General features: G+C 46.5%; 138 protein-coding genes, 4 tRNA genes, 1 rRNA gene and 1 other annotated feature (1 of these 144 cut by a window edge). Of the genes, 107 read left to right on the top strand and 36 right to left on the bottom strand.

The window, feature by feature from the left end:
• The 4 genes from AC58QT_RS12875 to AC58QT_RS12860 form a co-directional block, all read left to right on the top strand.
• Positions 1–157, top strand: a 23S ribosomal RNA gene (locus AC58QT_RS12875); the annotation flags it as partial.
• Between the two features lie 138 nt (positions 158–295).
• Positions 296–368, top strand: a tRNA-His gene (locus AC58QT_RS12870).
• A 16-nt stretch (positions 369–384) separates the two neighbouring features.
• Positions 385–456 (top strand) — tRNA-Gln (locus AC58QT_RS12865).
• Positions 457–469: 13 nt separating this feature from the next.
• A tRNA-Leu gene (locus tag AC58QT_RS12860) sits at positions 470–551 on the top strand.
• A 56-nt stretch (positions 552–607) separates the two neighbouring features.
• Here AC58QT_RS12860 and AC58QT_RS12855 read toward each other — a convergent pair.
• Entirely contained in the window at positions 608–1120 is a 513-nt protein-coding gene (locus AC58QT_RS12855) for a GNAT family N-acetyltransferase (RefSeq protein WP_497409311.1), read from the bottom strand.
• A gap of 290 nt (positions 1121–1410) precedes the next feature.
• Between AC58QT_RS12855 and AC58QT_RS12850 the strand changes: the two genes are divergently transcribed.
• The 9 genes from AC58QT_RS12850 to AC58QT_RS12810 all read left to right on the top strand — a co-directional run bounded on the left by AC58QT_RS12850 (position 1411) and on the right by AC58QT_RS12810 (position 15135).
• Positions 1411–2436, top strand: a complete 1026-nt coding sequence (locus tag AC58QT_RS12850) for a response regulator (RefSeq protein ID WP_497409310.1) — start codon at positions 1411–1413, stop codon at positions 2434–2436.
• Positions 2433–4310 (top strand): cache domain-containing sensor histidine kinase, encoded by a 1878-nt coding sequence (locus tag AC58QT_RS12845; RefSeq protein ID WP_497409309.1) that lies wholly within the window; start codon positions 2433–2435, stop codon positions 4308–4310. The genes AC58QT_RS12850 and AC58QT_RS12845 overlap by 4 nt, the downstream gene beginning before the upstream one ends.
• A gap of 83 nt (positions 4311–4393) precedes the next feature.
• On the top strand, positions 4394–5971 hold the full coding sequence (locus tag AC58QT_RS12840) for an extracellular solute-binding protein (RefSeq protein WP_497409308.1): 1578 nt from the start codon (positions 4394–4396) through the stop codon (positions 5969–5971).
• Between the two features lie 22 nt (positions 5972–5993).
• Complete coding sequence (locus AC58QT_RS12835; protein ID WP_497409307.1) at positions 5994–6908, top strand: ABC transporter permease; 915 nt, start codon at positions 5994–5996, stop codon at positions 6906–6908.
• Between the two features lie 3 nt (positions 6909–6911).
• The gene (locus AC58QT_RS12830) at positions 6912–7781 is read left to right on the top strand and encodes a carbohydrate ABC transporter permease (protein ID WP_310501347.1); all 870 of its coding nucleotides are present in this window, start codon (positions 6912–6914) and stop codon (positions 7779–7781) included.
• 23 nt (positions 7782–7804) lie between these two features.
• Positions 7805–9265: a sulfatase family protein gene (locus AC58QT_RS12825; RefSeq protein ID WP_497409306.1), complete on the top strand. Its 1461-nt coding sequence runs from the start codon at positions 7805–7807 to the stop codon at positions 9263–9265.
• Positions 9266–9304: 39 nt separating this feature from the next.
• A complete protein-coding gene (locus tag AC58QT_RS12820; RefSeq protein ID WP_497409305.1) occupies positions 9305–10660 on the top strand; it encodes a sulfatase family protein in 1356 nt (451 codons plus the stop codon).
• A gap of 36 nt (positions 10661–10696) precedes the next feature.
• Positions 10697–13762, top strand: a complete 3066-nt coding sequence (locus tag AC58QT_RS12815; protein ID WP_497409304.1) for a fibronectin type III domain-containing protein — start codon at positions 10697–10699, stop codon at positions 13760–13762.
• A gap of 32 nt (positions 13763–13794) precedes the next feature.
• The gene (locus AC58QT_RS12810) at positions 13795–15135 is read left to right on the top strand and encodes an alpha-amylase family protein (protein ID WP_497409303.1); all 1341 of its coding nucleotides are present in this window, start codon (positions 13795–13797) and stop codon (positions 15133–15135) included.
• A gap of 72 nt (positions 15136–15207) precedes the next feature.
• Here the strand turns inward: AC58QT_RS12810 and AC58QT_RS12805 are convergent, their stop codons facing one another.
• The 6 genes from AC58QT_RS12805 to AC58QT_RS12780 form a co-directional block, all read right to left on the bottom strand.
• A complete protein-coding gene (locus AC58QT_RS12805) occupies positions 15208–18360 on the bottom strand; it encodes a glycoside hydrolase family 2 TIM barrel-domain containing protein (protein WP_497409302.1) in 3153 nt (1050 codons plus the stop codon).
• 70 nt (positions 18361–18430) lie between these two features.
• Positions 18431–20143: a type 2 periplasmic-binding domain-containing protein gene (locus AC58QT_RS12800; protein WP_497409301.1), complete on the bottom strand. Its 1713-nt coding sequence runs from the start codon at positions 20141–20143 to the stop codon at positions 18431–18433.
• Between the two features lie 73 nt (positions 20144–20216).
• On the bottom strand, positions 20217–21086 hold the full coding sequence (locus tag AC58QT_RS12795) for a carbohydrate ABC transporter permease (RefSeq protein WP_497409300.1): 870 nt from the start codon (positions 21084–21086) through the stop codon (positions 20217–20219).
• Between the two features lie 11 nt (positions 21087–21097).
• Entirely contained in the window at positions 21098–22027 is a 930-nt protein-coding gene (locus AC58QT_RS12790; RefSeq protein WP_497409299.1) for an ABC transporter permease, read from the bottom strand.
• A gap of 12 nt (positions 22028–22039) precedes the next feature.
• Positions 22040–23983, bottom strand: coding sequence for an alpha-glucuronidase (locus AC58QT_RS12785; protein ID WP_497409298.1), 1944 nt, complete (start codon positions 23981–23983; stop codon positions 22040–22042).
• 139 nt (positions 23984–24122) lie between these two features.
• The gene (locus AC58QT_RS12780; RefSeq protein WP_310501357.1) at positions 24123–24920 is read right to left on the bottom strand and encodes an AraC family transcriptional regulator; all 798 of its coding nucleotides are present in this window, start codon (positions 24918–24920) and stop codon (positions 24123–24125) included.
• Between the two features lie 218 nt (positions 24921–25138).
• Between AC58QT_RS12780 and AC58QT_RS12775 the strand changes: the two genes are divergently transcribed.
• Genes AC58QT_RS12775 through AC58QT_RS12765 form a run of 3 tightly spaced genes read left to right on the top strand, consistent with a single transcriptional unit; the run spans position 25139 to position 31830 of the window.
• Positions 25139–25993, top strand: coding sequence for a hypothetical protein (locus tag AC58QT_RS12775; RefSeq protein WP_497409297.1), 855 nt, complete (start codon positions 25139–25141; stop codon positions 25991–25993).
• Between the two features lie 28 nt (positions 25994–26021).
• Positions 26022–28922, top strand: coding sequence for a sugar-binding protein (locus tag AC58QT_RS12770; protein ID WP_497409296.1), 2901 nt, complete (start codon positions 26022–26024; stop codon positions 28920–28922).
• Positions 28923–28947: 25 nt separating this feature from the next.
• A complete protein-coding gene (locus tag AC58QT_RS12765; RefSeq protein WP_497409295.1) occupies positions 28948–31830 on the top strand; it encodes a golvesin C-terminal-like domain-containing protein in 2883 nt (960 codons plus the stop codon).
• Positions 31831–32530: 700 nt separating this feature from the next.
• On the opposite strand, the gene AC58QT_RS12760 is transcribed toward AC58QT_RS12765, so the two are convergent.
• From AC58QT_RS12760 to AC58QT_RS12750, 3 genes are read right to left on the bottom strand one after another with little or no spacing between them, the layout of a single operon-like run.
• Positions 32531–33631 (bottom strand): GerAB/ArcD/ProY family transporter, encoded by a 1101-nt coding sequence (locus AC58QT_RS12760; protein ID WP_497409294.1) that lies wholly within the window; start codon positions 33629–33631, stop codon positions 32531–32533.
• Positions 33628–34824: a Ger(x)C family spore germination protein gene (locus tag AC58QT_RS12755; protein WP_497409293.1), complete on the bottom strand. Its 1197-nt coding sequence runs from the start codon at positions 34822–34824 to the stop codon at positions 33628–33630. The genes AC58QT_RS12760 and AC58QT_RS12755 overlap by 4 nt, the downstream gene beginning before the upstream one ends.
• On the bottom strand, positions 34821–36332 hold the full coding sequence (locus AC58QT_RS12750) for a spore germination protein (RefSeq protein ID WP_497409292.1): 1512 nt from the start codon (positions 36330–36332) through the stop codon (positions 34821–34823). The genes AC58QT_RS12755 and AC58QT_RS12750 overlap by 4 nt, the downstream gene beginning before the upstream one ends.
• A gap of 85 nt (positions 36333–36417) precedes the next feature.
• Here AC58QT_RS12750 and AC58QT_RS12745 point away from each other — a divergent pair, with 85 nt between their 5' ends.
• From AC58QT_RS12745 to AC58QT_RS12725, 5 genes are all read left to right on the top strand, one after another.
• Positions 36418–36597 (top strand): hypothetical protein, encoded by a 180-nt coding sequence (locus AC58QT_RS12745; protein WP_497409291.1) that lies wholly within the window; start codon positions 36418–36420, stop codon positions 36595–36597.
• A gap of 181 nt (positions 36598–36778) precedes the next feature.
• Positions 36779–38149 carry an aldehyde dehydrogenase gene (locus AC58QT_RS12740; protein ID WP_497409290.1) on the top strand — a complete coding sequence of 457 codons (1371 nt, stop codon included), beginning with the start codon at positions 36779–36781 and terminating at the stop codon, positions 38147–38149.
• A gap of 28 nt (positions 38150–38177) precedes the next feature.
• The gene (locus AC58QT_RS12735) at positions 38178–39368 is read left to right on the top strand and encodes an amino acid deaminase/aldolase (protein ID WP_497409289.1); all 1191 of its coding nucleotides are present in this window, start codon (positions 38178–38180) and stop codon (positions 39366–39368) included.
• Complete coding sequence (locus tag AC58QT_RS12730; protein ID WP_497409288.1) at positions 39365–40675, top strand: D-arabinono-1,4-lactone oxidase; 1311 nt, start codon at positions 39365–39367, stop codon at positions 40673–40675. The genes AC58QT_RS12735 and AC58QT_RS12730 overlap by 4 nt, the downstream gene beginning before the upstream one ends.
• 27 nt (positions 40676–40702) lie before the next feature.
• Positions 40703–41917 carry an MFS transporter gene (locus AC58QT_RS12725; RefSeq protein WP_497409287.1) on the top strand — a complete coding sequence of 405 codons (1215 nt, stop codon included), beginning with the start codon at positions 40703–40705 and terminating at the stop codon, positions 41915–41917.
• Between the two features lie 231 nt (positions 41918–42148).
• Here AC58QT_RS12725 and AC58QT_RS12720 read toward each other — a convergent pair whose 3' ends face one another.
• The 3 genes from AC58QT_RS12720 to AC58QT_RS12710 are packed head-to-tail and all read right to left on the bottom strand — an operon-like array spanning position 42149 to position 45947.
• Positions 42149–43327, bottom strand: coding sequence for a Ger(x)C family spore germination protein (locus AC58QT_RS12720; protein WP_497409286.1), 1179 nt, complete (start codon positions 43325–43327; stop codon positions 42149–42151).
• A gap of 3 nt (positions 43328–43330) precedes the next feature.
• Positions 43331–44842, bottom strand: coding sequence for a spore germination protein (locus tag AC58QT_RS12715; RefSeq protein ID WP_497409285.1), 1512 nt, complete (start codon positions 44840–44842; stop codon positions 43331–43333).
• Entirely contained in the window at positions 44796–45947 is a 1152-nt protein-coding gene (locus AC58QT_RS12710) for a GerAB/ArcD/ProY family transporter (RefSeq protein WP_497409284.1), read from the bottom strand. Before AC58QT_RS12710 ends, AC58QT_RS12715 begins: the two co-directional genes overlap by 47 nt.
• Positions 45948–46104: 157 nt before the next feature.
• On the opposite strand from AC58QT_RS12710, the gene AC58QT_RS12705 reads away from it, so the two are divergent.
• Complete coding sequence (locus tag AC58QT_RS12705) at positions 46105–46311, top strand: hypothetical protein (RefSeq protein WP_497409283.1); 207 nt, start codon at positions 46105–46107, stop codon at positions 46309–46311.
• A gap of 142 nt (positions 46312–46453) precedes the next feature.
• Here AC58QT_RS12705 and AC58QT_RS12700 read toward each other — a convergent pair whose 3' ends face one another.
• Both AC58QT_RS12700 and AC58QT_RS12695 read right to left on the bottom strand, forming a co-directional pair.
• Positions 46454–47764: an aminotransferase class I/II-fold pyridoxal phosphate-dependent enzyme gene (locus tag AC58QT_RS12700; RefSeq protein WP_497409282.1), complete on the bottom strand. Its 1311-nt coding sequence runs from the start codon at positions 47762–47764 to the stop codon at positions 46454–46456.
• A 159-nt stretch (positions 47765–47923) separates the two neighbouring features.
• Positions 47924–48508: a GNAT family N-acetyltransferase gene (locus AC58QT_RS12695; RefSeq protein WP_497409281.1), complete on the bottom strand. Its 585-nt coding sequence runs from the start codon at positions 48506–48508 to the stop codon at positions 47924–47926.
• 131 nt (positions 48509–48639) lie between these two features.
• Between AC58QT_RS12695 and pdxR the strand changes: the two genes are divergently transcribed.
• Both pdxR and AC58QT_RS12685 read left to right on the top strand, forming a co-directional pair.
• Positions 48640–50106 carry a MocR-like pyridoxine biosynthesis transcription factor PdxR gene (pdxR, locus tag AC58QT_RS12690; protein ID WP_497409280.1) on the top strand — a complete coding sequence of 489 codons (1467 nt, stop codon included), beginning with the start codon at positions 48640–48642 and terminating at the stop codon, positions 50104–50106.
• 118 nt (positions 50107–50224) lie between these two features.
• Entirely contained in the window at positions 50225–51667 is a 1443-nt protein-coding gene (locus AC58QT_RS12685; protein ID WP_497409279.1) for an NAD-dependent malic enzyme, read from the top strand.
• Positions 51668–51754: 87 nt separating this feature from the next.
• Here AC58QT_RS12685 and AC58QT_RS12680 read toward each other — a convergent pair whose 3' ends face one another.
• Complete coding sequence (locus AC58QT_RS12680; protein WP_497409278.1) at positions 51755–53014, bottom strand: MFS transporter; 1260 nt, start codon at positions 53012–53014, stop codon at positions 51755–51757.
• A gap of 30 nt (positions 53015–53044) precedes the next feature.
• Positions 53045–53833 carry an archaetidylserine decarboxylase gene (gene asd / locus AC58QT_RS12675; protein ID WP_310501371.1) on the bottom strand — a complete coding sequence of 263 codons (789 nt, stop codon included), beginning with the start codon at positions 53831–53833 and terminating at the stop codon, positions 53045–53047.
• Between the two features lie 203 nt (positions 53834–54036).
• Here asd and AC58QT_RS12670 point away from each other — a divergent pair, with 203 nt between their 5' ends.
• The 3 genes from AC58QT_RS12670 to AC58QT_RS12660 all read left to right on the top strand — a co-directional run bounded on the left by AC58QT_RS12670 (position 54037) and on the right by AC58QT_RS12660 (position 56338).
• On the top strand, positions 54037–54333 hold the full coding sequence (locus tag AC58QT_RS12670; RefSeq protein WP_497409277.1) for a transposase: 297 nt from the start codon (positions 54037–54039) through the stop codon (positions 54331–54333).
• 77 nt (positions 54334–54410) lie between these two features.
• Positions 54411–55712 carry a beta-N-acetylhexosaminidase gene (nagZ, locus tag AC58QT_RS12665; RefSeq protein ID WP_497409276.1) on the top strand — a complete coding sequence of 434 codons (1302 nt, stop codon included), beginning with the start codon at positions 54411–54413 and terminating at the stop codon, positions 55710–55712.
• Between the two features lie 119 nt (positions 55713–55831).
• Positions 55832–56338, top strand: coding sequence for a hypothetical protein (locus AC58QT_RS12660; RefSeq protein WP_497409275.1), 507 nt, complete (start codon positions 55832–55834; stop codon positions 56336–56338).
• Positions 56339–56550: 212 nt separating this feature from the next.
• On the opposite strand, the gene AC58QT_RS12655 is transcribed toward AC58QT_RS12660, so the two are convergent.
• Complete coding sequence (locus AC58QT_RS12655; protein WP_497409274.1) at positions 56551–57651, bottom strand: YheC/YheD family endospore coat-associated protein; 1101 nt, start codon at positions 57649–57651, stop codon at positions 56551–56553.
• 215 nt (positions 57652–57866) lie between these two features.
• Between AC58QT_RS12655 and AC58QT_RS12650 the strand changes: the two genes are divergently transcribed.
• The 13 genes from AC58QT_RS12650 to AC58QT_RS12590 all read left to right on the top strand — a co-directional run bounded on the left by AC58QT_RS12650 (position 57867) and on the right by AC58QT_RS12590 (position 70219).
• On the top strand, positions 57867–59057 hold the full coding sequence (locus AC58QT_RS12650) for a glycosyltransferase family 4 protein (protein ID WP_497409273.1): 1191 nt from the start codon (positions 57867–57869) through the stop codon (positions 59055–59057).
• Positions 59058–59148: 91 nt separating this feature from the next.
• Positions 59149–62511: a WIAG-tail domain gene (locus AC58QT_RS12645; RefSeq protein WP_497409272.1), complete on the top strand. Its 3363-nt coding sequence runs from the start codon at positions 59149–59151 to the stop codon at positions 62509–62511.
• A 212-nt stretch (positions 62512–62723) separates the two neighbouring features.
• Positions 62724–63443, top strand: coding sequence for a sugar phosphate nucleotidyltransferase (locus tag AC58QT_RS12640; protein ID WP_497409271.1), 720 nt, complete (start codon positions 62724–62726; stop codon positions 63441–63443).
• Positions 63443–64444 carry a dTDP-glucose 4,6-dehydratase gene (gene rfbB / locus AC58QT_RS12635; RefSeq protein ID WP_497409270.1) on the top strand — a complete coding sequence of 334 codons (1002 nt, stop codon included), beginning with the start codon at positions 63443–63445 and terminating at the stop codon, positions 64442–64444. The genes AC58QT_RS12640 and rfbB overlap by 1 nt, the downstream gene beginning before the upstream one ends.
• On the top strand, positions 64441–65328 hold the full coding sequence (gene rfbD, locus AC58QT_RS12630) for a dTDP-4-dehydrorhamnose reductase (protein WP_497409269.1): 888 nt from the start codon (positions 64441–64443) through the stop codon (positions 65326–65328). Before rfbB ends, rfbD begins: the two co-directional genes overlap by 4 nt.
• Complete coding sequence (locus tag AC58QT_RS12625; RefSeq protein WP_497409268.1) at positions 65322–66410, top strand: CgeB family protein; 1089 nt, start codon at positions 65322–65324, stop codon at positions 66408–66410. Before rfbD ends, AC58QT_RS12625 begins: the two co-directional genes overlap by 7 nt.
• A 15-nt stretch (positions 66411–66425) precedes the next feature.
• Positions 66426–67571, top strand: coding sequence for a CgeB family protein (locus AC58QT_RS12620; RefSeq protein WP_497409267.1), 1146 nt, complete (start codon positions 66426–66428; stop codon positions 67569–67571).
• Between the two features lie 43 nt (positions 67572–67614).
• Entirely contained in the window at positions 67615–67995 is a 381-nt protein-coding gene (locus AC58QT_RS12615; RefSeq protein ID WP_497409266.1) for a hypothetical protein, read from the top strand.
• A gap of 158 nt (positions 67996–68153) precedes the next feature.
• A complete protein-coding gene (locus AC58QT_RS12610) occupies positions 68154–68546 on the top strand; it encodes a glycosyltransferase (protein ID WP_497409265.1) in 393 nt (130 codons plus the stop codon).
• Positions 68512–69240 (top strand): glycosyltransferase family 2 protein, encoded by a 729-nt coding sequence (locus tag AC58QT_RS12605; protein ID WP_497409264.1) that lies wholly within the window; start codon positions 68512–68514, stop codon positions 69238–69240. The genes AC58QT_RS12610 and AC58QT_RS12605 overlap by 35 nt, the downstream gene beginning before the upstream one ends.
• Before the next feature lie 60 nt (positions 69241–69300).
• Entirely contained in the window at positions 69301–69588 is a 288-nt protein-coding gene (locus AC58QT_RS12600; protein WP_497409263.1) for a nucleoside-diphosphate sugar epimerase, read from the top strand.
• A gap of 5 nt (positions 69589–69593) precedes the next feature.
• Positions 69594–69962, top strand: a complete 369-nt coding sequence (locus tag AC58QT_RS12595; RefSeq protein ID WP_497409262.1) for an alpha-helical endospore appendage domain-containing protein — start codon at positions 69594–69596, stop codon at positions 69960–69962.
• Positions 69959–70219, top strand: a complete 261-nt coding sequence (locus AC58QT_RS12590; protein WP_310501387.1) for a hypothetical protein — start codon at positions 69959–69961, stop codon at positions 70217–70219. The genes AC58QT_RS12595 and AC58QT_RS12590 overlap by 4 nt, the downstream gene beginning before the upstream one ends.
• Positions 70220–70221: 2 nt before the next feature.
• Here AC58QT_RS12590 and AC58QT_RS12585 read toward each other — a convergent pair whose 3' ends face one another.
• Positions 70222–71211, bottom strand: coding sequence for a ketoacyl-ACP synthase III (locus AC58QT_RS12585; protein ID WP_497409261.1), 990 nt, complete (start codon positions 71209–71211; stop codon positions 70222–70224).
• 243 nt (positions 71212–71454) lie between these two features.
• On the opposite strand from AC58QT_RS12585, the gene AC58QT_RS12580 reads away from it, so the two are divergent.
• The 6 genes from AC58QT_RS12580 to AC58QT_RS12555 all read left to right on the top strand — a co-directional run bounded on the left by AC58QT_RS12580 (position 71455) and on the right by AC58QT_RS12555 (position 77750).
• Positions 71455–72042 (top strand): glycerol-3-phosphate responsive antiterminator, encoded by a 588-nt coding sequence (locus AC58QT_RS12580; RefSeq protein WP_497409260.1) that lies wholly within the window; start codon positions 71455–71457, stop codon positions 72040–72042.
• Between the two features lie 207 nt (positions 72043–72249).
• Positions 72250–73572, top strand: a complete 1323-nt coding sequence (locus AC58QT_RS12575) for a sugar ABC transporter substrate-binding protein (RefSeq protein ID WP_497409259.1) — start codon at positions 72250–72252, stop codon at positions 73570–73572.
• A 28-nt stretch (positions 73573–73600) separates the two neighbouring features.
• The gene (locus AC58QT_RS12570; RefSeq protein WP_497409258.1) at positions 73601–74530 is read left to right on the top strand and encodes a carbohydrate ABC transporter permease; all 930 of its coding nucleotides are present in this window, start codon (positions 73601–73603) and stop codon (positions 74528–74530) included.
• A complete protein-coding gene (locus tag AC58QT_RS12565) occupies positions 74527–75498 on the top strand; it encodes a carbohydrate ABC transporter permease (protein WP_497409257.1) in 972 nt (323 codons plus the stop codon). Before AC58QT_RS12570 ends, AC58QT_RS12565 begins: the two co-directional genes overlap by 4 nt.
• A gap of 19 nt (positions 75499–75517) precedes the next feature.
• A complete protein-coding gene (locus AC58QT_RS12560) occupies positions 75518–76891 on the top strand; it encodes an alkaline phosphatase family protein (protein ID WP_497409256.1) in 1374 nt (457 codons plus the stop codon).
• A complete protein-coding gene (locus AC58QT_RS12555; RefSeq protein ID WP_497409255.1) occupies positions 76869–77750 on the top strand; it encodes an HAD-IIA family hydrolase in 882 nt (293 codons plus the stop codon). Before AC58QT_RS12560 ends, AC58QT_RS12555 begins: the two co-directional genes overlap by 23 nt.
• A gap of 61 nt (positions 77751–77811) precedes the next feature.
• Here AC58QT_RS12555 and AC58QT_RS12550 read toward each other — a convergent pair whose 3' ends face one another.
• Complete coding sequence (locus tag AC58QT_RS12550; RefSeq protein ID WP_497409254.1) at positions 77812–78708, bottom strand: LysR substrate-binding domain-containing protein; 897 nt, start codon at positions 78706–78708, stop codon at positions 77812–77814.
• Between the two features lie 128 nt (positions 78709–78836).
• Here AC58QT_RS12550 and AC58QT_RS12545 point away from each other — a divergent pair, with 128 nt between their 5' ends.
• Positions 78837–79508 (top strand): O-methyltransferase, encoded by a 672-nt coding sequence (locus AC58QT_RS12545; RefSeq protein ID WP_497409253.1) that lies wholly within the window; start codon positions 78837–78839, stop codon positions 79506–79508.
• A gap of 60 nt (positions 79509–79568) precedes the next feature.
• On the opposite strand, the gene AC58QT_RS12540 is transcribed toward AC58QT_RS12545, so the two are convergent.
• Positions 79569–81206 (bottom strand): hypothetical protein, encoded by a 1638-nt coding sequence (locus tag AC58QT_RS12540; RefSeq protein ID WP_497409252.1) that lies wholly within the window; start codon positions 81204–81206, stop codon positions 79569–79571.
• Positions 81207–81402: 196 nt separating this feature from the next.
• Between AC58QT_RS12540 and AC58QT_RS12535 the strand changes: the two genes are divergently transcribed.
• Complete coding sequence (locus AC58QT_RS12535; protein ID WP_497409251.1) at positions 81403–83172, top strand: sensor histidine kinase; 1770 nt, start codon at positions 81403–81405, stop codon at positions 83170–83172.
• Positions 83150–84754: a response regulator transcription factor gene (locus tag AC58QT_RS12530; protein WP_497409250.1), complete on the top strand. Its 1605-nt coding sequence runs from the start codon at positions 83150–83152 to the stop codon at positions 84752–84754. The genes AC58QT_RS12535 and AC58QT_RS12530 overlap by 23 nt, the downstream gene beginning before the upstream one ends.
• A gap of 70 nt (positions 84755–84824) precedes the next feature.
• Here the strand turns inward: AC58QT_RS12530 and AC58QT_RS12525 are convergent, their stop codons facing one another.
• Positions 84825–87821: an efflux RND transporter permease subunit gene (locus tag AC58QT_RS12525; RefSeq protein WP_497409249.1), complete on the bottom strand. Its 2997-nt coding sequence runs from the start codon at positions 87819–87821 to the stop codon at positions 84825–84827.
• A 198-nt stretch (positions 87822–88019) separates the two neighbouring features.
• On the opposite strand from AC58QT_RS12525, the gene AC58QT_RS12520 reads away from it, so the two are divergent.
• The 7 genes from AC58QT_RS12520 (at position 88020) to AC58QT_RS12490 (ending at position 99227) form a co-directional block, all read left to right on the top strand.
• Positions 88020–88796, top strand: coding sequence for a peptidoglycan-binding protein (locus AC58QT_RS12520; RefSeq protein WP_497409248.1), 777 nt, complete (start codon positions 88020–88022; stop codon positions 88794–88796).
• 273 nt (positions 88797–89069) lie between these two features.
• Entirely contained in the window at positions 89070–91385 is a 2316-nt protein-coding gene (locus AC58QT_RS12515; protein ID WP_497409247.1) for a helix-turn-helix domain-containing protein, read from the top strand.
• 200 nt (positions 91386–91585) lie between these two features.
• Complete coding sequence (locus AC58QT_RS12510) at positions 91586–92551, top strand: ABC transporter permease (RefSeq protein ID WP_497409325.1); 966 nt, start codon at positions 91586–91588, stop codon at positions 92549–92551.
• A 15-nt stretch (positions 92552–92566) separates the two neighbouring features.
• The gene (locus AC58QT_RS12505; protein ID WP_497409246.1) at positions 92567–93445 is read left to right on the top strand and encodes a carbohydrate ABC transporter permease; all 879 of its coding nucleotides are present in this window, start codon (positions 92567–92569) and stop codon (positions 93443–93445) included.
• A gap of 62 nt (positions 93446–93507) precedes the next feature.
• Positions 93508–95538, top strand: a complete 2031-nt coding sequence (locus tag AC58QT_RS12500; protein WP_497409245.1) for an alpha-amylase family protein — start codon at positions 93508–93510, stop codon at positions 95536–95538.
• 78 nt (positions 95539–95616) lie between these two features.
• On the top strand, positions 95617–97146 hold the full coding sequence (locus AC58QT_RS12495; RefSeq protein ID WP_497409244.1) for a type 2 periplasmic-binding domain-containing protein: 1530 nt from the start codon (positions 95617–95619) through the stop codon (positions 97144–97146).
• Between the two features lie 71 nt (positions 97147–97217).
• Entirely contained in the window at positions 97218–99227 is a 2010-nt protein-coding gene (locus AC58QT_RS12490; RefSeq protein ID WP_497409243.1) for an alpha-amylase family protein, read from the top strand.
• A gap of 122 nt (positions 99228–99349) precedes the next feature.
• Here the strand turns inward: AC58QT_RS12490 and AC58QT_RS12485 are convergent, their stop codons facing one another.
• From AC58QT_RS12485 to AC58QT_RS12475, 3 genes are read right to left on the bottom strand one after another with little or no spacing between them, the layout of a single operon-like run.
• A complete protein-coding gene (locus AC58QT_RS12485; protein ID WP_497285461.1) occupies positions 99350–99619 on the bottom strand; it encodes a YciI family protein in 270 nt (89 codons plus the stop codon).
• The gene (locus tag AC58QT_RS12480) at positions 99616–100506 is read right to left on the bottom strand and encodes an NAD(P)-dependent oxidoreductase (RefSeq protein WP_497409242.1); all 891 of its coding nucleotides are present in this window, start codon (positions 100504–100506) and stop codon (positions 99616–99618) included. Before AC58QT_RS12480 ends, AC58QT_RS12485 begins: the two co-directional genes overlap by 4 nt.
• An 18-nt stretch (positions 100507–100524) precedes the next feature.
• On the bottom strand, positions 100525–101643 hold the full coding sequence (locus AC58QT_RS12475; RefSeq protein ID WP_497409241.1) for a glycerate kinase family protein: 1119 nt from the start codon (positions 101641–101643) through the stop codon (positions 100525–100527).
• 143 nt (positions 101644–101786) lie between these two features.
• On the opposite strand from AC58QT_RS12475, the gene AC58QT_RS12470 reads away from it, so the two are divergent.
• On the top strand, positions 101787–102872 hold the full coding sequence (locus tag AC58QT_RS12470) for a CdaR family transcriptional regulator (protein WP_497409240.1): 1086 nt from the start codon (positions 101787–101789) through the stop codon (positions 102870–102872).
• A 79-nt stretch (positions 102873–102951) separates the two neighbouring features.
• Here AC58QT_RS12470 and AC58QT_RS12465 read toward each other — a convergent pair whose 3' ends face one another.
• A complete protein-coding gene (locus tag AC58QT_RS12465) occupies positions 102952–103983 on the bottom strand; it encodes an anthranilate phosphoribosyltransferase (protein ID WP_497409239.1) in 1032 nt (343 codons plus the stop codon).
• On the bottom strand, positions 103980–104630 hold the full coding sequence (locus tag AC58QT_RS12460) for an ANTAR domain-containing response regulator (RefSeq protein WP_497409238.1): 651 nt from the start codon (positions 104628–104630) through the stop codon (positions 103980–103982). Before AC58QT_RS12460 ends, AC58QT_RS12465 begins: the two co-directional genes overlap by 4 nt.
• 470 nt (positions 104631–105100) lie before the next feature.
• Here AC58QT_RS12460 and AC58QT_RS12455 point away from each other — a divergent pair, with 470 nt between their 5' ends.
• From AC58QT_RS12455 to AC58QT_RS12440, 4 genes are all read left to right on the top strand, one after another.
• Positions 105101–106342 carry a nitrate/nitrite transporter gene (locus AC58QT_RS12455; RefSeq protein ID WP_497409237.1) on the top strand — a complete coding sequence of 414 codons (1242 nt, stop codon included), beginning with the start codon at positions 105101–105103 and terminating at the stop codon, positions 106340–106342.
• A 245-nt stretch (positions 106343–106587) separates the two neighbouring features.
• Entirely contained in the window at positions 106588–109014 is a 2427-nt protein-coding gene (gene nirB / locus AC58QT_RS12450; RefSeq protein WP_497409236.1) for a nitrite reductase large subunit NirB, read from the top strand.
• A 33-nt stretch (positions 109015–109047) separates the two neighbouring features.
• On the top strand, positions 109048–109398 hold the full coding sequence (gene nirD / locus AC58QT_RS12445) for a nitrite reductase small subunit NirD (RefSeq protein ID WP_497409235.1): 351 nt from the start codon (positions 109048–109050) through the stop codon (positions 109396–109398).
• 53 nt (positions 109399–109451) lie between these two features.
• Entirely contained in the window at positions 109452–111560 is a 2109-nt protein-coding gene (locus tag AC58QT_RS12440) for a molybdopterin oxidoreductase family protein (RefSeq protein WP_497409234.1), read from the top strand.
• 146 nt (positions 111561–111706) lie between these two features.
• Here AC58QT_RS12440 and AC58QT_RS12435 read toward each other — a convergent pair whose 3' ends face one another.
• A complete protein-coding gene (locus AC58QT_RS12435; protein WP_028556998.1) occupies positions 111707–111928 on the bottom strand; it encodes a helix-turn-helix domain-containing protein in 222 nt (73 codons plus the stop codon).
• Positions 111929–112123: 195 nt separating this feature from the next.
• Here AC58QT_RS12435 and AC58QT_RS12430 point away from each other — a divergent pair, with 195 nt between their 5' ends.
• Genes AC58QT_RS12430 through AC58QT_RS12420 form a run of 3 tightly spaced genes read left to right on the top strand, consistent with a single transcriptional unit; the run spans position 112124 to position 114550 of the window.
• Complete coding sequence (locus AC58QT_RS12430) at positions 112124–112798, top strand: DUF6483 family protein (RefSeq protein WP_497409233.1); 675 nt, start codon at positions 112124–112126, stop codon at positions 112796–112798.
• Positions 112799–112833: 35 nt separating this feature from the next.
• A complete protein-coding gene (locus tag AC58QT_RS12425; protein ID WP_497409232.1) occupies positions 112834–113565 on the top strand; it encodes a class I SAM-dependent methyltransferase in 732 nt (243 codons plus the stop codon).
• A gap of 10 nt (positions 113566–113575) precedes the next feature.
• Positions 113576–114550, top strand: coding sequence for an MBL fold metallo-hydrolase (locus tag AC58QT_RS12420; protein WP_497409231.1), 975 nt, complete (start codon positions 113576–113578; stop codon positions 114548–114550).
• A gap of 56 nt (positions 114551–114606) precedes the next feature.
• Here AC58QT_RS12420 and AC58QT_RS12415 read toward each other — a convergent pair whose 3' ends face one another.
• On the bottom strand, positions 114607–115569 hold the full coding sequence (locus AC58QT_RS12415; RefSeq protein WP_497409230.1) for a phosphatidylglycerophosphatase A family protein: 963 nt from the start codon (positions 115567–115569) through the stop codon (positions 114607–114609).
• 318 nt (positions 115570–115887) lie between these two features.
• Between AC58QT_RS12415 and AC58QT_RS12410 the strand changes: the two genes are divergently transcribed.
• The 3 genes from AC58QT_RS12410 to AC58QT_RS12400 all read left to right on the top strand — a co-directional run bounded on the left by AC58QT_RS12410 (position 115888) and on the right by AC58QT_RS12400 (position 118508).
• Positions 115888–116934, top strand: a complete 1047-nt coding sequence (locus AC58QT_RS12410; protein ID WP_310501447.1) for a GerMN domain-containing protein — start codon at positions 115888–115890, stop codon at positions 116932–116934.
• Between the two features lie 184 nt (positions 116935–117118).
• Complete coding sequence (gene rph / locus AC58QT_RS12405) at positions 117119–117877, top strand: ribonuclease PH (RefSeq protein WP_497409229.1); 759 nt, start codon at positions 117119–117121, stop codon at positions 117875–117877.
• A complete protein-coding gene (locus AC58QT_RS12400) occupies positions 117861–118508 on the top strand; it encodes an XTP/dITP diphosphatase (RefSeq protein ID WP_310501449.1) in 648 nt (215 codons plus the stop codon). The genes rph and AC58QT_RS12400 overlap by 17 nt, the downstream gene beginning before the upstream one ends.
• Before the next feature lie 54 nt (positions 118509–118562).
• Here AC58QT_RS12400 and asnB read toward each other — a convergent pair whose 3' ends face one another.
• On the bottom strand, positions 118563–120407 hold the full coding sequence (gene asnB, locus AC58QT_RS12395; RefSeq protein ID WP_497409228.1) for an asparagine synthase (glutamine-hydrolyzing): 1845 nt from the start codon (positions 120405–120407) through the stop codon (positions 118563–118565).
• A 191-nt stretch (positions 120408–120598) separates the two neighbouring features.
• Between asnB and AC58QT_RS12390 the strand changes: the two genes are divergently transcribed.
• The gene (locus AC58QT_RS12390) at positions 120599–120712 is read left to right on the top strand and encodes a DUF4023 family protein (protein ID WP_497409227.1); all 114 of its coding nucleotides are present in this window, start codon (positions 120599–120601) and stop codon (positions 120710–120712) included.
• A gap of 165 nt (positions 120713–120877) precedes the next feature.
• Complete coding sequence (locus tag AC58QT_RS12385) at positions 120878–121009, top strand: hypothetical protein (RefSeq protein WP_310501452.1); 132 nt, start codon at positions 120878–120880, stop codon at positions 121007–121009.
• 100 nt (positions 121010–121109) lie between these two features.
• Here the strand turns inward: AC58QT_RS12385 and AC58QT_RS12380 are convergent, their stop codons facing one another.
• Positions 121110–121964: a methyl-accepting chemotaxis protein gene (locus AC58QT_RS12380; protein ID WP_497409226.1), complete on the bottom strand. Its 855-nt coding sequence runs from the start codon at positions 121962–121964 to the stop codon at positions 121110–121112.
• Between the two features lie 190 nt (positions 121965–122154).
• Positions 122155–122228: transfer RNA gene (locus AC58QT_RS12375), tRNA-Arg, on the bottom strand.
• Between the two features lie 162 nt (positions 122229–122390).
• Between AC58QT_RS12375 and AC58QT_RS12370 the strand changes: the two genes are divergently transcribed.
• The 6 genes from AC58QT_RS12370 to AC58QT_RS12345 all read left to right on the top strand — a co-directional run bounded on the left by AC58QT_RS12370 (position 122391) and on the right by AC58QT_RS12345 (position 128973).
• Positions 122391–123302, top strand: a complete 912-nt coding sequence (locus tag AC58QT_RS12370) for a hypothetical protein (protein ID WP_497409225.1) — start codon at positions 122391–122393, stop codon at positions 123300–123302.
• 109 nt (positions 123303–123411) lie between these two features.
• Positions 123412–124713: a trigger factor gene (gene tig, locus AC58QT_RS12365; RefSeq protein ID WP_497409224.1), complete on the top strand. Its 1302-nt coding sequence runs from the start codon at positions 123412–123414 to the stop codon at positions 124711–124713.
• A 204-nt stretch (positions 124714–124917) separates the two neighbouring features.
• Positions 124918–125508 (top strand): ATP-dependent Clp endopeptidase proteolytic subunit ClpP, encoded by a 591-nt coding sequence (clpP, locus tag AC58QT_RS12360; RefSeq protein WP_065851718.1) that lies wholly within the window; start codon positions 124918–124920, stop codon positions 125506–125508.
• Positions 125509–125520: 12 nt separating this feature from the next.
• Positions 125521–126789 carry an ATP-dependent protease ATP-binding subunit ClpX gene (gene clpX / locus AC58QT_RS12355; RefSeq protein WP_310501456.1) on the top strand — a complete coding sequence of 423 codons (1269 nt, stop codon included), beginning with the start codon at positions 125521–125523 and terminating at the stop codon, positions 126787–126789.
• Between the two features lie 97 nt (positions 126790–126886).
• Positions 126887–127987, top strand: a complete 1101-nt coding sequence (ispG, locus tag AC58QT_RS12350) for a flavodoxin-dependent (E)-4-hydroxy-3-methylbut-2-enyl-diphosphate synthase (RefSeq protein ID WP_310501457.1) — start codon at positions 126887–126889, stop codon at positions 127985–127987.
• Between the two features lie 188 nt (positions 127988–128175).
• The gene (locus AC58QT_RS12345; RefSeq protein WP_497409324.1) at positions 128176–128973 is read left to right on the top strand and encodes a divergent polysaccharide deacetylase family protein; all 798 of its coding nucleotides are present in this window, start codon (positions 128176–128178) and stop codon (positions 128971–128973) included.
• Position 128974: 1 nt separating this feature from the next.
• Here the strand turns inward: AC58QT_RS12345 and AC58QT_RS12340 are convergent, their stop codons facing one another.
• A complete protein-coding gene (locus AC58QT_RS12340; protein WP_497285502.1) occupies positions 128975–129655 on the bottom strand; it encodes an N-acetylmuramoyl-L-alanine amidase family protein in 681 nt (226 codons plus the stop codon).
• Positions 129656–129849: 194 nt separating this feature from the next.
• Here AC58QT_RS12340 and lonB point away from each other — a divergent pair, with 194 nt between their 5' ends.
• The 15 genes from lonB (at position 129850) to hemG (ending at position 147327) form a co-directional block, all read left to right on the top strand.
• Positions 129850–131568 carry an ATP-dependent protease LonB gene (gene lonB / locus AC58QT_RS12335; protein ID WP_497409223.1) on the top strand — a complete coding sequence of 573 codons (1719 nt, stop codon included), beginning with the start codon at positions 129850–129852 and terminating at the stop codon, positions 131566–131568.
• Positions 131569–131731: 163 nt separating this feature from the next.
• Entirely contained in the window at positions 131732–134083 is a 2352-nt protein-coding gene (gene lon, locus AC58QT_RS12330; protein WP_497409222.1) for an endopeptidase La, read from the top strand.
• Between the two features lie 17 nt (positions 134084–134100).
• Positions 134101–134748, top strand: coding sequence for a ribosome biogenesis GTP-binding protein YihA/YsxC (gene yihA / locus AC58QT_RS12325; RefSeq protein ID WP_310501462.1), 648 nt, complete (start codon positions 134101–134103; stop codon positions 134746–134748).
• Between the two features lie 243 nt (positions 134749–134991).
• Positions 134992–135579, top strand: a complete 588-nt coding sequence (locus tag AC58QT_RS12320) for a non-ribosomal peptide synthetase module (protein WP_310501463.1) — start codon at positions 134992–134994, stop codon at positions 135577–135579.
• A gap of 306 nt (positions 135580–135885) precedes the next feature.
• Complete coding sequence (speD, locus tag AC58QT_RS12315) at positions 135886–136293, top strand: adenosylmethionine decarboxylase (protein WP_056610310.1); 408 nt, start codon at positions 135886–135888, stop codon at positions 136291–136293.
• 118 nt (positions 136294–136411) lie between these two features.
• Positions 136412–136954, top strand: a complete 543-nt coding sequence (locus AC58QT_RS12310) for a hypothetical protein (protein ID WP_497409221.1) — start codon at positions 136412–136414, stop codon at positions 136952–136954.
• A gap of 164 nt (positions 136955–137118) precedes the next feature.
• Positions 137119–138522, top strand: coding sequence for a glutamyl-tRNA reductase (gene hemA, locus AC58QT_RS12305; RefSeq protein ID WP_497409220.1), 1404 nt, complete (start codon positions 137119–137121; stop codon positions 138520–138522).
• Between the two features lie 90 nt (positions 138523–138612).
• Complete coding sequence (locus tag AC58QT_RS12300) at positions 138613–139443, top strand: cytochrome C assembly family protein (protein WP_497409219.1); 831 nt, start codon at positions 138613–138615, stop codon at positions 139441–139443.
• A complete protein-coding gene (locus tag AC58QT_RS12295; RefSeq protein WP_497409218.1) occupies positions 139434–140195 on the top strand; it encodes a precorrin-2 dehydrogenase/sirohydrochlorin ferrochelatase family protein in 762 nt (253 codons plus the stop codon). Before AC58QT_RS12300 ends, AC58QT_RS12295 begins: the two co-directional genes overlap by 10 nt.
• Positions 140192–141136, top strand: coding sequence for a hydroxymethylbilane synthase (gene hemC / locus AC58QT_RS12290; RefSeq protein WP_497409217.1), 945 nt, complete (start codon positions 140192–140194; stop codon positions 141134–141136). Before AC58QT_RS12295 ends, hemC begins: the two co-directional genes overlap by 4 nt.
• Positions 141137–141141: 5 nt before the next feature.
• Positions 141142–142686 carry a uroporphyrinogen-III C-methyltransferase gene (gene cobA, locus AC58QT_RS12285; protein WP_497409216.1) on the top strand — a complete coding sequence of 515 codons (1545 nt, stop codon included), beginning with the start codon at positions 141142–141144 and terminating at the stop codon, positions 142684–142686.
• Positions 142683–143675, top strand: a complete 993-nt coding sequence (gene hemB / locus AC58QT_RS12280; RefSeq protein ID WP_497409215.1) for a porphobilinogen synthase — start codon at positions 142683–142685, stop codon at positions 143673–143675. The genes cobA and hemB overlap by 4 nt, the downstream gene beginning before the upstream one ends.
• Positions 143676–143832: 157 nt before the next feature.
• Positions 143833–144897 (top strand): uroporphyrinogen decarboxylase, encoded by a 1065-nt coding sequence (hemE, locus tag AC58QT_RS12275; protein WP_497409214.1) that lies wholly within the window; start codon positions 143833–143835, stop codon positions 144895–144897.
• Position 144898: 1 nt separating this feature from the next.
• Positions 144899–145846, top strand: coding sequence for a ferrochelatase (gene hemH / locus AC58QT_RS12270; protein WP_497285527.1), 948 nt, complete (start codon positions 144899–144901; stop codon positions 145844–145846).
• Complete coding sequence (hemG, locus tag AC58QT_RS12265; RefSeq protein WP_497409213.1) at positions 145843–147327, top strand: protoporphyrinogen oxidase; 1485 nt, start codon at positions 145843–145845, stop codon at positions 147325–147327. Before hemH ends, hemG begins: the two co-directional genes overlap by 4 nt.
• A gap of 5 nt (positions 147328–147332) precedes the next feature.
• Here the strand turns inward: hemG and AC58QT_RS12260 are convergent, their stop codons facing one another.
• Positions 147333–147992, bottom strand: coding sequence for a Crp/Fnr family transcriptional regulator (locus tag AC58QT_RS12260; RefSeq protein ID WP_497409212.1), 660 nt, complete (start codon positions 147990–147992; stop codon positions 147333–147335).
• Between the two features lie 81 nt (positions 147993–148073).
• Between AC58QT_RS12260 and hemL the strand changes: the two genes are divergently transcribed.
• Positions 148074–149372 (top strand): glutamate-1-semialdehyde 2,1-aminomutase, encoded by a 1299-nt coding sequence (hemL, locus tag AC58QT_RS12255; protein WP_497409211.1) that lies wholly within the window; start codon positions 148074–148076, stop codon positions 149370–149372.
• 151 nt (positions 149373–149523) lie between these two features.
• On the opposite strand, the gene AC58QT_RS12250 is transcribed toward hemL, so the two are convergent.
• Complete coding sequence (locus tag AC58QT_RS12250; RefSeq protein ID WP_497409210.1) at positions 149524–151020, bottom strand: phosphodiester glycosidase family protein; 1497 nt, start codon at positions 151018–151020, stop codon at positions 149524–149526.
• A 265-nt stretch (positions 151021–151285) separates the two neighbouring features.
• On the opposite strand from AC58QT_RS12250, the gene AC58QT_RS12245 reads away from it, so the two are divergent.
• The 6 genes from AC58QT_RS12245 (at position 151286) to AC58QT_RS12220 (ending at position 160873) form a co-directional block, all read left to right on the top strand.
• A complete protein-coding gene (locus AC58QT_RS12245) occupies positions 151286–152173 on the top strand; it encodes an RluA family pseudouridine synthase (protein WP_497409209.1) in 888 nt (295 codons plus the stop codon).
• A gap of 117 nt (positions 152174–152290) precedes the next feature.
• Positions 152291–153367 (top strand): LysM peptidoglycan-binding domain-containing protein, encoded by a 1077-nt coding sequence (locus tag AC58QT_RS12240; protein ID WP_497409208.1) that lies wholly within the window; start codon positions 152291–152293, stop codon positions 153365–153367.
• 188 nt (positions 153368–153555) lie between these two features.
• Positions 153556–153817: a binding site (T-box leader), on the top strand.
• A gap of 55 nt (positions 153818–153872) precedes the next feature.
• The gene (locus AC58QT_RS12235; RefSeq protein WP_497409207.1) at positions 153873–156533 is read left to right on the top strand and encodes a valine--tRNA ligase; all 2661 of its coding nucleotides are present in this window, start codon (positions 153873–153875) and stop codon (positions 156531–156533) included.
• Positions 156534–156603: 70 nt separating this feature from the next.
• Positions 156604–157977: a bifunctional folylpolyglutamate synthase/dihydrofolate synthase gene (locus AC58QT_RS12230; RefSeq protein ID WP_497409206.1), complete on the top strand. Its 1374-nt coding sequence runs from the start codon at positions 156604–156606 to the stop codon at positions 157975–157977.
• Between the two features lie 55 nt (positions 157978–158032).
• On the top strand, positions 158033–159373 hold the full coding sequence (gene murC, locus AC58QT_RS12225) for a UDP-N-acetylmuramate--L-alanine ligase (RefSeq protein ID WP_497409323.1): 1341 nt from the start codon (positions 158033–158035) through the stop codon (positions 159371–159373).
• Positions 159374–159535: 162 nt separating this feature from the next.
• On the top strand, positions 159536–160873 hold the full coding sequence (locus tag AC58QT_RS12220; RefSeq protein ID WP_497409205.1) for an SPOR domain-containing protein: 1338 nt from the start codon (positions 159536–159538) through the stop codon (positions 160871–160873).
• 53 nt (positions 160874–160926) lie between these two features.
• Here AC58QT_RS12220 and AC58QT_RS12215 read toward each other — a convergent pair whose 3' ends face one another.
• Entirely contained in the window at positions 160927–162162 is a 1236-nt protein-coding gene (locus AC58QT_RS12215) for an N-acetylmuramoyl-L-alanine amidase (RefSeq protein WP_497409204.1), read from the bottom strand.
• A 152-nt stretch (positions 162163–162314) separates the two neighbouring features.
• Between AC58QT_RS12215 and AC58QT_RS12210 the strand changes: the two genes are divergently transcribed.
• The 10 genes from AC58QT_RS12210 to AC58QT_RS12165 form a co-directional block, all read left to right on the top strand.
• A complete protein-coding gene (locus AC58QT_RS12210; protein WP_310501484.1) occupies positions 162315–162557 on the top strand; it encodes a DUF4321 domain-containing protein in 243 nt (80 codons plus the stop codon).
• A gap of 49 nt (positions 162558–162606) precedes the next feature.
• A complete protein-coding gene (locus tag AC58QT_RS12205) occupies positions 162607–163209 on the top strand; it encodes a Maf family protein (protein ID WP_497409322.1) in 603 nt (200 codons plus the stop codon).
• Between the two features lie 121 nt (positions 163210–163330).
• Positions 163331–163780, top strand: a complete 450-nt coding sequence (locus tag AC58QT_RS12200; RefSeq protein ID WP_310501486.1) for an RrF2 family transcriptional regulator — start codon at positions 163331–163333, stop codon at positions 163778–163780.
• A 111-nt stretch (positions 163781–163891) separates the two neighbouring features.
• Positions 163892–164581: a RadC family protein gene (gene radC / locus AC58QT_RS12195; RefSeq protein ID WP_497409203.1), complete on the top strand. Its 690-nt coding sequence runs from the start codon at positions 163892–163894 to the stop codon at positions 164579–164581.
• A 36-nt stretch (positions 164582–164617) separates the two neighbouring features.
• Positions 164618–165652 carry a rod shape-determining protein gene (locus tag AC58QT_RS12190; protein ID WP_497409202.1) on the top strand — a complete coding sequence of 345 codons (1035 nt, stop codon included), beginning with the start codon at positions 164618–164620 and terminating at the stop codon, positions 165650–165652.
• Between the two features lie 21 nt (positions 165653–165673).
• Positions 165674–166537, top strand: coding sequence for a rod shape-determining protein MreC (gene mreC, locus AC58QT_RS12185; RefSeq protein WP_497409201.1), 864 nt, complete (start codon positions 165674–165676; stop codon positions 166535–166537).
• Positions 166538–166551: 14 nt separating this feature from the next.
• The gene (gene mreD, locus AC58QT_RS12180) at positions 166552–167079 is read left to right on the top strand and encodes a rod shape-determining protein MreD (protein ID WP_497285553.1); all 528 of its coding nucleotides are present in this window, start codon (positions 166552–166554) and stop codon (positions 167077–167079) included.
• A 72-nt stretch (positions 167080–167151) separates the two neighbouring features.
• Positions 167152–167811, top strand: coding sequence for a septum site-determining protein MinC (gene minC / locus AC58QT_RS12175; RefSeq protein ID WP_497409200.1), 660 nt, complete (start codon positions 167152–167154; stop codon positions 167809–167811).
• Positions 167812–167853: 42 nt separating this feature from the next.
• A complete protein-coding gene (gene minD / locus AC58QT_RS12170) occupies positions 167854–168648 on the top strand; it encodes a septum site-determining protein MinD (RefSeq protein ID WP_497409199.1) in 795 nt (264 codons plus the stop codon).
• A 7-nt stretch (positions 168649–168655) separates the two neighbouring features.
• Positions 168656–169330, top strand: partial view of an FtsW/RodA/SpoVE family cell cycle protein gene (locus AC58QT_RS12165; RefSeq protein WP_497409198.1) — the 5' portion only. It continues 474 nt past the right edge of the window; only the first 675 of its 1149 coding nucleotides appear in the window; its start codon is at positions 168656–168658; the stop codon falls past the right edge of the window.

Below are 169330 nucleotides of genomic sequence, written 5' to 3'. Positions count from 1 at the left end.
GGGATAAGCGCTGAAAGCATCTAAGCGCGAAGCCCCCCTCAAGATGAGATTTCCCAGTATGTAAGACCCCTTGTAGACGACGAGGTTGATAGGTTCGAGGTGGAAGTGCGGCAACGTATGCAGCTGACGAATACTAATCGGTCGAGGGCTTAACCTAATCCCAACCAAGTGAAGAAAAGCTTTGTAGCGAATTCCGAATGAATTCCGAATACTTGATTGGGGCCCAGAAAATCCTAAGATATTTACTTTACGCAGGTTTCGTATCTAGTTTTCAAGGAATAATATTCCTACTGTGGCGATCGTGGCGAAGGGGTTAACGCACCGGTTTGTGGATCCGGCATTCGTGGGTTCAAGTCCCATCGGTCGCCCTTTTCCCTTAACTAATGGGGATTAGCCAAGCGGTAAGGCAACGGACTTTGACTCCGTCATGCCTAGGTTCAAATCCTAGATCCCCAGTATACTTTCTTAAGCGGTCGTGGTGGAACGGCAGACACACCATCTTGAGGGGGTGGCGCTCACAAGGCGTGAGGGTTCAAATCCCTCCGACCGCATCCCAAGAAAAACCCTTGTTTATCAAGGGTTTTTCTTTTTGACTTGACTGAAGATATCACGTAGCGACTTCATGTTGCATGACTTTACTGGTTTCTAAAAAGCATAACCGTTCCACTTTGTACAAATCATAGATGGATTGATTATGATTAATTGATTGATAGATGTGAGGATTTGTATCATTTGCTAATAGGGCATATGGTAGTTTTTCTACGGCTTTCTTCGATCGAATATTTTGTTTTCGAATTTTCAAAAATAGGGTATCTATCTTATTCTCAAGAAATAATTCAGTGAAAAAGGTTTCTTTCGCTTGTTGGTTATACCCCTTACCAAAGTAAGGGGCTCCAATCCATGTTGCCAAGAAGCCTGTTCTATTAACTATATGATAAAGTTCAATAGTACCTATAGGATGTCCCATTTCATCTAAAATTGTTCTAGAAATACATGTTTCCTTTTCTTCTTCTACGATCAATTGTTTGGTGATGAACAAATACTCTTCATAACACTGGCATTTATTACGAACGTAAGGAAAAACTGCAGGATCCGTCATTAAGTTAACAGGGAATGGCATTCGTGCAAATCACGCTTTTTTAACATGTTATCTACCACCTAGCTTCTATGATTCGTTAGATCAGTCAATCTAAGTATATAAAAGGACTTTTCGGATTAGATGAACGCTGCGTTATGTTTCTGTAAATGTATTTCGCAAGCTCGAGCCCTGATCATGATTATTTGATCAAGGGCTTATTCCTATTGGAATCGCATCGGTATTAGCAATAGCAGGGGCTAGTTTTTTTGGTATCATAATGCGATGATAGATTACGAACAATAAAGCGCATGAAACTGAAGGGGAGACTATCGATGTATCGTGTACTGGTTGCCGAGAATGAGCCGTGGATTCGGGATTGTATTGTGGAAATGGTGGAGAGGGCCGGGGAGGAATTCGAGGTCGTTGGGGAAGCCAGCAATGGAGAGGAAGCGCTTGCATTGATATATGAACTGTGGCCGACAATTCTTCTTACGGATATTTGTATGCCGGAAATGGACGGTCTCGAGCTAATTCGCCGATTAACGGAGAGCAGAATCCCGATGATTCCGGTGGTTATTAGCGGATATGACAATTTTGAATACGCCAGGCAGGCTATGAGCTATGGCGTAACCGAATATTTACTCAAGCCTGTTCAATTCGAGCATATATCAACGGCCTTACATAAGTCGGTGGATAAGCTGGCAACGATCAAGGAATTGAACGCGTATTTGATGCGTATGCAAGAACTCATCGAGCAGGGCTATTCCATGGAATCGAAGACACTTCTCCGAAAGCATAGGGATCTCCTTGAAACCATCCTCAGTATGAAATATTTGAACCCGAGTGCACATCAGTCGTTATTGGCCGTATATGAAGGGAAGCTAAAGTCCCTTTTAGAAGAAACGCATCAGGTACAACTGAAAGTCAAAAGGAACAACAGTGCTGGTTGGGGTGACGATTCCGAAATCCGTCAATATTTTCAATCTATTCTTGATCAATGGATTATCCATCGTCCGGCTCAGGTGAGCCAAAATCTGAAATTTGTCGTTCAAAAGGCGTGCGAGCATATTCGTACGCATTATCGAGACGATTTCACGTTGTCGGAGTTGGCTGACATGGCTAATTTGAGCATTTCGCACTTCGGCTTTTTGTTCAAGCAGCAGACAGGTTGCACGATGATTCAATATATCAATGAAATTCGGATTGCGGAGTCTAAAAAGCTGCTTTTGGAAACCGATGATAAGGCGTATCGGATTGCCGAGTTGGTCGGATTTGGGTCACTGCCTTACTTTACTAGAGTATTCAAGGCGATTGTCGGATTAACGCCATCTGAATATAGAAAGAGTATGGGCCTATGAACTGGTGGCAATGGCAGTACCGATTTTCAATTAGAACCAAAATGGTAGCAGCTTTCCTCGGGGTCAGCTTCTTTTCCTTGTTCATCATGGTGGGCTTCGCCAATTACTATTACGCCAAATCGGCGAAACACGATTTCTTCGAAATTGCTCAGCAAGCCGTCTCCCGCATTAATCATCAGACAGATTTATATTTCACCCAGCTGATTCAATCCACGCATGCAACGATCGCGGGTCCGCTGCCATCGCGGAATCCGCTCGTCACCCGGAATGACACCAGCTTAATACAGGACTGGCTGCAGGGCGAACTGTCTGTAACTCGGGAAAATTTATTTTGGATCGAGAATTCGTTAAATCAAACGATAGCGCTTAACTATTCGGAGATCGTAGACATGTTTCTCGTTTCTTCGGACAAACGCATTATTTCCACAGAAGACAATTTGGCCCCTGACGAAAGCAGGCTCATGATTGAGCCCTGGTATCAGAGTCCGTTAGCGGACATAGCAAAAATATTTCCAACCTATCTATCCGAGTACAGGAATTCGGTTGGCTATCCAGTAGTGGCCGTAAGCGTCCCAATTTTTAGTACAAATACGGTGAAATTGATTGGAAATCTGGTGATTGATGTCGCACTGAACGAAGTTGGGAAAATCCTGGGCCGTTCTACACTTGGCGAAACGGGGTATTTTTTTATCGTCTCCTCGGATGGAACCATCGTATATGATCCGAATTCAGGATTGGCAGGTTTGCCTATGGCAGAGACGGAACTAAGTTGGCTGCGCCTAGACAAACCGAATGATGTTCAAACATGGGAAGGAAAGGACTACCTCGTATCCTATAACCATTCTGAATTTACGAACTGGAATGTGGTGGCGCTAGTCCCACTGAACGAAATGGCCAGCGGTTTAACCATCGTTCGCAAATCCATGATTATTGTCATGATATTGGTCTCTATTTTTATATTGATTACCGTGCCATGGTTGTCTGGCTGGTTAACCCGTCCGATCTCAAAGCTGAAAGATTTGATGCTGCGCGTTGAAAATGATGACTTATCCGTGCAGGCAGACGTTTATCCCGGAAACGATGAAATTCAGCAATTGAATCGTAGATTCAATCGAATGACATATCGGCTGAAGGAATCGCGGGAAACGATATATGGCTTGAAATTGAAGGAAGTCAAGCTCCAGTTGAAACAGAAGGAAGCAACCATTCAAGCCCTGCAAAATCAAATTAATCCTCATTTGCTCTACAATACACTGGATATTATTAAGAGCATTGCCTTTTTGGAGGATAATCCAAGGATCGCTACCATGGCTGGCAATTTAGGCAGTGTCTATCGCTATACGGCGAGAATGGCGGAATTGGAAGTTCCATTGTCCGATGAAATCGAACATTTAAGAAATTATTTGGACATTATTCATGTGCGGTTTTCTAAGCATTTTCAAAGCGAGATCTATATCCATCAAAAATATATGGATTGTATGATCGTCAAGTTGTGTCTGCAGCCGATGGTGGAGAATGCCGTGAAATTCGCCGTAGAGCCGAAATACGGGAAAGCAGCCGTTCTGGTGAACGCGTTTCAGGAGCATGACGACCTCATTATTGAAATCGCCGATAACGGACCTGGTATTCCCGCAATCAAGCTTAAGGAACTGCAAGAAAGGCTGGATGCAATTAGTGAGGGGGCGGAAGATCGGTTTGCTGAACAGCAGTCTCTTGGCATTGCGAATGTACATACCCGTCTTGTTTTACAGTATGGAAATAAATATGGGTTATCCGTTGTATCTTTTCCGGGGCGGGGTACGGTTGTATCGATAAGGATTCCATTCCAGATTAAGGATGTTCCGGGTACTAACTTCACCAAATCGGATAAATAATCGTGGAATCGTGAAATTTTTAAGGGCATTCCTAGCGATATAATGAAAGCAATCAGTGATAAGAAGCTCCGAGGAGGATACACATGAAAAAATGGATCGCTATTGCTATGATCGCCAGCTTGTCAACAGCTATTACCGCAGGATGCTCGAATGAAAAGAAGACGACTCAGGGGGATACGCCGACTACAACAAACACGCCGAAAGCTACGGATAGCGGCAAGGAGAAAATAACAATCAATTCAATGGCTGGTTCCTTTAAGGGAGGCGGTTGGCCGGATAACAATCATCCGATTATCCAGCACATCAACGAGAAGTTCAATGTTGATTTCAACATGCAATGGGTGCCGGGAGCTAACTATGACGAGAAGTTAAACGTGATGGCAGCATCTGGTCAATTGCCTGATCTCTTCGTTGTCAATGAACTTGAATATCTCAGATGGCAGTCACAAGGTGTATTCGTTGAACTGACGCCATACTTGAAGCAGTATCCGAATCTAGCCAAAGCGATCCCTCAGGAGATGATGGAGGTGCTTAACCCGCCGGGCAAGCTGTACGGTCTGGGCAAATTCCAGCCGGCTAATCAGTTATCGGTCGTCGTTCGGAAGGATTGGCTGACTAAACTAAACATCCCTGTACCTAACCCAGATACGTTTACTTTGGACCAATTTTATGAAATCGCCAAAGCGTTCGCTAAGAACGATCCGGATGGTAATGGTAAGGCCGACACGGTAGGATTTACGGCATCGGGAAGCGATCCGGGAATTAGCTTGCTAAACGGAGCTCAGCCATTGGAAATTGCTTTCGGACTGGCCGATCTATGGAAAGAAGAGAACGGAAAATTAATTCCACGTCACGTACAGACCAACGAACTGAAGCAGTACCTTGCTTTTATGCGTAAAGCTTACGAAGAAGGTGTGCTCGATCGCGATTTCATGACCAATTCCGGCACGATTGTTAACGATAAAATAGGCGGCAATCAGCTGGGCCTTGCTGTGGCGCAACATCAACTTGTTGAGCGAAGCGTCGCACAATTGAAGAAGATCGCGCCAAACGCGGAGATCATCCAGCTTCCACCGCCAAAAGCTCCAAGCGGTCTTCGCGGAAATCCAACTCGTGTTGGCGGAACGACGAAAATCGTGCTGAACGCGAAACTGGATGAGAAGAAGCGTCAGCGCATCTTGAGCCTTCTCGATTGGTGGGCGACTGAGGAAGGTACGAAAATCATCAAGAGCGGTCCGGAAGGAATCTTCTACACGAAAAGCGCCGACGGTAAAGTTGAGTTGACGGAGCGAGGCAAGAAGGAACAAGATAGCGTCAACATTTTGAACAACTGGTTCTTCCGCAATTCATCTATGAAATATGAAACCCGCGAATGGGACGATCAGAAGAAGCCAGAAGCGCTGGTTAAATTCCAGACTGAGAATGCGAAGTATGCAGCGAAAGCCGATCCATCTGTTGGATTTACCAATTTGTCTTCGACCTATATGAAGAAATCGACGGATCTGGATGCCAAGTTTAAGGAAGCCATGTTGAAAATTATCATGGGACGCGAGCCGGTAGAGAGTATTGAGAAGGCAGTAGAAGATTGGAAAAAGAATGGTGGCGACCAAATCGTCAAAGAAGTGAACGAGGCATATACAGCTAACAAGAGCGGGAAATAGGAAGCAGAAAGGTGTAGCCGATATGTACAGAACAGAATATTCCTTACGCTACTTTCGAAGAGCATTACCGATCTATTTCATGCTGCTGCCAGGCGTTCTATTCTTTGTGATTTTCAAGTATGTGCCGATGTTCGGCATTTCGATCGCTTTTCAGGAATACAATCCATTTCAAGGCTTTTGGAAGAGTAATTGGGTGGGAATCGAGCATTTTCAAAGGCTGTTTGAAGAGCAGCAGTTTCTCTTACTGCTTAAAAATACGCTGCTTCTTAATTTGCTCGACATTTTCGTCTTTTTTCCCGCCCCGATCCTATTTGCTGTCTTGCTGAACGAAGTTCAACTTAAGTGGTTCAAAAAATCGGTGCAGACCATCGTGTATGCTCCACACTTTCTGTCATGGGTTGTGATTGTAGGCATGACGGTGCTCTTGTTTGCCACACAGAAGGGCAGCATCAATCAACAGCTTGCTGCTTGGGGTTTCGAGCGGATTGAATTGATGACGGATCCGGTCTACTTTCGCTTGGTATGGGTTCTTCAAAATATTTGGCACGGTGTTGGCTGGAGTGCGATTATATTTTTGGCGGCGCTTGCGGCTGTTAATCCTTCGCTATATGAGGCTGCAGTGGTTGATGGGGCTGGTCGTTTACGGCAAATCTGGCATATTACGCTACCCGCACTTCGCAATGTCATTGTCATCGTATTCATCATTCGTTTAGGCAACTTTATGGATATCGGATTCGAGCATATTTATTTGCTGCAAAATCCGCTCAATCTTAGCGTGTCGGACGTGTTTGATACCTATGTGTATCGTAACGGGATCGCGAAGGGAGAATTTAGTTATTCGGCGGCCGTTGGGCTCTTCAAGTCGATTGTTGGCCTTGTGATGGTCATAGGAGCGAATACAATTGCCAAAAAAATGGGACAGGAAGGGGTGTATTGACAGATGAATCGAACGATCTCCAAGTCGGAGCGATATGTGGATGTGATCATATATGCTTTGTTGATCCTCGTAACGGCTGCGATACTTCTTCCACTTCTCTATGTGGTCACCGCTTCGTTTGCGCCGGAAGAAGAGTATCTTACTCGCGGTTTCTTTCTTTTCCCCCACAAGTGGACATGGGAAGGATATCAGTACTTGCTAACTAATCCGGGTTTTATCAATGCCTTTAAAAGCGCTTTGATCATTAGCATCTTCGGTACGCTTATCAATATTGTACTGACAACACTGATGGCCTATGGATTGTCCAAGGTGTGGCTAAAAGAACGCTCGCTCATTAGCTTTATGGTATTATTCACCATGCTCTTCACTGGCGGAATGATCCCAACCTATATGGTGGTCAAAGGGCTTGGGCTGCTTGACAGTTACTGGTCGCTATGGCTGACAAGTGCGATCGCACCGTTCCATTTAATCGTTATGCGCAGCTTTTTTCGCTCCGTTCCGGACGAAGTGTTGGAGTCTTCCAATATGGATGGCTGTGGGGAATGGCGAACACTATGGAGTATCGTGCTGCCTCTGTCGCTTCCGGCAATTGCGACCTTTACACTGTTTTATCTCGTTCACAACTGGAATACGTATTTCAATGCGATTCTTTATCTGAACGATGCAACGAAATGGCCGCTGCAGGTATACTTGCGCCAAATGCTGATCGATGATGCATCGGCCACTGCAGCTTCAATTGAACAAAGCGTCAATTACACGCCTGCGGCGAAAATGTCAGCTATTCTGCTAACAGCATTTCCTTTACTCATTATCTATCCGTTCCTGCAAAAATATTTCAACAAAGGCATGCTGCTCGGTTCGGTGAAAGGGTAGCTAGATTCCGGGAGGTAGGCATCGTGAAAAAAGCAAGACCCAACATCCTGATCTTTATGACAGATCAGGAGCAGGCGCAGGTAGCTATGCCTGGGCATTCATGCCGAACGCCACACCTGGATCGACTCGCTGCGGAGGGCGTTCAGTTTACGCAAGCGTATCCCCCTATGGCACATTGTTGTCCAGCGCGGGCGTCATTCATGACGGGGTTATACCCTTCACAGCATGGGATATACAACAATAATATGAACGACCAAGCGATTCGTCGCTCACTCAACCCAGGGGTGGAGACGTTCTCCGAGAAATTGAAGGAGTCGGGATACGACTTATTTTACAGCGGAAAATGGCATGTATCTGCCACGGAGAACCCGAAGGACCGAGGTTGGAAGGAGCTTCAGGTTAGCGCTGGGGTAGGCACTTATATGGGGATAAGTCGTGACCGATTTCAAGCAGATCATGAGAAGTATTTAGCTGAAAGTAAGGTGGAACGTGGTAGGGGCGAGCTCCTTCGTCCTGGTTGGGGAAACAAGCAGCTGTACGGCACGACGGAAAAGGCCTATCAGGACCTGAAGGATTATCAGGTCGTCCGCAGTGGCATCGAGCAGCTAGATCAGTTAAAGGACAGCCAAGAGCCTTGGTGTGTCTACATTGGGGTGAATGGGCCGCATGATCCGTTCATCATACCAGAGCCTTATGCTAGCATGTACGACCCTAAGGACATTCCACTCCCGCCTAATTATCATGATGATCTGAAGGATAAACCAGGCGTGTATCGAAAGATGCGCAACGTTTTCGATCAGCTTAGCGAAGACGAGGTCAAGGAATCGATCGCGCATTATTGGGGCTATTGCACAATGATGGACGATATGTTCGGCGAAGTGCTGCAAGCTTTGGAACGAAATGGTCAAAAGGAGGATACCCTGGTTGTATTTCTCTCCGATCATGGAGAGCATGCCGGTGCGCATGGCTTATACTGCAAGGGAATCAGTATGTTTGATGAGGGCTATCGGGTACCGCTTGTCGTCAGCTGGCCGGGCAACAATTCAAATCCAGGCTGCCAAGTGGACGAATTTGTGACGCTAATGGACATCGCTCCAACCCTACTGGAAGCTGCCGGAGCACCGGCGTTGAATAAATGCGCTGGTCGCAGCTTGATGCCTTTTTTCTCCAATACGCAGCCGAACAATTGGCGTGATAGCCAATATGCGCAGTGCAATGGTGTTGAAGTGTACTATACGAGCCGGATGGTGAGGACGAAGGATTATAAATTCGTGTATCATGCAACGGATATCAACGAATTGTACGATCTCAACGTAGATCCGCATGAGCTTCATAATGTGATCGATCAGCCGAATATGCAGGACGTTGTCAAGCAAATGTACGGCAAGATGTGGAAGCATGCCTATGAGAGTGAAGATACGATCTTCAATCAATATGTCACCGTAGCTACGGCTAAGTATGGTCCAGGACTTTTTGGAAATTGACTTGAAATGAATTGATGTTAAGAAGAGGGAGGTGGGCCATTGGAACGGCAACCTAATAATCAACCGAATGTCATCGTGTTTTTTACAGATCAACAGCGCTGGGATACGACAGGCATTCACGGAAATCCGCTTGGGCTAACGCCGAATTTAGACCGATTCGCTCAAAGCGGCACCCACTTGGAAAATGCCTTCACTTGCCAGCCATTATGTGGGCCAGCCCGCTCTGCCTTGCAGACTGGATTGTATCCTACAGAGACTGGATGTTATCGAAACAAAAATCCGCTGCCCCCTGATGTGAGAACGATGGCTCATTATTTTAACGATGCAGGCTATAAGACCGGTTACATCGGCAAATGGCATTTGGCTGATGAGAATCCGGTCCCTGCATCGAAACGTGGCGGATATCAGTACTGGCTAGGCGCGAATGCGCTGGAATTGAGCTCGGAGCCTTATAACGCGATACTTTGGGATAATGAGAACCAACGCGTTAAGCTGCCAGGCTACCGCGTGGACGCCTTGACCGATGCGGCCATTCGATTCGTCAATGAGCATCAGGATGATCCCTTCTTCCTATTCCTTTCGTTCCTTGAGCCGCATCATCAAAACCGAGTCGACGATTATGTGGCGCCAGATGGTTATCGCGAACGTTTTCAATCGCGGTATGTGCCCCCGGATTTGGCAGCGCTCGGAGGGACCGCCCATCAGCATCTCGGAGGCTATTACGGCATGGTGAAACGGCTGGATGAGAACTTCGGAAGGCTCCTGGATGTGTTGAAGAGTCTGAATATTCACAAAAACACAATCGTTCTGTTCACTTCTGACCATGCTTGCCACTTCAAAACGAGAAATGCGCTCTATAAGCAGTCAGGCCACGAAAGCTCTATTCGTGTGCCCATGGCGCTTGGCGGTCCAGGCTTTGAACGAGGTGGCCGACTGCCGGAGCTGATAAGCCTGATTGATCTGCCGCCAACGTTGCTGGATGCGGCGGGGATTCAAGTTCCCGAGAACATGCAAGGGCGGTCGCTGATGCCACTGCTGCGCAGGGAGCAGATCAAGTGGCCAGATGACCTGTATGTTCAAATTAGCGGCGTTCAGCTGGGGAGAGCAATTCGTACCCAGCGTTGGAAGTATGCAGTCAGCGCGCCGGGTCAAGATGGCACGGAAGCCTCGGGATCAGACAGTTACATCGAGGAGTTTCTGTATGATTTGGAATCAGACCCGTATGAGCTGACCAACTTGATCGGATTTGAGTCGCATCGTGCGGTAGCGGAGCGGATGCGCAAGCGATTGCTTACAAGGATGGTTGAGGCTGGGGAAGACGAAGCTGAGATTGTACCTGCGGTTACGAAAGGAAGCGGTCAGCGTCGGGTGTTGTCCGAAGAAGTAGAAATTTGAATGGGTAACTCAAATTGAATATTGGGGGAGTAACTGATGGATGATCGGGTATTTTCAGTGCAGATGATGTCTTTCACATGGAGAAAGCAGTTTCGCTGGGTGATCGGGGTGTTATGCGCGATGGTGGTTTTTATCGCTGGAGTCGCAACCGCTCATGCTGCCAATTCATTTGGTCCCAGTGGTTATGATGGAGGGGGATTCCATAATGTGATTGCTGTCGATCCTTTCGGCAGCGGCTTGGTGCTGGCTGGGGCAGATGCCGGAGGCATTCAGCGCTCTACCGATTCAGGTTCGACATGGAGTCCCTCCAACGCTGGCTTGACGAATAAATCACACCTGGTTATTGCATCAATCGTATTTTCAAAAGTTACTCCCAATAAGGTGTATATCGGTGTAGGCAAGAGCGGAAGCTTACCGGAAGGAGCCTTGTATGTCTCGACAGACGGCGGGCAGAACTGGAGTTTGCGCGGGGGATCCAGCTCGCCCATGTTTGCTGGCGGAAACAACAAAGATATAGGCAGTCTCCCCGTACCGCATCCTCGATCCACCGGAACTTTAATTGCGCTGGATGAAACGACCGGAGCCCAGTATGTGTATGCCGGGACTTTCGACCAAGGCGTTAAGAGGTCCAATGACGATGGACTGACATGGACAACAATTGGACTTTCAGGCAAATATATACGAAGCGTCACGCTCGATCCTGCCAATGTAAATACCCTCTATGTGGCAGTTTATGGAGAAGGCGTGTATAAGTCTACGAATGCCAAGAGCACGACTCCGACCTGGAGCCTGGTAGCCAGCGGAGATAGCAATCCGACTCCGCAAAGGATCGAGGAATTGAAATTTATTGGCAGCACGCTGTACGCCGTTGGGACGAACAACGCTGGGACCGCAGCGACGTTCTATAAGTTGATTTCAGGGGCATGGGTACAGCGCTGGTCCGCTGCCGGAGAAGCCGTCTATCATGCGATCGACGGGTACAGAGCCTCCACGGAAGATGTTATCTATATCGGGGCTGTCTGGGAACCCTCGCAGGACACTGTCGACACCACCATGTACCAAAGTGTACTGAAATCAACGGACAGCGGTCTTACGTTTACGCCTGTCACCACGACATCAGGTAATATCGATTATCATGTTGGCGGTGCAGGAGGATCGACTTGGTGGTTAAGCCAGCATAGCAGCGAAGTGATGACCATGCTGGGGACGAAGCGGAGCAAAGTATCCGGACTTGCCGTCGACCCGAGCCATACCAATGTGATTTACACAGCAGGGGTGCAAGGGGTATGGAAGTCGGACAATGGCGGAGTTAATTGGTATCCATACAGTCGTAATCTGAACGTTACCTTTAATCGGGCCATTGCTGCAGATCCGAATGGATCAGGAAGAGTTTACTCGACCGATGCGGATTGGACATTCGTCTATTCCGCCGATCGAATGAGTCATGTGAATATGAATAAGGCGGCTGTCGACAATGGGCTGGCGATTGCCTTGGATACAGCGACCTCTCCTTCCGTTGTCTACACGTCCATTGGTGACCAGCAAACCAACGCAGACGGTGAGATCTACTCGAATCCCGATCCTACCAATCCCTCGAATGTCTGGACAGCCCAAGGATTGCTTGCGCAGACTGGGGGCAAGCGACCGCTGGCCATTGCCGTGAACCGTGTTAGCGGAGCGCCGGTCATTATAGCAGCTGTGCAAGAGGGCGGCATCTGGCGGAAAGCATCAGGTACATGGACGCAGGTGGCTTCACCTTCCTCCGTGATGGGTGTACAAACGACCAAGACAGCTACACTTTCATGGGTGAATGGATCAAGCCTGGTCTATTTGTATGACCGTCATACGGGCGTATGGCGCTCTAACGATTCAGGTGTCACTTGGACGAAGATCTGGGCCAAAACAGCCACAACGGTTGAGGATATGAGAGGCTTTGTCGCAGCAGACCCATCGTTACCGTCTCGTATTTATGTTTCAGCGTATGATGGATTGTACCGTCTCGATAACGCCAATACCGGAACCGTTGAAGGCGGACAGATTAGCAAGACTACTTTGTCTGTAACGGACCCGGCAGCGATTACTCTCGATGCGAGTGGAGGTCTGTACGTCACGAGCATTACTGGTGCGAGTGGGGCTGGTCGCTTATATAAGTCGACGAATCAAGGCACGACGTTTACCGAAATTTCAGATACGTATTACCGAGCAAACGGGGGCTTCCCGCTTGATATTTCCGTAGCGCCAGACGGCTATATTTATGTGGCTACCTTCGGGCAAGGGATTGTCGTTGGAAAAGTGATTGATACAACAGCTCCAAGCACACCGGCGAGTCTATCGGCAACAGCTGTATCGACTAGCCAAATTAATTTAACTTGGACGGCATCCACCGATAATGTTGGCGTAGCCGGTTATAAGGTTTATAGGAACGGTACGGAAGTCGGTACGACAATAAATACGTCTTATAGCGATATGGGGTTGGCGGCAGGAACCACCTATACTTACACCGTCAAAGCATTCGATCCGACAGGCAATTTGTCTTCAGCAAGTAATACAGCAAGTGCAACCACCTCATCGTTGACAATTTTACTGAGTGATGATTTCGAGGATGGCAATGCAAATGGCTGGTCAGTGAACGGAGGCACCTGGAGTGTTGTAACGGACGGCAGTACAAAGGCTTACTATAATTCCGACAGCAGTGCTACCAGCCGGTCCTATGCGGGTACAAGTACGTGGGTGAATTATTCCGTCTCAGCCAAGGTTAAGGTTAGTGCTTGGGATTCAACGAATTCCAAGGTGGGATTGATGGCGAGATATATCGATAATAGCAACAGCTATATCTTGTTTTACAACAAGGCGAACAATAATGTCATCATTAGAAAACGAGTAAGCGGTGTGAATACGACCCTTGATTCAGCTTTGGTATCAGCACTTTCGACCGGGGTATATCATACGTTCACACTTGAAGTCAACGGCAGTACAATTAACGCTTATCTGAACGGCGCTTTGGTTGCCAGCGGGACAGACAGCAGTTTGACTAGCGGTTATCCTGGTCTGTACGTAGAGTTCCAGAAGACTTATTTTAACGATGTTGTCGTATCACAGTAATGTAGAGATCGACAATAGAAGGAGAATATAGGATGATTCTTTCCGATAAGAAATTGGCACAGCGCACGGCTGCCCCGCCTATGGGCTGGAACAGTTATGACAGCTACGGCTGCTCCGCATCTGAGCGGACCTTGCTGCCAAATCTTGAAATGATGGCCCAGCGGTTAAAGCCGTTCGGTTACGAGTATTTCGTTGTAGATAATGGATGGTTTGCGGAATACGAGTTGGAACCAGGGCAGATGTATCCACGCGTCAAGCACGCTATGGACACTCGATTGGACGAATACGGAAGATATATTCCGTCCGCTTGCTATTTTCCAAACGGACTTCAGTCGATTATTAACCGTACGCATGAGCTGGGGCTTAAATTCGGCATTCATTTCATGAGGGGCATTTCCCGCAAGGCGGTAGAACTGAATACGCCAATTAAGGGTACTTCTTACCGAGCGCGTGATATTGCCAATACATCCGATACGTGCAAGTGGTGCCACTATAACTATGGCGTCGATACAAAGAAGCCGGGAGCGCAGGAGTTCTATCAGTCCGTCGTCGATCAGTTTGCCGAATGGTGTGTCGATTTTATCAAAGCTGACGATATCACAGGTTATCCTCATGAAATCGAAGCGTTGCTGCTTGCAATTGAACGTTGCGGTAGACCGATGCTGCTCAGCCTGTCCCCGGGAGGACAGACGGTTATGGAGAATATGGATGTGTACCAAGGAGCTAATCTGGTTCGTACGACGCGTGACGTCTGGGATAATCGGCATGATCTGGAGCAAGCATTCGTAGCTTGGGAGAAATATGACAGCGTGCGTGTGTCGGGATTTTGGTTGGATTTAGATATGATTCCGTTCGGACATCTTCAATTATGGAATCCGCGCAACAACCGGGGTGCAGAAGCTGACGATGAAAATGAAGAGCTTAGCGGAAAAGGATTCGAGCGGATGTCAGGTTTGACTCGGGATCAGAAATACACCTTTATCACAATACGGGCGCTGGCCACATCCCCATTATTTATGGGGGGAGATCTGCCAACCTCTGATGAGTTTTCGTTCGAGTTGATTACGAATCGGGACATGATTGACTGCAATCAGAATGGGATCATGGGCAGTTTGATTTATCGGGAGAACGGGATCGATATTTGGATGACACCGCACAAAGATCTAAACGGCGCAGGGTGGTTGGGGATTTTCAACCGTATGGAAAAATTCAAGGAGTTACGACTTCCAATCACTCGGTTAGGATTGACCGAGCGGCATAGGGATGGAACCGGCTTAACCAATATCTGGAATGACGTCCCGTTTGCCATAAAAGACGGTATTTTGGAAGTCACTTTGCCGGCTGATGGCGTGCTATTCTTGCGGTATGAATAATTAAGAAAGAGGAGGATGCCCCCTAAGCCATAACTGTGGCTGCGGGGCATCCTCTTCGTTGTGTTCCCAGGCTTATTTGAGAAACTGAAGCCAGCCGATGTCGATGTTACAGCCAGGAAGAAAAATGAGCGATACCTTATTTGTGCCGGTAATCGATTCGTCTAGATTGAACACGGCACTGGTGTAATCCTCACGGCTTGCCACCTCAATCATTTGTCTAATTTCACGTTGGTCATCAGTAAACACGAGCTGTATCGAATTTTGTGCGATGTGTGAACGCCAGCAAATCTCAATCTGACTTGCGCCTAATTCACCGAAATCCATATTTTCATACACGAGAGACACGTTATTCCCTATTTGTTCAATCGTATCCTCACGAACGGTAAAGCAATCGCCATACACCGTTGTAGCTTCAGTGGCCTTCAATTGTTGGAACGCTTTTTGATACTGGGAAAAGATAAAGCCTTTGATGTGTACCTTTTGTCTAAACACCAGGCATAAGGTGGTCACACCGATCAGCCTACGCGGGAGTTTACAGACCACATCTTGGTAAGTATTCCAAATGGAACCCTTGTCGTAGTGGATGGTGCTGAGAAGCTCGCCACCTTTTAAAGGCATCCCTTCCCAAATTTCAAAAGTAAAAGGATCTTTACTTAAAGGAAATAGAGGCAACGTAATCTCATCCGACCCGTAATCTCCAAAGTCCAAGTTTTGAAAACCGACATGACTCTCGCCATCTCTTAACGTAGCTACGCCACGCTCGTTGCCATTGGTTAGCTCTACGTTACTCTCATTGTACAGTCCACCAGATACAAACTCATAAGGATTCATAAAAGGCTTCCCTAAGCCTTCAATTTGCAGTGTAATCATCGAGATAAAAGCAAAATGATTGCCGCCGTTCTTAGGGGAACAACGGACATACACTTCGCCGTCTCCTCTAGGCTTAATGGTTGCGCTTTGCCCATCTGCAGCTACCACAATCGTAGCTAATTGGCTATCAATACCCGCAGCATCCGTAACCCGCCAGTATAAGTCGCTATACGTTGCATGTGCTGGAAAAGTGTTTGCCTTTACCTGATAACCATCCACGGTCAATTCGATTTTGCGAATAGGCACTTCATTCTGCACGAATTGTGCATGAACGACAGGCACGCTATGATCAATCCGTTGTACAATGGCCAATAGTTTCCCACTGAAGAGTCGCCTCGAGTTCGTCTGGTACTGGTCATAGTCCGTAGCATCACCGTTATCCAGTGCAAGCAGTGTTCCGTTCTGGACGGAGACCTGGACACGACAGTTGGCATTATCAACGGGATTGCCTTGCGAATCCAAAGCTGTAATCGTTGTAAAAACAAGCTCGCCGACGATTTCGTTCTCTAGCTGCAACTCTACAGCATCACCAAAAGATGATCTACTCTGCGTAGCAATCGAATTGCCACTTTCATCATAAGCCACGGCGCGAAGTGTTCCAGTGCGATAGGTAATTTGCCAATCCGCAACAATTTTGCCGTCATTCAGCGCCGCAATACCTTGACTCTCCTCATTGACAAACAATTCGACTTGAGGAGCATTAGAGCAGACTCTGACGTCGATGAGCTGACCTTCTGAGAAATCCCAGTACGGATACACATGGACAAAGGGTTCTTCGCGATAGTCGGTCCATGCCGCTTTAAACAAGTAATACGAATCTTTGGGAAAGCCAGCTGTATCTACATGTCCAAGATACGTATTCTTGGTGTGGTAAGGTGTTGGCTCGCCAAGGTAGTCCTGGCCTGCCCAAATGAACTGTCCTAGTGAGAAAGGTGTGTCTGCGTCTGCTTGGATACACCATTCCACGCTTTTGGCTCCCCAGCTTGTGGCGCTGTTGCCAAGAGCCGAACATTGCAGGTCATCATCAGCCAAAATTGATTTTGACAGTGGGAAATGGTAAATGCCCCGGCTTTGCACCGTGGAACAAGTCTCACTGCCATAGATGATCCAATCTGGATGCGCAGCATGATGCTTGTCGTATAAGGATTCAGCGTAGTTATAGCCTATTAATTTAATAACGTCTGCGCATTTTTGCGTATTTTCCCAAGGCATGTAGTTGGAACATAGGGTAACAGGCGCATGAACATGAGGATCATGTTTTTTCACCAAGTCCATGAGGTAAGTCATTGTTGCTATTCCAGACTCTGCATCGGCATGGGTATCATATACTTCGTTGCCAACGCTCCACATGATAATTGAAGGATGGTTGCGATCACGGCGAATCCAAGAGGCCACATCCTTTTCTGCCCATTCGTCAAAGAAACGCGCATAGTCATGCTTCGTTTTTGGTCGCTTCCATACGTCGAAGATTTCGCTCATGACAAGAAAGCCCATTTCATCGGCAATATCGTTAAAAATGCTAGCGGGAGGGTTGTGGGATATACGGATTGCATTGACGCCCATTTTACGGAATATTGCAAGTTGCCTGCGAATGGCGTCTGGGTAAACAGCCGCACCCAATCCGCCGAGATCGTGATGGAGGCAGACGCCATTTAATTTGACATGCCTGCCGTTTAGGAAAAATCCCTGATCTGGCGTAAACGCGATCGTCCGAAAGCCAAAGCGGGTATCCACGGTATCTGCCAGCTCACCGTCAATCAAGAGTTCGCTTCGCAAGGTGTAGAGCTTTGGATGCTCAACGTCCCACTCGACGATTTCGTCATCCTTTTCAATTAGCGTATGGCGAATGAGATACGGCATTCCCGCGGTTTCTACTTCCGCATCTACTTCGTAACTCCACTTGCCGTCCACTTTACGGGTCGTTATATAGATGCCGTCAGATATGAAATGACAGGCGTTTTTTACAATCAGAAATACATCCCGGTAGATACCCGCCCCCGTATACCATCGGGAGTTTGGCGCTTGATGAACGACCTTGAGCAAAATGGTATTTATGCTGTTTTTGCTAATATAATCTGTCAGATCAAATTCAAAAGCGGTGTACCCATACTTCCACTGACCCACCTCTTTGTCGTTTACATACAAGGTACTGTCCATATACACGCCATCAAAACGGATAAACAGACGCTGTCCGTCTTTTACGTTACTTGCGTCTAGCTCACGCTTGTACCAGCCGATGTCATCTTTGTACAAATTGTTGGTATCAGCAATTAACCAATCGTGAGGAACGCTGACGGGTACAAACTCCTTGAGTTCCCCTTTTGCAAACTGCCAACCATCATTTAGTAGCTTCATACGAATTCGATGCCTCCATAACAGCCTAGAGGCTTGCATACGCAAGCCTCTGGCTTCAATCTTTAGAATGCTATTTCAGTTTTGTTTCTTTTCCGAAAGCTTTCTCCCATGCAGCTGTCCGCTCGTCGATAATCGCTTGACCGCCTGAATTTAGGTAATCCTTCATGCCTGCGTCATAGACAGCGTCAAATTTATCCACAGGTGCTACAACAGCTTTGTTCAAGAGTGTATCACGTTTCTCTTTCAGTGCTTGACCTTGCCCGTCTTCTGCCTTGATCGCACCCACATTGGCATTTTTGCCTACTCGTCCGTCATGCGTTGTAATTTGATTCGCTGTCTCAATATATTTGGCGTCAATACCCGCATATCCGTTAGCAATTGACTTGACTGTCTTAGCAGGATCGCCAAGGTCAAGACCATTGCTTGTAATTGTGTAGTCGATGTTGGCTGGAGAGTTCATAATTTTCTCGCCAGTTACTGCAAGGGTCTTCACGGAACCGTCAGGCAACGTTTGGCGAGTCACGCCTTCTTCTCCAAATTGCAGGAATACGCGATTATCAAGTTTAGAAATCCAATTCAAGTAGAGTAAAGAAGCAATGGGTTCTTTGTTTGTTGCTGGGAAGAAGATTTTACGGTCAACAGGACCTGATAAAAATTTCTTATAAACACCAGCATCATTGGCAAAAGGTTCAACAGCAACATAGGCTGCATCCGGGCCAACAAGCTTCTGAAGGCCTGACTGAATGCTGTCGGCGCCGTTACGATAAGGGTAATCCCAGTTGTGCATAAATGCACCCACATAGCCGGCTTTCATGAGATTATCTTCGGTTTTATCTCCGGCAGGATACAGTGCGAAATCTTTCCAAACCAGACCTTGGTTGTACCACTTGTTCACCGTTTTTATGCCTTCTTTGTAATTCGGATAGAGGAAACGTCGATCGTCAAAGTCGTGTGTGTACACGTCCTTGTCCGTTATACTATTGGGCACGTAGGCCGCAGTCAAATGATCTGTACGCCAGCCGACGTCAAAGCTCGTTGAAAAAGGAATCATTTTAGCAGCATCTTTTCCTAAAAGCGTGGAAGCATTGTCTTTAAATGCTTTTAGCATGCTTTCAAATTCTGTTAACGTTTTTGGCGCTTGAAGATTGAGCTTTTTTAACCAATCCTCGCGCACAAAGGTATTCGTGCGGTTCAGGGTGTTCAAACGAGATTCGATGGCCCACAAGGTTCCTTTGCTAGGATCTTTGTCCCAATATATATTGGCTTCGGTTAAATACTTCCACATGTCTGGCAGAAGGTCTTTGTTATCTTTGAGAAGGGGGCCAAGGTCAAGGACACCACCCATATTCGCGTATGTTTGGATCGTTGGATAAGAGTAGGTGAGACTGATGTCCGGCGCTTGATTCCCAGCCAAAAGATTGTTAATGGCTTCACCCTCTGTCCAACGTGGAACAGGGACAAAAGTAACGTCCACGTTGTGGTCACGAAGCATGCCGTCTTTGATATATTTGGTATAGACGTTGTTCTCTGGCTTGGTTCCCCCGGGATTGCCACGGTCATAAATCTCTACTTTAATTTTACGCGTATCCTTGAATTTGAGATTAGCATCGAGACCTAACTTTTCTAGTGCAGCGTTGCTGTTAGGAGCAGTAGATGCAGACGTTGAAGCTGATGGAGCCGCTGAAGTTGATGGAGTTGGTTCGTCGCTGGTGGTACATCCTGAAAGTACGCCAGCAAAAATGGTACTAACCGCTAGAACGGACAATGCTTTGGGAAATTTCATTTTTGTTCCTCCTCATTTGTATTTGGATTCCTTTATAAAAATTGACGTAGCCAATTCCTATCCTGCGTTAAAATTAACCTTTTACCGCTCCGATCGTGACGCCGGAGATAAAGTATCTCTGCAGCCACGGATAAATAAGCAGTATCGGTACGGTTGCAAACATAACGGTTGCTGATTTAATCGTTTCAGACAGGCCTGGGCTTGAAAAGCCTTCCTGCGTAGCCACCTCAATACTGCTGACACTATTTAGAATGTTGTAAAGCAGCAATTGTATGGGGAAGTAGGTCCGATTAGACATAAACATCAGGGCATCCGAGAACCCGTTCCAGCGGCCTACGGCATAGAATAGAGCCAGTGTTGCTAGCACAGGGGTAGATAGCGGTAAATAGATGCTGATGAGTACCCTAAGGGGTCCTGCGCCATCGATCTCGGCAGATTCCCTAAGGCTCTCTGGAATCCCAAAGAAGAAGCTGCGCATGATGATGACATTAAATACACTAATGCAGTTGGGCAGAATCAGTACCAACGGATTATTGAGCAAGTGCAGCTCTTTTAAAAGTAAGTAGAAAGGGATTGTACCTGCACTAAAGTACATGGTAAAGATCACGAGTGCGATGATAATCTTTTTCCCTTTCAGATTGTCATAGGTGAGCGGGTACGCACACAGTATCGTCATAAACATCGACCAGAGCGTGGACACCACGGTTAGAATGGCTGTAAACAACAACGCCCATGTGTATTTGGAATCGCCAAGTACCGTTACGTAAGCATCAAAATTCAGTCCTACAGGCAGAAGTAAAACTTCATTTTTCACCAAGGAATTCGCCGAACTTAAGGATCGTGCCAAGATATTTAACAACGGCAGGAGACAGACTAAAATACACAAGAAGCAAATAAAAGCAATTATCCAGTCCCCGACTCTAGTACCTTTTGATTTAATCATGTTACTGCCTCCTACCAGATGCCACGGTCGCCAAATTTTTTGGCCAGAGCGTTGGCTGCAAACAAAAAGATGACGCACACGACAGATTGGAATAGACCAACGGCAGTGGTGAGAGAAAATTGCAAGCCACGAATACCGTTGTTATAGACAAAGATGGATATAACGTTAGAAACTTCGGTGACAAGTTTATTGCTAAGTGCGTAAGGTCTGTCAAAATCACTGCCTAAAATGCGCCCAAGGCTTAGAATCAGCATAACAATGATCGTAGGGCGAAGTCCTGGCAGCGTAATGTGCCAAATATTGCGTAACCGGCTTGCGCCATCCACTGATGAGGCCTCGTACAGTTCGGGATTGATCCCAGTAATAGCTGCCAAATAGATGATGGTATTCCAACCGCAGCTTTGCCATATGCCCAACAAAATGTAGGTGACGACCCAATAACCGGGTTCATTCAGAAACGGAATGGATGCAATGCCAATCTTATTAAGCAGGATGTTGACAAGCCCTGTAGTCGGCGCAAGAAGCTGGAGTGACATACCGGAAATGATAATCCATGATAAAAAGTGCGGCATGTACACGATTGTTTGGGTGAACCGCTTAAAACGTTTAAAAGCGAGTTCATTTAAGAGAATGGCGAGAATAATTGGTGCAGGGAAGCCGAACAGTAAGTCTAGAAAGTTAAGACCGATAGTGTTTCGAAGTGAATAAAGAAAGTCGCGATTAGAAAAGGCTTTAATAAAATATTCAAACCCATTGTTGCCTGCCCACGCCATCTCTGACGGGCTTTTTACGATGCTATAATTTTTGAAGGCAATTTGAATGTAACCCATGGGGATGTAACGGAACACGATAAAGAAAGCCATCGGAAGTATCAACATCGCATAAAGTATCCAGTAACGTTTCATATACTTGAACGATTGACTTTTACTTGTAATTACCATATCTACACCGCCTTACCTATAAATTTGTCTTCCCTTTTCATCGTCAATGCCTGATTTGCGATAGAAATACGTATTCACTTGATCTCGCCACTCACGAGCATTGCGAAGTTGACGTTTAAGCAGCTCTTTCACCGAGTAAAAGGCTTCCTGTGGAACGCGGTTCTCCAGCGTCTCCCAGGCTTGTAATAAGACTTCCGCTTGCTGAGCACCCTCAAAGTGACTGTCATATATATATTGAAGTAATGTTCGTCCGTCCTTCATTTGGTAGTCGTACCGAACGCGATGGAAAAATAGTAATAGTTCCTCTGGACAAGTTGCTATATGGTCATACATGTTTTGCAGAGACTCTGGATACTGCGTTGTAAATCCCGTTCCTTTGGACGTACGATCGACGCCAATGGCCTCAAAGTCTGCTCTGTGATACGTTCCCCAATGTGAAAACTCATAGCCATCTACATTAGGCCCGTAGTGATTATTTGGATTTACCATAAACCCAATACCAAGAGGGGCTGTGTAGTTCTCGTAAATGTCTCGTGATTGCAGCAGCATCTCCTCGATCGTTTGGCTTCCGTGCTCATCGGTTTCAAACGTAATCCGAATCCATTCACGAATCAGCTCTTTCGCAGTAAGATCAGGATTCCACGCTATTCTCCCAAAAGCGTACAGATTGCACTGTGCAAGGGTGTTCCCTGTCCAGTTCATGTTATTGCCTGTGTTTGTAACCGCTGTCACAGCTGTGATTTCATGACCAAACAAGCTTTTCAGCTGCTTCCCTTTGTTAACTTCCGTTGTCAAAATTTCTTCCCACTGAACAGCTAGGCTGAACAGATCGATTTGCTGGCCTGTGTACTCCTGTGCAATTTGAAACTCAATAGCCTCGCGAGTGTTGGTAAGACTTGAAAAAAGAGGAGATACGGGCTCTCTTGTTTGAAAATCGACAGGGCCATTTTTAATTTGAAGAATGACGTTCTGATCAAAAGCGCCATCCAGTGGCTGAAAGTGCTTGTATGCCGCCATAGGGCGATCGGTTTGCGCATCTCGCCAGTCCTGCTGGCAGTTATACACAAAGCAGCGCCAAAAGACTAATCCACCAAATGGCGCAACCGCTGCGGCAATCGTATTGGCACCGTCTGCTTGCGTTCGTCCGAAAGCCTCCGGGCCACCCCTAAATTCGGAGTCCGCTTTTACCACATAACCTAAAAAGTCAGGGATTTTATCGTACACAACCGCAGATTGCGCCCTCCAAAATTCCTTTACTCCCGCATCCAGCGGATCAGAGGTTGTAAGCCCGCCAACGATCATCGGTGCGTCAAAATGTACAGACACCAATAACCGAATACCAAAAGGTCGGAACAGGGCAGCTAGATCAGCCAAGTCAGAAAGCAGCGGTTCAGCAATTAAACCAGCGCTTACTTTGTTCACGTTCACATTGTTAATGCAAATTCCGTTTATTCCGATAGAAGCCATGAGCCGGGCATAGTCCGTAATTCGTTCGGCATCGTAGTCAAATTGATTATGAGCGAAAAAGAAAGAATGACCGGCATATCCGCGTTCAATGTGGCCATCCATGTTGTCCCAATGATTAATAATGCGATAGTCCACTTGGGGGGCGGAGCGTTCATGAATCTGGTCAATGCTTTCTCCAGTGGCAAGACGGTTAAGGAAGCGATACACACCATATAAGAGACCCCTCTTACTGCCGCCTGCGATTTCAAATCCATTAGCCAGTGGGGTGAGAGAATACGCCTCATGCGCTCCATCGTCAATTTTTAATTGAAGCGTGTACGCAGCACTTTCTTGAATTTCCCCCCATAAGCGATTTAGCCCTAGACGACATTCTTGATGGATAAAATCTAAATCGAAGTCTGCTCGGATTTGCAAAGCTTTAGGTGTTAGACTGGATTTCGGCTGCAACCAAGCCTTGTATTCGGAATATTTTCGTTGTGTGTGATCCATGAAGCACCTCTATTAGTTAATTAAAGCGTTTTCTTAATTAAGAATTTAGCATTGAACGAATCCTTTCAACAATAGTCTGACTATAGTTAACTAGGCCTAATTAAAGATATTATTTGCAAAAAAAATAGACTAGCGAATGCTAGTCTGGTTGATGTCTGAGACATTGTGATGGCGAATAGCCTTTGATTAACTTAAATTGCTTCCGAAAGTGGGACAGATCACTATATCCGCAACGCTCGGCAGCTTCGGTTACGTTGCATTCGCCATTTTGCAGCATGTCCTCTGCATGATTAATTCTTGTTTGTGTCAAATATTGATTGACCAGCATGCCCGTTTCATTTTTAAATAGTGCCCCAAAGTATACCGTATTGAGTCCTGCCAGATTAGCTAGCTCTTTGACAGTCACATTGCTTGCGTAGTTTTCGGATATATAATTGATTGCCTTTTTCACCCGATAGTCGGATCTTGTGGGGTCTTTTTTAAAGAGAATCAACTCATACAATCGGTGCATAATGACGAGCAACTGGCCTCTGGTTTTGGTCCGATAGCCGGTTTCTTTACGTACCCAGGCATTGGATAGCTCGCGAAAGAGTCCGACGAGGTCACTCTTAATCCCAATGTGCGTCAGTAAAGGAAGAGGCAGGTCGGCCTGTTGTCCGTTCATGTCATAGATGTTGAAGTTAGCGGAGTACACGTTCATAAGGTCATCGACAATGCAGTGGGCCATACGAATACTTCCACGTGGAATGCAAAGAAGATCACCGCGTTTCACCTCGTATTGTATGCCATTAATCGTATAGATACCCCTTCCTTCTATGACATAAGTGATGTCACAAAATGAGATTTCATTTTTGGCAATTTCCCAGGTTGGTGTGCACTTTCTATATATTAAGTAACCGATATCAGGTACTAAGAAGTCGTTGATTTCTACGGACAATGTGATCGCCCTCCCAAAGCCATGTCTTTAATTTATACCCTATAACTATAGTTCAACCACTGTCAATTAAAAATGTAGGTGAAACGTAAGATACTAGCTTAAAAAGGTGACAATTTCGATAGTCATGTCATGTAACCCTATAGCAGGAGCAGATTGGAGACTGTTAGGATGAGATAGTATTGTAATCGTTTTCATCAAAAAGGGGGTGACATTTGTAGATGAAAAAAGTGAGGAACAGCATGTTGGCATTCGGCTTAGGGTGTTTCATTCTTATTCTGGCAAGCACATTGTCAGGGTTTATGATGCGCAGTGAGCGTCCATATTCGGATGCTGCTCAAGTTGCCTCCGTGAATGGTGAAGCCGTTGAAGCAAGAGAATTTTCCGCCTTGCTTGGTGCTGAGCGCTCCAAAACTTATGCGTATTTTCAAGATAAGTATGGAGCGGAAGACAGTAAGGAATTTTGGAATCATTCGTACAATGGCGAAATTCCCATGGAAAAAATAACGCAGACTGTGCTAAAGCAACTGGTAAAACGCAAGGTTCAGCAAGCGTTAGGTGTACAATACGGGCTGCTGAAAGATACGAGCTATTCCACTTTTCTGGAAGAGCTGCGGATCGAAAATGAGCGCAGAAAGAAGGAAGTAGAGGGCGGTAGACCCGTGTATGGCCCAATGCAAATTACAGAGAAAGTATTTCATGAGATGCGACAGACTCAATTACTTGAGGACTTAAAAAAGAAAAAAGCGAGTGAAACAGCGATTAGCGATCAAGACATTTCAGCCTTCTATGAGGAGCATAGGAATGATTTCAGGCGAGCAGATGTGAACAGGGTGAATATTTTTCCAAATACTCAACCGTCAACGGATACGAAATCATCCCCATCTAAGCCATCTAGCACGAACGATAGCGACGCGATAATTCCGCTCACTGAAGTGAAAGATCGCATAGCTGCCCATTTAAGTGATCTTATGTTTGAACAATTCGTAAAGGATCAAGCCAATCAGGCACAAGTAGTTGTGAATGATTCCATGCTGAAGTCCGTGGCAGAAAAGGTGCTGCGGGGAGAGTCTTGAAATTTATCTTAAAAAATGAGGTGCGTAAATGAGGAAAAGAATAACCATGCTTCTTATTGTTACGCTTCTATTCAGCATTTGTCCTTTCGTTATCCCTAAAGCAGATGCGGCGATAGTCAATGTGTTGTCAGAGGACTTCGAGAGTACAACAGTCGGGCAAGTACCGGCAGGGTGGACAGCGACGACAGGTGCTAATCTCGTTTCTGTTGCACAAGATACGGCTGGCAATGGCTATTTGTCGACGACAGAAACGAATAATTCCGTGGCCAATACGGCGACGTATACGTTTGCGTCGCCAATTACGACGGATTTCTCGATCGATATGCAGGTCATGACGAAGCAGACGGGCTCAAGCTTTGAAGGCTACTTCCTTTTACTCAAGGATGCCGCAGGCGATAAAGTGCTGGAGCTGCTGTTCAATGGAAGCACGATTGCGCGCAGGTATGGCAGTAATTTAAAATCGACCGTACTCTCAGGTATCGTAGCTAATGAATGGTACAACATTCATGTTGACGTGAATATGACAACGAAACAATACAGCGTGTCCATCGACGGCTTGCCGATGTCGTCCGCAACGAATGTTGCGCTGTATAAAGCAGCGACTGCAGTGACGGATTATACGTTCTCTTCCTATCGCTATCAATCGGGCACGATTCAGTTGGACAATATTTTGGTGAGCAAATTTGTCGCAGATCCGCCTAATCAAGCGCCAACAGCATCCGGCGTGACGGTGAACGGCACAACGCTAAGCGGCCAAGTATTAACGGGCAGTTATACGTATGGGGATGCTGAATCGAATCCGCAAGGCACATCTACGTTCAAATGGTATCGGGGGACGAACGCAGACGGCACGGGTAAATCTGTGATCAGTGGCGCTACCTCGCTTTCCTATACGGCTGGGGCAGCTGATGTGAACCGTTATCTGTTCTTTGAAGTAACGCCGGTTGCATCAGCAGGCACGCTCACGGGTACACCTGTACTGAGCCCAGCTGTCTATATTCGTTATCCAGGCAATGTCCTTACCTTTGATGCTACAGGACGTGTGACCGATACACTCAATCAGCTTAACCTCGTGTACAGCCAGAGCGGTGTTACCTTAAGCAGTGGAAGTGTATCAGGAATTGCCGGCAATTTCACTTATTATTCAGGTGCGCAAGATTTCAAATCGTTCGGCATTGATGTGACGTATAACAAATGGACAATGAATTTTACGCCACTAGATGATTTATCCGTCTATGAAGCGAGCTACGACAGCCAGACAGGAACAATCGTGGAAGGTAATAAAGTGACGCTGGTACGCAAGCTTCATCCTGAGCTCATGTCCGACGTTCAAAATGTGAAAGCCACGTATGTCGCTGCATCACCGATTACGGCTGGCACCAAGTTCCTTCGTGTAAAAATGCCGACAGCCGCATTTAACAGTGGAACGGCGACAGATTTCAAGGTCGATCAAGTGGCTTTTGAAGGTTCACTTTCAACGTTCGCTCGCATTGACGGCTATGTGGAAGATACGATGGTCGATTTCTCGAAGTATGTGAGCGGCGTTGATACGAGCAATTTACAAGTGGTACCGTTGACAACGTCTACGCTGATTCGCACGTTCAATACGACGTCTTATGTAAAACGAATTAGCCCAACAGTAGCTACAACAGCTATGACTTTTGCAGCGCCATCCGGTAAAGATTTCAAATCTGCCTATCTCGAGGGCTACTATTTCGCCAATCTACCGAGTACGCCTGCCTTTGAGCTCTGGACTTCGACGAACGGCACAGATTTCACGCTGTATAACTTGTCTGGCATTTATAAGCATCCTGCCTTCGGGTCCTCAGCCAATAATAGTATTCCCGACACCTTGCATGCCAATTATTTGCCCAATGGAGTGAAGTATGTCAGGGTCAGATTGGCCGGCAATATTGCGAACGGTTTCCCTTACATGACGAAGCTTGCCTTCGGTTATGGCGCAGAAATCCCTGTAGTCCCGGCGGATTACGACGTTACGATCAAAAAGACAGCTTCCGAAATCACGCTGGATGGTGTCGTGTCGGCCGATGCAAACGGCAATCCGAGCGGCGAATGGGCGGGCAGCGAGTTGATACGCATCCAAGGATTGACGGATAACAACGGCGATCAACATCGGGCAGATGTTTTTCTGAAATATGATGATAAAAAGCTTTACCTCGGAGCGAAAATCAAAGATCCGACCCCGATGAACAATACCCGAACTGGAACAGGCATTTGGAACGGTGATGCGCTAGAACTCTTCCTTGGTGATGAGGATATGGATTTCACGCAACATCCGGAAGCAGTTGGAACGATGCTGCCTAGCGATCGTCAACTTGTTCTAGGCAGCGGTATTGAGAATGGTTACCAGTGGTATATGAATACGCAAGGAGCTAATTCGAAACCGCTCGTTTTCATGGAAATCGTGAGAGATGCCGATGGCAGAGGATATACCATGGAAGCAGCCATACCGCTTTATGCGCTTGGCATCACGAATCCCTGGGAAGGGAAAGCGCTTCTTCTGAACGCGGCGCTCAGTGATGGCAGCTATGCGAGTCGTGGACAATGGGGTTGGACGACCAATGGCGAATCAGCCAAGCGGGCAAGAGGACAATTCGGAACAGTTACATTTGAACAGGCTGCTGCACCAACAGCAGAAATGAGTTTATCCGCCAGCTATAACAATAGCTCGAACCTCCTTACAGTTACGGGGCAAACGACCCAAGTGAATTCGCGCTTAATGACATTGACGGTCAAAAATGCGGCAGGCGGCACGGTGTACTTTGAACAAACGCTAAGCAATGCCTCCGGAAACTTCACGTTTAGTCACAACCTAAGCGTACTTGAAGCTTCCCCTGGCACCTACACGGTAAAGGTTGGCGGAGACGGCGTACGCATTCCGCGAGTGACGACGGTTGTTATTAACTAATCGGCAGTTCATAAGGAGGGAAACCATGAAGCTTAAAGGGATCGTAGGGCGGATATTTTCGATTATGCTTTCAGCTGCCGTGCTGATGACAGTATGGGTGGCAGTCGCACCAGGGGAACATGCTTATGCTGACAATACGGCGTATTACGTCGATGCTGTGAATGGAAACGACAGTAATAACGGCACAAGTACGACAACGGCTTGGAGAACGTTAACTAAAGTTAACGCGAAGACCAACTATTTGCCTGGTGATCAAATTTTGTTCAAATCGGGCACGTCGTACACAGGCTCGCTAAAGCTTAGAAACTCGGGTGCTTCGGGAAATCCCATTATTGTGGGTAAATACGGCGGGGAAGTCAAACCCATCATCAATGGCAACGCCGCTTATGCTGCGATTGAATTGGAGAATATTCAGTATTTTACGTTGCAGGATCTGGAGTTAACGAACTTTAAAGCGGCCGATCCTGACGATTACTTGACCGGCTTCTATCGCCGGAACGGGATATGGATTAAAGCTTTTCATAACGGTCCAATGCGGGGCATCACGATCCGCAACATGGATATCCATGATGTGACGGGCATGAATTTGACCGGCGAGACGACAACGACGACGACAGATGGCAAGGATAAAGGGGTGAACAAAAATTCCAACGCCGGTATTCAAATCGATGGTTGGGAGTGGGAACCTACTCAGCCGAAGGCTTATTACGATGGGCTAACGATTGAGAATAACTACATCCATGATCTGGTTACGATCGGGATTAACATGGCGGGGCACTCCAGTGATACGACGTATTTTAATAGGAATATCACGGTGCGAAACAATACGATTATGAATAACGGTGCGGATGGCATTATTATCGCGGTAACCAACAATCCACTCATCGAGCATAATGTCACCTTGGATGTGGGAGCCTATGCGCCTGGTATTAAATGGATTGCTGGCATCTGGGTATGGCGAACGAATCAAGCGCTCGTGCAGTTTAATGAAGTGGGAAGAGTGAATGCGGAGATTAAAAATGATTCCGATTCAACGGCTTTCGACACGGACATTCAAGCGCAGGGTGATCATATTTTCCAATATAATTATAGCCATGAGAATGAAGGCGGATTCTTCATGGATATGAACCAGTTGAAAAATGGGCGGAACATCCTTCGTTATAACATCAGCCAGAATGATAAGCGAAATGGCTGGCATAGCTTCACGATCAACAGTGCGGACCCTACCATTTTCTACAATAACGTCTTCTATAACAGCCTTGGAATTGGCTTTCAAATGAAAAACAGTGCTAATGCTACGTTCATTAACAATATTTTCTATGTCACAGGGTCCACGGAGACGTATGCGGCATTGCCAAGGTTTATCAATAATGCGTTCTATGGTCAGCCTGCGCCTGCTCAAGGTCTAAGCAATCTCGTTGGAAACCCTGGTTTCGTGAATCCAGGGACAGGTGCAGATGGCATGACGACGGTGGATGGGTATAAATTGAATGCCAGTTCCCCGCTCATCGGTGCGGGAAGAGTGGTCGCAGATCACGGAGTTCGCGATTTCTGGAACAATCCGATTTACACAGGATTACCAGATATTGGGGCTTTCGAACATCCAACAAGTACAATCACAGATGTGGTGGCGCCGAGCGCTCCAACAGTAGTAACCGTTACTGGCAAAAGCGATACGACGGTATCCTTGTCCTGGACATCCGTTGAAAGTGGTGTGCCATTGGATGCCGACATTTATAATGCAGCAAACAATCAGGTACTGACTTCGGTCATCGCTGCTAATACGGCTACAGTGACAGGTTTGACACCGGGAACGGCCTACAGTTTCTATATTAAGGCGAAAGATAGAAACTGGAATGCTTCTGTAGCTAGCGCTACCGTATCCGCAACAACGAAGGTGGCCGTAACGGTTGATAATGCGCAAGCTGTTCGAACAGGAAGCTGGACGGCGGCTACGGGTGGTAATGCTTATAATAACGATTACCATCGTATCGCAGCAGGTTCAGGATCGAGTACGGTCAAATGGACACCGACGATCCCGACTACTGGATATTATACGGTGTACTACTTCCTGCCGGACGGAACGACTTCGCGGGCTGGTAATGCAAGCTATACGGTCAGCGGAGCCGGCGGCTCCAAAGCGTACTCGGTCGATCAACGCGTAAAAGGCGGCGCTTGGGTTCCCCTCGGTATTCATCGCTTCAGCGCAGGCACAACAGGCTACGTGCAATTGAATGATACGGGCAACGGCGAAGTGGCAGCGGATGCCCTGAAATTCGTCTATGAGAGCACGTTTGGCTTAGATGATATCGTGAGTGTCCAGTTGACGACGAAAAAGCTGCAACTGCGTTTAGCGGAAACTACCACGTACACAGTCACAGGAATGGATAACCTGGGGCAATCGTTGGATCTCGTCGCAGATGGCGCTGCGCTTACGTACACTGTGGATAATCCGTCGATTGCCGGTTTAAGCAGTGGAATAATCACCGGTAATGCGAGCGGTGCAACGCAATTCCACGCGAACTTTACGTTTGGCGGCAATACGCTAGTGAGTAATGCAGCTGAAGTTATTGTTGGACCAAGATTGACGGTAGATGTGCCAACATTTACGAATACAGCGGGTCAGACGATAACATCGATCTCAGCGAACAGTGCCATTACGGCTTCGTCTAGAGTGATAAACTCCTCTGAGAAGCAGATTAGCGCGACATTAATTCTCGCCTTATATTCACCAACGGGACTCGTGTCTTACACGATTCAAGAAGCCGTTGTGAACAAATACGATAACAAAACATTTACTACAACGTTAACTACACCTGCTTCTGTAAGTGGTCACTACCTCAAAGCTTACATGTGGGATAACACGAACGATACGGCGGCTTTGGCGGAAGAAGCGACGCTTCCGTAAATGAAAAGAGGTCGGCTGTCTCAAAACGGTCGCAGGGCTCCTTCGCGTTAGTTCGGATTCGCTAAACTAAATCCAGGTTTCCACCCGGGTATAACGGTAAAATCGAACTACGGATTCTGATCTGATTGATCAAAAATAAAAGGAGCTAAGCGTAACTGCTTAAGCTCCTTTTGTCAGTACATTTTTGAAAGCTACACCAACAAAACCCTGCACCATACCATCTAACGAGAACGCGGCCACCCCGTACCTATCAAACTAAGCTACTTTCTGTGGTATCTACAATAGGTTTGTGGATTTTGCAGCGGTGAATAAATCCTTGTAGATATCACAGAAAATGATTATTTGTGACATGACAGCCGCCACCCCACACCCATTCAACTAAGCTAAATTCTGTGGTATCTACAATAGGTTTTTGGATTTTGCAGAGGTGAATAAATCCTTGTAGATATCACAGAAAATGGTTTTTTGTGACATGACAGCCGCCCCCCCACACCCATTCAACTAAGCTAAATTCTGTGGCATCTACAATAGGTTTGTGGATTTTGCAGCGGTGAATAATTCCTTGTAGATATCACAGAAAATGATTTTTTGTGACATGACTACCGCCACCCCGCACCTATCCAACTAAAAGTTGCCTATTCACACGATACGTTTGGGTCAGAAAGTTGCAGAAGCGTTAGTGGCGAGTTTAGTTGATTTATTAGAGCGTATCCAGCTTTTTGCGAAGCAGCAACCGCAGCGCCAACATGAGCAAAGGCAGGCCAAACGCGATGGGCAACGCAATCTTAGGCCAGTCGTGTTCTAGATATTCAATCGCCCGAAAGTGATCGCTGACGACCCACGTACCAAAAACGCCAAGCAGGACGCAGACGGGCAGGATCATGCTTTTGTTGCTTTTTAAACCGAAAATCTTGGATAAACTGACCGACGTCCCATAAATACAGAACATGACCTCAAACAGCACCGAGACGGAGTAAAGTGCGATCATAATCATTTCATATCGCTGCAAAAAGTTCCCAATATGCGCGTTCCTCGCCAACTTCATGCAGGAGATCGTGTATTGGCTTGTCACCTCCGCGGACAAAACGCCCCCTTCCAAAATCGCCCAAATAATCGTTAGCATGCCGCTTATCAGAATGCTGATCATCCCAAGCTGACCGCCGCGAGATGCTGTACCGCTCACCATTGGCAAGATGAGCGCTGCGAGCATCACCGCAAGTGCCCAATCTGCATCGAAGTGCATGCTGGCGACGGCCGTACGAGGGAAGCCATGCTCCAGGAGCGGGAGCAGATTACGAATATCGAACTCATTGGTAGAACCAATTACAATCAGTACATTCAGCATGAAAATCGAAAGCAGCCCAATCAAGGCGATGCGTGCCATGACTTCCAAGCCATAGTAGCAGCCGGTGGCGCCTACGATGAGCGAAGCCGTCGTAAACAGCCAAACCGGTGCTTCGGGTAGAAAGTAGTCTTTCAAGTGATAAACGAAAGTTATCATAATGGGCCCAAAGGCTGCCAGATATAAAGTGAAAATCACCAGAGCTACGAATTTGCCAAACCAATTCCCCAGCAGGACAGCGCCAAGTTCAATAAAGTTGAGATGTGGCGTTCTGCGCACGACCACATATGTGATGTACATCATCAGAGCGCCCTGAATGGTACCGAACAGCGTAGCCACCCACATATCTTGGCCTACCGTTCTAGCAAGTACCCCCTGCGTAACACCGATCGCTTTAGCGAAGATGAGATTAACCACCATCGCAATGAACATGCCATTGGTTATCTGGAATTTCTTCATTTTACCCCCTGCTGGGCTGCTTTTAGCACGGTAGACTGGATTGAGGCTTGGACTTCAATACTTGTCTCCGCATTGGAGAACGCTGTTTGCCAGTCCGCCCCCAATGTCTTCCATTCCATTGGAAATTTGTTGCGAAACACATCGCCAAGCTTCAAGAAATCAGAATGATATTGCTGCTGGGCCGTGGTCACGACTTTTTCAATTTGTGAAGAGAGCGTCCCCTCAAGCGCTTCCTCGATTTCTCCTCGAATATCGGTAATCGGTTCCCCACAGTCATACTCCACGACATCGGAATTGACCACCAGTTGGATTTGAAAACTAGGAAGTTGCTTTGCGTAAGAGGGGGTAACTTTGAAATCAATATCTTTAAATTCGACGGTCGCACTGTGATCTTTATCATGTGGACAGGCGACGACTTCAATCCCACTTTTTAACTTTTGTAAAAAATACATCAACCCCCGGGTCTCCTTTAACGAAAGCCAGCCGACCATTCTATCCTCGAGGAAAGCAGCTGCGCCTGCTAATTCGACTTGCTTGATCGAGCCGTGTTCTTCTGGCCGCTTATTGGAAATACCTCGGGGCACGAGCTGCAATTCAGCAAGCACTGGTTGCACAGAGCGGCTTAAGTACGCTTCCTCTAAATTCATCATGTTGGTAGCCGGCGCCATGCCGACAATCTGAACATTACGGAACAAGCGGTCAATGGCTTCCCCAGGTACAACTTCAAGGCCAGTAATGGTCGAGATGACTTCATCTGGTGCATTTTTCGTTACGGCCACCCAGGTATTCATACGAAGCTCATGATTGCGCGTGAAAAAATCAATCATATCCGCGATGCCTCTTCGCGCATAGCTCTCTTGCATGACGATCAAAAAGTTGTGCGCCCAATACACGCGTCTTGACGTGAATTGCCCTAGATTGCGTATAGCATCGAAAATGCTTTTGCCTTCTGCGCTGATGGAATAGATCGGCTCTCCCGTTCCTCCGGAAGGCGCGCCTGTCTGCCCACGGGCATCTGCGGGACGAATGATTTGTACGGATACTTTAACAGAGCCCGGCTCTTTCCCAATATCCAAGCCGACAGCGGTTACTAGTGCCAACTCGTTGATTTGCCGCAGGCCGTAACAAGAGGTGGTGAGCAGCAACTGCGTAAGGACGATGAGTAAGACGAGACTTCTCTTCATAACAGTCATTCCTTTGGCACCTTTGGTTTTTGCATATCATGCATGCGTTGCAAATCTTGGGCAAAGCCAGGCCGCTCATCCATCATCCATAGGGGCACCCGAAGCAGCATATCCCGCTGAGCCACTTGGCTAAAAGGGCTGGCAGGCGCTAAGTAAGGCTCACCAAAGGAACGGATCGAGAGCGCATGGAGCATTAGAATGAAGAAACTGCCAGAGAACCCGAGCAGCCCTAAAGTGCCAGAAGCGATCAGGAGCGGAAAGCGAAACATTCGCAGCGCTAGCGAAGATGAGTAGCTCGGAATCGCAAACGACGAAATCCCAGTAATCGCGATGACGATGACCATAAATGGTGAGACAAGCCCAGCCTGTACGGCTGCCTGACCGATAATGAGCGAGCCCACGATACTAACGGCTTGTCCGATCGGCTTCGGCATACGCAACCCTGCTTCGCGCATTAATTCAAAAGCGAGCTCCATAAGAATCGCTTCGAGCAAAACAGGGAAGGGCACCACCTCCCGACCGGAGGCAATGGTGAGCGCGAGTGCGGTTGGAATCATCTCGTGGTGGAAGGAAACGAGCATGACATAAATGGATGGCAGGATTAATGAGATCAAGAAAGCAAAGTAACGCACAATGCGAAAAAAAGTTCCAGCCCAATACCGATTATAATAATCATCCGGTGCCTGAATGAATTGCCAAAAAAATGTCGGCACAATCAAGACCACAGGCGTATTGTCTGTAAAAATAGCCACTCTGCCTTCCAGCAACGCAGAAGCTACTTTATCTGGGCGTTCTGTACTTTGGATCGTATTAAAAGGAGATAGCGGAGCATCTTCAATCATTTCCTCAATATATCCGCTTTCGAGGATCCCATCGATCTGGATGCCGGATAGCCGATGCTTGACTTCATCGACAAGTCCCACCTTAACTAAATCCTGAATGTACGCGATATTAATATCCGTTTTGGTTCTTGTTCCGATCACCATGCCTTCCATCCGCAGCATGGGGTCTTTAATTCGTCTGCGAACGAGGGCTGTGTTCGTGCGAATGCTTTCCGTAAAGCCGTCTCGCGGACCGCGGACATTGTTTTCGGAAGCGGGTTCTTCAACGCTGCGATCTTTCCACCCTTTGGAACTGACAAGTAAGGTTTGTTCCACGCCTTCGATCAAGACGAGTGTATCCCCGGAAAGAACCCCTTCAATACCTGCAGCCAGTGAATGGCATGCTTTGATCGCTGCATTGAACATCAAGCTGCTGATAATTTCGTCAGCCGTTGCTAGCAGTGCTGGCTCTTCCACGAGCTCGGAGCCCTTGACGACTAAAGCATTCAAAGCATTATCGATAATAGCCGTGTCTGCGAGTCCTTCTAAGTAGAAACAGCAGCCCGGAAATTCAGGATTGCCGCAAAACATGAAATCACGTCGCTGCACATCGACACTTTGGCCTAACACTTCCTCGATGGCGGCTGTTTTGTCCGACCAAGTTAACCTGAGGGCTTCTTGCCTCATTTCCTGCATGGACATTCACCTCTAATCTGTGCCAATAGGAATAGGTTGCCTGCCGCTGGCTACACTAACAACAAAGACGAGAGGAGTGGCGGCTATGGACTTTTATCATTCTGTGATTTACCAATCCATTCTTAATACGGAATGGTTCATGTGGATTGTTGTTAGCTGCGTGATGGTGATCAACTTTCTTGCGCCTGTCATCGTTTGGTACCGCCTGAATGGGAAGCAAGCGATTCAAAAATATAAAGCGTTAAAGAGACAGGGGAAGGACTGAGCAATTCTATATATTTTTCCAAAAATCCATGAGAATATTACCAAAATAGCTTTTTTGGGGCTGTTGTCACTTTTGGGATTGCGGTGGTAAGATAAAAGGATGAAGAGATTATGAATATGACGTATTGTAAACGTTTCCAAATAAAGTTCGGGATACACATATCCGAGAGGTGGAGAGCCGAATGGCGATAAGCCAATTGATGGAGCAGCAAAAAAAGTATTATCACACTGGAGCTACGCGAGGACTTGATTTCCGTCTTACACAGCTTCGAAAGCTGAAACAAGCGATTGTTGATCGGGAATCGGAGATTATCCAGGCGCTTCGCACCGACTTGAATAAAAGTGAGAAGGAAGCGTACGCGTTTGAAATAAGCATTGTCTATCAAGAGATTTCACATGTCATCAAGCATCTGAAACGTTGGATGAAGCCGAAGAAAGTGAAAACTCCGATGACGCATTCGGGGAGTCGCAGCTACATGATCCCAGAACCACTGGGCGCGGCACTTATCATTGCACCGTGGAATTATCCGTTTATGCTGGCATTTGATCCGTTAGTGGGAGCCATTGCTGCAGGAAATACGGTGGTACTGAAGCCATCCGAACTAGCACCAGCGGTGTCAACTGTGATGACCTCGATACTACGTGCAACATTTGAACCGCATTATATAGCTGTTGTGGAAGGCGGCGTGGAAGCCAGCAGTGAGCTGCTGGAGCAGCCGTTTGACAAGATCTTTTTTACGGGCAGCGTTGCGGTCGGAAAAATTGTGATGGAAGCGGCGTCAAAGCGGCTCACACGCGTGACATTGGAGCTCGGAGGCAAGAGCCCCTGCATCGTCCATCATGATGCGCAACTGAAGCTGGCCGCACAGCGCATCGCTTTCGGGAAGTTCTCAAATGCGGGACAGACCTGCGTCGCTCCAGACTATCTGTTCGTGCATCGGAGCGTGAAAGATAAACTGCTGGCCTATTTGCAAGAGGCTATCCAATCTTTCTATGGTGACAAGCCGCTGCTAAGCCCCGAGTATGGCAAAATCATATCACGCCGTCATTACGAGCGATTGCAGCATTTTATGAAAGACGGGAAGGTCGTTATCGGTGGAGACGCGAATGACCAGACGCTGCAAATTGAACCGACTGTGCTAGAAGCGGTCACATGGGATATGCCAGTTATGCAAGAGGAGATTTTTGGACCCATACTTCCAATCCTAACCTACGACAGTCTCGATGAAGTGGTGGGCTTGATCCAAGCTCGGCCGAAGCCGCTAGCCCTCTATGTTTTTTCGGAGGACAAAAAGGTGCAAGAAGCCTTGCTTGAGCGTATTTCATTCGGTGGTGGTTGTGTCAATGATACATTGATGCATTTTGGTTCAACGCATTTACCTGTCGGTGGCGTGGGCGAGAGCGGGATGGGCAGCTATCATGGCGAGATGAGTTTTCACATATTTTCGCATATGAAAAGTATATTGAAACAGACGACGATGTTTGATATTCCTTTTCGCTATCCCTCGAGTAAAATCGGGCTTAAAATCATTCGCAGGCTGACTAAGCCTTAATACGGCTCACGAGGAAGAGGTATGTCACATGTTAGGATCCTACGAGTACTATAAACAGATATTCAAGGATGTACCGAAGCCATTCGCATTCGTAGATTTGGATTTGTTGGATGCTAACATTAGGGCCATTGCGCAGGAAGCAGGGGGAAAAAAGATTCGGGTGGCAAGCAAATCGATTCGCTGTCCCGAGGTACTTCGCCGTATTTTAGCAGCTGATCATGTGTATCAGGGGATTATGTGCTATACGGCGGATGAGGCTGCTTTCTTAGCCCGCGATGGTTTTGATGACCTTCTACTTGGCTATCCGCAATGGCATGTTGAGGCGCTGACCGACGTGATTTCACTTATTGGTGAAGGCAAAACGATTACGTTCATGGTCGATTGTATTGAGCATGTTGAGCAATTAGAGCAGCTCGCAGCGAAGCAGCAAGTAACTGTACCCATTTGTCTCGACATCGATATGTCGACTGATTTTCCTGGATTGCATTTTGGCGTATGGCGCTCACCGTTGACGCGATGGGAGCACGTACAACCTGTTGCGGAAGCCATTGTTAAGGCCAACTGGCTGCGGTTGGACGGCATTATGGGGTACGAGGCACAGATTGCCGGTGTTGGTGATAATGTGCCTGGGCAAGCTGTGAAAAATGCACTAATCCGCAGGTTGAAAAAATCCTCTATCCATAAAGCCGCCAAGTGGAGAGAAGAAGTTACACAACGGCTGAGCCAGATGGGTGTCCAGCTTCGTTTCGTCAATGCGGGTGGGACAGGAAGTATGGATAGCTCGCGGGAAGAGGCCTGGGTGACGGAGATCACCGCAGGGTCAGGCTTTTACTCACCTGGCTTGTTCGACAACTACAAGTCGTTTCGCTATAAGCCTGCTGCCGGGTATGCGGTAGAGATTGTACGGCGTCCACAGCCGAACATCGTGACTTGTATGGGCGGCGGTTACACGGCTTCGGGACCGACAGGGGCAGATAAACGTCCCAAGCCGTATTTGCCTGAAGGTCTGGAGCTGTTGGCATTAGAGGGCGCAGGTGAAGTGCAAACACCGCTGCGCGTGCGCGGGGAAGTCAAGCTGGAGCTGGGCGACCCGGTGTTTTTCCGTCATGCGAAGGCAGGGGAGCTATGCGAGCGATTCCTCGTGCTATATGCCGTGTCGCAGGGCAGCATTGTAAGTACATATCCAACGTATCGCGGTATGGGGGCGTGTTTTCTATGAGAAGCCAATCAGGGACATGGACGAATTGGTCAGGTATGGTTCAGGCTTCGCCGCAGACGGTGCTCTATCCGGATTCCATCGAAGCGGTGGCCGAGGCTGTGCTGCTATGCAGACGAGAAGGACGCAGGCTGCGCGTTGTCGGTACAGGACATTCGTTTACGCCAATTGCAGCATCGGATGATGTGCTGATTACGCTAGACCGAATGCAAGGCCTAGTGGAGTTAGATACGGAGGCCAAGACTGCGACCGTTTGGGCAGGCACGAAGCTCAAGCTGCTTGGGGAGCTGCTGTTCAACCAAGGGCTGGCACAGGAGAATCTGGGTGACATCGATGTACAGTCGATTGCTGGGGCCATCAGTACGGGGACCCATGGAACTGGCCAACAGTTCGGTAACATTGCCACGCAAGTGGTGGGATTGACGATGGTGACGGGGGCTGGCGATGTTATCACATGCACACCTGTGACGCACCCTGATTTGTTTAAAGCGATGCAAGTTTCCATAGGCGCACTGGGAATTATTGTGCAAGTAACGCTCAGGCTTCAACCTACTTATAAAATGAAGTACGAAAGTAAGCGAATGCCGCTGAAACAATGCTTGCAGGAGCTGCCAGAAATAGCGGGCGGCCATCGACATTTTGAATTCTATTGGTTCCCATATGCGGACCCCTGTCAGCTCAAATTCATGAATCCGACGGATCAAGCGGTGACGAGCCGTAAGGTGCGTGATTACATCGGTGATGTCCTTCTCGAAAATACGCTCTTCGGTCTATTGTCCGAATTATGCCGCAAGGTTCCGAAGCTCAGTCAGACAGTGAGTCGACTATCCGCATCGCAAGTGCCTGTGGGCAGCAAAGTCGATTACAGTCATCGACTGTTTGCCACGCAAAGACTCGTTCGTTTTAACGAGATGGAATATAATCTACCAGCAGAGGCTATGCCAGCGGTCATTGAAGAAATGCGTGCGAAGATGACGAAAAACAAGTACAACGTTCATTTTCCAATCGAGTGCCGGTTTGCGAAAGGCGATGATATCTGGCTCAGCCCAGCGTTCGAGCGTGATTCTGCCTACATTGCCATTCATATGTACAAAGGAATGCCGCATGAGGACTATTTTGCAGCGATGGAGGACATATTCCTGCAACATGGCGGCAGGCCGCACTGGGGCAAAATGCATTCGCTGCGTTCATCCGAGTTGTCTGAAAGATATCCCAAATGGCAGCCATTTTGCCGTATTCGAGAAGAATTGGACCCGGATGGCATCCTGCTGAACGGGTATCTAGAAAAGATATTCGGCGTGACTGGATAGATTGATAAGCAAATGGGAGGTGTCCTCATGGTGAAGTCAAGTACGTCTCGTTCTCGCTGGTCGGTTGTCGCAGCGTACGCCTTGCTTGCGGCGGTAACTCAGCTGCTATGGGTAACCTTCACCCCCATAACGACGGCTGCTTCCCGTGAGTGGGAGGTTTCTATCGATGCCGTAGGCTGGTTGTCTCTCGTATTCCCGCTAGTCTACGTGCTGCTGTCTATCCCTTTTGGACTGGGCGCTGACCGATGGTTTCGCGGATCGTTGCTCATCGGGGGTGCGTTGACGGCAGTTGGAGCACTTATTCGCATCGTACCTGGCTACGAATTTGCACTCATTGGGCAGCTTGTGATTGCTATTGGACAGCCACTTGTACTCAATGCTGTGAACAAAGTAGCTGTGCTCTATGTGCGGCCCGAGCAACGAGCGAATGCCATTGCAGCAGGCACGGCGAGTCTATTCGTCGGTATCCTGGTCTCGACGGTTACTGTTCCTTTTGTGATGGCATGGCAGGGTATGCCGGCTGTTCTGTGGACGCAAGGAGGCATTAGCGTAATTGCCGCCGTGGCCATGCTGTTGGCGCTAAAACGTGCGCCGCTCTTTGAGGTTGAGGCAGCGGATGCGGATACGAGCAGCGCATTGGGGTTACGCGCGATTGCGATCCTTTGGTCGCAGCGTTGGGTGCGGCTATTCAGCCTGCTCCTGTTCGCAGGCTTCGGTATTTTCATTACGCTGGCGACATGGCTCGAAGTGCTAGCCAGCGCGATCGGCTACAATGCCCAGCAAGTCGGCATTGGCATCGGTGTCATGACGGCAGCAGGCATTGCTGGCGCTGCGGCCCTGCCACGGTGGGCGATGCATGGTCAGCGCGCGAGAACGGTTGTGCTCTGCTCACTTGTGGCGAGCGTGTTGCTTCTGGTTGGGCTCGCAGTTGGCATGCCACAATGGTTATTCATTAGCTTGTTGGCTGTGTGCGGTTTTCTGCTGCTTGCTGACTTACCTGTGATGCTGTCCCTAGCAGAGGCCAAATCCGATCCCCAGTTCGTCGGCGCCGTTACAGGCTTACTGCTGTTGTTTGGCAACTTGGGAGGCATTGTGCTTTCCTTGGTTGTTCAACTCTTGTTAGGAAATCGGATAGTAGCGATCGGCGTAGTAGCTGCTGTGGCCATTCTCATCTTGACTGCCGCTAGGTGGTTGCAGACAGTGCCATTGAAGATCCAGCGTGATAAAAACGAACAGATGTAAAATTTCATTTAAGCAGCGAAGTGAAAGGTTTAAACACGATCTCTATAAGTTGCGTTGTTCCTGGCATATTCGGAAAAAGACTCACGGTAATTAAAAGTGCCCAACCAATTATGGTCATGCTGACGAGTGCAACTCGTTCTCGCATAGGAGATTTTTTGTGAATAGGCCACTCAAAGAGAAGAATAAATAGAGCAAGGAGAGTCGTACAAAGGATAGTGACTATTATCAGAACTACTCCTCCTTGCTTCCTATTTTTTTACTAGCAGGATCCTCAATAAATCCAGTTCGTTCCAAGTTAACATCCGTTTCGACATGAACAATAACTTGCGGGAACAACGTGTCCCATTGCGGCGCTAATTTTTTCCACTGCTGAGGATATTTCCTATGAAATGCTGTCGCGAAACCGAGTGCATCTACGTGAAAGTCGTTTTGAGCTTGTGTGACTACGGATAAAATTCGCTCTTCCAACATACTGGAAATTTTGCTTTCTACGATGGTAGCGTTTTTTTCTTCCAGCATATTTAGCTTTGTCGTGTTTTCAACAACGTTGCACTCTATGCGTGTTTTCACTTTCACAGACAAGTTTTCGCCTTCAATGAAAGGTTCAATGCTTGATTGACTATGAAACACATCAACAGACACTTTTCCCTGATTTTGATTGAATTTGACAGTGACTAGAGCCGTTTTTATCGCATTGGTCAACCACATGAGGCCTCTCGTTGAAGCGTCATCCAGAAGTCCAACCATTTGAGTTTTCTTAAGCAGTGCTGAGCCGTAAACATAGATGGCTTTATTTTTTTGTTTCTGCGATGTGTACATTTTAGTGTAAGGAAGGGCGTAGGACTGGGAATCAGATTCAAGTAAATTATGCAGTTTCAACAACGTTACATACAATCCCGTGTGTAAATTGGACATTTCACGCAACTCCTCCGATGTATCCCTCTCGAGAACTGGAGACGCATTTAGCATATCGACAGCATTTCCTTGACAGATATAGATAAGTGATCTTCCTCTTGGACCAGGATGGCGGCGGAGAAAAGCAAGCGGATCTTCTAAGTTGTCTTTCGCTAAATCTTCTCCAAAAACAATCGTACTGGCATGCCCCCAAAATAATTTGCGAGAAAGTTTCTCTTGTAGTCTTTGATTGGCATCCGACATATTCACACCTGCTGCGGAAACGACAATGCTCTCAGGATTTTTGCCTTTACTCCCTTCCATGCCGCCTATGCTCGTGCTATTCGAGCTCGGTACGAAGACTTGAACAGATACAACAATACCCTCGTTCTCTTGATTTTTATCTATGCCAATAGCTGTAATGATCCCCAGATCATTGACTTCCATCCGATCCCAACAGCCAGTTAAACATATCAAAATGAAACAGATGAGACCTAATCTCAGATATGCTTTCATAGCTTATTCATCGTCCTTATGTGCTGATTGCCCGTGAACACCGGGCTTCATGGCTGGCGTTTGACGGTGTCTATTAAGGGGAGAAGCTACACGAGGCCTTCGGTTAAATAACCATCTTGGTGCGCGAATGAGTAAATCGAGCAAAGCGTAGGGCTGAACAGGGGATATCGGCGTCAAATAAGGAGCGCCGAATGAACGAAGTCCGAGCACATGAATGATAATCGCAAGGATACTTAGAATGACGCCTAATAATCCTAAGATTCCAGCGGTAATCATGATAGGAAAGCGTATGAGTCGGATAGCCGTACCTGCTCCATAGTGTGGAACCATAAATGAGGCAATACCGGTTATAGCCACAACCATGACCATCGGAGCGGATACAAGACCAGACGCTATGGCTGCTTGACCAATGACAAGCGCACCAACAATACTCACCGCTGCCCCTACCTGCTTCGGCAGACGGATGCCTGCTTCGCGAAGCGCCTCAAAGGTGACTTCCATTAAGAGCGCTTCAACAAGTGCTGGAAAAGGAATATCCTCTCTGGACTTTGCCATAGAAAGTAATAGTTTTGTGGGAATCATTTCCTGGTGATAGGAAACGACGGCAATATAAATGGACGGAGCCAACAGGGCAATGCCAATAAACATGTAACGAAGCATCCGTATCGCTGATGCTACATAAAACCGTTGATAATAATCTTCTGGCGATTGCAAGAACACTGCTAGCGTACCAGGAGCTATCAAAACAAATGGCGTTCCAGCAACAAGAACAGCAATCCGCCCCTCCAATAGTGAGGCGCAGACAACGTCTGGACGTTCAGTCGAAAGCAGTTGTGGAAAAGGAGAAAGAGGGTTATCCTCAATTAGTTCTTCAATATAAGAGCTTTCCAATATACCGTCAATTTGGATTCTTTTAAGACGAGTCATCATCTCATTGACGAGACTTGGTCGAATAATGCCTTCAATATAAGCGATCACGATTTCGGTCTGCGAATACTTGCCGATCGAAGTGGCTTCAAGTTTTAAATCCGGGTTTCTAAGCTTTCGTCTGAGCAGGGACGTATTTACCGAAATAGATTCGACAAAACCTTCCCTAGGTCCTCGAACTAGCGTCTCCGAACTGGGTTCTTCGATATTCCGTGTCTCCCATTTTTGACAGGAGATACCTAAAGCGCGATCTTCACCGTCTATAAGGAGAATGGCAGCTCCCATGGAAACAGCAGAAATGATATCTGCATAGGTAGAAACATATTGAATGTCGGAAAGTTTAAGTTCCTCTTGAATCGCTTCAGCGGTAGAAATCCAAATATTTGACACGGATAAGGGGACAAGAAGTTGTTGATCTACTAACTGTGAATCCGCAAGCCCTTGTAAATAGACAATACAGGCATCAAGTTCTTCACCAATACGGAATTCATGAAAAACAATATCATAGCAGCGGTCGTAGATGGTATGCAGGCAATGCAAACTATCCGTTAGGGTGGGCAGGATCCTTATGTTCGAATAATCGGTCATTCGTACCCAAGCCTCCTTTTTTAGTGGGAATCGACCGAATAGCAGCGAGGATTAGAAGAATGCCCGGACAAACTAGTCGAAAAAAAAGATCATTGAAGTCGCCGCCGCCGCTGCTTCTAGATACTAAGGATGGTAAATTTGGAATCCCCCATAACGCGAAGAGCGCAATTAACAAGCCTGTTGGAAGCACGACTGCCCGGTAATTCTGTAGTCGCAGCCAATTCGTAATGGCCATAACACTAACATAATAAAACAAAGAAATTTTGATAAACAAACCGATGACCCAAATGATAACAATAAGGGATTCAATATTTTCGAGAAAATCGGCTACACTCACATAGCGTGCCGCAGCTAAAATGGGGTAAAGAAACGTTTCTAAGCTTGGTCCGAGTAGCCATAGTACAAATAAATTCATGCCAGACATTGTAGCTACAACCCAGATGACAGAACGAGTTGACCATTTGCCGACCGAATCAGCATCATGTATATAAGGGATCAGGAAACTCATGAAGAAGAATTCAGAAATCCATGTCATGGAATGAATGGATCCCTTAAGAGCCGGCAACAAACCGTTTTCAAGGATTGGCAGCATGTCCTTGATGTTATAATCCTTCGAGAGCAAAGCTATGATGAAAATAAGAGAGATAATAACAACAGGCATGAATAGCTGAGCTGCTCTCCCTATTATTTCCAATCCACTTCGTACGGCATAAGCGCAGATGAAAAGCATAGAGTATATAATGACGCCCTTAGGTGTCATCCGAAGAAAGGCGTTGAGCATTAATTCGGTATAAGATCTCAGAACCGCGCCACTCATGTTTAATAACGAAATAATGTACAAGAATCCTAGGATCTTAGCAGGCCACGATCCAATGATTGCCGGTAAATATTCCATAAAAGTTTGATTAGGATATTTCTTGGCCAACTTACAGGTTACAAAAATCAAAAGAAATCCTGCTACGGAGCCAATGATTGGCGATAGCCATAAATCATTGCCTGCTGATTTGGCCGTAATATTAGGCAAGTACAGCAGCGCAGTTGAAATGATACTCAAGTAGAGGAGTGCAGCCGCTTGACCAGCTGTTATTTTTCCATGTTCAGTCAAAGTGTCTCCCGCCTGCTCGTAGGATGTGCGAAACAGTTAGATTGGTAACTATATAATATCCAAAAAAAGGATGCGTATTCAAAATTTAATATACTGGAAAAGGGATAGTGACTTCTAAATAGAAATACATGTAGGAAGTTATTTCTTGGGGGGGACTATGGACATTATTCATCGAGATGCTGATTTCACGAACGCGTTGTTGTTTGGAACATACATCATGGTTTTATTGGATGGCAAAATGATTGGCGGGGGACTTGTTGCTGGGTTTGACGAAAACGAAGTGGAGGTAGGGAGTTGTCGATATTGGCGAAGTAGCTCCACCTTCGTAATCGCACCACCTCCGCAATGCTCGATAAATCTATGAGCGAATCCATTCTAGAAAAGACGTTCTGATGCGTCCATCGAACGTCTTTATGTCGTATTAATCATACAACTACGAAATGTTCTGCATAAAAAAGAGCACCTTCTAACCCAATGGTTAGAAGGTGCTCTTCGTGGTGCTCGCCTTATTTGCTCGCGGCAACCGTCTCTATTTCTTTAACACTTTGATAAATGATGTTGAATAACTCTTCCAAGTTGCTTTCTTCAATGCAAGAGAAGGCAACGCGAAGATCTGTCTCGCCTAGCGCGATTGTACCTACACCATGTTGATTCAACAAATGTACGCGTAAAGCTTCAGCATCAACGGTTTTGAGCTTCAAGCACATGAAATATCCGGAGTTGAACGGGTAGTAACCCCATGCATCGTCGAACTTGCCGCTGTCCAAAATGGATTTTGTACAGTTCGCGCGACCTTTCATGATTTCGTATTTCTCTTGCTTCTGTGCATTGAACTCTGGTGAATTCAAAGCGTGAAGCACGAAAGTTTGGGAAGGGTGCGGTCCGCTGGAAATGGTTGCGCGGATGATTCCCTTTGTTTTTTCTTCGAGTGCATCAAGAAGTGCGTTACTTTGACCTGCATACGTAATGAAGCCTACACGGAAGCCCCAGACGTATTCTTCTTTGGTTGCTCCATCGATTTTGACTGCAAGCACACGAGGATGCAGGTCAGCTAATTGACCGAATAAGGATTCATGCAACGAATTTTCGAAGAAAAGACCGAAGTAAGCATCGTCAGTTAGAACGACAACGTTAATGCCAGCTTCTGCGGCTTCTTTAATTGCAGCAACAATGGCATTGCCATCTTGTGCGTCAGGCGTGTAGCCTGTTGGATTGTTCGGGAAGTTCAATACGACGATCGCTTTGCCTTTGGATTTTTGAGCGAGAAGTGCATCGCGCAAGCCTTGGGAATTAAAGCGCTCTTGTTCGTTATAGAGCGGGTAGTTCACGATTTGGGCGCCGCGGCGAATCTCGAAAGTAAGCTCGTAATTTTCCCAATTTTTATCAGGAATAATAACAGCATCACCAACGTCTGCAAAAAGATCAGCAGCGATACTTAAACCATGCGTCAGCGCATTCGTTACAATTGGGTTACCGATAAGCTTGTTGCCGATGCTTGGGTTTTCTTCGAGCATTTTTTTGCGCCAAGCAGTGCGAAGCTCAGGCTTACCAGCTGGTGGAGCGTATTCATATATATCTTTAGGATTGTAAGTGGAGAGTGTATCTTGAATGACCTTCAGATGCATAGGCTGACCATTTTCGATGGCAATACCAATGGTTGCATTGAATTTTTTAGCTTTGGTCTTCGCTTCAGCCGATTGGCTGAGAATGCCTTCTTTCGGGAAGTAAATCGATTTACCTAATGCGGAAAGCATGTCATGTACGTGAGAATTTTCACGTTGCAGGGTCTCGTTTAACTGACTTGCCAAAGGATTCATAAGATTGGGTCATTCCTTCCAATGAGCGATTCATTTTTTCCCAGTTATTATATCACTTTCGCACCTGCACGTCACTGCGCTCCATAAATTTTCTGCGAAATGATAAAAAAGAAGAAGCAAGTGCCAGGGAAGAACAGATGCCCATCACTTGCTCTCGGTTTATTTGTCCAAAAAGCCTTCTAATCGTTGCTTGACCTGAGGCCACTCTTTGTCGAGGATGCTGTACATGACGGTGTCTCGCACATAACCATCATACATGACACGATGTTGCCGGAGGACACCTTCTTTCTGGGCTCCTAAACGGGCAATAGCTGCTTGGGAGCGTTCGTTGCGAAGGTCTGTTTTGATCTGAACACGAAGCAAGTTCAGAGATTCAAAGCAATAGCGAAGCAACAAATATTTGCATTCGGTATTCACGCGTGAGCGCCAAACACTAGGATTGTACCAAGTATGCCCGATCTCCATATTCCGATGAGGAACGGAGATATCAAAGAGTCGCGTACAGCCGACAATCGTATCGGTAAGCCGGTCATACACACTGAAAGGGATGCCTTGTTGTGCCTCCTGTTCCTTCAGCGCTTGTTCAACAAAAGTGGTGACTTCAGTTGGGCTCAGCAGGGGCGTCATAATGTTCGTCCAAATAGCAGGGTCATTCGCAGCTTCCGTCAGGCCAGGAATATGGGAAGCATGCAGGGGAATCAGGGTAACGCGTGTACCCTCAAGAATAGGCGGTTGTAGATTCATTGTTCATTTTCTCCTTACCTGTGAATGAATGTAATGTGTTTTTAGTTAGCATACGGTATGATTGGATTAATAAAAAGAACCAATATGACTTAATTCATATGTACCAATTTTGATGGAAAAGAGGTGGTTGGATGGCTATTTATTTACCTTTTCAAGCGTATCTCACCAGATACCCAAGTAAATATGCAGCTTTGTACCACGCGCTTCGCGATGAGATCGTCGGAAATAAGCTAAAGTTGTCCACCAAATTGCCATCTAGTCGAGAATTGGCTGATGAACTTGGCATTTCTAGGGGTACAGTTAATCAAGTGTATGATATGCTCATTGCCGAGGGATATTTGCAGGCAGATATTGGAAGGGGAACCTTCGTCGTTTACGCTGACGGTCAAGTGATGCCTGTGGCGAAGACGGGGAAGACTATTGAATTGTCGGCATGGGGCACTAGGGTGAGCGAAGCCGAGATCGGTGGAGGCGGTGAGTCGAGGAAAGCGAAAGAGCGTGCGGGTCAGTTCGCAGAAGCGGAGATCGCTTTCGTGGTGGCGCGGCCGCAGATGGACCTGTTCCCGCGGGAGCAATGGAACCGCGGCCTGTACGAGCAGGTGCGGCGGATGACGGAGTCGCCACATGAGGACGTTCACATCGCCGAGGGGAACTATGCGCTTCGCGAAGCGATCGCGCTGCACCTGAGGCGGATGCGAGGGATTGATGCGCTTCCGGAGCGCATCGTCATCGTTAATGGGTCGATGCAGGCGATCGCCTTGCTGACCCAACTGCTCGTGAACCCGGGCGATCCCGTGGTGCTGGAGCGCCCCGGGTATCAAGGCGCCAGCCGCGCGGTGCTGGCGGCTGGCGGGGTACCCGTCCACGCGGCGGTGGACGAGCAAGGGCTGATCCCGCAGCCGTGGGACGCCCGGCTGCTGTTCGTGACCCCCAGCCGCCAATTCCCTACGGGGGCTGTGCTGGGGCTGGAGCGCCGCCAGCAGCTGCTGCGCTGGGCGGCGGAGCAAGGAGCTGTCATCGTCGAAGACGATTATGACAGCGAGTTCAGGCACCGCGGGCGGCCGATCGAGCCGCTCAAGGTGCTGGACCAAGAGGGCCGAGTGGTCTACATCGGCACCTTCTCTAAGACGATGCTGCTGGACCTGCGCATCGGCTATGTCGTGCTGCCGGAGGCGCTGCACGACGCATTTGCAGCCGCGAAGCGGCTATACGAGCCGCACCCCACGGGGCTGCTCGAACAGCGCTCGCTCGCCGCCTTCATGGCGAGCGGCGGCTACGAGCGACACCTGCGCCGCATGCGGCGGGTGTACGCGAGCAAGTTCTTGCTCCTGCAGGCGCTGCTGCAGGAGCAGCTGTCCACCCTCTTCGAGTGGGTGGACAGCGACAGCGGGCTGCATCTGTTCGGTTGGTGGCGCGGAGACCTGCGCTCCTACAACGAGTATGCAGCTGCGTGCCGCGCGGCCGGCGTGACCTGGACGGACGCAGGAAACTACGCGCTCCCTGCGGGGAGAGCAGGAGCCTGCTTCGGGTTTGCTCATTTGACGGAAGCCGAGATCAGGGAAGGTGTTAGCCGGCTCCGATTGATCTACAAACCATAAAAAGTCTCTATCGGTGTGCAAAAGAAGTCTTTTGGACGAGTGCTTTGATTGCAATAGGTTGTATGTTATCATTCAACATGTGGTCAATTAAACTATTTTTCGTAGGAGTGATCCTTATATGGCAGGTTTAAATGGTGGGGGCACAAGTGTCATCGTGCGTCTGGAAATACATAAAGAACTCGTAACCTTTGGAAAAATTGCAACAGCGATTGGCGATGCAGGCGGAGATATCGTGGCGATTGACGTCACGAGAGCTAGCAAAACGACGACAACACGTGATATTACAGTCAAAGTTAGTGATCCCGAGCATACGGAAACGATTACGAAAGTACTGAAGGGCATTCCAGGTGTTCGCATCATCAACGTGTCAGACCAGACCTTCCTGCTTCATTTGGGCGGTAAAATTGAAGTGACCCCTAAAGTACCGATTAAGAATCGGGACGACTTGTCCCGCGTATATACCCCAGGAGTTGCCCGGGTTTGTATGGCGATTCATGAAGATCCAAGTAAAGCACATTCCTTGACGATTAAAAGAAATACCGTTGCTGTTGTTTCGGACGGTACGGCCGTTCTTGGCCTTGGTAATATTGGTCCCGAAGCGGCGATGCCTGTCATGGAAGGGAAAGCGATGCTCTTTAAGCAAATGGCAGGCGTAGATGCTTTCCCGATTTGTTTGGACACGCAAGATACGGAAGAAATTATTCGTACTGTAAAAGCAATTGCACCAGGCTTTGGCGGAATTAACTTGGAGGATATTTCTTCGCCTCGTTGTTTTGAAATTGAAGAACGTTTGATTAATGAGCTTGATATTCCGGTTTTCCACGATGATCAGCATGGAACGGCCGTTGTCATTCTAGCTGGGTTGCTAAATGCGGTTAAGCTGGTAGGCAAGCAGTTGGAATCTTGTAAGGTTGTTGTCACAGGTATCGGGGCCGCTGGTATCGCATGTACCAAAATGCTGATTTCAGCTGGGGTTACGAATGTCATTGGCGTAGATCGTCAAGGAGCAATTGTGCGTGGAGAGACGTATACGAATTCTGCTTGGGATTGGTATGCGGCGAACACGAATCCGAAAGAAGAACGAGGAACGTTATCGGATGTTATCTCAGGTGCCGATATTTTCATCGGTCTATCAGGACCAGGCGTGCTTAAACAAGAAGATGTGAAACGTATGGCTGCAGATCCGATTGTGTTCGCAATGGCGAATCCAACGCCAGAAATTACCCCAGAGGAAGCGGAGCCTTATGTCCGCGTCATGGCGACAGGACGTTCAGATTACCCGAATCAAATCAACAACGTACTTTGTTTCCCAGGTATCTTCCGCGGCGTCTTGGACTGCCGTGCCTCCAAAATCACGCAAGAGATGAAGCTTGCAGCCGCGAAGGCGATTGCCTCCGTTGTGAATGAGGACGAGCTGAACGAGTACTACATCATTCCGAGCGTATTCAACCATGCGGTTGTTGAGAAAGTCAGAGAAGCTGTGATGGAAGCGGCTTATGAATCTGGTGTAGCTCGACGTCGGAGTCAACGTGAGGGCCACGAAGCTCATCACGATGCATAGAAAAAAGCAGTTCGGTACAACGCTGATCCAGCGCGGTGCCTGAACTGCTTTATTATTTTAATTTGCAAGTCGCATCAGTGGTAATCTTTATGCATGTTCTTCTGTCCATTCTTTCAGCTTACGGTCTGTCGGAAGCAGGAAAGTAAGGATCCCAAGCAGGGGCAAGAATGCACATAGCTCCATGACGCGTGTGGTTCCAATGGCATCACACGCGTTGCCTAATACGACGCTACCAATACCGCCAAGGCCGAAGGCTAATCCAGTGATGAGGCCGGATACGGTTCCGACTTTGCCAGGGAACAGCATTTGGGCATAGATGACGGTAACAGAGAAGCTAGATAACAGGATGACACCGATAAGAACCAGCAGCACGTACGCCCAAGCAACGGACACATGCGGCAGTAACAAAGCGAATGGCGCAGACCCTAACATGGAAAAGAAAATAACATTACGCTTACCGAAGCGATCTGCAATCGGTCCGCCAAAGAACGTGCCGACAGCTCCAGCCGCTAGGAATAAGAAAATGAAATTTTGTGCGCGGTCAATAGAGATGCCATACGTATCTTGTAGAAAGAAAGCAAAGTAGCCGCTCATTGCTGCGCCGTACCACGAACGAACAAACACAAGGAAAATCAATACACTAATCGCAAACATGACTTGCTTACGCCGCTGTGGATTAACCACACGTTTTACGACAGTTTTGGCCTTCACAGGCGCTTCCTGAAGGACAACCTTATACCAACGCGCTATGTACAACTGTACGGCAATGGCGATAGCCGCGACACCGGTAAACCAGATAGATCCGAACAATCCCAGCGGAATGAAAATCCATTTGGTCATAATCGGAGCCAAGGATTGCCCGGCGTTGCCGCCGACTTGGAAAATCGATTGGGCCAAGCCTTTACGGTTTCCAGCGGCCATGTGTGACACACGTGAACCTTCTGGATGGAAGGCAGCCGAGCCTAGTCCGACAAAACAGACAGACAAGAGCACAACCCAATACGAATGAGCGAAAGCAAGCAGCAGCATCCCGATTAAGGTCGATGTCATCCCAATGGGCAATATGTAAGGAGATGGCTTCCGATCCGTGTAGAGACCGACAACAGGCTGCATAATGGAGGCTGTAAAGTTAATGGCGAACTGTACCCAGCCGACTTGCGTGTAGCTAAGCCCCATTTCACTTTTTAAAATGGGAAAAATAGCTGGAATAACAGATTGAATGGAATCATTCAGCAAATGAACGAGCCCGATTGCAAGTAAAATCCGGTAAACCGTAGGTTTGATATCTCCTGTTCCTTGCAAGCTCTTCGCGCTAGAACTAGGAGACGTTGTTGAAATGGATGCCATGGTAATCTCCTCTCAGGTTCTGATTCCCGACTAGGTGTCTAAAAAACGTCCGATGTCTTCGCCCATTTTTACTTTGGAGCCTAACTTAAGATCCGTACGTGGTTCGAACATGCCATCTTCAAATAGCAAAACGACCGTAGAGCCGAACTCGAAATAGGCGAGCTCTTGACCACGTTCAAGTTTATTCGGAAGCGGTGTTACATATTGAATAGAGCTTACATTCAGTGCGCCTACTTTTACGACAGCTACTTCACCGGTTGCATGTTGAATGAAGGTAATTAATCGTTCGTTGCGGCTAAGCACGCGCTTCATATGACGTAAGCCAAACTCATTCACGGGATACACTTTCCCGAGGACATGCTCTTTCTCCAGAATTTCACCTGAAATTGGTGTATGGATCCGGTGATAGTCCGTTGGGCTCAAGTACAAAACGAAATAAAAACCGTTGTTATAATTGACTGTGCGCGGTGAACGATTAAGCAGCTCATCAATGGTATAGTCTTGGCCTTTGACATTGACGATTAGGCCCTCTTTGATGTCACCAATACCTGTAATCATAGCATCAACAGGACTTACAACGCGGGTCGTATCTTCGTGGATCGGGCGCAAACCTGGTTTCAATCGGCGAGTAAAGAAATCGTTCAAGGATTTATACTCTTTGATATGCTTCTCAGCGTCTTCAATAGGAATCCCATAGGTTTGGGCAAACCGCGGGATAAATAGCCGGCTTATTTTGGAACGGGCAAGGGCACCAGTTAATTGAGAAACCCATTTGCGTGAAGACAATTCGGTCAGTAATCGGAAAAAAGGTTTAGACATAGATCATAAACTCCTGTTCATTCGTTGGTTAGGAGGGACTTGGATTTTTGCCCAAAGTTTCCTATTAGCGGTTCTTCGCTAATCTTGCCACAGAAAGGTAAAAGAATCAATTGCCGATTGTACAAATCCATCGCTAAAGCGCGGAAGATTTTTGTATTTTCGACAGCAAAATCGTCAATGCTGTTGAAGAGGTGAAAGCGACAATGTCGATTATAATCGTTTTATTTGTTATTTTGATTCCACTAGTTATGTTGTGCAGTTCTTGGGTACTGCAATCTTTCAAACCTGTCTTCTCAGGTGCAGCTGTGTTGAGCGCTTATATCGTGGGTTCAATCATCGCTGTGAACGTGTACCAGATTCTTCGGGATGATACAGTTTTCATGACGAATATCCATGTTATTTTTACAAACAAGCTATTTCTATTCACTGGTGCTTATTTAGGAGCCTATGGTATTTATGTGATGTGGCATTGTTTCTTGCAAGAGCTTCGCAGTGAATAAAGCGTTGATTCAACGAATTCTAGGGATAGAGCGTCTACTCTATAGAATTGATTGTGAATGTAAAGGCAGGCGATGATATGAAACGAGCGTTATTCAATAGTATGCGTCGAATTGGAAGCGTAGGGGTACTTATGCTTTTAATTACGGGATGTACGTCACAACATGGAGCTCAGCCAAGTGGATCCCCTGTTTCCAGTACACCGCAGGCGAGTGTCTCACCGTCGGTCGATCCAACTGTTTCTCCTACACCAACAATAGCTGCTACCCTTTCTCCTACCCCTGCAGCTTCGATAAGTCTTCCAAAGATGTCTTTGGAGGAAAAGCTGGGTCAGATGATTATTGCAGGTATCGATGGTTACACGATGAATGAGGAAGCAAGAAACTTGCTTACAACCTATCATGTTGGCGGTATTATTTTGTATAAACCGAATGTGAAGGATACCAATCAACTGGTTGGACTCGTCAATGAGTTGAAAAAGACGAATACGGCCAACAAGCTCCCGCTCTGGCTTGGAGTGGATGAAGAAGGTGGCCGGGTAACGCGTCTGCCTGACGAAATTAAGAAAACACCGACTAGTCAGACGATCGGCAAATCCGGCAAAACGCAACTGGCCCGGAGTATCGGTCAATTGCTCGGGAAAGAGCTAAATGCCTATGGGCTTAATATGGATTTCGCACCTGATTTGGATATAAATAGTAATCCTAATAATCCAGTCATCGGTGATCGCTCTTTTGGTGCGAATGCAACACTTGTCAGCAGCTTCGGTATTCCGATGATGAATGGCATACAAGAGATGAAGGTCGTTCCGGTGGTAAAGCATTTCCCGGGACATGGTGATACATCTGTAGATTCACATATTGGCTTGCCTGTTGTTCAAAATGACCTTGCTCGTCTGCGAAAGCTTGAGCTGATCCCTTTCGCAGATGCGATTAAGCATCAGGCGGATGCCATAATGGTTGCGCATATTTTGCTGCCCAAAATAGATACGAAATACCCAGCATCGATGTCGAAGACTATCATGACGGATCTTTTGCGCAAGGAGCTTGGCTTCCAGGGACTTATTATGACCGATGATATGACAATGGGCGCTATTGCGGAAAATTATGAAATGGGGGAAGCCGCCGTGAAATCTGTGCTGGCGGGATCCAATGTCGTAATGGTCGGTCACGATCCGCAGAAAGCGATTGCGGTTATCGATGCTTTGCGTGCCGCTGTGCAAGCGGGGCGTATTCCATTGGACACGATCGACCAGAGTGTGGCCCAAGTCTACAAGCTGAAGCAAAAGTACAAGCTTCAGGATATACCGGTGACAGCGCCGGATCCGAAGCAGCTGAACGCTGAGGTGCAGCGTGTGCTGGCTCCGCTTAGCGCGAAATAAGGTGGAAGGAAAATATACAGTTAATTTCACGCGATTCTAGTATTTATATGAAATAACTGGAAAATTCGAAGTTAATTTCGCGGTTTTATGGTTATTAACTGTAGATTCGAGTTACAGAAGTGAAAGGCGAGCTACTGAGTGCTGTAAGTCGAAAAATTCGAGTTACAGCTGTGGAAGGCGATCTGCTGCGTGCTATAAGTCGAAAAATTCGAGTTACAGAAGTGAAAGGCGAGCTACTGCGAGATGTAAGTCGAAAAATTCGAGTTACAGAAGTGAAAAGCGAGCTGCTGCGAGCTGTAAGTCGAAAAATTCGAGTTACAGCAGTGAAAAGCGAGTTGCTGCGAGCTGTAAGTCGAAAAATTCGAGTTACAGCATTGAAAAGCGAGCTACTGCGAGATGTAAGTCGAAAAATTCGAGTTACAGCATTGATAAGCGAACTACTGCGAGATGTAAGTCGAAAAATTCGAGTTACAGCTGTGGAAAGCGAGCTACTGCGAGATGTAAGTCGAAAAATTCGAGTTACAGCATTGAAAAGCGAGCTACTGCGTGCTGTAAGTCGAAATTTTTTCACCTATTTATCAAAAAATGCGAGAGATGGAGAAAATAACAGTACTTTTTCCAGTTAATTGGCCTGAGTGGCAGGGTGGGAGCTAGCAAGTGTCGGATAAAAGGTAGTCAAAGTGGAAGTGCCAGCAAGTGTCGGATAGAAGTAGTCATAGTGGAAGAGGCCACGAAGTGCCGCTCAGAAGTAGCGGCATAAGCTTCCCCACCACTCAACACCACGCAAAAAACACCGAACCCCCGAGTTAATGCTCGGGGGTTCGGTGTTTTTTGGTGTCTAGCACGGGGGCGTGCCGCCGTCTAAGATGAATTTGGCATAGGCCATAGGGTTAAAATAGGTGGCCCTCCAACATTCTTGCATATTTGCTTCGCGAAAACTGTAACGTTGATCCTTCCCATTGCATTCGATAAACAAAGGGAAACCATCATCCCTCATCGCGATGTCCAGTCCTAGATCAGCCAAATTCGGTAATTCTGTGCTTAGATGCTGCGCGACCTGGAGCGCAAAGTTCGTCATCTGTCGGCAGACAGCGTCTGGATCAAGCTGCGGGTAGTGGCTGCTCAGAATTTCGGATAAGGATACCACGCGCCCGCCTTGTGCGACATTCGTTAGGAAATGCTTACGGGCGGCCACTTTGGCAATGATGCCTGTCACGCCCCAAGCGCCATCGGTCCCGCGCTGAACGGAAATACGAAGGTCAAAGGGAGCGCCATCCACGGTGGCAAGCGGCAGGCATTCTTGAACCATATATTTGCCCTTACGAATTCGCCTTTGAAGAATGCCTGGCAAGTGATGGCGGAACTTAAGTGTTCGCCAACTCCGATTAGTAAGTTTTAAATTAAGGGGATATAGCAGTTTCCAGACGTTACCTTGACGTGCTAATTTCATCACACCGCGCCCAATGCTGGAATGAGTCGGTTTGATAATGAGTGTGTCATACGAATCCATCATGGCCTTCACATTTTCAATTGTGGCGGGAAAGCTGCAGGGCAGATGGGGGCGAATGCTCTCATTTTTCCATAAAATTTCATGTATGCGCATCTTGCTATAGCGGTTCCAATGATTAAAGAGGGTAACACCCTGCTGTTTCCATGCTTCCAAAATTTTCGCTGATGAAGTATCCAAATAAATAGCGCGATTATGAATGACTTTCGGGAGATCTGACCATTTTCTTTTGAAATGTTGGCCATCCTTTACATAGGCATGTACCTTCATTGTTTTCATTTGAACATCATGAATTCGGAAATAACAAGGGGTAAGGCCATAGAGGTTGCAGGCATCCTCGTAAAATCGAATGGCTTCGTATTGTGTGTTCCCTAGAGGAATACCTGCGTACAAGGAATCGTTTACTAAAATACCCACATAGGGATTACTCATTGACTTCACTCCCTCTCTCATTGGGGCTTGCCTATTGCCGAAGACGGAATCACTCATAGTTTATGGAAAAAGAACGCTACTTGTTTGTACAAACGCTGATACTTTCTTGTCAAACAGGGACAGTAGCCTACGCTTTACCACTTTATCCGCATATGTATAGAAGAAGCAGCGAAAAGGGGCGGAGCCTAGCCCATTGAATCCAGGAGGTTTAGAATTTGAAGATTAAACGGCAGCCCAAATCAAACCGTCTCGTCATTGTCACACCAGGATCCTTTCCTATACCATCAGGAACGAGCAGCTCGGTTGAGCAAGTCGTTCAGAAAACAGGAGAGCAATTGGTGAAAAGCATGCCTGTCGTGGTACTTGGACGAAAAGTATCCTACCAGCCTTGGAAGGATATCAGGCAAGGTGTTTCGTATCAGCGAGTACCTTATCAGGGGCAAACCGCCTATATTAAACAGGTAGGTAAAAAAATCTCTTCTTTAAGTCCTGGCATTATTCAAGTGGATAATCGGCCGCGGTTCCTGCCCTTTCTTCGTAAACGAAATCCTCATGCCCTAATAAGTCTCGTCCTCCACTCTACGTCATTTATTACAAAACCATATATATCGAAATCATCATTAACGGTTTGTTTGCGTGATGCTGACGTCATTATTGTTAACAGCGATTTTCTTAAACGATTTTTGCAAAAAAAAGTGCCGAATGCTGCTCATAAAATTGTTACGCATTATTTAGGTGTTGATGTTGCGCAATTCACTTCCAAATGGTCGGATGAAGGGATTAAATCTCGTAATGAATTGCGCAAAGGACTAGATTGCGAGCATCGGAAAATTATTTTGTATGTGGGTAGGTTGATTCCTAAGAAAGGTGTGCATCATCTGCTGAAAGCGATGAAAACGATTATTAAGAGTGAACCAAGCGCCAAGCTTGTTATCGTAGGGAGTGCATTTTATGGATCAAAGAAAGTAACAGCCTATGTAAGGAAATTAGTTAAAACGGCGAAAATGATGCCTAAACATGTGCAATTTATTCCGTATGTGAAGCATCAAGATATGCCGAAATGGGTCCGTATTGCGGATGTTTTTGCTGTCCCCTCTGTTGGAAACGAAGCTTTCGGTCTTGTGAATGTAGAGGCTATGGCTACAGGTGTCCCTGTTGTTGCCACTCGAATAGGCGGTATCCAAGAGGTTGTGGAGGAAGGTCAAACCGGCTATCTAGTAGAGAAGGACGCCATTGAAACGGAACTCCCAGCGCGTATCCTACAGTTATTGAAAGATGAAAGCCTGCAGCGAAAGATGGGAGAAAACGGCATCAAAAGGGTCGATAACCTGTTTACATGGAAAAGAGCAGCTGAGGTAAGGTCAGATTTGTACAGTCAAATGTTAAAGGCAACGGCTCTTGTCTAGGTTAGCGCACATTTTTGGGGGCTAATGTACTTATTAAGGTCGGATTGAATATGTTACCAATGATAAATCTTGGCGAATGGAGAGGAGTCATATGAATAAGCGTAAGAGCAGCACTACCCCGAAAGCGAACGTGCACAAAGTGAACTCCAATATGAACGAATTAAAATGGCTCGATGAGGCACCAATAAAGCAAGACAAAGTGGTTGAGCAACCCAAACTGATAACGAAAATCAATCCATCATCGACGACAGAGAAGACAGACAAGACAGACAAGACAGATAAGACAGAGTCAGGCAAAGTTTTACATGTCTCGAAGGTCGCTGAGCAGATCACACCTGATTTGTTATTAACGGAGCGTAAAACAGGGAAATTCGTTGACCCGGTTGTTTATACAGATGACATTGTAGATGAAGCGGTAACATGGGATAAAATTGCAAGCCGCTCGATAGATGAAACGAAGATAAAACCGTTCAGCATTGGCGTCAGATCCATCAAGGATGGTGCTATCGAATATTCCAAGCTAGCTCAGGCTAGCGTAACCCGCCCGAAAATTGCCAACCAAGCTATCCATGATGAGCATGTTGCACCAAACAGCATCGCAGGGGATAAAATCCAAGATAACACTTTGTCTGGTGGGAAACTGTTCGATAGCAGCATTACAACCGCCAAAATTGCAGATAAATCGATAGACGCCACGAAATTGGCGGACGGTGCCATTTTGCCGCAACATTTATCGGAACTGATGATTACTAGTGAATTGATTGATCACCAAGCCATCACATCGGATAAAATTCTTAGCGGTGCTGTTCAGACGAAGCATTTGGCTAATTATATTATTGATACGGCTAAGCTCATGGACGCTGCGATCACCTCTGCGAAGATTAGAGAAGGTGCCGTGACAGAAGATAAACTGGGGACGGACAGTATCAGTTCAATCCATATCCAAGCTGAAAGTATTCAAACAGATCATGTAAAGACTCACTCCATTACCAGTGACAAGCTCACTGATCAGGCTGTGACAGGTGCTAAGCTTGCTCCGCAAGCTGTAGACTCGATTCATCTCACACAATCCGCGGTGAGAGGTATTCATATTGAGGGTGCGGAGGTAACTAGTTACCATATTGCTGATCAAGCCATTCGGACTAAACATATTGGAGAAGGTGCCATAGACACAAAGCTCATTCAAGATGGCGCGATTACGATTGCCAAATTAGGTGAGAAGATTGTAGCGAGCAAACATATCATCCCGCAAGCTATTGAGTCTGCCCACTTGACGGATCAGATCATTTCCAGCAGCAAATTGCAAGACGGTGCAGTTACTGCGGATAAACTTGTCCAAGGTGCCATCATCTCTAAACATATTGGTTCCCACATGATACGGACCGAGCATCTGGATGACAATGTGGTATCCAGCTCCAAAATTGCTGCAGGATCGATCATTACTGATAAATTGGCTGAGGGAAGTGTCGTTAATTCCAAGATAAAGGATGAGAGTATCACCTCGGGCAAAATTGCTTATCGGACTATTCTCGCCGCTCATTTGCAGGAAGAGATCATATCTGCGGGTCACATTGCGAAAGGAGCCATTGGTGAGAAACAAATCGACTTGCACGCGATTCATCGTAACCATATTGCAGACGAAGCCATCACAACGAGACATATACAGGAAGAAAGCATTACGACGAGTAAGCTTGCTGAGGAAGCTGTAACAACGGCGAAAATCGCGTCGATGTCCATTGAATCCCGCCATTTGCAAGATGAAATTATCGAAGGTACGCATATTAAACCAGGATCGATAACTTCCGAACACTTGGCACAAGGCTCCATCACCCTGGATGTCTTCGAAGATCGAAGTCTAGTGGGGAGTAAACTGCAGGAAAACGCAATCACCACAGAAATTTTAGCCGATGATGCAGTCACGGAAGAGAAGATTGCCAGAGGTGCGGTAGGCAACTCACAGCTACAGACGGAATCGGTGACTTCAAGGGTCATTGAAGATGGCGCGATAACGAACGTAAAGCTAGAAGATGAAGTGGTGACTTCAGATAAGCTGGCGAATGGCAGTGTAATTAGTAGCAAGATTTCGAACAAAGCGGTAAATTCCGAGCACATTATCGATGGGTCAATCACGGCTTCGAAATTAGCCAACGAAAGTGTGCATGGCAGCAAGCTGGCGGTTGGGACAGTAGTTGCACGGCATTTGGCTGATGGCTCAGTTATCAGTTCGAAGGTGGCATTTCGCGCGATCAATACCGATCACTTGGCAGAAGGAGCCGTTGTAGGTACCAAGCTGGCGAACGGAAGTGTAGACGGCTCGAAAATCTTGCCTGGTACAATAACCGACGAACATCTGTCGCCAGGCGTGGTGAACGGCACGAAGCTAGCGCATGGTTCCGTGAGTAACCAACATCTCCTGGCCGGCGTTATTGACAATGAAAAGTTAGCTGTAAACTCGGTAGACAGCAGCAAACTGATATCAGGTTCTGTACACAATTATCATATTGCAGATCACGCCGTATACGGGGCCAAATTGGCGCCGGGCAGCATTGATGGATCGAAGTTGGCAGAAGGTGCTGTCAACAGTGAACATTTAGCTGATCAAGCGATTGATACTTCTAAGCTGGCATCAGGCAGTGTCGATAGCTCTAAAATTATATATGGTGCGATTCAACGAGAGCATTTATCGGACTTTATCATTGATGGATTGAAGCTATCCTTAGGTTCTGTGACCAACAGCCATCTGGCTCCAGGTTCAATTGATGGAGGGAAGCTGCAAAATAGCAGCGTAGACAGTTCCAAGCTTACGGATAAAGCGATTGGAAGTGTGCACCTGCAAGACGAAGCTGTCACTGGTGATAAGCTAGCTTTGCAAAGTGTGGACGGCAGTAAACTCGTGTGGGGTACGGTGAGTACGCAGCACCTGACGGATGAGGCAGTGACAGGATCAAAGCTAGCCGCTAACAGTGTGGATAGCGACAAAATTAGTGATGGTGCAATCCTTACAGCTAAGCTAGCTGATGGCAGTGTAGACAGCTCTAAGTTGGCACAAGGAGCGGTAACCGATTGTCATCTCGCAACGGGCAGCGTTGATGGCACTAAGCTGCAAGTGGGATCCATCACGAATCAACATGTGGCAGATGCGTCGATCAGCGTGACAAAGTTGGCAGATAGTGTTGTGCGGACCTCTTCCAGTCAAAGAAATGTGTTGCAGCAATTTGGCCTAGAGCCATTCGTTATGAAGATTCAGGATGAAACCATCGAGCTGGTTCTCCAATTTGATGAGGAGTATGCGAATACGGATTATGTGTTAACGGCCATCACGAATCATCCAGCCTGTTATGTCATCGTTAGTCAAAAGTCTACAGGCAGCGCGGTACTGTCCATTATCCGAGCCAAGTTTTCACCTGATCAACAAGGTACTGTGAATTGGATTGCCATCGGTAAAACCAATTAACTAACGGTTAAGTATTAAAGAAAACGGAGTTTCGCAACCAATGCGAGACTACCGTTTTTTTTGTTGTCTTGGTATTTGATAGATAGATGACCAATTTTCGTTTTAGAGATGTTCGTCCAATTTCCGTCTATCACCATAGCATATGATAGTAGAAATGGATGTGACTACGCACCATATCTAACTTATGAACAGACCGTGAAGGGGGATGACTTGTGAAAGGCGTTGTACTTGCAGGAGGAACAGGAAGTCGATTACGCCCTTTGACGCAATATATTAATAAACATTTACTTCCAGTTGGAGATTTGCCCATGATTCAGTATGCAATTGATAAGCTATGTCAAGCAGGTGTTCGGGATATTCTCATTATCACGGGGAAGCAATCTGCGGGCTTATATGTAGATTATCTGGGCAGCGGAGACAGTATCGGCGCTAATTTGACTTACAAGATTCAAGATCAAGCAGGAGGTATTGCGCAAGCCTTGGCTTTGGCAGAGGATTTTGTGGAGAAGGATGAAAAGTTCGTGGTTATTCTAGGAGATAACTTATTCCAAGACCCGCTGCAGCCCATCATTCATGCCTATAACCAACAAGCTGAGGGAGCTATGGTGCTGTTGAAAGAAGTAGAGGATCCTCGTAGATACGGTGTAGCGATGATGGAGAACGAGCAAATAGCCTACATTGAGGAGAAGCCGAAGCATCCGAATTCTTCTTTCGCCGTGACGGGGATTTATTTATATGACTCTACTGTCTTTGACATTGTAAAGTCACAGTCACCTTCAGCCAGAGGCGAGATGGAAATCACAGATGTTAACAATGTGTATGCAGCTTCAGGCGCACTTTCTCATATGTTTCTGAAAGGATGGTGGATTGACGCGGGGACACATGAATCGCTCTTTCAAGCCACTCTTTTAGTTAGGAAGGAGTTCAACTAATGCAATCGTTGCTAGTAACTGGCGGCATGGGATTTATAGGAAGTAACTTTATTCATTATTGGAAGAAACATCATCCTGAGGATCATGTAATCAATGTCGATTTACTCACGTATGCAGGAAATAGGGACAATACTAGGATGTTAGAGGGGCAGGGCGGCTATCAGTTTGTTCATGGTGATATTGGCGATGCGACGCTCATGAAGAAACTGATGCGGGGAGTCGATGTGGTTGTTCATTTTGCAGCGGAATCACATGTAGATCGGAGTATTCATGACCCCGGTAGTTTTGTAAGGACAAATGTAGTTGGGACTCAAATCTTGCTTGAAGCCGCTCGTCAAGCTGGGGTTAAGAAGTTTATTCATATCTCCACAGACGAAGTGTATGGATCACTTGGAGCTGAGGGAGCCTTCAGTGAAGAAACACCAATTGCACCAAATTCTCCGTATTCTGCTAGTAAAGCGGGCTCTGATTTGCTAGTAAGAGCTTACTACGAAACGTATGGATTTCCAGCTGTTATCACACGCTGCTCCAACAATTATGGTCCCCGTCAATTTCCCGAAAAACTAATCCCACTTTTGATTACCCGTGCACTGCGCAATGAAACGATTCCCCTCTATGGGGATGGCTTAAATGTACGAGACTGGTTGTATGTAGACGATCATTGTTCTGCTATTGCATGTGTGATTGCATCTGGCGTGCCTGGTGAAGTGTACAACGTTGGCGGTCAGAATGAGCGGACGAATCTGGAAGTTGTTCAGCGTATTTTGAAGCTGTTGGGCAAGCCAGAATCGTTGATTCACTATGTTACGGATCGACTTGGACACGATCGGCGATACGCCATCAACAGCACGAAGATACGTCGCGAATTAGGGTGGACGCCAGCTTATTCGTTTGAAAGCGGCCTGCAAAAGACGTTGAACTGGTATTTGGAAGAAAGCGAGTGGTACGCCCGAATTGCAGATGGTTCGTACCGTGAAGATAAGGAAGCTGATCCCACTTGAAAATCGTAATTACGGGTGCCGGCGGGCAGCTTGGGTATGACCTTAAACGTGTGCTTAGCCCTATGCATGAGGTAATCGCATGGGATAAGGCGAAGTTGGATGTGAGTCAAGAACACGAAGTTATGCACCACATATTAATCGAACGGCCAGACGTTGTCGTGCATGCTGCTGCGTATACCAACGTAGATAAAGCTGAATTTGAGAAGGAAGCTGCCTATCAAGTGAATGCCTTAGGCGCCCTTCATTTAGCGAATGCTTGCTTAATCGTTGGAGCTAAGCTCGTCTATGTCAGCACGGATTATGTGTTCGATGGCACGAAGCAAAGTCCCTATGAAGAGACGGATATGCCTAATCCGCTCAATAGCTATGGGCAATCCAAGCTACTTGGGGAGAAATTCGTTGCTATGACATGCAGAAGGCACTTTATTGTACGAACCTCTTGGTTATATGGCCAGAAGGGAACGAACTTTGTAACTAAAGTGTTGGAAAAAGCACGCACAAATTCAACACTCTCCATTGTGGATGACCAGTTTGGTTCCCCTACCTATTGCTTGGACCTGGCCATTTTTATTCGATCACTTATTGAAACAGATCACTATGGACTTTATCATGCTTCGAATGAAGGCGTATGTTCCAGATACGAATTCGCCAAGCATATCCTCCAAGCGGCTGGCATGGCCCATATTTCGCTCAATGCTGTGCCTACCCACGCTTTTCCGCCAGCGCCGGCTGAAAGACCGATGTATACGGCATTTGCGCACAAAGCCATGCAGTCCAGTGGGTTTGCACGTATGCGAGATTGGAAGTCTGCCCTTGATTTCTTTCTACAGGTTGAGTACTACGAGACAGCTGTTAAGGCTAAGAAGGTGAAAGATATATGGTAACTCGTAACCGCATAGCGGAAGGGCGCAGTCAAGGTTTTCAGGCAGGCCGCGAAAGTGGCTATCGTATGGGCAGATGTCAGTTCGCCCTCGACACATGCTACCCGCCACCGATTCCACTTCGAGAAGCAAGTGTGTTATTTATTGTGCAAGGATTTGATGCCATTGACCAAGGTATTATTCAGGGCTTGCAGCAAACAGTTCGTGTTATGCATGCAGCCGTTGCAGCCGATATGCTCCGCTTGGCCAGAGAGCTTAGACCGAATTTAGTGCTCGTCATGAATGGTCTTCATGTATTTCCGGCTGATCATGCTCATCATATCGATCTGGTTAGACAGATGGGGATACGCACCGCTATATGGTTTGCGGACGATCCCTATTTTACTGATCAAACCGTCGCCTTAGCTCCTCACTATGATTATGTCTTCACGCATGAAATGTCATGTGTACCGTTTTATCAGGGAATCGGCTGCGGGCAAGTGCACTACCTGCCTTTGGCAGCTAGTCCGGCGGTGTTTAGACCTGAACCTGTGGGTCCCGCATACCGAAGCGATATTTGCTTCATAGGTATGGGCTTCCCTAACCGTATTGCCCTCTTTAATGAAATAACCCCCTTCTTACTTGGAAAAAAAGTGGTTATTGCCGGGGGGCTCTGGGATCGGCTAGCCCACTATCATCTCCTCCGTCATGGGATTAAAGCGTACTTTGTTCCGATTGAAGAGTCCGTTAAGTATTATAACGGCGCTAAAATTGTTTTGAACATCCATCGGCTCACGTACGATACCACGTTCAATAAGAATAGTAGAAACATACCGGGACTTTCGATTAATCCCAGAACGTATGAGATCGCAGGTTGCGGGACGCTGCAAATTACGGATTTCCGTCAGGATCTGGAGCAGTATTATCGACCAGGACATGAAATTGAAACTTTCCATCATACGGGAGAGCTTCTTCATAAAATGAGTCATTATTTGATACACGAGGAAGAGCGGATGCGTATTGCCATCAATGGCATGAGAAGAACACGTATGGAACATACGTTTGCCTCTCGTTTAGTTAAGTTGTTAGACATTGTATTTACCTAGAAGGGAGTGAAGTTTGTGGTTTTTAACAATCCAGCGCATGCACGAGCACGCGGACTTGCCGAGGGTTATCAATTAGGTCACGCTAATGGCGTCAGACTTGGACAATGTGAAGCTATTATTCAAAAGGCGGTTCGTGACCGTCAACCAAGTCCTGTATGGGACGTACGCGTATTGTTTATTACATCGGGAAAAGGTTACCCTTACGAGCCCATAGATATCGCTGTTATTAACAGTCTTCGCCCCTTAGTTCGCGAATTAATAATAGGTAACACAGTCCTTGATGTGACGCGAATCGGCAGCCCCAAAGCCAGCATCGAAACGATTGCCGCGAGGCACCGTCCTGATGTAATGATCGTCTTAGAGGGAATGAATCTCTCTATGAATATCGTGGATCGTGTACGTCAAATGGGCATTCGCACCGCGGTATGGCTAACGGATGATCCCTATTACACGGATATTACGGCTGCTTATGCGACGCACTATGATTTTATTTTTACCTTGGAAGTGAATTGTGTACAGTTCTATCGGGATATGGGGGCTAGTCAGGTCCATTATTTGCCACTCGCTTTTCAACCAGAGATGTTTCGTCCAAGGCCAGTGCCCAAAGGAGGGAACCGTGATATTTGTTTTATTGGTTCAGCCTACTGGAATCGTGTAGGTGTATTTAATCAAATTGCACCTTATTTAGCGACGAAAAGTGTCATCATCTCAGGCATTTGGTGGGAACGGCTGCAACATTATCGGCTATTGGCACCACAGATACAATTAAATACTTGGATGCCGCCAGATCAAACGGCCACCTTCTACAATGGTGCCAAAATCGTTATAAATCTGCATAGAGCCTTCGATGACCATGCATATAACAACAATTCACGCCGTATTAGCGCTGCTTCGCCTAATCCAAGGACATTTGAAATCTCTGGTTGCGGTGCTTTTCAATTGACGGACGTTCGGGATGATTTAGTCAATTTCTATACGCCAGACTATGACATTGTGACGTATGCGTCACCAGAAGAAATGCTGCACAAAATGAATCATTATTTAATTCATGAAGAGGAACGTAAGCTTATTGCCCTGCGCGGTCTCTATCGTACGATGCGCGATCACACCTATACGAATCGGCTGATTACGATGCTTTCCGTCATTTTCGGGCCTAGATAAGGACTGAATAGGTGGACCATTTTAGAAAGATGAGGTGTAGCACGTGATCACGAAAAAAAAGGTTAAGAAGCTGACCGTAAGTAGAAAAATTCGGAAGAAGCGAGCGGGAACGACCCCGAAAACAGGTCTGAAAAAAAGGACGCTTGTTCGGAGAAAAGGGCGTGCCATTCGTCGCTTAAGACCCTTAGCAAGGCGTAAGGGGAGACGCAGATTAGTCCGTCGTCTTATTCGATTTCCTAAACGCAAAGGGAGTCGGATGATAGCTCGTCGACGCAAAGCTCCGCGCCGTGTCATCCTAAGCCCAAGAGCGAGGAGAGCTCAATTAGCCTATGATCGAGCATTCAATGAAGCGTATAAAGCGGGTTATGGTGTCGGTTTCGCAGAGGGATACACAAGGGAGCTTACGAATCCAACGATTGCTTAAAGTGATGTCATGAGTTATGAGGTGAAGACCTGTTGGAAAAACGATTGGGAAAGAAACGAATAAGTGGGCAGGTCATCTCCAGGAAGAGACGCAAACGAAAGTTTTCTAAAAAAGTGACCTCCCGATTTACTAAACGTAGGCGCGTGCTAAGACGAAGAATGAGGACAAGTGTCCATCCTGTCGGTGCAGTCATCATCACTTCCAATACAGAAGCATCCATTGTGAATGTGTTGGAGCCATTGAAACGTTTACCGCTTAGGGAGATTATCGTCATTGTTCACGGCTCAGCAGACGGTACAGTAGAGATGGTTAAGAGGCATTCACGAGCTATTCTTATTCATATTCCCATACGAATGGAACGAGATGCCGCAAGAGCTCTGGCTGCGAGGATATCGCGGTCGGACTTCTTGCTTTTCATAGAAGAGGACAAGATTGTTAATGCGGAAGAGCTGCTTCCCTCCATTCAGAATATGGCTATGGGTATTGAAAATGGCACCTTGGTGAGGAGGCATGAACTTGCAATTAACGAGCATCATTATTCCTACGTTTAATGGTCTAGCCTTGTTGAAAGCTTGTGTCACTTCCATCCGTCAGCATACCTTGGCACCTTATGAAATTATAGTAGTTGATAATGGCTCCCAAGACGGCACAATCAGATATTGTCGAAATGAAAATATAAAACTCGTTGCGCTGCCTGCTAATCTCGGTTTTCCAGCTGCTTGTAATTACGGTTTACGCTTGGCGGAAGGCGACACGTTAATGCTCTTGAATAACGATACGATTGTCACGCCGAATTGGCTGCCGAAGATGCTTAACTGCTTAAACAGTCAAGAAGATATCGGCATGGTAGGTCCCGTCTCCAATTACGTCTTTAGTAGGCAAAAAATTCGTATCCCTTTCACGGGGATATCGAATATGGTTCACATATACAGTCAGGTGAATCCTGGAAAATGGCGTGAAACGAAGCGATTGGTAGGATTCTGTTTGTTATTTAAACGGAGCCTATATGATCAGATTGGTGAACTGGATGAAAGATTTGCTCCTGGATATTACGAGGATGACGATTTCTCGTACCGTGCCAGGCTAGCGGGCTATCGACTTCTCATCGCAGGGGATTGTTTCGTGTATCATCGCGGTAGTGTTAGTTTTCGGAAAAAAATGGGTCGATCCAAGCGCGAACTGCTGCGACGCAATCGCAAGAAGTTTATGCACAAGTGGGGGGTTGATCCCCTTCGGTTTATTTAGGCACCGATTCCTAACAAGCCGCATAACGTAGTGTGAAAAAGGTTGTAGGAGTGAGTTACCATGGAGGAGCGGGTCACGAAGATTATTTCTCAGATTGCAGCTTCACATAGCCAAATGGGGCGAATATTGGAAACACACCGGCATGTGTCTACGCAAATGGCGGCAATTACAGGAGATCTGCCCGATTCTCATCCTGGGTTTGCTGGATTAGGGATGCTTCAGAAGAGGGCTTTACAATTAACCAAAAATGTAACGGCCTATTTAAATAGCCTCGCTGAATTAGAAGAAGCTATGGCCATGCAAACGGAATTAGTTATGAAGGAATTACATGTACCTGATGAGGAATAGAGGGAATGGCCTTGGAAAGAACAGAACTCTATATGCAGATGCTTGAAGCGACAGCCAAGCTGCAATATGAAATAAGTTTGATACTGGAAGCGAGAGTTGTGGAAGCTTCGAAGTCGCAACACTGGATTTGTCAGCATATTAATGCGGCGAATTTGGAGGGGCATGACCATAAGATGAACGTCACCGGCGAAATTAATGAGAGCGTCATTGACCTAATTGACGGTATAACGAAGCTGGAGAATGCGTTAAATCGCCAGATGAAGGCGATGCTTGGGAAACATCCATCCGGTTCAGCTTTAGGCTTAGGCTTGGAGTCTGATGATGCCATGGGTTTTGGTGGTTTACTTCCGTTTGGTGAGGATGGAAAGCTGTGAATCGCGAGCATGTTGAGCTGCACATATTGATCTCGCTGGCGCGGAGCCAGCGAGCACTATGTCGAATCATAGAATCTGTCGCAGATCATGTAGAGAGTTCAGAGCAGTTAGCAGGACATATTGCCGATAATTTAAAGACGATTAGCGACTATCAACATGCGCTGATGTTAAAAGTTACGAATCGGTCCAAGCCTACACGTGTTATAGGTAACGTTGGTAAACCGGCTAAGCCATGGATAAATAAGAAGCATCTGTAGACTTAACCCCAGCGAACAAGGATTCCGGCGTGTGTTAATCCACCGCCAAATCCGTATAGTAACAAGGTATTGCCGGTTTGTACTTTTCCTTCTTTAATCCCCAAATCTAGAGCTAACGGAATAGACGCCGCGGAAGTGTTGCCGAAGTATTCAAGGCTATACAGCGCTTTGTCAATCGGGATACCGCTCTTCTCACAGATCGAGTCAATCATACGCAGGTTTGCGCTATGAGGGATGAACCAATCGATCGCCGCGAGAGGCATGCCGCTCTTTTGCAGCAGCTTTTCGATGCCCTCCGGTACGGTCGAAACAGCAAATCGGTACACTTCGCGTCCGTTCTGGACAAGCTTACCTTCCCCTAGCAACGGGTCGCCATTCAGCTCTGTAGCCAGTCCTGTTCGGTACACATGCTTAGCCCCTGTACCATCTGATCCCATATGATAAGCGAGGAATGCAGGATTAACTTCTTCACGCTCAACGACCACGGCACCAGCACCATCACCGAAAAGGATGCAAGTGGATCGGTCTGTGTAATCGGTGATCTTGGACAACGCATCGCCGCCGATCACGAGAATTTTGTGATGGACGCCTGCAGACACTAAGGCACTAGCGGTATGCAGCGCATAGGCGAAGCCTGCGCACGTCGCATTGAGATCATAGGCTCCTGCGTTTTGGATGCCGAAGTGGGCCTGAACCTGACAGGCAACAGGCGTTGACGATAAGTCTGGTGTATGTGTGGACACGATGACGAGGTCTACCTCATCAAGAGAATTCGGGTATCGATCAAGCAAATTTTGCACGGCTGCTATACATAAATGACTGGTGAACTCATGTGCTGCAGCTATTCTGCGCTCTCGAATGCCAGTGCGTTGGACAATCCATTCATCGTTCGTATCTACCTTTTGTGAGAGTTCCTCGTTGGTTAAAATATACTCAGGCACATAAGTGCCGATGGCTGAAATTCGCGCTTGTAAAGAAATAGAGGACGACATGAGTGACACTCCTTTTTAGCATCAAGTATTAGTATCTGGTACTAAAATTAGTGTAAGGCATGGAAGTGTTCGTTGTCAATAGGAGAAGTGTATCGGTAAAAATAGACATCTTAGAAAGAAAAGATGGCTTCACGAATGAGCAGACATTTTACAAAACATTATTACTGCGTTAACACAACTATGCGAAATGCCATGTACAATGAAGTTGTTACGATCGTTCCAAGATAAAAAGGGGACTTGGCGATGACTCTGCTACATGTGATCGGCAAAAAGCCAGTAATTGCAGCGGTGCGGAAGATGGCTGATTTGAACAAGGCGCTGGACTCGGAAGTCGACAATGTCTTCTTCATGGGGGGCAATGCTGCCGAGATTATCGATGCTGTTCGGGCTACGCATGCATCTGGGAAAAACGCGTTTGTGCATCTCGACCTGATTCGAGGACTGTCGAGCACGGACAAGGAAACGATAGACTTGGTGACGCAGTTTATCGGGGCTCGTGGTATCGTCACGCCAAAGAGTCACATGGTCAAAGCGGCTAAACAAGCTGGCCTGTTCGGAATACTTCACCTGTTCGTAATTGATACGCTTGCGGTGGAGAACGGCTTGAAATTGGTAGAATCAGTGGAACCTGACTGCATCGAATTAATGCCGGGAGTTATTCCGAAAGTGATTGAACGATTTGCGACGGCCAATGAACAGATTCCGGTAATCGCAAGTGGATTGATTCAAACGTTGGAAGAGGCAAAGCAAGCATTGAATGCAGGGGCTACATCGTTATCCGTCACCGAAGCTAGTTTATGGTCGAAAAGCTTCGAAGACATTCTTCAATAATTACATATCAAACCAAATGAGTTTGTGAGATGAGAGAAAGCTCAAAGGGTTGCAGACTTCCGAATTATACGTCGGAGGCTGAACTCTTTGCGTCTTCTCTCATTTTTTCGTTGAAAGGACTGATGCAGCCAAGAATGGCAATAGCACTGAGCAAGTACCGTATTGAGATTGTCCAACTACAACTATACTTTGGAGGTTATCCTTATTATGACTATTCGTCGATTATCTCGACTTTTATGCTTTTCACTTGTTGTTATCGTGATTTTATCTGCTTGCGGCCGCACCGTACCTACTACTGGCGGTAGCTCGACACAAACTCCAGCTTGGACAGGGGAGATTACCGTTTGGGATGGCCCTCGTTGGTCTGACGCTGCAAGCAACAACAAATATTTTTGGTTAGAACAAAAGAAAGCAGAGTTTGAATCCAAACACCCTGGCGTTACGATTAACATCGTACAAGTGCCATGGGCTGAGATGGAAGACAAGTTGAATGTAGCGATCGCGGGAAAAGCTTGGCCAGATCTCGGATACAACATCAGCAACCGTATAGCAAGTGTTAAAAATATTCAACAAGGTGTCATTGAACAGGTCGATACGCTCTATTCAAAAGAAGAATGGAACGATTTTTATCCAAACACATTAGAGCAATTCCAATATGAAGGTCATACGTATGGAATTCCAATCAGTTCGCGGGTACACACGCTTATGCTTAACTTGGATATTTTCAAGGAAAAAGGGGTAGAGCCTCCTAAAGATGGCAAGTGGACATACGAGCAGTTTGTAGAAAAAATGCAGAAATTAACGGGTGATAACAAATTCGGTGTGTCGACTTATATCATGCCTAGCTACTATGAAGCATGGCCGTTCATCATGATGGATGGCGGCAAACCACTTAGCAATGATATGAACCAATACACATTTGATTCTCCTGAAGCGATTAGTGGACTACAGAAATTCCTGGATCTAAAGTTCAAATACAAAGTGGCTCCGTCTGATATGGGAACTGTCAATGTAGGGGATGCCTGGAAGCAGTTCGCGGCTACGGACAAGCGATTAATGGCTGTTATGCCTTGGAACTCTTGGGCGATTGCCTCTGCACAAAAGGATCCTTATAAAATGAATTTCACCATCGCGGAATATCCTACTGGTTCGTCAGGCAAGTCCATGACGGTAGGGGACGTATTGGGATGGGTCATGTTCAAACAGAAAGATGATGCGAAACGTAAAGTAGTGGCTGAGTTCATGAGGACACTTTCAACAACGGAAGAGATCTATACGACGGCTAAGTATTACGGAGTGTTTGCCTCCCGTAAATCATCTGCTGAGAAACGTCCATTCCAGGATAATCCTCAAATGGAGATGGCTCAGAAAATCGCGGAAACTGCGGTAATCATGCCTCGTCATCCACAATGGGCGAAGATTGATGAAGCGATTCAGAAGGAAATGCAGCTTGCCGTGAACGGCACGAAATCCGCCGAGCAAGCGTTGAAGGACGCAAGGAAAGTTATCGATCCCTTGTTGAAAAAGTAAATATTCAGATACGGAAGGAGGGATCGGCTTGAATCCTATTATTCATGCTGCCAAGAGCAAGCCGACTCTCGGGCAGCGTCTGTTCCGCGGGTTCAGACATGCAGCACCGGCTTATGCGTTTCTTGTACCCAAGTTGTTCTTATTTGCTCTGTTTACCGTAATTCCAGTTCTATGGTCGCTTGTGCTTTCTTTTCAGGAGTTTGGCGTTTTCACGACGAAATGGGTTGGTTTCGCCAATTATATCGATGCATTTCGCAATGAAATGTTTCAGACTTCGATCTGGAATACGGCGCTCTACACGGTTGCTACAGTACCTCTTTCTGTAGCGACCGCATTAATAATTGCCTCCTTGATATATCCTCTTCGCCCCAAGGCAAGGACTTTCTTCCGTGCGGCATTTTACATCCCATCTGTGACTTCAATGGTTGTTATTGCGATGGTTTGGCGCTGGATGTTCAATTATAGGTTTGGTTTGTTTAATGACTTTTTGGCTGTATTTGGACTAGAGCCAATCGATTGGCTGGGGCAGACATCGATGGCACTTTGGTCACTTGTTATTATGAATCTGCTTATCCCGCCTGGTGCGGGGATTATCATTTACTTGGCTGCCATGGGAGCCCTTAATCCGAATTTGTATGAAGCGGCTCGCATCGATGGAGCATCGACTTTCCAGATTTGGCGGAGCATCACTGTACCGTTGTTGAAGCCGACAACGTTCTACTTGATGATACTGTCGATGATTGGCTCATTCCAAGTGTTTACTCAGATTGTGATGATGACAGATGGAGGACCGGGCAATGCAACGGAGACAGTCGTTCATGTTATTTATAAAACAGCTTTCCGTGACTTTGAATATGGGCTTGCCTCTGCGCAATCTGTGATTCTGTTCCTGATCATTCTCATGTTCTCCGTCATTCAGTACCGCCTAATGGGTGATGAAGGGGGAGGAAACTCATGAGTTATAGTGCTCGCAACCGACTGAGCGCAGCAGTCGTGTATGGCATGCTGACGATCGCCGCCTTAATCACGCTGTTGCCGCTGTATTGGATATTCACGACTTCGCTTCAGCTCCCCACTTATCAGAATGAAGTGATGAAAGTGCCTGTTTCCTTTGTTGAGGCTGATCCGCCTAAGATGTATCCATATGGAGTGGTGGAATATGTGTCTCAGTGGAACAAGAAGCGTACGGCAGAACAACAGGGTGATGTCACTCAGGCGCAGTATCATTCTGCAAAAATGAAGGAAGTGGTGAATTCCACCTTCACAACCTATGCGTACTTGTTCAAAAGCACACAGGTCGTTCGTTGGTTGTGGAACACATTATTCATTGCTGTGATTGGGGCGATTGGAAATATTGTTTTCGATACGATGGCAGGGTACGTTCTGGCTAAGAAGCAATTTCCAGGTCGTATGGCGGTATTCTGGATCATACTCGCAACGATGATGATTCCTGAGCAGGTTACGTTAGTACCTACGTTTATGCTTGTGCAGAAACTGCATCTGTTTGATACGCAGTGGGCGATCGTACTGCCCGGCTTGGCCGGTGCGTTCGGTGTGTTCCTCATGCGCCAATTTCTGCTCGGCACGCCAACTGAGTTGATAGAAGCAAGCAAGATGGACGGAGCATCGGAGTGGCGGGTGTTTGTCAACATTGTCGTGCCAATGGCACTTCCGGCTATGGCTTCGTTAGGAATCTTTACTTTCGTTGCTCAGTGGAACTCCTTTCTGTGGCCGATTATCGTGCTGAACGACGTAAAGTTGTTCACGCTGACTGCAGGTCTAAAGACGTTGCAAGACGCTAATTTAGCTAATTTTAAGCTACTTATGACAGGTGCTGCTGTTGGGGCGCTTCCGGTTATCGTTATGTTTCTTATGCTTCAAAAATATTTCATCCAAGGCCTGACATTGGGCGGAGTTAAAGAATAGGGAAGGAGTCTAATCATTCATGGAAGAAAAAATGCACATACAGGAATTGACGGGACTTCCTTCCGTATTAGTCGTAAGCATTGATGGTCTTGGCTATTCGAATTGGGAGCGGGCAGACGTGCCGATGCCTAATCTCAAGCGACTTGCTGGGCTTGGGGCGAGCGGGAAGTTACGAAGTATCACTCCAACTGCTACTTGGGCCATTCATACCAGCCTGGTCTGTGGGACGCATCCTCGCAAGCACGGCGTATTGGGGAATTGGGTAGTGGATCGCGAGACGAATCAGGTGGGAGAACATTTCGGAGAACGCATGTACCCGAAGGAAGAATCGGTAAAAGGGTTAACGATCTATGATGCGGTACATGAACTCGGTGGAAAGACGGCAGCTTTATGCTGGCCGAAAACGTATGGAGCCAAGGGGCTCGATGACGTAATTCCGGAGTGCTACGAGCAAGATCTAATGGAAGCGGGAAGTAGTGAATCGCTATGGCAGGAGTTGGTTCATCTTGGACTTCCGATGGAGCATTACGCCGCTTGGAGTAAAGACCACGCGCGTGGTTCCATGCAGGATTGGCTGACGACCGAAGCTGCTAAACATCTCATCCGGACGAGGATGCCGAACCTATTGCTCGTGCACTATTTATTGCCCGACAGCTACCAGCATGACTACGGAACTCATTCGGCAGAACTAGATTGGGCACTTCGTTATACGGATGAGCGAATCGGCCAACTACTGGAGGAGCTGGACAACGCGGGGTTAAGCGAAAAGACATATGTAATTGTTCTTTCCGATCACGGTTTTAGCGATGCAACTAAAACGTTTTACCCGAATGTACTGTTTAAGAAGTTAGGTTGGTTTGATGCTGAGGCGCCTGAGCGCAGTCAAGTCATGGCAGTATCGAACGGTGGATGTGGCTATGCCTATGTGCTGGAGCGGGAACCGGCTAAACGCAAAGTTTTGTTAGCTGAAGTGCGAGATCAGTTGGCAAATGCTGAAGGTGTATATCGACTGTTGGAGACGGATGTTGACTTTTCTGAATGGGGACTGCCAATTGGAGAAGAGCAAGCACGCTTCAAACCAGATTTCGTGTTCGAGATGGAGTTGGATTGGTTCGTTAACTTTGGCCACGCGGGTGATGAGGTGATGGCGGAGCGGGCAAAATTCGTCGGTATGCACGGATATTTGCCAGATCACGAAGCCATGAAGGCGATGTTCGTCATAGCTGGGCCAGGAATTGCAGGCGGTCAAGAGCTGCTAGAGATCCAGGCTGTCGATGTGGCTCCAACGATCGCGAGTTGGTTCGGAACGCAACTACCAGACGCGGACGGTCAAGAAGTGCAGCTAAGAGGGAAGGACAGAGGAGAGGTCTATGAGCGAGCTGAAACCAAGTGAAACAAAAAAGGCAAAAGCTGCAATGGCCATGCTGGAGCAGGCTGAAGCCGTGTTTTTCGATCTGGACGGATGCATATATTTTGGAGATCGGTTAGCTCCGGGAGCTAAAGCAGTATTGGAGCGGCTGCGATGGATCAAGGGCAAACATGTACGGTTTGTGACTAACAATTCGACCGATACGGGCTCTCAGGTAGCGTTACGACTGTCTGCAATGGGGCTAGAGGTTGACCCGGAGCACGTATTGACTGCAACCGAATTGGTTGGGCAATATATATTGGAAAAGCATGGCGCCTTATCGTTGAAAGCCATCGGAAGCGAATCTCTCCAGTCGTCCCTGAAAAAATATGGACATAAGCTCGTTTCACTGGATATCGAAGGCGGGGTAGATGCGGTGGTTATAGGCCGAGATCCAAAATTCGATTATGCAAAGCTGCAAGCGATCGTAGAAGAAATGGACCATGGGACGCCAGTTATTGCTACCAATCCTGATCTGTTCCACCCAGGCAGCCGTGGTCAGAAGATTCCTGAGACCGGGGCATTGTACAAACCTGCGGAGGCGATTACCGGAGGGATTGTCGAGTACTTTGGCAAGCCTGCGCCTCATATGTTCCATTTGGCATTAAGACACTGCGGGGTTGCACGTCCGGAATCCTGTGTCATGGTCGGAGACAATCCGTATACCGACATCGCCGGCGGACGCGCGGCGGGGCTCCGAACGTTGTGGTTGCATGGGGCCGCTATGGATTCATCTGTTACTGCGGAACCTGGCTTAGTCGGTGAGAGTGACGATGCTACCATGACTGTAGGCGATTTAGCAGACTTTGCAGTGGCGGATTTACTTGAACTTGTTAGTTACTAATACGTCAGTTCGAAAAAGCATAAAGGTTGCCGATAATTAACGGCCGCCTATTATGCTTTTTCTAATTTCTAACAGGATTTTGACGAATCATCTGAATAAAGTTCATTGCGGGAGCAGATAATGGTTCATTTTTGCGCGTGCATATGGCAATTGTGTTGGTTAAGTGAATCCCTTCGACAAAAACTCGGCATAACTCACCACGTCTAACATATTCGCGTACAACCAACGAAGAAACAAAATTGGCACCATAGCCTGCAACAACGGCTGTGATAGCTTCATGCAACCCATTGAATTGCAAAGAGATTGTAGGGGGCGAAGTATTGTAGGTGCGACATAAAGATAACAATCGCTCTCGAGTGGAACTCCCTTCCTCACGCATAACGAAGGGTTCTTTCATCATGTCAGTCAGTGAAATAGATTGATTCGCATACCGATGATTAGGTGCAACGACGAACCATAACTCGTCCTGAAATAGTTCCTCTGTCAGAATCATATCCGAATATTCCTCGGGTATTCCACCATAAATAGCTATATCTACATCGACATTCAATAGTTGTTTAAGAGCGTCATTGGAATTCGTAGTTGTAATGATCATTTCGACTTGTTCGAATTGTTGTTTGAATTGGGCTATCCAGGTAGGGATCAGGAAATGAGCAGGTAAATACGTCGCGGCTATACGCATACATCCATAGGAGCCGTTACGGTAATCTTCAGCATACCGTTCAATTTGTTGTTCCACTGCAAAAAGTCGTTTTGCAAGTAAAGCAATTTCTTCACCTGCATCAGTTAACGCAATACCTCTTCCTTGGGGCTTGAGCAGCGTTAGGAGCAGTTCTTTTTCAAATTTCTTAATCTGCGCAGTTATGGCTGGTTGGCTGATGTTAAGTAATTCTGAAGCACGAGTTACACTTCCGGTACTAGCAATGATATGAAACAAGCGTAAGGCATGTAGATTCATTTGGATTCTCCTACCCATAAATTCATATATTATTTATATGTATCCATTATAAACATATATTATATTTATGATTATAACTCGGTTACACTGTTAATAGAAGTTAACAATGAAGAGGAGAAGTGATCTATATGAGTCAAACAAATATCTGGGCTAAGGTTGATCAGTATATAACGGAGCGTCTCATTCAACATGATGCTATTCTCGAAGCAGTGTTGTCCACCAATCAAAAGGCTGGATTACCGGCTTATGATGTCTCACCCTCACAAGGGAAATTGTTAAACTTACTTGTGCAGATGCAGGGATCGAAACGTATCTTGGAGATCGGTACATTGGGAGGATACAGTACAATCTGGATGGCACGAGCGCTGACTGCTGATGGGAAAATAGTCACGCTAGAACTTGATCCTCATCATGCACAGTTTGCAGCGGCTAATCTTTCCCTGGCTGAAGTGCAAGATAAGGTAGAGCTTCGAGTAGGGGATGCTTTAGAGCAATTGTCACAGATGAGTAACGAGGGTGTCGAGCCTTTTGATTTTATATTTATTGATGCTGACAAGCCGAATAATCCCAATTATTTAAAATGGGCTCTTCACTTCTCCCATCCGGGAACTGTGATTATTGGAGATAATGTCATTCGCGAAGGCGAAGTTATTAATGAAAACAGTGAAGATCCTCGTGTACAGGGTGTTAGGGCATTTTATGATCTTATCGCAGATGAGGATAGAATAACTGCCACTGCGATTCAAACTGTTGGTAGTAAAGGATATGATGGGTTCGTTATTGGTATGGTTACTAGCTAAGTACGATAACAGCAATAAAAACAGCTTACACACAGTAAGCTGTTTTTATTGTATATGTATTCATGAACTGATGTTGTGTTGATTTAAATGCTCATAAATCGTCCCATTCACTTCTTCGTCTCTTAACAAGGGGACGGAGATACCTTCAAACGTATTTCCAATCATGAAAACGTTGTGCGCATCAATGGCATGCACACCGATTTCGGAGTTTTTCATCGTATTGTTCAAAATCATAATGTTGGTATTGAATTTACCGCTGAATCCAGCGGATTTCACACCAATACAACCGGCTGCTTCATATCTGGGGAAGAAACCGCAATTGTCGAACTCACAATCTTTAATTAGTATATCCGTTGCATGTCCACCTTCGGCGTGAACGGGCAATTCTGCACCGAGTAAGATCCCAGGATTCATCGTATTTTTGTAGGTACAATTCAGAATCACTACATGGTCGTATCGCACTAGATGACCGGCCCCAGCAATGTTCGTAAACTCCGAGTTTTTACAAATGTACCTGTCAGGCTCCCAACAAGAGGCGCTTCCTAGCATGCCTTCTTGTGTGATGGTAGGTAGCTTCTCGTTCAATCGAACCCGATAATAATTCCCGCGATCGCCTTTCCCCTCGTGATGCCAATCCGCAATGGTTAACCGATAGATGTCTTCTTCGTGATTTAATTCAATAACACTGCCTATCTCCAGCTTTGCAAAGGTATGATGGCAAAAGAACAAGGCCTCATCATCGCTTAGCACTTCTTTTACAATGAGCCAGTTGCTGTGCATGTTCTGACCATCCATTCGAACTCCTTCGATGATCAACTGGTTAATGTTAAGATCACCACTGCATTTGAAGATTTTCCAAGCATCCCTTGGGGCAGTAAATAAGCGATTGCCATCGGGTTTAAAAATAACGCGTTCCGCTGTTATATGCTTACACGCCTCCGTTAACATGCAGAAGCCATTTGAATTATATGTCCTTATATTAGTAAGGTTTAAATGGTTACATCGTGCGAAGTACGTTTGAAAGTCGGTCTGAGCCCCTTGATGCCAAGAGACATATTCTCCGAGAGCTACCTTAGCAGCTACATCGGCATTCGTTAAGGACAATTGATTCGGGGCGATTCGTTTCCAAAGCACGCCTGCTCCAGAACCATAAGTAACACTTTCACCTGTCAGTGCTCCTGTCTCCGGATTAAAACGATTCATACAATAACAGCCCATTCCGTCGTAGCACGGATTGCCTTCAAATACGTCGACGACGATATGAGAATCACTTTTTGCAATAACAACACCTGCCGAAGCATAGAACGGCTCACGGGAAAAAGCGATATTTTTGAGTGCAAGCCTCTCGTTGTCTTCGCACCACAGGATCGCAGGCAGGTAGCCGTGAATCTGAAGATCGTTGATTCCAACGAATATGGTTGCAGGATCGCCTTGTGCGTCCACTGCACCTAATAATGTTAGCTTTTGAGAGCCTTGAATGACGATATGGCATTCTTTGCTGTCATGCGCGGAACTGCCGGCATCATGTTCAAACCCTGCTGTATCGAAAGTTATTGCACTTTGCAGCATATAGCGTCGCGGTTCAAAAATCACGAACTCCGCTTTTGTTTCTATCGCATATTGAATCGCCGCGCGAATCATTGCTGCATCGTCGGAACCTTTAAAATTGTTGACATAGACCACAGGAATAGTATTCATTCTGATGACTCCTTTGGGTTATTATGCAAACAGAATAAAGCATTTAAGTCTATATAGATATAAATAATCATGTGAAAACTTTAGTTATTTGGCGATTTCGTAGAAAAATGATAATTTTAACGTAATAATGACTGTTTATTCAAATATCACCTTCTATAATTGTATGTAGACGTTTCCATGAAGGGGTTAGGCACGCATGAATCGCATATCCGCTATGTTCAGGAAATTACGAATAACGCCAAAAGTGTTCCTTCTGACATTCCTTTGTTTTGAGTTACTGACTTTAGTGACGGCGTACTCATTTAATCAACACTCGTCAGAGATACTGATCAAATCTCAAATGGATTATGCAAGACAAGCCGTTCAGAAATCCAATCGTTACCTAGATAGTAATTTGCAAAATATACGAACTGCGCTTAGCTCGATCGTGAATGATAGCCGGTTGAAAACAGGCGACTATAAACAGCTTGAAACATGGATGTCAGTGAACCTGCTCTATCTATCGCCGAATTTGAGTAATGTCCATCTGATTTCCAATCAAGACGTTCTAGCCAGTTCTTCTTCGCACAGTTGGGATTTGTTTAACGATCCTGTGCTTCAACAATTAGCAGCCAGCCCGCTTGTAGATTCGAAATGGCTCGGGCCTTATCATTCATTAGTTTCAGGCTACACATTGACTTATGTAACACCAGTAAATTTAATGAATGGTTCTAGCGGTATATTACTGGCTGATGTGAATCTGGAAAGGTTGTACTACACGCTGTTTCCTGATGAAGTGCAGGATGTATCGGAGAATCTTATTATTTTGGATAAAGAATTACATCCAGTTATTGGGAAAGAGCCCTATATACACTATGATTATGTTCAAAAAGTATATCATTTGACCGGGTTTGACCCGTTCATTCTGCGCTCTAGCTGGGGCCAAAAAGAGTTCATGAATCCACAAGCCGATGATAGTCTTATTATGACGAGGGGATATAATACCATTCTTAAATGGCAGTTAGTCGTTATCATGAACAAAAGTGAACTGCTGGCACCCCTTAAGCAATCGATAAGCGACTCGATCCAGCTTGCGCTGATCTCTTTTTTACTGGCGTTAGGGTTATCCTTATTCGTAACCGTAATCATTTCTTCGCCAATTAAAAGAATGACTAAATTTGTGCAAAAAGTAGGAGAAGGAGATTTGGATTCTCAACTTGCCATTAAAACGGAAGATGAGATCGGCTACCTAGCTATGCATTTCAATGTCATGACGAAAAAAATAGGGCAGTTGCTGAGCGATTTAAAATATAGCGAGGAGCAGAAAAAGCTTTCTGATTTTCGTGCTTTGCATGCCCAAATTAAGCCTCATTTTTTATATAATACGTTAAATACAATCTCCATGCTCGGACGGCGAGGCGATATGGAGAAGATGGATACGTTGATCTCTGCTTTATCGAATCAATTACACTATGCACTCGATAACTCGCCAGATCCAGTGAAAATGAGGGAAGAGTTGATCGCGATTGAGAATTATGTGGAACTTATGAAAATACGGTATCCCAATAAATGCGAGTTTGAATTCGATATTGATCCTCTTTCCTTGGAGTATAAGCTTCCTAAGTTTATTTTGCAGCCAATTGTTGAGAATGCTATTTTCCACGGGATCGTTCCTAAAGACGTAGGTGGAATCGTGTATATCGGTACGATGGTCAATCAGGGTGATTGGGAAATATTGATAGAAGATAATGGGGTTGGCATGGAGAAGGAAACGTTGCAAGAATTGGTAGATAAGCTGGAACAGCGTGAGAAAGTAGTCAATCGAGTGAAGCATATTGGCATTGTGAACGTGCACGAACGATTCCAGCTTATGTTTGGATCCGAGTATCAATTAACGATTGATAGTCATCCCCAAATTGGAACGAAAATATGGATAAAACTTCCTAAAGAAAGGGGTGGATCCGTTGAAACGTCTTCTTTTGATTGATGATGAAGAGATTGCCAGACAGCATATCAAAGAAGCTTTTCCGTGGGAGGAGTGGGGGTATACCATTGTCGGTGAAGCAACGAACGGTATAGAAGCGTTAACAGCGATAGAGGCTCTCAACCCAGATGTTGCTTTGATCGATATTACGATGCCGGTGATGGACGGCTTGACGCTTCTGAAACATATCAATAATCGTTTTTCACAGACGAAATGCGTTATTCTAACTGCTCACAGAGAGTTCAGTTATATTAATCAAGCGATGCAGCATGGTGCGCTCGGTTATATACTCAAATCACCTATCAACCTAATTGAAACCAAGGAAGCTTTAGACAAAGCGTCAAAAGAATCTGAGAAAGATATGACGATCATGTCTGCATCCATCAATCATAAGACGATCCAAAGTAACAGTTATCCGCTTAGAAAGCATTATTTTCAACAGATCCTAATGGGGCTATATGCTGAAGATCGTGAAATTAATCAAAAAGGGAAAGAAATCGGTGCGAATTTGGCGTTTGCCACAACCGTTTTAGTGGTTGTTGAAGTTGATCAGCTAGTGAGTTTAAAGGAACGTTACTCAACCAATGACAGGATGCTTATCGAATTCAGCATGTTAGAAATGATTCGAGAATCGCTTCAAGAATCTTTTCCTATCCATAGTGAGTTATTTCCATTGGAGTTCGGAAAAATGGTTGTACTTCTCGCCTCGGATGACAAGAATTTGGATAAAGAAGGAAGCATGGCCGCCTGTTTGCGTCTAGAGCAGACAATTCAGGGTCCTTTGGAGAAGTACTTAGATGTCTCCGTAAAGTTGGCCGCTAGCGAACCGTTCAGCAAGCTCAACCAACTTCGTTCTATATACAAACAAATCAATGGTTTGTTCATTTATCGCTTTTATCAGGAGAAGCCTAAGACGATTTTTACCTATGGGCTCCGTCCATTTGGGCTTCTGAGCATGCAACACGTATCCCAGTTAAATGCGTTAGCTGACAATCTGCAAGTAGATAGATCCCATTCTGCTTATGTAAAAATACTAGACAAGATAAAAGCGTATCTGCTGGAATGGTATCCATCCCCTGTAGAAGTTCGGAATTGGTTTCAATCTCTGGCGTCGCGCATGACTGACGCGGCTTATTTACCAGAATGGCCGCAATTTGAAGCTGCCATTAACTTGAGCGAGGCCATACAGTTCGTGTTGGCATGGCTGCAGAAGTGTGATCGAATTGTAGCAGAAGCAATAGTAGTCCGTCCTGAAATTGCACGGGCTATCTTGTACATTCGTCAGCATCTGGGAGGCGAGTTGACCGTAGATGCGATTGCAGGGGAGTCTGGGCTCAGCACCTCTCATTTTAGCCATATTTTCAAGAAAGAGACGGGAATGTCTGTCATTGATTATGTGCTGGAGCAAAGAATCGAACTCGCTAAGCAGTATTTAGCGGAAGGTAAATTTCGCAATTACGAATTGTCCGAGAAGGTTGGTTTTCAACACTATTCGTATTTCTCCAATATATTTAAGAAAATGACCGGCATGAGCCCCAACGAATATAAACGCACAGTGAAAAATGTTATTACCTCGCCAAATTAGTTCGAAATTGGATAGAAACAAAAAAGAGCTGACCCCAAGCAGATCATTCTGCCGGGATCAGCCTTTTTACTTAACGTGCATTTTCTAACCGTCTTCTCTGACGTTTTGCTTTTCTAGCATGGAGTAGTTCATATACCGTTGGCACCATGATAAGCGTGAAGAGCGTTGCTGAAGTCAGACCGCCGATAACGACGACCGCTAAGCCGCGGGAAACGATGCTGCCTTCTTCGGCTTTAGCTAGAACAAGCGGCACCATCGCGCAAATGGTAGCTACTGCTGTCATCAAGATGGGACGCATCCGTGTAGCCGCGGCTTCAAGTAAGGACTCGCGAATGGTCATGTGCTCTTCGTTTTGTTTCACGCGATCAATCAAGACGATGGCATTCGTGACGACGATACCGATCAGCATCAAGAATCCGAAGATTGACGTAACGTCGAAGGATGTTTTGGTGATCATCATGCCAACAATCGCTCCAACGGCCGCGAAAGGAAGGGATACCATACTCGCGATCGGTGCGCGGAACGATTTGAATGTGATAACCATGATCAACAGTACGATACCTATGGAAACACCCATGGTCATGAACAAGTCAGCAAAATCACTGGATTGCTCAGCCGATGCTCCGCCAACGGTCAAAGCAACGCCTGTTGGAAGCTTCAGATCTTTCGTGTTTTTCGTAATGTCTGTATTGATTTTGGACAGTTTCGTTGAGTCTACTAGTGCCGTCACACGCAAGAATTGTTGATTATTCTTATGAAGAATCGTGTTGGACTCATTTGTTTTTTCGATTTTCGCAACAGACGTCAAGGCCGCTGGACCCGTTGCTGTCATGATTTGAATATTAGATAGATCTGAAACCGTTGACGGGTTAATCAAAGCATCTAGCACAACAGGAATTTCTTTGTTTTCCAGCTTCATGGAACCAATCGGTGTTGGATTCATGAGGGAGCGGATCGTACCTGCAATTTCTTCAGGTTTAGCTCGTGTAGGATCAACAGTAATCGAGTAGCCTGGTTTCGTTACATTTTGATTACTTGTCACTTTCTCGACGCCTTCAATACCTTTGATTGCCCCAATGACATCTGCAGCAGCTTGATCTAAGCTCTTGGCGGAATCGCCTGTTAGATCAACAGTAATGGCGGAACCGCTGCTGCCATCGAATCCGCCACCGCCTGCTTGCAAATCAGCGTCCGGAAATTTAGATTTTTGGGTGAGAACCTGATCGATAAAATGCTGAGTATCCACATCTTTCTTCATGAAGACTTGGAAGGTTGCAATTGTTGGAGGTGCTACGCTACCCCATTTGGCATTATCTTCGGTATTCCCTTGTTGCAGAATGAGATGATCAAGTTCGCTTTGCTCGAGCATGAATTTCTCTAATTCCATGGCTTTGTCCCGCACAGTTGAAATCGGAGTTTCAGGTGTATAGGAAAGTGTGACACTCAACTGGCTTGCGGTGGAGCCGCCAACTGCACCTTTTGGCATGACGAAGTAAAGCGCAATTGAACCGCCAAACAGGATAAGCGAAACAAGAATGGAGATGAATTTATGATTCAAGCTCCAGGATAAGATGCTTCGTAGACCTTTCGACTCTTTATGCTCTTTTAATTTCGTCTTGCGCAGTAACCAAGCGCTCATCAGAGGAACGACGGTTAATGCAACGAGCAAGGAGGAAAGCAGGGAATACGTGACGGTTAGGGCAAAAGGGAGCAGAAACGCTTGCAAGGAGCCTTTCAATAGTCCAAGCGGTAGGAATACGGCAACGGTTGTTAAGGTAGAAGCGGTAATCGCTCTGGCAACCTCTCGCGTTGCATCAAGGATTAATTCCTTGGAAAACTCCGCCTTCTGGGTTCTTCGGAAAATATTTTCGATAACAACGATACTATCATCTACGAGCCGTCCTACGGCGACGGCGACCCCGCCTAGCGTTAAGATATTCAACGTCACACCGGATTGAGAAAGCAGGAACAAGGTTAATCCAAGTGAAAGAGGGATAGAAACAATTGTAATGAATGTGGAGCGTACATTTCTAAGGAAGATCAGAATGACAATTGTCGCAAATAACGCGCCAAGCAATACTTCTCTCATCATACTGTTCACGGAAGTGACGACAGATTCAGCTGTGGAATATATCACTTCAGCTGTCGCATTCGGGTATTTCGTTGCAATCTCTTCTGCGATTTTATCTACTTCTTTACTGATATCAACAGCATTGGAGCTCGTATCCTTCGTCACGACCAACGTTAGAGAATCCTTACCGTTAATGCGTGTTAAGGTGTCTTTATTTGCGGCTACTTCAACCGTAGCAACATCTTTCAATTTGACGCCAGGGGCAACGGATAAATTGCCCAGCGTATCTAGATCGCTTAGGCTTCCAATAACCTTGATGGCGCTCGTTTTGCCGTCGATGGGTCTTTCTCCAACGTTGACGGTCACATTTTGTCCTTGTAGGACACCCATAAGAACTTGTGCTGGCAATTGCGCTTGGGCTAATTTATCTTTGTCGGGATGAATGATCACTTGAGAGACCGAAGTTCCGCCAAGAACCACACTCGCAAGACCTCTGATTTGTTGAAACTCTGGTAAAATTTTCTCTTGCGCAAGTTCGATATTTTGTTTGGTTAAGCCATCTTTGAAATTGAGGGCCACCCAGGAGAGTGGAATCATCGAAGTGTTTAAACGGATGACGAAAGGCTTGGACATACCTGCTGGCAAAACAACTGAGTTCAGCGCTTCTTGAACGCTCGCTTGGGCATCCTTCATTTTAATATCCGAATCAAATGTCATGTCAATTTTCATAAAGCCATCGGAGGATGTAGAGAATACTTCTTTCTTACCTGGCACACTGGAGACAGCTTTCTCTATAGGTGTAGTAGCACTATCCAGCATGGATTTGGCATCATATCCTTGACCGACGACCGTAACACTAATTTGTGGGAAGTCTGCACTTGGCAGAAATTCCATAGGCAATCTAAAGTAGCTGCCAATGCCTGTTCCTAAAATTAATAGTACCAAAAAAATTACGGCTGCCTTGTTACTAAAAGCCCACTTCGTAAACCAAGTCACACGTCTCGCTCCCTTTCGTTCTAGCGTCTGAGATTGCCCTTAGATATAGAATTCCATGTTTAGGGGGTTCTATGTAAATAAGGGGGCCTATAGTTCTTCTTTCATCATTTGGATAAAAGGATGTTCCAAAGGAAATGCTACCCTTATCGTCCATAGTGTGGCGAAGATACTGAAGATGACAGGAAGTGAACGTAACGCATGTTACAAGGCAAAAAGAGGTTGATCTGGATAGCCCTCATCTGTGTGGTCTTGTTCAGTGCTTCTACAACGACTGTATTTGCATATGGCAAAGGAGCGAAAGGCCCTGATGTCTACGCGGTTCAAGGGATGCTGAAGTCTCTTGGTTACTATTCAGGACCCATTACAGGCTATTATGGCAATCAAACACAAGCTGGGGTTAAAGCTTTTCAAAGCAGATATGGTTTGCCGGTAACGGGAAATGTTGACGATCAGACCTTACAATCCATTCTCTGGGCATATGGGAATCTGAAGATTCCGAAGAAGGTGACGCCAGCACCAACACCGACGCCAGCACCGTCGCCGATTACACCGAGTCCAACGCCAGAGGCGAAGGTTCCTTCGACATCCGGCTTAACGGTGGAAGAGCAGCAAATGCTGGATCTTGTGAATAAAGAACGTGCGACAGCTGGACTCTCAGCGCTTACAGCGGACCTAGAGCTCACCAAAACAGCTCGTCTCAAAAGCCAAGATATGGTGGATAACAAATATTTCTCCCATGATTCGCCAACGTATGGTTCACCATTCGATATGATGGAGAAATTCGGAATTACGTATAATGCAGCAGGGGAGAACATTGCTTGCAACCAAGGGGTTCAAGCGGCGCATGAAGCACTAATGAACTCTCCAGGACATAAGGCTAATATTCTGAGTAAAGATTATACGCACATTGGCATCGGTATTGTGGACGGCGGACCGTGCGGCAAAATGTTTACCCAACAGTTTATTGGTAAATAGAAATGGCAAATTAAAAGTCTTGGCCTGTGAGCCTGCATGTTCCGTAAGTAATGGAACTTCAGGTCACCGGCCGAGACTTTTTTTGCACTGGACACTTTTTGTCATCTCCTGCATCTGACAAGACATTTCTTGCACTACTCCTGCAGCATGTCGCCTTCACGTATCCCTATGTCCGAAAACAAGAAATGTCGGTTTTGCAATCAAGCATTTTCTTTTACAATGAAGAAAGGCTGGCTGGCGTGTACAAGATGCAGAAGGCAGAGGAGGGGACCAATGGCGAACTGGTTGAACAGCTGGAGACGATGGTTTTATCCGGGGGGGAACGACCGCAGCGGCACGTATCTGAATAGGCTGATTTGGGTCGGGTGTTTATCGGTTTGTCTGCCGATTATGATTGCGGGTCTGGTGTATTACCAAATTTCAATGGAGCGGACAAAAGAGCAAATTATTGACGAGAGCAACTCCACACTCGTATTGACCAAAGACAGGGCGGAGCGGATGCTCCAAGGAATCGAGAAGGACTCTCTGCAGCTGGCGGCTGACCCGATTATGACAGATTTGTTCGCCGGGCGGATTACGGATATGCCATTAATTTGGCATCTGGATTTGGTCAATAAGATTGCGCTGGTTAAGAATACGAATGAATTCATAAAAGAGATCTTTTTTTACAGTTCGCTGGAAAGCATCGTTCTTACGAATAATTATGGCTCCATGGAGCTTGAGAATTATAAATACAAAGCGGATATCCAGCAGCTCTTGAACGATACAAGTCCGGCAAAGTGGATTTATTTACCAACGAGCTCGCAGGAGGGTTTGATCACCTTCGTCCGTAAGGTGCCTGTAGGCGGGAGCGGCAATGTGCAGGGCATTTTGGGATTGCAAGTGGACATTGGGGAGATCGTTCGGTTCCTTCCTGAAAAAGCTGAAGTGATTCCCATGGGGAAGGAACTGGTATTTCTTAGCACTTTGGGGCAGCCGAAACACAGTGAGAAGCCCATCCATATGGAAGCATGGTCTGGTTACGAAACCATTACCGCAGCGCAAGACAGCATCGGCAGCTTCTATGAGACCCGGCAGGATGGGAGTGAAGCGCATGTCTCCTACATGAAAAGCACGTTTGGGCGCACGTACGTATCCATAATTCCAGAGGACATCATTGCCGACAAATTGGCTTGGATCCGGGTGCTGACGATTGCGGTTCTGTTTTTTATCATCACACTAGCTGCGATGTTTACGTATGTAAGCACGAAGCGGGTGTATAGCCCGATCGATCAATTAATCAAGCATAGCAGGTTTCTTGGAGCTGGTCGGATTCAAGGAAGCGAGAATGAACTGGAATATATTCGGGCATGTCTCGATTATTTGAATAAGGAATCCCAGAGGCTCGGCAAGTATATGGAGAAGGTACAGCCGACCTTGCGGGAACGATGCCTTCAGCAGCTGGTAAATGGCGATTATATTCTCAGTGACTCGCTGCTTCACGATTGCGATATGTACGGACTGACGGTGAAAGCGACGTACGGGGTCATGGTGGTGGAAGTTGAGAATGCCATTAGAGAAACTCGATTCCTGCCGAGTGACAAACCGATTATTGCGTTTGCGCTAACGAATGTCATTCAGGAAATGATGGGGGCAAATCCGGATCTACAGGGTTATGTATTCCCATATGATGGAAGAGGCGTAGGACTGATTCGCTGGGACGATATGGAAGAGCAGGGCAATCTGCCGCAGCGGATGATTGCCTTCGCTCAAGCGGTGAGTGATTCGCTCCAGAGTTACTTGTCCTTTGAGGTATCTGTAGGAATCGGGCGCTGCTACTCACATATTGCTGATGTGCCAGTTTCGTACAAAGAAGCTGTCGTTGCGCTGCAATATCGGATCTATCAGGATACAGCTTCTATTCTCTACATCGAGGATTTGGAAAGCACGAAGCCCCGTTCTGTATTCCGTTACCCGAGGGAACTGGAAGGAACGATTATCGACGCACTGTCCAAAGGAGAAACGCAGCTGGCGGAGCAATCACTTGAGAAATTCACAAAGGCGCTGCAGCAGTCGAAGTCGTATCATTTTATACACCAGAGTTATTCTGTTCTGCTTTCCGCTATTATTACCTCTTTGGAAAAGCAGGGCGGCAGCATTCTAGATATTCTGGAGCACAATCTGTTCGGACAGCTGGAGAGCAAGCATACCTCAAGAGACATCAACGATTGGTTCACTGGCGTACTTTTCCCATTGAATAAGCGACTGACAGAGGAGACGCTGAACGATAATGGACAGTCGGCTATCCGCCAGATCTGCCAGTATATTCGCGAGCATTGCAGAGAAGATCTCACGCTGGTGCAGTGTGCTGAGCTTGTCGGGATGAGTCCGTCTTACATCAGTCGGTTGTTCAAAAAGGAAATGGGAATCAATTTCCTAGATTACGTCGTTGAATCCAAAGTGGAGGAGGTCAAGTTCCTGCTGCTAGAGACGGACCAGAGCATAAGTGAGATCTCAGCTCTCATCGGATATTCAGAGCGGAATCTGACCCGTATATTCCAGCGCAAGGTACAAATGACACCGAGTATGTTCCGTTCCGCCTATAGGTAATGCTGCCAAACTTTCGAGGCCTGACATTAGTCGGGTCTCTATTTTTTTGACTGCCAAGCACAAGACAGAATTTGACCTTGCAAGTTTGGGCTTGTCCAAAGCAAGTATTGTCTCTATACCGCCATTTTCGACTATCCTACAATAAGCTCACAGGGGGATAATGTTCATCCCGAACTAACCGAAAGAGGTGCATTGAAATGATGGAGACATCCAGAGCCCGTCCCCGCCTGACAACGGCGACAGTCCCCAAGCAAGTCTATTGGTCGCGCCTTCGGCACCGTGTGCTGCAGCATAAATATATTTACATGCTGGCACTGCCGGGCATTCTTTATTTTATCCTATTCAAGTTTGTGCCCATGTGGGGACTGTTGCTTGCCTTTAAGGATTACAATCCGTACAGCGGCTTCTGGGGCAGCGAGTGGGTAGGTTTAAAGCATTTCACCGAGCTCTTCAGCGATAGTAATTTCTATATGATGTTGAGAAACACATTCGCGATCAATATTTTTGGGCTAGTCTTTATGTTTCCGTTTCCAATTCTTTTGGCCCTGATGCTCAATGAGGTGCGTCACGAGACCTTTAAGCGGATTAACCAGTCTATCGTGTATCTGCCGCATTTTCTGTCTTGGGTCGTCGTGGCGAGTATGACGTTCTTTATCCTCTCAACGGATGTCGGAATCATAAATAAGCTGATTACGGAGTCCGGAAGCGAGAGCATTGCGTTCTTATCGAACCCTAACTACTTCTGGGGACTCATTACGGCGCAAAACATGTGGAAGGAAGCAGGTTGGGGGACAATCATTTTCCTGGCTGCCATGGCGGGAGTCGATCCGCAGGGGTATGAGGCGGCCGTCGTCGACGGAGCCAATCGGTGGAGACAGATTTGGCACATCACGCTGCCTGCTATTCGCCCGACCATCTTGATCCTGCTTATTCTGCGGCTCGGTCAGATGGCTGACGTAGGCTTCGAGCAGATCCTGTTGATGATCAATCCGCTCGTCATTTCCATGGCGGAGGTATTCGATACGTATGCCTACACCCAGGGGATACTCAAGGGGCAGATCAGCGCTGGGGTTACGGTAGGTATGTTTAAAGGCGTGGTCGGTTTCGTACTGGTCATGACTTCCAACTATATCGTGAAAAAACTTGGACACGATGGGATCTATTAACAAGGAGGTGCTGATATGAGCTTTGTTACGCGAAAGAAAAAGTTAGAAATGTTTGATTATGTGAACTACACGCTTCTTGCCGTGATCTCTCTGATATGCGTATTCCCGTTTCTCTACGTGTTCAGTGTTTCCTTCACGGACCCAGAATCTTATGTGCCGCTGGAATTTTATATTTTTCCGGAGAAATGGTCCTTGTCGGCCTATAAATATATTTTATCGACGGACAGTTTCTTGAATGCGCTGAAGAGCACGGCGTTTATAACCATCGTAGGTACGGTATTGAACCTTGTCGTCTCGTTCTCTCTTGCCTATGCGTTGACGAAAAAACAGATGCCGGGACGCGGACTGATGCTCATGGGGGTCATCTTCACACTCGTGTTCAGTGCAGGAATCGTGCCGAGCTACTTGTTGATCAAACAGTTGGGCATGCTCAATTCCTATTCGGCTCTGATCTGGCCAGCTCTTACGAATGCGTGGAGCTTGCTCGTCATTAAGAGTTTCATGGAATCGCTTCCAGCTGAGCTGGAGGATGCAGCTAAGATCGATGGTTGCTCCGATATCGGGGTATTCCTGCGTATTGTTATTCCGTTGTCCCTGCCAGCAATTGCGGCTTTCACTTTGTTCTTCGCCGTATCCCATTGGAATACGTACTTCAATGCACTTATTTATATTTCTGATTCCAAAAAGTGGACCTTGCAGGTGCTTATCAAAACGCTCGTCATTGATTCAGACACCATTGGCGTTGGTCAGTCTGGGGGGGACGACAGACTGGTGCCGCAAGAGACCATTCGCATGGCTTCAATTATGCTGGCGATGGGTCCAATTCTGATTGTGTATCCATTTCTGCAAAAGCATTTCGCTAAGGGAGTGATGCTAGGCTCGGTGAAGGGATAGTTTATGCTAATACATTCGTGACCCAATCAGGCACGCAGACGGGTCAAATTTAGGAGGAACCTATGAGTATAGAAAGCAAAGCATGGTGGCAAAGGCCACTGCGAGTCATCCAACCGAATTTGCAGGTAAGGGATACCGATTTAATTGATCCGGAGCAGCTCGCAGCACAGATGAAAAGCATGGGAGCGAATACGATTGTCTTTAATGTTGGAGGCATTTATGCCTGGTATCCGACAAAAGTGCCGTACCATACGGTGAATGAGCATCTGCCCGCCTCGTTTGACTTGCTCCAGGCGGTGATCGAGGAGTGCCACAAGCAGGATATCCGCTTTATAGCCCGGCTCGATTTCAGTAAGACCGAGGATTCGGCTTACCTGAGCCGTCCCGAATGGTTTGTTCGTCAAGCGAACGGCGAGCCGCAGATCATCGGGGCGAACAGACCGGGAAATTGGTCCCTGCTGATGTCGACTTGCATTAACAGCGCTTACCGCAATGAAGCGGTAGCCATCCCTGTGCTTGAAGAGATATTAAGAGGCTATGACGTGGACGGCATTTTCTTTAATGCGCCAGGGTATGTTGCCTGTCATTGCGAGGGCTGCCGGAGGAAGTATCGGTCCGTATACGGAAGAGAGTTGCCGCTTGACGTCAAGGAGTTTGCAGCGGATTGGGCATCGACGTGTATGAGAGACAACATGGATAATTTGTATACCTTCATTAAACAGACTCGTCCTGAGGTTCCAATGATCTTGTACTACAACCTGTACAAGGACAACTTATTTGATCGTGCACAAACGACGGATATGCTCTGCACGGAGCCGCAAGACATTTTGTCGCTCGGGCATCGACACATCCCTGAGTTCTGGAAGCCCGCACTGAGTATCAAGCTGGGCCGATCGCTGCCAGAGCGACCAGCACCTTTCGGTATCGTGCATTCCAGCCCAGGTATGGATTGGCGTCATACGGGACTGCCTCCAGCGGAGTACCGCTTCTGGCTGTCGCAAATTCCGGCTCATGGCGGGAGTATCTGGCATTCGCTCACGGGTATTCCGGAAACCATTACAGATAAGCGCATTCTGGATATTGTGTCCGAGTTCAATCGGAACGCAGCCAAAGTAGAGAACTACATGGAGGATGCACAAACCGTAGCGCAGGTGGCTCTGATGTGGACGGCAGATGCTACAGCAGAGGGCTGGGCTGATGGGCTTATTGCCCGGCAAATCTTGTTCGATGTGCTCCTGGTGGATCAGGCGAAGCTGGAGAGGTTGCAGCAGTATAAGGCTCTTGTGATTCCCGAGGGAATGAATTATACCGAAGAATTTCTCGCTGCAATTACATCCTACGTGCATGCAGGGGGCCAAATTCTGGTAGAAGGAGCAATTCCAGAACGGATGGAACTTCAGTCCCTGCTTGGTATATCAAAAGATCAATACAGCAGTGAATATTTGATGGCATCGTATTTGAGATTTGAGGGAGACCGTAATCCACTGCAAAAGGACTTGGAACAAACGGAGCTAATCGCGCACCGTGGCAGGGTCGTCTATACCCGGCCGGCCAATGCGGAGACTCAGATATTGGCAACACTGGTACCGCCGTTCTCACCGATGGAAAGCGTAGGAGCACCGCCTGAGCGTGCGTCATTGGCCGTCAGCCATACCGACATTCCGCTTGCGCTGCGTGCTGCCTCCGGCGAAGGCCATGCGCTGTACTTCCCGTTTTCACTGAGTCATCTCATTAATGAGTTTAAGTTAGATGAGCATTACCAACTGCTCGCTAATGCAATCGATCTGGCGCTAGGAGAAGAGAAGTTGCTAGAGACGACTCACTATCAAGGGCTGCAGGTGACAGCTTTCGAGAAGGGGGCCGACATGCTTGTCCATTTGGTTAATGGGGCTGGAAGACGACCGCTCTCGACCGAGCTGCCTCTTTATGGCATCCAAGTGAAGCTGCGTTTGAACGGAAGAAGCGTAAAGTCAGTCCGGCAGTTGATCGGCGGGGAGCCGTCGACGTATTCCGTCCGTCAGGGGATGCTTCATGTGGAAGTGCCAGAGCTGCAGATTTGGGAGTGCTTACTCATCGAAACAGGCGAATCGTGATATGATCAGGGATAACGAAAGTTTTTGCATTGTACTAGGCAGGATAGGCAGGACCAACCTTAAGGGGGATGTATCAATATGAAAGCACTAAAGAAATATACGGCAATCATGTCTTGTTTCGTGGCTATATCGCTATTGGCTGCTTGCTCGGGATCGAATGAACCCGTTAAATCAGCAGCAACGAGTGGGACTAAGACCGATAACGCACCACTTACGATTAAAATTTTCGCGGGCTTATATAATGAAGTGCCGGATATGAACAATGCGTACTGGACGGAGTGGCAGAAGCGAACAAACACCAAGCTCGACATCGAATGGGTGCCAGACGGAGATTTGAAGACCAAGGCGGATCTGTTGTTCGCCTCCGCAGACCTTCCCGAAGTGGTTGCCTCTCCGGACTCTACTTGGCCGACACTACGCAGTGCGATCAAGAATGGTGCCTTCTGGGATCTTACGCCTTTCCTAGGGGATCTAAGCCAATATCCGAACCTGAAGAAAAATATGGCTCCGGATTGGCAGAAGTACTTGTCAGTTGACGGCAAGATCTACGCGGTTCCACGCTCCCGTTCCCGAATCGATAACGGTATCAAGATTCGTAAGGATTGGCTCGATAAGCTGAATATCCCTGTACCAACCACGCTGGATGAGTATGGAGCCGCTTTGAAGAAGATCATCGATAGCGATCCGGACGGCAACGGCAAAAAAGATACGCTGGGTCTTATCGGACATGGCGTCATTATTAGCGACGGAGATGATGCGTTCGCTGCTGGTTTCGGGGCTCTGGAACCGACCTACAATAGTGAGGGCGGGATGATGGATAAGCGGCTGACCCCGCAATATACGGAGATGGTCAAATGGTTCCGTGGATTGTACACCGACGGTGTGCTGCCTAAGGAATTCGCGGTTATGAAAAAGACGCAGGCGGAAGAGTTGTATAAGACTGGCCGTGCGGCTTCCTATGCGCGAAGCGTGTGGTGGGATAAGGAGTGGGAGGATTCGATCAGCAAGACACAGCCGAACCCGAAGATTATCAACCTAACTCTAAAGGGACCGAAGGACAATGCTATCGTTCTTTCAACAGGGGTTTCTGGTGGGTATTACATTAGTAAGAAGGTGCCGGAGGCCAAGGTGAAGCAGCTGCTAAAATATTTTGATTACACGGCTTCTGATGAAATGACTGACTTTGGCTATTATGGTACAGAGGGCGTTCACCACAAAGTAGTTGGAGGACAGAAGGTATTGACGGATCAAGGTGTCAAGGAAGTCAACACGACAAGCAAAGGCGCAGGTGTGCTAGCTTATGCCAAATGGGGCAAGGTGGAGAGTGCTTCTGGTGACAAAACGTACAACGATGCGAAGAAGAAGGAAGTTGAGCAGTACGACACGATCGGCAAGGTTGATCCGTTCCGCTACGTGTATTCCGCAACCTTCAACAACACTTGGCCGAAGTATGAGAGCGAGTTCAAATCAATGGTGACCAAGGCAATCGTTAGCCAAATTTCCATGGACGAGTATAAGGCTTATGTCGAGAAACTGAACAATTTGCCTGAGATGAAGAAGGCTTTCGTGGAAAATGCTGAAGCATACAAGGAATTTCACAAAAAATAAATAAAGCTGTGCCACAACGGTTATCAGGGAACTTCCTTGGTAACCGTCTGTCAATGAGAGGAGAGAGTGTCATGGCTTGGTGGACGACGAATAAACTGCGTTTAATTCAAAATAATTTGCGTGAATCCGATGCGAATTTGGACGTGGACTCCTTAGTATCGAAGTTGAAGGAGTTATCAGCGAACGTGTTGATGATGAATGCCGGTGGGATCGTGGCCTTTTATCCGACAGAGCTTGCGTATCATTACCGTGCTGCTGGGCAAAGCAAGGATTTACTTCAAGAGGCCGTGGAAAAAACGCACGCGAACGGGATGAGGTTTATTGCGCGGTTCGATTTCAGCAAGGCACACGAATCGATTTTTCATAAGCGACCGGAATGGTTCTACCGGACCAAGGAGGGTAAGGAGGTTAATTATCACGGTATCGTACATACCTGTGTGAATAGCTTTTATCAACAGGAGTACTCTCTCCAGGTCATCGATGAGGTGCTTACCCGGTATGAGGTGGACGGCATCTTCTTCAATATGTTCGGGTATCAAACGAAGGACTACAGCGGCAAGCATTATGGCATCTGTTTCTGTGACAGCTGTCAGGCTGGGTTCCGGGAGTTCAGTGGCGGTCAAGCGCTTCCGAAGACGGAAAGTCTCGAAGATCCAGTGTACCGGCAGTATAAGACGTTTCAGAAAGTGACGACGAAACAAATTCTGGACCGTATTCATGAGCTTGTGAAAAGCAAGGGCAGAGAGATCGCCATCTCCACCTATAACGAGTACAAGGTTGATATTGTCCGTAAGGAGTCCAATACTGACATTCACCGGCCGCAGCCTGTCTGGCTGTACTCCGCTTCGGAGAACGTACAGTCGCTAGAGGATAGCTGGGAGGATAAGCTCGTCAGCAACTGCAGCATCAACGCGATTGATCTCGTTCACCGATTTACAGGCGTCTCGAACCATGAAATCAACATTCGGCTGAAGGAAGGGCTGGCCAGTGGATCGGGATTAGACTTCTGCATCATCGGTGTGTTCGAAGATTATCCAGATAGGGAAAATCTCCCAACCGTAGCTGAGATTTTCAACTATCACAAAGAGAATGAGCGTTATTACGGACAGTTTCACTCGATGGCGGATGTAGCACTGATAAAGCCGGGAAGACCTGTGCAGAAACATATGAAGGAATATTTCGGCTTGTACAAAATGCTAAAGGAGGAACACATTCTCTTTGATGTCATTCACCAAAGCACGCTTGCGGTCCATGCTGAGCGCCTTAAGGGCTACAAGGTAATCCTCATCCCAGATACGTCGGGTTTCACCGACGAGGAGCTGGAGGTGCTGGAGCGGGCTTATGAGATGGGCGTCAGCCTGCTTGCAACCGGAGGAGCTTTTACTGAGGGGGCGAAGGAGCAGGAGTTTCTGCGGCACGTATTCGATGCAAGCGTGGAGGGGGTTCATCTTTACAACCAGGAGGCGGCCTACTTATGGACGGAAGATAAGGAACTATTCTCGCGTTTCCCTCAGCGGGATTGGGTATTCCTAGATGGACCGTTCTATCGTCTGCAGCCGGGCACAAGAGCGCTACGTGAGCTTCCGCTAGTGGAACCCTCAACTTACGGTCCGCCGGAGCGGGCGTTCGGACATCGCATCATCGCACAGACAGCAGGGGCGCTAGTTGCTGCGAATTCAAAGGGAAGGGCCATCGTCATGCCATGGCAAGCCGGCACACTGTACTATAAACATGGCTATGCCGATCATAAGAACGTGGTGCTTGACCTTCTGGAGCATGCAGCGGATCAGTGTTGGAAACTGGCTACGAATGTTCCTTCTTGCGTGGAGGTGTTTTTTCATCGTCTGGATCACGGCACGTACTTGCTTCATTTGCTTAATCTATCAGGCTTCAATGGTATAACTTATCACGAGCCGATTCCGGTGTACGGGATTGAGCTTTCACTTCGCGAATTAGGGGAATGTCAGAGTGCTGAAGATTTGGTGACCAAATCCAAGGTTGACTATAGGAATACGGATCAGTCGGTTACCCTTCGGATAGCGGAGTTGAAGGATTTTGCATCGATTGTAATTCGCGTGTAAGCTGGATCAAAGGGAGGCCCTGCATAACCTACGGCTGGGCCTCCAATTGCTTGTTATCGACGTATCACTCATGTGGAAATAAGCCCTTGGCAGATCGCCAAAGGCTTGCTTTCACAACGGGCTTACTTCCCAGTAATCACAATATCCCACTCGTGGATTTCATAGCCTCTGGCTCCTTCGATGACAAACGGATCATTCTCGGCAAAAGATTTGGCTGCTTCTTCGGATTCGGCCATATAAATGACTAGACCTCCACTGCCGTCAACGAAGCGGCCGTTAGCAAAGATGTTGCCTTCACTACGTTTTTTCTCTAGGTAGTCGAGGTGCTGAGGGCGGAATGTCTGACTCTTTTGTGCATCCAGCATGGGTAGAAAGCATGCAAAGTATTTCATTGATGGTTTCCTCCGTTCGTTTTGTTTTGTTGGAATAAATACATCGCGGACATGTCCTTTTCTGCGAGCTCGGTCTGTTTAACTTCGCTAAGCAACTGTAGCGCTTTGGCTCCCATCGGCAGTTCCAAATTGAGCTCGTCTGCCACTTGCTGAACCAAAGCGACATCCTTATGCAGCAACTTCAGGGCAAAGCCAGCCTCGAACTGATCCTTGGCGATGAAGCTGTTGTAGTGCCGGTCGAGGATCCGGCTTTGGGCGAAGCTGTTGCTTAAAATTTGCACGAGGGTACTCAAGTTTGCCCCCAACTGCTGTCCTAGAACTAGTGCTTCACTGGCGGCCTGGGTGTGAATGCCCACCATGAGCTGGTTAATCAGTTTCACAACCGTACCGCTGCCTACCTCGCCGACATGGTAGATATTTTTGCCAAGAGCGTCAAGCAGGGGCTTTGTGGACTCGAACACTTCTGCCTTGCCGCCGACCATGATACTGAGCGTAGCCGATATCGCGCCTGCTGTTCCTCCGCTGACTGGGGCATCTAGAAACGCCATACCTTTGGCCTCAGCCGCAGCGGCAATTTTTTTGTTTAGTTCCGGGGAAACAGTACTAAAATCGAGAAGAATGAGTCCGGTACGTCCATTAGATAGGATGCCGTTTTCTCCTAGATACACATGTTCCACATCTTGTGGCAAGGGGAGACAGGTCATCAATACGTCCATTTCCTTACTGAGTGTTTGCAAAGAAAGACCTGTCTGGCCTCCGGCTTCAGCGAAACGTTGCTCCGCTCCAGGACTTCGGTTCAAGCCGTATACCTCGAAGCCAGCTTTGAATAAATTGGTTGCCATTGGCAAGCCCATATTGCCTAGTCCGATAAAACCTACTTTAGTCATGGTCTCAGTCTCCTATCACTATTTTAATAATCTGGCAATATTGCGTACCCGTTCGTACAAATACGTCCCGGCGTTCTCCATACAAGCGTCGAGTGTCACAGGTTCAGGAACGATGGAGAAAGTAGCATGAAAATGGTCCAGCAGCCCTTCCGCTCCAGAGCCTAGACTGCCTGAGACGAGCAGCGCGGGGACCTTGGCGGCTTGGGCCAATGCGGCAACGTGAATTGGAAGCTTGCCGTAGAGTGTTTGAGAATCGCTTCGGCCCTCACCGGTGATGACCCAGTCCGCCGCCGCAATGTGCTCTGGCAGTTTGACAGCTGCTGCAAGCACCTCTGCGCCGGGCGTCAACTTTGCGCCTAGCACCAGCATAGCGAAGCCAAGTCCTCCAGCTGCCCCAGCTCCTGGCAGCTGGCTTAGCCCTGGTTGTCCCAGCTGTTCTTCAACCCTAGCTGCATAGGCTTGCATGGCAGCTTCAAGCATTTGAAGCTGCTCCGGAGTCCCACCCTTCTGCGGACCGAACACATGGGTCGCTCCAGTATCGCCGCAAAGGGGATTCTTGACATCGCAGGCCACTTGGATGTCGCAGTCCTTCAAGCGGACGTCTACTCCTGATAAGTCGATTGATCGAATGTTTGTCAGTGAATCGCCAAAGCCGTCGACTGGGTTCCCGTTGGCATCCAGGAAGAGGCCGCCAAGTGCTTGGAGCATTCCAATTCCGCCATCGTTCGTTGCGCTCCCTCCAAGTCCTAGGATGAAGCTTCGGTGCCCTTGATCCATCGCTGCCTGAAGTACCTCGCCGATACCGCGCGAAGTGGTTCTCATTGGATTCCTCTGAATGGGAGTAATCATGACCAAGCCACATATGCTTGCTGCTTCGAGCACGGCCATCCCCCCTGGCAGTTGGCCAAACTGGACTTCAACGCTTTCTCCCAGTGGCCCCGTTGCCTTTAAGGGAAAAAGAGTACCGTCCGTGGCAGCTACCAACGTATCTACCGTGCCTTCGCCCCCGTCGGCGATTGGAATGACAGTTACGACGGCGTCTCGGACTTCCTGTAGAATGGCTTGCTTCATAATAGTTCCCGCCTCCAAGGAGGTGAGACTGCCTTTGAAGGAGTCCGGCGCAATCACAATGTTCATGTGGGTGACTCCTTTCATTTGATTTATAACTAAATTATAGCTCGCACTAGAAAGCAAAGTCTTTATAGATGGCATACAAAATGAGGGCAAGAAATCCTTTTGTTTTTGGTTATTATGCAGAAAAATGAATGAGGTGACCACGTATGTTGACACGCGATTTGGCGCAAGAAATCGTAGAAGAGACGATGAGACGTTTAGACCGAAATATAAACATCATGGATGAAAACGGCAGTATTATAGCAAGCGGGGATGCGGTGCGGCTCGACACGTATCATGAAGCAGCAGCTGAGGTTATCCGCACAGGGCAGACACTGGTCATATCGCCTGATAACCAAGGGCTTTGGCGAGGCGCAAATGTCGGGGTTAATCTCCCCATTATGTTCCAGAACCGAACGGTTGGCGTAATCGGCGTCACAGGGGCTCCAGAGGAAATTTTGCCTTATGGGGAATTGGTGAAAATGACGACGGAAATGATGCTGAAGCAAAACTATTTGAAGCTTCAAACAGAATGGCAGCAAATTACGATGGATATCGTAGTGGAGGAACTCATTCGTGCGGAAAACCAAAATCTTCAAGGAGCACTTCATCGACTTGATACGTTAAAAATGACCATGAAACCGCCGTATCAGCTGGCTGTCGTCTATTTGCCAAATCGAACCTCGTATTCGCAGTCTGTGCTGCGCTTGGCTGAATCCGTTATGGGGAATGCCAGACTGGTTAGCAGCTTTCTCAATGTCCATACGTGGGTTATTGTCTTTTATGACAGAACGGAGGCTCGTGTGCGGAGAGATTTGGAGCGACTGCAGGATCTGTTAGGCAATCAGGGCATTGAAGCGCAGTCCGGCATGAGCTCCTCCGTGTGCTCATTCGAGGATATCGCCTATGCTTACCAAGAAGCGTGTGCGGCGCTTAGGCTTGGATTGAAGCAGGGGAGGGCGATTACTGGGTATCTTGAGGTGGAAACCCAAGCGCTCCTTAGTGAAGTGCCGACGGAGTCTAAGGAAAGGTTCATGGGGCGGCATCTGCCGAAGCTTCCAGAGAAGCTGCTTGTGACGCTGCGTTTATTCCTCGAGTACAACTTGAACATCGCCAGAACGGCCGAGCGGCTGGAAATTCATCGCAATTCATTAGTTTACCGTCTGACGCAAGTAAAGGAATTGACGGGCTATGACCCTCAGCTATTCCAGGATGCGATTTCGTTGCAATTTCTAGTATGGCTCAAGGAATAAAGAGGTTCTAAGATAAAAAAAGGGTGCCCCGCCGCTTACATGGCTTTGGAGCACCCTCATTCACTGAGAATATATTGAATTATTTCGTTGATACAGGTTTGATGGCTTCTGTCCATTCGTTATACTTCTGAAGGGCTGCGCCTTGTTCAATCGCATGACGTGCCATATAGATGCCTTCCTCGATAGAGCCTGCTTTCTGCGAGACCCACAACCGGACAGCACTATTGAGCAGCACCATATTTAAGTAAGGAAGTGCCGCATCACCGCGAAGGACGGATAATGTGGTCTCTGCTTGAAGTTCAGCCGTCCATTCCACTTCTGGCACTTCAACCATAAGTTCATAAATTTCAGGGTCAATGATGAATAGCTCGCTAGCCCCATCTTGAATGAGATAAGTTCTAGTCCGTTTTTCAACGCTCAGGTCTTCGGAGCCTTCCATGCCTTGCACCACAATACCGCGAGAAACTCCGAGCTCGATCAATAAATTCGTAACTTTCTCAAACACAGTACCATGAAACACGCCGACAGCCATGTAAGGAGCTTCTGTGAAGCGCAGTAATTTCTCTGCGGTATTGAACACCGTTCTCAAACCAAGTTCTTTGCGCAACTCGCGCAGTTCACCCAGTGGTTGACACCAGCTCTCAGTAGGGGTGAACAGGAATCCTGTCCGCGCTGCAGCGGAAATCAAAGCTTCTCGCGATGCTTCCAGCGCATTTACACCTAAGGCTGCAAGCACATCGGATATGGTGATACCCCATTTGGGCGGCATGCTCGGACTGCCGTGCAAAGTTGTTGGCAATCCGCAGGCTGCGAGCACGAAGGCGGTTGGCAATGTCGCGATGAATGTACGCGAACGGCCATCATACGGGCCAGCGCAGTCCATACTTCCTGCTATGGGATATGTGCTTACTCGTTGGCGCAGCGCATGAATGAAGGCTTTGATCTCATCAGGAGATTCCATTTTAATTCGTTCTGCTACAAGAAAAGCGCCAATTTGGGCTTGCGTGGCTTTACCGGTCAAAATAAGTTCGGCTGCTTGTGCAGCTTCTTCATAGGATAAGTCTCTAGCTCCGCGTTTACCGCGACCCACTTCTTTTAATAAAGATATCATCTTTTGCGGCCCCCTTTGTTCTGATCCTGTAGTATCTGATATACCTTGACGATGGAGGTTGCAACGTCGACCATACGCTTACGTTCATTCATAGCTTGTTTACGGAGAAAATCATAAGCTTCAGCCTCAGAGATGCCCTTGATTTCGCATAAGATACGCTTCGCTTGATCAACCCACTTGCGCTCTTCGAGCTTGGAAAGAAGCTGTTCACGTTCTTGCTGCCACTCGGTTCGTTGGAAATAATGGTTCACACCTAGTATCAATGCACAATGAATTTCCAGTGGGCTCATTCTGGATCCGATTAAGCCATCAATGCCTGCATCCATTTTGCATTCATTAGAAGGAAATGTATGAGTATCACACCACCAGAACAATGGAAGGCTCCGCTGTGCGAGCAGCCGTATACGCCAATCCGTTACTTGTTCAGGTTCTACCGATAATAATACCGCATCGACATTGGGGAGGATAAAGGAAATTTCTTTCATATTAGATGTAGAATAAATACGAAATCCTAAATCTTTCATAATTTCAGCAGGCAAAAATTCATTTCCTTGAAAATCTTCCGTTCGAACAGTATGCGCGGGCTCAGAGGAGGTAGCTGAACGAGTTGACATCAACTCGTCGACCAATATGAATGATTGTAACATGGGAATACCTCCATCTTGAATAACTTTTTCATGATAAGTTCATGTTAGGTTTAAAGGCTGAATGGTATTATTATACGGCAATACTATAGCATATGCACCTAAAATTTGTCGATATACTCCCCGTGTACTTATTTTCAATATTTTTGTGTTATGTTTATTGACATGTTATTATGTGCATCGTATAATCAAGTTAAGAAATCGGCACAATGATGTGCCACCCACCTAACGAAGGCAATGGCGCCTATCCCCTTACAAGTACGTAAATGGATAGGCTTTTTATGTTCTCTTTTATGCAAGGAATCAAATAATCGATCATGCTGATCACGATGAAGTGGCGGCAGTGGCAATGAGGCCGATGAACATCCCACGATTGATGGGTATGTTTGTCGGCCTTTCCTGTTAATGTACAGTCACAAAGTAGGGTAGGAAAAAAAGAAGGCGAAAAGCCTCGAAAAAAGGAGAGGGAATACATGGTTGATCGGAAAAGTTTTATGCAAGTGGGGCACAAAGGGTCATTGTTCAGTTCATTCTTGTATTTCGACATGAGCTTCATGGTATGGGTTTTATTGGGACCACTGGCTGTCATTCTCTCCAATGATTTCAATCTGAATGCTGCGGAGAAAGCCAACCTTGTTGCCTTGCCGACATTAGGCGGCGCAGTACTTCGCCTTGTGCTCGGCGTGCTGACAGACAAAATCGGTCCAAAACGGACAGGACAGATTGGGCTTTCCCTAACCCTTATCCCCTTGCTGTGGGGATGGTTGTTCGCTAATACAATGGGAGAAATGTATTTCGTAGCCCTGATGCTAGGTATCGCAGGTGCAAGCTTTGCCGCTGCGTTGCCGCTCGCAAGCAGCTGGTACCCGCCGCAATATCAAGGCTTAGCGATGGGGATTGCTGGAGCAGGGAACAGCGGTACGATCTTTGCTACCTTATTCGCGAATCGTCTCGCTCAGCATTACGGAGATTGGCATGTGGTCTTTGGCATTGCTTTGATTCCCATTCTATTAACTTTAATCATATTTACTGTTTTGGCGAAGGACAGTCCCAATAAGCCAGCACCCAAGACATTAAAGGAATATGGCAAAGTGCTAAAGCAGAGAGATTCTTGGTTATTCTGCCTCTTCTATAGTGTCACTTTCGGTGGTTTCGTTGGGATGGCTTCTTATCTGACTATATTCTTCAATTCACAGTATGGGCTTTCACCTGTACGGGCAGCCGATTTTACAACACTATGCGTTATTGGGGGCAGCTTCTTCCGTCCTGTTGGTGGTTGGCTTGCAGATAAAATTGGCGGCATTCGCATGTTAATGGTGCTATACGGTGTAGTTGGTATCATGATGGCAGGTATTTCTACCCTTCCTTCACTTTCACTAACAACGGTCATGCTTTTCGTTGCTATGATGGCCTTCGGGATGGGGAATGGCTCGGTATTCCAGCTAGTGCCGCAACGTTTCCGTACGGAAATTGGGGTGATGACAGGAATCGTAGGAGCCGCAGGAGGACTAGGCGGATATTTCTTGCCTAAAATTCTCGGCAACCTGAAGCTATCGACCGGCTCATTTACACCAGGTTTTCTAATTTTAAGTGGAATTGCTCTTTCCTGTATCGTGATTATTGCGGTTGTTCAAGGGCAATGGAAACGCACATGGATTGGTGAAGGCGGGAAAGTGAAAGTCACACCAGCCAATATGGATACCGTTCAGGCATAAAGCAGGCATGGCATGCCGCTGATTCCACTTGGTCAGCGGCACTCCTGTAAAGTTTTTGCTCATGCAGCTTGGCTCTCAGGCTGTATGGGCAAAGACGTTACGACTAGCGTCTTTGCAGTTATTCAAACTGCTTAAGCTCCATATCCCATATTCGTCATTTGGGGGCTTAGCTCCTGAATGGCACCTTTTTTACAACTCCTACAATTAAATAAATGCCCTAGTAAATGGATGGAAGGATGATCACAATGACAGTCAAAAAAGAGAAGTTAGTCCTGGTCGGAAACGGAATGGCAGGCGTAAACGCCGTTGAACATTTACTAAAGCTGACACCTGATAAATATGAGGTTACGATTTTCGGCAGTGAACCGCATCCCAACTACAATCGAATTTTGTTGTCCTATGTACTTTCCGGTGATTCGAAAGTCGAGGATATCGTCATTCATCCCTACGAATGGTATGCGAATAACAACATAACCTTATACACGAATCAGACTATTACGAGTGTTGATACGATTACACAAACCGTAACGAGCGATAAGGGAATGACCGTTTCCTACGATAAACTAATCTTAGCAACCGGTTCTAATCCGTTCATGATTCCTATGCCTGGGGCTGACAAAGAAGGCGTCATGGCCTATAGAACGATCCATGATTGTGAAATTATGATTGAGTCGGCTAAAAAGTACAAAAAAGCGATTGTCATAGGCGGTGGCTTGCTCGGTCTGGAAGCGGCACGTGGATTCCTCAATCTTGGTATGCAAGTGGATGTCGTTCATATCGTCGACACGATCATGGAACGTCAACTGGATCGTACCGCTTCCAAAATGCTGCAAGCTGCTCTTGAAGAGCAAGGCATCAACTTCCTGCTGGAGAAACAATCCGCAGAAATTATTGGCGACAAACGCGTGACTGGCCTCAAATTCAAGGACGGCACCGTTGCTGAAGCAGACCTTATTGTTATGGCTGTGGGAATCAGGCCTAACGTAGCGCTTGCGAAAGAATCTGGCATCGAATGTAATCCCGGCATCGTTGTTAATGATTACTTGCAAACGAGTGTTCCGAATGTGTATGCAGTCGGCGAATGTGCGATGCATAGAGGGATCGCTTATGGGTTGGTGGCACCGCTCTATGAGCAAGGTGCTGTACTTGCGAAGCATTTGGCCGGGGTTGAAACAGGCCCGTATGAAGGCTCTATTTTGTACACGAAGCTCAAAGTATCTGGTGTTGATGTGTTCTCAGGCGGTCAATTCGTTGAAGCCGAAGGAACCAAAGCGATTCGTATTCATGATGAATTCTCGGGTGTCTATAAGAAGGTCGTAATCAAAGACAACAAAATTATCGGTGCAGTACTCTTTGGAGATACGGCTGACGGTACAAGACTCATGCAAATGATTCGGGAAGAAACAGATATTAGCGGTATGGGGAAAACGGCGATTCTAACGGACGGTTCCAGTGGCGGTGGTGGTGCGGCTTCTGGGGTTGCAGAGATGAAGGATGACGCGATTATTTGCGGTTGTAACGGGGTAACGAAAGGGACGATTTGTTCGGCCATTAAGGATGAGGGGTTAACGACTGTTGATGAAGTGAAGAACTGTACAACGGCATCGCGTTCCTGTGGTGGCTGTAAGCCGTTAGTTAGTGATCTTTTGGCCTTTACCCTAGGGGCTTCTTATGATAAAAATGCGGCAAAAGAAACCATCTGTGGGTGTACCACACATACACGTGATGAAGTCGTTACGGCGATCAGAGAAAAAGGTTTATCTCATGTGCGTGAAGTGATGAACGTTCTTGAATGGAAAAATGAAGAGGGCTGCTCCAAATGCCGTCCAGCATTGAATTACTATTTGGGCATGATCAGCCCTGAAACGTATAAAGATGACAGCACGTCTCGATTCGTCAATGAGCGTATGCATGCCAATATTCAAAAAGATGGTACGTACTCCGTTGTTCCACGAATCTATGGCGGTGTCACTAACCCAACAGAGCTCAAACGTATCGCCGAAGTTGCTGAACAATTCAACGTGCCAACTGTAAAATTTACTGGAGGACAACGACTCGACTTGCTTGGTGTGAAAAAAGAAGATCTGACTGCGATGTGGGAAGCGCTGGATATGCCATCAGGGTACGCTTACGGGAAAGCTCTACGTACGGTCAAAACATGTGTCGGTGAAACCTTTTGCCGCTTTGGTACGGGGGATGCGATGGGTGTCGGGATTGAGTTGGAGAAACGCTTTGAGCGTCTGAATACGCCAGCCAAAGTGAAGCTTGCTGTATCGGGATGCCCACGAAATTGCGCAGAATCAGGGATTAAAGATCTAGGTGTCGTGTCCGTTGATGGTGGCTGGGAGCTATATGCGGGAGGTAACGGGGGCGTCAAGGTACGCGTGGGTGATTTGATGAGCACCGTTAAGACCGAAGCTGAAATCATTGAATATACAGAAGCTTATCTGCAATATTACCGTGAAACAGGGAAATACGGCGAGCGTACGAGCGAATGGGTACACCGTCTTGGCATCGATCATATCCGTGATGTTGTTGAGAATGAAGCTGAGCGTAAACAATTGTGTGAGCGTATGGATTTGGCACTTTCCGTGACCAAAGATCCTTGGAAACAAGCGATTGATAGTAAGAAAATCCAACGTGATCTCTATGAGGTTGTTGAACTGAAGTAGAAATAGAGAGATATAACGGGAGGAGCAGAGGACATGATAACACAAAATGAGCAAATGATTTGGGTGCAAGCCGTTTCTTACGAGGATTTAGCTTTTAATACGGGAAAAACGATTCGTTATCAAGGGGAAGAAGTTGCCCTGTTCAAATTGAAAAGCGGGAAGCTACAAGCGATTCAGAATCGTTGTCCGCACAAAGAAGGCGTTCTTGCTGAAGGTATTGTCTGTGATGACCATGTGTTCTGCCCTATGCATGACCGCAAAATTCATTTGCCTTCTGGACTCGTGCAAGCGCCGGATACGGGCTGCGTGAAAACGTACCTTACCAAAGTGGATGATGGAACAGTTTATATTGGGTTTCCTAAAGCTAACGAAATGGCGAGTTAATTTATTCCTACTATATCTACTATAAAAGAGATTGTTCCACGGGGGTGGAGTGCGTGAAAGAATATCTGGTCACATTATCAGATGAACAACCCTCCTCCCATTGTTGCTTTTGCAGTATGCAGTGTGGATTGGAGATAGCACCTAGTGAGAAGACCGAAGGTCTCACCATTAAACCGAGTGCGAAGTTTCCAGTTGCAACAGGTCGTCTGTGTCAAAAAGGCTTGAATGCCTTGGAGCACGTCGTCCACTCGGAACGTATCCTTGAGCCGCTTCATAGGGAAACAGCTAGAGTAGGATCGTGGCAGCCAGTGTCTTGGGATCATGCGTATGCAGATATTGCGAAGAGAATTAACGTGCTGCAGGCTGAACATGGGCGAGACGCCATTGGTGTGTATGGTGGCGGGTCTTTAACGAACGAAGTAAGTTACTTACTTGGCAAGTTTACGCGTGTGGCTTTGAGGTCCAAATATATCGATTATAACGGTCGCTATTGTATGTCATCGGCGGCTGCAGCGAGTAATCAAGCTTTTGGACTCGATCGCGGTATGACGATGCCATTATCGGAGATTCCTAATGCGAAATACATCATTCTAGCTGGTACGAATATTGCAGAGTGCCAACCTACGATGATGCCCTATCTATTAGAAGCAAAGAAAAAAGGCGCCTTGATCGTAACCATCGATCCCCGTAATACCATGACATCTAAAACAGCGGATATTCATGTGCGGCTTCAACCAGGTTTCGATTCTGTCTTCATTAATGGGCTCATTCATGTGATGATTGCAGAAAACCTCGTTGATCAGAAGTTCATCGATTCACGGACATCTGGCTTCGAACAAGTGAAAGAAGCGGTCAAGTCGTTCACGCCGGCTCGTGTGGAGTATTTAACAGGTGTACTTGAAGCTGTGACCCGTACCATTGCACGTGGCTTCGCCAAAGCGGAGACGGGGATCGTGCTTACAGCAAGAGGATTGGAGCAGCAAGTGAATGGGGTCGAGAACACACTCAATTACATTAACCTGGCACTGCTTACGGGTAAAATAGGGCGCTCAGGCTGCGGCTATGGGGCTGTGACCGGTCAAGCGAATGGTCAAGGAGGGCGCGAGCACGGGCAAAAAGCCGATCAACTCCCAGGCTACCGCTTGATTGAAGATCCAGCAGCTCGCGAGCATGTCGCCAAAGTGTGGGGCATCGATCCCAGCGAGCTGCCGGGCAAAGGTGTTTCTGCCTATGAGTTGTTGCAGAAAATTGATGAAGGTGAAATTAAGGCATTAATCGTGCTTGGCTCCAATCCATTGGTATCAAGTCCGAATAATAAAATGGTAGAGCGTGCCCTGCAAAAACTAGAGTTGCTTGTGGTCGCCGATATGTTCGAGACCGAAACCGCACGGTATGCCCATTATATTCTCCCTGCGTCCTCCTTTGCGGAAGCAGAAGGTACCATGACCAATCTCGAGGGGCGCGTGTTCCATCGGAGGCAGGCAATGGAACTGCCGGGGAATTGCAAGCTCGATTATCACATTATCAGTGAGCTGGCTGACGCGCTAGGACGGGGAGCTTACTTTCAATATGCGGGTATTGAAGACGTGTTCCGTGAACTAGCCGCAGCTACAGCAGGCGGCAAAGCTGATTATAGCGGCATTACCTACGAGCGCTTGCAAAAGGAAAAAGGGATCTTCTGGCCCTGCGGATCGGCAGACCATCCAGGTACACCGCAATTATTCCAAGATCGTTTCCATCATGCGGATGGCAAAGCCAAATTATTCGGTATTCAACCGAAAATGCCAGCAGAGCCCATTGATTCCGACTTTCCTTTCGTGCTGACAACGGGCCGTCTGGCCAATCACTACCTCAGCGGTGCTCAGACACGCCGAACCGAAGTACTTAATAAGAAGGCACCCGTGCCGGTTGCCGAAATTCATCCCTCATTGGCCAAACGAATCGGCCTGACCTTAGAACAAAAAATCCGGATCACCAGCCGGCGTGGCTCACTTGTTTTTCAAGTCAAGGTCACCGAGGGTATTCAACCACGTACCGTTTTTGTTCCGTTTCATTGGGGCGACGAGCATTCAATCAACGTGTTGACGAATGATGCGTTGGATCCGACAAGCCGTATGCCGGAGTTTAAAATTTGTGCGGTGAAGGTTGAGCGAGTTGATTAAAATAGAGCACCCCAGTTGGAATTCGACTGGGGTGTTTGTTTGGTTATCCAGTTAATTAGTGTGGTAGAAGCCTACAACAAACATAAAAGCCCCCATTCCCCTCAATAGAGGGTGGGTGGCTTGCATGGATCCCTTCGCTGACGGAATCAGATCTTTAATTCCCCAAGCTTAATCAGTTCTACAACCGCTTGTGAACGACCCTTTACGTTCAGCTTTTGCATGACGTTCGATATATGATTCCTCACAGTCTTTTCACTTATGAAAAGCTGCTGTGCGATATCCTTTGTCGTTTTGTCCTGCACTAAGAGTTCGAATACTTCGCGTTCGCGGTTCGTAAGTAAAAATTTGTTTTTGTGGTCGCTGCCCATGGATGTGTGTCACCCCTCCTTGCTCGGGTATTGGGAATTACAAGGTTAAGGGATACAGTCAAAATTAGTTTATGAAGGGCTGTTGTCAATGGTGCGGTATCCAGAGAAAAATAGGCGAATTGTATTTTTGAGTTTCCACGCTAGGCGTGGTAAGCTGAAATGAGATGAATTTGAAACCGAGAGGAGCTGCTTCAGATGTTCAGACGTGATTATTTGATGAAACAGATTGAACAATTGACGGTGGTGCTGCATCGGATTCTTTTTAACAAGGAACATATCCCGATTGAAGATGCGCAAAGACAGTTAGATGAAGCCAGTCGTCATTTATTGGGTTTGAATATTCGTTCTCTCCAATCTTTGTCCAGTAAAGATATTCTGGAATTGCTATCCTACCAAGGGAGCATCGATACGGCGAAGGCGTTGGTGATTAGTGATATGTTTGTGGGACAAGGTGACCTTCTTCACCAGCATGAAGAGGATAGCGAGGCCTATTGGGCATATCTGAAATCGTTGGATCTCCTTTTACATTTGTCGCTGTCAGATGAAGTTGAGCCCGAGGATGAGGTCAATCAGGAAATTGCCACTCGGATGGTCGTTGGTTTGAATCATTTGAAAGGCTGGGAAATCCCTGAGGGAACGCAGAGACTGCAATTTTCCCATTATGAGAAGCAAGGCAATTACGCGAAGGTTGAAGATGTTTTGTTTCATTATATGGAGGACCATCCGGAGCGGAAGGAACTGCCGTCACAAGGTCTTATTTTTTATGAAAAGCTGTTGCAGGTAGAGGACGAGCAATTAATGGCTGGTAATTTTAGCAGAGAAGAAGCGATTGAGGGTTTACGGATTATTAAAGCGAGGCTGCTCTTATAACATTATTTAATTATATAGCTGAAGGTGTTGAAAAGATGGCTTGGTATCAGGAAAGTTTTGGAAATGATTATTTGCTGGTTTATAAACATAGAGACATGCAAGGTGCTTACCATGAAGTGAAAAAAATGATAAATTGGCTGGAACTGAAGCACGGCGCACGGCTTTTGGATCTGTGTTGCGGAATGGGGCGGCATTCGATGGCGCTTTCGGGATGTGGTTTTACAGTGACAGGTGTGGATTTGTCGGAAGTGCTCCTTCAGGAAGCGGTCAAGCAAGGCGGAGAAGGGCACGTGACATGGATCCGCGGTGATATGCGGGATGTGCCGCTACACGAGACGTTTGATGCGGTTGTGAATTTGTTTACGTCTTTTGGCTATTTTGATGAGGATGAGCAGAATGAAAAAGTGCTTCATGAAATGCATCGGCTGTTAAAAAAGGATGGTCGATTCATCATTGATTTTTTGAATCCCGTTTATGTGAAGGCGAATTTGGTTGCGCAGTCGGAACGTAAAGAAGAAGATCTGACCATTCGCGAGACTAGAGCAATCGAAGATGGTTTTGTACGCAAACGGATCGTGATTTCTCAAGATGGTGAGCCGGAACGGCATTATTTGGAGCAGGTGAAGTTGTATGAGAGACCGGTATTTGAAGCTATGTTGCAAAAAGCCGGTTTACATATCGATCATGTCTACGGGGGCTACGAAGGGCAGGATTATGCACCGGAAGCTTCGAGTCGGATGATTTTTGTTGGACATAAGGAAGGATGACAACTGGGATATGAACGTCGTGACTGTACATACAGATGAAATTACACAAGTAAAGGTGCCGCTGCCGTTTCCTTTGCGGTGGGTGAATGCTTACTTGATCCGCGGCAGCAACGGATACACCGTTATTGATCCGGGGTTGCATACACCGGAAGCTGAGGCGCTCTGGCTGCAAGTGCTGCAGGAGCAAGGGATTGGTTTTGAGCACGTGGAACAAATCGTGCTCACTCACCATCATCCCGACCACTACGGGATGGCCGGTTGGTTCCAGGAGCGCACAGGCGCGCCGGTTCTCCTCTCGGAGACCGGATACGCGCAGGTGCAGCTCTTGTGGGGCCCCGAGCAGCCGATGTCTCCGCTGCTCCTCGAGCTCTTCGCCCGGCACGGCTTCCCCGAAGCCGGGCTGGACGAGATGACGAAGCACATGGTGAGCTTCGTCGATTTGGTTTCCCCGCAGCCGCAGGTTACCCTGCTGCGTGAAGGGCCTGTGCGCCTCGGTGACCGCGTCTATGAAGCTATCGAGACCCCCGGGCATGCCGCGGGTCATCTGGTCTTCTACGACGCTGAGGCGCAGGTGATGTTTTGCGGTGACCACGTCCTGCCGCAAATATCGCCGAACGTTTCCTTCCTCCCGCAGGTGGAAGACAACCCGCTCGGCGCTTACCTGAGCAGCCTGCAGGAAATCAGCAGGCTTCCAGTAACCATGGCTTACCCGGGGCACCGGGAGCCATGGCCGTTGTTCACAGCTCGCGCAGAGGAGCTCGTGCGCCATCATCATGAGCGGCTCACGCTCATGGAAGGGCAGTTAAGCGCGCCGCTGAGCGCTTATGAGGTGTGCCGGGCGACGTTTGGCGACCGGCTGAGCATTCACCAGATGCGATTCGCGCTGTCGGAGACGATCGCACACTTGATTCTGCTGGAGGCCGAAGGCCGCATCCAGCAGGTGGATCCTTTAGCAGATCGCGTGTCCTACATCGCGACGAAATAAAGAAAAAGCTCTAACCATGACTACCATGGTTAGAGCTTTTTTACGTCTCAAAACAATTACTTCAACGGCTTACTGTACGTCGGCGTATGATTATGTGCCAATCGACCACAAGCTGCCGCTACAATACCGCATACCATATCATCGATAAAGGTATTGCATTTGCCATCCGTGTGATCACTGTCAAGCTGCTCGATAATGCCGAGTTTGGCTTTGTCCAGAAAGCCGAAATTCGTCAATGCAATGGTCCCGTACATAAGAGGGACGGCAGTTGCGATACTTTCATCCACACCAAAAAGACCTTCATCCATGCCCACGATGTGATTGTATTGTGCATTGAATTCTTTGGCTTCGACAGCGGTGTCGATCTTGATCGCGAGCTGAAGCGCATGAAAAGTTTGCTGTTTGCGAAGAACGGCGAGAATATGCTCTTCGCAGAGACTGCGAGGCATATCGGGATTGTAAGGGCGCTGCAATTGATCAAGAATCTCAACCATATCTTCCAGCAGTACACCTCGTGACTCCAGCAATTGCAGATTACGCTTGGTGTAATCCACTTTTACGCTATCCGAAATAATGACACTTGCGGTGGATGCGACAATCGCACATATCCCTTTGGAGATGAAGGATTTAGGTCTTTTGGTTGGGAAAAAGAAGCGGAATTTACAGTCGATGAAGCCGAAGAGCGATATCGCGCCGCTTCCATATAAACCGCAAATCGACATGGCGATGGTGCGGTGAACGTTATACGCAGGATCTTTCATACTAGCTAGCAATTCTGCATCATGCTTGACCTTCTTCTGAAGCTCCATCAGGGTGGACATGACATTGAAAGTTTCCGTTTTACTCAAAACACCTAATAGGGTAGTTGTAATCAAGTCAGTTGGGATTTTCTTAATCCCTTTTATTTCAACGAGCAATCTTGCAACGGCTTCCTCGATAACAGCTTGTGGGTAGTGGCTGAAAACCTCTTCTCGAAATTCATTGAAAATGAGGGTCTTTTCCTTCAAAAATGTTCTCATGACAAGTACCTCCTTGTTCAAATATCAGAACGTATGTCGCACTCGATAATTAGTTCATTTATTTCTGAATAAACGTAAGCGTCCTCAGAGGACAGAGTCGTCGTTTACTCGGGGTTCACGCGCTGGTATTTAGTATATCATAGGAGTTCGAATTGACGAAGGATTGGTCTCGGATGCCTTCATTTCTATTATTTTTAGTTTTTAAAAAAGGTGGACAAAAAGTAGTTATAAATCGGACAAAGCCTCGTATACATAATAATACGAAAAAGCTTCGTACAGGCCATGCGAATAGCAAAACTCGAAGGAGGAAATAAGCAAATGAAACATCAACATTGGATTCGTTCAGCCGCTTTAGCGGGGGTGATTGTTCTACTGACCACGGGATGTTCGATTTTGGGCACCGGAAAGAAGAGTGACATCGATGCACCTCCGGGAACGGGGGCAGAAGTCGACGTGAAGACGACGTCAGCCGCGGTTACAGTCGACATGTCCGAAGATGTTACTTCTCAGATGACCGTATATGTAAAAGATGGCAAAGGTTTTGTCACCCCATTGAGCTTAGCCTTACCGAAGACTGTCTCCGTTGCGAAGACAACGTTAGAGTACATGGTGGACGGAGGTCCAGAAACGAGCCAGCTGCCTTCAGGGTTCCAAGCACTCCTGCCTAAGGGGACTAAAGTTATTAGTTTAAATGTAAAAGCGGACAAAAGCGCCACAGTTGATTTCTCCAAGGAATTCCTAAACTACGATGTGAAGGATGAGCGCAAGCTCCTTGAAGCCATTACGTGGAACTTAACGAACTTCCCTACGATCGAAAAGGTTCAGCTGCGTGTAGATGGTAAGGATCTGAAAGAAATGCCGAAAGGCAAGACACCGTTGGATGTGCCATTAGCGCGCACCATGGGGATCAATTTGGAGAAGGCAGAGGATACTGAATTTGGTCAAGCCACGCCGGTAACCCTCTATTTCTTAAATCAAAATGATCAAAATTACAAATACTATGTCCCTGTGACACGTCTGATTAAGAGAACAGATGATGTAGCTAAGGCGGTTGTGGAACAGTTAATTAAAGGACCTGATCAGAAGAAGGGACTTGCTGCTGTACTCAACGCAACAACGGAGCTGAAAAGCATTAAACCGGGTGAAGGTTTGATTACCGTTGACTTCTCTAACAAGCTGTTAGGTACAGATCAGAAGGCTTCTGCTGATGCGCTGCAATCTGTCATCTTATCCTTAACGGAGAATACAACATTCAAACAGGTACAAATTAAAGTGGATGGTGCTGTGAAAATAACATCGACAGATAATCAAAACTACAGCAAACCTGTTCTGAGACCCACACATATTAATCCAGCGAAGCTCTAAAAACATAGGTTAGCTACGAACTACTAGGTAACGCCACTTTTTTCGAAAAAAAGCGGAGTGATCTAGTAGTTTTTTGGTTATTTGTCCAATCACTGACCCTAGGGTGCTTTTCCTTGGTGAGTTTGTTACAATGGGGCGTAAGGATTAGAGCTTTAGATGGAGCTACAGGAGGAGAAAGACATTTATGAGAATTGGTGGAAGAACGGATCAAGAACTGCGACCTATGCAAATAACCCCTCATTATATAAAGCACGCAGAAGGCTCAGTCCTCATTGAGGTTGGGGATACGAAAGTCATTTGTACAGCTACAATTGAAGAACGCGTACCCCCTTTTATGAAAGGGCAGGGAAAAGGTTGGGTTACAGCAGAGTATTCGATGCTACCCCGAGCGACTCAGGTTCGTAATCAGCGTGAAGCGGCAAAAGGCAAATTAGGTGGACGCACAATGGAAATTCAACGACTTATTGGGCGAGCACTGCGTTCGGTTGTCAACTTGGAAGCGCTAGGCGAGAGATCGATTACGCTGGATTGTGATGTTATTCAAGCAGATGGCGGCACGCGCACAGCATCAATCACGGGTGCATTCGTGGCGATGGCTTTTGCTATCAATAAGCTTGCTAATGACAAAAACTTAGCCAAATTTCCGATCAATGACTTCCTTGCTGCAGTCAGCGTTGGTGTCATTAGCGATACGCCGAAGCTGGATCTGAATTATGAAGAGGATTCCAAAGCGAAGGTTGATATGAATGTGGTGATGACAGGCCAAGGGCAATTTGTTGAAGTCCAAGGAACAGGGGAGGACGCTCCTTTCTCCCGTAAAGAATTGGATGAGTTATTGGCATTGGCAGAAGCCGGAATTAACACCATGATTGAAGTTCAATCCGGTGTACTAGGACCGATTGCTGAACGTATTCGAGGTGCCCAGCATGCGGCTACAAAGTAATTTTGTTGTCATTGCAACGCGTAACGAAGGCAAGGTGAAGGAATTTGCTGAGCTTTTTGGAGCTAAAGGGTATAAGGTTCGCAGTCTAGCGGATTACACGGATTTACCGGAAATCGTGGAGAGTGGGAAAACCTTCGCTGAGAATGCTCGAATTAAAGCACAGATCATCTCTGCGCACCTTCATGTACCTGTATTAGCGGACGATTCTGGTCTATGCGTGACAGCTTTAGGCGGAGACCCTGGTGTATATTCGGCTCGCTACGCGGGAGAAAACGCTACAGATGCTGATAATAACGCGAGGCTTCTCCAAGCTTTGCGTGAGTTGGACAACAGAATCGAGCTTCCAGCAGGGGAGGAGCATCCTCCATTATTAAGCGAGGCGTCCTTTGTCTGTGCGCTCACACTGATTGATCCTGTAGCGAATGAAGTGATCGAAGCCGAGGATGTCTGTCAAGGTTACATTCTTCATGAGGAGCGCGGCGCGAGTGGTTTTGGGTACGATCCTTTGTTCTATATTCCATCACTGGGGAGAACGATGGCCGAGCTTACAATGGAAGAGAAGAATGAGCTGAGTCACCGTGCCAAAGCTTTGCGGATGTTCCTTGATCAGCTGCCTGATCAAACGAATTGAATAGAAAGAAAGACCTGCAACCACATGAAAGCGTGGAAGCAGGTCTTTTTATTGTTAACGAATCGATATTTTATAAGTCCGAAGCCAAGTATCTACTTGCGCTAAGTAAGCGAATAGCTGAGGACCCGTCATTAACTGACCGAACCATGGAAGATCGAAATCATTAGAGTCTGAGCTTGCGAGCGCACGAATCTTTTTGACGTCGATGAAGGGCAAGAGTGGAGACGAAGGATCATCCAGAATTTCCAGTACCCATTTTCGCACGGCGGTTAAATAATTCGGGTTGTGTGTTTTTGGATAGGGACTCTTCTTGCGTGTGAGGACATCTTCGGGAAGGACGCCACGTAAGGCTTGACGTAAAATGCCTTTTTCTCGATCCCCTGAAGTTTTAATTTCCCAAGGAATGTTCCACACGTATTCGACTAGTCGGTGATCACAGAAAGGAACGCGCACTTCGAGCCCGACGGCCATACTCATGCGGTCTTTACGATCGAGCAATGTAGGCATGAACCGCGTTATGTTCAAATAGGACATTTCCCGCATCCGGTTCTGCTGCTGAGTTTCCCCAGCTAAGCGAGGGACCTCGCTTAAAGCTTGTTGGTACCGATTGCTGACATACTCGACGGGCTTAATCCAATCTACGAAGTCCTGTGCCAGCAGATCAACCCGATTTGCCAACTTGAGTGACCAAGGGAACGTGTTCGCTTCTAGTGCTTCAGTATTGTGAAACCAAGGATATCCACCGAATATTTCGTCAGCGGCTTCTCCAGAGATGGCAACGGTAGCTTCTTTTTTAATTTCTCGGCAAAATAAATACAAGGATCCATCGACGTCGGCCATCCCAGGTGTATCGCGAGCGAGTACCGCTGTCTTTAGGGATTCCACAAGCTCTGGCGTATCAAATTCGATGTAATGATGCTGGGTGCCTAGGTGGTCGGTCATCCTTTTGATCCAAGGTGCATCAGAGTTTGGTTGGAATAGATTTGCTTTAAAATGCTTATCGTTATCTTTGTAATCCACGGAGAAGGTATGGAGGGATCCTTTCCCGCTTTCTTTGTAATGAGTCGCAGCGAGTGCGGTGAGTGCGCTAGAATCAAGTCCGCCAGAAAGAAGCGTACAGATCGGAACATCCGATACGAGTTGACGTTCGGAAGTATCGCTTAGCAATTGCCCAACCTTGGCGGCTGTTCCCGCGATATCGTCGGGGTGCTGGTGACTTTCGAGCTTCCAGTACGTGCGAATGGATAGGCCATTTCGATCAAAAATAGCAAATTGACCTGGCTTCAGCTCTGACATGTTGCGATAAATCCCATGTCCTGGCGTTCTGGCCGGTCCGACTGCGAATATTTCAGCAAAGCCTTCCGCGCCGACTTCCGCTTTGAAATCAGGGTGGGCTAGAATCGCTTTGGGTTCAGAACCGAACAATAACACACTTTCCTGATGGGAATAAAAGAGAGGCTTAACGCCAAGTCTATCCCGTACTAGAGTCAGTGATTGCTCTTGGTCATTCCAAGCGGCAAACGCAAAGATGCCATTCAGACGGTCAATACATGCTTTTCCCCACTCAATAAAGGCAACCAGAAGGACTTCGGTATCACAGGTTGTGCGAAAGTGATGGCCGCGAAGTTCAAGCTCCTTTTTTAACTCAGGGGCATTATAGAGTTCGCCGTTATATACGATGGTATACGTATAGTCGCCTTGTTTGCGTACCATAGGCTGAGCGCCGTTCTCAGGATCCATGACACTAAGACGTCGATGTCCAAGGGCACAGTGCTGTGAAATCCAGGTACCTTTTGCATCAGGTCCACGAAGGTGGAGCGTTTCCGTCATATTTTCTAGAATGGACGGGTACCCGGTCAAGTCTTTCCGCCAATCTATCCAACCCGTTATTCCGCACATAGACGTTCCTTCCTTTCTTTTAAAGAGAGCATAATGATAAAGGGTATGCAAATGGAAGGTATTAAATGTCTGTCCAGAAAACCGGGGAAGCAAGCGGGACGTGGTTTTTGTATAGATTGGGTGTTTAAATTTCGAGCCTCGGTGACATTCTAATGGGGTAATGCCATTCTTTCTTCAGGAGGCGAGTGCTCATGGATAGTCATTTCATTAGCAAGCTGCACGACAAGCAGAGGAAAGCCGAGAAGAATAAAAGGACACAAGGTGAGGGTCATACGGGCAAGAATTTGCCTCATAAGATGCACTAACGTCGTTTGGCATGAGCAAAAGCCTGCAGGGAGAGATCTCTGCAGGCTCTTTGTATCTGAATGGTAATTCTTCTTGTATTCCCTATAAATTAGAAGGCATAATCGTAAATTAATTCTTCCATACTATTGAGGCTTTCATTCTATGAATTGAAGGAGTTGCTTAGCATGGGTAAAAAGAAAAGTATGTCACAGAAAATACAAAGCACAATCGACAACTCGAAGCAATCCTCACGTATTCAATCGAATTTGGACTCGACAGAACCAGGACACCATCAGCCTAATCGACCATCTGTCTAAACGTATTGTTTCAGACGCCCTTGCTGTTAGCCGCAGTGGGGGTGTTTTTTCATTCAATAGGAGGTTAGTGGCTTAGCTGGGGTTGCGTAATGTGTACTATCTAAATAGAGGATGCCAAATGTTCCGTAGTCGAAGCGATGTGATCATATGATTTCTTTAATTGTTCAATCGAATTGGAGTTGATGGAAATTTGCTTTGTGGTATCCTCAATACTTTGAATCATCGATGACACCGAAGTCGAGATATGGATTAGCTGATCGGATATTTCTTGGGCAGATTGCTTACTCGAACTAGCCATTTTCCTGATTTCATTGGCAACCACCTCAAATCCACGTCCATGCTCGCCTGCGCGAGCAGCTTCAAGTGCGGCATTCAGACCCAATAGATGGGACTGAGAAGCGATTTCTTTGACAATTGTGGTTACAGACTGGATGCTCTTGACTTGCTTCTCGACTGTAGAAGATTCTCGGCTCATCTCTGACATATGTGTAACGATCACTTTTGAAGCTTCTAATACTTCATCTGTGCTCACGGTAATTTTCTCTACCATAGCTTTCAAATCGGCAGTACTCTGTTGCAGGACAGTTTCGCGTTTCGTAACATCTGTAGCGATCTTGATGATCGCATCCACGCGGCCTTCGTTAAAGACCGGCATGTAAGTTGCTTCTAACGTAAGCTTCCCTCCACCATTAGCTACTCGAATAATCTTATTTTGAAAGGCCTTGCCATTACGTAAATCTTCCCAGAGATTCTCATAGGTTGAACTGGAAACGAATTCTGGCAAACAAAACTTGCTATGATGGTAGCCGATAATTTCTTCCACCGTATATCCCATAGCAGAAGTGAAGAGTGAATTTGCCCAGGTTACATATCCGCTCGTGTCAAACATAATCATAGCTAAATGACTTTGTATAGAAGATAAAATTTCTAATTGTTGTTTCGTCCTGTCTTCCATTCTTTTCACTCCTCTAAGTATAGTAACTTAGCTAATTCTGAGTTGTTAAAATATACTAATCATATTTTACCTTAAAAAAGGACAGGATTCGACAAAAATTGCGACAGAATTACAACATATTCTAATCAGTTATTAAAAAATATATAACAAAAAGGCCGCGCAATTGCGCGACCCTTTTGTTTGAAATTGACGTCCCAGGAGGGATTCGAACCCCCGACCGCACGCTTAGAAGGCGTGTGCTCTATCCAGCTGAGCTACTGAGACCTATGACACTTCTTACCGCCTGGACGTGATCCGTTTGGCGAAGCAAGAGTTAATATATCACAACGTATAAAGTGAGTCAACTTCATTTTTTAAATATTTTTGCAATCAATTGGATGATGGAGTAAACTGGCACAAGCGAGACCACGAACAGAGGTGATCCTGATGTCAGACCCATCTTTAGAGAATGTTATCCTTTTTCCTAAAACAGAGCAGTTCTATGAAGACGAGTTAACCAAGCTGTTGCGCTCCGAGCAATATAAAGAAGCCCTTGATATGCTTACTTTTCTTCTCCAGTTTCCCAATGTTGATGCGAATAAGTCTGACCAATGGGAAGCTCTGCGGCACTGGCTACTCACCATGTTTCCGGAAACGATGTTTTCAACCTCTGAGACAGAGGAGGAAGTTGCGGAGGCAGAATCCGACTTATTACGGCAATACATCCATGACAAAGCAGCATCGGATGATGGCGCTTTTGTGAACAAACTTCAAACCATGCTTCGGGAAGGAACGCTGGAGGAGCAAGTGAGTGCCTTGGAGCAGCTGGCTTTTATCGAGCAACCTGAAGTAAGTCATTTCGTGAGAGACTGGCTTTGCGAGAGACCGCGGCATCCGCACTTACAATTTAAGGCTCTTCAGACTCTTAAACAAATGGGGGAGCATGGACTTATCGAATTCCCCAAGAATGGTAAAACGGTTCTCGTGGAAATCGACGAAACGCCGCTAACCGCGGAGGATTTTCCATTACGCATTCGTGATATGATTCGCAGAGTCGGGGACATTAGTGAAATAAGCCAACCTGACTTTGTGTATTTTGCGACCCAGACTTGGCAAGAATTTCTTGCTTATGCCTATGGCACTTCAATTTACACCGAACTATTGAAGACAGAAGAAAGTGCGGTAGACGTATGGGCTTCCGCTTTACATGCCATTTTGCAAGATAAATTGTTCGGTACTGTTGATCGAGAAGAGCTGTTGGAAACTTATGGCATTGTGGATGCAATGACCTTGCAATGGAAGCGGGCACACAATGTATTAACGGCGTTTGTTAAGCAATTTAGTCCTGATCCTAGTTAAGAACAAAGCTTGCTTGAAATGAAAATGTTATATGGTATAATAGAATGGTTATAATGAGCATAACGTGAAAATTAATGTCATGGTACATTTTTGGAGGGGAAGGCATAAAATGAAAGCAAGTTGGGAAAAAATAGAGAAGAACGTTGGCGTTCTTGAAGTTGAAGTTGGGGCAGAACGTGTAGCAGATGCTTTGGATAAAGCATTTAAGAAAGTATCAGCGAAAGTGAATGTTCCAGGATTCCGTAAAGGGAAAGTGCCTCGTTCCATCTTTGAAGCTAAATTTGGCGTTGAGAGCTTGTACCAAGATGCTATCGACATCATCTTACCAGAAGTTTACGTTGAAGCGATTGAAGAGGTTAAAATCGAGCCTGTTGATCGCCCTGAAGTAGACGTTGAGCAATTTGGTAAAGGTCAAGTTATGAAATTCAAAGCTAAAGTAACAGTTAAGCCTGAAGTAACGCTTGGCGATTACAAAGGTATTGAAGTAGACGCTGTTGACGCTACTGTATCTGAAGAAGAATTGAATGATGAGCTTACACGTTTGCAACAACGTCATGCTGAACTAGTTGTTCTTGAAGAAGGACAAGCTGCTAACGGCGATGTTGTTATCATCGATTTCGAAGGATTTGTTGATGAAGTAGCATTCGAAGGCGGTAAAGCGGAGAAGTATTCCCTTGAGCTTGGATCCAACTCCTTCATCCCAGGTTTCGAAGAGCAACTCGTAGGTCTTGGTAAAGATGAAGAGAAGGAAGTTAACGTTAGCTTCCCTGAAAACTACCATTCCGAAGATTTGAAAGGCAAAGCAGCTGTGTTTAAAGTGAAACTTCACGATATCAAACGCAAAAACCTGCCTGAGCTTGACGATGAGTTCGCAAAAGACGTAAGTGAATTCGATACGCTTGTTGAGTACAAAGAAGAGCTTCAAAAGCGTATGCAAGAACGTAAAGAAAAAGATTCCGAAGCTGCACTTGAAACTGCAGTTGTTGAAAAAGCTGCTGCTAACGCAGAAGTTGAAATTCCAGGTTCGATGGTTGAAGCTGAGCTTGAGATCATGGTGAAAGAATTCGAAAGACGTCTTCGCTCCCAAGGCATGACGCTTGAGATCTACTACCAATTCTCCGGTCAAAACGAGAGCGCATTGAAAGAACAAATGAAAGAAGATGCTGACAAGCGTGTTCGCAACAACCTTGTTCTTGAAGCTATCGCAGCTGCAGAAAAAATCACAGTTTCCGCAGAAGAAGTTGACGCGGAACTTGAGAAGTATGCACCGTCTTACCAAAAATCAACAGCTGAACTTCGTGAGCTGTTCGCTTCCAACGGATCTCTTGAAGGTCTTAGCAATGATCTAGTTATCAGAAAAACGGTGGATTTCTTGCTTCAAAATAGCAAGCATGTTTCCGCAGCCGTGTAAATAAGGTAAGTAAAGGCACGTACGTAAGCAACGTGCCTTTCTTTTACCCTAATTTACGTCCAAATGCTTTAGTACATACGTATTACCGCCTACATAGCTGATTTCAGAAAAATGACATTGTGGTTCAATCGTGTTAAACTGTAAAAGAATCTCAGTACACTCAATTGAGAGAACATGGCGCTTGCCGCAAAAGGAGTTGGTACAATGAGTCTTATTCCTATGGTTGTAGAACAAGAGGCTCGTGGGGAGCGTTCCTACGATATCTACTCGCGTTTACTTAAGGACCGCATAATTTTCATCGGGACTGCTATTGATGACGATGTGGCTAATTTGGTCATTGCCCAGCTGCTCTTTTTATCCGCCCAGGACCCTGAAAAAGATATTCACTTATATATCAACTCACCTGGTGGGTCGGTTACGGCTGGAATGGGTATCTTCGATACCATGCAGTTTATTAAACCGGATGTATCTACGATTTGTGTAGGTATGGCCGCAAGTATGGGTTCTTTGCTTTTGACAGCAGGAGCCAAAGGTAAGCGATACGCGCTGCCGAATGCAGAAGTAATGATTCACCAACCGCTCGGCGGTGTTAGAGGTCAAGCAACCGATATCAAAATCCATGCGGATTGGATTATCAAGACCAAGCATAAACTCAACCAGATTTACGTGGACCGAACGGGACAGCCGCTTGAAAAGATCGAAAGAGACACCGACCGAGATAACTTTATGAGCGCTGATGAAGCGAAGGCATACGGGTTAATCGACGAGGTTATCACTCGAAACGACTTGAAATAAAGGAGTGATCCCATGTTTAAATTTAACGATGAAAAAGGCCAACTCAAATGTTCCTTTTGTGGAAAATCCCAGGACCAAGTTCGAAAACTTGTTGCCGGACCGGGGGTTTACATTTGTGATGAATGTATAGAGCTTTGCACGGAGATTGTGGAAGAAGAATTAGGGCATGAAGAAGAGCTTGATCTGAAGGATGTTCCGAAACCAAAGGAAATTCGCAATATTTTGGATCAATACGTTATTGGTCAAGAACAAGCGAAGAAATCCTTGGCTGTTGCGGTGTATAACCACTACAAACGGATCAATTCCCAGAACAAGCTTGAAGATGTTGAACTACAAAAAAGTAATATCGTCCTTCTAGGGCCAACAGGTAGTGGTAAAACACTTCTTGCGCAAACTCTTGCGAAAATTTTGAATGTGCCATTTGCGATTGCCGATGCAACTTCTTTAACAGAAGCAGGTTACGTAGGGGAAGATGTTGAAAACATCTTGCTTAAACTGATCCAAGCGGCTGATTACGATGTTGAAAAAGCAGAGCGCGGCATCATCTATATTGATGAGATTGATAAAGTTGCACGTAAATCCGAGAACCCATCCATTACACGTGATGTTTCCGGTGAAGGTGTACAACAAGCTCTTCTCAAAATTCTTGAAGGCACAGTAGCTTCCGTACCTCCACAAGGTGGTCGTAAGCATCCACATCAAGAATTCATTCAAATCGACACGACGAATATCCTATTTATTTGTGGTGGTGCATTTGACGGATTAGAGCAAATTATCAAACGCAGAATCGGTAAAAAAGTCATCGGCTTCAGCACTGATGGTGCTAAGGTTGATTTGAAACCAGGTGAATACCTATCCATGGTTCTTCCGGAAGATCTTTTGAGATTCGGATTAATCCCGGAATTCGTAGGTCGTTTGCCGGTTATTTCGACGCTAGAGCCGCTTGATGAAGCAGCGCTTGTGCGTATTCTTTCCGAGCCTAAGAACGCGCTCGTGAAACAATACCAGAAGATGCTCGAGATGGATAACGTTTCGCTTGAATTTGATGCAGAAGCACTTGATGCGATTGCCAAAGAAGCGATTAAACGGAATACCGGTGCTCGTGGTCTAAGAGCCATCATTGAAAGCATTATGCTTGATGTGATGTTTGAAGTTCCTTCAAGAACAGATGTTTCTTCTTGCGTCGTTTCCAAAGAAACGGTACAAAACAAGATCACGCCTGTTCTGACGACCAAAGAGGGCGCACAGCCATCTGGTAAGAAGAAGGAAGAAAGTGCATAACCGATCATTTCATAAATGAACACACAGCCTCCAATCCAATTTCCATTTCTGGGAATTGGAGCGGAGGACTTTTGGTGTCATGGGGAGAGAAACCAAAATGTTCCATAGAAGAGATACCAGAGCCGTTCGGGTAGGTGATTTAACGATCGGTGGCAGTAACGAAGTGATCATGCAAAGCATGTGCACAACGAAAACAGCTGACGTCAAAGCGACGGTAGCAGAAATTCTTCGTTTAGAAGAAGCAGGCTGCCAACTTGTACGCGTGACGGTTAACAATAAAGAAGCCGCGGAAGCGATCAAGGAAATTAAGAAGCAAATCCATATTCCGTTAGTCTCTGACATCCATTTCGATCACCGTTTAGCGCTTGCTGCGATTGAGAATGGGATCGATAAAGTCCGTATTAATCCAGGCAATATTGGCCGCCGTGAGAAAGTCGAAGCGGTTGTTAAAGCTTGTAAAGAACGTGGTATTCCGATTCGTATTGGGGTTAACGCAGGATCCCTTGAGAATCATCTTCTTGAAAAGTATGGATATCCAACGCCTGAAGCTATGGTAGAGAGCGCTTTGTTCCATATTAATATTTTGGAAGAACTCGATTTCCATGATATCATCGTTTCTTTGAAAGCGTCTGATGTACCAATGGCGATTGCAGCGTATTCGCAAGCTGCGAAGGCATTTAACTATCCGCTTCATTTAGGGATTACAGAGGCTGGGACGCTCTTTACAGGGGCTGTGAAAAGCGCAGCTGGGATCGGAACTTTGCTCAATATGGGGATTGGTAATACGCTTCGTATTTCTCTAAGTGCTGACCCGGTAGAAGAGATCAAAGTTGCAAGAGAGCTGCTCAAGACATTTGGTTTGATTACGAACGCCGCGACGTTAGTTTCCTGCCCGACTTGTGGTCGCTTAGATATCGACTTGTTCTCTATCGCTAATGAAGTTGAAGACTACATTGCCAAAATCAAAGTGCCTATTAAGGTATCTGTACTAGGTTGTGCCGTAAATGGCCCTGGTGAGGCAAGAGAAGCCGATATTGGCATAGCAGGAGCGCGCGGCGAAGGGATGCTATTCCGCTACGGAGAAATGATTCGTAAAGTGCCTGAAGCTGAACTACTCAGTGAGTTGAAAAAGGAAATTGATATCATTGTGGCTTCTTATGAAGCAACTGGGGTTATTCCTGGACGCAAGCAGCACTAAGTATATAGAACTTGAACAAACCGTTAAAGAACTCTTACGAGAGTCTTTGACGGTTTTTTTGTATGCCCATGTAGATCCAATATTTTACGCATATTTGATGAGCAAGAGAAGCATAATGAGTAAAACTGGAAAGCATACGCAATTGAAGGTAAGTCTTTCTAAAGCGTTAGGAGGAGAAAAGGATGAAGATGTATCGCACATTTGCATTATGTCGTCAGGTGGCTCTTACACTTATTACGGGGACCATTCTGATGGCTAATCCAGGGGTTACAGGAGCAGAGCCTATTATGAACCCCCAGCAGCCTACGGCGGCAGTTACGAAGAAGGTTGCTATCGTCATTGACGATTTTGGCAACAACATGGAAGGGACAGCGGAAATGCTGAAGCTGCCCATTCCATTTACAGTGGCTGTAATGCCTTTCTTGCCCTCAACGAAGCAAGATGCGCAGTTAGCTCATGACAGAGGACTGGAGGTCATCCTACACCTTCCGATGGAGCCTGTGAGAGGGAAGAAGAGTTGGTTAGGTCCTGGTGCTATCACGACGGACTTGTCCAGTGAAGAAATCCACAAACGTATCGTAGCTGCAATTGATGATGTTCCTTATGCCATAGGCATTAATAATCATATGGGCTCTAAAGCGACTGCGGATGAAAGAGTGATGAAAATTCTCATTGAGATTTGCAAAGAACGAAATCTTATCCTGCTGGATAGTCGAACAACGCCGAAGAGTTTGATTGGCAAGATAGCAGATTCACGCGGTGTGCCGCATGCAGACAATCAGCTTTTCTTCGACGATTTGTATACCTATAGTCATATTAATAAGCAAATGGTCAGACTGAAGAAACTCATCCATGAAAAAGACGAAGTGATTGCGATCGGTCATGTGGGGCCTCCAGGAAAGAAAACGGCTCATGTCATCCATGAGGCAATTCCGGCTATTCAGAAGGAAGCCACTTTTGTCCCTATTTCACAAATGGTCAAATAAACTAATTCGCATGCGTCATCGAGAAATATTGATCGACAGCCTGTGTAATCGCTTTGGCAAGTTTTGCTTGATGGTGATTGTCGTTCAATAGCTTGCGATCCGTCTTGTTAGATAAAAAGCCGAGCTCAACAATAACGGAAGGGCATTTTGTAAACTTGAGTACATAATACTTTTTGCCAAGTACAGGGAGCTCTTCCATCCCATAAACGTTATTCAATGTACCTTGCAGCAAGCTTGCCAACAAGATACTGTCTGATTGATTTTGATAAATCACAAGGGGACCGCGCGTGTTCGATTTTTTGGACCAATTGATATGCAAGCTGAGCATGATTTTCGGTTTGATGGTATTGGCAAGACCAGAACGTTGTGCCAGATCTTTTCTGTGTCTTCCTCCGTATGACCATCTATTATCATCACTTAATGCGTAATCTTCGGTGCGATTTATGATAACACGATAACCTCTTTTAACCAGTGCTTTATACGTCTTTTTGGCGATAGCTAAGTTCATATCTTTTTCTTCGTATTTGCCAACCATGGTCCCGCTATCGATGCCGCCATGCCCTACGTCGAGAATAATGTCTGCGGTCGGAAGAAGAGGATCGTTACTAGCAGCCGCAGATATCTGCGAGTTAGGCGCACAAACAACTAACGCAAGTACGATAATCAACAGGTATTGCTTCAAAATCCGCCACATCCTTTTTGCAAGAATAACTACCCTTATCCTTCTTCCACAAGGAGGGTATCATACGTGATGCAAAAGTTTGCATAGATTGGATTAACCTTCTTTTACACGGGAATAATGGAAATTAGCAAAGGCAGATAGACAAGACATTTACGTAATTAATCGAAGATGACGTGTTTAAGGAGGTTCAACACATGAGTTTAAGTATCATTCTAATGGTCATTCAAGTGTTTTTTGCAGTGGTAATCGGGTTGTATTTCTGGAATTTGCTGCGCAATCAACAGACGAACAAGTCTGCAGTGGATAGAGAGTCTAGGAAAGAACTGGAAAAGCTGCGTAAGTTAAGATCCATTTCATTAACCAAACCTTTATCTGAGAAAACAAGACCTTCTTCTGTGCAGGACATCGTTGGCCAAATTGAAGGGCTGAAAGCTCTGAAGGCGGCACTGTGTGGTCCTAATCCTCAACATGTGCTTATTTATGGCCCTCCCGGAGTGGGAAAAACAGCTGCTGCACGCGTCATACTAGAGGAAGCGAAGAAGAATCAAGAGTCACCTTTTCGGCCTGACTCGAAGTTTACTGAAATTGACGCAACGACTGCCCGTTTTGATGAGCGTGGTATTGCAGACCCGTTGATTGGTTCTGTTCATGATCCTATTTATCAAGGTGCAGGTGCGATGGGGGTTGCTGGGATTCCTCAGCCTAAGCCAGGTGCTGTGACGAAAGCGCATGGTGGGATTTTGTTCATCGACGAAATTGGTGAATTGCATCCGACGCAAATGAACAAATTATTAAAGGTGCTTGAGGATCGTAAAGTATTCTTGGAGAGTGCGTATTACAGCTCTGAGGATGCGAATATTCCTGGGTATATTCACGATATATTTCAGAATGGACTCCCGGCAGATTTCCGTTTAGTTGGAGCGACAACGCGCACACCGAGCGAGATTCCTCCGGCCATTCGTTCACGATGTCTAGAAATATTTTTCCGTCCGTTACTGCCTGATGAGGTAGGTGAAATTGCTCGGAAAGCTCTTGATAAAATTGGCTTTAAAAAATGTGAAGATGCCGTAAATGTCGTGACAAGATATGCAACGAACGGCCGCGAGGCTGTGAATGTCATTCAACTAGCCGCGGGTATTGCCTTAACCGACAAGCGGGATGCAATTACCGCAGCCGACATTGAATGGGTTGTGAACTCTTCACAAATCCCGCCGAGACCAGAGCGGAAAGTGCCAGCTCAACCACAAATCGGTTTCGTAAATGGCTTGGCTGTCTACGGTCCTAATTTGGGTACACTACTGGAGATTGAAGTTACGGCTATTCCGATTGTTGTTGCAGGTACTGGGAAATTCAATATTACTGGCGTTGTTGATGAAGAAGAGATGGGTGGAGGATCCAGAACGATTCGTCGTAAAAGCATGGCCCGTGGATCAGTTGAGAATGTGTTGACCGTGCTTCGAAAATTAGGCTTCAATACGTCGGATTATGATTTGCATATTAATTTTCCTGGTGGTGTGCCGATCGATGGACCCTCCGCAGGTATTTCGATGGCTACGGCAATTGCCTCAGCTATACATAAAATACCTGTAGATAACAAACTAGCGATGACAGGTGAAATGAGTATCCATGGCAAAGTGAAGCCTGTTGGCGGTGTTGTTGCTAAAGTGGAAGCAGCTTTCCAAGCCGGAGCTACACGTGTCATCATTCCGAAAGAAAACTGGCAAGCACTGTTTGTTGATTTACCGGGAGTTGAGGTTGTCGCGGCCGAAACCATCGAGGAAGTACTTTCAGCTGCACTTGGCATTGAGCTTCACGATAATGTGATCCCACTACCTTTAACTATGGAGAGAACGATTCCGGCTACAACTTTACCCATTCTACATGCCAATTCACAGCATACAATTGACTCTTAAAGGGAGGCTTTCCGTTACCTGACATGACGCGTTAGCTCTCAATTGGTGTTTTGTTTAGAGTTTTGTTAAAATGTAAAGGGCAACGTAGGGAGAATATCCCACATAGACAAGGTGAGACTTTGAACGTAAGGTTCAAGGATCCCTATTATTGGAGGTGCAGAGGATGGGGCCTGGAAAAATGAAGGTGCGCAGATTACCGTTATTGCCTCTTAGGGGACTGCTGGTCTATCCGAGCATGGTTCTACACCTGGATGTAGGGCGAGAAAAATCGGTGAAAGCACTCGAGCGGGCGATGGTGGATGACAGCATGATTCTCCTCTGCTCTCAATCAGAGATCAACATAGAAGAACCAACAAAAGAGGATATTTATCGCATCGGAACCATTGCTAAAGTGCGGCAAATGCTCAAATTACCGAACGGTACAATCCGTGTTCTTGTAGAAGGCGTATTACGTGCCGAAATCGTAGAGTATTTGACGAATGACGAGTATTATGAGGTCACGGTTAAGGAATTACCGGAGCAAGAAATATCAGATCCTGAGATAGATGCTTTGATGCGAAGTGTACTGAGTCAATTTGAGCATTATATCAATTTATCTAAAAAAGTAACGCCTGAAACGCTTGCCGCGGTTTCTGATATTGATGAGCCTGGGCGCTTGGCGGATGTTATTTGTAGTCATTTATCGCTGAAAATCAAAGACAAGCAAGATATTCTCGAGACCGTTGATGTCCGTGAACGGCTCGAGAAAATGCTTAATATTTTGAATAATGAGCGAGAAGTACTCGAACTTGAACGCAAGATCAGCCAGCGTGTTAAGAAGCAAATGGAGAAAACACAGAAAGAATATTATCTCCGTGAGCAGATGAAAGCCATTCAGAAGGAGCTCGGGGATAAAGAAGGCCGCGCAGGCGAGGTTGATGAATTACGCAATCAGCTAGCTGAAGCAGAGCTCCCTGATAAGGTGCGCGAGAAGGTCGAAAAAGAAATTGATCGGCTTGAGAAAATGCCTGCAACTTCTGCGGAAGGCGGTATTATCCGCAATTACATCGATTGGTTGCTCGGTCTTCCTTGGAACAAGCAAACAGATGATGATTTGGATCTAGACAATGCAGAAGAAATTCTGAATGAGGATCACTTTGGTCTTGAAAAGCCGAAGGAGCGCGTTCTGGAATATTTGGCTGTACAGAAGCTCGTCAAAAAGCTTAAAGGACCAATCCTTTGTCTGGTAGGTCCTCCTGGGGTAGGTAAAACCTCGATTGCTCGTTCTATAGCACGATCTATGGGTAGACAATTTATACGTATTTCTCTTGGCGGCGTAAGAGATGAAGCGGAGATTCGCGGACATCGACGTACTTACGTTGGAGCAATGCCAGGTAGAATCATTCAAGGAATGAAGAATGCGGGTACGAACAATCCCGTCTTCTTACTAGACGAAATCGACAAGATGGCAATGGATTTCCGCGGAGATCCTGCATCAGCTCTACTTGAAGTATTGGATCCCGAACAAAATAGCACTTTTAGCGATCATTTCATTGAAGTTCCTTATGATTTATCCAACGTGATGTTTGTGACCACGGCGAATGCAGTGCATAATATTCCTCGTCCTCTGTTAGATCGGATGGAGGTTCTATATATTCCAGGGTATACGGAGATTGAGAAACTCCAAATTGCCAAGAAATATTTACTTCCGAAGCAGAAGCGTGATCATGGTCTTGAAGAAGAACAGCTTGTTGTTGATGAGGCTGCTCTAATGAAGATTGTGCGTGAATATACGCGAGAAGCAGGCGTGCGTAATCTAGAGCAACAAGTTGCAGGTATGAATCGTAAAGCAGCCAAAAAGATTGTATCGAACCCGGAAACACCTGTTCATGTAACTGTAGAGAACTTAAGTGACTATTTAGGTCCCGTTAAGTTTAAATATAATGTTGCAGAAGAGAAGGATCAGATCGGGGCTGTTACAGGTCTTGCTTGGACCGAAGTAGGCGGTGATACACTTGTCATCGAGGTATCTGTATTGCCTGGTACCGGCAAGTTAACCTTGACGGGTAAGCTTGGTGATGTGATGAAGGAATCTGCGCAAGCGGCTTTCAGTTATACACGTTCGCGTGCTGAAGTCCTTGGTATTGCTCCGGATTTCCATGAGAAGAATGATGTGCATATTCACATTCCTGAGGGAGCCATTCCGAAGGATGGTCCATCTGCTGGGATTACGATGGCTACTGCGTTAATCTCAGCCTTGACGAATATTCCGGTTTCACGCTTAGTCGCCATGACGGGCGAAGTAACGCTTCGCGGCCGCGTGCTCCCAATTGGCGGCTTGAAGGAAAAGGCGCTAGCTGCACATCGTGCAGGGATTCGTACAATCCTTTTACCTCAAGACAACGAGAAAGACATTATCGAAATTCCAGAAAGTGTTCGCACAGAGATGACATTCATCCCTGTCAGCCACATGGATCAAGTGCTGGAACATGCGCTTATCAAAAATAAGCCGACGGCTAACGTCGGATCGACTTAGAAAGTAGTTGAACATTCATGAAAGTCAATCAAGCTGAGTTTATCATCAGTGCGGTTGGACCTAGCCAATATCCAGAGGATGCCTTGCCAGAGATAGCGCTGGCAGGGCGTTCTAATGTCGGGAAATCATCTCTCATTAACTGTTTGATTTCTCGTAAAAACTTAGCTAGAACCAGTTCTCAACCGGGCAAAACGCAAACCCTTAACTATTATAAAGTGAATCAGGACTTATATTTCGTTGATCTTCCAGGCTACGGCTACGCAAAGGTATCCAAAACTAAGCGTGAGCAGTGGGGCAAATTCATTGAAAGCTATTTATTGAATCGTGAGCCTTTACGCCTTGTGATGCAGTTAGTCGATCTGAGACATCCGCCATCCAAAGATGATCAAGCGATGTACGAGTGGCTCCGCCACATGGATGTACCTGTGCTTGTCGTTGCGACCAAAGCGGACAAGATTCCTAAGAGCAAATGGCCGAAACATTTGAAAATTGTACGTGAAACATTAGGGATGGATAAAGGAGTTCAGCCACTCATGTTCTCTTCCGAGCTAGGGCTTGGCAAAGATGAGCTGTGGGGAATTCTAGAGCAAGCGATTGCTTACGGCGAGCCGGAGCCACAAACCGAAGAAGTGCTTACCGCTGTAACTAATCCTGAGTCGTCCTAATCATAGGGCGGCTTTTTGCGTATTTTTGAGGGGAACGTTCAAAGACAGAGGAAATCAAAAAGAAGTATACGGGAAAGCGAGGTAATCTGGGGGAAATTTAATGGCATTCCAGTTTATCAAGCTTTTTTCAGAATATTTGGCTGATTATCATGAATTGCTGGCAGGAATAATCGCGACTCTTGTAGTATAATAATAAACAAGGTAATAGTTAATGGCTTGAAAACAAAGAATCGAGGGATTTTTATGGCACAAAGGTTAGCGACTGAATATGTCAAAACCTGCCTCCAGTTAACAGAAGCCGATATGTTGAAGTTTTTTCAAATGTTTGTAGACCATGGAGTGACACTGCAAGTCAAAGTTTTGGAAAACGGAAATCAAGAAGTTGTTTTTCAAGATGGCGCAGGTCAAGAAATTGTCCTTTCATTTGAAAAGAAATCGGGCCTATATGAATGCACAGGATCCTGCAGATTAAGTAATACCTTACTAGCTAATTTAATGCGTAAAGCAGTATCGGAATTCAAAGGCAGCGCTAAAGTCAACCGAATTTATCCTAGTTACACAATGGTTTATTATTATGAACGCGGAACCGTTGTGAAGATCGAAGAAATCAAAGGTCAACTCTTAACGATTGTTTATGAGCACAAAGATACGATTGGTCTTATGCAGATGATGTTCCAAAAGAAAGAAGTTGAGCAAGAAATTGAAATGATCTACGATCAAATCAATCATCTTCTTGATATGCGTAACATGCTGCAGGCAAGGGATGAACACCAACAGATCGACATTCGCCTCAATGAGCTGACACATCGTTTGTTCGTTTTGGAGGCATAATTACTCATACATGACATATTTGTGGGGACCCATTTTTGGGTCTCTTTTTGTTTTGAAGCACACGCGATGGCTTTGCGACATATTTTAGATATGGCGTCGATGTGACAGTTAGTGTTTAACAAAAAAAACTATTGCATTTCTCGTCGATAGATGTTATTTTTATTCTCGTTGAAACAATATAGGAACCAGGATTCACTCAGGACATTGAATGTTGCGAGAGATTATACCCTCGGGAAGTGAATGACGTAGGTCCTAGCGGATGAAATTTTTTAACACATTTTATTCCTAGGAAGGGGGAACCGAAAGATGGAAACAGAATACTCAACTTTCGGAAGACACGTTGCTGTTGATACTTGGGGGGTAGATTTTGAACTTCTGAACAATGCAGAATGGCTGCAAGCTCAGATGGTTGAAGCTGCCGAGGTATGTGGAGCGACTGTTTTATCTGTACAATCGAAGCAATTTGAACCACAAGGTGCAACAGTGCTTGTTATGTTGTCCGAGAGTCATCTCTCCATTCATACTTATCCTGAGAGAGGTTTTGCCGCGCTTGATTGTTATACTTGCGGTGAGACAGTCGACCCTCAATTAGCAATCGACTTTATGGTGTCCGTACTAAAACCAGAAACGTTCTATGCGAAGAAGCTTGTTCGCGGAATGGGTGAATTACAAGTAGAAACTCCTGAAATAAAGCAAGCAGAGCTTGTTAAATAAAATTCTGCATTTTTCATAACGATAACCACGGAGAAATCCGTGGTTATTTGTTTGTTCAGAAACCCATACAATGATATTGGAGAGACATGTCCAGTTCATGGGGAGTGGGGGATGAGGTTTGAAACAGAAAGTAATCAGGAAAACAGTGCTCTATGTTTTTGTTCTCTTTCTGATCATTTGGCCTATCTATCAGCTTAGCCAAATGTTAGGTCAACATAAGGATAAAGAAGATCATGATGCAACGCATTTACTTTTTCAGGTATCATTATTTCAAATAGAAATCGTGAAGAGCTCCTTGGAAGAAGCCTCATTAAGCAAGAGCACGAAAGAGTTGGATCCAGTGAAACAAGCGTTGTATTCAGCCGAGTACACGCATGAGCGACTTATTTTAGCTGCAGGTGGAAGTGAGGAGCTGAGCTCGCTCAACGTCATGACCCAATTAAGCCAATACATACAAAGGTTACAGCTAGGTGGCGTTAGAGCCTTAAAGCCGGACGAAACGTTAACATTGAAAGAAATCCATAAACAGTTCAGTGACCTGTATGAGATTTATGAGAAAATGATGGCAGGGAGCGGTGATATTATCTCATCACAGAATGAAGAGTTAACCAAACTCGACCGGGAAATGACTACCTTTTTAAGGAAAAAAGGGCTGCAATAGGGGATTCTGCCTGGATTCTCTCTGGATGAGGTATAGAGGAGCAAAGAGCTGTTAAAACTAACGAACAGACCCAAAGCATTCATAATTTATTCAAATATTTTGTCGGAATGTCGGTATTGCTGTGCTATAATGATTCTAAATAAAACGAAAGGCAGGTGGTAACGTTGCATATTATCGCAGTTGGTTTGAACTATCGGACAGCCCCGGTAGAAATTCGTGAAAAGTTTGCGTTCTCAGATCAAGATTTACCCAGGGCAATCGCTGAATTGAAAGAGACGAAAAGTATTCTAGAATGTGTTATTGTTGCCACCTGCAATCGCACCGAAATTTATGCTGTTGTGGATCGACCTCAATTGTGCAGTCATTACTTGACGCATTTCCTTGAGCGTTGGTTTCATGTGAAGAAGGATGAATTCCAGAAGCATTTATATACGTATGAGAATGACAAAGCAAATGAGCATTTGTTCCGTGTAACAACGGGGCTTGATTCGATGGTCATTGGGGAAACTCAGATTCTCGGTCAAGTGAGGGATGCTTTTTTAGCATCTCAACAATTGAAAGCAACAGGCTCTTATTTCAACACGCTGTTTAAACAAGCAATCACACTTGCTAAGAAAGCACATTCAGAAACGGGGATCAGTAATAACCCGGTCTCGATCAGTTATGCAGCCGTAGAACTCGGTAAACGGATTTTCGGAAGCTATGTGAACAAGACGATAATGATCATTGGTGCAGGTAAGATGAGTGAGTTGACCGTTAAGCATCTCTATGCAAATGGGGCTAACAAGGTTATCGTTGTGAATCGTACGTTGGAGAGAGCCATGGAGCTAGCAGGCAAATTCAATGGTGTGGCCAGCACACTAGAGGAAATGCCCAAATACTTACCCGAAGTGGATATTATTATTAGTTCAACGGGTGCGCCAGGGTATGTGTTGACGAAGAAAGATATTCAGACCTATGTTCAAAAAAGAAAATCACGGCCACTCTTTATGATGGATATCGCAGTTCCGCGGGATCTAGATCCGGAGATTAGCGGATTGCCAAACGTATTCCTGTATGATATTGATGATCTGGAACATATTGTGGATAAACATTTGCAGGAGCGTAAGAAAGAAGCTGCTAAAATCGAGGTTATGATCAATTCAGAAATTAATGCCTTTGACCAATGGACGAAAACACTTGGCGTAAGCCCATTGATTAGTGCGCTACAAACGAAAGCGAACCAAATTCACGAAGAAACCATGGAGAACATGCTGAACAAGCTGACAGATCTGGATGAACGTGAGATAAAGGTGATTCGCAAATTAACCAAAAGTATTGTGAATCAAGTATTGCGCGATCCGATTCTGCGGATCAAAGAAATGGCTGGCGAGCGTCATGGCGATGATGCCCTCGAAATTTTCACCAAGCTTTTTGCATTAGAAGATACGCTCCAACAACAAGAACAGGCAGATCAAATAGCACAAGAGCTAGAGTCCGGATTTAACAAAGTGGAAACTAAACAAACAATGGACGAGAAACTGTCTGTTCGTGGTTTACAGAATGCGGATGTTCTAGCCCCATCTTGATATATAAGATCGTAAACGAACTTGCCCTAAGGGGCGAATCAGAAGTCGTTTATCTCAATTAAAAGGCGCTAACCGCCTAGGAGAGGTGCCATGGTTACAAGCAGCTGGTTGTTTGATGCGATGATTTATATGTATGCCCTGAGCCTACTGTTTTACTTTTCGGATTTCGCGAATGCGAGCCGGAGCGCGAAACGGATGGGGACGGGGCTGCTTTTGTTTGTATGGGTTTTGCAAACCGCTTACTTTGCGATTAGTTTATATGGTCACTTAACGGAGTGGGCTTTCGTTCGATCAGATGTGCTGTTCATGTTTTCATGGCTGTTAGTCACGATATCACTTATCATTAACCGTTTTTTCCGCATTGAATTGTTTGTGTTCTTTGTGAATGTGCTTGGTTTTGCGATTCTGGCACTGAATATTTTTGGAAATCCGAATGTTATGCCGATTAAATCCAATTGGGACATCAATGATGAGCTATTATTCATTCATATTTCGTTAGCTATTGGCAGTTATGCCGCATTTTCGATTGCCGCTATTTTTTCAGGGATGTACATATTCTTACATGCAAGGTTAAAGAGCAAAAATTTTTCTCAGGCTGTCATGAGGCTGCCGTCACTGGAGAAAATTGAGCATTACACGTATTTGTCAGTCATTATTGGAGGGCCGCTGCTTCTGATGGCTTTGAGTCTTGGCGTGGTGTGGGTCGTGCTCGAAGGTAATCAAAATCTTCTCTATGATCCTAAAGTAATCAATTCCTTCTTCGTATTGGCCGCCTATGCCTTTTACTTATTTCAACATAAATCCATGCGGATTTCGGGTAACAAGCTCGCTGTATGGAATTTGGCCGCTTTCTGTATCGTCGTGTTGAACTTCGTTGTATCGAATCTCGTTTCTGATTTTCACGGGTGGATATGGAGCTAACGAATTGGCAGTATCCCTATCCCATCATGATGAATTTAGCGGGAAGTAAGTGTCTGATTATCGGAGGTGGTCCTATTGCGGAACGGAAGCTGCGCTCGTTGCTGCAGGCTGGAGCAGAAGTAACCATAGTCAGTCCAGCGTTCACGACGGGTATTCTGGCGATGGAGCTTCAACCGAATGTGATTGTAAAGCAGCAAACTTATGATTCATCAATATGGGCAGCGCATGGTGAGGCACGCTTTGTCTTGGTCATCGCGGCAACGAATGATGCGCAAGTGAATAGGCAGATCGCACTAGATGCGAATGGATCTGGGAGCCTAGTCAATATTGTGGATCAACCAGAGCTTAGTTCCTTTATTTTACCCTCCGTTGTTCGTCGAGGTAAGTTGGTCATTACGGTGTCTACAGGAGGAGCAAGTCCTTCAGCAGCTCGTAAAATTGCCAAAGAACTCGACAATGCCTATGGGGATGAGTATGAAATTTATTTGGAGTTTCTCACCGATACGCGCCTGTTGATTCAGAAGCACGTGAAAGATAAAGAAGCAAGACAACGATTATTTAAAGAAATGCTGGCTTGGGATCTCATGCGTTATATCCGTGAAGGGACGTTTGAAGCCTGGAATCAGCAGTTTACACTAGCATTACATCATACCGTTTGGATGCAACCGCAAGTGCAGGGAGAGAGTGAACTGCCTTCTTGGTCTTTCATCAATGAGATTGGGCAGCAACGTATAGGAGGCGGAGACGAATGAAAACGATTATTGTAGGAACAAGACAGAGTGCCTTGGCACTGACTCAAACAGGACAAGCCGTGGAACTTTTGAAACAACTCGCGAAAGAGCATGGCATCGAATGTCAATTTGAAATTAAGAAAATTGTAACGAAAGGCGATCGTATTCTGGATGTCACGTTATCCAAAGTCGGAGGCAAAGGTCTGTTCGTGAAGGAAATTGAACAGGCGTTGACAGACGGCGAGATCGATATCGCCGTTCACAGCATGAAGGACATGCCCTTCGAGTTGCCGGAAGGCCTTATTGTAGGCGCGATTCCCAAGCGTGAAGATCCGCGCGATGCGCTGATCACGCGTGGAGCTGCATCGCTGGACGAGCTGCCGCAAGGCGCGCTCGTCGGCACAAGCTCGCTGCGCCGTGCGAGCCAGCTGCAGCACTACCGCCCCGACCTCCGGATCGAGTCGATCCGGGGCAACATTGATTCGAGGCTGCGCAAGCTCGAAGAAGAGAACTTCGATGCGATTATGCTTGCCGCCGCCGGTCTTCACCGGATCGGCTGGCAAGATCGCATCTCCAGCTACTTGCCGCCTGAGGTATGCCTCCCTGCCGTAGGGCAGGGAGCGCTGTGCATCGAGTGCCGCGGCAACGACGCTTTCGTGCTGGACTTGCTCGGCAAGTTCCAGCATGAGCCAACGGCGCTCGCGGTGCGAGCGGAGCGGGCTTTCCTCGGCAGACTCAACGGAGGCTGCCAGGTGCCGCTCGGCGCTTACGCGAGCGTCGAGAATGGCAGCGGGGATGGCGCCCCGCTGTTGACCCTGACAGGCATGGTCGGAACGCCGGATGGCGTGACCATGCTGAAGGAAACGGCTTCCGGGAACGATCCGGAAGCACTGGGTTCACTCGTTGCGGATAGGCTCATCGCACAAGGAGCTGAAAAGATTCTAGCTGAGGTGAGGGAGTGATTGCTATGAACAAAGGAAGAGTTTTTCTTGTTGGAGCGGGTCCTGGTGACCCTAAGCTCATCTCGGTACGCGGGATGGAAGCGATCCAAAGAGCTGATGTCATCGTATATGACCGACTGGCCAATCCACGCTTATTGAAGCATCGTAGACCGGAAGCAGAACTCATCTTTGTTGGCAAGCTGCCAGATAAACATATATTAAAGCAAGAAGAAATCAATCAGTTGCTTGTAGATCTAGCCTTACAAGGGAAAATAGTTACACGCCTTAAGGGTGGAGATCCAAGTGTATTTGGGCGCGTGGGGGAAGAAGCGGAGCTGCTGGTTGATAATGGGATTACCTATGATATTATTCCAGGCATCACATCCTCTATTGCCGTTCCAGCTTATGCAGGTATTCCTGTTACTCATCGCGATTTCACTTCGTCTGTTGCGATTGTAACCGGCCATGAGTATCCGAACAAAACTTACTCCAGCTTGAATTGGGAGCATCTCGCCAAAGCGATTGGTACGATGGTGTTCCTGATGGGTGTTGCCAATCTGGAGCAAATATGCCGCGAATTGATTCGTTGTGGCAAACCGCCTGAAATGCCAGTTGCGCTTGTTCGTTGGGGCACGTGGGCGGATCAAGCGACAATTACAGGTACACTTGCAGATATCACAGAAAAAGTGAGAGAAGCCAACTTCAAATCCCCAGCCGTCATCATAGTAGGTGAAGTCGTAAAGCTTCGTGAGAAGCTGGCTTGGATGGAGAAGAAGCCGCTGTTTGGTAAACGAGTGCTCGTTACAAGAGCGCGCAGCCAAGCAAGTGAGCTCGTAGATCTCATCGATGATTTGGGTGGAGAGCCTGTCGAGTTCCCTGTGATCCGATTACAGCCGCCAAGTCGTCCAGAAGCACAGCAAGCACTGGATCAAGCCTTAGCGAGACTGTCTGAATTTGATTGGATTGTATTAACAAGCGTGAATGGCGTTGAATTCTTCTTCCGCAGAATGCGAGAACTGCGCATTGACGTTCGTAGAATGGGGAATGCCCGTATTGCAGCTGTGGGTCCTAAGACCGCTGAAGCGCTCGCAGAGCGTGGTATCATGGCAGACGTCTTACCCTCTAAGTTTCAAGGGGAAGGGATCTTAGATGCCATTGAGGGGGATTTGAACGCTGGTCAGAAGGTATTGCTGCCAACTGCCGACCTTGCACGTGATTACTTGCCTTCCAAACTAACAGCGCTTGGGCTTGAAGTCACAGAAGTGGATGTGTACGAGAACGTACTGACCACCGATGATGGCGAAGAGATGATTCATTTGTTGCAAAATCAAAGCATTCATATCATAACTTTTACAAGTTCATCTACGGTTACAAATTTATTTGAAGCGTTGAAGCAACTCGGAATAGAAGATCCGTTATCGCTCTTGCAAGGCGTGGAGATTGCAGTTATTGGTCCCAAAACGGCAGAAACTGTTTTACAAGCAGGTCTGTCTATCACATATACGGCTGAAGAAGCGACCGTCGCTTCTTTGGTACAAAGCATGATTCAAGGAGGCGGAAACCCATCATGAGTTTTCCAATCGTTCGTAACCGCCGCTTACGCGGAAATGCAGCTATTCGTAATCTAGTTCGTGAGAATCAGGTAACAGTCCATGATGTAGTTCAACCGATATTTGTTACGCATGGTACGAATGTCAAATCAGAGATTGCCTCGATGCCTGGGGTGTATCATTTCTCACTAGATCGCGTGAAGGAAGAAATTGATGAAATCACGCAATTGGGCATTCAAGCTATTCTTCTATTCGGCGTACCTGATTATAAAGATGCGACGGGCACATCCGCATTTATGGATGATGGAATCGTGCAGCAAGCGACCCGTTATATCAAAGAGCTTAACCCTAATTTGTTGATTATCGCTGATACGTGCTTGTGCCAATTCACGGATACCGGTCATTGCGGTGTTATTCATCATCACCCGATTACAGGACAAGCGGATGTAGCGAACGATCCATCACTGGAGCTGCTCGTCCGTACAGCCGTGTCGCAAGCAAAAGCTGGCGCTGATATTATCGCTCCTTCCAATATGATGGATGGTTATGTGCAAGCTATTCGAACTGGACTCGATGAAGCTGGTTATGAGAACACGCCGATTATGGCCTATTCCGTTAAGTATGCATCAGCTTACTATGGTCCTTTTCGTGATGCTGCGCATTCCACGCCGCAATTCGGTGATCGGAAAACGTATCAGATGGATCCGGCTAACGGCCGTGAAGCGATGCGTGAAGCGGCAAGCGATGTGACAGAAGGCGCTGATTTCCTTATGGTAAAGCCGGCACTCGCTTACATGGATATTATCCGCATGCTGAAAGATAACTTCGACCTGCCCGTTGTCGCTTACAATGTGAGTGCGGAGTACGCAATGGTCAAAGCTGCAGCTCAGCAAGGCTGGGTGAATGAAGAAGCGATTGTCATGGAAACGATGACAAGCTTCAAACGTGCGGGAGCCGATATTATCTTGACATACTTCGCCAAAGATATCGCTCGCTACTTGCAAAAGTAAGGCGTATATGAACCATTTGTCTCTGTGAATGATCACAGAGTTCGGGTGGTTCTTTTGTCATACTTTTGTCGCAATAGGTAAGCTTACCTTGGTTGTGAGAGGGGTATAATTAGGGCATAATGGATGAGAATAGATGGAAACAAGAGGAAGGTGCCTCATGAGTTATAACGATAATTTTATTAAAGCATGCCGGAAAGAACAGGTTGATACGCTGCCCGTCTGGTATATGCGTCAAGCAGGTCGCTACGATCCTGACTACCGTAAAATCAAGGAAAAGTACTCTTTGCTCGAAATTTGTCAACAACCCGAACTAGCTGCTGAAGTGACGATGATGCCGATCAAAAAGCTTGGCGTTGATGCCGCTATTTTGTACTCGGATATTATGAATCCCGTAGCTTCGCTTGGTGTTGATTTTGATATTGTCAAAGATATCGGTCCCGTGATTCATACACCGGTTCGTACCGCACAAGACGTTGAACGACTTCGTCCGATTGATGTGGAGAAGGACTTGTCCCATATCCTTCAAACGATTCGTATTCTAGATAAAGAATTAGAAGTTCCGTTGATTTCCTTTGCAGGAGCTCCGTTTACGATTGCTAGCTATTTGATCGAAGGCAGACCTTCTAAGAGCTACATCCGCACGAAGCAAATGATGTATTCCGAACCAACAGTTTGGTTTGCGTTAATGGATAAGCTTGGTGATATGGTTATCACGTATCTGCGTGCACATATCGCCAATGGGGCCAAGGCAGTTCAAGTATTCGACAGCTGGGTGGGTGCATTGTCTCCAGCCGATTTCGACGTCTATGTACGGCCTACAATGATGCGCATCTTCAAAGAGTTGTCCGATTTGAAAGAGCCGAAAATTTATTTCCCAGGTGTAAGCTCGGGTGAATTGCTTCCTTATCTGACGACGATTCAAGCTGATGTGATTGGTCTGGATTGGCGGGTGCCGATTTCGGTGGGGCGCGAACGACTTCAGAACCGATATGCCGTGCAAGGCAATCTAGATCCTTATATTCTAACAGCGCCGATGTCTGTGATCGAGAAGCAAGCGAAAGCGATTATGGATGATGGTATGAAGCAGCCAGGATTTATTTTTAACCTGGGACACGGTTTATTCCCTGAAGCATCGCTCGAGAAATTGAAGGAATTAACGACGTTTATTCATACCTATTCTCATTCCGTTTTAACACAGCAAGCAGGAAAGAGTGGTGTGTAACATGAGCAAAACGCGTATTGGTGTATTAGTCATGTCGTATGGTACGCCCGAAAGCTTAGATCAAGTAGAAGCGTATTATACACATATTAGACGTGGTCATCCGCCGACTCCTGAGCAATTACATGAATTAACAGCGCGCTATGAGGCCATTGTGGGTGGCTTCTTCCCGCTGCGTGAAAATACGAATAAACAAGTAAAAGGACTTGAAGCTACGCTGCGTCAAGAGCATCCTGAGCTTGAATTCGTCTGCTACCAAGGCCTTAAGCATGCTCAGCCTTACGTAGAAGACGGCGTCGAACAAATGGTGAAAGACGGCATCACAGAGGCTGTAGGGATCGTACTAGCGCCTCACTATTCGACGATGAGTGTCGGTGGCTATGTGAAGCGTGCGAAGGATAAAGCGGAAGCGTTAGGTCTTCAGATGACCTTCGTTCTGGACTATCACCTCCATGGGAAACTACTGGATGCTTTACAGACACGGGTAGAAGATGCTTTGGGGAAATTCGCTGAAGCTGAACGCAATCAAGTGCGGGTTATCTTTACAGCTCACAGCTTGCCTGAGAAAATTTTGGAGATGAAGGATCCTTATCCCGATCAATTGCTAGCTACCTCCAAGGCCTTAGCGGAGCGTGTGGGGCTTACGAACTGGCAGTTCGGATGGCAAAGTGCAGGTCAAACAGCGATGCCTTGGTTAGGTCCGGACATTCTGGACGTTATGCGCACGATTAAGCAAGAAGAAGGCGTGGACAAGATTTTACTTTGTCCTATTGGCTTTGTTTCCGACCATTTAGAGGTATTGTACGATATTGATATTGAAGCACAAGCTCTCGCGAAAGAGCTGGGTGTACACTTGGAACGGACAGCATCGCTTAATACCGATCCTCTGTATATGGAAACCTTAAGTGATGTTGTGTACAAGAAATGGCAAGAGGCAGTGAGTTCGAAATGAGCAACCAAGTGCCTCATTATATGATTATAGGCGGGGGGATTACGGGGCTGAGTGCGGCTTTTTATTTGAAAAAGCGGCTGGAAGCTGATGGCGGAGGTGCCCCTTTTCGTATATCTGTCGTTGAGAAATCACCGTCATTTGGCGGGAAGATTCATACCGTTGTGCGTGATGGTTTCGTGATTGAAAAGGGACCGGATTCCTTCCTTTCACGTAAACGTCCCATCATTGATTTGGCCTACGATCTTGGCCTAGAGCATGAATTGACAGGTACGAATCCGAAAGCCAAGAAAACCTATATTGTTCGTGGGAGAAAGCTGCATCGCATGCCCCCAGGCTTAGTTCTAGGGATTCCGACGCAAATGACACCTTTTATGAAGACGGGTCTAATTTCACCGCTAGGCAAGCTTCGCGCGGCAATGGACTTGATCTTGCCGAAACGCGATGGCACAGGGGATGAATCGCTTGGGCATTTTCTTGAGCGCCGACTAGGCAAGGAAGTGCTAGAGCGCATTGTGGAGCCGCTGCTTGCAGGGATTTATGCGGGGGATACGTACAAGCTGAGCTTGAAGTCTACGTTCCCGCAGTTCAGGGCGATGGAGCTGAAAAACCGCAGCTTGATTCTGGGCATGATGGCGAGTCGCAAAAATGTGACCGAAGAAAGCGCGCATTTGCCTGCGGCTGTTCGGAATTCGGTCTTTGTAACGTTTAAGCGAGGGCTGCAATCGCTAGTGAATGCTTTAATAGACGCGTTACGTACAGTGGATTTACGTGCGGGTGTTGGTGTTGTGTCCGTGCGTCGTATAGAGGATGGACAAACGGAGGTTGTCTTTGAGGACGGTCAGCGTGAAGTCGTTCACGGGGTCATTGTAACGACGCCAACGTATCAGGCGGCGAAGCTGCTCTCGGAGCTCCCGACTGCGAGCAAGCTAGCTAAGATTGATTATATCTCGGTAGCCAATGTGATTATGTCGTTTGATCGGAAAGATATTCCCTTTGAGCTGGATGCCTCCGGTTTCCTAGTTCCTAAGCATGAGGGCTATACGATTACAGCTTGTACCTTAACTTCAGCGAAGTGGCTGCATGCTGCCCCTGAAGGCAAGGTGCTGCTGCGTTGTTACATCGGTCGTTCCGGTGAACAAGAATGGCCGGCATGGTCCGATGAGCAATTAATTAGCAAAGCGCGGCGAGACATTAAAGATCTCCTTGGAATCACGGCCGAACCGGGATTCGCAGAAGTGACCAGGTTGATGCATTCCATGCCGCAATACCCTGTTAACCATTTGGAGGAGATTGCGGAGTTCCGGAAAGCACTTTTGACAGCTATGCCGCGCGTGTTGGTGACGGGGGCAGGCTTTCATGGTGTCGGTCTGCCCGATTGCATACGCCAAGGCAAAGAGGTGGCCAATCAGCTTGCCGAGATGGTTCTAGCCGCAGATAGCCATGCTGTTTCAACTACTACTGCTACAGTAAAGGCACTTTAGCACAATTAACGAAGCTTGGATAACTCTAAGGTGAAGTCAGAAGCAGAGATGGTCAGGATTTGCTTTTCCTCGAGATCGCGAATGACTTGCAGGAGGGTTGATTTCTGAACACCGGCTAACTGAGAGATTTCATCATAGTTCAGGACAAGTTTAATCACGACCGTGGTACCTTTACGTAAGCCGTGTGAATTGGCCATTTTGATTAAGGTTTTGATCACGCGTGTTCTTGCATCCAGGAAGGTCAGATCAAAGACTTGTTGATTCGTATCGCGCAGACGGCTGCTGAGCTCTTGCATGATACCTAGGCTAATGTCAAAATGATTACGAAGCAATTCTAGAAAGCTTTGGCCAGTTATCGTAAGCAGTATGCATTCTTCTAAAGTTTGAGCAGAGGCAGACCGTGGTTTGCCATCAATGAGGGACAACTCGCCGAAGCTTTCGCCGGATTTGCAAATCGACAATATTTTCTCTTCGCCTGCTTGGCTAGTTGTGTAGATTTTAACAGAACCACTAAGCACCATATAGAAAACAGAGCCGATTTCTTTTTCTTGAAATAGTATTGTACCTGTTTTATAAGTACGTCTCGTACATATTTCGGCAAGGGTTTTCAATTGATGTTCGTTTAGCTGGGTAAATAAAGGGACTTTCTTGATAAGCTCTAGCATAAGTGGTACCGCCTTTGTAGGTAGTTATTGGTAGGTTATGACCTCATTTTATCACAAGATTATGTTATAGGGGGCTAAATAATGGGAAATTCGAGCAGAATCGACAACCGATCAGCAGCCGCATTCCAAGAATCTAGAAAGCTAATTCCTGGAGGTGTGAATAGTCCAGTTCGTGCTTTTAAATCGGTTGGCTTAACACCTTTATTCATGGAGAGCGGATCTGGCTCACGAGTAACGGATATTGATGGGAATACATTTATTGACTATGTAGGTTCATGGGGACCTCTCATTGTTGGGCATGCGCATCCGAAGGTTTTGGAGGCCATTCAGGCTACAGCCATGAAAGGGACAAGCTTTGGTGCACCAACGTTGCTTGAAACCGAGATGGCCAAGCTTGTAATTGAACGTGTACCTTCGATCGATATGGTTCGCATGGTTAATTCGGGGACTGAAGCGACCATGAGTGCGTTGCGACTAGCACGTGGATTCACGAAGCGCGATAAAATCGTGAAATTCGAAGGCAGCTATCACGGGCATGCAGATGCTTTGTTGATTAAGGCTGGATCTGGCGTTGCTACGCTAGGATTACCGGACAGTCCTGGTGTACCGAGCAGCGTGGCTTCTAACACGATCACTGTTCCTTACAATGATTTGGATTCTGTGAAGCTTGTTTTTGAAAAGTTTGGTGAAGAAATCGCTGCGCTAATCGTTGAGCCGATTGCCGGCAATATGGGAGTTGTACCTCCCGCGGCGGGCTTCTTACAAGGTCTTCGCGACATTACGAAGCAATATGGCTCATTACTGATTTTCGATGAAGTGATGACCGGATTCCGTGTGCATAAGAACTGTGCGCAGGGGCTATATGGCGTAACACCGGATTTAACTTGTTTGGGTAAAGTAATCGGCGGTGGGCTTCCTGTAGGTGCCTACGGCGGTCGTTTAGACATCATGGAACAGATGGCGCCTGCGGGTCCGATTTACCAAGCCGGAACGCTATCAGGTAATCCGTTGGCTATGGCGGCAGGTTATGCAACGCTATCCTTACTAGGCGAGCCGAATGTGTATGAGGAGCTTGAGCGCAAGTCTGCGAGACTTGAAGCAGGCTTTACTGCGAATGCGGCTGAGTTCGGTATAGCTAGCACAATTAATCGCGTTGGTTCGATGGTTTGTCCGTTCTTTACAGAAACGTCAGTGACGAATTATGATTCCGCTAAAACGTCAGATCTTGGCCGTTTCAATGCGTACTTCGGTCACCTCTTGGATCTAGGTGTATCCGTTGCACCTTCGCAATTTGAAGGGATGTTTGTATCAACTGCGCACTCGGATGCGGATATTGAAGCGACGATCGTGGCTCATCGCGCAGCACTGAAACGCTTATAAAAGTAAGAAGAGGCAGCCGTCCGTAGCGTGTTCTACGTGAGGGCTGCCTCTTTGTTTTACCTACATATTTTACTCGCGGCAAAGGGAAGCACGTGTAAAAAAAGCAGCCAGCCTCCGCGTGATGATCGGATGCTAACTGCTTTTAATACCATTAATTCGGCTTAACTGTTGGTGAAGTTGTTGTTGATTGAGAATTAGGTGCAGTTGGTGCCCCGTTACCCGTTCCAGTTAGTGTCCCAGCGCCTGTTGGATTAGTGGACGGCTTAGGTGTCGCACTTGGTGTTGGCGATGGTGTTGCTGAATTAGTCGGCTTAGGGCTGCCCGTATTTGTATTCCCGTTGCCAGGAGTTGGTGTAGGTGTAGGTGTTACAGTAGTATTAGGGTTTGGTGATGGTGTCGGTGAACCAGTTGATGGTTTATCTGTCCCACTCGGTTTTGGCGATTCTGTATGCGTTGGTGAAGTAGATCCGCCGACTTTACCAGGTTCCGTTGAGTTTTCTGGTTTTGGTGTCGGTGTTGCTTTAGGTGTTGGTGTAGGTAATTTACCTTGCGCCTTCAGTTCTGCTTGTTCTTTCAAGAATTCAGGGTGAGTGGATGCACCGCCTGCATCAATCGACGTCAATCCAGCCCAGATGTTCTTCACTTCTACTTTTTCCGGATGATCGAATACTAAGAAAGCTGAAGGTAAGCGACGCTCACCATAACGGCTAGATGGTTTTGTGATAAGTGCATTATTATAAACCATTTCAGAAGATGCTCCGCCATCCAAGAATCCAGCGTTGATAACATCGTCTTCTAAGAAAAGATCCTGAACTTCTTTCAGTGTCGCTCCAACACTTGACGTTTGACGACCATCAATAACGATAAAGATAACTGTACCGTCTGCTTTTTGGCCGACAGCTGTCCGCGGTGCACGTCCCCATCCACCATCACCGCTTGTGATGAGTGGTTTACCGTTCGCGATAACACGCGGATAGAAGGAAACAGCTTCCGTGACACCTAGTTCTAATAAGGCGTTGATCGTATATTTACCAATAATTAGCGTACCTTCTTTGGTAAAACCAACAATTTGTTGCGGGTTGCTTCCCTCTTGGTCGGTATAAAGGATTTCACCACCGGACATAATAGCTCCGATTGGGGCAAATCCGTTTCCAAGGCCGTCAGGATCATTAAAGCCACCACCGTTGACTCCGGCAACAGCGCCTGTACGTTGTACCATGGCTGTAATTCGTTCACCTTCACCTACTTTGGAAGGAACGACAACACGGATAGAACGTGGATCATATACATACATTCGCTTACCCTTCCACAGGGTACCTGAAATATCTTCCACTTTGACGAGACTCTCAATTGGGCGATTCGTATTAAATTGGACAGCTTCAATATCTTGTTTCTCAATGGAGTTAACTTCGGTTAAATTTTGCATCTCAAGCACCATCTGGTCCCTACGTTGCGCGCCAACAAAGATCCAAGCCCAGTCACGATGCTGGGTTGTAATCACGGTTTTGGCCAAATACTCACGAATGAAAGTCCCTGGCGGGGTCAAAAATAAAAAGGTCGAAGTCAAAAATGTACATGCTGCTAGAACAAGTAAAGTCCGCTTCAGCCAACTATAATTTCGAAAATGATTTGCAATTGAACTACCCAAGGTAAACCTCTCCTGCTCTATTAATAAATTGATAGAAAATGTCGAAAAAAAACAATACAAGATTAATAATATCATATTTTTGCATGCAAATGGTATTGGTAATTGTTAAAATAAAGTGTACATAATCCCTCTTTCTTAAGGAGCTCGTTCTAATTATGAAGCGTTATTACTTTTTTGATTTTCCGATCGACCTTATGGCGATAGTCTTTGTGTTTCTACTGATCCTGCTAGCAATCTTTCTATCATTTCGCAAGGGCACACGTTCATGATCGATTGGTCGCGTGATGGAGAATGGTTGCTGCTCCCACTTCCCAATGCAGAGTGGAAACCACTTAAACCGGGTGCTGTTGAAGAATTAGCGGATTATCTGCCGGTGCCTCGTAAATACTTTTTGCGCTTAGCCTCCCAGGGGCTTATTCGCATAGAAAATAATAAGATTCGGCTGAAGGTATTTCCTCAGGAAAAAGCAGTGTTTAAACCTGAGTCTTATGCATTAGACGTTTTATTTGAGGATGAGTTCACTTTAGTCGTTAATAAGCCAGCAGGGATGTCCGTTCATCCGGCGGAAGTTGGTCAAAGTGGAACGTTGGCTTCGGCCGTAGCTTATTATTATGAAGCGACTGGACAAGCGTGCAGTATTCGTCATATACACCGTCTAGATCAAGATACGACGGGCGTCATACTTTATGCCAAAAATGAGTGGGCGCATGTCCTATTGGATGAAGCTATGCGGGAGAAGCAGATAGATAGGCGCTATGCTGCACTAGCTCAAGGGATTTTCAAAGAGAAGGAAGGATGGATTGATGAACCGATCGGCAAGGATCGTCATCAGCCAGGGAAACGTAGAGTCACTCCCAATGGCGATCAGGCTCTGACCCATTATCGTGTCCTTCAACAAATGAAAGCGGGAGCACTCGTTGAAGTGGAGTTGGAAACGGGCAGAACGCATCAAATTCGAGTTCATCTCAGCCATTTAGGACACCCACTAGTAGGTGACACGCTATATGGAGGTTCTTCACGTTTATTTCAGCGACAAGCACTTCATGGAGAAAGACTTCTATTTAAGCATCCGATTACACAAAAAGAGATTGTATGTCACGCACCGTATCCACTAGATTTCAAGTCATTATTGGAACAGATGTCCGTGAATTGAAAAATGTAGTCATGCCTGGCCTCCTTGACCCATATACTTTTAGAGACAATCAAGTATATCACCCAACAATTCGGAGCTGATTCATGTTTCGAGTTAACGGAAGGGAGGATTCATTCGGTGTCTGAACAACAACCTGGATTACGATTTGATATTTATGAACGTGTGCATTTGCAGGAGAATTTGGCGGCCATACAAGAATTGAATGAAGTAGAATTACTTCCGCATATTCAAGTATTAACGCTGGATGATCAAGCGATTTTAAAGGGGAATCTACTACTTACAGGTAACTACTTTAGTGAAGAAGGCGGGAGCCCTCGCACACTTGAGCATTTGATTCCTGTCGAAATTACGCTGCCTTTGAATCGCATTCATCGTGTTGAGGATATTCAGGTAGAGATCGAGAATTTTGATATCGACCTATTATCGGCACGCAGCTTGAATGTAACAGGCGTTCTGTCCTTGCAGGGAGTAGAAATGGTCTCTGTGCCACAGGAAAGCTGGCGCGAGGAAGAAGAGGTTACTTTTGTTCATCAAATTGAGTATCCACGCTCCGAGCCCGTTACGCCGTATGCACCGATGCCCATAGCTGAACCTGTACCGGTTGCACAAGAACCGCAGATTCAACAAGTGATTCAACCACCGCCTGCACCAGTCCTTCCTACACCATTACCGACGCCAGCGCCAACGTTGATCGCAGCTGCACCTGAACCAGCTGTCATTTCATCACAGCCAACCTCTCATGGCGATGATTCGTTTGGTGTAGATGTGGAACAAATCGAGCTGAAAGTAACTCCGCATGCCGATAGTACCGTTGTAACGGAGGAGAAAAAGGAGCTTAAAGTTGCCTTTGGCAAGAAGGCAGCGGACGCTGTGGAGGTTAGTCCTTATGGCATCAAATCGCTATTATCTAAGGCAGGCTCGTATCTTTCCGACAAGCGGATTGCGGAAGCAGAGGCGCAAGCGGCTCTTGAGGCGGAATCGCGGATAGATCCGGTAGAATGGAGACGTTTATTTCTGCAGAGCCGATCGGAATCGCAAGAGTTCCGCAAGCTCAAACTCTGTATTGTTCAGAAAGAGGATACGTTAGAATCCATTGCGAAGCGTTATCAACTGACAACGCGTGAGCTTCAATTGATGAATCGACTTGGTGATCAGGATATTGTCGTGGGTCAAGTTATTTATTTGCCCAAATAAATACCTATACATAGGCAAGAGCCTCTGGCTGCTGACAGCAGCTGGGGGCTCTTTATGTTTGTTACGACGTATAGAGAACCTAATTTTAACCAATACTAAAAAATAAACGTTTATACCGGTTCGAAAATATTGACTGTTTAGCAAATATTCGTTATCATATAGTGTAAATCATTTTCAAACCAACATATGGAATTGCAAAGATAGGGAGTAGTAGTCGGAACGCCCTTCAGAGAGTGGAACTGCAGCGCTGAGAGGTTCCTCAGGATACATCCGATCGAAGTCGCCCTGGAGCAGTAAATGTGAGTGCAATCGCCGAGTAATCGTTTCTCGCCTGCATTAGCATTTTCCGGTCGCAGCCGTTATCTGTTTTAAGTGTCATGTTATTTGCCAATGGGGCAAGTATCATGAAATGAAGGTGGTACCACGGAAGCTATACCTTTCGTCCTTTTTGGGGCGAAAGGTTTTTTTGTGTTTATAACAACTAGCCAGATATGGAGGTACTCTTATGACCGAAACGAAATTACAAACAGAAATGCCTACCACGTATGACCCGAAAGAAGCGGAACGTAAATGGTACGACTACTGGATCAAGAATGAATTTTTCAAAGCAGGCAACCGTCCTGATGCGGAAACGTACACGATTGTAATACCGCCTCCGAACGTAACCGGTATGCTGCACATAGGGCATGCACTAGATTTCACGCTGCAAGATATTCTCATCCGCACGAAGCGTATGCAGGGCTTTGACACGCTGTGGCTTCCGGGTTCTGACCATGCAGGTATTGCGACGCAAACCCGCGTAGAACAGAAGCTTCGCGAACAAGGGCAAACGCGCTATGATCTTGGGCGTGAAAAGTTCTTGGAGAAGGTCTGGGAATGGAAAGAATTATATGCCGATACGATTCGTGAACAATGGGCCAAAATGGGCTTTTCACTTGATTATTCGCGGGAACGCTTCACACTGGATGAAGGGCTTTCGCAAGCAGTTCGTGAAGTTTTCGTGAGTTTGTTTGAAAAAGGTTTGATTTATCGCGGTAACTATATTATTAACTGGGATCCGGCAGCACGTACGGCTCTTTCGGATATTGAAGTGGAGTACAAAGAAGTTCAAGGTGCACTCTACCATTTGAAATATGAAACAACAGACGGTTCTGGCTCCATTGTTGTTGCTACAACACGCCCTGAGACGATGTTGGGTGATACGGCCGTTGCTGTTCATCCGAAGGATGAGCGTTACAAGCATTTGATTGGCAAGTCATTGCTGCTTCCAATTGTGAATCGTGAGATTCCGATTATTGCAGACGACTATGTTGAGAAAGAGTTCGGCAGCGGGGCGGTCAAAATTACACCTGCGCATGATCCGAACGATTTCGAAGTAGGTAAGCGTCACAACCTGCCACAAATTCTCGTTATGGATGAATCCGGAACGATGAACGCTAATGCAGGCCCTTACCAAGGCCAAGACCGTTTCGAGTGCCGTAAAAACATCGTCGCAGATTTGAAAGAACAAGGTGTTCTGATCAAAATTGAAGAACATGTTCACCAAGTTGGACACAGCGAGCGTAGTGGTGCAGTTATCGAGCCGTACCTATCGACACAATGGTTCGTCAAAATGCAGCCGCTTGCTGATCAAGCGATTGAAGCGCAAAAATCAGGCAAGGGTGTTAATTTTGTACCAGATCGCTTCGAGAAAACATACCTGAACTGGATTGAAAATGTTCGCGATTGGTGTATTTCCCGTCAGCTCTGGTGGGGACACCGAATTCCTGCTTGGCACTGCGCGGATTGCGGTCAAGTTACGGTAACTCGCGAAGATGCGACAGCGTGCTCCCATTGTCAAAGCGCGAATCTTAACCAAGATAACGATGTTCTGGACACATGGTTCAGCTCAGCTCTATGGCCTTTCTCCACATTAGGCTGGCCGAATGATTCCGAAGATATGAAGCGTTTCTACCCGACGAGTGTACTCGTTACGGGGTACGATATCATTTACTTCTGGGTAGCTCGTATGATTTTCCAAGGACTTGAATTTACGGGTCAAATTCCGTTCAAAGATGTGCTGATGCATGGTCTTGTTCGTGATTCCGAAGGCCGCAAAATGTCCAAATCCCTTGGCAACGGTGTTGATCCGCTTGAAGTGATCGAGAAATACGGCGCAGATGCCATGCGTTATATGATTTCTACGAGCTCCACGCCAGGTCAAGATTTGCGCTTCCGCTGGGAGCGGGTAGAGCAAGCTCGTAATTTTGCTAATAAAATATGGAACGCATCCCGATTCGCCCTGATGAATTTGGAAGGCGTAACTGCAGCAGATATTGATTTAACAGGAAAATTAGGTACCGCAGATCGTTGGATTTTGCATCGTTTGAATGAGACGGTTCGTGATGTTACTCGTTTGATCGACAGCTACGAATTCGGTGAAACGGGACGTCTACTTTATAACTTCATCTGGGATGATCTCTGTGACTGGTATATTGAGTTCAGCAAACTGAGCTTATATGGGACGGATGCAGCAGCCAAGAAACAAACACAATCCGTACTTGCTTACGTACTAGATCAAACGCAACGTTTGATTCATCCGTTCATGCCTTTCATCTCGGAAGAGATCTGGCAGCATCTGCCGCATGTTGGCGATACCATTACACTGGCGGCTTGGCCGACAGAGAACGCAGCCTTCGAAGCGTGGGATGCGATTCGTGAGATGGAACTTTTGATGGAAGCGATTCGTTCCGTACGTAATATCCGTGCAGAAGTGAATGTGCCGATGAGTAAGAAAGTAGAGCTTCTCATTAAGCCAGCTAGTGCAGAGACGCAGGACATTCTTAGCAAAAATGAGGAATACCTGAAGCGCTTCTGTAACACATCACTACTTGAAATTGATCTGACTATGGCAGCGCCAGACAAAGCAATGACAGCCATTATTACAGGTGCCGAATTGTATCTGCCTTTAGCAGGTTTGATCGATATCACACAAGAGCTTGCTCGTTTGGATAAAGAACTGCAATCCCTACACGGTGAGGTTGAGCGTATTGAGAAAAAGCTGGGCAATGAAGGCTTTGTAGCTAAGGCACCAGCGAAGGTTATCGAAGAAGAGAAAGCCAAGCTTGCTGATTATGCCGATAAACGTGATAAAGTTATCGCTCGATTAGCGGAGTTAAAGTCATAAAGAACGAAAATTATACGAATGCCTATGTTCGTCTACAAGGTGATTCATATAGTAAAAGAGGATGAGAACAATGGATGTAAGCAAGAACTCGGCGGGTGAATTCCAAACCGCACAAGAAGCCATTGATTGGATCGTTGGACGCATGGAGAAGCTCGGCATGAAACCGGGCCTCCAGCGTATGCATCTGCTCATGGAGAAGCTGGGTAACCCAGAACGCAGGCTAAAGTTCATTCATGTGGCCGGTACGAATGGAAAGGGCTCAACATGTGCTTACTTAGCTTCCGTACTTCAAGCATGCGGTTATGATGTAGGTACGTTTACGTCGCCGTATTTGGTGCGGTATACCAACCGCATTCAAGTCAATGGCGCAGACATTGAAGATGAGGTTCTACTACGATTAGTGAATGACATGAAGCCAATTGTCGATGAGATTGCCGCAACAGAAGTTGGTGCTCCAACGATGTTCGAAATCTCGACTGCGCTAGCTATCCTTTACTTTGGAAAAGTGGCGTATCCTGATTATGTAGTATGGGAAACCGGACTCGGGGGAAGGCTGGATAGCACGAATATCGTGAATCCAATCGTTACCGTGATTACGAATGTGGGTCACGATCACATGGATATCCTAGGCGATACACTTGAGCTTGTAGCAGCTGAAAAAGCAGGGATCATCAAAGCTGGAGTGCCTGTCATTACAGCAGTTGAACCTGAGGCGATCTGGAGCGTTATTGAACAAACAGCGAAGGCCAAGAAAGCTACGCTTTATACCCTTGGTGATCAATTTCATTTGACCGATGTGACAAGTGAGCTGGATCGTCAAAGTTTTCAGTTTAACGGTCCTTTTAGGCCGATCCCAGAGCTGGCTATCACCCTGAATGGTGAACATCAGTTGAAGAACGCGGCTGTAGCGGTTATGACGCTAGAAGTGCTTCGTCAATATTACGCGACCATCGTGGACGACGTTGATTTGCAAAAGGGTCTTTCGGGTACGAAGTGGCCTGGCAGACTGGAAATGGTTTCGACGGAGCCGCGCATCCTGATCGATGGTGCTCACAACCCTGAGGGGGCAGCAACATTGGCTGCAGCACTTCAGAATGTGTATACGTATAAGAAGCTTCATATGATGATCGGAATGCTAGCCACGAAGAATCATACAGGCTACTTAAGGCATATACTACCATTGGTGGATACGCTCATTATTACAGAAGCCAATTTTCATAAAAAAGGGGATGCGTACCTTCTCGCTGAAATTGCAAATGGTCTGCTTCGAGAGATGAATCTTGAGGTAGATGTTGCCGTAGAGCGCGATTGGAAGCAAGCTCTAACCTTATTAACAAATAGAACTGAGCAGGATGATCTGGCGGTCGTATCCGGCACGCTGTATTTAATCTCTGATGTTCGTTCTTGGATAACCTATCAAACCGATTCTGAAAAAGGATGGTGAGAACGGCGTGAGTCAAGCAGAACACGTACATTTTATAGGAATCGGCGGATACGGCATGAGTGCCATTGCCAAAGTCATGCTCGAAATGGGGTATCGCATTTCGGGATCAGATCTAGCACAGCAGGAGCTTACAGAAAAGCTGAAAGCTAAGGGCGCCAAGGTCTTTATCGGCCATGAGGCAACGAACGTATCAGGAGCCGATTTGGTTGTATATTCAACGGCGTTATCTAAAGATAACGTAGAAATGCAAGCAGCCGAGCAAATGAACATTCCTATCATTCATCGTTCACAAATGCTGGGAAGGCTGATGAACGAGCGCAAAGGAATTGCCGTAGCAGGTGCTCACGGTAAGACAACAACTTCCTCCATGATCGCTTTAGTGATGGAGATTTGCGGGATTGATCCAACGTACATTATCGGTGGAGAAATCATGAATGTTGGCAGCAATGCGAAAGCTGGCAAAGGGGAGTATGTGGTTGCGGAAGCCGATGAGAGCGATGGAACTTTCCTGCAATATCACCCAACTCTAGCGTTAGTGAACAATATCGAAGCCGACCATTTGGAGAATTATAATGGCGATTTCGAAAACTTGAAAAAAGCATACAAACAATTCTTAAGCCAAGTTAGACCTGGCGGCAAAGCGATTGTATGTCAAGATGATGAATTCCTGCGTGAAATGATACCGGAGATTCAAAGCCAAGTGATTACGTACGGGATTGAGACACAAGCGGATTATATCGCAAGTGACATCTCCCTTGGTGATCGCAAAGTAACTTTCTCGGTAGCTTTCAAAGGATCGTCATTAGGCCAAATAAGCTTATCTGTGCCAGGTAAACATAATGTTTACAATGCGCTAGCTACGTTAATTACTTGCTTAGAAGCAGGTCTTTCTTTCGAGCAAATCGCGGAAGCTATTCAAGAGTTTCGGGGAGCAAAGCGTAGATTTCAAGTGCTTGGTGAAGTGGAAAATATCCTAGTCATCGATGATTATGCCCATCACCCAACGGAAATTCAAGCAACGATTTCCGCTGCTAAAGCGACGAGAAAGCGTATTATCGCTGTGTTCCAACCTCAACGCTATACACGAACGTACTACCTGTTTGAGCAGTTTAGCCGTTCCTTCTTGGAAGCGGATGAAGTGATCATTACGGATATTTATTCACCTGCAGGTGAACAACGGATCGAAGGTGTTGACTCCGCTAAGCTAGTAGAGCTGATTCGCAGCAACAGTAATCCGAATGTTCAGCACATTGCTACACGTGAAGAAGTGCTGACGTATTTGGTTGACCACGTTCAACCAGGTGATCTCGTTCTGACAATGGGCGCGGGCGACATCTGGAAAGCAGCGGATGGTTTAGCCAAATCGCTTCGCAAGAAATACGAATCTCATACGTAAAGAAAAGATCGCTTAAGCCACCAGGCTGGAGGCGGTCTTTTTTTCTTGAATAATCATATTAATGTTCTCTCTCTCATACTCTAGTAACAGAAGATTAGGACAAGATGATACGGCGTTGTGCCCGGTTCGGGGCATACTTTTGATGAGGAGTGTGGGAAGAGAATGAAAAAAGCTAGAATCACATATCGATTTGACCCTAAGGAAGGCGCAGAATCAACACGTAGAGTTGAGAGGGTTCATGAACAAGAGCAGAATGTAATTCCTCTCTATCAAGAAGAATACAAAGTAGTAGAGGCGAAGATAGATCGTAGTCCGAAGGACGTGACGCCCTATGAGCAAGCAGAACGAGAGCAAGTGGAATCGTTATTTGAACCTCATGCACTGAATACATTTACTACGGATTTCGGAAACTGGCATAGCCAGATCGAATCGGAGGGAGAACGTGTAGAACGAATCATTCGTGAAACGCAAATATCTCGCGAGCAGCAACAGAATGCTCCAATCCCTTCAGTCGTCCGTAATGAGCGAGAACCAGAACCTGTGAAACCTCGGGATGAATGGTCTAACTGGTCAGGCAAGGAGCCTTACATAGAGTCTGGGGCAGAAACGCGCTATGCGAAATCATCGTCAAGCACACCATGGATGCGTATTGCAACATCTGTTGCTGGTGCTGTTGTTACGGGCATCGCATTCGGCTTCTTCGTACTATCGATGTTCTCATCTGACCCTGATACGACGACGAGTTTAGCTACATCGAATCCTTCTAAAATAACCGTTCCTTCACCGAATACACAAGTAGGCGCAACCACCACCAAACCACAAGGGGATACCGCCGTACTTCCTGCTACATCAGCAGCAGTCACTCCTGTGCAAATTCCTGCTAAGTCCTATACCTTCTTGCAAAACGGGGTGTTTAGCTCCTTGCAGGGCGCTCAAGCTGTTCAGGATTCCCTTAGTAAGAAGGGGCTTGCTTCTGCGATGGATAATTCCGATAAACTTACTGTGTTTGTGGGGTTTGCAAAGACGAAAGACGATGCCATTGCCTTGAGACAAGGCGTGCAGGCGACGGATAAAACGATCGAAGTTTTTATGAAAAATGTGGATCTCCCAGCGGTAACGAGCATACGGTGGTCTGGAGCGAAGGCAGCGACGCTGCCTACTTACCTGGCAGAAGGCGATAAACTCGTAAATACGATAAGTGGATTGACACTCGTTCATTTGGCCGAGACGAAGCCTACGGCACTTACGGATGCCTCCTTACAGACGATTCGGACTTCGCATCAAGCCCTCATCACGCTGGGTACAGGGCTGACTGAAGGCGCAGGCGAAGATGTTAAACAGTCGTTAGCGAAGATGACAACTGCGGTCAATCGTGCTGTTCAATCGATGGATGAATACAAAAAAACGCCGTCACAAGCCTTAATGTGGCAAGCACAATCCGCCATGATGCAGTACATCATTGCTCAAAAAGAGCTGCTTAAGACAATCAGCGTTGTCTAAAAGAAAAGCCGTATAACCTAACTCGTTCCTGAGTGGGTTACACGGCTTTCTTGTTATTTAGTGATATAGCGATCAAGCAGGGCAGCAATCTCTGCTCTAGTCATCGTTTGATCAGGTTTAAATGATGTGTCAGAGATACCATTGATAATGCCTTTATCTTTCAATGTGATGATGGCAGAAGCGCTCCACAGTGATTTGGGCACATCATCGAACGCTGCTGTATACGTGGATGGAGAGGAAGGTGTTATCATCTGCAAAAGTTGATTGAATAAGAAAGCAACTTCTCCGCGTGTTATCGCTTGATTCGGACGTATCGTCCCATCGGCATAGCCTTGGAGTAAGTTTAATTTCGCGGCTTTGGCGAAAACAGCACTTGCCCAGTGGGAAGCCGATAAATCGGAATAGCTTTTCGTTGCTCCAGTTCCGCAGCCATAAACATTGGAAGTCACACTTCCGTTCGTGCTGCAGACGTTGGGCAGCTTGCTGAATGTAAATACGCGGTCCATCAGCGTGAGAAACTCCGCTCTCGTTAGTGCGCGATCGGGTTCATAGTTGTTCCCCATACCTTCGACGATACCTTTATTCTTCATTCGAAGAACGGCGGCTCTAGACCAATGAGCAAGCACATCTGTGAAGAGTGGCGGCTCATAGGCACTGATTCCATTGGCGATGCCAATCGCCATCTTTGAACGCATTGCATCACTAGCTAGCAAGGCTGCATCGCCTTTATTCGTAAGAAAGGCAGTCTCTACGAGTATACTCGGAATCGTTCCCATACGGGCCACGTAGACAGCACTTGGGGTTAGTCCTAAGTCTTTCGTGCCGGCTTGGGCAAGTAAAGCATCCTGTACAAGCTGTGCCAATTTTTTACTGTAAGGCGTTAGTTGCGTCATTGTGCTGCTAGCTGGGTAATCTTCTTGTGGGTACGCGTTGTCATAATAGAGTACCATGGTGCCGTTCGCTTTGCTGCTTGAATGTGCATTAGCATGAATAGATACGAATAAGTCAGCTTGCTGTTCGTCCGTGAAGGCAACCCGCTGTGCAAGCGAGAGAAAGGTGTCGTTGGTTCTTGTTAAGACAACTTCATAACCGCGATCAAGCAGTGCTTGCTTTACTTTTAACGTGATGTCCAGATTGACATCTGTTTCACGGAGACCGCCAACGCCTATGGCGCCAGGATCACTTCCACCATGCCCAGGATCAAGCACAATCTTGTAAGCGAATGCCTGATAGGGAAACGCGACGGTGAGTAATAAAGTGAACAGAATAAGTCTTTTCAGTAGAGTCATAGTTGAATTTACCTCCGGTAACTAGTTTACCACATTAGAATCTATCCGTTTTCAATTCCCATAAAGTTCTAATAGGGTTGGTTATTTGACATGGAAAAAAGAGGTGATTCCTCGTATAATAGGCTTGTACATACATAGAGAGGATGACAGGAATGAAAAAAAATACATTTACCTTAATCATTTTTTTAATCGTCGGGTTAATTACTGGGATTATTATCGGCCAGCTGCTGGCGCCCGTTCCTGCTCTCGCATTTCTAACTAAATCAGTTCAAATTTCTTGGGAACCCAAAGCAGATCTACAAGTAGTGAAATATGAATTCAGCCTTTTGGTGAAGCTAAACCTATGCAGTATTATAGGATTAGTAGGAGCATATCTCCTTTATCGGAAACTGTAGTGAGAAACGTAACGCGTAGAATTTAATTTAGGAGTTGTTGATCGTGCCAGTGCCATCGAATGAAAACCAAAGACTTATTCTCGCTTCTTCGTCACCGCGGAGGCAGGAGCTTATCCAATCGTTCGGACTACCTTATATAATTCGGGTGAGTGACGCGGATGAGACCGTCGAACAAAAAATAACACCATCGGAGCTCGTAGAGCTGCTTTCTTTGCGTAAAGCCGCGACAGTACGGGATATGTTGGAAGATCAAGAGAAGTTCGGCATTATCATCGGTTCTGACACCGTTGTCGTGTATAACGAGGAGATTCTCGGCAAGCCGGTGAATGAACAAGATGCTTTTCGCATGCTGAAGGAACTGCAAGGAAATACGCACCAGGTGTATAGTGGTGTTGCCTGCGTGGATGCTGCTACAGGCCGCCAAGTAGTCTCACATAGCGTGACGAATGTAGTGATGAAGCCGATGTCTGATGAACAAATCCTGCGGTATATTGCTACGGGAGAACCCAAAGATAAAGCAGGCTCATATGCCATTCAAGGGATTGGGGCAACGATCATCAGTGGGATCGAAGGGGATTATTTCACGGTAGTAGGACTGCCGCTTTCGCTGCTGAGTGATTTATTGCTAACGTTTGACATTCAAGTGCTATAGCCTCATTTCCAGACCTATCCATTCTAGTCCAAAATAGGGTAATAAGATTGACTGAGCAATCTGTAACGGTTACAATGACAGTAAGCGACAAGACTTCGCATTCTTCTGGGAGGTACCTTTCATGAACAGCGAATTTACAATTGCCGTCCACAGTCTCGTTCTGTTAGCTCATTTACCGGACCATATGGCAACTAGCGAAGAAATTGCAGCGAATGTATCTACACATTCTGCACGGATTCGTAAAGTCATGGGGTTTCTTCGAAAAGCAGGGTATGTGTCAACGAAGGAAGGCATCGGTGGCGGTTTTATACTAAGCTGTAAGCCTGAGGAAGTCACACTTGGGGAGATCTATCGATTAACTTGCCAAGGTACTTTGAAGCCTAGTTGGTGCTCTGGTGATGAGTCGAAACCTTGTATGATTTCATCTAAAATGGATAGATTGATGGGTAAGGTTTTTATTGATGCTGAGAAGCAAATGGAAAATTACTTTGAAGGTCATACAATCGGCAGCATGCTTGAACAAATAAGGGCATTAGAATGTCCGCAATTGAATACAGAATCTCTATCCTAGAAGCCCTCGGATCTTATAATCCGGGGGTTTTATGTTGTTTTTAGGGGCTTGTATCTGTATGCATGGGATCGCAATAAGTAACATAACCTACACTACGGAAGAGGGGAAAACATGGAAAGTTCAAGCTTGATGCTACGAGAAATTCCGAACGATGAAAGACCGCGGGAACGAATGCTACAATTAGGAGCGGGGGCGTTAAGTCATGCCGAACTGCTGGCTATCTTATTAAGGACAGGAACCGTATCGGAATCGGCGATCCATTTGGCAAGCCGGATTCTTAGTGAAAGCCGCGGGCTGCGCAACCTTGTTGATATGAGCAGGGACCAGCTCAAGCAAATCAAGGGGATTGGAGATGCGAAGGCGCTTCAAATTCTTGCGGGCATTGAGCTAGGTCGCAGGCTGGCTAAGAGTTCTTACGAGGAGCGGATCACGATTCGTTCTCCCAAAGATATTGCCGATCTCATGAGCGAGGAGCTTCGCTATTTACAGAAGGAGCATTTCGTCTGTTTGTTTTTGAATACCAAAAATCATGTCATTGCACAAGAAACCTTATCAATGGGCAGCTTGAATGCGTCTATTGTTCACCCAAGAGAAGTTTTCCGTGCCGCTATTAAACGAAGCAGTGCCTCCATCATTTGTGTACATAATCATCCAAGTGGCGATCCCACACCAAGTCCGGAAGATATTAGTTTGACAAGTCGATTAGTAGAAGCTGGTACAATAATTGGTATTGAAGTGTTGGATCATGTTATCATTGGAGATCAGAGATTTATAAGTTTGAAGGAACAAGGCTTTATGTAATATAATAGAACACGCAACAGGAAAGGAGCCGTTAGTATGTTTGGTGGTTTTACGAAAGATCTGGGAATTGATTTGGGTACTGCGAATACGTTGGTTTATGTGAAAGGCAGAGGAATTATCGTTAGGGAACCCTCCGTGGTCGCCCTGCGTACCGATACAAAAACAATTGAAGCTGTAGGCGAATCCGCTAAAAAGATGATTGGTCGTACACCTGGGAACATCCGGGCTGTTCGTCCGATGAAAGATGGTGTGATTGCCGATTTCGACACAACAGCAACGATGATTCGCTACTTTATTCGACAAGCGCAGAAGCAGCGATGGTTATTTCCTCGTCATCCGAATGTGATGGTGTGTGTGCCTTCTGGGATTACAGCTGTCGAGAAGCGTGCCGTTGAAGATGCAACCAAGCAAGCAGGGGCAAGAGAGGCTTATACGATTGAGGAGCCGTTCGCTGCTGCGATTGGTGCGGATCTTCCTGTATGGGAGCCAACGGGGAGTATGGTTGTCGATATTGGCGGAGGTACGACGGAAGTGGCTGTTATCTCCCTTGGCGGTATTGTAACTAGCCGATCGATTCGTATCGCTGGTGACGAAATGGATGAAGCTATTATTCAATATATTAAACGTACGTATAATCTCATGATCGGGGAGCGTACAGCAGAAACGTTGAAGATCGAAATTGGTTCTGCACTTAACACAGATAAGTCGGAATCGTTGGAAATTCGCGGTCGTGATCTTGTTAGCGGTTTACCCAAAACGATCAGTGTTACATCTGTCGAAATTAAAGAATCATTGTCAGATACGGTAAGTGCAATTGTGGATGCGGTGAAGGTTACGCTGGAGAAATGTCCACCAGAGCTGTCGGCGGATATTATGGACCGCGGGATTGTGTTAACTGGCGGCGGCGGATTACTTCGTAATCTGGATCGACTTCTAGCAAAAGAAACGGGGATGCCGGTCATGGTTGCCGAAAATCCGTTGGATTGTGTAGCAATCGGAACGGGACGTGCCCTAGAGAATATTCATTTATTCAAAAATAAATCAGGATCTGGTTCGAGATACAAGGGTTAATATTCGTTAGAAGGTGCTAATTTGTTTAAATTCATGGGTAATAAACGACTTATTTTTCTTATGTCCGGTTTAGTCTGTTTCTTTATCTTAATGGGACTAACACTTGGAAATCGAGGGCCAATGACTTGGCCCGAGAAATTTGTCAAAGACTCCGTATCTTGGACGCAAGGACTCTTGTACAAGCCCGCTGCGCAGGTAGCGGGCTTCTTCGAAGACATCAGACATCTGCGAGTCATTTATGAAGAAAACAAGACATTAAAGCTGACCCTTACGCAGTATGCACGAGATACACAGCGATTGAATGAGCTAGAGTCGCAAAACAAACGTCTGATGGAATCGCTTGGCTTCACGGAACGCCAACGACAAGCCAACAACTATACATATCGGATCGCAGAAGTGGTCACGATTGACCCAGACCCATACAACAGTACCGTAACAATTAATTTGGGTGATAAAGATGGGATCAAGGAGAATATGGCGGTCATGACAGTGGACGGCTTAGTAGGAAGAGTGAGCAAAGTATTCGGCTTCCACTCCAATGTGCAGTTGCTGTCTGAGACGAATGATACGGATAACAACTCGAAAGCAATTGCCGTTACGGTTAAGGGGAATGAGACCCAGCCCTTTGGGATGATTGAATCGTATGATCCCAAAGTAGGCGAGCTAGTGATGAATAAGGTTGAACATGCAGATGACATGAAGGTTGGCGATACGATTATTACTTCTGGATTAGGACAGGTGTTTCCTAAGGGGATAGAAGTAGGAACAATCTCTTCGATTGGACCTGGGGAGTTCGGCATTACTTACAAAGTAATGGTGAAGCCAAAAGCCTCCTTTAACCGCATCCGTGAAGTGTTCGTCGTTGAAGTTCCGGAAGTGAAATGAGGTGAGCCGACAAAATGAATAGACATGTTTTATGGCTCATCCTTCTCGGTTTGTTTATTCTTCAAGGAAGTTTAGTCGTATGGCTGCTGCCGTCTTCGTGGCAATCGATTGTCGTAGTAACACCGCACTTAACCTTGGTATTTATCATGTTTATTGGACTTTTTCATCATCGCCATGCGGCATTAGTTTATGGATTGTTGTTTGGATTATTGCACGATTTCACCTACTATGGTGCGATGTTAGGCGTTTATTCGTTCAGCATGGGGCTTGTAGGTTATTTGGCTGGGCTTGCGCAGCGTAAACAGCCTAATCTGATTTTTTACAATTTGCTGATTACGAGCTTAGGTTTGTTAATATTTGAGTTTCTCAACTATGGGATCAATCGTCTATTCAAACTGATTGCTATCGATTTGAATTTTGCTCTCACCCATTACATGCTCCCAAGTGTTCTTTTCAATTTACTTGCAGCCTTAATTTGCTACGTTCCCATCCGCAAACTGCTTGAAGGCAAGCGACTTGCAGCTTCTGCAAAGGAAGATTAATTTTCCAGATGAGAAGCAGGAGAATTTAGAACAGGGGCCGAAATGTATAGGTTGGGAGGTCGTCATGCCATTATGTCTGTAGCGAAGCACCATGTGATGATAAAAGGGGTCAAAGATGGCCTTGTATTTTTACTAAATGACGCATGCGATTGGCAAGAGCTGTTGCAAGAGCTGCAACATAAGCTTGAGAAAACGCATCAACAAATATTAACGGGTCCTATTATTCACGTGAATGTCAAACTGGGCAATCGCGAGGCCACCGATGAGCAGAAAGAAGAGATTCGAGCTGTTATTAAGCAAAAAGGAAATCTCTTAATTCAATCCATCGAGAGTGAACCGCCTAAGGTGGAGATTCCACCCGAGCCCAAGGTTACCATGACCACGCTAAGAGGTATGATTCGTTCGGGACAAACCCTTCACAATGAAGGTGATTTACTTTATTTAGGTGATGTTAACCCTGGTGGAATTATCACATCTACAGGGAACATTTACATAATGGGTTCACTTCGCGGTATGGCTCACGCGGGGTCAGAAGGGGATGAGACGGCAATCATTGCTGCCTCTCATATGCGTCCTACGCAGTTACGTATTGCCGGAGTGATTAGCCGTTCGCCAGATGAGTGGGGAATCGACGAGGCTTTCATGGAATTTGCGTATGTCAAAGATGGTAAAATGGAAATTGATAAGCTGCATCAGCTTCATCGGATTTGGCCGGAGGCTCCGATCAAATAACATTTTCAACATGTAGAAAAAATTGTGTCTGGGGTGAGGAATATGGGAGAGGCTATCGTTGTCACCTCTGGTAAAGGTGGCGTTGGTAAAACGACGACTTCCGCTAACTTGGGAACTGCACTTGCACTTCTGGGGAAGAAAGTATGCTTGGTTGATACGGATATTGGGTTGCGTAATCTGGATGTTGTCATGGGATTAGAAAATCGGATTATCTATGATCTTGTGGACGTTGCGGAAGGTCGTTGCCGATTACCGCAGGCTTTAATTAAAGATAAGCGATTTGACGAGTTGTATTTATTGCCGGCCGCTCAAACGAAAGACAAGCATGCGGTATCTCCGGAACAGGTAAAGACCATTATTTTAGAGCTCAAAAATGATTTCGAATATGTGATCATTGACTGTCCAGCAGGGATTGAGCAGGGCTTTAAGAATGCGGTTGCTGGCGCGGATAAAGCAATCGTTGTCACAACACCTGAGAATGCGGCTGTTCGCGATGCGGATCGCATTATTGGTCTTTTGGAGAATGAGAAAATATCTTCACCGAAGCTTGTCATTAATCGCATACGCCCGCAAATGGTGAAAAAAGGTGAAATGCTGGATATCGATGAAATTTGCTCTGTGCTTGCTATAGATTTGTTAGGGATTGTGCCGGATGATGAGCATGTCATTAAGGCAGCTAATATAGGAGAACCAACAGTGATGAATCCTTCATCGCGGGCAGCGATCGCGTATCGGAATATTGCTAGACGTATTGTCGGCGATACCGTTCCGCTAATGCAGCTAGAGGACAAAACCGGTTGGGTAAAACGAATGAAAAAGTTTATTGGAATAGGATGATTGTTCTGTGTTTGCCAAGCTGAAAAACATTGATATTCCAATTGTTGTCATTCTATTTGCCTTCATGGTGATAAGCACGATGATGGTCTATAGTTCATCGATTGATCATCCGACGATTAACATCAGCATTACGAAGATTTTAGTCTTATACGCAGTAGGATTAGTGGCATTTCTCGCTTGTAGTTTATTCGATTACCGCGTACTTATTCGAATAGCACCGTACTTGTATGGGATTGGCATTATCTCTCTGATTGCTGTATATTTCTTCGGTAAAAAAATCCACGGTGCGCGCGGCTGGTTTGAACTGCCTGGCGGTTTGACATTCCAACCTGCTGAGCTCGTCAAACTCATTCTCATTATTTGTATTACGGCGCTTTTAGCCAAACGCGGTGGGGATCTGCTGCTTGTTAAGAATGATATTATCCCTGTAGGGTTAGCTGTATTCGTGCCATTTGCTCTTGTGCTCATTCAGCCGGATCTCGGGAATGCGATTATTTTTATCATTATTTTGCTCGGGATGCTCTGGATAGGAAATATCAAATATTCGCAGGTCTTGATAAGCGTTGTAATAGTAGTCGGTGTAGGCTTTCTCACGCTAACCCTATATAAACATTTTCATGATGCTTTGTTTGAGATGCTCAAGGGCTACGGGTTTAGTCACTGGATGGATCGGATTGATACG

This window comes from Paenibacillus sp. J31R109 (assembly GCF_059692055.1).
The sequence above is the reverse complement of the archived record's forward strand: the minus strand, read 5'-3'. Positions and strand labels throughout refer to the sequence as shown.

Excerpts from the sequence above, each read along its gene's own strand:
- AC58QT_RS12550 (WP_497409254.1), bottom strand. The coding sequence starts at position 78,708 with ATGAATCTACATGCCTTACGCTTGTTTCATATCATTGCTAGTACCGGA.
- AC58QT_RS12480 (WP_497409242.1), bottom strand. The coding sequence starts at position 100,506 with ATGACTAAAGTAGGTTTTATCGGACTAGGCAATATGGGCTTGCCAATG.
- AC58QT_RS12805 (WP_497409302.1), bottom strand. The coding sequence starts at position 18,360 with ATGAAGCTACTAAATGATGGTTGGCAGTTTGCAAAAGGGGAACTCAAG.
- AC58QT_RS12695 (WP_497409281.1), bottom strand. The coding sequence starts at position 48,508 with ATGAATCTACAACCGCCTATTCTTGAGGGTACACGCGTTACCCTGATT.
- AC58QT_RS12295 (WP_497409218.1), top strand. The coding sequence starts at position 139,434 with ATGGAGCTAACGAATTGGCAGTATCCCTATCCCATCATGATGAATTTA.
- hemL (WP_497409211.1), top strand. The coding sequence starts at position 148,074 with ATGGGAAATTCGAGCAGAATCGACAACCGATCAGCAGCCGCATTCCAA.
- AC58QT_RS12470 (WP_497409240.1), top strand. The coding sequence starts at position 101,787 with ATGTTGACACGCGATTTGGCGCAAGAAATCGTAGAAGAGACGATGAGA.
- AC58QT_RS12610 (WP_497409265.1), top strand. The coding sequence starts at position 68,154 with ATGAGGACAAGTGTCCATCCTGTCGGTGCAGTCATCATCACTTCCAAT.
- AC58QT_RS12190 (WP_497409202.1), top strand. The coding sequence starts at position 164,618 with ATGTTTGGTGGTTTTACGAAAGATCTGGGAATTGATTTGGGTACTGCG.
- AC58QT_RS12235 (WP_497409207.1), top strand. The coding sequence starts at position 153,873 with ATGACCGAAACGAAATTACAAACAGAAATGCCTACCACGTATGACCCG.
- AC58QT_RS12230 (WP_497409206.1), top strand. The coding sequence starts at position 156,604 with ATGGATGTAAGCAAGAACTCGGCGGGTGAATTCCAAACCGCACAAGAA.
- nirB (WP_497409236.1), top strand. The coding sequence starts at position 106,588 with ATGACAGTCAAAAAAGAGAAGTTAGTCCTGGTCGGAAACGGAATGGCA.
- AC58QT_RS12245 (WP_497409209.1), top strand. The coding sequence starts at position 151,286 with ATGATCGATTGGTCGCGTGATGGAGAATGGTTGCTGCTCCCACTTCCC.
- hemH (WP_497285527.1), top strand. The coding sequence starts at position 144,899 with ATGAGCAAAACGCGTATTGGTGTATTAGTCATGTCGTATGGTACGCCC.
- AC58QT_RS12700 (WP_497409282.1), bottom strand. The coding sequence starts at position 47,764 with ATGAATCCTTTGGCAAGTCAGTTAAACGAGACCCTGCAACGTGAAAAT.
- asnB (WP_497409228.1), bottom strand. The coding sequence starts at position 120,407 with ATGTGCGGAATAACGGGTTGGATAGATTGGCGGAAAGACTTGACCGGG.
- AC58QT_RS12370 (WP_497409225.1), top strand. The coding sequence starts at position 122,391 with ATGTCAGACCCATCTTTAGAGAATGTTATCCTTTTTCCTAAAACAGAG.
- AC58QT_RS12415 (WP_497409230.1), bottom strand. The coding sequence starts at position 115,569 with ATGAGAACATTTTTGAAGGAAAAGACCCTCATTTTCAATGAATTTCGA.
- AC58QT_RS12760 (WP_497409294.1), bottom strand. The coding sequence starts at position 33,631 with ATGAAGAAATTCCAGATAACCAATGGCATGTTCATTGCGATGGTGGTT.
- AC58QT_RS12460 (WP_497409238.1), bottom strand. The coding sequence starts at position 104,630 with ATGTTACAATCATTCATATTGGTCGACGAGTTGATGTCAACTCGTTCA.
- AC58QT_RS12260 (WP_497409212.1), bottom strand. The coding sequence starts at position 147,992 with ATGCTAGAGCTTATCAAGAAAGTCCCTTTATTTACCCAGCTAAACGAA.
- AC58QT_RS12455 (WP_497409237.1), top strand. The coding sequence starts at position 105,101 with ATGGTTGATCGGAAAAGTTTTATGCAAGTGGGGCACAAAGGGTCATTG.
- AC58QT_RS12595 (WP_497409262.1), top strand. The coding sequence starts at position 69,594 with ATGGCCTTGGAAAGAACAGAACTCTATATGCAGATGCTTGAAGCGACA.
- AC58QT_RS12850 (WP_497409310.1), top strand. The coding sequence starts at position 1,411 with ATGTATCGTGTACTGGTTGCCGAGAATGAGCCGTGGATTCGGGATTGT.
- AC58QT_RS12200 (WP_310501486.1), top strand. The coding sequence starts at position 163,331 with ATGAACAGCGAATTTACAATTGCCGTCCACAGTCTCGTTCTGTTAGCT.
- AC58QT_RS12510 (WP_497409325.1), top strand. The coding sequence starts at position 91,586 with ATGGAGACATCCAGAGCCCGTCCCCGCCTGACAACGGCGACAGTCCCC.
- mreD (WP_497285553.1), top strand. The coding sequence starts at position 166,552 with ATGAATAGACATGTTTTATGGCTCATCCTTCTCGGTTTGTTTATTCTT.
- hemB (WP_497409215.1), top strand. The coding sequence starts at position 142,683 with ATGAGTTTTCCAATCGTTCGTAACCGCCGCTTACGCGGAAATGCAGCT.
- AC58QT_RS12705 (WP_497409283.1), top strand. The coding sequence starts at position 46,105 with ATGGACATTATTCATCGAGATGCTGATTTCACGAACGCGTTGTTGTTT.
- AC58QT_RS12835 (WP_497409307.1), top strand. The coding sequence starts at position 5,994 with ATGTACAGAACAGAATATTCCTTACGCTACTTTCGAAGAGCATTACCG.
- pdxR (WP_497409280.1), top strand. The coding sequence starts at position 48,640 with ATGGCTATTTATTTACCTTTTCAAGCGTATCTCACCAGATACCCAAGT.
- AC58QT_RS12425 (WP_497409232.1), top strand. The coding sequence starts at position 112,834 with ATGGCTTGGTATCAGGAAAGTTTTGGAAATGATTATTTGCTGGTTTAT.
- AC58QT_RS12515 (WP_497409247.1), top strand. The coding sequence starts at position 89,070 with ATGGCGAACTGGTTGAACAGCTGGAGACGATGGTTTTATCCGGGGGGG.
- AC58QT_RS12490 (WP_497409243.1), top strand. The coding sequence starts at position 97,218 with ATGGCTTGGTGGACGACGAATAAACTGCGTTTAATTCAAAATAATTTG.
- AC58QT_RS12685 (WP_497409279.1), top strand. The coding sequence starts at position 50,225 with ATGGCAGGTTTAAATGGTGGGGGCACAAGTGTCATCGTGCGTCTGGAA.
- AC58QT_RS12790 (WP_497409299.1), bottom strand. The coding sequence starts at position 22,027 with ATGGTAATTACAAGTAAAAGTCAATCGTTCAAGTATATGAAACGTTAC.
- minD (WP_497409199.1), top strand. The coding sequence starts at position 167,854 with ATGGGAGAGGCTATCGTTGTCACCTCTGGTAAAGGTGGCGTTGGTAAA.
- AC58QT_RS12770 (WP_497409296.1), top strand. The coding sequence starts at position 26,022 with ATGAGGAAAAGAATAACCATGCTTCTTATTGTTACGCTTCTATTCAGC.
- AC58QT_RS12565 (WP_497409257.1), top strand. The coding sequence starts at position 74,527 with ATGAGTTATAGTGCTCGCAACCGACTGAGCGCAGCAGTCGTGTATGGC.
- AC58QT_RS12430 (WP_497409233.1), top strand. The coding sequence starts at position 112,124 with ATGTTCAGACGTGATTATTTGATGAAACAGATTGAACAATTGACGGTG.
- lon (WP_497409222.1), top strand. The coding sequence starts at position 131,732 with ATGGGGCCTGGAAAAATGAAGGTGCGCAGATTACCGTTATTGCCTCTT.
- AC58QT_RS12745 (WP_497409291.1), top strand. The coding sequence starts at position 36,418 with ATGGACTTTTATCATTCTGTGATTTACCAATCCATTCTTAATACGGAA.
- AC58QT_RS12320 (WP_310501463.1), top strand. The coding sequence starts at position 134,992 with ATGGCACAAAGGTTAGCGACTGAATATGTCAAAACCTGCCTCCAGTTA.
- AC58QT_RS12560 (WP_497409256.1), top strand. The coding sequence starts at position 75,518 with ATGGAAGAAAAAATGCACATACAGGAATTGACGGGACTTCCTTCCGTA.
- AC58QT_RS12555 (WP_497409255.1), top strand. The coding sequence starts at position 76,869 with ATGAGCGAGCTGAAACCAAGTGAAACAAAAAAGGCAAAAGCTGCAATG.
- AC58QT_RS12540 (WP_497409252.1), bottom strand. The coding sequence starts at position 81,206 with ATGAATACTATTCCTGTGGTCTATGTCAACAATTTTAAAGGTTCCGAC.
- AC58QT_RS12855 (WP_497409311.1), bottom strand. The coding sequence starts at position 1,120 with ATGCCATTCCCTGTTAACTTAATGACGGATCCTGCAGTTTTTCCTTAC.
- ispG (WP_310501457.1), top strand. The coding sequence starts at position 126,887 with ATGTTCCATAGAAGAGATACCAGAGCCGTTCGGGTAGGTGATTTAACG.
- AC58QT_RS12765 (WP_497409295.1), top strand. The coding sequence starts at position 28,948 with ATGAAGCTTAAAGGGATCGTAGGGCGGATATTTTCGATTATGCTTTCA.
- AC58QT_RS12720 (WP_497409286.1), bottom strand. The coding sequence starts at position 43,327 with ATGAAAGCATATCTGAGATTAGGTCTCATCTGTTTCATTTTGATATGT.
- AC58QT_RS12210 (WP_310501484.1), top strand. The coding sequence starts at position 162,315 with ATGAAAAAAAATACATTTACCTTAATCATTTTTTTAATCGTCGGGTTA.
- hemC (WP_497409217.1), top strand. The coding sequence starts at position 140,192 with ATGAAAACGATTATTGTAGGAACAAGACAGAGTGCCTTGGCACTGACT.
- AC58QT_RS12495 (WP_497409244.1), top strand. The coding sequence starts at position 95,617 with ATGAAAGCACTAAAGAAATATACGGCAATCATGTCTTGTTTCGTGGCT.
- AC58QT_RS12680 (WP_497409278.1), bottom strand. The coding sequence starts at position 53,014 with ATGGCATCCATTTCAACAACGTCTCCTAGTTCTAGCGCGAAGAGCTTG.
- AC58QT_RS12485 (WP_497285461.1), bottom strand. The coding sequence starts at position 99,619 with ATGAAATACTTTGCATGCTTTCTACCCATGCTGGATGCACAAAAGAGT.
- AC58QT_RS12715 (WP_497409285.1), bottom strand. The coding sequence starts at position 44,842 with ATGACCGATTATTCGAACATAAGGATCCTGCCCACCCTAACGGATAGT.
- AC58QT_RS12600 (WP_497409263.1), top strand. The coding sequence starts at position 69,301 with ATGGAGGAGCGGGTCACGAAGATTATTTCTCAGATTGCAGCTTCACAT.
- hemE (WP_497409214.1), top strand. The coding sequence starts at position 143,833 with ATGAGTTATAACGATAATTTTATTAAAGCATGCCGGAAAGAACAGGTT.
- AC58QT_RS12815 (WP_497409304.1), top strand. The coding sequence starts at position 10,697 with ATGGATGATCGGGTATTTTCAGTGCAGATGATGTCTTTCACATGGAGA.
- AC58QT_RS12785 (WP_497409298.1), bottom strand. The coding sequence starts at position 23,983 with ATGGATCACACACAACGAAAATATTCCGAATACAAGGCTTGGTTGCAG.
- AC58QT_RS12655 (WP_497409274.1), bottom strand. The coding sequence starts at position 57,651 with ATGAGTAATCCCTATGTGGGTATTTTAGTAAACGATTCCTTGTACGCA.
- AC58QT_RS12220 (WP_497409205.1), top strand. The coding sequence starts at position 159,536 with ATGAAAAAAGCTAGAATCACATATCGATTTGACCCTAAGGAAGGCGCA.
- AC58QT_RS12465 (WP_497409239.1), bottom strand. The coding sequence starts at position 103,983 with ATGATATCTTTATTAAAAGAAGTGGGTCGCGGTAAACGCGGAGCTAGA.
- AC58QT_RS12730 (WP_497409288.1), top strand. The coding sequence starts at position 39,365 with ATGAGAAGCCAATCAGGGACATGGACGAATTGGTCAGGTATGGTTCAG.
- minC (WP_497409200.1), top strand. The coding sequence starts at position 167,152 with ATGTCTGTAGCGAAGCACCATGTGATGATAAAAGGGGTCAAAGATGGC.
- AC58QT_RS12755 (WP_497409293.1), bottom strand. The coding sequence starts at position 34,824 with ATGACTGTTATGAAGAGAAGTCTCGTCTTACTCATCGTCCTTACGCAG.
- AC58QT_RS12625 (WP_497409268.1), top strand. The coding sequence starts at position 65,322 with ATGGTAACTCGTAACCGCATAGCGGAAGGGCGCAGTCAAGGTTTTCAG.
- AC58QT_RS12810 (WP_497409303.1), top strand. The coding sequence starts at position 13,795 with ATGATTCTTTCCGATAAGAAATTGGCACAGCGCACGGCTGCCCCGCCT.
- AC58QT_RS12735 (WP_497409289.1), top strand. The coding sequence starts at position 38,178 with ATGTTAGGATCCTACGAGTACTATAAACAGATATTCAAGGATGTACCG.
- AC58QT_RS12215 (WP_497409204.1), bottom strand. The coding sequence starts at position 162,162 with ATGACTCTACTGAAAAGACTTATTCTGTTCACTTTATTACTCACCGTC.
- AC58QT_RS12830 (WP_310501347.1), top strand. The coding sequence starts at position 6,912 with ATGAATCGAACGATCTCCAAGTCGGAGCGATATGTGGATGTGATCATA.
- AC58QT_RS12500 (WP_497409245.1), top strand. The coding sequence starts at position 93,508 with ATGAGTATAGAAAGCAAAGCATGGTGGCAAAGGCCACTGCGAGTCATC.
- murC (WP_497409323.1), top strand. The coding sequence starts at position 158,033 with ATGAGTGCCATTGCCAAAGTCATGCTCGAAATGGGGTATCGCATTTCG.
- nirD (WP_497409235.1), top strand. The coding sequence starts at position 109,048 with ATGATAACACAAAATGAGCAAATGATTTGGGTGCAAGCCGTTTCTTAC.
- cobA (WP_497409216.1), top strand. The coding sequence starts at position 141,142 with ATGAACAAAGGAAGAGTTTTTCTTGTTGGAGCGGGTCCTGGTGACCCT.
- AC58QT_RS12800 (WP_497409301.1), bottom strand. The coding sequence starts at position 20,143 with ATGAAATTTCCCAAAGCATTGTCCGTTCTAGCGGTTAGTACCATTTTT.
- AC58QT_RS12645 (WP_497409272.1), top strand. The coding sequence starts at position 59,149 with ATGAATAAGCGTAAGAGCAGCACTACCCCGAAAGCGAACGTGCACAAA.
- radC (WP_497409203.1), top strand. The coding sequence starts at position 163,892 with ATGGAAAGTTCAAGCTTGATGCTACGAGAAATTCCGAACGATGAAAGA.
- clpX (WP_310501456.1), top strand. The coding sequence starts at position 125,521 with ATGTTTAAATTTAACGATGAAAAAGGCCAACTCAAATGTTCCTTTTGT.
- lonB (WP_497409223.1), top strand. The coding sequence starts at position 129,850 with ATGAGTTTAAGTATCATTCTAATGGTCATTCAAGTGTTTTTTGCAGTG.
- nagZ (WP_497409276.1), top strand. The coding sequence starts at position 54,411 with ATGAAACGAGCGTTATTCAATAGTATGCGTCGAATTGGAAGCGTAGGG.
- AC58QT_RS12545 (WP_497409253.1), top strand. The coding sequence starts at position 78,837 with ATGAGTCAAACAAATATCTGGGCTAAGGTTGATCAGTATATAACGGAG.
- AC58QT_RS12410 (WP_310501447.1), top strand. The coding sequence starts at position 115,888 with ATGAAACATCAACATTGGATTCGTTCAGCCGCTTTAGCGGGGGTGATT.
- AC58QT_RS12420 (WP_497409231.1), top strand. The coding sequence starts at position 113,576 with ATGAACGTCGTGACTGTACATACAGATGAAATTACACAAGTAAAGGTG.
- AC58QT_RS12795 (WP_497409300.1), bottom strand. The coding sequence starts at position 21,086 with ATGATTAAATCAAAAGGTACTAGAGTCGGGGACTGGATAATTGCTTTT.
- AC58QT_RS12520 (WP_497409248.1), top strand. The coding sequence starts at position 88,020 with ATGTTACAAGGCAAAAAGAGGTTGATCTGGATAGCCCTCATCTGTGTG.
- AC58QT_RS12670 (WP_497409277.1), top strand. The coding sequence starts at position 54,037 with ATGTCGATTATAATCGTTTTATTTGTTATTTTGATTCCACTAGTTATG.
- clpP (WP_065851718.1), top strand. The coding sequence starts at position 124,918 with ATGAGTCTTATTCCTATGGTTGTAGAACAAGAGGCTCGTGGGGAGCGT.
- hemG (WP_497409213.1), top strand. The coding sequence starts at position 145,843 with ATGAGCAACCAAGTGCCTCATTATATGATTATAGGCGGGGGGATTACG.
- AC58QT_RS12300 (WP_497409219.1), top strand. The coding sequence starts at position 138,613 with ATGGTTACAAGCAGCTGGTTGTTTGATGCGATGATTTATATGTATGCC.
- yihA (WP_310501462.1), top strand. The coding sequence starts at position 134,101 with ATGAAAGTCAATCAAGCTGAGTTTATCATCAGTGCGGTTGGACCTAGC.
- AC58QT_RS12775 (WP_497409297.1), top strand. The coding sequence starts at position 25,139 with ATGAAAAAAGTGAGGAACAGCATGTTGGCATTCGGCTTAGGGTGTTTC.
- AC58QT_RS12740 (WP_497409290.1), top strand. The coding sequence starts at position 36,779 with ATGGCGATAAGCCAATTGATGGAGCAGCAAAAAAAGTATTATCACACT.
- AC58QT_RS12535 (WP_497409251.1), top strand. The coding sequence starts at position 81,403 with ATGAATCGCATATCCGCTATGTTCAGGAAATTACGAATAACGCCAAAA.
- tig (WP_497409224.1), top strand. The coding sequence starts at position 123,412 with ATGAAAGCAAGTTGGGAAAAAATAGAGAAGAACGTTGGCGTTCTTGAA.
- AC58QT_RS12845 (WP_497409309.1), top strand. The coding sequence starts at position 2,433 with ATGAACTGGTGGCAATGGCAGTACCGATTTTCAATTAGAACCAAAATG.
- AC58QT_RS12750 (WP_497409292.1), bottom strand. The coding sequence starts at position 36,332 with ATGCAGGAAATGAGGCAAGAAGCCCTCAGGTTAACTTGGTCGGACAAA.
- AC58QT_RS12580 (WP_497409260.1), top strand. The coding sequence starts at position 71,455 with ATGACTCTGCTACATGTGATCGGCAAAAAGCCAGTAATTGCAGCGGTG.
- rfbB (WP_497409270.1), top strand. The coding sequence starts at position 63,443 with ATGCAATCGTTGCTAGTAACTGGCGGCATGGGATTTATAGGAAGTAAC.
- AC58QT_RS12475 (WP_497409241.1), bottom strand. The coding sequence starts at position 101,643 with ATGAACATTGTGATTGCGCCGGACTCCTTCAAAGGCAGTCTCACCTCC.
- AC58QT_RS12505 (WP_497409246.1), top strand. The coding sequence starts at position 92,567 with ATGAGCTTTGTTACGCGAAAGAAAAAGTTAGAAATGTTTGATTATGTG.
- speD (WP_056610310.1), top strand. The coding sequence starts at position 135,886 with ATGGAAACAGAATACTCAACTTTCGGAAGACACGTTGCTGTTGATACT.
- AC58QT_RS12390 (WP_497409227.1), top strand. The coding sequence starts at position 120,599 with ATGGATAGTCATTTCATTAGCAAGCTGCACGACAAGCAGAGGAAAGCC.
- AC58QT_RS12725 (WP_497409287.1), top strand. The coding sequence starts at position 40,703 with ATGGTGAAGTCAAGTACGTCTCGTTCTCGCTGGTCGGTTGTCGCAGCG.
- AC58QT_RS12385 (WP_310501452.1), top strand. The coding sequence starts at position 120,878 with ATGGGTAAAAAGAAAAGTATGTCACAGAAAATACAAAGCACAATCGAC.
- AC58QT_RS12840 (WP_497409308.1), top strand. The coding sequence starts at position 4,394 with ATGAAAAAATGGATCGCTATTGCTATGATCGCCAGCTTGTCAACAGCT.
- rph (WP_497409229.1), top strand. The coding sequence starts at position 117,119 with ATGAGAATTGGTGGAAGAACGGATCAAGAACTGCGACCTATGCAAATA.
- AC58QT_RS12400 (WP_310501449.1), top strand. The coding sequence starts at position 117,861 with ATGCGGCTACAAAGTAATTTTGTTGTCATTGCAACGCGTAACGAAGGC.
- AC58QT_RS12575 (WP_497409259.1), top strand. The coding sequence starts at position 72,250 with ATGACTATTCGTCGATTATCTCGACTTTTATGCTTTTCACTTGTTGTT.
- AC58QT_RS12380 (WP_497409226.1), bottom strand. The coding sequence starts at position 121,964 with ATGGAAGACAGGACGAAACAACAATTAGAAATTTTATCTTCTATACAA.
- AC58QT_RS12345 (WP_497409324.1), top strand. The coding sequence starts at position 128,176 with ATGTATCGCACATTTGCATTATGTCGTCAGGTGGCTCTTACACTTATT.
- asd (WP_310501371.1), bottom strand. The coding sequence starts at position 53,833 with ATGTCTAAACCTTTTTTCCGATTACTGACCGAATTGTCTTCACGCAAA.
- AC58QT_RS12585 (WP_497409261.1), bottom strand. The coding sequence starts at position 71,211 with ATGTCGTCCTCTATTTCTTTACAAGCGCGAATTTCAGCCATCGGCACT.
- AC58QT_RS12435 (WP_028556998.1), bottom strand. The coding sequence starts at position 111,928 with ATGGGCAGCGACCACAAAAACAAATTTTTACTTACGAACCGCGAACGC.